202 protein-coding genes, 1 tRNA gene and 1 riboswitch (2 of these 204 cut by a window edge) are annotated in these 230,686 nt (G+C 50.1%); of the genes, 114 read left to right on the forward strand and 89 right to left on the reverse strand.

Features of this window, described 5'->3' with window-relative positions; translation table 11 throughout:
- Both AC53GJ_RS08785 and AC53GJ_RS08790 read left to right on the forward strand, forming a co-directional pair.
- Positions 1-285, forward strand: the 3' portion of a protein-coding gene (locus tag AC53GJ_RS08785) for an MlaA family lipoprotein (protein ID WP_496732301.1). The gene continues 465 nt to the left of window position 1, outside the view; the window shows 285 of its 750 coding nt (coding positions 466-750); its start codon lies off the left edge, out of view; it ends in the stop codon at positions 283-285.
- Positions 286-529: 244 nt separating this feature from the next.
- Positions 530-2,044: a peptide MFS transporter gene (locus tag AC53GJ_RS08790; protein WP_496732302.1), complete on the forward strand. Its 1,515-nt coding sequence runs from the start codon at positions 530-532 to the stop codon at positions 2,042-2,044.
- Positions 2,045-2,167: 123 nt separating this feature from the next.
- Here the strand turns inward: AC53GJ_RS08790 and AC53GJ_RS08795 are convergent, their stop codons facing one another.
- From AC53GJ_RS08795 to tsaA, 4 genes are all read right to left on the reverse strand, one after another.
- Entirely contained in the window at positions 2,168-2,485 is a 318-nt protein-coding gene (locus tag AC53GJ_RS08795) for a DUF6170 family protein (RefSeq protein ID WP_496732303.1), read from the reverse strand.
- 104 nt (positions 2,486-2,589) lie between these two features.
- A complete protein-coding gene (locus tag AC53GJ_RS08800) occupies positions 2,590-4,314 on the reverse strand; it encodes a proline--tRNA ligase (RefSeq protein WP_496732304.1) in 1,725 nt (574 codons plus the stop codon).
- A 49-nt stretch (positions 4,315-4,363) separates the two neighbouring features.
- Positions 4,364-5,485, reverse strand: coding sequence for a Kelch repeat-containing protein (locus tag AC53GJ_RS08805; RefSeq protein WP_496732305.1), 1,122 nt, complete (start codon positions 5,483-5,485; stop codon positions 4,364-4,366).
- Positions 5,445-6,161 carry a tRNA (N6-threonylcarbamoyladenosine(37)-N6)-methyltransferase TrmO gene (gene tsaA / locus AC53GJ_RS08810; protein WP_496732306.1) on the reverse strand — a complete coding sequence of 239 codons (717 nt, stop codon included), beginning with the start codon at positions 6,159-6,161 and terminating at the stop codon, positions 5,445-5,447. The genes AC53GJ_RS08805 and tsaA overlap by 41 nt, the downstream gene beginning before the upstream one ends.
- A gap of 215 nt (positions 6,162-6,376) precedes the next feature.
- On the opposite strand from tsaA, the gene purU reads away from it, so the two are divergent.
- Positions 6,377-7,168 carry a formyltetrahydrofolate deformylase gene (gene purU / locus AC53GJ_RS08815; RefSeq protein ID WP_496732307.1) on the forward strand — a complete coding sequence of 264 codons (792 nt, stop codon included), beginning with the start codon at positions 6,377-6,379 and terminating at the stop codon, positions 7,166-7,168.
- Here purU and AC53GJ_RS08820 read toward each other — a convergent pair.
- The 6 genes from AC53GJ_RS08820 to AC53GJ_RS08845 form a co-directional block, all read right to left on the reverse strand.
- The gene (locus tag AC53GJ_RS08820) at positions 7,163-7,678 is read right to left on the reverse strand and encodes a papain-like cysteine protease family protein (RefSeq protein ID WP_496732308.1); all 516 of its coding nucleotides are present in this window, start codon (positions 7,676-7,678) and stop codon (positions 7,163-7,165) included. The genes purU and AC53GJ_RS08820 overlap by 6 nt on opposite strands.
- A complete protein-coding gene (locus AC53GJ_RS08825) occupies positions 7,633-9,891 on the reverse strand; it encodes a tetratricopeptide repeat protein (RefSeq protein ID WP_496732309.1) in 2,259 nt (752 codons plus the stop codon). Before AC53GJ_RS08825 ends, AC53GJ_RS08820 begins: the two co-directional genes overlap by 46 nt.
- Positions 9,872-10,696 carry a SagB family peptide dehydrogenase gene (locus tag AC53GJ_RS08830; RefSeq protein WP_496732310.1) on the reverse strand — a complete coding sequence of 275 codons (825 nt, stop codon included), beginning with the start codon at positions 10,694-10,696 and terminating at the stop codon, positions 9,872-9,874. Before AC53GJ_RS08830 ends, AC53GJ_RS08825 begins: the two co-directional genes overlap by 20 nt.
- Positions 10,697-10,716: 20 nt before the next feature.
- On the reverse strand, positions 10,717-12,048 hold the full coding sequence (locus AC53GJ_RS08835) for a YcaO-like family protein (RefSeq protein WP_496732311.1): 1,332 nt from the start codon (positions 12,046-12,048) through the stop codon (positions 10,717-10,719).
- Positions 12,038-13,138 (reverse strand): TOMM precursor leader peptide-binding protein, encoded by a 1,101-nt coding sequence (locus AC53GJ_RS08840; protein WP_496732312.1) that lies wholly within the window; start codon positions 13,136-13,138, stop codon positions 12,038-12,040. The genes AC53GJ_RS08835 and AC53GJ_RS08840 overlap by 11 nt, the downstream gene beginning before the upstream one ends.
- Positions 13,139-13,218: 80 nt before the next feature.
- Complete coding sequence (locus AC53GJ_RS08845) at positions 13,219-13,527, reverse strand: hypothetical protein (protein ID WP_496732313.1); 309 nt, start codon at positions 13,525-13,527, stop codon at positions 13,219-13,221.
- A 325-nt stretch (positions 13,528-13,852) separates the two neighbouring features.
- Between AC53GJ_RS08845 and AC53GJ_RS08850 the strand changes: the two genes are divergently transcribed.
- Positions 13,853-14,335, forward strand: a complete 483-nt coding sequence (locus AC53GJ_RS08850) for an acyl-CoA thioesterase (RefSeq protein WP_496732314.1) — start codon at positions 13,853-13,855, stop codon at positions 14,333-14,335.
- Positions 14,336-14,340: 5 nt separating this feature from the next.
- Positions 14,341-14,880: a hypothetical protein gene (locus AC53GJ_RS08855; RefSeq protein WP_496732315.1), complete on the forward strand. Its 540-nt coding sequence runs from the start codon at positions 14,341-14,343 to the stop codon at positions 14,878-14,880.
- Positions 14,881-14,890: 10 nt separating this feature from the next.
- On the opposite strand, the gene can is transcribed toward AC53GJ_RS08855, so the two are convergent.
- Positions 14,891-15,541: a carbonate dehydratase gene (gene can / locus AC53GJ_RS08860; protein WP_496732316.1), complete on the reverse strand. Its 651-nt coding sequence runs from the start codon at positions 15,539-15,541 to the stop codon at positions 14,891-14,893.
- A 178-nt stretch (positions 15,542-15,719) separates the two neighbouring features.
- On the opposite strand from can, the gene AC53GJ_RS08865 reads away from it, so the two are divergent.
- Positions 15,720-16,256: an H-NS family histone-like protein gene (locus tag AC53GJ_RS08865; protein WP_496732317.1), complete on the forward strand. Its 537-nt coding sequence runs from the start codon at positions 15,720-15,722 to the stop codon at positions 16,254-16,256.
- Positions 16,257-16,402: 146 nt separating this feature from the next.
- On the opposite strand, the gene AC53GJ_RS08870 is transcribed toward AC53GJ_RS08865, so the two are convergent.
- Entirely contained in the window at positions 16,403-17,146 is a 744-nt protein-coding gene (locus AC53GJ_RS08870; protein ID WP_496732318.1) for a YciK family oxidoreductase, read from the reverse strand.
- Between the two features lie 230 nt (positions 17,147-17,376).
- Between AC53GJ_RS08870 and AC53GJ_RS08875 the strand changes: the two genes are divergently transcribed.
- From AC53GJ_RS08875 to AC53GJ_RS08885, 3 genes are all read left to right on the forward strand, one after another.
- Entirely contained in the window at positions 17,377-19,845 is a 2,469-nt protein-coding gene (locus AC53GJ_RS08875; protein ID WP_496732319.1) for a VolA/Pla-1 family phospholipase, read from the forward strand.
- Positions 19,846-20,015: 170 nt separating this feature from the next.
- Positions 20,016-21,011, forward strand: coding sequence for a protease SohB (sohB, locus tag AC53GJ_RS08880; RefSeq protein ID WP_496732320.1), 996 nt, complete (start codon positions 20,016-20,018; stop codon positions 21,009-21,011).
- 1 nt (position 21,012) lies between these two features.
- Positions 21,013-21,651 carry a class I SAM-dependent methyltransferase gene (locus tag AC53GJ_RS08885; RefSeq protein ID WP_496732321.1) on the forward strand — a complete coding sequence of 213 codons (639 nt, stop codon included), beginning with the start codon at positions 21,013-21,015 and terminating at the stop codon, positions 21,649-21,651.
- 89 nt (positions 21,652-21,740) lie between these two features.
- Here the strand turns inward: AC53GJ_RS08885 and AC53GJ_RS08890 are convergent, their stop codons facing one another.
- Positions 21,741-23,051: a dicarboxylate/amino acid:cation symporter gene (locus AC53GJ_RS08890; protein WP_496732322.1), complete on the reverse strand. Its 1,311-nt coding sequence runs from the start codon at positions 23,049-23,051 to the stop codon at positions 21,741-21,743.
- Positions 23,052-23,218: 167 nt separating this feature from the next.
- Between AC53GJ_RS08890 and AC53GJ_RS08895 the strand changes: the two genes are divergently transcribed.
- On the forward strand, positions 23,219-26,467 hold the full coding sequence (locus AC53GJ_RS08895) for an Ig-like domain-containing protein (RefSeq protein ID WP_496732323.1): 3,249 nt from the start codon (positions 23,219-23,221) through the stop codon (positions 26,465-26,467).
- A gap of 73 nt (positions 26,468-26,540) precedes the next feature.
- On the opposite strand, the gene astB is transcribed toward AC53GJ_RS08895, so the two are convergent.
- The gene (gene astB, locus AC53GJ_RS08900; RefSeq protein ID WP_496732324.1) at positions 26,541-27,884 is read right to left on the reverse strand and encodes an N-succinylarginine dihydrolase; all 1,344 of its coding nucleotides are present in this window, start codon (positions 27,882-27,884) and stop codon (positions 26,541-26,543) included.
- A gap of 224 nt (positions 27,885-28,108) precedes the next feature.
- On the opposite strand from astB, the gene topA reads away from it, so the two are divergent.
- Complete coding sequence (gene topA, locus AC53GJ_RS08905) at positions 28,109-30,703, forward strand: type I DNA topoisomerase (RefSeq protein WP_496732325.1); 2,595 nt, start codon at positions 28,109-28,111, stop codon at positions 30,701-30,703.
- A gap of 180 nt (positions 30,704-30,883) precedes the next feature.
- Here topA and AC53GJ_RS08910 read toward each other — a convergent pair whose 3' ends face one another.
- Together AC53GJ_RS08910 and AC53GJ_RS08915 are read right to left on the reverse strand one after the other, a co-directional pair.
- Positions 30,884-31,636 (reverse strand): hypothetical protein, encoded by a 753-nt coding sequence (locus AC53GJ_RS08910; protein ID WP_496732326.1) that lies wholly within the window; start codon positions 31,634-31,636, stop codon positions 30,884-30,886.
- A 100-nt stretch (positions 31,637-31,736) separates the two neighbouring features.
- Entirely contained in the window at positions 31,737-32,423 is a 687-nt protein-coding gene (locus AC53GJ_RS08915) for a sensor histidine kinase (protein ID WP_496732327.1), read from the reverse strand.
- A gap of 248 nt (positions 32,424-32,671) precedes the next feature.
- Here AC53GJ_RS08915 and cysB point away from each other — a divergent pair, with 248 nt between their 5' ends.
- Both cysB and AC53GJ_RS08925 read left to right on the forward strand, forming a co-directional pair.
- Positions 32,672-33,649 (forward strand): HTH-type transcriptional regulator CysB, encoded by a 978-nt coding sequence (gene cysB / locus AC53GJ_RS08920; RefSeq protein WP_496732328.1) that lies wholly within the window; start codon positions 32,672-32,674, stop codon positions 33,647-33,649.
- A gap of 248 nt (positions 33,650-33,897) precedes the next feature.
- Entirely contained in the window at positions 33,898-34,779 is an 882-nt protein-coding gene (locus tag AC53GJ_RS08925) for a LysR substrate-binding domain-containing protein (protein ID WP_496732329.1), read from the forward strand.
- A 17-nt stretch (positions 34,780-34,796) separates the two neighbouring features.
- Here AC53GJ_RS08925 and queC read toward each other — a convergent pair whose 3' ends face one another.
- Positions 34,797-35,453 carry a 7-cyano-7-deazaguanine synthase QueC gene (gene queC, locus AC53GJ_RS08930; protein WP_496732330.1) on the reverse strand — a complete coding sequence of 219 codons (657 nt, stop codon included), beginning with the start codon at positions 35,451-35,453 and terminating at the stop codon, positions 34,797-34,799.
- Positions 35,454-35,539: 86 nt separating this feature from the next.
- On the opposite strand from queC, the gene queE reads away from it, so the two are divergent.
- Positions 35,540-36,205, forward strand: a complete 666-nt coding sequence (queE, locus tag AC53GJ_RS08935; RefSeq protein WP_496732331.1) for a 7-carboxy-7-deazaguanine synthase QueE — start codon at positions 35,540-35,542, stop codon at positions 36,203-36,205.
- Here the strand turns inward: queE and AC53GJ_RS08940 are convergent.
- From AC53GJ_RS08940 to AC53GJ_RS08975, 8 genes are all read right to left on the reverse strand, one after another.
- Positions 36,198-36,785 carry an LON peptidase substrate-binding domain-containing protein gene (locus AC53GJ_RS08940; protein WP_496732332.1) on the reverse strand — a complete coding sequence of 196 codons (588 nt, stop codon included), beginning with the start codon at positions 36,783-36,785 and terminating at the stop codon, positions 36,198-36,200. The genes queE and AC53GJ_RS08940 overlap by 8 nt on opposite strands.
- Before the next feature lie 62 nt (positions 36,786-36,847).
- Entirely contained in the window at positions 36,848-37,279 is a 432-nt protein-coding gene (locus AC53GJ_RS08945; RefSeq protein ID WP_496732333.1) for a DUF2069 domain-containing protein, read from the reverse strand.
- A gap of 2 nt (positions 37,280-37,281) precedes the next feature.
- Complete coding sequence (wrbA, locus tag AC53GJ_RS08950; protein ID WP_496732334.1) at positions 37,282-37,854, reverse strand: NAD(P)H:quinone oxidoreductase; 573 nt, start codon at positions 37,852-37,854, stop codon at positions 37,282-37,284.
- The gene (arsC, locus tag AC53GJ_RS08955; RefSeq protein WP_496732335.1) at positions 37,854-38,198 is read right to left on the reverse strand and encodes an arsenate reductase (glutaredoxin); all 345 of its coding nucleotides are present in this window, start codon (positions 38,196-38,198) and stop codon (positions 37,854-37,856) included. Before arsC ends, wrbA begins: the two co-directional genes overlap by 1 nt.
- A 10-nt stretch (positions 38,199-38,208) precedes the next feature.
- Entirely contained in the window at positions 38,209-39,645 is a 1,437-nt protein-coding gene (bepA, locus tag AC53GJ_RS08960) for a beta-barrel assembly-enhancing protease (protein WP_496732336.1), read from the reverse strand.
- The gene (locus AC53GJ_RS08965; protein ID WP_496732337.1) at positions 39,646-40,314 is read right to left on the reverse strand and encodes a hypothetical protein; all 669 of its coding nucleotides are present in this window, start codon (positions 40,312-40,314) and stop codon (positions 39,646-39,648) included. It abuts the gene before it with no gap.
- A 133-nt stretch (positions 40,315-40,447) separates the two neighbouring features.
- On the reverse strand, positions 40,448-42,517 hold the full coding sequence (locus AC53GJ_RS08970; protein ID WP_496732338.1) for a TonB-dependent receptor family protein: 2,070 nt from the start codon (positions 42,515-42,517) through the stop codon (positions 40,448-40,450).
- Between the two features lies 1 nt (position 42,518).
- Positions 42,519-43,655 carry a PQQ-dependent sugar dehydrogenase gene (locus AC53GJ_RS08975; RefSeq protein ID WP_496732339.1) on the reverse strand — a complete coding sequence of 379 codons (1,137 nt, stop codon included), beginning with the start codon at positions 43,653-43,655 and terminating at the stop codon, positions 42,519-42,521.
- A gap of 156 nt (positions 43,656-43,811) precedes the next feature.
- On the opposite strand from AC53GJ_RS08975, the gene AC53GJ_RS08980 reads away from it, so the two are divergent.
- Positions 43,812-44,033, forward strand: coding sequence for a hypothetical protein (locus AC53GJ_RS08980; RefSeq protein ID WP_496732340.1), 222 nt, complete (start codon positions 43,812-43,814; stop codon positions 44,031-44,033).
- 10 nt (positions 44,034-44,043) lie between these two features.
- On the opposite strand, the gene bcp is transcribed toward AC53GJ_RS08980, so the two are convergent.
- Both bcp and AC53GJ_RS08990 read right to left on the reverse strand, forming a co-directional pair.
- A complete protein-coding gene (gene bcp / locus AC53GJ_RS08985) occupies positions 44,044-44,505 on the reverse strand; it encodes a thioredoxin-dependent thiol peroxidase (protein WP_496732341.1) in 462 nt (153 codons plus the stop codon).
- A 144-nt stretch (positions 44,506-44,649) separates the two neighbouring features.
- Positions 44,650-45,171 carry a glycine cleavage system transcriptional repressor gene (locus AC53GJ_RS08990; protein ID WP_496732342.1) on the reverse strand — a complete coding sequence of 174 codons (522 nt, stop codon included), beginning with the start codon at positions 45,169-45,171 and terminating at the stop codon, positions 44,650-44,652.
- A gap of 141 nt (positions 45,172-45,312) precedes the next feature.
- Between AC53GJ_RS08990 and dapA the strand changes: the two genes are divergently transcribed.
- The 8 genes from dapA (at position 45,313) to ihfA (ending at position 53,936) form a co-directional block, all read left to right on the forward strand.
- Positions 45,313-46,194 carry a 4-hydroxy-tetrahydrodipicolinate synthase gene (gene dapA, locus AC53GJ_RS08995; protein WP_496732343.1) on the forward strand — a complete coding sequence of 294 codons (882 nt, stop codon included), beginning with the start codon at positions 45,313-45,315 and terminating at the stop codon, positions 46,192-46,194.
- Between the two features lie 10 nt (positions 46,195-46,204).
- Entirely contained in the window at positions 46,205-47,266 is a 1,062-nt protein-coding gene (bamC, locus tag AC53GJ_RS09000) for an NlpB/DapX family lipoprotein (RefSeq protein ID WP_496732344.1), read from the forward strand.
- 179 nt (positions 47,267-47,445) lie between these two features.
- Positions 47,446-48,081, forward strand: a complete 636-nt coding sequence (locus tag AC53GJ_RS09005; protein ID WP_496732345.1) for a YchE family NAAT transporter — start codon at positions 47,446-47,448, stop codon at positions 48,079-48,081.
- Between the two features lie 12 nt (positions 48,082-48,093).
- Positions 48,094-49,338 (forward strand): DUF8605 domain-containing protein, encoded by a 1,245-nt coding sequence (locus tag AC53GJ_RS09010; RefSeq protein ID WP_496732346.1) that lies wholly within the window; start codon positions 48,094-48,096, stop codon positions 49,336-49,338.
- Complete coding sequence (hda, locus tag AC53GJ_RS09015) at positions 49,338-50,045, forward strand: DnaA inactivator Hda (RefSeq protein WP_496732347.1); 708 nt, start codon at positions 49,338-49,340, stop codon at positions 50,043-50,045. The genes AC53GJ_RS09010 and hda overlap by 1 nt, the downstream gene beginning before the upstream one ends.
- A 208-nt stretch (positions 50,046-50,253) precedes the next feature.
- A complete protein-coding gene (gene pheS, locus AC53GJ_RS09020; RefSeq protein WP_496732348.1) occupies positions 50,254-51,234 on the forward strand; it encodes a phenylalanine--tRNA ligase subunit alpha in 981 nt (326 codons plus the stop codon).
- Positions 51,235-51,249: 15 nt separating this feature from the next.
- Positions 51,250-53,637 carry a phenylalanine--tRNA ligase subunit beta gene (gene pheT / locus AC53GJ_RS09025; RefSeq protein ID WP_496732349.1) on the forward strand — a complete coding sequence of 796 codons (2,388 nt, stop codon included), beginning with the start codon at positions 51,250-51,252 and terminating at the stop codon, positions 53,635-53,637.
- Positions 53,638-53,639: 2 nt separating this feature from the next.
- Positions 53,640-53,936: an integration host factor subunit alpha gene (gene ihfA, locus AC53GJ_RS09030; RefSeq protein WP_068063602.1), complete on the forward strand. Its 297-nt coding sequence runs from the start codon at positions 53,640-53,642 to the stop codon at positions 53,934-53,936.
- A 165-nt stretch (positions 53,937-54,101) separates the two neighbouring features.
- Here ihfA and AC53GJ_RS09035 read toward each other — a convergent pair whose 3' ends face one another.
- Entirely contained in the window at positions 54,102-54,782 is a 681-nt protein-coding gene (locus AC53GJ_RS09035; RefSeq protein ID WP_496732350.1) for a response regulator transcription factor, read from the reverse strand.
- Positions 54,783-55,292: 510 nt separating this feature from the next.
- Between AC53GJ_RS09035 and AC53GJ_RS09040 the strand changes: the two genes are divergently transcribed.
- Genes AC53GJ_RS09040 through AC53GJ_RS09050 form a run of 3 tightly spaced genes read left to right on the forward strand, consistent with a single transcriptional unit; the run spans position 55,293 to position 60,401 of the window.
- Complete coding sequence (locus AC53GJ_RS09040) at positions 55,293-55,937, forward strand: TetR/AcrR family transcriptional regulator (RefSeq protein WP_496732351.1); 645 nt, start codon at positions 55,293-55,295, stop codon at positions 55,935-55,937.
- Entirely contained in the window at positions 55,912-57,270 is a 1,359-nt protein-coding gene (locus AC53GJ_RS09045) for an efflux RND transporter periplasmic adaptor subunit (RefSeq protein WP_496732352.1), read from the forward strand. Before AC53GJ_RS09040 ends, AC53GJ_RS09045 begins: the two co-directional genes overlap by 26 nt.
- A complete protein-coding gene (locus AC53GJ_RS09050; protein ID WP_496732353.1) occupies positions 57,270-60,401 on the forward strand; it encodes an efflux RND transporter permease subunit in 3,132 nt (1,043 codons plus the stop codon). Before AC53GJ_RS09045 ends, AC53GJ_RS09050 begins: the two co-directional genes overlap by 1 nt.
- Before the next feature lie 59 nt (positions 60,402-60,460).
- On the opposite strand, the gene AC53GJ_RS09055 is transcribed toward AC53GJ_RS09050, so the two are convergent.
- The 3 genes from AC53GJ_RS09055 to AC53GJ_RS09065 are packed head-to-tail and all read right to left on the reverse strand — an operon-like array spanning position 60,461 to position 62,626.
- Positions 60,461-61,690, reverse strand: a complete 1,230-nt coding sequence (locus AC53GJ_RS09055; RefSeq protein WP_496732354.1) for an NAD(P)/FAD-dependent oxidoreductase — start codon at positions 61,688-61,690, stop codon at positions 60,461-60,463.
- Positions 61,691-61,703: 13 nt separating this feature from the next.
- Positions 61,704-62,024 carry a 2Fe-2S iron-sulfur cluster-binding protein gene (locus AC53GJ_RS09060; protein ID WP_496732355.1) on the reverse strand — a complete coding sequence of 107 codons (321 nt, stop codon included), beginning with the start codon at positions 62,022-62,024 and terminating at the stop codon, positions 61,704-61,706.
- A gap of 11 nt (positions 62,025-62,035) precedes the next feature.
- Positions 62,036-62,626: a carboxymuconolactone decarboxylase family protein gene (locus AC53GJ_RS09065; RefSeq protein WP_496732356.1), complete on the reverse strand. Its 591-nt coding sequence runs from the start codon at positions 62,624-62,626 to the stop codon at positions 62,036-62,038.
- Positions 62,627-62,882: 256 nt separating this feature from the next.
- Here AC53GJ_RS09065 and AC53GJ_RS09070 point away from each other — a divergent pair, with 256 nt between their 5' ends.
- From AC53GJ_RS09070 to AC53GJ_RS09135, 14 genes are all read left to right on the forward strand, one after another.
- The gene (locus tag AC53GJ_RS09070; protein ID WP_496732357.1) at positions 62,883-63,959 is read left to right on the forward strand and encodes an alpha/beta fold hydrolase; all 1,077 of its coding nucleotides are present in this window, start codon (positions 62,883-62,885) and stop codon (positions 63,957-63,959) included.
- A complete protein-coding gene (locus AC53GJ_RS09075; RefSeq protein WP_496732358.1) occupies positions 63,956-65,209 on the forward strand; it encodes an NAD(P)/FAD-dependent oxidoreductase in 1,254 nt (417 codons plus the stop codon). Before AC53GJ_RS09070 ends, AC53GJ_RS09075 begins: the two co-directional genes overlap by 4 nt.
- Positions 65,210-65,270: 61 nt before the next feature.
- A complete protein-coding gene (locus AC53GJ_RS09080; RefSeq protein ID WP_496732359.1) occupies positions 65,271-66,410 on the forward strand; it encodes an acyl-CoA dehydrogenase family protein in 1,140 nt (379 codons plus the stop codon).
- Positions 66,407-67,915 (forward strand): amino acid adenylation domain-containing protein, encoded by a 1,509-nt coding sequence (locus tag AC53GJ_RS09085; protein WP_496732360.1) that lies wholly within the window; start codon positions 66,407-66,409, stop codon positions 67,913-67,915. Before AC53GJ_RS09080 ends, AC53GJ_RS09085 begins: the two co-directional genes overlap by 4 nt.
- Positions 67,916-67,969: 54 nt before the next feature.
- On the forward strand, positions 67,970-69,538 hold the full coding sequence (locus AC53GJ_RS09090; protein WP_496732361.1) for a flavin-containing monooxygenase: 1,569 nt from the start codon (positions 67,970-67,972) through the stop codon (positions 69,536-69,538).
- 379 nt (positions 69,539-69,917) lie between these two features.
- Positions 69,918-70,520, forward strand: a complete 603-nt coding sequence (locus AC53GJ_RS09095; RefSeq protein WP_496732362.1) for a chorismate--pyruvate lyase family protein — start codon at positions 69,918-69,920, stop codon at positions 70,518-70,520.
- A 2-nt stretch (positions 70,521-70,522) separates the two neighbouring features.
- Positions 70,523-71,992 (forward strand): cytochrome P450, encoded by a 1,470-nt coding sequence (locus AC53GJ_RS09100; RefSeq protein ID WP_496732363.1) that lies wholly within the window; start codon positions 70,523-70,525, stop codon positions 71,990-71,992.
- Positions 71,993-72,153: 161 nt separating this feature from the next.
- Positions 72,154-73,095 (forward strand): YbgA family protein, encoded by a 942-nt coding sequence (locus AC53GJ_RS09105; protein WP_496732364.1) that lies wholly within the window; start codon positions 72,154-72,156, stop codon positions 73,093-73,095.
- The gene (gene phrB / locus AC53GJ_RS09110; RefSeq protein WP_496732365.1) at positions 73,092-74,558 is read left to right on the forward strand and encodes a deoxyribodipyrimidine photo-lyase; all 1,467 of its coding nucleotides are present in this window, start codon (positions 73,092-73,094) and stop codon (positions 74,556-74,558) included. The genes AC53GJ_RS09105 and phrB overlap by 4 nt, the downstream gene beginning before the upstream one ends.
- The gene (locus tag AC53GJ_RS09115) at positions 74,545-75,039 is read left to right on the forward strand and encodes a nuclear transport factor 2 family protein (protein WP_496732366.1); all 495 of its coding nucleotides are present in this window, start codon (positions 74,545-74,547) and stop codon (positions 75,037-75,039) included. The genes phrB and AC53GJ_RS09115 overlap by 14 nt, the downstream gene beginning before the upstream one ends.
- 9 nt (positions 75,040-75,048) lie before the next feature.
- Positions 75,049-76,302 (forward strand): NAD(P)/FAD-dependent oxidoreductase, encoded by a 1,254-nt coding sequence (locus AC53GJ_RS09120; RefSeq protein ID WP_496732367.1) that lies wholly within the window; start codon positions 75,049-75,051, stop codon positions 76,300-76,302.
- Complete coding sequence (locus tag AC53GJ_RS09125) at positions 76,302-77,057, forward strand: DUF1365 domain-containing protein (RefSeq protein ID WP_496732368.1); 756 nt, start codon at positions 76,302-76,304, stop codon at positions 77,055-77,057. The genes AC53GJ_RS09120 and AC53GJ_RS09125 overlap by 1 nt, the downstream gene beginning before the upstream one ends.
- Entirely contained in the window at positions 77,054-78,298 is a 1,245-nt protein-coding gene (locus AC53GJ_RS09130; protein WP_496732369.1) for a class I SAM-dependent methyltransferase, read from the forward strand. Before AC53GJ_RS09125 ends, AC53GJ_RS09130 begins: the two co-directional genes overlap by 4 nt.
- Before the next feature lie 123 nt (positions 78,299-78,421).
- Entirely contained in the window at positions 78,422-80,884 is a 2,463-nt protein-coding gene (locus AC53GJ_RS09135; protein ID WP_496732370.1) for a bifunctional diguanylate cyclase/phosphodiesterase, read from the forward strand.
- A 115-nt stretch (positions 80,885-80,999) separates the two neighbouring features.
- Here the strand turns inward: AC53GJ_RS09135 and AC53GJ_RS09140 are convergent, their stop codons facing one another.
- From AC53GJ_RS09140 to AC53GJ_RS09150, 3 genes are all read right to left on the reverse strand, one after another.
- A complete protein-coding gene (locus AC53GJ_RS09140; protein ID WP_496732371.1) occupies positions 81,000-81,824 on the reverse strand; it encodes a CvfB family protein in 825 nt (274 codons plus the stop codon).
- Between the two features lie 2 nt (positions 81,825-81,826).
- On the reverse strand, positions 81,827-82,393 hold the full coding sequence (locus AC53GJ_RS09145; protein ID WP_496732372.1) for a YaeQ family protein: 567 nt from the start codon (positions 82,391-82,393) through the stop codon (positions 81,827-81,829).
- Between the two features lie 125 nt (positions 82,394-82,518).
- Entirely contained in the window at positions 82,519-82,737 is a 219-nt protein-coding gene (locus AC53GJ_RS09150; protein ID WP_496732373.1) for a DUF2061 domain-containing protein, read from the reverse strand.
- Between the two features lie 222 nt (positions 82,738-82,959).
- Here AC53GJ_RS09150 and AC53GJ_RS09155 point away from each other — a divergent pair, with 222 nt between their 5' ends.
- Entirely contained in the window at positions 82,960-83,259 is a 300-nt protein-coding gene (locus AC53GJ_RS09155; protein WP_496732374.1) for a hypothetical protein, read from the forward strand.
- Between the two features lie 154 nt (positions 83,260-83,413).
- Here AC53GJ_RS09155 and AC53GJ_RS09160 read toward each other — a convergent pair whose 3' ends face one another.
- A complete protein-coding gene (locus AC53GJ_RS09160; RefSeq protein ID WP_496732375.1) occupies positions 83,414-84,949 on the reverse strand; it encodes a DUF3413 domain-containing protein in 1,536 nt (511 codons plus the stop codon).
- A 6-nt stretch (positions 84,950-84,955) separates the two neighbouring features.
- The gene (locus AC53GJ_RS09165) at positions 84,956-85,180 is read right to left on the reverse strand and encodes a YejL family protein (RefSeq protein ID WP_496732376.1); all 225 of its coding nucleotides are present in this window, start codon (positions 85,178-85,180) and stop codon (positions 84,956-84,958) included.
- A 70-nt stretch (positions 85,181-85,250) separates the two neighbouring features.
- Here AC53GJ_RS09165 and yejK point away from each other — a divergent pair, with 70 nt between their 5' ends.
- Positions 85,251-86,288, forward strand: coding sequence for a nucleoid-associated protein YejK (gene yejK / locus AC53GJ_RS09170; protein WP_496732377.1), 1,038 nt, complete (start codon positions 85,251-85,253; stop codon positions 86,286-86,288).
- A gap of 31 nt (positions 86,289-86,319) precedes the next feature.
- On the opposite strand, the gene AC53GJ_RS09175 is transcribed toward yejK, so the two are convergent.
- From AC53GJ_RS09175 to AC53GJ_RS09195, 5 genes are read right to left on the reverse strand one after another with little or no spacing between them, the layout of a single operon-like run.
- Positions 86,320-86,595: a DUF2897 family protein gene (locus tag AC53GJ_RS09175; RefSeq protein WP_496732378.1), complete on the reverse strand. Its 276-nt coding sequence runs from the start codon at positions 86,593-86,595 to the stop codon at positions 86,320-86,322.
- The gene (locus AC53GJ_RS09180; protein WP_496732379.1) at positions 86,595-87,269 is read right to left on the reverse strand and encodes a M15 family metallopeptidase; all 675 of its coding nucleotides are present in this window, start codon (positions 87,267-87,269) and stop codon (positions 86,595-86,597) included. Before AC53GJ_RS09180 ends, AC53GJ_RS09175 begins: the two co-directional genes overlap by 1 nt.
- On the reverse strand, positions 87,269-88,414 hold the full coding sequence (gene dapE, locus AC53GJ_RS09185) for a succinyl-diaminopimelate desuccinylase (protein WP_496732380.1): 1,146 nt from the start codon (positions 88,412-88,414) through the stop codon (positions 87,269-87,271). The genes AC53GJ_RS09180 and dapE overlap by 1 nt, the downstream gene beginning before the upstream one ends.
- Positions 88,414-88,767, reverse strand: coding sequence for an ArsC family reductase (locus AC53GJ_RS09190; RefSeq protein WP_496732381.1), 354 nt, complete (start codon positions 88,765-88,767; stop codon positions 88,414-88,416). Before AC53GJ_RS09190 ends, dapE begins: the two co-directional genes overlap by 1 nt.
- A 25-nt stretch (positions 88,768-88,792) precedes the next feature.
- Positions 88,793-89,311, reverse strand: a complete 519-nt coding sequence (locus AC53GJ_RS09195; protein ID WP_496732382.1) for a PTS glucose transporter subunit IIA — start codon at positions 89,309-89,311, stop codon at positions 88,793-88,795.
- 613 nt (positions 89,312-89,924) lie between these two features.
- Between AC53GJ_RS09195 and yfbV the strand changes: the two genes are divergently transcribed.
- Entirely contained in the window at positions 89,925-90,371 is a 447-nt protein-coding gene (gene yfbV / locus AC53GJ_RS09200; RefSeq protein WP_496732383.1) for a terminus macrodomain insulation protein YfbV, read from the forward strand.
- 77 nt (positions 90,372-90,448) lie between these two features.
- Here yfbV and xthA read toward each other — a convergent pair whose 3' ends face one another.
- Entirely contained in the window at positions 90,449-91,258 is an 810-nt protein-coding gene (gene xthA, locus AC53GJ_RS09205) for an exodeoxyribonuclease III (protein ID WP_496732384.1), read from the reverse strand.
- A gap of 141 nt (positions 91,259-91,399) precedes the next feature.
- Between xthA and AC53GJ_RS09210 the strand changes: the two genes are divergently transcribed.
- Both AC53GJ_RS09210 and deoC read left to right on the forward strand, forming a co-directional pair.
- Positions 91,400-92,131 carry a M48 family metallopeptidase gene (locus tag AC53GJ_RS09210; RefSeq protein ID WP_496732385.1) on the forward strand — a complete coding sequence of 244 codons (732 nt, stop codon included), beginning with the start codon at positions 91,400-91,402 and terminating at the stop codon, positions 92,129-92,131.
- A 150-nt stretch (positions 92,132-92,281) separates the two neighbouring features.
- The gene (gene deoC / locus AC53GJ_RS09215) at positions 92,282-93,025 is read left to right on the forward strand and encodes a deoxyribose-phosphate aldolase (protein ID WP_496732386.1); all 744 of its coding nucleotides are present in this window, start codon (positions 92,282-92,284) and stop codon (positions 93,023-93,025) included.
- A 31-nt stretch (positions 93,026-93,056) separates the two neighbouring features.
- On the opposite strand, the gene AC53GJ_RS09220 is transcribed toward deoC, so the two are convergent.
- Together AC53GJ_RS09220 and AC53GJ_RS09225 are read right to left on the reverse strand one after the other, a co-directional pair.
- A complete protein-coding gene (locus AC53GJ_RS09220; RefSeq protein ID WP_496732387.1) occupies positions 93,057-94,694 on the reverse strand; it encodes a response regulator in 1,638 nt (545 codons plus the stop codon).
- Between the two features lie 227 nt (positions 94,695-94,921).
- Positions 94,922-95,006: transfer RNA gene (locus AC53GJ_RS09225), tRNA-Tyr, on the reverse strand.
- Positions 95,007-95,112: 106 nt separating this feature from the next.
- Between AC53GJ_RS09225 and AC53GJ_RS09230 the strand changes: the two genes are divergently transcribed.
- Positions 95,113-95,583 (forward strand): VC2046/SO_2500 family protein, encoded by a 471-nt coding sequence (locus AC53GJ_RS09230; RefSeq protein ID WP_496732388.1) that lies wholly within the window; start codon positions 95,113-95,115, stop codon positions 95,581-95,583.
- 90 nt (positions 95,584-95,673) lie between these two features.
- Here the strand turns inward: AC53GJ_RS09230 and AC53GJ_RS09235 are convergent, their stop codons facing one another.
- Both AC53GJ_RS09235 and AC53GJ_RS09240 read right to left on the reverse strand, forming a co-directional pair.
- Positions 95,674-96,237, reverse strand: a complete 564-nt coding sequence (locus AC53GJ_RS09235; RefSeq protein ID WP_496732389.1) for a YchJ family protein — start codon at positions 96,235-96,237, stop codon at positions 95,674-95,676.
- A 457-nt stretch (positions 96,238-96,694) separates the two neighbouring features.
- The gene (locus AC53GJ_RS09240) at positions 96,695-97,150 is read right to left on the reverse strand and encodes a hypothetical protein (RefSeq protein ID WP_496732390.1); all 456 of its coding nucleotides are present in this window, start codon (positions 97,148-97,150) and stop codon (positions 96,695-96,697) included.
- A gap of 100 nt (positions 97,151-97,250) precedes the next feature.
- Between AC53GJ_RS09240 and AC53GJ_RS09245 the strand changes: the two genes are divergently transcribed.
- The 7 genes from AC53GJ_RS09245 (at position 97,251) to recD (ending at position 111,180) form a co-directional block, all read left to right on the forward strand.
- Entirely contained in the window at positions 97,251-98,078 is an 828-nt protein-coding gene (locus AC53GJ_RS09245) for a DUF3581 family protein (protein ID WP_496732391.1), read from the forward strand.
- A 165-nt stretch (positions 98,079-98,243) separates the two neighbouring features.
- Entirely contained in the window at positions 98,244-98,543 is a 300-nt protein-coding gene (locus AC53GJ_RS09250; RefSeq protein WP_496732392.1) for a YciI family protein, read from the forward strand.
- A 9-nt stretch (positions 98,544-98,552) separates the two neighbouring features.
- Positions 98,553-99,584, forward strand: a complete 1,032-nt coding sequence (galE, locus tag AC53GJ_RS09255) for a UDP-glucose 4-epimerase GalE (RefSeq protein WP_496732393.1) — start codon at positions 98,553-98,555, stop codon at positions 99,582-99,584.
- A 3-nt stretch (positions 99,585-99,587) separates the two neighbouring features.
- A complete protein-coding gene (locus AC53GJ_RS09260) occupies positions 99,588-101,534 on the forward strand; it encodes a diguanylate cyclase (protein WP_496732394.1) in 1,947 nt (648 codons plus the stop codon).
- A 129-nt stretch (positions 101,535-101,663) separates the two neighbouring features.
- On the forward strand, positions 101,664-105,194 hold the full coding sequence (gene recC, locus AC53GJ_RS09265; RefSeq protein WP_496732395.1) for an exodeoxyribonuclease V subunit gamma: 3,531 nt from the start codon (positions 101,664-101,666) through the stop codon (positions 105,192-105,194).
- Entirely contained in the window at positions 105,194-109,078 is a 3,885-nt protein-coding gene (gene recB, locus AC53GJ_RS09270; RefSeq protein ID WP_496732396.1) for an exodeoxyribonuclease V subunit beta, read from the forward strand. Before recC ends, recB begins: the two co-directional genes overlap by 1 nt.
- A complete protein-coding gene (gene recD / locus AC53GJ_RS09275; protein WP_496732397.1) occupies positions 109,075-111,180 on the forward strand; it encodes an exodeoxyribonuclease V subunit alpha in 2,106 nt (701 codons plus the stop codon). Before recB ends, recD begins: the two co-directional genes overlap by 4 nt.
- A gap of 8 nt (positions 111,181-111,188) precedes the next feature.
- Here the strand turns inward: recD and AC53GJ_RS09280 are convergent, their stop codons facing one another.
- On the reverse strand, positions 111,189-112,094 hold the full coding sequence (locus AC53GJ_RS09280; protein ID WP_496732398.1) for a LysR substrate-binding domain-containing protein: 906 nt from the start codon (positions 112,092-112,094) through the stop codon (positions 111,189-111,191).
- 130 nt (positions 112,095-112,224) lie between these two features.
- On the opposite strand from AC53GJ_RS09280, the gene AC53GJ_RS09285 reads away from it, so the two are divergent.
- The 4 genes from AC53GJ_RS09285 to AC53GJ_RS09300 all read left to right on the forward strand — a co-directional run bounded on the left by AC53GJ_RS09285 (position 112,225) and on the right by AC53GJ_RS09300 (position 117,045).
- Positions 112,225-113,454, forward strand: coding sequence for a M24 family metallopeptidase (locus tag AC53GJ_RS09285; RefSeq protein WP_496732399.1), 1,230 nt, complete (start codon positions 112,225-112,227; stop codon positions 113,452-113,454).
- Positions 113,455-113,683: 229 nt separating this feature from the next.
- Positions 113,684-114,928, forward strand: a complete 1,245-nt coding sequence (locus tag AC53GJ_RS09290; RefSeq protein WP_496732400.1) for an alpha-xenorhabdolysin family binary toxin subunit A — start codon at positions 113,684-113,686, stop codon at positions 114,926-114,928.
- 90 nt (positions 114,929-115,018) lie between these two features.
- The gene (locus tag AC53GJ_RS09295) at positions 115,019-116,068 is read left to right on the forward strand and encodes an alpha-xenorhabdolysin family binary toxin subunit B (RefSeq protein ID WP_496732401.1); all 1,050 of its coding nucleotides are present in this window, start codon (positions 115,019-115,021) and stop codon (positions 116,066-116,068) included.
- Between the two features lie 149 nt (positions 116,069-116,217).
- The gene (locus tag AC53GJ_RS09300; RefSeq protein ID WP_496732402.1) at positions 116,218-117,045 is read left to right on the forward strand and encodes an undecaprenyl-diphosphate phosphatase; all 828 of its coding nucleotides are present in this window, start codon (positions 116,218-116,220) and stop codon (positions 117,043-117,045) included.
- An 87-nt stretch (positions 117,046-117,132) separates the two neighbouring features.
- On the opposite strand, the gene AC53GJ_RS09305 is transcribed toward AC53GJ_RS09300, so the two are convergent.
- Genes AC53GJ_RS09305 through wecA form a run of 4 tightly spaced genes read right to left on the reverse strand, consistent with a single transcriptional unit; the run spans position 117,133 to position 121,733 of the window.
- The gene (locus AC53GJ_RS09305) at positions 117,133-118,299 is read right to left on the reverse strand and encodes a polysaccharide pyruvyl transferase family protein (protein WP_496732403.1); all 1,167 of its coding nucleotides are present in this window, start codon (positions 118,297-118,299) and stop codon (positions 117,133-117,135) included.
- Positions 118,292-119,347 carry a nitroreductase family protein gene (locus AC53GJ_RS09310; protein WP_496732404.1) on the reverse strand — a complete coding sequence of 352 codons (1,056 nt, stop codon included), beginning with the start codon at positions 119,345-119,347 and terminating at the stop codon, positions 118,292-118,294. The genes AC53GJ_RS09305 and AC53GJ_RS09310 overlap by 8 nt, the downstream gene beginning before the upstream one ends.
- A 3-nt stretch (positions 119,348-119,350) precedes the next feature.
- A complete protein-coding gene (locus tag AC53GJ_RS09315) occupies positions 119,351-120,673 on the reverse strand; it encodes a flippase (protein WP_496732405.1) in 1,323 nt (440 codons plus the stop codon).
- Positions 120,654-121,733, reverse strand: coding sequence for a UDP-N-acetylglucosamine--undecaprenyl-phosphate N-acetylglucosaminephosphotransferase (gene wecA / locus AC53GJ_RS09320; protein ID WP_496732406.1), 1,080 nt, complete (start codon positions 121,731-121,733; stop codon positions 120,654-120,656). Before wecA ends, AC53GJ_RS09315 begins: the two co-directional genes overlap by 20 nt.
- Positions 121,734-122,033: 300 nt before the next feature.
- Between wecA and AC53GJ_RS09325 the strand changes: the two genes are divergently transcribed.
- From AC53GJ_RS09325 to AC53GJ_RS09350, 6 genes are all read left to right on the forward strand, one after another.
- A complete protein-coding gene (locus tag AC53GJ_RS09325; protein ID WP_496732407.1) occupies positions 122,034-123,071 on the forward strand; it encodes a glycosyltransferase family 4 protein in 1,038 nt (345 codons plus the stop codon).
- A 103-nt stretch (positions 123,072-123,174) separates the two neighbouring features.
- Positions 123,175-123,900 (forward strand): WecB/TagA/CpsF family glycosyltransferase, encoded by a 726-nt coding sequence (locus AC53GJ_RS09330; RefSeq protein ID WP_496732408.1) that lies wholly within the window; start codon positions 123,175-123,177, stop codon positions 123,898-123,900.
- A 106-nt stretch (positions 123,901-124,006) separates the two neighbouring features.
- Positions 124,007-124,903: a glycosyltransferase gene (locus tag AC53GJ_RS09335; protein ID WP_496732409.1), complete on the forward strand. Its 897-nt coding sequence runs from the start codon at positions 124,007-124,009 to the stop codon at positions 124,901-124,903.
- Positions 124,900-125,712 (forward strand): hypothetical protein, encoded by an 813-nt coding sequence (locus tag AC53GJ_RS09340; RefSeq protein ID WP_496732410.1) that lies wholly within the window; start codon positions 124,900-124,902, stop codon positions 125,710-125,712. Before AC53GJ_RS09335 ends, AC53GJ_RS09340 begins: the two co-directional genes overlap by 4 nt.
- Positions 125,631-126,983: a hypothetical protein gene (locus AC53GJ_RS09345; RefSeq protein ID WP_496732411.1), complete on the forward strand. Its 1,353-nt coding sequence runs from the start codon at positions 125,631-125,633 to the stop codon at positions 126,981-126,983. The genes AC53GJ_RS09340 and AC53GJ_RS09345 overlap by 82 nt, the downstream gene beginning before the upstream one ends.
- Positions 126,983-128,245 (forward strand): lipopolysaccharide biosynthesis protein, encoded by a 1,263-nt coding sequence (locus AC53GJ_RS09350; protein ID WP_496732412.1) that lies wholly within the window; start codon positions 126,983-126,985, stop codon positions 128,243-128,245. The genes AC53GJ_RS09345 and AC53GJ_RS09350 overlap by 1 nt, the downstream gene beginning before the upstream one ends.
- 84 nt (positions 128,246-128,329) lie before the next feature.
- Here the strand turns inward: AC53GJ_RS09350 and wecC are convergent, their stop codons facing one another.
- Positions 128,330-129,547 (reverse strand): UDP-N-acetyl-D-mannosamine dehydrogenase, encoded by a 1,218-nt coding sequence (wecC, locus tag AC53GJ_RS09355; protein ID WP_496732413.1) that lies wholly within the window; start codon positions 129,545-129,547, stop codon positions 128,330-128,332.
- Positions 129,548-129,731: 184 nt separating this feature from the next.
- Between wecC and AC53GJ_RS09360 the strand changes: the two genes are divergently transcribed.
- Positions 129,732-130,460, forward strand: coding sequence for a hypothetical protein (locus tag AC53GJ_RS09360; protein WP_496732414.1), 729 nt, complete (start codon positions 129,732-129,734; stop codon positions 130,458-130,460).
- An 87-nt stretch (positions 130,461-130,547) separates the two neighbouring features.
- Here AC53GJ_RS09360 and AC53GJ_RS09365 read toward each other — a convergent pair whose 3' ends face one another.
- From AC53GJ_RS09365 to AC53GJ_RS09395, 7 genes are all read right to left on the reverse strand, one after another.
- Entirely contained in the window at positions 130,548-132,482 is a 1,935-nt protein-coding gene (locus AC53GJ_RS09365; RefSeq protein ID WP_496732415.1) for an alpha/beta hydrolase family protein, read from the reverse strand.
- Positions 132,483-132,752: 270 nt separating this feature from the next.
- Complete coding sequence (locus AC53GJ_RS09370) at positions 132,753-133,796, reverse strand: Leu/Phe/Val dehydrogenase (RefSeq protein ID WP_496732416.1); 1,044 nt, start codon at positions 133,794-133,796, stop codon at positions 132,753-132,755.
- Between the two features lie 322 nt (positions 133,797-134,118).
- Positions 134,119-135,273 (reverse strand): ribosomal protein uL16 3-hydroxylase, encoded by a 1,155-nt coding sequence (locus AC53GJ_RS09375; protein WP_496732417.1) that lies wholly within the window; start codon positions 135,271-135,273, stop codon positions 134,119-134,121.
- Positions 135,274-135,351: 78 nt separating this feature from the next.
- Positions 135,352-136,722 (reverse strand): adenylosuccinate lyase, encoded by a 1,371-nt coding sequence (gene purB, locus AC53GJ_RS09380; RefSeq protein ID WP_496732418.1) that lies wholly within the window; start codon positions 136,720-136,722, stop codon positions 135,352-135,354.
- 8 nt (positions 136,723-136,730) lie between these two features.
- Entirely contained in the window at positions 136,731-137,363 is a 633-nt protein-coding gene (gene hflD, locus AC53GJ_RS09385; protein WP_496732419.1) for a high frequency lysogenization protein HflD, read from the reverse strand.
- 2 nt (positions 137,364-137,365) lie between these two features.
- Positions 137,366-138,466, reverse strand: coding sequence for a tRNA 2-thiouridine(34) synthase MnmA (gene mnmA, locus AC53GJ_RS09390; protein WP_496732420.1), 1,101 nt, complete (start codon positions 138,464-138,466; stop codon positions 137,366-137,368).
- A gap of 33 nt (positions 138,467-138,499) precedes the next feature.
- A complete protein-coding gene (locus AC53GJ_RS09395; RefSeq protein WP_496732421.1) occupies positions 138,500-138,985 on the reverse strand; it encodes an NUDIX domain-containing protein in 486 nt (161 codons plus the stop codon).
- Between the two features lie 413 nt (positions 138,986-139,398).
- Between AC53GJ_RS09395 and AC53GJ_RS09400 the strand changes: the two genes are divergently transcribed.
- A complete protein-coding gene (locus tag AC53GJ_RS09400; protein WP_496732422.1) occupies positions 139,399-141,627 on the forward strand; it encodes an NADP-dependent isocitrate dehydrogenase in 2,229 nt (742 codons plus the stop codon).
- A gap of 479 nt (positions 141,628-142,106) precedes the next feature.
- On the opposite strand, the gene cspD is transcribed toward AC53GJ_RS09400, so the two are convergent.
- Entirely contained in the window at positions 142,107-142,328 is a 222-nt protein-coding gene (gene cspD, locus AC53GJ_RS09405; protein ID WP_496732423.1) for a cold shock domain-containing protein CspD, read from the reverse strand.
- Between the two features lie 193 nt (positions 142,329-142,521).
- Here cspD and clpS point away from each other — a divergent pair, with 193 nt between their 5' ends.
- The gene (clpS, locus tag AC53GJ_RS09410; RefSeq protein WP_496732424.1) at positions 142,522-142,842 is read left to right on the forward strand and encodes an ATP-dependent Clp protease adapter ClpS; all 321 of its coding nucleotides are present in this window, start codon (positions 142,522-142,524) and stop codon (positions 142,840-142,842) included.
- A gap of 43 nt (positions 142,843-142,885) precedes the next feature.
- Positions 142,886-145,144 carry an ATP-dependent Clp protease ATP-binding subunit ClpA gene (gene clpA / locus AC53GJ_RS09415; RefSeq protein ID WP_496732425.1) on the forward strand — a complete coding sequence of 753 codons (2,259 nt, stop codon included), beginning with the start codon at positions 142,886-142,888 and terminating at the stop codon, positions 145,142-145,144.
- 209 nt (positions 145,145-145,353) lie between these two features.
- Here clpA and infA read toward each other — a convergent pair whose 3' ends face one another.
- From infA to trxB, 4 genes are all read right to left on the reverse strand, one after another.
- Complete coding sequence (gene infA, locus AC53GJ_RS09420; RefSeq protein WP_377246786.1) at positions 145,354-145,572, reverse strand: translation initiation factor IF-1; 219 nt, start codon at positions 145,570-145,572, stop codon at positions 145,354-145,356.
- 96 nt (positions 145,573-145,668) lie between these two features.
- Positions 145,669-146,376 carry an arginyl-tRNA--protein arginylyl transferase gene (locus AC53GJ_RS09425; RefSeq protein WP_496732426.1) on the reverse strand — a complete coding sequence of 236 codons (708 nt, stop codon included), beginning with the start codon at positions 146,374-146,376 and terminating at the stop codon, positions 145,669-145,671.
- Entirely contained in the window at positions 146,373-147,086 is a 714-nt protein-coding gene (aat, locus tag AC53GJ_RS09430; RefSeq protein WP_496732427.1) for a leucyl/phenylalanyl-tRNA--protein transferase, read from the reverse strand. Before aat ends, AC53GJ_RS09425 begins: the two co-directional genes overlap by 4 nt.
- An 11-nt stretch (positions 147,087-147,097) precedes the next feature.
- On the reverse strand, positions 147,098-148,054 hold the full coding sequence (gene trxB / locus AC53GJ_RS09435; RefSeq protein WP_496732428.1) for a thioredoxin-disulfide reductase: 957 nt from the start codon (positions 148,052-148,054) through the stop codon (positions 147,098-147,100).
- 303 nt (positions 148,055-148,357) lie between these two features.
- Here trxB and AC53GJ_RS09440 point away from each other — a divergent pair, with 303 nt between their 5' ends.
- Positions 148,358-151,636 carry a two-component regulator propeller domain-containing protein gene (locus tag AC53GJ_RS09440; protein ID WP_496732429.1) on the forward strand — a complete coding sequence of 1,093 codons (3,279 nt, stop codon included), beginning with the start codon at positions 148,358-148,360 and terminating at the stop codon, positions 151,634-151,636.
- 51 nt (positions 151,637-151,687) lie between these two features.
- Here the strand turns inward: AC53GJ_RS09440 and trhA are convergent, their stop codons facing one another.
- Positions 151,688-152,344, reverse strand: coding sequence for a PAQR family membrane homeostasis protein TrhA (gene trhA / locus AC53GJ_RS09445; RefSeq protein ID WP_496732430.1), 657 nt, complete (start codon positions 152,342-152,344; stop codon positions 151,688-151,690).
- Positions 152,345-152,474: 130 nt separating this feature from the next.
- Here trhA and AC53GJ_RS09450 point away from each other — a divergent pair, with 130 nt between their 5' ends.
- Entirely contained in the window at positions 152,475-153,752 is a 1,278-nt protein-coding gene (locus AC53GJ_RS09450; protein WP_496732431.1) for a glycosyltransferase, read from the forward strand.
- Positions 153,745-154,515 carry a Nif3-like dinuclear metal center hexameric protein gene (locus AC53GJ_RS09455; protein WP_496732432.1) on the forward strand — a complete coding sequence of 257 codons (771 nt, stop codon included), beginning with the start codon at positions 153,745-153,747 and terminating at the stop codon, positions 154,513-154,515. The genes AC53GJ_RS09450 and AC53GJ_RS09455 overlap by 8 nt, the downstream gene beginning before the upstream one ends.
- Position 154,516: 1 nt before the next feature.
- Here the strand turns inward: AC53GJ_RS09455 and AC53GJ_RS09460 are convergent, their stop codons facing one another.
- Positions 154,517-155,326, reverse strand: coding sequence for an ElyC/SanA/YdcF family protein (locus AC53GJ_RS09460; protein WP_496732433.1), 810 nt, complete (start codon positions 155,324-155,326; stop codon positions 154,517-154,519).
- Positions 155,327-155,393: 67 nt separating this feature from the next.
- Here AC53GJ_RS09460 and AC53GJ_RS09465 point away from each other — a divergent pair, with 67 nt between their 5' ends.
- Positions 155,394-156,188, forward strand: coding sequence for a methyltransferase (locus AC53GJ_RS09465; protein WP_496732434.1), 795 nt, complete (start codon positions 155,394-155,396; stop codon positions 156,186-156,188).
- Between the two features lie 43 nt (positions 156,189-156,231).
- On the opposite strand, the gene tamB is transcribed toward AC53GJ_RS09465, so the two are convergent.
- The 5 genes from tamB to AC53GJ_RS09490 form a co-directional block, all read right to left on the reverse strand.
- A complete protein-coding gene (tamB, locus tag AC53GJ_RS09470) occupies positions 156,232-160,074 on the reverse strand; it encodes an autotransporter assembly complex protein TamB (RefSeq protein WP_496732435.1) in 3,843 nt (1,280 codons plus the stop codon).
- On the reverse strand, positions 160,071-161,816 hold the full coding sequence (gene tamA / locus AC53GJ_RS09475) for an autotransporter assembly complex protein TamA (RefSeq protein ID WP_496732436.1): 1,746 nt from the start codon (positions 161,814-161,816) through the stop codon (positions 160,071-160,073). The genes tamB and tamA overlap by 4 nt, the downstream gene beginning before the upstream one ends.
- A 181-nt stretch (positions 161,817-161,997) precedes the next feature.
- On the reverse strand, positions 161,998-164,877 hold the full coding sequence (locus AC53GJ_RS09480; protein WP_496732437.1) for an Mks condensin complex protein MksF: 2,880 nt from the start codon (positions 164,875-164,877) through the stop codon (positions 161,998-162,000).
- Positions 164,870-165,439: a condensin complex protein MksE gene (locus AC53GJ_RS09485; protein ID WP_496732438.1), complete on the reverse strand. Its 570-nt coding sequence runs from the start codon at positions 165,437-165,439 to the stop codon at positions 164,870-164,872. The genes AC53GJ_RS09480 and AC53GJ_RS09485 overlap by 8 nt, the downstream gene beginning before the upstream one ends.
- 3 nt (positions 165,440-165,442) lie before the next feature.
- Positions 165,443-166,687: an MksB family condensin complex protein gene (locus AC53GJ_RS09490; RefSeq protein WP_496732439.1), complete on the reverse strand. Its 1,245-nt coding sequence runs from the start codon at positions 166,685-166,687 to the stop codon at positions 165,443-165,445.
- A 139-nt stretch (positions 166,688-166,826) separates the two neighbouring features.
- On the opposite strand from AC53GJ_RS09490, the gene nhaD reads away from it, so the two are divergent.
- The gene (gene nhaD / locus AC53GJ_RS09495) at positions 166,827-168,074 is read left to right on the forward strand and encodes a sodium:proton antiporter NhaD (RefSeq protein WP_496732440.1); all 1,248 of its coding nucleotides are present in this window, start codon (positions 166,827-166,829) and stop codon (positions 168,072-168,074) included.
- A gap of 147 nt (positions 168,075-168,221) precedes the next feature.
- Positions 168,222-168,393, forward strand: a riboswitch (Lysine riboswitch).
- 109 nt (positions 168,394-168,502) lie between these two features.
- Positions 168,503-169,897 carry a lysine-sensitive aspartokinase 3 gene (gene lysC, locus AC53GJ_RS09500; RefSeq protein WP_496732441.1) on the forward strand — a complete coding sequence of 465 codons (1,395 nt, stop codon included), beginning with the start codon at positions 168,503-168,505 and terminating at the stop codon, positions 169,895-169,897.
- Positions 169,898-169,954: 57 nt separating this feature from the next.
- On the opposite strand, the gene AC53GJ_RS09505 is transcribed toward lysC, so the two are convergent.
- From AC53GJ_RS09505 to AC53GJ_RS09540, 8 genes are all read right to left on the reverse strand, one after another.
- Positions 169,955-170,797, reverse strand: a complete 843-nt coding sequence (locus AC53GJ_RS09505) for an HDOD domain-containing protein (protein WP_496732442.1) — start codon at positions 170,795-170,797, stop codon at positions 169,955-169,957.
- Positions 170,798-170,994: 197 nt separating this feature from the next.
- Positions 170,995-171,501: a DUF3087 family protein gene (locus AC53GJ_RS09510; RefSeq protein ID WP_496732443.1), complete on the reverse strand. Its 507-nt coding sequence runs from the start codon at positions 171,499-171,501 to the stop codon at positions 170,995-170,997.
- Between the two features lie 60 nt (positions 171,502-171,561).
- Positions 171,562-172,200 carry a glutathione S-transferase family protein gene (locus tag AC53GJ_RS09515; protein WP_496732444.1) on the reverse strand — a complete coding sequence of 213 codons (639 nt, stop codon included), beginning with the start codon at positions 172,198-172,200 and terminating at the stop codon, positions 171,562-171,564.
- Positions 172,201-172,340: 140 nt separating this feature from the next.
- Positions 172,341-174,137, reverse strand: coding sequence for a DNA repair helicase RadD (radD, locus tag AC53GJ_RS09520; RefSeq protein ID WP_496732445.1), 1,797 nt, complete (start codon positions 174,135-174,137; stop codon positions 172,341-172,343).
- A gap of 6 nt (positions 174,138-174,143) precedes the next feature.
- The gene (locus AC53GJ_RS09525; protein WP_496732446.1) at positions 174,144-174,392 is read right to left on the reverse strand and encodes a DUF3862 domain-containing protein; all 249 of its coding nucleotides are present in this window, start codon (positions 174,390-174,392) and stop codon (positions 174,144-174,146) included.
- Between the two features lie 50 nt (positions 174,393-174,442).
- A complete protein-coding gene (locus AC53GJ_RS09530; protein WP_496732447.1) occupies positions 174,443-175,645 on the reverse strand; it encodes a CsiV family protein in 1,203 nt (400 codons plus the stop codon).
- 24 nt (positions 175,646-175,669) lie between these two features.
- Positions 175,670-179,143 (reverse strand): transcription-repair coupling factor, encoded by a 3,474-nt coding sequence (gene mfd / locus AC53GJ_RS09535; RefSeq protein WP_496732448.1) that lies wholly within the window; start codon positions 179,141-179,143, stop codon positions 175,670-175,672.
- Positions 179,144-179,218: 75 nt separating this feature from the next.
- A complete protein-coding gene (locus tag AC53GJ_RS09540; protein WP_496732449.1) occupies positions 179,219-179,821 on the reverse strand; it encodes a PilZ domain-containing protein in 603 nt (200 codons plus the stop codon).
- 92 nt (positions 179,822-179,913) lie between these two features.
- Between AC53GJ_RS09540 and AC53GJ_RS09545 the strand changes: the two genes are divergently transcribed.
- Genes AC53GJ_RS09545 through AC53GJ_RS09555 form a run of 3 tightly spaced genes read left to right on the forward strand, consistent with a single transcriptional unit; the run spans position 179,914 to position 183,032 of the window.
- On the forward strand, positions 179,914-181,122 hold the full coding sequence (locus AC53GJ_RS09545) for a lipoprotein-releasing ABC transporter permease subunit (RefSeq protein WP_496732450.1): 1,209 nt from the start codon (positions 179,914-179,916) through the stop codon (positions 181,120-181,122).
- Entirely contained in the window at positions 181,115-181,801 is a 687-nt protein-coding gene (lolD, locus tag AC53GJ_RS09550) for a lipoprotein-releasing ABC transporter ATP-binding protein LolD (protein ID WP_496732451.1), read from the forward strand. The genes AC53GJ_RS09545 and lolD overlap by 8 nt, the downstream gene beginning before the upstream one ends.
- On the forward strand, positions 181,794-183,032 hold the full coding sequence (locus tag AC53GJ_RS09555; protein ID WP_496732452.1) for a lipoprotein-releasing ABC transporter permease subunit: 1,239 nt from the start codon (positions 181,794-181,796) through the stop codon (positions 183,030-183,032). Before lolD ends, AC53GJ_RS09555 begins: the two co-directional genes overlap by 8 nt.
- Here the strand turns inward: AC53GJ_RS09555 and AC53GJ_RS09560 are convergent.
- Positions 183,023-183,547, reverse strand: coding sequence for a DUF2062 domain-containing protein (locus AC53GJ_RS09560; RefSeq protein ID WP_496732453.1), 525 nt, complete (start codon positions 183,545-183,547; stop codon positions 183,023-183,025). The two genes, AC53GJ_RS09555 and AC53GJ_RS09560, sit on opposite strands and share 10 nt — an antisense overlap.
- 33 nt (positions 183,548-183,580) lie before the next feature.
- The gene (locus tag AC53GJ_RS09565; RefSeq protein WP_496732454.1) at positions 183,581-184,111 is read right to left on the reverse strand and encodes a DUF2062 domain-containing protein; all 531 of its coding nucleotides are present in this window, start codon (positions 184,109-184,111) and stop codon (positions 183,581-183,583) included.
- 25 nt (positions 184,112-184,136) lie between these two features.
- Between AC53GJ_RS09565 and AC53GJ_RS09570 the strand changes: the two genes are divergently transcribed.
- Genes AC53GJ_RS09570 through tcdA form a run of 7 tightly spaced genes read left to right on the forward strand, consistent with a single transcriptional unit; the run spans position 184,137 to position 191,785 of the window.
- The gene (locus tag AC53GJ_RS09570; protein ID WP_496732455.1) at positions 184,137-186,476 is read left to right on the forward strand and encodes a DNA internalization-related competence protein ComEC/Rec2; all 2,340 of its coding nucleotides are present in this window, start codon (positions 184,137-184,139) and stop codon (positions 186,474-186,476) included.
- A gap of 33 nt (positions 186,477-186,509) precedes the next feature.
- Positions 186,510-188,258: a lipid A export permease/ATP-binding protein MsbA gene (msbA, locus tag AC53GJ_RS09575; RefSeq protein ID WP_496732456.1), complete on the forward strand. Its 1,749-nt coding sequence runs from the start codon at positions 186,510-186,512 to the stop codon at positions 188,256-188,258.
- Entirely contained in the window at positions 188,255-189,235 is a 981-nt protein-coding gene (lpxK, locus tag AC53GJ_RS09580) for a tetraacyldisaccharide 4'-kinase (RefSeq protein ID WP_496732457.1), read from the forward strand. The genes msbA and lpxK overlap by 4 nt, the downstream gene beginning before the upstream one ends.
- A complete protein-coding gene (locus AC53GJ_RS09585) occupies positions 189,225-189,422 on the forward strand; it encodes a Trm112 family protein (RefSeq protein ID WP_496732458.1) in 198 nt (65 codons plus the stop codon). Before lpxK ends, AC53GJ_RS09585 begins: the two co-directional genes overlap by 11 nt.
- Positions 189,410-190,171, forward strand: a complete 762-nt coding sequence (gene kdsB / locus AC53GJ_RS09590; RefSeq protein WP_496732459.1) for a 3-deoxy-manno-octulosonate cytidylyltransferase — start codon at positions 189,410-189,412, stop codon at positions 190,169-190,171. Before AC53GJ_RS09585 ends, kdsB begins: the two co-directional genes overlap by 13 nt.
- A complete protein-coding gene (locus AC53GJ_RS09595) occupies positions 190,168-190,890 on the forward strand; it encodes a pseudouridine synthase (protein ID WP_496732460.1) in 723 nt (240 codons plus the stop codon). The genes kdsB and AC53GJ_RS09595 overlap by 4 nt, the downstream gene beginning before the upstream one ends.
- 58 nt (positions 190,891-190,948) lie before the next feature.
- Entirely contained in the window at positions 190,949-191,785 is an 837-nt protein-coding gene (tcdA, locus tag AC53GJ_RS09600; protein ID WP_496732461.1) for a tRNA cyclic N6-threonylcarbamoyladenosine(37) synthase TcdA, read from the forward strand.
- A gap of 14 nt (positions 191,786-191,799) precedes the next feature.
- Here the strand turns inward: tcdA and AC53GJ_RS09605 are convergent, their stop codons facing one another.
- The 3 genes from AC53GJ_RS09605 to AC53GJ_RS09615 all read right to left on the reverse strand — a co-directional run bounded on the left by AC53GJ_RS09605 (position 191,800) and on the right by AC53GJ_RS09615 (position 194,908).
- Positions 191,800-192,264, reverse strand: a complete 465-nt coding sequence (locus AC53GJ_RS09605; RefSeq protein WP_496732462.1) for a SufE family protein — start codon at positions 192,262-192,264, stop codon at positions 191,800-191,802.
- 13 nt (positions 192,265-192,277) lie between these two features.
- On the reverse strand, positions 192,278-193,489 hold the full coding sequence (locus tag AC53GJ_RS09610) for an aminotransferase class V-fold PLP-dependent enzyme (protein WP_496732463.1): 1,212 nt from the start codon (positions 193,487-193,489) through the stop codon (positions 192,278-192,280).
- A 132-nt stretch (positions 193,490-193,621) separates the two neighbouring features.
- Positions 193,622-194,908 carry a citrate synthase gene (locus AC53GJ_RS09615; protein WP_496732464.1) on the reverse strand — a complete coding sequence of 429 codons (1,287 nt, stop codon included), beginning with the start codon at positions 194,906-194,908 and terminating at the stop codon, positions 193,622-193,624.
- A 370-nt stretch (positions 194,909-195,278) separates the two neighbouring features.
- Between AC53GJ_RS09615 and sdhC the strand changes: the two genes are divergently transcribed.
- The 10 genes from sdhC to AC53GJ_RS09665 all read left to right on the forward strand — a co-directional run bounded on the left by sdhC (position 195,279) and on the right by AC53GJ_RS09665 (position 206,993).
- Positions 195,279-195,656, forward strand: coding sequence for a succinate dehydrogenase, cytochrome b556 subunit (gene sdhC / locus AC53GJ_RS09620; protein ID WP_496732465.1), 378 nt, complete (start codon positions 195,279-195,281; stop codon positions 195,654-195,656).
- Positions 195,647-195,994: a succinate dehydrogenase, hydrophobic membrane anchor protein gene (gene sdhD, locus AC53GJ_RS09625; protein ID WP_496732466.1), complete on the forward strand. Its 348-nt coding sequence runs from the start codon at positions 195,647-195,649 to the stop codon at positions 195,992-195,994. The genes sdhC and sdhD overlap by 10 nt, the downstream gene beginning before the upstream one ends.
- A complete protein-coding gene (gene sdhA, locus AC53GJ_RS09630; protein WP_496732467.1) occupies positions 195,995-197,767 on the forward strand; it encodes a succinate dehydrogenase flavoprotein subunit in 1,773 nt (590 codons plus the stop codon).
- Between the two features lie 12 nt (positions 197,768-197,779).
- The gene (locus AC53GJ_RS09635; protein ID WP_496732468.1) at positions 197,780-198,499 is read left to right on the forward strand and encodes a succinate dehydrogenase iron-sulfur subunit; all 720 of its coding nucleotides are present in this window, start codon (positions 197,780-197,782) and stop codon (positions 198,497-198,499) included.
- A gap of 147 nt (positions 198,500-198,646) precedes the next feature.
- The gene (locus tag AC53GJ_RS09640; protein ID WP_496732469.1) at positions 198,647-201,457 is read left to right on the forward strand and encodes a 2-oxoglutarate dehydrogenase E1 component; all 2,811 of its coding nucleotides are present in this window, start codon (positions 198,647-198,649) and stop codon (positions 201,455-201,457) included.
- A 153-nt stretch (positions 201,458-201,610) separates the two neighbouring features.
- Entirely contained in the window at positions 201,611-202,798 is a 1,188-nt protein-coding gene (gene odhB / locus AC53GJ_RS09645; protein WP_496732470.1) for a 2-oxoglutarate dehydrogenase complex dihydrolipoyllysine-residue succinyltransferase, read from the forward strand.
- 130 nt (positions 202,799-202,928) lie between these two features.
- A complete protein-coding gene (gene sucC / locus AC53GJ_RS09650; RefSeq protein ID WP_496732471.1) occupies positions 202,929-204,095 on the forward strand; it encodes an ADP-forming succinate--CoA ligase subunit beta in 1,167 nt (388 codons plus the stop codon).
- Positions 204,095-204,967, forward strand: a complete 873-nt coding sequence (sucD, locus tag AC53GJ_RS09655) for a succinate--CoA ligase subunit alpha (RefSeq protein ID WP_496732472.1) — start codon at positions 204,095-204,097, stop codon at positions 204,965-204,967. The genes sucC and sucD overlap by 1 nt, the downstream gene beginning before the upstream one ends.
- 620 nt (positions 204,968-205,587) lie before the next feature.
- Positions 205,588-206,226, forward strand: a complete 639-nt coding sequence (locus AC53GJ_RS09660; RefSeq protein ID WP_496732473.1) for a hypothetical protein — start codon at positions 205,588-205,590, stop codon at positions 206,224-206,226.
- A complete protein-coding gene (locus AC53GJ_RS09665; RefSeq protein WP_496732474.1) occupies positions 206,223-206,993 on the forward strand; it encodes a DUF3307 domain-containing protein in 771 nt (256 codons plus the stop codon). Before AC53GJ_RS09660 ends, AC53GJ_RS09665 begins: the two co-directional genes overlap by 4 nt.
- Positions 206,994-207,065: 72 nt before the next feature.
- Here the strand turns inward: AC53GJ_RS09665 and AC53GJ_RS09670 are convergent, their stop codons facing one another.
- On the reverse strand, positions 207,066-208,247 hold the full coding sequence (locus AC53GJ_RS09670) for an MFS transporter (protein WP_496732475.1): 1,182 nt from the start codon (positions 208,245-208,247) through the stop codon (positions 207,066-207,068).
- Positions 208,248-208,346: 99 nt separating this feature from the next.
- On the opposite strand from AC53GJ_RS09670, the gene AC53GJ_RS09675 reads away from it, so the two are divergent.
- The 17 genes from AC53GJ_RS09675 to AC53GJ_RS09755 all read left to right on the forward strand — a co-directional run bounded on the left by AC53GJ_RS09675 (position 208,347) and on the right by AC53GJ_RS09755 (position 223,429).
- Positions 208,347-209,246 (forward strand): LysR family transcriptional regulator, encoded by a 900-nt coding sequence (locus AC53GJ_RS09675; RefSeq protein ID WP_496732476.1) that lies wholly within the window; start codon positions 208,347-208,349, stop codon positions 209,244-209,246.
- Positions 209,247-209,366: 120 nt separating this feature from the next.
- Positions 209,367-210,137: a thermostable hemolysin gene (locus tag AC53GJ_RS09680; RefSeq protein WP_496732477.1), complete on the forward strand. Its 771-nt coding sequence runs from the start codon at positions 209,367-209,369 to the stop codon at positions 210,135-210,137.
- Positions 210,130-211,704: an AMP-binding protein gene (locus AC53GJ_RS09685; protein ID WP_496732478.1), complete on the forward strand. Its 1,575-nt coding sequence runs from the start codon at positions 210,130-210,132 to the stop codon at positions 211,702-211,704. The genes AC53GJ_RS09680 and AC53GJ_RS09685 overlap by 8 nt, the downstream gene beginning before the upstream one ends.
- Before the next feature lies 1 nt (position 211,705).
- Positions 211,706-212,488, forward strand: a complete 783-nt coding sequence (locus AC53GJ_RS09690; protein WP_496732479.1) for an iron-containing redox enzyme family protein — start codon at positions 211,706-211,708, stop codon at positions 212,486-212,488.
- Entirely contained in the window at positions 212,485-213,282 is a 798-nt protein-coding gene (locus AC53GJ_RS09695; protein ID WP_496732480.1) for an SDR family oxidoreductase, read from the forward strand. Before AC53GJ_RS09690 ends, AC53GJ_RS09695 begins: the two co-directional genes overlap by 4 nt.
- Before the next feature lie 73 nt (positions 213,283-213,355).
- On the forward strand, positions 213,356-214,039 hold the full coding sequence (locus AC53GJ_RS09700; protein ID WP_496732481.1) for a tetratricopeptide repeat protein: 684 nt from the start codon (positions 213,356-213,358) through the stop codon (positions 214,037-214,039).
- Between the two features lie 62 nt (positions 214,040-214,101).
- Positions 214,102-214,761, forward strand: a complete 660-nt coding sequence (locus AC53GJ_RS09705; RefSeq protein ID WP_496732482.1) for a response regulator — start codon at positions 214,102-214,104, stop codon at positions 214,759-214,761.
- Entirely contained in the window at positions 214,758-216,167 is a 1,410-nt protein-coding gene (locus AC53GJ_RS09710) for an ATP-binding protein (protein WP_496732483.1), read from the forward strand. Before AC53GJ_RS09705 ends, AC53GJ_RS09710 begins: the two co-directional genes overlap by 4 nt.
- A gap of 13 nt (positions 216,168-216,180) precedes the next feature.
- Entirely contained in the window at positions 216,181-216,570 is a 390-nt protein-coding gene (locus AC53GJ_RS09715) for a cupredoxin domain-containing protein (RefSeq protein ID WP_496732484.1), read from the forward strand.
- Positions 216,560-217,294: a hypothetical protein gene (locus tag AC53GJ_RS09720; RefSeq protein ID WP_496732485.1), complete on the forward strand. Its 735-nt coding sequence runs from the start codon at positions 216,560-216,562 to the stop codon at positions 217,292-217,294. The genes AC53GJ_RS09715 and AC53GJ_RS09720 overlap by 11 nt, the downstream gene beginning before the upstream one ends.
- Complete coding sequence (locus AC53GJ_RS09725; protein WP_496732486.1) at positions 217,294-218,007, forward strand: hypothetical protein; 714 nt, start codon at positions 217,294-217,296, stop codon at positions 218,005-218,007. The genes AC53GJ_RS09720 and AC53GJ_RS09725 overlap by 1 nt, the downstream gene beginning before the upstream one ends.
- 163 nt (positions 218,008-218,170) lie before the next feature.
- Positions 218,171-219,751, forward strand: coding sequence for a S10 family peptidase (locus AC53GJ_RS09730; protein WP_496732487.1), 1,581 nt, complete (start codon positions 218,171-218,173; stop codon positions 219,749-219,751).
- Positions 219,752-219,958: 207 nt separating this feature from the next.
- Positions 219,959-221,620, forward strand: coding sequence for a glutamine--tRNA ligase (glnS, locus tag AC53GJ_RS09735; RefSeq protein WP_496732488.1), 1,662 nt, complete (start codon positions 219,959-219,961; stop codon positions 221,618-221,620).
- 286 nt (positions 221,621-221,906) lie between these two features.
- Positions 221,907-222,698, forward strand: a complete 792-nt coding sequence (locus AC53GJ_RS09740; RefSeq protein ID WP_496732489.1) for a substrate-binding periplasmic protein — start codon at positions 221,907-221,909, stop codon at positions 222,696-222,698.
- Between the two features lie 122 nt (positions 222,699-222,820).
- Positions 222,821-222,964, forward strand: a complete 144-nt coding sequence (locus AC53GJ_RS09745) for a hypothetical protein (protein WP_496732490.1) — start codon at positions 222,821-222,823, stop codon at positions 222,962-222,964.
- A 78-nt stretch (positions 222,965-223,042) separates the two neighbouring features.
- On the forward strand, positions 223,043-223,219 hold the full coding sequence (locus AC53GJ_RS09750; protein ID WP_496732491.1) for a hypothetical protein: 177 nt from the start codon (positions 223,043-223,045) through the stop codon (positions 223,217-223,219).
- Positions 223,220-223,249: 30 nt separating this feature from the next.
- On the forward strand, positions 223,250-223,429 hold the full coding sequence (locus AC53GJ_RS09755) for a hypothetical protein (protein ID WP_496732492.1): 180 nt from the start codon (positions 223,250-223,252) through the stop codon (positions 223,427-223,429).
- A 48-nt stretch (positions 223,430-223,477) separates the two neighbouring features.
- On the opposite strand, the gene AC53GJ_RS09760 is transcribed toward AC53GJ_RS09755, so the two are convergent.
- The 3 genes from AC53GJ_RS09760 to AC53GJ_RS09770 are packed head-to-tail and all read right to left on the reverse strand — an operon-like array spanning position 223,478 to position 227,362.
- Positions 223,478-223,999, reverse strand: coding sequence for a YfiR family protein (locus AC53GJ_RS09760; protein WP_496732493.1), 522 nt, complete (start codon positions 223,997-223,999; stop codon positions 223,478-223,480).
- The gene (locus AC53GJ_RS09765) at positions 223,996-226,050 is read right to left on the reverse strand and encodes a TonB-dependent receptor plug domain-containing protein (protein ID WP_496732494.1); all 2,055 of its coding nucleotides are present in this window, start codon (positions 226,048-226,050) and stop codon (positions 223,996-223,998) included. The genes AC53GJ_RS09760 and AC53GJ_RS09765 overlap by 4 nt, the downstream gene beginning before the upstream one ends.
- Positions 226,037-227,362, reverse strand: a complete 1,326-nt coding sequence (locus tag AC53GJ_RS09770; RefSeq protein WP_496732495.1) for a diguanylate cyclase domain-containing protein — start codon at positions 227,360-227,362, stop codon at positions 226,037-226,039. The genes AC53GJ_RS09765 and AC53GJ_RS09770 overlap by 14 nt, the downstream gene beginning before the upstream one ends.
- Positions 227,363-227,478: 116 nt before the next feature.
- On the opposite strand from AC53GJ_RS09770, the gene AC53GJ_RS09775 reads away from it, so the two are divergent.
- From AC53GJ_RS09775 to efp, 4 genes are read left to right on the forward strand one after another with little or no spacing between them, the layout of a single operon-like run.
- Positions 227,479-228,051 carry a hypothetical protein gene (locus AC53GJ_RS09775; RefSeq protein ID WP_496732496.1) on the forward strand — a complete coding sequence of 191 codons (573 nt, stop codon included), beginning with the start codon at positions 227,479-227,481 and terminating at the stop codon, positions 228,049-228,051.
- Positions 228,048-228,416: a hypothetical protein gene (locus tag AC53GJ_RS09780; protein ID WP_496732497.1), complete on the forward strand. Its 369-nt coding sequence runs from the start codon at positions 228,048-228,050 to the stop codon at positions 228,414-228,416. Before AC53GJ_RS09775 ends, AC53GJ_RS09780 begins: the two co-directional genes overlap by 4 nt.
- A gap of 43 nt (positions 228,417-228,459) precedes the next feature.
- Entirely contained in the window at positions 228,460-229,632 is a 1,173-nt protein-coding gene (earP, locus tag AC53GJ_RS09785) for an elongation factor P maturation arginine rhamnosyltransferase EarP (protein WP_496732498.1), read from the forward strand.
- Positions 229,633-229,650: 18 nt separating this feature from the next.
- A complete protein-coding gene (gene efp, locus AC53GJ_RS09790) occupies positions 229,651-230,211 on the forward strand; it encodes an elongation factor P (protein WP_496732499.1) in 561 nt (186 codons plus the stop codon).
- Between the two features lie 131 nt (positions 230,212-230,342).
- On the opposite strand, the gene AC53GJ_RS09795 is transcribed toward efp, so the two are convergent.
- Positions 230,343-230,686, reverse strand: partial view of an exonuclease domain-containing protein gene (locus AC53GJ_RS09795; protein WP_496732500.1) — the 3' portion only. The gene runs 325 nt beyond the window's last position; only the last 344 of its 669 coding nucleotides appear in the window; its start codon lies off the right edge, out of view; it ends in the stop codon at positions 230,343-230,345.

Below are 230,686 nucleotides of genomic sequence, written 5' to 3' on the forward strand. Positions count from 1 at the left end.
GCCCGTGGTCCTGCCACTATCCGTAATCTGACCGGCGATCTGGTGGATAATTTGTATTTCCCCATGTCGGTACTGAATACACCCCAAACCATCGGCAAGTTTGTGATTGGTGCCTTGTCAGGTCGCGAACAACTGATGGCGCAGGAAAAACTGCTGAATGACTCGCTGGATCCTTATGCCTTTGTCAAAGATGCCTATTTTCAGCGGCAAGAGTATCAGTTGTATGATGGCAATCCACCAGAGCAGTCGGTGGATGAAGCGGCATTGGAAGAATTCCTCGAGTGATCCGATCTGTGCTGAATTAGCCAGTTTTCGGCGGATTTACACCCAAACAGGGGCAGTCTACATGGCTGCCCCTTTTCATTTTCTGGTGGTTACGGTATAAACATCGGGCTATTTTCAACCCTCCGGGGTCTGACGACCCTGACCATAATTATTAGAAACAGGAAATCACCATGATCCATTGTAATGACAGTGCTGCTGCGCTGCAGACCGGCTTGTGCCTGGCTGTGGTACCGGAGGTGCGCCGATGAGTGTAAGTCAAACTTCGACCCCGGTTGCCATGGCTGAATTTGGTACTTTGTGGGGCCATCCGAAGCCATTGTGGATGTTATTTATGGCTGAGTTTTGGGAGCGTTTTGCCTTTTACGGCATTCGCTGGGCCCTGACTCTGTATATAGTTTCACAATTCTATGAAGGTAATGCTTCTGGTGAAGCTGCTGCCAGTCGCTATTACGGCGCTTACCTGGCGCTAGTGTATGCCACTGCTATTTTCGGTGGTTATGTCGCCGACAGGATCATCGGATATCAGCGCTCGATCCTGCTGGGGGCTGTGGTGATGTCGATTGGTCTTTTCATGATCATGGTGCCAAGTCTGGATGTATTTTTACTCGGTCTGGCGGTGATTGTGGTTGGTAATGGTCTGTTTAAGCCGAATATTTCATCCTTGGTCGGCCAGCTCTATGCCAAAGATGACAACCGTCGTGACCGCGGTTTTACCATTTTTTATATGGGTATCAATTTAGGCGGTATGTTATCCCCGCTGATCACCGGCTGGTTAGCCAGTGAAATTTTTGGTACGCCGCAACATCAGAATTATAAAGCGGTGTTTGGCGCTGCTGGTGTTGGCATGTTACTCAGTACCATTTGGTTTTATTTAGGTCGGGCCCAGCTGAAAAACATTGGCGTGATCCCCGCAGATAAGCCAGCTGGTAAAATGCTGGCCTATGTGATCGCAGGGGTGGTGGTTGCGGTGCCTGTGGTGTATTTCCTGATGGCAGGCATGGGGGCGCAGACGCTGGCCTGGGTGTTAGGGGTGCTCTTTATCATTGTGGCGCTGATGCTGGTGGTCGAAGGTAAAAAAACCGGTACTGTGCAATTGCATCAGGTCTATGCGCTGTTATTGCTGTTTGGTTTTAATGTCACCTTCTGGATGTTCTTTGAACAAGCCGGTAGTTCTTTTAACTTCCTGGCGCAAAATTTAGTCAATCGCGATATCTTCAGTGACGGCAGTTTCATTTTCCCGACCGGCTGGTTCCAATCTGTCAATTCGATGGCGATTATTATCTTCGCGCCGGTGATCAGCTTTATCTGGTATCTGACCAGCAAACGTAATCTGGAACCGACCATCCCGTTTAAATTTGGTTTAGGTTTGCTGGGGAATGCGCTTGGCTTCCTGGTGCTGATGTATGCACTGACCCAACTGGTGGATGGCAATGGTTTGATCCCACTGTGGCCGCTGGTGGCTTGTTATATGTTGCAATCCATTGGTGAGTTATGTTTATCGCCAATTGGCTTGTCGATGGTCACTAAACTGGCTCCCGTGCGTTGTGTGGGTCTGGCGATGGGGGCCTGGTTCCTGTCGATTGCCACCGGCAATAATTTATCCGGTTTATTGGCCGGTGAAATTTCCGGTGAAACCGGTATGACCATTGATTCGGCACTGGCGGGCTTTAGCTTCAGTTTTTATCTGCTGCTTGGTGCCGGTCTGTTACTGCTGGTGATTTCGCCGTTGATCAATAAACTGATGCACGGCGTCAAATAATCAGAGGCAAGGCCAGTAGATGGCCTAGGAAGACAAACGGGCAATCCAGTGGATTGCCCTTTTTGTTAACACTATTGCCAGCGATGAGATGCTGCCAGGATAAACCGCTGCTGCTGAACCAGATTAATCCTGCGCTTCAGTTGATTTACTCAGTTGGCTTCGTGCTTGAGGCAATAGGGGTTCAACCAGCGCAAAGGTCAGTGGCCTGCTCAGCAGTGGATACACTACAATCAGCAACACTGTCCAGAGTGCAGCTTCTACAATAGAGGCCGAGCGGGCAATGGCCATAAAAGGCGGGATCAGAATGGCAAGTTTCAGCAGGTTCAGCAGTAACTTTTTCGGCACTGGCAATAGATCGCTGGCGCGACGGATCACGGCCATCCGCTCACGGAAATTTAAGCCCTGCAATTGCGGCAAGGACTGACTGTTCCAATATAACATTTGAAGACTCACGGTTATGCAGTTGGACTGGATACGCAGTCAAGCCAAAGCCCGATCTCAGTGGTCAGCGCTAAACTGTCACTGAGCGGGCTTGACTGGACAACTTATTGCAAGCGCTGTTGCAACTCAGCCAGCACGGCATCAAGATCCAGCATGGCTTTGTCGCCAGTACGGCGGTTTTTGTATTCGACTTTACGCTCGTCCAGGTTGCGCTCACCAATGATAATATGGTGCGGCACGCCGACTAATTCCATATCGGCAAACATCACGCCTGGTCGCTCTTTGCGATCATCAAACAGCACTTCAATACCGGCAGCAGTCAGTTGGCGGTACAGCTGCTCAGCCGCTTCCTGAATACGGACAGATTTGTGCATATTCATCGGTACAATAGCCACCTGGAATGGTGCGATAGCATCCGGCCAGCGAATGCCGTACTGATCATGGTTTTGTTCAATAGCGGCTGCCACAATGCGGGATACGCCAACACCATAACAGCCCATGGTCATGATCTGGTGTTTGCCTTCTTCGTTCAGCACCCCTGCTTTCATCGCGGCGGCGTATTTGTCACCTAACTGGAAAATATGGCCAACCTCGATACCACGTTTAATCACCAGTTGACCCTGGCCACAAGGGCTGGCATCACCTTCAACCACATTGCGTAAATCAGCTGTTTGGTAGTTGTTGATATCACGCTCAAAGTTGACGCCGGTCAGATGGAAGCCGTCTTTATTAGCTCCGGTGACAAAATCAGCCAGCACAGCGGCTGCATGATCCACCAGCACTGGAATGCTCAGGCCAACCGGGCCGACTGAACCGGCGTTGGCACCAGTGGCAGCTAAAATTTCTGCCTCAGAGGCGAAGGTCAAAGGCGAAGCGACTAATGGGTGTTTATCGGCTTTAATTTCATTGAGTTCATGATCACCACGCAGCACCAGCGCAATCAGTCCTTGTGGTGCTTTGTCATCGGCTTTACGGGCATGCACCAACAAGGTTTTAGCAATCCGCTCGGCAGACACTGCCAGTTGCGCTGCAACTTCAGCAATAGTTTTGGCGGCAGGGGTCGCCACTTCAGTCAGGGCTGTAGTGGCAGCCGGCCGTGCTGTCGTTGGTGGCAGCGCCTCAGCTTTTTCAATATTGGCGGCGTAATCACTGGCATCAGAAAACACAATAGCATCTTCACCAGAGGCGGCCAGTACATGGAATTCGTGTGACACGGCGCCGCCAATAGCACCGGTATCCGCCAGCACAGGACGGAAATTTAAGCCAAGCCGGGTAAAGATGTTGCAATAAGCCTGATACATCGCCTGATAAGTCTGCTCCAGACTTTCCTGACTTAAATGGAAGGAATATGCGTCTTTCATCAGGAATTCGCGGGCCCGCATCACGCCAAAACGTGGCCTGCGCTCATCACGGAATTTGGTCTGGATCTGATACAGATTGATTGGCAGTTGTTTGTAGCTGCTGATTTCTTTGCGGACTAAATCGGTGATTACTTCTTCATGGGTCGGGCCTAACACGAAGTCACGCTGATGGCGGTCTTTAAAGCGCAGTAATTCTGCGTCCATTTGCTCCCAGCGACCAGACTCCTGCCATAATTCAGCCGGTTGCACCATCGGCATTAACACTTCCAGCGCGCCGGCTTTATTCATTTCATCACGCACTATGGCTTCGACTTTACGCAGCACACGCAGGCCTGTCGGTAACCAGGTGTACATGCCTGACGCTTCACGGCGGATCATACCGGCGCGTAACATCAACTGATGACTGATAATCTCGGCATCGGCCGGGGTTTCTTTTAAGGTAGAGACTAAATATTGACTGGTGCGCATATGCTATCCACTATTTTATTGTGCCTTTTGCCTTATTCTAACAAGGCCTTTACTCGGGCAGAAGTTTAATCTGATGTTTAATCAGGGCTGAGCTGACATTGTTGCTGCCATCTATGCCACCGACGCTGAAAATTTCGCCATTGATACTGACTAAAGAGCGCAGATCAGTCACGGCCACACTGCTGCTGGCTTTTAACCAGCGTTGTTGTTGCATGGCATAAAGATAGAGCTGGTCACTGGCTTTGCCATTGAACGCTGTCGTTAAGGTCGCTGAGTTGACCGTTGGGCTGGCGCTTTGTGCACTGCCGCCGACAAAAGCAATCATTTTTTCGCCATCAACAGTCACAGCGATGGCCGCTTGCCGATAGCGGGCCGGTCCGCCGTGATGAGGGATTTTTTGCCAGCGAATGATGTTGGCTTGTTTACTGTCAATATCACCAAGGTAACAGGCGGCCGTCGTACTGAGCTGGCCTGTTGCTTGTTGCTGATAATCCTGACTGATGCCATCACAGACCAGCATCTGATGGCCGACAATAGCGCCAGCATGACCGGCTACCGCAGCACCAGGATAGGGCGTGGCCTGTGACCATTTCTGACTGAAGTTATCAAATAACTGCACCAGATTGATATGACCATATTGCTGCCGACCGCTCAGCAGATAGATATAGCGTTCCTGATAGGACAGCGCCAGACTGTCGGCTACGGCCACCGGCATGTCCGGTAATTTGGTATAAGTTTGGGTCAGTGGGCTAAAACGATAACTGTCCGTCAGGATCTTATCACTGCCATCGGCGGTTTTGTCGGCGCCAGCGAAGATAAACAAATGATTACTCATGGCTACGCCGCTGGCGGCCAGCCGGCCAGACTGACGGGCCTGATTTGGCAGCGCAGGCACAGCTTGCCAGATGGGGCTGCCTTCGCTCAGTTGCCAGACTTTATTGTGGTCGCCACCCGTCTGATCCGACTGGCCGGCAAAACTGGCCAGAACCCATTTGCCACGGACTGTACTTTGTAGCACCAGTTGATTACTGACCGCTTCTGGCAAGGCAGGCAGGGTGATGGCTGCTGACGCCGTTGAGGTTTGCAGCAAACCCAGTAGCGCCGCACTACAGAGCACAAGATGCGCTGAGTCAGTCCTCAGTCGGCGGTTGCCGGCGAATTTCTGTAACATGATTGTGTTCTCCGTCTACTGTCCATTTGATATTCAGGTCGTACAAGGTCATGCCATAACTTTGTACTTCGTCCCGCTGCTTTTTATAGGATGGTCTTGGATCTTGTTTTAATACTTTTTCAATGAAAATCTGTAAATCTGGGATTTTGCTGTGCTGACAAAAAGTCTGCGCCTGTGCACTCAGACTGACGGTCATCATGGTTTCAGGGGAGGCATCGGCAAAACCACCGGCAGCTTGCGGTAACGCATCGGAATAGGGCAAATAGGGCTTGATATCCAATACCGGGGTGCCGTCCAGCAGATCAAGTCCGGATAATAACAGTACCAGCTGTTCTCCCCGCCGTTGCACACCTTCCAGTTTTACCACAGATAAGCCAACAGGGTTGGGTCTGAATGTGGCTCTGGTGGCAAATACCCCTTTTTTCTGATTGCCGCCGAGTCTGGGTGGCCGTACTAATGGCGACCAGCCCTTATCTGCCGTCTGGTGAAATACAAAGACCAGCCACAAATGGCTGAAACTTTCGATACCACGCACTATGGCATCATCGGCGTAGGGCGGTTGCAACACTAGCTGGCCCCGTGCTTCCGGAATTAAACCCGGCTGACGCGGAATGGCAAATTTTTGTTTGTACGGTGATTCGATAAATCCAACCGCATTGAAGGTAAATGGTTGCATAAAAACTCGAACATGGCAGGTCAAGCCGCCGTTAGCAGATGACCGCATTATGGCGCTCGGATGACAAAACAACAAGCTTGTGATCTTTCTGGTTATTTTCTTGCCTTCAGCCTTGCAGCCGTCTAGAGTGGATTTTTTAACTAGCAAACTCGTTGAGTGTTGTTCTGATGATGATGGAAAAAGTTTTATTAATTGAATGCCCGGATTCAAAAGGGTTGATCGCACACATTACCAATATTTGTTACAAGCATCAGCTCAATATTGTGCGCAATACCGAATATGTTGACCCGCAAACCGGCCAGTTTTATATGCGGACTCAACTGGAAGGTCTGTTTAATGAAGAAACCCTGTTATTGGATTTAGACCGTGCTTTACCAACTGGCAGTCAGCGCCAATTAGTGGACAGTCGCCGTCGGAAAAAAATAGTCATTATGGTGACCAAAGAAGCCCATTGTCTGGGTGATATTTTGATGAAAGTGTACGATGGTTCTTTAGCACTGGAGATCCAGGCGGTCATTGGCAATCATCCGGATCTGGGCTCGCTGGCCGCTAAGTTTGATATCCCGTTTCATTGTATCAGCCACGAAGGTTTGAACAGGGCCGCGCATGAGCAATTACTGGCGGCGCAAATAGCCTGGTATCAACCGGATTATCTGGTGCTGGCTAAATTTATGCGGGTGCTGACCCGTGATTTTGTCCGGCTTTATCCACAACGTATTATTAATATTCATCATAGCTTTTTGCCGGCTTTTATTGGCGCAAATCCTTACCATCAGGCCTTTTTACGCGGAGTTAAAATCATTGGCGCTACCGCACATTTTGTCACCGACGATTTGGATGAAGGCCCAATCATCAAGCAGATGGTGACCAATGTTGATCACAATTACAGTGCGCAGGATATGGTGAAGGCCGGGCGAGATGTTGAAAAAAATGTCCTTAGTAAAGCATTGCAACTGATCCTGGAGGACCGGGTTTTTGTGCATGGCAATAAAACAGTGATTCTATAACTGTGCCAGATCTGCCAAATGGCCGCTAAATACATAACTGTGGCTCCAGCTGTAATATTGCCGGTACTGTTGCTGTAACTGCTGGTAAGGGATACATTGTTCGCCATATTGCGGATCGGCAAGCCACAGCCGGTCATCTTGCTCAATACCGTAAATCACCACCAAATGCCAGCCGATAAAATACCGCATAGCGGCCAGCAGTGGATGACCAGCTGCCAGTTCTGCTCTAAGCCTGGGCAGTGGCAGCACGCCGCTCTGTTCCTGATAGCTCAGTTGCATCCGAGCCAGAGCCTGTAATGGCGGACAGACCTGATCACAGTTTGGCCCCAAGACCTGACGGGCAAACTCCTGCTGGGAGGGCACAGGGCAGCGTTGATAATACCGCCCCAGTGATACTGCCACCGCAGCCCAGCACTGTAAATGACCCTGTTGTGGTTCCAGTTGAAACGGCAGTAACAGCGCCATCAGTGCACCTGGATCAGTCGTTGCTGTGACAACTGGTACAGCCATGGCAATACCTGGGCTGGGGTCTGTTGCAACCACTGGCCAAGCTCGGTCACAGCACAAGGCTGTTGCACGCGCAGCAAGAGCTGTTGTTGGGCGGCATTGAGCGATAAGGCGGGTCGATATCTTTTATAGACCACTTGCCAGCCCTGGTTGCTGTGACTGACATAGCTGATGGCGGTGCTGGGCTGCACTTTAAAACTGCTGAGCAGTGTGATCAGCGCTGGCGCTGCGATGTCCAGCGGTGCGCTATGTGCTGTTTCTGCGAGTGGGACTGCAAATGCCTGACCGGCAAATTGCAGGCTCGGCACTTGCCATTGCAGACAGGACCACAGTGTTTCTCTGGCGGTAACCGGGAGTTCGTGACCACATTGTGGATCGGTCAGAATGCTGCGGGCAGTGGTCAGCTCCAACTCAGGTAATAATTGTTGCAATAATCCCAGTGTCCATTGATTTAAGCTGCGATAGGCTGGCCCATCAACCGGGAAATGCGCCTGATACTGCAGGCTCAGCAGCAGACTAAAACCCGGAATGCCAATACATTGCTGGGCCTGACCCGGCTGGCTGATACGGGCAAAAGGCAGCGGTTGTGGGTAACTGGACACGACAATTCCCAGTTGCTTTGTACACTGTTGTGCACTGGCGAGCAGACTGGCGGAGATTTGCTCAGGACAAGCTTGCCGGTTGGACAGCGGTTGGCCGAGTACAGCTTGGGCGACTCTGGGAGCCAAAGCTTCTGGCAGTGGATTGGATAACCAGTGTATTGCCGTCCGTAACCAATAATAGAGCGCCTGTTGCGGTTGTTGTTGCAGCATTTTCAGCTGGGCCAGGCACAGATTCATATACAATAAATCACTTTCATTGCGTAACTGGCCATTCACTGCAAAACCAAGACGGTAATAATGTTCGGCCTGGGCATAATCCTGCAATTTTTTATAGATTCTGGCCTGATTCAGACAATTGATATAACACAAATGCCAATCTGGTTCTGGCAAGCGCTGTAATTGTTGCTCTATGGTTTTTTCCAGCGCCAGCGCTGCGTCAACATCACCAAGCCGGAGTTGATTCAAGGCGGAGATATTCTGCAGATACAGATATAAGCGGGCCTGGCGCACGGGATCAAGCAATTGCCTGGCGCGGGCAAAATATTGTTCAGCACTGTGGGCTTGCCCCGTCATGACCAGACCCCAGGCTTTGTTCTGATAGAGGGCTGCCTGCACCTCGTCGGGCAAACTGGCGTCTGGCAATATGCCAGTGGCTGCTCTGGGGAAATCCAGCAAGGCAATGGCGATTTTTTGTTTTTGCACTTCTAATAGGGCTTGTTGCTGCAATGGCAGGCTTTCGGCGTCAATCTGATCCAAAATAGTATAGGCCAGTTGATAACCCCCTTCGGCAAAACGCTGATCGGCCTGTTGTTGCAAAAACTGACAGTCTTGAGGTTGTTGGCGTAAAGCAAAACTCACTTGCAAATGATCCGGCAATTTAATCGCTGGTGTCGCTGCAGGGTGCAGGGGCCGTAACAGCGGCGACAGTAACAACTGACCGCCCGCCAGCTCCAGGACCTCAGTATTCTGATGCAGCTCAGCGTCCAGCCAGTCGGGATGTAGTAAGCCCGGCACTGCACTGACCAGTGCGCTGGTCGGTGGTAATGCGGGGGGCGTGGCAGACTGAGGCTGCAACTGACAGTGAAAACCTGCTAGCAGCGGCAACTCTGCACCTGGCCTTAGCCACAATGCCAACTGCAACCGATACTGTTGGCAGGCACTGGCGACGATACGAAGTAATTGCAGATCCTCGCTATTCCAGTGCTGACCGGCGAAAGGTGCGATGACCCCAAGCAAAAACCGGCTTTGTTGTAACATGGCCGCCACTAACTGTCGGGCAAACTGACAGGCGGCGATAAAGTTCTGATCACCTTCACTTTCATGATCAATCAGTTGACCCACTGTGTCGGCATAGTGTTGCTGATCATGCGGGCGATAAAGTTCGGGTTGTAATTGCGGTGGCGGTGGCAACCCCAGTTGCGATCCCCATTGCCTGGCTAAGTCATGACCGCGCCAGCCGCCGAGGCTCAGATCGGCCAGTACCGTTTCTTTCGATGCATCCTGCCAGCCGATGTCAGCCTGTAAACTGGCAAAACTGTGACAATACCAGCACTGCAACAGCACAGGAACCGTGTGCCGGGTGATGGTCGGCAGCTCAAGTGGGGTCGCTGTCATGCTGTCCTCCGGCGCAGATCCCATTGATATATAAAATGGCATGGTGCAGGCCATCTAACTCTAGTAAGGCATCAATCTTGCGATCGTAAAAACCACCGATGTTGATCACTCCAAGATCCAGCGCGGTTGCTGCCAGGTTAATGTTTTGTGCCACATGCCCGGCTTCCAGCAGGCAAAAGCGATACCCCTTATTCCGATACTTAAATACAGAACGCTGAAACATGGCGGTAATAAAGATTACCACTGACAATTGCTCCGCTAACTGGCTCTGAAACTCGACCAGCGCAGCCGCCAGTTCATGCTGAAACAGGCCGGGTTTGATAAAGTGCACTGCGTTCAGTGCCGGAGAATAATGATAAATGCCAGCTTCCAGTCCTTCGATCCGGCCCGGATGATAAAAATACAGCTCAAGCGGATATAAGGCACCGCCAGAGGGGACGGTACGAAATGGGCGGTGAATGTATGCATTGTCACTGTTATCGCGGGTCTGACCATAGGCTAAAAACAACAGAGTACGCAGTTGTGCCAGTGTGATGCGAGTAGGCTCTACTGTGGCTGGGGTCCGTCTGGCCTGGACTATGTCGGCAAATTGATGCCGGCTTTGCAGTAAAGTGTCTGGCAGCGCAATCGGCTGAAAATGATGATAGGGTAAGCTGGTATACAGATTATCCATCTGTTCAACCACTTGCTGGTTGGTCAGCGCCAGATCATAGCGACCGGTTTTGGAGCTTTCATGAAATTGTTCCCATGCCATTTCGGCGGAATCGGTATTGAGTTCAGTTTTTTTCCATAAATGAGGCTGCATTATTACTTTCCTTCGTTCAGTCAGGGGAATGGATGCGGAAACGGATAATCGGCTGTTGTCGCAGACAGGCCGGAAAAACCGAGTAATTGCGGGATTTGCCATAAGCGGGTGCCACCCAGAGGTCTATGGTGATAGCCCATAAATAATGGATGGTAGCCCGGGATCAAGGCCCGTAGTACCCACATTCCTAACTCTCGGACATCGGCTGTGGTGATGTCCGTCACCAGCGCCTGATAGCCGGTCTGGTGTAAACGCTGCACTAAGTTTTGCAGACTGTGGCTCGGGGTCAGGCCGCTGAAATCTGGCATCTGCTGAAAATCGCGCCATTGTTCAGACGCATATAAAAAAGCGGCGTCAGCACTGTGGGCTGGGTCAACCCAGTAATTAACATGATCAACCTGACCAATAATATTGTCATATTCCGGATCAGGGACCAGTCTGGGGACTTCACCTTTAATCTGAAAGGCGTACCGCTCAGTATGGGCCAGTTCTTCCAGTGCTTTACGGATGGCTTCTTCGGCGCTGAGCGCCACTGACGCGGCGACGACCAAAGGCACATAACCTGTCTGGTGCCGTGCCACAGCCAGCACGGCCGGAATTTGGCTTTCGTTGCTGATGTCCATCAGATGGATCTGGTACCCGACTGCGGTGAAACGACGGATTAGATCCTTGTTTTGCGCCGAAAGATTATCCTGTCGCAGCCGCACCCGGCTTAAGCGGGCCTGCCAGCTGATCATAAAACAATCACGCTCTATTACTTCGCATAAAGCGCCGATCGCCGCTTCTTCGAAGCTGCAATGGCAGGACAGACCTGTCGAAATGGGCTGGCAGATAGGCGTTTCATCACCTTCCTGATAAAAAAAGTAAGGTACATACACCATAGCTGCCGGCACATGAATTTGCTGCTGGCTCTGCAGATCTAGTGCTGGTACCCAACGCACCGGCGAAGAGGGCAAAAATGGGTCGAACATAAAATCCGGATAACTGTACTGACTGCTGGAATAGAGCGCGAAGCGGGCCGGATGGACACAGTGAAAAGGAGCCTGATCGTAACTGGTCAAAGGGAATTGCTGTTTGTCATAAATCGCTGCACAGTAACGCTCTATTGCTTCACCGATAGTTTTGGCAAGGGCCATCTCCCGGCTGATGGCCGCGCCGCCGCCGACGGCAAAATTACGATATTCGCCAAAGGCTTCGGTATTGGCTGCGGTACAGTTATAACGAAAAAAACGTGGTGAGTCGGTTTCAGCCGGATGTTCGCTGACCTGACCTATGATGCCGGTCCTGCTGTCAAAAATATAGGGAAGCGCATCAGCCAGTCGTGATAATGGGCTTTGTAACTCAATTTTCATAATCACCTACCGTTTGTCTGATTTCCTGCCAGGCGGCATCTGAGGTCAGTTGTTTGTAGATGTTGACCAGCGGATTATCCTGCAACCCGCTGCAGATAGGGCAACGCGGTGCTTTTAATATTTTACGTCTGATCATGCTACCAGCCAGCAGATCGATTTCGCACAGGGAACCGACTTCCCACTGAATATTGCTGGAAAACTTCACCAGATCAAAAGCCGCGACCGCAGCCAGTGTCTGCAGCATTGACTGGTGGTAAGCCACCACCTGCTGCCCGGAAAACGCATATTGCTCGGTGATCCGGCGTTCGGCAAAACCTGGGCTGTGGGAGTTTTGCCGTGATTTCAGGCAAGCCAGGCAAGCACTTTCATGTGGGACCACTAAGGGGCCAGCATAACCCACCATGTTTTGCAGGATCGCCGGATAAAACGGCAATTGCTGGCGCACGGCATATTCATTCCAGCGTTCCAGCAGAAAAAAACTACCGAATTCGGAAGCCGCCACCACAAAACGATGCCCGTTGCTGTCACTGCTGAATAACTGGCTTTCACTGATGATATGGTCAGCTTGTTGTTGCCAGAATGGATCCGTCAGTTGATGCTGCTGATCAAATAATTCGATATTGCGCAACATGGGATCATCCACGATCAAATAATGCTGCAACCCCTCCCGCAGCATCGCCTGCAATAATAATCCTGTCAGTTTGTTAATGCCGATCAGCAGCCAACTGCCTTGATTCAGTGCCGCAGCTATCTGTTGCTGGTGGCGGTTAAAATGCCAGTAAAAGATCTGTTGCGGACTTTCGCTCTGATGGGGCTGGTGCGGCACTGTGGCTTCGGCCAGGGGAACGACAAAGCGTTTTTTTTGCAGATGCAGCAGTAATTCTTCAATGAGTGGCCGCACCGGGGCTGCAAATAAACTAAGTAACTCATTCACAGTACTGGGTTTGCGCAGTAAAGCCTGCTGCAAAACCCGGATAATCACTAAGGCGTTTTGATCCGGGATTAAAATTTGTTCCAGACCCCGTTTTAGGATCACTGCGCCTTCTTGCTCTATAACCTGCACCGGCAGCATGATTAGTTGGTCGTTCATCAATGTTCGTCCTTGCCATGGTTGTCAGGAAAACTGCGGCAGCGCTGTCAAAACAGAGGACGGCACTGCAGCAGCAAGTATCAGGCAGCGCGCACTACGGCAACCGCAGTACAGCAACAGGCAGGGGTACAGGTGCAACAGCAGGAAGCGCCCACCACCGGACTGTTCGCAGAACCATACAACGAGTGTTTGCTAAACGCTTCTTCAATTGAGTTCAAATCGCGAACACTGAGCTTTTCGGTACGACTGGTGTGATTGCGCCAGGCCAGCGCGTATAAATCGCCTTCAAGCAGTTGGCGGGCATTCTCTGTCAAGATCGATACATCGTTACCTTCGAGCAAGGCAGTGATCGGATTGTGAAAATCGGGATGATTGGCAATAGAATCCATAATGCAGTTCTCCGTAGTCAGGATGTTTATAGGTTTATCTGGAACAACATGAGCACTGCATCACCTGAGAACATCAGTTCAGATCGATGCAATGAAAGACTTGGGTCTCCTTGACCCGCAAAAATCTTAGTGTAGTTTTTGCGGAAACAGCAAATTGGCAGAAAAATTTTGCGGACATCGATCAGTCGGCACTATGCTTAACACGCTGCGCTAACCAGCCCCCATGGTTGGTGTCAGCAAGGCAGCAGCAACCTGATGCTGTAGAAGATCACCGAGATCCGCAGTTCTGACTCAGGCTGCACTGCGGCTGACTATGGGATGCAATATGACACAACGTTCGGTAGAGTTCAGATTTCTGGCAGAACCCACCCATGTCAATTTTGGTGGAAAAGTCCATGGTGGCATGGTGATGAAGTGGATTGACCAGGCGGCTTATGCCTGTGCTGCCCGCTGGAGCGGCTTGTATTGTGTTACTGTGTCGGTGGGAACCATTCGGTTTCGCCGGCCCATTCTGGTCGGTCATCTGGTTGAGTTGGAAGCCAGGGTGGTGCACACCGGTCACTCGTCAATGCATATTTTTATTCAGGTTCGCTCCGGGGATACCCAATCGGCACAGTTGGCTGAAACCAATCACTGTATTATTACTTTTGTTGCCCTTGACGCAAAGGGGCAGACTGCCGCTGTACCGACCTGGCAGGCTGTGACGGCAGAAGATCAATTTCTGGAGCAGTATGCCATCGAAATGAAACAGTTTTCGCAAAAGGTTGAACAACAAATGCTGGATTTTTATCAGCAACAGCCGGAGTAAGCACTATGAGACAAATCAAATATCTGTTGGTATTCTGGCTGGGGTTGAGTTGCCACTGGCAAGTCGCGGCCACAGAAAAATTGCCGTTGGCTGAAGAATTGCGTTGGGCTGAACCCTTTCTGAATATTGTCTGGCGTGGTGTTCTGGCCGAACAGTCAGGTAGACAAATGCTTGATCATTCTTTATGGCAACGCGCTTTAAATGGCCAGGCGATTAAAGTGATTCATTCGGTCAATGATGGCGAATATGGCGGCGAATCTATTATTTTTTGGGACAAAGCCAAACAAAGTCTGGCTTATTATTATTTCACCACGGCTGGTTTTTATACCCACGGCACCATGCAATACAATAGCAGCAATGGTCAATTAACTGCCGAAGAACACGTCGAAAATAACGCCAATGGTATTACCAAAGTCCGCTCTGTCAGTGTGCTGAAGGCTGGTGAGTTACACACCAGCGCCGAATATCTGCAACGAGGCAGTTGGGTGGCCGGGCATAGTGCCCGTTATTTTCCAAGCAAAGAGGGTCAGGTCAAGTTCCGATAAGCTGCAACAGTTACTGGTTGTTCTCTTCAGTCAAATCAAGCGCATAGATATTGTCGATGGTGGCTGCGCTGGAATGGCTGACCCTTAAATCTTTCACCCGGCCATTGCGTAAGCTGTAGACCCAGCCATGCACCGTCAGTGGCTGACCTCGATCCCAGGCTTCCTGCACAAAACTGGTATGGCAAACATTTCTGACTTGCTCAATCACGTTTAATTCACAGACGCGATTCAGCCGATCCGATTCTTCGGCAATAGACTCAATTTCATCCCGATGCATGGCATAGACGTCTTTAATGTTACGCAACCAGTTATCAACAAAACCAACTTTTTGCTTGGTCATCGCTGCATTAATACCACCACAGCCATAATGGCCGCAGACAATGATATGTTTGATTTTCAATACATCAATGGCATATTGCAGCACCGAAAGGCAGTTAATATCGGAATGTAGCACCAGGTTGGCGACATTACGATGGACAAATAATTCGCCTGGCAGTAAGCCGACAATATCATTGGCTGGAACCCTGCTATCGGAACAGCCGATCCATAAATACTCCGGAGCTTGCTGCTCGGACAACTTTTTAAAGAAGCCTGGCGCTTCCAATTCGATCCGATCGGCCCAATTTTTATTATTTTCAAACAAGTGTTTAAGAGAACGCATCACAACCCCCGGCATTAATCTGCCGTTAAGATACCCTATAAATGGCAATAACTCAGCACCGACCAGCTAAAAGCCGACAGATTTGTACAATAATTGAATATCACAAAATGGGTTTCATTATGATTGTTTTACCGTTATCATATTCATATCTTATGTAAAATATAAAAAGGGGCAATCAATGTCGGTGTTACTTGATAAACGTGAATTAAAAAAAGCGGCAAAAGAATTAACTGTCACCAAATTACATGAAGTAATCGAAGTATTAAATTCAGTTCTGGATGAACGGGCGAAAGAGTCGGAAGTATTAGATAAAGTTCGTGAATATGCTAAATCTCAGGGTTTTACCTTAGAACAATTAGGCTATAAACTGAATGCTGATGGGGTGGCAGTTGCTGTTGTTGAAGATGACGTGGTTATGACCGAAGGCAAACGTCCGGTCAAACCAAAGTTCAAAACAATTAACAAAGAAAGCCAATTCTTTTATGTAGAAAATGGTGAATTACAGCTGTTAAAAACCCATACCATGAAAAAAGGTTTGCAAGAGCGCGGTATTGACGTAGTGCCATTCTCAACAGTTGAAAAGAAATATATTAAACAAGTTGATGAGCTGTTAGCAGACGCTGCCGCTCAAGCACTGGCAAATTTCAATTCAAAAGTTGAAGTCTGGAATGACTGGGCACAACTGAATAACGAAGAAATTCTGGAAAAGCGCTAATCTTGTGCTGAACCCAACTCTGCTGGGTTCAGCGACTTGATACAGATAAAAAAAGCCTGCATAGCAGGCTTTTTTATCTGGTGGATACCTAGTCAAGCGGATGTGCTACGCCAGGCTGGCAGCGCTTATCTTGCCAAACAACGGTGTTATTTTGGCTGTGCATCCAGCGACTGGCCATTCACGCCAATACTGTCATCTGCCATCAGATATAAATAAAGTGGCATGATTTGTTCTGGCGTTGCCAGCGTCAGTTGATTTTCACCAGGATAAGCGGCATTACGCATTTTGGTGCGGGTGGCTCCCGGATTAATGCAATTGGTCCGGATCGTGCTGGCTTCATACTCATCGGCGATGGTTTGCATCAAACCTTCAGTGGCGAATTTTGACACCGCATAACCGCCCCAAAACGCGCGTGATTTGCGGCCGACCCCTGAGCTAGTGAAAATAACGGAGGCATGGGGGGCTTTTGCTAACACCGGCATCAGCGCTTGTGTCATCAACATCGCCGAGGTCAGATTGACCTGAAGGATTTTTTGCCAGGTGTCGAGATCAAGATGTTCAAACGGGCTTAACACACCCAATACGCCAGCATTGTGTAATAAACCATCTAACTGACCAAATTCTGCTTTAATGGTTTGCGCCATGTCCTGATAATGTTTTTTACTGGCGCCATTTAAATCGAGCGGCACAATGGCTGGTTCAGGCCAGCCTTTGTTGACGATTTCATCATAAACAGCTTCCAGTTTGGCGGTGGTTTTGCCTAATAAAATAACGGTGGCGCCATGTTCGGCATAAGTCATGGCCGCAACTCGGCCAATACCATCGCCTGCACCGGTTACTAGAATGGTTTTTTTGGCGAGAACCTGTGTCTCTGGCTGGAAATTTTTCATCTGATTCAACCTCTGTCCTGCAGAAAAACCGGCGCAGCATAACCGCTCTGTCTGGCATTTGCACCTTTCTTCACAGATATTTAGTTTAGAACTAGCGAATTTTTTCTGGTTAGGTTAAGTTTAACAGGTCGTAGCTCTTACCAGCTTCCAGGCATAGAATTCAAAAACTTGAGCTTAAAGAAAGCTTTAGCACACTATAATAAAAGTTGAAGACAGGGGAGATAGCATCAATGAATAAGTTATTACTGAGTCTGGCAGTGGCCAGCGCCTTGGGTTTGACCGGTTGTGGCGGCGAATCCTTACAAGAAATTAAAGACCAGCAGGTTGCCGATGATAAAGTACTGGTGCCGTTAAGCCGGGTGGTGTTTGACCCAAGCAACAGTAAGTTGTCGGTACCAAATGATTTATTATTTCAGGGCACCTCGGATGGGACTTTGGAGATGCCTGGCGAGAAATTGTCGCCAGTCAACTACGCCGATCCGCAAACTGCTTTAGGTGCGCTTGATGGCTGGTCAACGCAAAACCCATTCAGTATTGAATTAAGCCTGGCCGGTGGCGTGAGTCTGGATGCTGCTACAGTGGCGTCGGCGGAGTCCGTCAAAGTTTATGAAATGCTGATGGGGGATCCGAGCTCATCAGACGCAACCTGTAAAGCTGTGCCCAGAGGTGCGGCTTGTAAAGTTGTGGCGACCCTGGCTTTTGGTAAAGATTATGTCGCCAGAGCAAATGGCAATAACATTGCCATTATCCCACTGAAACCATTGAAACAAGCGACCACCTACCTGGTCGCATTGACCACTTCATTGAAAGACAGTGAAGGTCGTGCTGTGGCAGCGTCGCCGACTTATGAGTTAGTGAAGCAAGATTTAGCGACTTTACCGCTAGGTTCTGAAGCACAACGTAGTTTGCAGGGCGTGATCAATAGTTTTGAGGCCGCAGTAGCTACTCAGTCGGTAGCCAAAGCCGATATTATTTACACCGCAGCTATTACCACGCAATCCACCAGTCCGGCACTGGCCATTGCCAAACAATTGTTAGTGGCTGAACTGGCGACTAAAGGGCCAGCGGTTATTCCGCAAATCAGTGTCAACAATTTAGGTATCACCGCAGCGGATGCATTATTTGCCGGTGTGACTATCGAGCAAACCGATCCGCGTTTTGCCTTTAAAATGGCTCGGTTGTACAGCGGAAAGGTGACTCTGCCGTATTACCTGGGCGTGTCTGACAAAGACAAACCGGCCGCTGCCTTGTCGACCCGCTGGCAGGCTTCTTGTGACAGTGGCGCCATGACGGCTGCCCTGACACCGGCTCAAATCACTGGGCTGGAAGCCAAACAGACGCCTGAACTGGCGGCCAGTGATGCCAAGTGTAAGGCATTAAGCAGTGGCAGACTGCGCGATTTTGGTTTGGATAAAAACCGTCACCTGACCAAATTTAACAGTATTCCAAAAGCCAATGCGTTACAAAGTCTGGATGTGCAAATCACAGTGCCTGATGCCACCTTACTCAAAGCCGTCTTTAACATTGATAAACCTGCTAAAGGCTGGCCTGTGGTGATGTTGCAACACGGCATCAGCTCTTGTAAAGAGAATATGCTGGCACTGACCGGCGCTTTGTCGGCTGCTGGTTTTGCCACTGTCGCTATTGATCACCCGCTGCATGGTAGCCGTGGTTTTGATACCAATGGAGACGGCGATAAAAAAGATGCCACCGATCTGAACGCTTCAGGTGCAGCTTGTGGCTATCCGGCTGGTAATCCAATCACTTATATGAATTTAAGTGATTTGCTGGTCACCCGTGATAACCTGCGGCAGAGTATCGCCGATATGCTGGGTCTGCGGCTGGCACTGAACAATGTGGCTGAGGCTGGTCTGATTGATGGTTCTGACGTGCAGTTTGTCGGTCACTCTTTGGGTGCTATTACCGGCACCAGCATGGTGGCCTTAGCAAATAGTACTTTAGGCTCACCAGTGGCGGATAGCTTATTTGCCATTAAATCGGCCGGACTCGCAATGCCAGGTGGTGCTATTGCCAACTTCCTGCTGGAGTCGACTGCATTTGGTAACACCATTAAATCCAGTATCATGTTGGGTTCAACAGCGTTAGCGCCAGGCTTTAAAGCCTTTGTCGATCTGCAAGGCGGCTGTGCCAGTGTGACAACTGCTGCACAATTGCCACTTTGTGCTGCGCAATATGTGCAAGCTTATCTGAAGGATCTGACGGACCGCAGCCAGACGGCGACACTGGCGACTATTAACGCCACGCTGACGCAGTTTGCTTTCGCCGCTCAGACCGTGATTGATGCTGGCGATCCAAATAACTATGCCGCCACAGCTGTTGCCAATAAAACGCCGTTGTTTGTGATTGAAGTGGCAGGCGGTCCTAACTATGTGTCTGATCATGTGATCCCGAACAAAGTGGCGACTATGCCATTGGCCGGTACTTCACCACTGGCCGCATTGCTGGCTGCCAAACAAACAGAAGCAACCGCTGGCTTAAAAGCTGTTGAGGGTGCTTTGATCAGCCGTTTTGTTGAAGGTGAACATAGCACTATTCTGAGCTCTTCATCAGGCACGAATCCACCACAAGCTGCAGCAACGAAAGCCAATGCTGAAATGCAAAAGCAGGTTGCTTCTTTTGTTAAAAGTGCCGGTAAAGCGGTATTGGTGACTGACGCGACTGTACTGAAAACCAATTAAGTCATTCACGTTTATTGGATCCCCAAAGCCCGGTTCGCCGGGCTTTTTTCTATACGATTCTTGCTCAATCAGCATCATGTTCGCTCCATCGCACGCAAGTTGGCAGGCGCGCATCAGTAGTAATATTTGGCGCTGCTGGTACAATATTTTGTCGCAACAAATAACAAGGAATGACAGTGGATTTTTTACTCGATTACGCAATGTTTTTATTAAAAGCTATTACTGTGGTACTGGCCGTTGGCGCTGTGGTGCTGATGGTTGTGGTGGCTGCCGTCAAACCTAAAGCAAAAAAAGGTGAACTGGTGTTTGATGATTTATCTGCCGAGCACCAGGACTTGGTCAGCAGCCTGAAACAAAGCATGTTGGATAAAAAAGCCTTTAAGCAGTGGCAAAAATCGCAAAAAGACCAGCCTGAACACCCACATAAGCTGTTTGTGCTGGACTTTCATGGCAGCATGGACGCCCATGAAGTGGAAGCCTTGCGGGAAGAGATCACAGCGGTGCTGGCAGTGGCCACGCCAGAGGATGAAGTGTTGATCCGACTGGAAAGTGGTGGTGGGGTGGTGCATGGTTATGGTCTGGCAGCTTCACAGCTTGATCGCTTAGCACAACAAAAAATTCCACTGACAGTGGCAGTAGATAAAGTCGCTGCCAGTGGTGGCTATATGATGGCCTGTATCGCACAGAAAATCATTGCCGCGCCTTTTGCGATTGTCGGCTCCATCGGGGTGGTAGCGCAAGTGCCTAATTTTCATCAATTATTGAAGAAAAATCACATTGAAGTCGAACAATTCACCGCTGGTGAGTTTAAACGGACTGTGACTTTATTTGCTGAAAATACCGATAAAGGTCGGAAAAAATTTCAGCATGAGCTGGAAGAAACCCATTTGTTGTTTAAAGAGTTTGTGCAAAAACATCGCCCAGTGCTGGATATCGATGCCGTGGCCACCGGTGAACATTGGTTTGGTTATCAGGCGCAGCAAAAAGCTTTGGTTGACGAGCTGCTGACCAGTGATGACTATCTGTTACAGCAGATGGCCAGCCGGCAGGTGTTTTTGGTGAAGTATCAGCTGAAAAAAGGCCTGGCTGAAAAAGTTGGTTTGTCGGCAGCCAGTGTGTTGACACAGTTATGGCAGCAGGCGAACCGCCTGGTGATCTGGCGCTGATATGGATGCGGCTTTTTGGCATCACTGCTGGCAGCAAAATTTATTAGGCTTCCAACTGGCTGATGCCCATCCCTTATTGCGTGCCCAATTAGCGCTATTTCCGGTGCAAGCGGCAGTGTTTGTGCCTTTGTGCGGTAAAAGTCCTGATCTACATGCTTTGGCTGGTCGTGGTCCCGTGGTCGGTGCTGAGTTGTCTGACATCGCCTGCCGTGATTTCTTTACAGAAGCCGGTTTAGCGGCCAATACCACCGAATTCGCTCAGCATCAGTTATGGCAAAGTGACCAGTATAGCTTGTGGCAAGGTGATTTTTTTCAGTTGCCCGCTGCAGTGCTGATGGATTGCCAGTGGATTTATGATAGAGCGGCCTTGATTGCATTACCACCACTGATGCGGCGGCAATATGCCGACACTTTACGTCGATTGTTGCCGTCTGCTGCTATGTTGCTGATTAGCCTTGAATATCCGGCGGCAGAAAAAAAAGGCCCGCCTTTTGCGGTCACTGAGCAGGAAATCCGGTCTTTGTTTCAGGGGGCTAGCATCAGTTTACATGGCATCCGCAATTTGACCGGGCAGGGTTTTGCCCGCAGAACTTTTGCGACCACTGTGCTGGTGGAAAAAAGTTATTGGATCCGCTGGTAGCTAATCAGTGAAAACTGCAAAGACAGTGGAGGAGTGAGTGGATAGGTCAGTCTAATTACTCAGACTGACCTATCAGGTAAAGACTTTAGTTAACTAATATCTTTACCGGCGTTTTTATCGTTATAAACAGTTTCATCCAGGCATTTTTCACTTTTACCCACCAGGCAGGACACCATCGCATCGCCTGTCACATTGACGGCGGTGCGGGTCATATCCAATAAACGATCAACACCGATGATCAACGCGATACCTTCCACTGGCAGGCCTACTTGCTGTAACACCATCGCCAACATCACCAAGCCAACACCAGGAACCCCTGCAGTACCGATAGAGGCCAGCGTCGCAGTCAGGATCACCAGCAGGAAATCACTGGTGGTTAAGTCGATATTATACACCTGGGCAATAAAAACAGTCGCCACACCTTGCATAATAGCGGTACCGTCCATGTTGATGGTGGCGCCAAGCGGAATGGTAAAAGAGGCAACTTTATTATCCACGCCCAGTTTACGGGTGGTAGTGGTCATATTGCTGGCGATGGTCGCGTTGCTACTGGACGTACTGAAGGCAAACAATGCTGTTTCTTTCATTTTGATAAAGAAAATCACCGGATTTAGTCGGCCAATCACCGCTAAAATAAGGCCGTAGCTCACGAAACCATGCAGTAGCAGCACAAACAACACCACCAGGAAGTATTTACCGAGGTTTTCCATGTCAGCCAGCTCGAGGGAGGTAAAGAGCTTCGCCATCAGGAAAAATACTCCGTATGGCGATAAGTGCATCACCAGATTAACCAGTTGCATGACGACCACATTGACATCTTCAAACCACTGTCTGATCCGTTCACCCGCATCGCCGCTCTGACCGATGGCCATACCGAAGATCACTGCAAACACAATAATCTGTAGCATTTCCCCTTTTGCCATGGCATCGACAGGGTTGCTTGGGAACATATTAATAAAGACCTGAGCAACAGATGGAATTTCACTAACCTGATAATTTTCTGCCAGTTGCATATTAACGCCAACGCCTGGTGCGATCAGCAAAGCAAACACAATTGCCAGTGCAATAGCCAGCGCCGTGGTTGCGATGTAAAGCAACATTGATCTGGAACCGATCCGGCCGAGGCTACTGAGGTCTTTAAGCGAGCTGGTGCCACAGACAAGAGACACTAACACGAGCGGGACCACAAGCATTTTTAAGCTGGCAACAAAAATCTGACCACCAACATGGAAGATACCATCGACAAAAAATGCTTTTAAACCAATAGAGAAGCCTGCAATTTCCAGCGTTTTTTCGGCTTCACCACCGAGCAACCATTTGAAGATGGCGCCGACAATGATGCCAAGCAACATAGCGATTAGAATTCGAGCTGTGAGATTTGATTTTATGTTTGTAGTCATCAGGGTACTTGGGTTATAACATTGAAAATTGTATGCAAGACTACCAGTTTCTGAATAAAAAGAAAAATTTACGTCTGAACAGGCTAATTTAGTTCAAGGTCATGCTTGGTGAGAGCTGTGTCTCAGTTGTAGCAATATCAAACAAATCATCAGCTAGGGAGAGTTACATGGGCAATATCCGGCAACTTATGGTTGCGTTTTTGCTAAGTCTGGTCGCAGCTTGTGGTGGCGGTGGCACAATAGGGAACAATGGTAGCCCCACGACACCAACCAACACTATCGAGTTGGCGCTGAAAAACAGCGCAGGCGCTGCGACATCCCAGGTTAGTCGCAGCTCTCCAGTCACCATTATTGCAACTGTCAAAAGCAATGGCTCGAGAGTCCCAGGCAAACTGGTCAGTTTTAGTCTGAATGATACTGCCTTGGCATCTTTTAATAATGGCGCGGGTACGGCACAAACGGATGCACAGGGCAACGCTCAGATTGGCTTACTGGTCGGCGGTAAATCCGGTGCCGGCATCATTACGGCGACTTTACCTACCGGTGAAAAACAAGAGATTACTTTTGATTCGGCGGGCGATAGTGTGGTTGCTGACGTGGTGACCGTGACCTTGACGCTGGAAAAAAATGCGACAGCACCCGACTTTGTGCTCAGCTATAGCCAGCCGCTGACTTTAGTTGCCAGCCTGACGTCGTCCACAGGTGTATCGCAAGCGGGTAAAATCATTAGTTTCACGCTGAGTAATCCGGCGCTGGCCAAATTTGGTAACGATACGGCGACAGCACTGACGGATGCGGCCGGTAAAGCCAGCATCAGTTTGACGGTTGGGACTGTGAAAGGTGATGGTCTGGTCAGTGCGGCGCTTGCCAGTGGTGAAAGTGCCAGCCTCGCTTTCTCTGCCGCCGGTGACTTGCCCAATGGTGATTATCGGCTTAGTAGTAAATTATTGAATGCCGCAGGCAATGCAGCCATTAGTTTAAGCAAAAATACACCGCTGACCTTAGTGGCGACACTGGTACCGTTAAAACAGGGCGGATCTGCCGTCAATCAACTGGTGACCTTTAGTATCTCCAACCCAAATCTGGCGGCTTTTGCCGACAATCAGCTGACTGCTCTGACCGATAAAGATGGTGTGGCTTCAGTACAATTGTTGGTAGGGGCAGTGAAGGGCAGCGGTACTGTGACGGTGATTGGTCCTGGCAATGTACGGAGCGACCTGAATTTCAGTGCCGCTGGCGATAGTCAGGTGACCGATGAAATTACTATTAGCTTGCAAACCCGCAATAAAGATGGTGCCAGCAGCCAATTATCACGCGATTTACCCTTAACGGTTGAAGCCACGGTAATTTCAAAACTGAATGGGCCATTGCCGGGACAGCTGGTGAATTTCACCTTAAATGATGCTGCGCTGGCGGTGTTTGGCAATGCGGCCGGGACTGCCGAGACGAATGTCACTGGCGTTGCCACGATCCAGCTTAAAGCAGGTGCAAAAAGTGGCGCCGGTGCTTTGACTGCTACTTTGGCTGGTCAGCCAGCGGTCAGCAGCAGCAAAACTTTTGTTTCAGCCGGTGATGGCGGTGTCATCGATACTACGCCGGTGGGTGATATTCAGTTATATGCTGACAAACTGGAGTTGGGCTCGGGTAAAACCGACCGGATTGAATTGTCTGCTTTGGTCCGCGATAAAAATAATATTTTGATGAAAGATGTCAAAGTGAAATTCTCGGTGGATAACCAGGGCAGTTTAAGGGTTGAATCGGATCAAACCGGGACTGATGGCGTTGCCAAAGCTTATTTATCCAGCAGCAACGATTTTAGTTTACGTGATTTGTTGGTGACAGTTCGCGCCGGCAATGAAGATAAATCGGCGCAACTGAGTATTAAAGTAGTTGGCACCAGCATTGAAGGCATAGTGCCAGCGGCCGTGGTGCTTAATGCAAACGCCGAACTTATTTTTACCCTGACCGATGCCGATGGCAAAGGCATTGCAGGGGTGCCACTGACGTTAACTTCAAGTCTTGGTAATCAGTTTAGCAATAGTTCGCCAGTGACTGATGTCACCTCAGGCGCCGTGAAAGTGAATTATCAGGCCAGTAACAGTGCTGTAGCTGGCGATGTGATTCAGGTCAGTGCGCTCGGGGTCAGTAAATCATTTCAGGTCAGTATCAGCCCGGATGTGTTTAATTTCACCAATGCATCGCCAGTGGCACTGGAAATTCCGCTGAATACACCTCAGCAATTATCGGTGTTATGGCAAACCGCCGGCAACCCGGTCAATGCCGGTGCAGTGCAATTTGCCAGTAGCCGCGGCGCGGTGGCGGCGACAATTCCGGATCTTGCGGCCAATAATTCAGTGGCCAATACCCAAACTGCAGTGGATGGCCAAGCGTCAGTGTACTTACAGGCGCAGTATGCCGGTCTGGCGACGGTGAAAGCGGTGGCGAATGCGATTAGCGCCCAGCGCTTGGTTGAATTTGTGGCGACCACACCAAGTGTCAGTAAAGGCATTGAAGTACAGGCATTGCCAGCGCAAATCAGCGCTGGCGAAAAATCGACAATCCAGGCGGTACTGCGGGATGCGTTGAATAACCCGATAAAAAATAAAACTGTGGTGTTTAGCCTGGTCAATGGTACTGGGGGTTCCTTGTCGCCGGTGACAGCTATTACCAATTCGCAAGGGGTAGCCAGTACCACCTTTACGGCGGATGTGGTGACGCCAGGCTCAGGTACCCCGGCCACACCTACCGGTATTGAAGTCAAAGCGGCACTGGTGACGGATGAAACCATTCAGGGTCGTGGCACAGTCGCGGTTGGTCGTAGAACCTTGTTTTTCCGCTTTGGTACTGGCAATGAAATTGAAAAACGTGAACAAACGATTTATGCCCAGCAATTTGCCATTATTGTTACTGATTCATCCGGTAATCCAGTGCCCAATCAGGCACTCAACGTGGGTGTATTCCCAATCCGGTATTCAAAAGGGCGCTGGTTCCCATTCCCAAGAGTGGGGACCTTTAAATATTGGGATCCGGTTCGCTCGACAGATGCAGATCCACTATGCCGCTCCGAGGATTTAAACCGCAATGGTATCCTTGACAGTGGCGAAGACTTAAATGGGGATGGTGTGCTCACGCCAGGTAATATTGCCACTGTCCAGCAGACTGTGACGGCCAATAATGAAGGTATTGCTTATTTTAATCTGATTTATCCGCGTGAATATGGTGCTTGGGTTGATGTAGATATCACAGTGACGGGTCAAGCGTCCGGTACAGAAAACAGCAGCAGTAGGTCTTTTACTTTAGGTGTTGCCATTGAAGATAGAAATAAAGAAGATACGCCGCCATTAGGCAACCCTTATGGGGTGGGGGCACCCTCTGATGCGAATGGCTTTACTGCAGCAGGCTTTTGTACGATTTAATGGTTAAGTTTGTGCTTTGCCGCAACGACTCAAGGATGCGAGTGCATCCATGAGTCGTTGGCTGATGGTTTATTTAATCCCGCTGAAATTGATAAACCGAGCCTAAGCCCAGAATTTTCGTCAGTTCATCCAACGCAGCACGGCTTTCCAGCAGCAGTTGCGGGTCCGCTAAATCCTGCTCAGCCAGCTCGTCGCGATAATGCTGGTCAACCCACTGATTTAACCGGTTAAATAAGCTATCTGTTAACAACACCTGCGGATTGACCGCTTGCCGTTCTTGCTCAGACATCGCCACCCTTAACCGCAGACAGGCCGGACCGCCACCATTTTGCATACTCTGTTTGACATCGTAATAATGCACCTGCCGGATCGGCGTGCCACGGCCGGTCAGCTCCGCCAGATAGGCGCTGACCTGTGGGTGATCCCGGCATTCGGTCGGCGCAATAATGGCCATCTCGCCGCTGGGTAAAGTAATGACCTGAGTGTTAAATAAGTAGGTTTGGATTGCTTGTTGCACTGTCACTTCAGTATCTAACACTTCAATCAGATGTAATGGCGCTTCATCCCCAAATTTGCTTTGTAATTCAGCAAGTTTGGCTTTGCTATCCAAGAAGGCCTGTTGATGGTAAAACAGCACATTCTGGTTGCCCACTGCAATCACATCATTGTGAAACACCCCTTGATCAATCACGGCTGGATTCTGCTGCAGATACATCACTTTATCGTCAGACAAACCATGTAATCTGGCGATGGCCTGACAAGCTTCCAGGCTTTGCCGGGCCGGGAACTTTTGTGGTGCCGGCTGACTTTGATCAAAAGCATAACGGCCAAACACAAAGACCTCGACGCCTGGCTTGCCATAATCAGTGCAAAGCCGGGTGTGATTGGCGGCGCCTTCATCACCAAAGTGATCGTTATCTGGCAGATGTGGATGATGGGCAAAATAACGATCATCACTGAACATCGCCTGTAAAATCCGCCCTGTCGTGATTGGCTCAAGAGAACGGTGGAATTTATTGGTCAGATTGGCCGGGGTAAAATGAATTTTACCATCAACCGTATCGCGGCTGGGTGAAATCGTCGCGGCATTGGCGGTCCACATGCTGGAAGCCGAACAAACCGCTCTCAGCACTGCAGGTGCCTGTGTTGCGGCTTGCTGAATGACGTTAGCATCACTGCCAGTAAAACCCAGTCGGCGTAGCGTATAAACATCTGGTCTTTCCTGCGGCGCCAGTACCCCTTGCACCATGCCAAGATCCGCCAGTGCTTTCATTTTGCGCAAGCCCTGTAATGCAGCTTGTTTTGGGTGAGAATTATTCTTGGCATTGTTGAGTGACGCCACATTGCCGACAGATAAACCGGCATAGTTATGCGTTGGCCCAACCAGACCATCAAAGTTTGCTTCAAAATACTTCATTTTTGCTTTATTCCTTCAGTTTGGAAGGTGGCTCTATTGCTTTTATTATTGCGGCCGTTGTGGGTTTGCTTCATTTTTTCGCTGATTTAATCAGCAGAAAACCCCGAAAAACGGGGCTTATCGAATAATAATGAGTTTATTCACTTGTCACAACTTCAGTTTGCGGATATACGTTAAAAAGACATGTAGAATAGCCACATCAGTTTAGGGATCTCGGAACCACGATGGCAAAATCATTGGTAATAGTCGAATCGCCGGCAAAAGCTAAAACCATTAATAAGTACTTAGGTAATGATTTTATTGTAAAAAGTAGCGTAGGTCACATCCGTGATTTGCCAACCAGCAGCAACAAAGACAAAGAAAAAAAGTCAGCTGTGAAGCTGGAAAAAGCAGAAAAAGAGTATCTGGCGCTGGTCGACCGGATGGGGATAGATCCAGCCAATGGTTGGAAAGCCCGTTATGAAATTCTGCCTGGAAAAGAAAAAGTTGTTAAAGAACTCAAGGCTTTAGCAGAAAAAGCTGACACTGTTTATCTGGCAACAGACTTAGACCGCGAAGGGGAGGCGATTGCCTGGCACCTGCAGCAAATTATTGGCGGTGAAGAGCAAAAATTTAAGCGGGTGGTGTTTAACGAAATCACTAAAAACGCCATCAAAAATGCTTTTGTTGAACCTGGTCAGGTCAATGTCGACCGGGTGAATGCCCAACAAGCCCGTCGTTTTCTTGACCGGGTGGTTGGTTTTATGGTGTCGCCTTTGTTATGGAAGAAAGTGGCGCGTGGTTTGTCGGCCGGTCGGGTACAGTCCGTTGCGGTGCGCTTGGTGGTGGAGCGGGAACGGGAAATTAAAGCTTTTGTGCCGGAAGAGTACTGGACTGTCGATGCGCAAACGCTGGCAGCTGGGGTGGCATTAAAACTGGAAGTGGCGCGTGCTCAAGGCAAAGCCTTCCGTCCAGTGAATGAGGCTCAGACGATGGCTGCCGTTGCCGTGTTGCAACAAGCCGCTTATGCCGTCACTGAACGGGAAGATAAACCGTCCAGCAGCAAGCCGCAGGCGCCTTTTATTACGTCGACATTGCAACAAGCGGCCAGCACCCGCTTGGGTTATGGCGTGAAAAAAACCATGATGCTGGCGCAACGTTTATACGAAGCAGGCTACATCACCTACATGCGTACCGATTCGACCAATTTGTCAGTAGATGCTGTCACTGCAGTGCGGGAATTTATTAGCAATCAGTTTGGTGCCAACTATTTACCTGAACAACCGCTGAGCTATGGCAGTAAAGCCAATGCTCAGGAAGCGCATGAAGCTATCCGACCTTCAGATGTACATATCCAGGCCAGTATGCTTGGCGATATGGAAGCGGATGCGAAAAAGCTGTATGAGTTGATCTGGCGGCAGTTTGTCGCTTGTCAAATGCCGAATGCTTTGTACGATGTCACAAATATTACCGTGATGGCAGGGGATTTTGAACTCCGTGCCAAAGGCCGGGTGTTGCGTTTTGATGGCTGGACCCGGGTGCAACCGGCGCAAAAACGCAAAGACGAAGAAGAAAAAGAGCTGCCGGATCTTAAAGTTGGCGACAAGCTGACGTTAGAGCAATTATTACCGGCACAGCATTTTACTAAACCAGCGGCCCGTTACAGTGAAGCCAGCCTGGTGAAAGAGCTGGAAAAACGTGGTATTGGCCGTCCTTCGACTTATGCTGCCATCATTTCAACTATCCAGGAACGTGGTTATGTGAAAGTTGAAAATAAACGCTTTTATGCCGAGAAAATGGGCGAAATAGTGACAGATCGGTTGGTGGAAAATTTCAGCGATCTGATGAACTACGATTTTACCGCTAATATGGAACTGAAGCTGGATGATATCGCGCATGGCGAATTGTCCTGGCGTCAGGTGCTGGATCAGTTTTATGGCGATTTTTCCAATAAACTGAAAATTGCCGAAGCGGATGTCGAACAGGGTGGTATGCGGACCAATCAATTTGTGTTGACCGATATTGCTTGTCCAACCTGCGGTCGTGCTATGGGGATCCGAACTGCCAGTACCGGCGTGTTCCTTGGCTGTTCTGGCTATAACCTGCCGCCAAAAGAACGTTGTACCACCACCCTGAATTTAACACCTGGTGATGAAGCCGTGCTGATCGCCGATGATGATGATGAGCTGGAAACTGAAGTGCTGCGGCATAAAAAGCGCTGCACCAAATGTGGCACTGCGATGGACTCATACCTGCTGGACGAACAGCGCAAGCTGTATGTCTGTGGTAACAATCCGCAATGTGACGGTTATCAGGTGGAAAGCGGTGCTTTTAAAATCAAGGGTTATGACGGTCCGCTGATTGAATGCGAAAAATGCGGTTCAGACATGCAGCTCAAATCCGGCCGTTTTGGCAAGTATTTTGGTTGTACCAACAGCGATTGTAAAAATACCCGTAAATTGTTACGTAGCGGCGAAGCAGCACCACCAAAAGAAGATCCGGTGCATTTACCTGAACTGCCATGTGAAAAATCAGAAGCCTATTTTGTGTTACGGGATGGCGCAGCTGGTTTATTTCTGGCGGCCAATACCTTCCCGCGCTCCCGTGAAACCCGGGCACCCTTGGTGGCTGAGTTGCAACGGTTTAAAGAGCGGTTAGTGCCAAAATTTCTCTATCTGACTGCTGCACCAGCGACAGATCCGGACGGTCATCCGACGGTGGTGCGCTGGAGTCGAAAAACCAAGCAACAGTATGTGATGTCGGAAAAAGACGGCAAAGCAACCGGTTGGTCACTTTGGTTTAAAGACGGCAAGTGGCAGGAAAGTAAAGCTGAGGCTTAAGTTTCAGTGCGCTTTTGATAAAAAAACCGGCAAATTTGCCGGTTTTTTTAACTGCGTCTGACCAAGTCTGTTGCGGTTTACGGTTTTCTGCTGTTTAGTCCTTCCCATTCACCGCAGCTTTTGCAAAGTAGATGGCATTTCAGCAGCAGTTCGCACTAGTGCGAGCAGGCCATGCTAGCCTTACCATTTACGTTTTGGCGCGAACAATACATCCAAATCGTTGTTTTCGGCTTCGGCTTTTTTCTGCCGGTCACGCAGGTTACCTTCTTTCAGTTCATCGGCAATTTCAGCCAGGATTGAGTTGACCTCATTGCGTTTGGCTGTGACATATTCATCGACATGACTGGAATTGGATAAAGTGATCAGCGCTTTTTCAAAACATTGCCGCGCCGAACCCAGCATATGATTGGATTTTGCCTGATTGCCGCGTTTAATCTGACTTTCGACGTTAATTCGCAGTTGCAGGCTCTCTAGTCGGCGATCTTCCTGTACCACCTGTTGGGTATCAATATTGCCACGGGCGTGCTCTGCGCGCAGGATGGTCCGCAGCTTTTTGATCCCCTGGATCATGCTGATAATTTGTTTATCGTTATCTGGCAAGCTGATATTGTCAGGCATCGCAACATTTGCAGCTGTGCTATCTGATAACCGTTTTTCGGTCTCTGCTAAACGGCTTTTTAAATCACGGGAGCCGGGTTCCAGTTCGACCATAGCTTTGAGGGTATAAGCGATGCGTTTAAGTAACATCTGACTGATCCCTGGGGTAATAGGCACATTGGCAGCATTTAACAGAATTTCTTCTGTATCTTCCAGCATAGTACGCAACTTAGAGAACTCGGCCCGCTTTAACGAGGCTAGTCGTTCCTTATGTTGTTGTACGGCGTTCGAAATGACAGCAAAAACTACTAATGCTATCACCAGAACAATGATCATGGTCAAAACCATCTGAACCTCTGATTTGGTTTACCGCTGCATCTTAAACAGAAAACAGTAAAAATACCAATGTTCTGCTTTTGCTCAGCGGGTGAAAACTTTAAGGCAGATATAATCTGAATACACCTCCGCCAAAACGCCCACCATTATTTAATTCAATCCGGCCGGTTTTGCCCTGATTCTGGTGTGCTTTGGCAATAAGTTGTGCAAAAAACAGGCCTAAACCTGTGCGGCCTGCTGTTAAGTTAAGCTGATTCATCGTCGCGTCGCTGTTTTCCAGCATATAATCCGGAAATCCATCACCGTCATCATGCAGTTCCAGACACAGCTGTTGCTCAATAATACTGGCTTTGAGCAGCAATTTGCCGGCACTGTAGCGCAAAGCATTGACAAACATATCGTTGAGTAAGTTACTGACTAAGTCGTTGTCAAAAAACCAGCTTAATTGCGGTTCAGACTCCACAGTGACCTGGATTTGTTTTTGCTGGCTGTACATTTCATTTTTAATCAGCACTTCTTCCAGCAAATCTTCGACAAAATATTCGTCCAGATGGAGCGGTAACTGATCGCGTTCAATCCGGTATAACGATAATAACTGCATCAAATTGGTGTTAAGCCTGGATGCTTCATAGTGGATACGAGCCAGCTCCTGACTGGCATTGCCTGACAGAGGGGCCAAATCCTGTTGTAATAAATCCATGGACTGGATCAGCATGCACAAGGAGTTTTTCATATCATGTACGGCAGAGGCCAGTACGGTTGCAAAATCTATTTCTGGATGTTCCACGATGCTCTGATTTCCTATATAACTGTTTCTTAGGATAATTCAAAAAGTACTATTGATTCAGTTTATTTTTAGCTACTATTGGTTATACCAAATGCCAAATAATCAGTTGGCTGGAATAAAAAAGTATCTCTCTGCTGCCGATCATCCATGTTAGGGCCAGAACCGGCAGGATGTTTCGTCTTGCTAGCTGGCACGGCAGTTAGCTTGATCACGGTTATAATCATATGCCATTAACGGAAGCCTGACACATGAAATTACAACAGTTACGTTATATTGTCGAAGTGTTAAATCACAATCTTAACGTATCCGCTACTGCGGAAAGCTTGTATACCTCTCAGCCGGGTATCAGTAAACAAGTGCGGATGCTGGAGGATGAGTTAGGCATTCAGGTGTTTGGCCGCAGTGGCAAACATTTGACGCATGTGACGCCGGCAGGGCGGGATGTGATTGAAATTGCCCAACAGATACTGGCCAAAGTGGAAAGCATCAAAGCGGTGGCCAAAGAGCATACGCTACCGGATCAAGGCAAGCTGAATATCGCGACCACTCATACCCAGGCCCGGTATGCATTACCTGGGGTGATTGGCGGTTTTATGAAAAAATTCCCTAAGGTGTCTTTGCATATGCACCAAGGTACGCCGCAGCAAATTTCTGAAGCTGCCTCGCGTGGCGATGCCGATTTTGCCATTGCCACTGAAGCCATGCATTTGTTCAGTGATTTGGTGATGTTGCCTTGTTATCACTGGAACCGGAGCGTGATTGTCCGCCATGATCACCCACTGGCTAAACTGAACCATAAAATTGAAATTGCCGACGTGGCTGAACATCCGATAGTGACTTATGTGTTTGGTTTTACTGGTCGCTCAGAGTTGGATCGGGCCTTTGGTGAAAAAGGCATGGAACCGAAAATCGTCTTTACTGCCACCGACGCCGATGTGATTAAAACCTATGTCCGGCTTGGTTTGGGGGTCGGGGTGATTGCGTCGATGGCGATGGACAAAGAACTGGATAAGGATTTAGTGTCCATTGATGCCAGCCATCTGTTTGCGGCTTCAACCACTAAGATTGGCTTTCGCAAAGGCTCGTTCCTTCGAACGTACATGTATGATTTTATTGAGCGTTTCGCGCCGCACCTGACCAAAGATGTGGTGGAAAAAGCTAATTTACTGCGCAACCAGGAAGAAATCGACCGGATGTTTGCCAAATTTGATTTGCCGGTACGTTAAGCCGGTTGGTCAGACCGGGCCGGGCCGCGCTAGGCCGCGATGTGCGATGCGTAACAGCGTAGCTGCGAGCATGACTTTGCCGCTTTGGTCAATGGCTTGGCGTTGGTAATTGGCCTTGCCAGCAAAGCGAGCCTGAGTAAATCAATTTTGCAGTAATAGACGTCTGGATGTTGATATGTCCGCTATTGGGCGTTAAGCTATGTTTCTAACTTTGAAATATATCTTCAGCTTAGTGAGCAAAATCTACCATGATCGATTTAAAACTGCTGCGCACTTTGCAGGCGTTGCAACAAACCGGTTCTTTGCAAGCGGCGGCCACTCGGTTATTTCTGACTCAATCGGCGTTATCACATCAGTTAAAAGATGCGGAAGGTCAGCTTGACTGCAGTTTGTTTATCCGCAAGACCCAGCCAGTCCAGTTCAGTAGTCAGGGCAAACTGTTGTTACAACTGGCAGAGCAGGTGTTGCCTTTGGTCGATGCCACGGCATTGCAGTTAAAAACGGGTCAGATACCGGCAGCAACCCTGCGGCTGACTGTAGAGTGTCATGCCTGTTTTCATTGGCTGCTACCGGCAGTGAAAGCGTTTCGCGCGCAGTGGCCTGCTGTCACGCTCAGTTTGGATACTGACATTGAACATCATGCCGTGGAAGCGTTATTAAGGGATGAGTTAGATTTGGTGCTGACCACAGATGTACGACAGGAGCAGCAAGTGAGTTTCCAACCGCTGTTTAGTCTGGAACTGAAAGCTTATCTTTACCCTGAGCATCCGCTGGCACAAAAGGCAGTGATTTTGCCGCAAGACATGGCAGAGTGTGATTTATTAAGTTATCCGATCCCGCTGGAACGGCAGGATTTATTCCGGTTTTTTCTGAAGAAGAATCAGTTTAACGGTCGTCAGCGCCAAGTGGGGCAGGCGAGTCAGATTTTACAGTTAGTGGCGGCAGGCGAAGGGATTGCGGTACTGCCCAGTTGGTTAGCAGAGCCCTTTGTCAGTCAGGGTCTGATTGTGACCAAATCTTTAGGTGAAACCGGTTTGCATCGTCAGATGTATCTGGCCAGCCGGCGTGATGATCAACAGGCTGCCAGTCAGGCTTTGTACCAGTTATTGCGTCAGCATGCGCCGGTTTAACCGGCGCCGAGAATAACTTATTCGTATGGTAGCGGATCTGTGGTCTGATTCAGGCTAAAAGCTTCCAGCCGCTCCTGACAGGAACCACATTTGCCACAGGCTTTTTCCCGGCCGTTGTAGCAGGTCCAGGTTTTGCTGTAATCCAACCCCATCGCCAGACCGTCTTTGAGGATATCTATTTTGGTCTGTTGCAGATAAGGACTGACAATAGCGACAGGTTCATAGTTGGCGATCTGGCAAACGTCATGCATTTTTTGTACAAACTCAGGCCGGCAGTCCGGATAAATAAAATGATCGCCGGAGTGGGCACCATAATAAACCGCCTGCGCATCCAGTGACACAGCATAACCCACGGCCAGACTGAGCAAAATCATATTGCGATTCGGCACTATGGTGGATTTCATATTATCAGCGGCGTAATGGCCTTCCGGCACCTCGATATCCGAGGTCAGAGAAGAACCGCCAATCAGCTGGTTAATTGCTGAAATGTCAACAATTTTATGGTGGATGCCCAGTTCCTGACAGACGCTTTGGGCGCAAATCAGCTCTTTGACATGGCGCTGGCCATAGTTAAATGACAGGGCATAAACTTCGTGTCCGGCCCGGATAGCACTATGCAATACAGTGAAGGAGTCCATACCACCTGAATAAATAACAACAACTTTTTGCGGCATGCTGTGCGCTCCCGTTATAATGCTCCACATTGAAGGGCGCGCATTGTACTGCAATTTCGCCCGTAGCTAAAGGAAATCGACTCAGCGTGTATAAAGTTAACGAAATATTTGAAACTATTCAGGGGGAAGGTAACTATACCGGCACCCCGGCAATTTTCCTGCGTTTGCAAGGCTGTCCGGTCGGTTGTTCCTGGTGTGATACTAAGCATACCTGGGAAATTCCGGCTGATTTGCAGATCCCGCTTGGCGATACCACCCGCAAAAGAACCGATTCCGAGCACTGGGCTGTCACCAATGCGGCTGAAATACTGGCGCTGTTTGCCGAGCGAGGCTATCGAGCCCGCCATGTGGTGATTACCGGCGGCGAGCCTTGTATGTATGATTTAAACCCGCTGTGTGAATTATTACATCAGCAAGGGTTTAGTACGCAGATTGAAACTTCAGGCACTTTTGAAATTAAGGCTCCCGACAACACCTGGGTGACGGTGTCACCCAAAGTTAATATGCGTGGTGGTTATTCAGTGCTTCACAGTTGCCTACAGCGTGCCGATGAAATTAAACACCCGGTGGCGATGGAAAAACATGTCGAAGAACTGAAAGAATTATTGGCCGGCATCAATTTGCAGGGCAAATACATCTATTTGCAGCCCATCAGCCAAAAAGCCAAAGCCACCAAGCTTGCGATTGAAGCTTGTATGGCCAATAACTGGCGGCTGAGTGTGCAGGTGCATAAATACCTGGGCATCAATTAACCTGGCTTTGCTGCAGCCAGTGACTCAGGGCTTCCAGGGTCGGGCTGGCATCTGCGGCGGCCATCAACTGGTACTTCAGCGGCGGTTGCATGCTAAGGATTTCAATCCAGCGTTGTGCCAGCCAGCAGCTGTTGTGCCAGTCCGGCTCTGGATACAAGGCCGCCAGTTGTGGATTTTGTGTAAAGACTTGCTGTAATTCTGCCTGTAAAATCTGATGCTGAGGTTGCAAAGACTCTGCCGGCCAGTCCGGCAGTGTTTGCACCATCGCGACATGTAAACCATCTTCTTCCTGCCAGCGCCGCACTATCTGTACCCGTTGCAAGCCTGTAATGGTAATACCAAGCAGACCATCGTCTAACTGACTGAAGTCTGTCACAGCAACGGCAGTGGCATGGGCAAAGATCCGATCCGGATGTTCACTGGCAACATAGGGGTTTAACAAGGCGCTGGCAAAGGGCCGTTTGCCAGCGCAGGCTTCTTTCACCAGGCGCTGGTAGCGGGGTTCAAAAATCCTTAATTGCATCTGACCTTGCGGCAATACAATTTGACTTAACGGGAATAAAGCAAGTTCGCGCAACATAACATCTCAACAGCGACTGGATGAGCATATTTACGCGATAACTCTGGCTTTGGATCTGCCGTTTATGCTTGTCGGATTGGATCATCTTTTAATTTCGGGATCTTTAAACCCAGTTCCTGGCCGCGATATTTGGCGTAATAAGTACAACCGATAAACATCAGGCAACTGGCCAGCAGTTCAGTGATGGCCAGCAGCAGCGTCAGGCCGGAGCTGACCCATAAATGGGTTAAGCTGTGAACAAAATAAATCATCACAATAAAGTTGGCCCAAGCGAAGGTATAGGCCTTGCCACGTAAAATACCCAGCAGTGGGAACCACAAGGGTGACCACAACAATGCCAACAGCACCCACTGACTACCCAGTTTCGGCGGATCAAGCCATAACACTGCCAGTGGAATTTGCAAAAATAACCAGATAAAACCGCTCTGGCCCAAACGTAACAACAGCCGCGTTCTGGCGGCCAGTGGAATTTCAGCGTGGATAAAAAAACTCATTTCTATGCGGTAGCCTGTGTTAATTGACGGGCGAAAGTGGCTAAACGTTTGCCAAAAGCAATGGCGATCCTTTGTTCATCAGCACTAAGCTGAGTATCTGCCGCCGGACCTGTGACATGACTGGCGCCATAAGGGGTGCCGCCTGTTTGCGTCTGATGCAGCGCCGGTTGATCATAAGGAACACCTAATAATACCATGCCATGATGCAGCAGCGGTAACATCAGTCCAAGCAGAGTGGCTTCATTGCCACCGTGCATCGACGAGGATGAAGTAAAGACGCCGGCCGGTTTATCAATCAGACTGCCTTTTAGCCACAAAGGGGTGGTGCTGTCCCAAAACGCTTTCATTTCGGCCGACATCAGGCCAAATCGCACCGGACTGCCCACCGCCAGCGCATCGGCTGCGGCTAATTCGGCCAAACTCACTGTTGGATGACGATCATCATCACCGTTGCCAGCCACAGTTCTGAGCATGACTTCAGCGCCACAACTTTGCACGCCAATAGCGATTTTTTCCGCCAGCGCCCGCACTGAACCATGGCGCGAGTGATACAGCACTAACACAGTGGCCGCCATCAGAATAATTCCTGCACCCGGCTGGCCGGACGGGCAATCACGGCTTTGTCACCGAGCACGACGACAGGTCTTTCCATCAGTTTTGGATATTGCAGCATCGCATGCAGGTAAACATCATCAGAGAGTCCAGTTTGATCTAAACCAAGCTGTTGATATTCATCTTCTTTGGAGCGCATCAACTGTTGTGGTGTTAACGCCAGTTTTTGCAATAACTGGCGTAACGCACCTTCATCCAATGGCTCATTCAGATAATTAATCACCTGAAAAGGTCGCCCCAGTTGTTCCAGTAATGCCAGCACTTCACGGCTTTTTGAACAGCGGTTGTTATGGTAAATAGTTAGCATCTGGGCTCCGTTAATTCAATTTTTTCAAGCGGTTGTATTCAGTTTGCAACTGCTTTTTCTTCGCTTCTAACCGGCGGTTTTCTAGTTTATCGTTATTATCCAGCTGATTCAGCGCCATGTTCAGATCTTCAATCGCCTTATCGTAATTGGCCAGTTGATAATACAAATCTGCTCTGGCCTCATAAAATCTGGCCATATCATTCAGGCCCTTGTAAGCCTGAGTCAGCATTTCGTATGCCAGAAAGTTATCATTCTGGTAATACAATAAACTTTTCAGTAAATGCAGTGCCAGGCGGTAAGATTTTGCTTCCATCGCGGCATTGGCATAATTGAGCGTGATCACCTGATTATTCGGCCGCAACAAATATTGTTGTTCCAGCATTTCCAGCGCCTTGTTACTGCGGTTGGTGGCCAGATACAGATCTGTCATTGCATCGACATAAAACAGGTTATTGTCATCCTCGGCGCGCAATTTTTGCAGAATTTGCTCAGCCTGGGCATATTCTTTGCTGTCGTATAACGCCAGCGCCAGCCCATATTGATTGGCTTTGGTATTACCGCCCGGGGTGGCCAGTTTTTTCTGAAAATGACTCAGCGCTCCCTTGGTGTCGAGTTGATAACGCGCCCAAATCCGTGCTTTTACCAGCAAAAAATCAGCCCCGTCCGGCACAAATTTTTGGGTAAACTGTTGCGCCCGGACACGTGAGTCACTGATCCTGGCCCCAGAAAGCGGGTGGGTATATAAAAATGCCAGTTGGGTATTACTAAAACGGGTTTTTTCACTGAGTTTGTGGAAAAACTCCGGCATGGCATAAGGATCAAAACCAGCAGTGGCTAATAACTGGATGCCAATCCGGTCTGCTTCCTGTTCGTTACTGCGGGTGAAGTTAATGGCAGATTGCTGCGCCACGCCCTGGGAGGCCATGACCCCAGCCATACCTGCTTCCGGATTGACCGTGGCCAAAATAAGCGAGCCTAATAATGTCGCCATACTCAGTGGCGCATTTTGTGATCTGGCTTCGACCGAGCGAGCGATATGACGCTGCGTCACGTGCACAATTTCGTGTGACATCACGGAGGCAAATTCACTTTCTGAATCCGCGACGGCCAGCGTGCCTGTATTAGATACTATATGGCCACCCAGTGAAGCAAAAGCATTGATATCTCTATCCTGCACCCAATAAAAATTAAACGGGAAACGGACTCCTTCGGCTTTGGCGACCAGGCGCTGGCCTAAGTTATTCAGATATTCATCCAACAATGGATCATTGACCATCGGCAAGCTGGCTCTGGTCTGACGCATCATCACATCGCCAATGATTTTTTCTTTTTCCGGCGTCAGAGTCGAAAAAGCATTACCTCCTAAATCCGGTAACTGACTTGAAGCCATTCCAGGGGCCTGCCAGAACAACCCCAAACTAAGCGAACATACCACCAATAACTTCATTTATCTCTTCTGCTCTGCTAAACCGGCTTTAAGTGCCGATAACTGTAATTCGTCTGCATCCGCCCGTCCCAGCAATCGTTCTTGCTGGTCAAAAAACGCCCGGATTGACACACCATCAACTTTGGTGATTTGGACATGTTGTTGCAAAAATGCAATCACATCATTCACGGCTTTATGCGCATGTAAAATCAGGGCGAAATCAGCATCATCACCGTGCTCAAAATAGAAGCTGATAAATTTATGCAACTGATTCACCCGCAGGATCATCCGCATATTCAACGGATCCCAAAGTTGAAATTCCATCAACCTGTTGCCTTTGACATACTGATCAATTTCAGAGTCTTTGGCATAGGGAACGGCGTGAAGTTCAAAGCCACGGTCAGTAAATACCTGATAAAGTGCCAACCGAGGTTTATTTTCACAATGGATGGCGTTGCTGTTGTCGAGATAGCCACCCAATATGGCTAAATTCCAGTTTCTTTTATCGATAATCCTTTTGATGGCATTATCAAAGCCGTGGGTCAATACACCTTCTGATTCCCCAAGCGATTGCGCCACCATATGGTAAAACGGTGGTAACTCACCCCAGTTCAGTTGTTTTTTATAGCGGTTGATATCTTTAAGTGTCGGATTTTCTGGCAGTTTAATGCGATTACCTGAGTGGTTCATGACGCTGCTACCTTAAGCTATACGGAAGTACTGTAACTTTGCCGATTATAACCAATAGTGGACTGACTGCACTAAGTGGACAGCACAAAAGCGGGCAAAATAACTATTCCGCACCGACTGGATGCGTCAGAGGTTACTCTACCAGCCATTGCCAATGCAAACCAGCCTGCAGTTGTCTGGGTAAGCCTGGTTCAAAACTCCGGCCATTGGCCTGATTCACCACCACAGCGCCAACATATTGTCGATTGGTCAGGTTATCGGCAGCTAACCAAAACTGCCAGCGCCACTGCTGTTGCTGCCATTGCCAGCGGCTGCTGAGATTGAGCAAGGTACTGCCTGGGGCACTGTGCCGGTTTTGGTCATCGGTAAATACCTTACTGCGATAATTCACTGTGCTGCTGAGTTGCCAGTGTGCAGTGCCAAAAGGCTGATATTGCCATTGCCAGCTTGCCTGGCGGGCCGCCACGCCGGGCAAACGGCTATTGAGGTTGTCAGCATTGAGGTTTGTGACAAAACGTGCTTGTAACCAGCTGATACTGAATTGTTGTTGCCAGTAAGCTGAGGGTTGATACTGCCAGGACAATTCACTGCCATAACGGCGGGTGGCGGCGGCATTGCGGTAAGTCGTCCTGCCGCCACTGGCTTGATCAACCACCAACTCATCTTCGCTATCGGCATAAAACAGATCCAGTGCCAGCATGCCGTGCTCGGTTTGCCATTTAACGCCAGTGTCAGTCAGCCGGTTAATCGCGGGTTTGAGCGCCAGATTAAGCCCGGCGCCCTGGCGTTGATAGGCCATTTCGGTCAGGGTCGGGCTTTCAAAACCACGGCCAAGGCTGATATAAACACTGACTGCTGTGCCGAACGGATACTGCCAGCCCAGGCTGTAGCTCGGCTGCTGGAGTTGTTTCTCCCCACTGTCATCGGGATTCTGCGGGTTGATCAGATAATCGCGGACCTGAAAATCCAGCCGACTCCATTTCCAGCCGGCATTGAATTCTCCCCAATCAGCGGTCTGATAACGACTGCGCACGCCTGCTTCCTGACTACTGACCTGGCCCGTTTCATCCCGACGTAAATCACCGGCTATACCTTGTTGGTTGACATAACCGCGGCGTAAATCCCGTTGTTGATCAAGCTGTGCAAAAAATTGCCAGTGCCAGCGATCCAACTGCCACTGACGTTGTCCTTTGCTGCCGCGGTAATAACGGGTTAGCGCGACCACACCACCGGCCGACGTCGGGGCATCACCGGCAAAAGCAAGATATTGTTCAATATCGCGCTGACCTTGCCACAGCGACCATTGCCATTGCCGGGAATCGGGCAGTAGTTGCACACTATATTGGCGCTGAGCGCTGCTTTTGCGGCTGTTAAAATTGCGGGCTGCGGCATTGGTTTGTTGCGGGTTTTGTTGCCACTCTGCGGCAGTCAGCGCCAGCGGGTCCTGCAATAATGGATCATCACTCCAGTCAAAGCGCAGTTTAACCTGGACATCGGGCGCAAAGGTGGGGGCGAATTCGGAGCGCCAGTTGGCCTGGCGTTTCTGTGCTTCATTGTGCGGGCGAAATCCCTGATAACGGGTTTGACTCCAGCTCAACTGCTGTTGTTCCAGATTGATGACGAGGAGTTGTTGCGATAAATCCGCCGCACTACTGTGCTGTAACTGCAAACCAGGGGTCGGCAGCGGCGCGCTTTGCAGTGCCAGCACGCCACCGGCAGCATTGCCATATAATGCAGCGGCGGAGCCACGTAACACTTCCGCACTTTGCAGCTGTGCCAGCAGCATACTGCCGGGCTGGCTTTGGCCATCAGGCGTTGACCAGGGAATATCATCCAGCAGCACTTCGATGCCGCGTACGCCAAAGCTACTGCGGCTACCAAAACCGCGGATACTAAAGCGACTGTCTTGCGCTAAGTTGGCGCGCTGATCGGCCTGCAAACCCGGCATGCCCTGTAATAAGGCCGCTAAATCGCTGGCACTTTCAGGCTGGCGGAACTGCCTGCGCTCCACCGCTGCGGCGCTGCTAAGCCAACTGCGCTGTTGTTGCTGTGCTGTCACCACCAGTCGTTCCAGTTCTGCGGTGGTGGCAGCGCCAGCGGTGCCTACCGGCAATATGACCAGCAGCAGCCAGCGCGAGATATTGGTTTGTTTCTGCCGGCTCGACAGCCGTAACCGCAGTTGCCTACCCAATAATAACTGCATGTTACGGCAACGGGGTTAATTTCAGGATGGCGCCATTGTCTTCATCCGTCAGCAAATAAACACTGCCATCCGGTGCTGTTTTCACATCCCGGACCCGGCTGCCAATCCGGATCCGTTCTTCATGTTTCACTTTATCTGCACTGATTTCTAACCGGACTAACTGACCAAATTTCAACGAGCCAACCAGCAGGTTATGTTGCCATTTGCTAAAGGCCTGGCCCTGATAAAAACTCATGCCACTCGGTGCAATCGATGGCACCCAATAATGCAGTGGTTGTTCCAGACCGGCGGCGGCAGTTTTACCAATCACGCCGCCGCCATATTCTTCACCGTAGGTGATCAGAGGCCAACCGTAATTTTTGCCAGCAGCTGTGATATTAATTTCGTCACCGCCCTGCGGACCATGTTCATGCGTCCAGAGCCGGCCTTGTGGGTCCAGCGCGGCGCCCTGAATATTACGATGACCATAAGACCAAATTTCGGCTTTGGCGGTTTTATCGCCAGTAAATGGATTCCCGGCTGCGGCTTGGCCTTGTACGTCAATTTTGACGACTTTACCGATATGGCTGTTTAGCGGTTGTACTGCTTGCCGTTGACTGCCACGGTCACCTAAAGTAACAAACAGCTGGCCATCCGGCTGCTGCACCAGTCGGCCACCAAAATGGTACTTACTGTCAACTTTGGGTTGCTGGCTGAAAATGACTTTGACCGCTGTTAATCCAGCGGCGGTCAGTTTGGCACTGGCCACTGCAGTACTGTTACTGCCATCAGCACCCGGCTCTGAATAACTGAAATATAATTGCTGATTACTGGCAAAGTTGTTATCCAGCAGTACGTCCAGTAATCCACCCTGACCACCGACCGCAATTTTCGGCAGTCCCGCCAGCGGGGCACTTAACTGACCTTGTTGCACCAGCCGCATTTGTCCGCTGCGCTCTGTCACTAATAAGCGGCCGTCCGGCAAAAATGCCAGTCCCCATGGGTGGGATAAACCCGAGGCGACCGTTTCTATTTTCAACTGATATTGTTCAGTCGGCAGAAAAGAAGGTTCAACTGCCATGGCGGTTGATACGCCCAGTGACAACAGCGTGACTGGCAGGGCAGCAGGGAATGCATTTTTCAGTCTGGTTAACAACATGGTCTGGCTCCGGTACTTAACATCAGCGTTGGATGATTCAGTTCAGTGATGGCAACACCCATTGGTGGTGACTGCTTTTAAAAGCCCGATTGAACTGCGCAATGATACCCTCAGCAGTGATCAGGGCATTGGGACTCAGTGTTTGGTGCGTGTTTGATGTCGCAGCACAAATGCCAAGCACGAATCACGATCGACGGTGCGGCGACGGTAAAAGGATTTAGCCGCCTTGTCAACGCGGATACGATTGCTGACAAATCCGCTCAGCCAGAAACAATCACCTATCCTGTAACGGCTTTTATCGGTTTGGCGAGAGCATGCGACTGCATCAGACTCTTTGCTGCAACACCACAGCGCAAGCTCCGCCAGCAGACGAAATAGAGTGAATGAACTAGTTATTTTTCAGGTAGTTCAATACAACTTCATGGTGATCTTTGGTTTTGAAGTCATCAAAAATGTGCGCAATGTTGCCCTGTTCATCCACTAAAAATGAGGTTCTGACGACCCCCATATTTTCACGGCCCATGAATTTTTTTAATTGCCACACCCCATAAGCTTCACATACCGCATGGTCTTGATCAGCAAGCAGGGTGAAGTTGAGTTGTTGTTTCGAAGTGAAATTCGCCAGCATCTTGGGTGTGTCCGGGCTGATCCCCAGCACAACCACGTTGAGCGCCGCCAGTTCAGCGTTCACGTCACGCAGGCCGCAAGCCTGCACAGTGCAGCCAGGGGTTGATGCCTTGGGGTAAAAGTACACCAACACTTTTTTCCCCTGTAAAGATGACAGTGTGACAGATTCATCATGTTGGTTTTGCAGACTAAAGTCCGGGGCTTTCTGGCCAATATTGATCATCGGGTTTTCCTTTCAATCGATAAAATGTGCTTAGGTTAGTTTAACGGCAAGTATACGGCAGGAGCCAGCTTCGGGTTTTTCCAATGCGCGAAAATATTGAACAATGCACTGATAATTTACTGTTGCTGACTTGAGATCAGGTCGTCAGGACTGAATGTCAAAACTACCGGTTAATCCCATTCTTTCTAGTTGCTGCTGCAACAGCTGCCGGATGCTGCTGGCTTCCACGCCCGCGGGTAACTGTACTGTCATCACTGTTTTAGTGTGGGCAATCCCTTGTAGCTGCAAAGTTTCAGAACGCAGCGCGCCAATATAGACCTGCTGATCGGCCAGCAAACTGGAGATAGTGCCTAAGGTGCCAACTTTATCAGGGCCGGTATAAGACAGCACATAAGGTGCCGATAATGGCGGCGGTTGATGCGCTGAAGTGCGTTTGGTCATCGTCAGCAGATCAAGATTAAAGCCTGAACTTGGTAATAAATATTCAATCTTACTGATAGCTGCGGCGTCGCCGGCCAATAACATAATAAAAGTGAATTCATTGCCAAAGATGGCCATCCGGCTGTCGACAATATTACAGTTGCAGTCACTGACCAGTCGTGCCAGCTGACTGACAATGCCGGTGCGGTCAGTACCAATTGCGGTAACTACCAGTTGTTGAGCCATGATTACAAGCAACCTCAAACCGAAAAAGGGGAGCCGAGTTTAGCATAGTTCGTTGAAAATTCATTAGTCTGCACAGTGTTGCTTGTGTTTGTCAGGCCGCGTCATTACCATAGGCAGCCTGAAATTTGAGGAGCAGTAGTTATGTTCAGAGGAAGTTATGTCGCCCTTATCACGCCAATGACCGAGCAGGGTCAGGTGGATTATGTCAGCCTGCAGCAGATGGTGCAGTATCAACTGGATAACGGCACTGATGGTCTGATCATTATGGGTACTACCGGTGAAGCCGCCACTATCCCGTTTGCCGAGCAGTTAGAAGTGTTGCGTGCGGTGATTACCCAAGTGGCCGGCCGTTGTCAGGTGCTGGCTGGAAATGGCTCAAACTCGACCGCTGAAGCGGTAGAAAAAACCATCCAGCTCAACGCGCTGGCGATTGATGGTTACCTGACCGTGACTCCTTACTACAATAAACCGACTCAACAGGGCATGCTGGCGCATTTTCAGGCGGTGGCTGCCGCGACTGACAAGCCGGTGTTACTGTACAACGTGCCAGGCCGGACCGGAGTTGATTTACAACCGGCAACTGTGGCAACTTTGTCCAAGGTGGCTAATATCGTCGGTATTAAAGAAGCAACAGGTTCACTGGAGCGTCTGGCCCAATTACAGGCGCTATGCCCGGCTGATTTTGACTTACTCAGCGGTGATGATGCCAGTGCGATGAATTTTATTTTGCAAGGCGGCCATGGTGTGATTTCGGTCACCACCAACGTGGCACCGCTGGCAATGAGTCAGATGATTCAGGCTGCCCGCGCTGGCGATGCAACTGCTGCGCAAGCGACGGATGCCAGCTTACAAGCGCTGCACCGTGATTTATTTATTGAAAGTAATCCAATACCAACCAAGTGGGCTCTGCGCCGGATGGGGCTGATTGCCTCGGATATGGCAAGATTACCCTTGACCCGGCTGGAACCAATTCACGCTGCTGCAATCGAACAAGCGTTGCAACAAGCTAACATTCATTTTTAGGAGTTTTTAGGTGCATTATTGGATTTCTGGAACCGTTATTGCCTCTGTGCTGTTATCAGGCTGTTCTTCCTGGTCCTCTGCAGACCCCAGCGTTAGTGCTGACATAAAACCGATCAAACCTTTGGTGGTGCCTGCTGGGTTAAAAGCGCCAAAAACACCGGCGCAATTTGATGTCCCGCCTAAAGTCGCCGCAGGTGTCCGTGGTGAAGAGGTCGAATTAAAAGCGCCGATGCAGGTGCTGGCGGTATCGACCAATGCCATGGTGGAAGAAGACGAAAAAGAAGTTCGGGTATTTTTTGAACGCAATGAATATACCGGTGAACTTTTGCCTTTTTTACAGCAGCAAATGCAGGATTTTGTGCAAAAAGCCAATATTGAAGCCGCAAAATCTGCTGACATGAGCTGGCAAACCGGCTGGGTCAGCGAGTACCGTGAAACCGGTTGGTGGTTGTGGAAAGGCGAAGAACTGTCACAACAAAGCCGCTTTAACATTCAATTGCAGCCTAAGACCCATGGCCGGACTGTCGGGGTCCAAGTGAGCTTGCTTGAACATAAATATGCTGATTCAGACAAGCCGATTTCGCCAATTGCCAAACGTCGGGAAGAAGTGCATTTTTTAAACCGGATAGTTGACCATGTGGCAACTGTTGAACTGGCGTTGATCCGTGAAGCCAAAGCCAAGCTGCCTGATGTGTTACTGACGCGGGCAGTCAATGACAAAAATGAAGCTGTGTTGCTGACCACCCAAAGTATTGATGTGGCCTGGAACCAGTTAGAATTAATTTTTGAAAAGTTATCGCTGGAAGTGACCGACTTAAACCGGACTGATTATATTTTCTACCTGAACTTTAAAAAACCGGAAGCGGGTTTCTGGGGCTCCATTTGGGGTGGCGATGAACAACCGGTGTTGCCGTTAGCTGAAGGGGATTACCAATTGCTGCTGAACAAATCAGATAAAGGCACCATCTTAAAATGGCGTGATAAAGACGGCGCTGCGTTAGACCAGGCGACTGTGGATGCGATTTATGACGTATTGGTGACGACCATCCGCAATGAAAAAATCGAGTTATAAGCCACATTTTTTATTTTAAAACTGCAGGCGCCCCGCAATAGGGCGCCTTGTTTTTTTCGGGCTAAGCGAACCGGCCGCCGGCCATCCTCAAATAAAAAACCAGCGCCAAACGGATTGAACTTTACCCCGTCTTGTCAGTACACTGCAGCTTGAGCATAACAATAATAAAAGGGCCTATCGTGCTGGAAGTTCATGATTATCTGAAAATTTTTATCGGTATTTTGGCGATTTTGAATCCACTGGGTGCGCTGCCGATGTATTTGTCGCTGACGCAGCATCACAGTGAACAGGACAAAAAAGCGGTGGCGCTGACGGCCGCCAAAGGCGCCACCATCATTTTGTTGATCACGCTATTTTTTGGCGAGTTTATTTTAGGCTTTTTCGGTATTTCAGTGAATTCGTTCCGGGTTGGTGGCGGTATTTTGATCCTGCTGATGGCGATTTCGATGCTGCATGCCCAGACCAGCGGCGCCAAAAATACCGAAGCTGAACGCCTGGAGGCCGCAAAAAGGGAATCCATTGCGATAGTGCCGCTGGCGATGCCGATGCTGGCAGGGCCAGGTGCCATCAGTTCGATTATTTTATATGCCGACAGAGCTGATGGGTGGCAACATTATCTGATTGTTTCGGCAGAAATTATCCTGGTCGGCATAATTCTGGCCATTCTTATGCGGTTATCAGGTAAAATAGCCGGTAAACTTGGTCAGACCGGTATGAACATCATCACCCGGGTGATGGGGCTTATTCTGGCCGCTATTTCGATTGAATTTATTAGTCTGGGATTAAAGGGGTTATTCCCGATCCTGGCTCGTTAAGGACGCTTATCCATGTGCAGCATCTTTGCCTTGAAAATGTTCCGCCACTTGCTGGCTGGCAGTCTGATCTGTCTGGCGGCAGTGACCTTGCCAGCGCAGTTACAGGCAGCCGAACTGACCGATTTGTTCCAGGCACAGGTCGATGCCGGACAAAGTCAGGCGCAATGGCAGCAGGCTGCAATGGCGGCGGTGTTGGTGAAACTAACCGGCAGCGAACAAATCCTGAGTCAGCCAGCCATCGCAACTGAACTGAAAAACAGTGCCAACTATATCCGGCAGTTTCAGCAGGTACAGCAACTTGGCAAGCAACTGATGCAGGTGCAGTTAGACCAACAAAAAATAACCAGCTTGCTGCAACAACAACACATTGCGATCTGGGGCAGTCGCAGGCCAGATCTATTGCTATGGCTGACGGAAAAGTCGCTGGATCAGCCTAAATTTGTGCTGGAAGCTGAGCATCCGTTGCGGCAGGCGCTGGCGGCCCAGGCCAAGCAACGTGGGTTAAGTTTTATCTATCCGATGTTTGATGTTGACGATTTGGCGCTGGTGAGCGCAGTGCAACTTTGGGCCGGTGATTGGTCTGGTCTGACAGTGGCTGCCACGCGCTATCAGCCGGACCAAGTGCTGAACCTGCTGGTGGAGTCCGTGGTCGATGCCAATGGTCAGGCTGGCTTGCGACTCATCCGCCAACAAATGGTGGACGGTACCTTAGTGCAGCAAGAATACAATGGTGCGGATTGGAATAGCCTGGGGCAACAGCTGACTCAGGCGCTAGCCGCAGAGCTGGCAGCACAATATGCGGTCAAAGTAGTGTCGGCAGGTGCCGGTGCTGGCAATCAATTACAGTTGACCATCGAAGGCATCAGTAGTCTCTCTGATCTGGTAGCGCTACAAAAATTGTTCAGCTCTATGCTCGCCGTGCGTCAGTTTAGCGTGGTGGAGTATCAGGCACCTAAGGCAGTGCTCAAACTGGAATTGGCGGCGACTGTGGCAGATTTTTACCGGGCATTGGCGCTGGAAAGCCGGTTAAAACCGCTGCCAACAGCCACGTCTGACATGATGGTACAACCGGCTGACAGCTCAGCTGCTATGTCTGCTGCCGAGCCAGATACAGATCTGACTGCTGCTGAGCAAGCGATGGCCGCCGCACTTGGGGTTGAATCGGCGCCAGCGCAGCAGCCTGTAACGGCGACTGCAGTGCCGGATGCTGCTGCCGTACCGGTTGAAGCCAGCCATTATCAGTTTATTCGCCGCTGATGCAGCCGACACAATTTACTCTGGCCGTGACGCTGCCAGATGATGAAACCCTGCACAGTTTCTACGGCGCAGACAGCAGTCCTGCCGTGCAATTTATTTTGCAATACCTGCAGCCAGGACAGGCGCAACTGCCGCTTTATCTGTTTGGTGCCAGTGGCAGCGGCAAATCACACTTGCTGTATGCTGCCTGTGTGCAGGCGCAGGAACTGGGATTGACCAGTCAATTGCTGGTGCTGGACGATTTTCGCCAGTACAGTCCACGGTTATTTGATGGTCTGGAACAACTTGATTTAGTTTGTCTGGACAATATTCAGGCCATTGCGGGTGACAGCCATTGGCAGGTGGCGTTGTTTGACCTGTATAACCGCATGGTCGAGCAGGGCAAAAAACTGATCATCGTGGCGGACGAAGCGCCGACTCAGCTGGGTATCTCATTGCCGGATCTGGTGTCACGGTTGCAGGCTTGCACCAGTTTTCAGCTCAGATTGCTCAGTGATGATGATAAACAGAAATTGCTGCAGCAAAAGGCCCGGCTGCGTGGCATTGAACTGCCGGATGAAGTGGCCAGATTTCTGTTTAATCGTCAGCAACGCGATCTGCGGGCTTTGGTCGATATCCTGGATAAACTGGATAAAGCCTCGATGGTGCATCAACGTAAACTGACCATTCCTTTTGTCAAAGACGTGCTGGCGGAAGGTGCGGACTGAACGACCAACCATGGCGCTGGCGGGGTGGGGGCAGTTTCGCGACGTATTTTCGCCAGCCAATGGCCGACTGCACCAAGCTTGTCAAATCTTGTGCTATTTCACACTTACCTTGAAAAAACCTGAGCAGAAACAGCAATTATTGCTCGATTCTGGTGTATTATTGCCGGTTTAATCAAGTCACCATAATCAGGCTGGTCTGAGGATAACGATGAACCTAACTGCCATACTCGAAAACGCCTTAGCTGCCGTTGCTGCAGCTGCCGATGTCCAAGCACTGGAAGATGTGCGGGTGGAATACTTCGGTAAAAAGGGCAGTATTACTGAATTACTGAAATCGCTCGGCGCGATGGATGCTGAAACCCGCAAAGTTGCAGGTCAGCAAATCAATGATGTGAAACAACAAGTCCAAGATGCGCTCAACGCCCGCCGCGATGCCATGCAACAAGTGGTATTACTGCAAAAACTGGCATCAGAGCAGATTGATATTTCGCTGCCGGGCCGTACCCTGGAAGCCGGTGGTTTACACCCGGTCACCCGCACTATCCGTCGCATCGAAAGCTTTTTTGGTGAACTTGGTTTTGAAGTCAAACAAGGCCCGGAAATCGAAGATGATTTCCATAACTTTGATGCGCTGAACATTCCTGAGCATCATCCGGCGCGGGCTGATCACGATACCTTCTATTTTAATCCGAAGCTGATGCTCAGGACCCAAACCTCTGGCGTGCAGATCCGGACCATGGAAACTGAACAACCGCCACTGCGGATTATTTCACCGGGTCGCGTTTATCGTAACGACTACGATCAAACCCATACCCCGATGTTTCACCAGGTTGAAGGCCTGATGGTGGATAAAAATGTCAGTTTTACTGAATTAAAAGGCATTTTGCACGACTTCCTGAACAATTATTTTGAAGAAGATCTGCAAATCCGCTTTCGGCCGTCATTTTTCCCATTTACTGAACCTTCGGCTGAAGTAGATGTAATGGGCAAAAACGGCAAATGGCTGGAAGTGTTAGGCTGCGGTATGGTGCACCCAAATGTGTTGCGCTCGGTCGGTATTGACCCGGAAGTCTATAGCGGTTTTGCCTTTGGCATGGGCGTTGAACGTCTGACCATGCTGCGCTACGGCGTGACAGATTTACGATCATTTTTCGAGAACGACCTGCGTTTCTTGAAGCAATTTAAATAAGCGGGGAGTTTAGTGATGAAATTCAGCGAATCCTGGTTACGGGAGTGGGTCAACCCACAATTATCAAGCAATGAGCTGGCCGAGCAGATTTCGATGGCTGGCCTGGAAGTCGATGGTATTGATGCCATCGCCGGTGAATTCAGTGGTGTGGTTGTCGGTCATGTGGTCGAATGCGGCCGTCACCCGGAAGCCGATAAATTGCAGGTCACCAAAGTGGATATCGGCAGTGGTGAGCTGCTGGATATCGTCTGTGGTGCTGCCAACTGCCGGCAAGGTTTAAAAGTGATGGTCGCCACTGTCGGTGCCGTGCTACCTGGCGACTTTAAAATCAAAGCTGCTAAATTACGTGGCCAGCCATCTAATGGCATGTTGTGCTCCTTGTCTGAACTTGGCATGGCCGATAGTTCTGAAGGTATCCTGGAACTGCCAGCCGATGCGCCTATTGGTCAGGATATTCGGCAGTATCTGCAACTGGATGATAAAACCATTGAAGTGGATTTAACGCCAAATCGCGCCGACTGTCTGGGTCTGCTCGGTCTGGCGCGTGAAGTCGGCGTGTTGAACAAGTTGGATGTCAAGGTGCCTGCGATTGCCCAAGTGCCAGCGAGCATTGAGGCCTCACTGCCAATCCGGCTGGAAGCGCCAGCAGCTTGTCCACGTTATTTAGGCCGAGTGATTAAAAACATCAATACTGCGGCAGTGACGCCACTGTGGATGGTGGAAAAATTGCGTCGCAGTGGCATTCGTTCTATTGATGCGGTTGTTGATGTCACCAACTTCGTGTTGCTGGAGCTGGGTCATCCGATGCATGCCTTTGATTTAGCAAAAATTGAAGGTGGCATTGTGGTACGTCATGCCAAAGCAATGGAAAAACTGGTGCTGCTGGATGAGTCTGAAGTGACTTTGCAGAGCAATACCTTAGTGATTGCTGATGAGCAAAAAGCGCTGGCGATGGCGGGTGTGTTTGGTGGCTTGCACAGTGGTGTTACCCCTACCACGACTGATATTTTCCTGGAAAGTGCCTTTTTCTCGAAAGTTGAGATGGCGGGTATAGCACGCCAGTATGGTCTGCATACCGATGCCTCACATCGGTACGAGCGGGGTGTTGACCCAGAGTTACAGCATAAAGCAATGGCCCGTGCCACCCAGTTATTACTGGAGATTGTTGGCGGCGAAGCTGGCCCGGTGGTGGAAGCCAAATCCGAAGCGCATTTACCTGTGCCTGCCCAAATCAGTTTAAGCCGCAGCAAGCTGGACCGTATTCTGGGCATTTCCATCGAAACTGCCACAGTGACCGAGATTTTTCAGCGGCTGGGTTTTGCGGTCGAAGCAAACGCGGACCACTGGCAAGTCAAAGTGCCAACCTATCGGTTTGATATCAGCATCGCTGAAGATTTGATTGAAGAAGTGGCGCGGGTGTATGGCTATAACAACATTCCGAACGTGGCACCTGTTGCCAGCTTGAAAATGCGTCAGCACAGTGAAGCGGCGATTTCGGTCCATACCCTGCGTGATGTGATGGTTGGTCGTGGTTATCAGGAAGCGATCACCTATAGCTTTGTTGATCCAAAAGTGCAGCAAGTGCTGTTCCCGCAGACCGAAGCGCTGGTATTACCAAACCCAATCTCGGCTGATATGTCGGCGATGCGGCTGAATCTGTGGCCAGGTTTGTTACAGGCCGTGCAGTACAATCAAAACCGGCAACAAAATCGCATCCGTTTATTTGAATCAGGCCTGAAATTTATTCCGGATGCCAGTGCAGAAGGCGGTGTGCGTCAGGTGGCTGTTTTTGGTGGTGTCATTATTGGCAGTCTGGCCAATGAGCACTGGACCATCAGCGAGCGCAATGTTGATTTTTATGATGCCAAAGGTGATGTCGAAGCTTTATTGGCGGTGACTTCGGCGCCAGCTGAATTCAGTTTCAATAAAGCCGAACACCCAGCGCTGCATCCAGGCCAGACAGCGGCTATCAGTCGCAATGGTCAGCAAGTTGGTTTTATCGGTGCTTTACATCCGGAAGCAGAACGCAAACTGGGTATAAAAGGCAAAGCTTATTTATTTGAAATTGAATTAGCCGCTTTTGGGGAAAAACACCTTGTTTTAGCTCAGGAAGTGTCAAAATATCCAGCAAATCGTCGCGATTTGGCAATTGTTGTGAAATCTGATGTGCGTTTTTCAGATATCCTTGCTACTATTAGAAAAGTTGGCGGAAATCAACTAGTTGACCTAAAGTTGTTTGACGTGTACACGGGACAGGGCGTTGCGGACGGTATGAAGTCGCTGGCAATCGCACTGACCCTGCAGGACAAGGCGCGGACACTGGAAGATAAAGACATCCAACAGGTTGTTGCTTCAGTGGTTCAGGCGCTTGGTGATGAGTTCAACGCAACGTTGAGGGATTGAGAATGGCGCTTACCAAAGCCGATTTAGCAGAACGTTTATTTACCAAATTTGGCATCAGCAAACGCGATGCCAAAATGATTGTTGAAGCTTTTTTTGAAGAGATCCGAGTGGCTTTGGAAGCTGGCGACCAGGTGAAACTTTCTGGTTTTGGTAATTTTGACCTGAGAGTCAAAAATCAGCGTCCAGGCCGCAATCCAAAAACGGGTGAAGATATCCCAATCTCTGCCCGCTGTGTGGTGACTTTCCGTCCTGGCCAGAAGCTAAAAAGCCGGGTCGAAGTTGGCACTGCAAAAAAATAACTGTTCTGTAGTGCCATGATGGTACAGCAGAAAAAGCCAGTCCTTGTGTGACTGGCTTTTTTTATCAATCACTGTTCTTAGCATACCATTGCAGTGAAACGGCTAGCTGTAGCCTGTCAGCCCCAGTTGCACTGACTTTTGTTGTCGCACTATGACTGCCATTATTTAGCGGAATGCAGAGTGTGACAGTGTAATTGCCATGGCGGCAAAACGGTTCGGTGCATTCAGTTTCTCCAGAATATTTGCCACATGATTTTTCACGGTATAGGTACTGATCCCCAGGATCATACCAATTTCACTGTTGGTTTTACCTGAGTGGATCCAATCCAGTACTTCACGCTCGCGCACTGTCAGGATCTGTAATGTGTCGACAGTGCTGTGAGCTGGACGTTTTTTGCTGATCAAGGCTAAATTAGCCTGGTGCAAATAGGGCAGGATCAGCTGGATCAGGTATGATGCTGGTGCACATTTATTTGATCTTTTGTTATTAAACGCGACCAGTGAAAAATAACGGCTCTCTCTGTTATCCAGATCATAGAGCACCAGATCAGCGAGTGAATTTCTGGATTTGCACAAGGCTTTTAATAAAGGCAGATTGTTGAATTTTTCTCTGGCACCCACTTCCAGTAAAGCTCGGCTAAATTCGCTGGGAAAACCAATACTTAATTCAGATTGGATGCTGAATTGCTGTTTATCTACCAATAACAGTAATAGCCCGTCTGATTCGGCAAAGGCCAGCACTTCCTGCAGTAGCTGGCAATCCAGTAATCTGGTGTGGGTGGCACTTTTCAACCGTTCCACTGCGGTCAGAACTAAAGATAATTCTTTGGTGCATCCTGAAAACACTTGTATCTCCTCCAAGCCTGATCGTCTACATTAATCCTTAATCTCCCACTACGGAGAAGACAACAGAATTAGATATTTATCCTTTTAATTTATTTAATCGTTCGATTAAATAAATTAAAAGCTAACAAAGTAACAGGACAGTGACTACCTTTTTATGATGATAAAAAACAGATATAAATAGGATGAAATTAAGATAAACAAGTAAATTCATAAATTTGCTCTGGTTTCTTATCAGCAGAACCGCAACACTACAGTCAGGATGTTAACTTTAAAGACGAAAATCAGTGGCGGCAAAGAACAGTGCAATGCTGGAGAATGGTGGAAAAAGCCATTGACAGTTTTTGTTTTTTCCAATTTAATTAATTGACTGATTAACTAAATTGGCAATTGAACAGGCGGGGAAAACCAAGCTGCCTGTGCCACAGCTTTGTCTAGCTGTCCGCTGTTACTCAACTGAGTCATCAAATCTCAGCAGTTTGGCAGTAAGAGGAGTTCGCCCGAGTGGAAACCATGATGAAACAGCGCGGGCGTCCGGCAGATCCGGACAAACAAGCAATTCAGAAGACCAGGTTAATAAAAGCAGCACAACAGTTATTGGATGAGAATGCCTACAGCCAGATTGCGATCCGCGATATTGGTGCTTTGTCGAATATTAATCCGGCGATGATTAAATATTACTTTGGCAATAAAGAAGGTTTGTTTATTGCGTTGCTGAACCAGATTGCTGACGAGCACTTTCTGATGTTTGAGCAATTGCGGACTGAACCCCGACCGGTGTTGAAGTTTATTGAAGCATTCGGCGCTTTACTGCAAACCCGACCAGGCTTTGTCCATTTGCTCAGTCAGGAAGTGCTCGCAAAAACGACGCCGCTGGCAGAGGCTTTTCTGGCAGCTTTTCCGGCCAGAGTATCAAAATTTTTACCCAGACTGATTATGCAGGAAACAGGCATTGTCGATCTGCATCGCGCCAGGCTGGCAGCGTTTCATCTGGTGACCAGTCTGGTGTCACCTTTTGTGTTTCGGGCTGTCCGACAACATGGTTGGCAATTGGCAGATGATGAGCTGTTTGGTCAGCAGTGGACTAGGGACCTGTACCATCATTTTTTAAATGGATTTAAGGAGTCTGATCTTGATGCACTGGAACTTCCAGGCTAAGAAAAACTTTCCGCTGGTATTATTGTCAGGGGTCTTTTGCGCACTTTGCCTGATATTGTCGCAGCCGGGTATCTCGCACCAGGATTTGCGTCAGCAAGCCAGCCCGGCCAGTTATATCGAACTAAACAGCCAGCAAATCCGACCATTGCTCAGTGGTTTTGGTCAGGCTAGCCCCGAAAAGTTACTAAATAGCCTGGCTGAAGTGAGTGGAAAAGTGGTGTTTCGGCATCCGCGACTAAAAAAAGGCGAGCTATTAAATGCGGGCACTGTGCTGCTGCAGATTGATGATGCCGAGTATCAACTGCGGCTCGCTAAAGCGCAGTCTGCATTGATTACGGCAGAAGTCGAGCTTGCTGCGCATGACACCGAAATAAACAATCATCAGTTGGATGTCGCATTAAGTCAGCATCAATTAGCGATTGCGCAAGCTGAGCAAGCCCGACTGGCAGCCTTACGCAAACAACAGAATCTGTCTGCTTCAGCATTGGCACAAGCGCAGCAAGTTGTGCTGATCCAGCAGCAGGAATTACAGCGACTGACTAACCGGCAAAGCTTATTTCCGCTGCAGCGCAAAGCACTGCTGGCAAGGCAGCATCAGGCGAAAACTGATGTACAAAAGGCTGAACTTGATTTAGCCAGGACAGTGGTCAGATTACCTTTCAGTGGCCGTATTGCCCAGGTCGCGGTCGAAAAAGAGCAGTGGGTGACACCGGGCATGGCATTATTCAGTGTTGCCGGCATTGAACAAGTGCTGATTAATGCGCAGTTTGATTACCGTCAGTTCCAGCAGTTTGTTGGCCTGTTTACTGATAATCCTGATTTTGCTCAGTTGTCAGAGCAAGGATTAGAAGCTTATTTTGCCCGTCAGGGCGTCAGCGCCAGAGTCACCCTGCTGGGGGATGACAGCGCAGTCTGGGAAGCCAGTATAGTCCGGATCCAGGATGAACTGGATCCACGCAGTCAGACGGTCGGGGTGGTGGCCAGTATTTCTAACAGTTATCAGACTATGCAGCGCGGTAAAAAACCGCCCCTACTTACCGGAATGAAAGTACAGCTTGATTTGTTGGGTAAAGCCGGTTCTTTTGTTGCAATACCACGACACTTGCTGATCAATCAACAGATCCTGTTGGCTGACGAAACTGACCAGATCCAGCCGTATCCATTAGGATCACTGTTGTTGCAACAGCAACTGGCCCTTAGTACCGATCTATCGCTGGCAGGTCGAAAAATGCTGACCACAGTACAACAGCCGGCATTGCCGGGCCAACCACTAGAGTTAACTCCGGATCAGACCACCGCTGCACAGTTACGGCACTGGATTGGAGCCTACTGATGATCAGGTACTTTATCAGCCATCCAACGGCAGCCAATTTATTGATGCTGTTATTACTGGTGCTTGGGCTGGTCAGTTTGCCTCGCATCAATCGGGAAACGCTGCCACAGATCCAGAGCTATCAGTTGGATATCCGGGTGCCGTATCCGGGGGCAACCCCAGAAAATATTCTGCAAAAAGTCTGTCTCAGTCTAGAGAATGCGCTGGATGGCATCAGCTTTTTGCAAGAACAACAATGTATGGCGCGACAAAATCTGGCCGTGATGACGGTGAAAATGAGCGAATCTGGTGACTTTTCACGTTTTACCACAGATGTAAAAAATGCGCTGGATAGTATTGATGATTTACCCCCTGAAGCCGAACAGTGGACGATAACTGAGCGTGGCCGGACCCAGGAGGTGGTCTCTGTGGCCGTCGCGGCCGAACTGGATCGGGTTGCACTCAAAGCGTTAGCGCAGCGGGTAAAAGCCGAATTGCTCCGCCATCAGGACATTTCGCTGGTAGATATCAAAGATTTTTCAGCGCATCAGTTACAGATCCGTCCCACTCAGCAGACCATGCGGCAATATGACTTAAGTCTACCGGCGTTAGCGCAGCAACTACGCCAGCAAAATATTGAATTGCCGCTTGGGGTGATTCAGACACCGCTGAGCGATACTCAAATTCGGCTCACTGACGAACAACGCGATGTCCAGGGACTGGGTCGACTGCGGATCCTCAGCGGTAGTGCCGGTAATGAGCTGCAACTGGCGCAGCTAGCCCAAATCCAGGATGGGTTTGAGCGCGATGACGCACTTATTTTTTATCAGGGCAAAGCGGCCGCTGTGCTGGTGATCCGCAAAAATACCGAGCAGGATAGTCTGAAAGTCCTTGCTGCGACTGAACAGGTACTGGCGTTGTTGCGGCAAAGCTTACCGCACGGCATCACGCTTTCGATAACCAATAATAATACTTCAATAGTGCAGGACAGGATCCAGTTACTGTTAACCAATGCCTGGCAGGGACTGTTTCTGGTGTTTCTGGTGGTGTGGTTATTCTTTTCATTGCGGTATACCTTTTGGGTAGTGATGGGATTACCCGTCGCCTTTGCCGCCAGTTTTTTCCTGATGCTGCAATTTGGCATTACGATTAATATGCTGTCGATGGTGGCACTGCTGCTGGCGCTGGGTATTCTGATGGATGATGCGATTGTCATCGCCGAATCCATTGGTCAGCAGCTCAGTCGTGGCCTGCCATTACAAAGTGCTGTCCTGCATGGAACGCTGGTGGTATTACCCGGCATCCTGTCTTCTTGCCTGACCACACTCTGTGTTTTTGTCGGACTGATTTTTATTGAAGGTGACCTTGGTCAGGTGCTGAAGGTCATCCCAATGGTGTTAATTCCGCTGCTGCTGGTCTCCTTGCTGGAAGCTTTGCTGATTATGCCGAGGCATTTGCATGACTCCTTGTCCGCACCAAAGCGGCCTGTCAATGCCACTGTTGATTGGTTGAGATCCAGTTTTGAACAGCAGTTTGCCAGGTGGAATGACCGTGTTTATCATCTGAACATCCAACTGATCCAGTATCGGTATTTACTGGCTGGTGCAGTCGTTGCTTTGTTTGTGCTCTCTGTCAGTCTGCTTGCCTCTGGCCGGCTCAAGTTTACTGCTTTTCCTGATATTGATGGCGATGTCGTTCAGGCCCGATTATTGTTGCCTGGCGGGACGCCGTTACAGACCACCCAGGCGCTGATGCAACAAGTGCAGCAAGCTTTAATGTCCACCAGTGAACAGCTTAGTCAGTCAGAAAGCCAGCCATTAGTGCAAGCAGTGACCTTGGTGTTTGGTGAAAATCCTGATGTAGAAGATCAGGGCAGCAATCTGGCTTATTTGTCGGTAGATTTACTCAGTGCCGAGCAGCGCCATACCCAATTGCAGCAGTTTATTCAGCACTGGCAGGCGGCAGTTGGCACTTTGCCCAATGCCACGCTGAATTTTACCGAGCCCAGACTCGGACCGCAGGGCCGGGCTATTGATGTGCGCTTTACCGGGCCGGATCTCGCGCAATTGCAACTGGCGGCGCAAGAGTTCAGTCGCTGGCTGGCAGGCTATTCAGGGGTATTGAATATTCATCAGACACTCAGGCCCGGTAAACCGGAATTTACCCTGCAGCTGAAAAGTGGTGCTTTGTCACTTGGCATTGATGCAGGCATGATTGCCAACCAACTGCGAGCAGCATTTCAGGGATATAAAGTGGCAGATATTTATGCCGGTCGCGAAGCTTATGAAATAGTGGTGAAGCTGGCTGGGCAGAGTATGGATGATTTTGCTGATTTTGAGCAGTTTCCGATTATTCACCCGCTGACTAAACAGACAATCCCGTTATCTGCTCTGGTCGACGTCCGCCAGACCCGCGGATTTGCTGTGTTGCACCGCTTTAATCAACAGCCCAGCGTGTCGGTGTATGCCGATGTGAACGCTGGTATCACCACTGCCAAAACCGTGTTAACAGCGATTGAGGGCAGTTGGTTGTCAAAGTTTAACCAGCAATTCCCCACGGTCAGTTATCAGATTGAAGGGGAAGTGAAAAATGCCGCGATCACGCAGGCGTCGATCCGGCGGGCATTTTTGGCCGGACTGGCGGCAATTTTTTTGTTATTGGCACTACAATTTCGCAGCTATGTCGAGCCGCTGATTGTGATTGTGGCTATCCCATTTGCCCTGATTGGCGTGGTGTTCGGGCATGTGCTGATGGGGATCCATTTCTCAATGCCATCGCTGATGGGCTTCGTGTCGCTGGCGGGGATTGTGGTGAATAACTCGATTTTACTGGTACAGTTTGTCAAAACCAGTGTCAGTCAGGGCATGCCGGTGCCGGAAGCTGCCGCCAAAGCAAGCCATGACAGATTCAGGGCCATTGTCATGACGTCAGTCACCACGATCGCCGGGATGACACCACTGTTGTTTGAAAGTAGTGTGCAAGCGCAAATTCTGATCCCACTGGCCACCAGCGTGGTGTTTGGTTTGCTGGCGTCGACTTTATTGGTGCTGTTATTACTGCCTTGCCTTTACACCATTCTGGCTGATTTTCAACTCACCGCAGTGCTCCCCTCTGAGACCACAGAGCATGGCCTGGAGCAGCGGGCAGTTTAACAAATGCACAACACCACAGCGCCGCGAACTGTAGCTGTGGTGTGACAGAACTGAAAAGCTCAGGCTGGCTGCGATGGCTGACACCAGTGGCGTAAATCCTGCTGGTGGTCACTGAGGATATGGGCAGGGATCTGCTGGCCTGCACTAATGATACGTTTTGCCAGCATAAAATCTTTGGCGGCGTTAATACAATCAGCCGCTAGGATGCGGCCATCAGCCAGGTACCAGACCGAAAAACTTTGATCCGGCTGATGTTCCCGTACAATCACCTGCTGATAACCCTGATTCAGACCTGCAATCTGAATTTTGCTGTCGTATTGATCAGACCAGAACCAGGGCAGTGCCGCCGGAGCGACCGGCAGGCCACACAAAGCTGTCGCAGCAGCTTTAGCCTGTTCATTTGCATTTGCCACGGCTTCAATCCGGCAATTGCTGCCGCTGAACGATTCCAGTTGCCGGGTACAATCACCTGCCGCATAAATATCCACATCTGAAGTCTGGCCGCAGTGGTTTACCACAATACCATCAGCCACAGTCAAGCCTGCTTGTTCAGCCAGTCGGGTTTGCGCTGTTGTACCAATACCGGCAATTACCAGATCAACCGGATAATGCCGGCCATCTGCAGTCGTAATGCCGTTGACTCTGTCAGTACCCGTCAGAGCGCTGATCTGCTGTCCGGTATGGATAGTCACACCATGTTGTTGATGTAGTTTCAGGTAATATGCCGATACCTGCGGCGAGGTCACCCGAGATAATAAGCGATTTTCCCGTTCAAATACGCTGATCTGAAAACCCATAGTTCGCAGTGCAGCAGCCAGTTCCATGCCAACATAACCACCGCCAATCAAACCAATCTGGCGGCAACCGCTCAGTTGCTGCTGTAACTGCCGGGTGTCTGCCAGTGTTTTCAGATAACAAACCCCGGCCAGCTCAGCGCCAGGAATTTGTAGACGCCGCACCGTACTGCCAGTACAAAGTAACAGCTTGTCATAACTGAGGACTGTGCCACAGTCCAGGAACACTTGCCGCTGCTGGCGGTCAAGCCGCAGCACCTGACAGTGCAGCCGCAGATCGATTGAATCCTGCTGATAACTGGTCACTGGCCGGATCAACAACTGAGACTCAGTTTGCTGACCCAGCAAAAACGCTTTGGACAGTGGCGGTCGGTGATAGGGCAACTCTGGTTCAGCGCCGATTAAGATGATTTCACCGCGCCAGCCTTGCTGACGCAGGCTAAATGCGGCCTGGGCGCCAGCATGGCCGCCACCGATAATAATACATCTTTGCATCAGTTAACCTTCTTTAATATTGGGATTCCGGTAAGTGAACCGTTAAGCCATGGTGTTGTTCCTGAACGATCACCTGACAACTGAGCCGGCTGAATGGTTTTGGCGCGACAACCAGCTCCAGCAACTGGCTTTCGTTGTTGCCAGGAACCGCCACTTTGTCCATCCAGTGTTGATCCAGATAACAATGACAGGTGGCGCAACTGCCAGAGCCACCACATTCAGCTTCAATACCGGCCACTCTGTGACTGACGGCTGCTTGCATTAACGAGGCACCGATCGGCACCTCTACCTGATGCGACTGTCCGTTGGCCTGAATAAAAGTGATTGTCGGCATCTGCGCTCTCCTTAGCCTGAAAACTTACTGAGTTGCTGAATTTCTGCCAGCAATGCAGCCGGTTCTGCTTCCAGTTCGCTGTCCATCGCGGTATTCCAGCGATTGAGAAAACCACAAATCGCGATCACTGCCGCGATTTCGACGACTGCCTGTTCGGAATAAAACTGCCCCAGTTCCTGATAATGTGCCGCTTTCAGGTGAGCTGGTGAGGTGCTGCAGGCAAAAGCAAAACGTAATGCGGCGCGCTCTTGATCGCTGTAATAGCTGCTGGTTTCAAATTCAAAAGCAGCCAGGATTTTATTGCGATTGACCTGCAACCGACTGGCAATATGTGAAAAATGTCCCTGGCAATAGTGACAGCCAGCGGCGTTACTGCTGATGGTGGCAATAGCCCACTTTAGTTCAACGCCAATATGATGAAACTGGCTGAGGCATTTAAACAAACCGCCAAAAGCTTGTGCCAGCGCCGGATTTTTCGCCATCGTCATGATGCCGTTCGGAATAAATCCCAGATTATTTTCGATCGACAGAAAAACCGCCTCCAATTCTGGTACATCCTCACGCTGGACCGGCCGGACCAGATGGTTCATTACAGTGTGCATTGTTCAGTTCCTTAGGCTGTGTAAACGCGACTCTAAACTAGGCGTCTAGCTGCCGGTTGCCCATAGTCCAGTGTAGTCATTCAACTAGTCCGGTTGGACCATGCCCGCCGTGGCAAATTTTTCTTATCTTGGAGCAGGCAGTCCGAAGGCCGTTACCAACATTCATGGTGGTGAGTTTTTCGGAGAAAAAACGTGCCAGGTCATTGCAGCCTGAGCAATGTCTACCATGCACTGACTTCTGAATAGGGAAACCGGGATGATTGAACAATTAATTGATTTTGTGAATAAGGATCTATTGGAAGGCGCAGCGCCAGATCTGGATCAACATACACCGTTGCTGGAGTTAGGGATCCTGAATTCATTATCGATGGTGCGTTTGCTGGCCTATATTGACCAGCAATTTGGGGTGAAAATCCCCGAGTATGGCATCACGCCGGTACATTTTGAAAATCTGCGCACCCTGACTGAGTTCATCCAGACGCAGAGTGTGACTCCGGAGTTACTGGCACAACCGCAGGTTTCTGAGCTGGATCGGCTGGTCCGATTACAGCAGAGCTATGGCATTGAAAGTCAGTTGGTACCGGCCGGCAGTGGCTTTGCGCAACATGTGCTCAGGGTCAAAGGTGAAGGCCCGTTATGGATTTTGTTGCCAGCACTGGGCAACCCGTCTACGGCCTGGTCGTCGTTACTGCGTTCAGTACAGGGGCGTCATAATGCCGTCGCACTGGATTTAGCCGGTTTTGGCCTCAGTCAGTGTGAAAAAGCCGCGCCGACTTTTGTCGATCATGTCGAATACACCCTGCAATATCTGGCCACGTTGCATGAACAGGAATGGGTGCTGGTCGCCAATTCTGCCGGTACCATGATTGCGGCAGAAATTGCCCGCCGTTATCCGGAACGGGTGAAAGCGCTGATTTGTACCGGCTTTGGTCTGATTCAGGATGTTGACAGCTGGTGGCGTGATTTACAACAAATGGCACAAAATCCGGAACAATTTCTGGCAGCCGCCTATTACCATCCGCCGAAGATGACTGCGGCGCTGAAAAACTTGCTGGACGATGTATTGTCTCGACCGGCCTATCATCAGTTTTTAGATCAGCAAGCGCGCAGTTCAATTAGCAAAACCTTTGATGGTATTAAAGTGCCAACCCTGTTTATTGCCGGTAACCATGATCAGATCATTCCGCCAGAATGGAGTGAGCAGGCTGCCGCTCTGTTACCTCATGCTCAGGTCACCCGACTGTCCCGTTGTGGTCACTTTTCCGCGTCGGAACGTCCGGAGGAATTTTTGTGGGTGATTGAAGACTTCTTAACACAGGTGGCAACAGCATGAATACAGCAGCAAGTTATGATGTGGTGATCATTGGCAGTGGTCCGGCCGGCACTTTATGTGGCATCGAGTGCCGAAAAAAAGGTTTGTCCGTGTTATGTATTGAAAAAGAGCAATTTCCTCGTTTTCACATCGGTGAATCTCTGACTGGGAATGCGGGCCAGATTATCAGGGATCTGGGTCTGGCGGATGCGATGGACGCGGCTGGCTTTCCGGCCAAGCCTGGGGTGAATGTGATTGGCTCGTTATCACGGAATGAATTTTTCATTCCTATTTTGGCTCCAACCTGGCAAGTCCGCCGCAGTGATTTTGACCAGTTGCTGAAAAATAAAGCCATCGAACATGGCGTGCACTATCAAACGGGTCTGGTCAAAGATGTGATCCAGCAGCAGGGCAAAGTGCTGGGTGCAGTGTATAAAGTTGGCGATACCGAGTTTCAGGTCTATTCCAAAGTACTGGTTGATGCCAGTGGTCAGCAGACTTTTTTGTCACGCAAAGGTATTGCCGGCAAGCGCGAAATTGAGTTTTTTTCCCAGCAAATAGCCTCATTTGCCCATTTTGAAGGGGCAGAACGTGATTTGCCACCGTTTTCAACCAATACCACAATTTTGTATTCCAAGCAGTATCACTGGTCGTGGATCATTCCTATTTCACCGACAGTCGACAGTCTGGGCATTGTGATCCCGAAAGAACTGTATTACCAGGAGTGTAACAATCCTGAAGATGCAATGGCCTGGGGGATGGAGCATATCAGTCCGGAACTGAAACGGCGTTTTAGCCATGCGACCAGGCTGAGCAAGCCGGAGTCGATGGCAGATTTTTCTTACCGTATCGAACCTTTCGTCGGTGACGGCTGGCTTTGTATCGGCGATGCACATCGTTTTCTGGACCCGATTTTTTCTTACGGGGTGTCTTTTGCGCTCAAAGAAGGCATTCATGCCGCAGCAGCGATTGGGCAAGCTATTAGTACTGGTCAGTGGAAAAGTCCGTTTTATGCGTTTCGCGACTGGAGCAATGGCGGGCAACAAATTGCTGCCGATCTGATCCGTTATTTCTGGATCTACCCAATTTTCTTCGGTTATCAGATGCAGAACCCGGATTTGCGTGATGAAGTGATCCGCTTGCTCGGTGGTTGTTGTTTCGATTGTAAAGACTGGAAAGCGCCGATGATTTTCCGCAAAGCCATTGAAGAATATGACCGTAAGCAACTGGCCGCCAAACAGACGGTGTACCAGCCGGCAATGGCGGTGTAATCAGAGGGTCGCCAGCGGCTGCTGTCAGCTGGCTCACTTAACTGCAAAAGAGGGAGGAACCATGGATTTTCAATGGAGTGACGCGCAGCAGGAATTATTTGCACACGCGCTGAGCTTTGCCGGCAGTTTGTCGGCCGCGCCGCAGGATACCGCTGAGTTTCCGCGGCAAGCCTGGCAGGCCCTGGGTGAGTTCGGTTTATTTGGTTTACCCATCGACGGCCGTTATGCCGCCAAAGGGTCAGGCTTTGACATTCTGACAACAGTACGGGTACTCGAAGCTTTTGGTCAGGGTTATGCTGACACTGGTCTGCTGTTTGCCGGGGCCGCTCATACCTTCGCCTGTTGTATGCCTCTTTATCTGCATGGCAGTGAAAAGTTAAAGCAGCAGTTATTGCCGCAACTGGCCAGTGGTGAATGGATTGCAGCCAATGCCATGTCCGAAGCCGAAGCTGGCTCTGATATTTCCAAGCTTGCGACCACTGCGGTGCGGGATGGCGACTATTACGTTGTCAACGGCATTAAGTCTTATGTCACCAACGGCAGTGTGGCCGATTATTTTTTGGTGTATGCCACCACCAATAAAGCTTTTGGCTATTTAGGTCAGACCGCTTTGCTGGTACCCGCCAATTCGCCGGGGATCCAGGTTGGTCTGCCATATCAGAAATTGGGGTTACATTCAGCGCCACTCAATCAGGTGTATTTCGATGATGTGCGGGTGCATCGTGATTTCCTGCTTGGCGAGGAAGGGCAGGGAGCACGGATTTTTGCCGGTTCAATGGATTGGGAGCGTTGTTGTTTATTTGCTCTGTTTGTCGGCGTGATGCAACGGGATCTGGAGCAATGTATCCAGTACGCCAATTTACGTCAGCAAGGGGGGAAAACTATCGGCAAGTTTCAGGCGGTGTCACACCGGATCGCTGATATGGAGGTGCGACTGCAAAGTGCCAGATTGTTGTTGTATTTTGCCGCCTGGCAAAAATCGCAACAAGTCGATAATACCAAAGCGGTGGCGTCAAGCAAGCTGGCGATCAGCGAAGCTTTTGTCCAGTCGGGGCTGGATAAGATCCGTATTCATGGAGCCCTGGGCTATATGCAGGAAAGTCAGCTCGACCAGAGTCTGCGTGATGCTATGGGATCTGTTCTCTTCTCCGGTACTTCCGATATTCAACGGGAATTAATTTGCCACAGGTTGGGCTTATGATGACGCGGCTGGAACATATTTTTCTGCAGGGCTGTCAGTTGGCCGCGCCTGCCATGCTGGCAGTGACCGATGCCAGTGAAAGCTACACCTATGCTGAACTTACGGCCTGTCGTGCCAGGATTGCGCTGTTGTTGCAGGATCAAAAGCTGCAAAGCACAGACAGGATCGGTTTGTGGCTGGATAAGTCCTGTCGGGCGCTGGCTGCTATGCTGGCGGTATCGGCTGTCGGGGGTTGTTATGTCCCAATTGACCCGCTGAATCCGCCGGGCCGGGTCAGCAGTATTGTCAGCGATTGTCAAATGCGGCTGCTGATCACCACTGAAGCCCGTTATCGCCAGTGTCTGGCCAGCGGGCTGACTGGGCTGACTTATCTGTTACTTGACAGCCAGCCACAACAACAATACCCGGCTGATGTGCTGACCTGGCAGCAACTGGACAAATTCGATAGCAGTCGTTTTCAGCCGCCGTTAGCACAAGATGAGGACGCGCTGGCTTACATTCTCTATACCTCAGGCTCGACGGGTCTGCCCAAAGGGGTTTGTATCAGCCATCGCAATGCTTTAGCTTTTATTCTGTGGTCACAACAATGCTTGCAGCCGCAGATTTCTGATCGGTTTGCCAATCATGCGCCCTGGCATTTTGATTTATCTGTGCTGGATATTTATCTGTCACTTGTGACTGGCGCCAGTCTTTATCTGGTGCCGGAAATGGTCAGTTATCTGCCGGAACAACTGGCCGGTTTTATTGCCCGGCATCAGTTAACTATCTGGTATTCAGTCCCGACAGCTTTGGCGCTGATGGTGGACCAGGTGGCTGATTTCTCCAGTAAAGTGAGTAGCTTACGCCATATTATTTTTGCCGGTGAGCCTTTTGAGATGAAAGCGCTGAAGCGCTTGCGCGCGGCGTTACCGCAGGTGGCCTTGTACAACTTTTACGGACCGACTGAAACCAATGTCTGTATCGCATATCAGGTGCCGGCAGAAGTGCCGTCGCTGTTACCGGTCGGCCAGCCAGCCAGTGGTGCGGTTATCCGTATTCTGGCTGAGGATGGCACAGCGGTGCTCGCTGGCCAGCATGGTTTTATTACGGTCTGTGGCCCCAGTGTGTTCAGCCGGTATTGGGGCTGTGCCGTCCGCAGTGATGCCGATTACAACACCGGCGACATTGGATACCAGGATGCCAATGGCGACATTGTGTTCGTCGGTCGGCAGGATCATCAGGTCAAAGTGCGCGGCTACCGCGTGCATCTGGCAGAAGTTGAGCGGGTAATTTATTTGCACCCGGTCATACGGGAGTGTCTGGTGCTGCTGGGAGAGGATCAAAAACTTCATGCTTATGTGGCTACCGATGGCGAGGCTCCGACTTTACTGGCGCTGAAACTGCACTGTGCCCGCTGGTTGCCGAAATATATGTTGCCCGATCAGGTGCATATCGCTGCGGCATTGCCGCGCAATCGCAATGGCAAATTATCCCGTCAGGCTTTGCTGGATCAGCAGATGCTCTGACAGCCGTCACTTACATCAAGTCAGTGTCGGCTGCCGACGCTGCGAGGAGAGGATATGAATAAAAAAATTGTCGTCATTGGTGCCGGTTTATCCGGTATTGCGGCGGTCCGGCAACTGACCGCCGCAGGTCATCAGGTGTTGTGCCTGGAGAAAGCTGAAAATTTTGGCGGTGTCTTCGCCGATAAAAAAATTTACGAAGACTTGTACCTGACTATTTCTAACTATTTCATGGCTTATTCTGATTTTCTGCCGGAGCAACAAAAACTGAAATTCTGGTCGAAAAAAGAATACCTGCAATATCTTGGGGATTACATCCGGCATTTTAAGCTGGCAGCGCATATTCGTTATGGTCATGAAGTGTTGCAAGTGGAGCCTGTCAGTGGCGATTTACAGGCTCCTGAGCAGGGCTGGCGTATTCGTTATCGTGATTTAAGCGGTGAGCATGAAGAGCTGGCAGAGATGGTGGTCGTCTGTTCGGGTCATTTCCAGACGCCAAAATTGCCAGACATCGAAGGGCTGGCGCAGTTTACTGGTGAGGTGGTGCATTCCAATGACTATCGCGACAAAATGCAGTTTAAAGATAAAAAAGTGCTGTGTGTGGGTCTGGGCGAAAGTTCTGCCGACATTACATCAGAAATCTCCGAGGTGGCCAGTCAGTGTCTACTGTCGTTACGGCGTTATCCGGCGGTGGCACCACGTTATATGGCGTTTCAGGAAGATCCCTATTTCACCATTGACACTTCCTGGCTGACTTCGCGCATCGTCAATAAATTACCGCATCGTTATCACGGTGGAATTACCAAAGGCATTTTTAAAAAATACATCCAAAGCCGGAATGACCATTTGCGGATCCGGGGCGAATGGCTGAAAAAATCCGGCCCTTCCTACCATCAGGCGGTGACTAAAAATGAGCGCCTGTTTAAACCCATCGCCGAGGGCAAAGTACTGCCGAATATTGGTGGTATTGCCAGATTTGAGCAAGATGCAGTCCTGTTTCAGGATGGCAGCCGGCACCAGATTGATGCTGTGGTGTTTTGTACCGGTTATCAGCTGAAATTCCCGTTTCTGCAGTTACCAGTGCACAATATGCGTGATTTATATAAACAAATGTTCATCCCTGAAGTAGGTGCCAGTCTGGCTTTTGTTGGTTTTGTCCGGCCACAGCAAGGGGGCATCCCGGTGATTGCCGAAATGCAATGCCGTTATCTGGCAATGTTGGGCAGTGGCGCTGCCAGCTTACCTGCAGTGACAGCAATGCACGACATTATCAGACATGACACCAGACACTGGCAGACCGAATATAAGATCACGCCGCATGTGCCATCACTGGTCAATTATTGCCATTACATGGACTCCATAGCGCAATTGGTTGGCTGTATGCCAAAAATTCCTGGTCTGCTGCAGGACCCAATCTTAAGAGTCAAATTGCTGCATAACCCACAGTTTGCTGTGCAATATCGGCTGGATGGGCCAGAGAAAATGACGGAATCGGCTCGGCGTTTTTTACTGGGTTTCCCTAATATCAGTTCCTGGCCACGGATCCTGTATTTTGAATGTGCCTTGCTCGGACAAAAGCTGTTGTCCTGGTTGCGGTTGGATGGCCTGAGGCAACTGAGTAAGTAACCTGAACTCGGGTTAAGTAGTTTCGTTGCGATGGCAGGTGCTCTAGAGCACCGAACAGTTTAAAAAAGCGGTAGCAGCCGTGGGCAAAATAGGACTCAGACAAGGCAAATTTCTGAAGGTTTAGTGAACTAAACCGAAGGAATTTAACGCCGTATGAGGATATTTTGCCCCGGCCCTGCGGGAGCGCCGGAAAAACACGCATCCGGCGTTGGGCAAAGTGAGCAATAGAATGACTATTGCTCACTTTGCCCGCCTTGCCTGCGAGTTTTTCCGTCAGCTCTGCTGCTCGCTTTTTGAACTGATCGGTGCTCTAGTGATGCACTTGCTGTGGTGGCTGGTCAGGCGATTGACCAGCGGCATATGACCGATAAGGAACGTTATGATTATCCTGAATCAGCATAACCAGCAAAACTTGCGGCTTGGTCTGCAAAGTTCAGCCTGGACTGACCATCAGCTGACGCAGTTGCAGCGCATTATATTGGCCAATGATGGCACTGTCACCCAACTCATCGAGCAGTTGGTAGGCGAAAGCCTGCAAGTACACAAGCTGTTTGAAAGCGAGCCAGCACCTTGCCTGGAAGATAGCAGCAGCGAGCGCTGTCAGCGCCGGATTGTGACTCTGAATGGTGTCGACAGCGGGATCCCGTATTTATATGCCGACTCGCTGGTGTTTCATGATCATTTGCAGGTTAATTTCTCTCGCGCTCTGCTGGACACCAGAATGCCAATCGGCCGTGCCTGGGAAAAATACCGGGTTGAGACCTATAAAACCATGGCCAGTTGGGGCTTTGAACCAGCGGATGCCCTGGCGCTGAAGTTCGGTATTTTACCGGCTGAACTGCTGTTATATCGCACTTATTTTGTTTATTCACAGGGTAAAAAAATCTTCCGGATCACGGAAAAATTTCCGATTGCCTGGTTTCGCAGTACGCAGCAATTGACCTCCAACACAGCAATCCCTTCACTATTAAGCGGAGTTTAACCATGATGAATTCAGCAACTGCTACTCTGAACCCGGCGGTAGTCCCAGCAAGCACACAAGCGCGACAGTTACCGCTACTGAGGCAACAATCCGCTGATGCGCATGCCTTTATGTGGGAAGATGATTTTCATCTGACCATCAGCCGGCTGGCAAAAAAATATGGCAATATTTATGCGGTTGAAACCAGCAAAGGGCCCTTAGTGGTGCTGACTGAGTACCATCTGATTAAAGAAGCGCTGGTGAATCAGAGCCATATTTTTAATATCAGGGCAGATTTCGATATTTTAAAAATTTCGCCACAAAAACACTTTCTGGAGCTGGAAGCCGGTCCGGCCTGGGCGTTGCACCGCAAAGTGTTTGCCGAAGCCATGAGGGATTACTTCAGTAGCCGTTGGCAGGAGGTGGAAGATTGGATGACCACGGAAATCAATGACATTGTCGCGGTGTGGCGTGCGCAGGGGGAAGTGGTGTTTGACCCAAACCGGGAAGTGTCAGTGAAGTTGGCCAGTTTTTTACATAAAGTGATGTTTGATGAGCGGTTTGGTCCGGATGAGAAACGATTCTTTGATGAAAAAAGTCTGAGTTGGTTGCCAAATGGTTTTATTAACAGCACCCGCTATGAGCTGCTAGATGCTGCTGAACAGGCTGATTATCAGGCCCGTTATGGTGAGGCGATTGAAAAGTTCAGTACCAATCTCAACGGCCTGGATGCCTATGTCAGTATGAATGTCGAGCGTCGCCAGGCCAGTTTTCAGCCTGGCCATTTCCGTGATTTAACTGACTATTTGCTGGCAGCGAACCAGCAAATTCCGGCACAGAGTAAAGCAGAAACCGGCATTGGTGATCGCGAAATACTGGTGGGCTCATTGACGCAGGTGGCTGGTGCAGGCGGTGGGGTTGGTGCTTTTGCCATGCGCTGGGCGCTGTTGTATCTGGCTGCCTATCCGCATTATCAGCAACTGGTGCAACAAGAACTGGATCGGGTGGTTGGTCGTGAGCAAATCCCACAGGCTCAGCATAAAGCCGATTTACCCTATACCCAGGCATTCCTGAGCGAAGTGTTACGGCATTGCTCAATTACCGCTATGCCTGCGGCCAATTATGCCGCCAGTGCCGATACTGAACTGGCCGGTTACAGCATTGCAAAAGGAACAGCTTTTGTCATGAGTAACTACAGTATGACCAGGGATCCGGCGTTATGGCTCGACCCTGAAGAGTTTAATCCGGCACGTTTTCTGGATGAAAATGGCGAATTAAGTAAAAAACAGCAGGGCAAAGCCTTTCCATTTGGTCTGGGTCAGCGTCGTTGTTTGGGTGAGAACTTTGGTAAATTTATTATTCATACCCTGTTCACCCAGTTAGTTCATCAATTTGAGTTCAGTCTGCCAACTGGCAGTACGACAGATCTGCGGGCGATTTCAGGTGTTTTTCTGGTCCCGGCCAGAGTGGAACTGATTGCAAAAGCCCGCTAAACAAGGTGCAAGCAGCCCGCATGTGGCGGGCTGTGTCTGATGAGGCCAGCCTGATGATGTTGTAACGAAGCAAGGGGCGAAAAAAATAACGACCTGGACTGATCCAGCTTCAGTGTGAGACTGTAAAGCATTGTATCCACGTCTGTGATCAACATTAAACTATGACGATTCAAATTGGTATCAGTGCCTGTGTGTTAGGCGAAAAAGTCCGTTATGACGGTGGTCATAAAAATTCGGTATTTTGTAGTGAAATGCTGGCGAAATTTGTCGAGTTTGTGCCGCTTTGCCCGGAACAGGCAATTGGGATGCCGGCGCCCCGTCCTGCCATCCGGCTACAACAAAATAGCGATGGTGAGATCCGGCTGGTCAACAGCAAGGATAATCGCATCGATTTTACCGAACAAATGCATCATTTTACCGCGCAGGTGTTACCGCAGTTACAACAGTTGTCGGGATATATTGTCTGTGCCAAATCGCCCAGTTGTGGCATGGAGCGGGTTCGGTTAACCGATCCGAATGGCGCTTTGCTTGGTAAACAAGGCATTGGCATCTTCACCCGGCAATTGATGCAGCATTATCCCTGGTTACCGGTGGAAGAAGATGGCCGTTTATTGGATCCGGCGCTGCGGGAAAATTTTATTACCCGGGTTTACACCCTGGCAGCCTGGCAGCAATTGCTGGCGGGCGGTTTTAGTATTGGTAAATTAGTGCAGTTCCACAGCCAGTATAAATTTTTAATTATGGCGCATCATCCGGTGGCCTATCGCAGTTTGGGGCGTCTGGTGGCGCAGGCTAAATTGTTTGCGCCGGCTGAGTTGGCACAGCGTTATCTGCTGGAATTGATGCAGGCATTACAGCAACAGGCCACGCGTAAACAACATGCCAATGTTTTGATGCATTTGCAGGGCTTTTTCAAAAAAATGTTGTCGGCCGCTGCTAAACAAGAACTATTGGAGCTCATCCATCAGTATCGGTTAGGGCATGCGCCGTTATTAGCGCCACTGACCTTATTAAAACATCATTTACGGACTTTTCCGCATCAATACCTGGCGGCACAACGCTATTTGCAGCCATTTCCGGCTGAACTTGGATTAAGAGCATGACCCAACTTTCAACTGCCCAGCGTGGTTTTGCGCTGGTTTGGCTGCGCAATGATTTGCGCTTGCATGATAATGCTGCCTTGTATCAGGCGCAGCAGACCGGCTTGCCGGTGCTGGTGTTATTTATCGCTACGCCTGACAGCTGGCAACAACATCAGATGGCAGCCATTAAACAAGATTTGATCAGGCGCCGGGTGCGGCAGTTAGCGCAGGAACTGGCCGAATTTGCCATTCCACTCTGGCAAGTTGAAGGCACTGATTATCGTGGTTGTGCTGCCATTGTCAGCACAGTGGCAGCGCTTGGCGCTCAATATCTGTTTGCCCAGCGTGAATACGAATTGCGAGAGCAGCGCCGCGATCAGCAGGTCGAGCAACAACTATCCCGCCATGCCGTTAGTTGTCATTGGCTGGATAGCCAATGTCGGTTCGCGCCAGGCACTGTGCTGAGTAAAACCGGCGATGTGTACAAAGTCTTTACCCCCTTTAAACGGACCTGGCTGGAGAAATTCCGTCAGTTTGGCGTGCAATGTTTTGCCAAACCGACAGCGCAGGCAGAACTCGTGTTGCCGATGCCTGCCACTCTGCTGCCGATGCAGGATGGCGATCAGTCATCCTTGGCTTATCCGGTGGCAGAGCAACAAGTTTTGCAACAGTTGCGCAGTTTTTGCCGGGAGCGGGTGCAGGATTACCACCAGGCACGTGATTTTCCGGCTAAGCCAGGTACCTCAGGTTTATCCGCTTATCTGGTGATTGGCGTCATCTCCGCCCAACAGGCCATCGCCAGGCTGCAACTGGAAGCCGGTGATAGTTTATGGCAGGACAAATCCGGCGCTGCGGTCTGGTTATCAGAGCTGATTTGGCGGGAGTTTTATAAACATATTCTGGTTGCTTACCCGGATTTGATTAAACATCAGCCGTTTCAGCAAGATACTGCCGCTATTGTCTGGGGCAATAATCCAACATGGTTTCAGGCCTGGTGCGATGGCAACACGGGTTATCCGATTGTTGATGCCGCGATGCGGCAGCTGAATCAAACCGGTTGGATGCACAACCGGCTGCGGATGATTGTGGCCAGTTTTCTGGTGAAAGATTTGCAAATTGATTGGCGCTGGGGTGAGGCTTATTTTATGTCAAAGCTGATTGATGGCGATTTTGCCGCCAACAATGGTGGCTGGCAGTGGGCAGCATCAACGGGGACAGACGCGGCGCCTTATTTCCGCATCTTTAATCCGGTAACACAAAGCGAAAGATTTGATCCAAATGGTGATTTTATCCGCTTGCTAGTGCCGGAGCTCTCTGGACTAAACAAAAAACAGATCCACTGGCCACACCCGTTGCCATTGTCGGTGCGTTATGCCAAGCCTGTGGTTGATCACGCCAAGGCAAGACTGCTGACGCTGGCGATGTTTAAAGCGGTGAAACAAGTTCAGCCAGACTCAGGGGATTTATTTGATGCTGCACCCTAATGAAGATGAGGTTCAGCCTCAACCCGCAACGCCGCCGGATGTCAGCCCTGCGCTGCAACGGCTGGAAAATTTTGTCAGTTTTTATAATAGCTTGTCGGCGCAGGATTTATCTGTGCTGGCGCAGCTGTATCATCCAGAGGTATGTTTTATTGATCCTGTGCATCAAATCAATGGCCTGGAAGCCCTGCAACAGTACTTTGCCCATGCTTATGCCAGACTGGAGAGTTGTACTTTTGTTGCCCATGCCATGGCCGGCCAGCAGTTGCAGGGTTTTGTCAGTTGGCAGATGCAATTTTCGCATCAAGCCATCGCTAGCGGCGCATTAATCAAAGTTGATGGCTGTACTGAATTACACTGGCATCAGGATGGACGTATTCTTTATCACCGGGATTATTATGATTTAACCCAAATGGTGTATCAGCATGTGCCGGTGGTGGCGTGGCTGACCGGTAAAATTAAACAAAAAATGGCGCAGGCTTAGGGGAATTTGATGCGGATTGCAGTAATTGGCGGCGGCATCGCCGGCATGATGAGTTGGTATTTATTACGTCAGCAACACCAGGTGGAATTATTTGAAGCCAATGATTATCTTGGCGGACACACTGCCACTGTGGATGTCAGTGTTGCGGGAAAAAATTATGCCATTGATACCGGGTTTATTGTGTTTAACAACTGGACTTACCCGTTATTTCACAAATTTCTCGCTGAGTTGAATGTGGCTTTTCAGCCAACTGAAATGAGCTTTTCGGTGAAAAAAACCAGTGCTGATCTGGAATACAATGGCAACACGCTGGCCACTTTGTTTGCGCAAAAACGTAATCTGCTGCGGCCATCTTTCTGGCGTATGCTGTTAGATATTGTCCGCTTTAATAAATTGGCCAAGCGTTTGCTGGCAGAGCAGCATGCAGATTTAGAACTGCGGATGGATGACTTTTTACAAAAACATGGTTTTGGCACCGAACTTCGTAACCATTATCTGTTACCTATGGGTGCTGCCATTTGGTCGGCTGGTTTGACCGACATGCCTGATTTTCCGTTGCGGTTCTTTTTGCAGTTTTTTAAAAATCACGGCTTATTGAATATCAGTGATAGGCCGCAGTGGGCGGTGATCAAAGGCGGCTCGCGCAGTTATGTCCAGGCCATGCTTGAGCGTTGTGGTGATGAGGGCATTCACCTCAATGCACCCATCAAGGCGGTGCGACGTGATGCCGATTATGTCGAGCTGGAATTGCCGGATGGTCGGCTGGAACGTTTCGACCAGGTGGTGTTTGCCTGCCATAGCGATCAGGCGCTGGCCATGTTAGCGGACGCTACTTTGGCAGAGCAGCAGGTGCTTGGTGGTATTGCCTATCAACTGAATGATGTGGTGCTCCATACCGATAGCCGTATTTTACCAAAACGAAAAGCCGCCTGGGCGTCGTGGAATTATCAACTGGGGGACAGCGCCAGCAGCAGAGCGACTTTGAGTTACAATATGAATATCTTACAGGGGCTGTCCTCTGAGCACACTTTTGTGGTCACGCTGAACGATACGGCAAACCTGGATCCGGCGTCTATCTTGCGCCAATTCCAGTATGCGCATCCGGTTTACAACCACTGTACCTTACAATCGCAGCAACGGCGTGCTGAGATTAATGGCCTCAATCGCAGCTTTTTTTGTGGTGCTTATTGGTATAACGGTTTCCATGAAGATGGCGTGCGCAGTGCGGTGGATGTGGCCCGCCAGCTTGGAGTGGATTTCTGATGCAACCAGGCCATGCCTGGTATCAGGGCGAAGTCGGGCATCAGCGCTATCTGCCAAAACGGCATGGTTTTGCTTATCCGGTCAGTTATCTCTGGCTGGATTTAGCCAGACTGGCTGAATTAGAGCAGTATGGTCCTTGGTTGAAGCAGGAAAAATTTGCCGCCTGGAGTTTTCGCCGCGCCGATTATCTGGCCGGCGCTGCTGATTTACGTCAGGCGGTGCTGGCCAAAGCGGCCAGTCTGGGGGCTGTGGCGTCGGCTGATTTACAATTGTTTATGCTGACGCCCTTGGCGAACTTTGGCGTGTTTTTTAGCCCGTTGACGTTATATTATGCCTTTGCGGCGGATGGGACGCCGTGCTGGCAGTTAGCGGAAGTCAGCAACACCCCCTGGAACGAGCGGCATTATTATCTGGTACCGTTGGCCGCCAGTGGTGATACAGAATTTATTCAGGCTAAAAATTTTCATGTGTCACCCTTTAACCCGCTGGATATGCATTATCAGTGGCAAATCAGTGCGCCTGCAGCTGACTTTAAGCTCAGCATCAGCAACTGGCGGCAGGGCGAAAAAGTATTCAGTGCCTGGTTTTCTTTGAATCGCCAGCCGCTGGATGCCCGCTCGCTGCAACAACAATTGATCCGGACGCCGTGGCAAAACGTACAAGTGGTCATTCGAATTTACTGGCATGCACTGAAGTTACTGCTCAAAGGGCTTCCGGTGTATGGCCACAAGCCGCCAAAGGACTCTGCTTTATGACATTATCACTCACCCAGCATTCAGTGTTGGCCAATCTTGGTTTATTGGATAAAACTTGTCGCAACCTGATGTTGCACTATTTAGCCAAGCTGACCGGTGGTAGCATTGAGCTGGTGGAAGATCACGACAAACAAATTTTAGGGGATAGTAAAGCAGATTTGCGCGTCACTTTGACGGTGGTTGATGCTGCTTTTTATCAAAAGCTGGTGCTCGGTGGTTCAGTGGGGGCAGGTGAGTCTTATATTGAAGGACACTGGCGCTGCGACAATTTGACCAAATTAGTGCAAATTTTTGCTCGTAATAACCAGTTGCTGGATGAACTGGAGTCTGGCTGGGCCAGACTGAGTAAACCGGCGCTGAAATTACTGAACTGGCGCAACCGTAATACCTTATCCGGTTCGAAGAAAAATATTTCAGCCCATTATGATTTGGGTAATAGCATGTATCAGCTATTTCTGGATCAAAGCATGATGTATTCCAGTGCCGTCTATCCGACGCAGGACAGTACGCTGGAACAAGCGCAGCAGCATAAACTAAAACTGATTTGTGACCGACTTCAGCTCAAACCGACCGATCATCTGCTGGAGATTGGCACGGGTTGGGGCAGTCTGGCCATTTTTGCCGCCCGTAACTATGGTTGTCAGGTCACCACCACCACCATTTCGCGCGAACAACATGACTATGCCTCCGAGCAGATCCGTGCGGCCGGTTTAACCGGGCAAATTAACTTGCTGTTTGAAGATTATCGTGAGCTGACCGGCTTGTATGACAAGCTGGTGTCGGTTGAGATGATTGAAGCTGTTGGTCATGAATATCTAGACAGTTATTTTGCCAAATGCTCTTCTTTGCTTAAAACCGATGGTTTGATGGTGTTGCAGGCCATTACTATTGCTGATCAACGTTATGAATTTTATCGTAAAGAAGTTGATTTTATTAAGAAATTTGTGTTTCCTGGTGGCTGTTTACCCTCGATGGTGAAAATGTCAACCGCGGTGGCGCAACACACGGACCTGGTGATCCGGCAAGTGCAGGATATTGGTCTGGATTATGCCCGCACCCTGGCAGACTGGTGTTCCAACTTTATGGCCGCGCGCGATGCTGTGCATCAACTGGGTTATGATGACCGTTTTGTCCGGTTATGGCATTTTTATCTGTGTTATTGCGAAGGTGGTTTTTTAGAACGAGCCACCAGCGCAGTGCATCTGGTATTGACCAAGCCGCTACATCGGCAGCCAGTGTAAGTTCAGCATTTGCGACAAATAACAGGTATTGGCTGGCAAACAGTACCTGTTTAAACAACAAATTTACCTCAATGCATAATTTGTGTTATACCATCTGACAAAAGAGACAAATCTAACAGTCAGATGAGCAATACAGCAGAACCAAATCCGAATCCTTCGGCTCAAGCCCAGTCCGCTGCATTCCAGCTATTGCAGCAACAACATCAGCAATTAACCAGCCAGCGGCTGGAATTACTGCAGCAAAATCTGCAACTGCAACAACAAATCTCAGTGCTGCATCTGATTAACAAACTGGCACTGCAACTGAACGAATTAACCGAGCCGCAGCAAATTTTTGCCTTTGTCGCCCATCAGGTGGCTGCGGGGTTAGGCTTTGAGGATTGTGCGATTTTTCTAGCCGATCTTCAGCAACAGACCTTAACCAGAGTTGCAGCTGTTGGCTCCCGGGATTTACCTGCCACTAAAGGCATCGCCAGCCTGCAATTTGGCCAGGGTATTGTGGGTCAGTGTGCGGCCAGCCGACAACCTGTGCTGGTGGCAGACACCCGGCAATCCCCGGATTATCTGCTGGATGTCAGTGAGCGGCTGTCGGAGCTGGCAGTCCCAGTGCTGGATCAGGGCGAATTATTGGCTGTCATCGACTGTGAACAGTGGGAAGCGCGCTTTTTTGACGACACCCATTTACAGATTTTGCAGCATGTTGCCAGCATCTTAAGCAGCAGACTGCGTAAACTCAGTGATTTGGCCCGGCTGGAGCAATCGGTGCAACAACTGGAATATGCTGAGCTGGTGCAAAAAGCTTTATATGATATCGCTTCACTGAGCTACGATGCGGACCAGCCACAGGCGTTTTATCAGCAGATCCATCAAAGTGTGAATTCACTGATTTATGCGCCGAATTTTTACATCGCCTTATTTGATCCGCAGCAGGAAGTACTGCAGTTTCCCTATTTTATTGACAATACCGAACACATTACGCCGGATACCATCTACCCGAAAGAGATTCTGTCACACAGTCTGACCGGTTACGTGTTCCGCAATGAACAACCCTTATTGGCAGATGCCGCGCGGTTAGCACAATTAACCGCTGATCAAACCGTGATCGCTTATGGCTCGGCGCCACAATGTTGGTTGGGCGTGCCATTTCGTTCCGGTGAACAGGTGCGTGGTGTGGTGGTGGTGCAAAGTTACGATCCTGGCATTGGTTATGCCCAAAAGGATTTAGAGTTGCTGACCTTTGTGTCACAGCATATTTCCAGCGCGTTAGAGCGGGCATTTGCTCAGCAACGGCTCATCCATCAGGCGCTGCATGATGCGCTGACCAATTTACCAAACCGGGTGTTGTTTTTAAATCGGGTGCAACATGCCTTTAAACGGCGGCAGCGCTTTCCAGATAAAGTGGTGGCGGTGATGTATCTGGATCTGGACCGTTTTAAAATGGTCAACGACACGCTGGGCCATCAGGTCGGCGATAAGTTTCTGGTGACTGTGTCACAACTGTTGAAGGGTTGTCTGCGTCAGGTTGATACGCTGGCGCGACTTGGCGGAGACGAGTTTGCCATTTTATTAGAAGATGCCCATAGCCTGAATGATGTGGTCGAAGTGGCGGAGCGTATAGGTAAAGCCTTAGAACAACCATTCCGGTTACAACAGCATCAGCTCAGTACGTCTGCCAGTATCGGTATTGCGCTGGCGGATGTGAACAGCAATTTTCATGATACCGATGAACTGATCCGCCGTGCAGATATTGCCATGTACCAGGCCAAACAAGATGGGCGGGGCATTTGGCGCAGCTTTTCCGAAGCCATGGATCTGGCAAGCACCCAACATTTTCAGCTGGAACAGGAATTAAAAACTGCTTTAGTGCAGCAACAGTTTATTCTTTATTTTCAACCAATTATCGATTTAGCCACTGAGAATACCCAAGGCTTTGAAGCACTGGTGCGCTGGCAACATCCGGAGCGTGGTTTGGTGGGGCCGCAGGAGTTTATCCCACAGGCGGAAGAGCTTGGCTTACATATTCAACTGGATGATTATGTCTCGCATCAGGCGATTGCGCAGCTGAGTTCGTGGCGGCATAGTTTTTCGCAACCCTTTTATATCAGTATTAATATTTCTGGCCGCAGCTTTTCTGATGCTGATTTTGCCAGCCGTTTACTGCAGCAATTAGCTGCTGCCCAGGTGCCTGCTGCTTATCTGGCGATTGAAATAACCGAAATGGCGCTGATTGATAATATCGCCCAGGCCCGGATCAGTATTAATTGTCTGCGGACTGCCGGCGTCAAAGTACTGCTGGATGATTTTGGCACCGGTTATTCCAGCTTAAGTTATCTGCATGAATTCAAGCTGGATGTACTGAAAATCGACCGTTCTTTTATCGCCGGTATCCGGCCAAGAATTCAGGAAAACCCGGTGGTAAATACCATTATTACCCTAGCAAAAACGCTGGGGCTGAAAGTGATTGCCGAAGGTATTGAAACCAGTCTGCAACGTAAGTTGTTGTCTGATTTAGGCTGTGATGCCGGGCAGGGCTACTGGTTCTCCCGGCCGGTCCCCGCTAAAGAGGCTGCGGTGTGGTTGAAATAAGCCAGCGATGTGACAGTTAGGATAAAAGGCGCTTGCTCCTGTTACGGCAGGGTCAAGCGCTCGCCCCCAAGCTAGGTTGCCCAAGTCGGGGCTACAGTGATAAATCTCGTCGTCGTTATTTCAACACAATCCGGTTGGGCTCAATATCAATTTTGCCGTCTTTGAGTAATCCGCCAATGGCTTGTTTAAACACTTTTTTGCTGATGCCAAAAGCGGCATAAATAGCTTCAGGTTCGCTTTTATCTGACAGCGGTAAACTACCTTGATTGCTTTGCAATTTTTGCAAAATTTGCTCGGCAACCGACAGGGTTTTCTGATAGCCGGGTTTTTCCAGCAACAAATCAATTTTGCCGTCGTCGCGGACTTTATTGATATAACCTTTGCAGTGATAACCGCGGCGCAGTGGTTTAAACACCTGATCTTTATACAACACACCCCAATGCTGGCCGTCGACCACCGCTTTGTAACCGAGTTCAGTCGGTTCTGCTACTATGATGGTCACTTCGTCACCGCGCTGATAAGACGGCGTGGTTTTGCCGATAAACTTATCCAGTTTACTGGAAGCAACAATCCGGTTACTGCGATCAACATAACAATACACCAGGTAACTGTAATCCTGCTGCATTGGCACATTTTGCTCAGAAAAAGGCACCAGCAGATCTTTTTTCAGACCCCAATTTAAAAAAGCACCGACTTTAGTGGTGGCAACCACTTTGAGTTGTGCCACCTGACCGACCATGACTAAAGGTTTTTCGGTCGTGGCGATCAGTTGATCTTCTGAATCAAGGTATAAAAATACCACCACATCATCGCCAATTTCGGCATCCTTCGGTACATAACGGCGCGGTAACAGAATATCGCCCCAACTGCGACCATCCAGGTAGACACCAAATTCGACTTTTTTCTTGATAGTGAGTGTATTAAGTTGGCCTAAATACATAATTACTCCAGATTAAACAGCAGCGGGCTGGCAGTTTTTAACAGCACAGGATTGATCACCACTGAACGTTCGTGATCAGCAAACCACAGTTGACCTTCCTGAATGGTACATTGTAGCTGCATGGTGCGCTGGCAGAGGCTGGTCAGCGCCTGCGATTCTTCTGCTTTGATGGCCACCACTGTCAGGTTATCCAGTTCTCTGGCAACTTTTTGCTGATTGAGCCACCATTTATCGACAATAGTACCACCATAAGCCAAGATCAGTCCCTGCCGGGCGCGATGACTGGCGCGGCGGATCAACTTGTCTTCAGGCAAACCCAATTCGACCCACAGCTCAATGTCGCCGGTTAAACTATGCAGCCACAGATCAGGTTCGCTATCTTCGGAAATGCCTTTGCCAAATTGCAGCCGTTCATCGGCGCATAAAGCAAAGGCCACCAACCGGAGCATCATCCTTTCCAGTGTTTCTGATGGATGTTGCGCCAGTGTCAGGTTGTGGGTCTGATAATAATGCCGCGTCATATCGGCAATCGCCAGTTCTGCTTTGTAAATGGTTGCTTTGAGCGCCATAACCGCTTTGTCCTGCCTGTGGCTTACTGCCAAAGAGATAAAAGGGCGCTAGTGTAAACCTTTTTACCCTGCAGTGATATTCAGCCTTGGCAAAATAGCGCTAAAATCGGCGGTGCCGGGCGACTTTAGCGCACCACAGCATGGATGGCGATCGGATCGATGTTGCCACTGCGTTGCTGTTGCAGTCGCTGCCAGATTTTTTCATGAAACACATAACCCACGGTATTAATGGCCGGTTCAATCACTGCCACCAGACCGCCGACCATCAGATCGCCGGTCAGCAGATAAGTGACACAAAAGGCAATGGAAAAATGCATCAGGGCAAAGCTGCTGGTTTTTAACATGGTCATTCTCCTGCGCTCTTTGCGCTGTCTTCGATGTAGTAAATAATATCGATTCGTATTTGCCTCCGCCAATGGATTAAATCGGCGGCTTTCATCGGAAAAATTGCTAACAACTGCTAGTCGCAGCTCAGCCGTGAAAAAAATGCCAGCAGAATGCGCCAGAGTAGGTTTTTTGCCGTATGTTTAACAAAATGTGCTGTATCAGCAGCTGGAGATAAGTTAATGAGTATGGATTGCCGGCAGTTTCTGGATGCCAAACAATATGAATTTTTATTAAATTGGTTTATGCGGCGGCAACAGGAAGTGGGGCTGGCTGCATTGAATGAACCTTTATCTTACGATGGCGACAGCCAGTATGATAGGCTCGCAGCACAGCTGATTGCACAGGCAGCTATCGCTTACCGGGAAAAATTTGCTGAAGCTGCGCCTGCTATTGTATTTACCAACTTATTTCATCTGGCTGAGCTGGAATTGCAGGGTAAAAGAAATCGGCTGCATAAAGCGCCTTCGCAATTGCAATAAGCCAGCATAAGCACATCCCATCTGGTTTACTAAGTAAATCAGATGGGATGTGGGTTGGACGCCAAGCGTTGGACGCCAAGCGTTGGACAGGTCCCAGCCTCACTGGGACAGTTCAACAGTTGTTTCCCGCCATAGCGCCATTCAGTGTGACTATTCAGTGGGGCACTGCGGTTTTGCTGGCAGGCAAACGTTTAAGGGCATCGGTCAGTAAAGGAATATCCAGTTTTTGTTCCAGTCTGACACCGGAACCGGCCGACCAGACACTATATTCACCGTCCTGATCGATAATTTGCATCTTGTCTTTGCGGAACATATACAGTTGATTCGCCACAATGTTCAACTTGGTCTGCTGACGTTTTTGCAGCAGATTATCGCCATGCCATGGCTGTTGATTACGGCAACCCAGGTGCGCCAGTAAGGTTGGCAACAAGTCCAGTTGTTGAGTGACTTCGTCGAGCTTGAGTCGCTGTAAAGCATCCCAGCGATACCAGACACTGATTTTGCCAAGGGCAAACTTACCGGGCGCAGCAGTGAGCGGCAGCAACAACTGGATACTGTCCGGTTGTGCCTGCGCGATACTGGCGACAGCGGTTTTGACATCATCCACCAGTACAAAGCTTATTTTGCTATTGCCAGGCTGACTGACCAAAGCTGTCAGTTCAGGGAAACGTTGCTGCCAGGCCGGGCTTGCCTGCAGGCTGAGAGCATCTGCCGGTAACTGCTGTAACCACTGTGGCCGCTGCGACTTGGGTTGTTCACTGCTAAAACGCGCGTACCAGAAATTTTGCCAGGCAGTTTGCGCATCGGCCGGAGCCATATGTTGGGGCAGGGACCGCAAGCCAAGCGTTTTTAATTCAGCCGCCGGTAAGGGTTGCTCAATCGGCAGCAACCAAATCTGCACAGGCACCTTGCTCAAGGCGGTCTCACATTGCAGTTGCACCTGTTCCGGATGTTCTGCCAGCGATAACCAGTTCGCACCACTGAGTTCAGTGCGCTCACCATTATCCATCAGGTTGTAACGCGTCAACATAGTCCGGGCCGTTGCCGGGTAAGTCAGAGGTAATACGTTGTCTTGACGGGTAATTTCATCAAGTTTGCGGGCATCACCCCAAATATGCAGCAAATGACTGAGCACAAAACACCCGAGTAACACGGTCAATGCTGGTTTACCAAGACCGGAGTAACTTAACCTGGCAATTTTTTTCCAGCAATAGTTACTGATGGTCAGTTGGATCACCAGCAGCAAGGCGGCCACTGTGGTGGTGATCAGAATAAAATTACGCAGATTGGTCACCACTTGCTGACGTAACAACTCAGTGGTTTGTTCATAAGAGGCACTACCAGCGTGATAACCCAGGCTATGATAGACATAAGCATCAAAAATCAGCGCGACCAGGCCGACGGTCGCGAGCACTGCGGCGATACCACGGACATGACGTTGGTAAGGGAAAATCAGACTGACTGGAAAAATGGTCAGAATAAAAAACAAAAAACACAAGAAGGCGGTATGACCCAGCCAGTTTAACAGCAGATACAGCCAGCCAATGGCACTATGGGGCAGTGGATCTGCCAGAAAATAGCTACCGGTGATCAGCAGGGCCAGCAGAATATTAAAAAAGGTGTACCAATGGCCCCAGCGGAGTAACCGGTCAATTTTATTGACAAGGGACAGGTTTTGCTCGAGCACCATGGCGGATCAACGTACCTTACTGTTCACAGCGTCCTGCAGGGCCTGGCTGAAGTGCCGGGCGACATCTTGCTGCTGCGCTGCAGGAACATTGGTTTTGATAATGTGGCTGATGGTATTGCCCAGACACATCAGGCTCAGTTCAGTGGTGGCCTGTTGCTGGCGTAAAGTTTCCAACAAAGTGTTCACGACAGTTTCGATTTGTTGGTTGGAATACTTGGATTGGATCGGCATGAATTACTCTGAAATTAGCTGAATGAAACAGGTAGAATACTAACAGAAATCCATTTAAACAGGAAAATTTATGTCTGTCGACGTGCATCTGCTGGCGATAAACTTTATCGAAGCCAATGAATCTGCTCAATTAACCGCCCATTTCCGGCAGGAACTGGTGCCTGTCAGTGCGCAGGTTGCCGAACTGATTGAACAATTACATCTGGCTTATAATGGCAAACCCGCCAAAGGTTATGCCGCATTCAGTGCCGCCAAATCGGCTGATGTTTGTCAGGCCATTGCCGACTGGCAAGCGCAGGAACGCAGTTTTGTCAGTCTGGCAGAACTGGCTACCGGGCAACTGGTGGTCGAACTGACCAAGCATCAGATCCCGGAAACCGGTTATTTTATGTTGTGTCATTACCGCTATCTGGCAAATGAATATTTGTTTATTGCGTTGCTGGGCAGCAAAGAGCATTTCTCCGTCACTGCTGATTTACAATTGGCCAGTGCTAAACATCTGGATATCGCCAGAATGCAACTGGCAGCCAGAATTGATCTGACCGAATATCAGATGGCCAGTGAGCAGGGCAAATATATCAGCTTCATTCGTGGCCGGGCTGGCCGCAAAGTGGCAGACTTTTTCCTTGATTTTCTTGGTTGTGAAGAAGGGGTCGACCCAAAACTCAGCAGCAAAGTGGTGTTGGCATCGGTCGAAGAATACCTGGCTGAAGGCGACTATGATGCAGCGGAAAAACATGATGTCCGTAAACAGGTCTATCAATACTGTGAAGAAAGGGCGAAACAAGGCCAGGATGTGCGGTTGACAGAACTCTCTGCCACTGTCGATAGTTCCGATGACCATGCTTTTGCCCGTTATTGTGCTGAACGCGAATTGCCGGTAGCAGAGCAATTTCCGGTCGATGTGAAAGAACTGAAAACACTGGTGAAGTTTGCCGGGGCCGGTGCCGGTTTAAGCCTGAGTTTTGAGCAGAAGCTATTAGGCGATCGTATTCAATATGATGCCGAGCGCGATGTGCTGGTCATTAAAGGCACGCCACCCAATTTACGCGATCAGTTGCAGAAATTTATCCGCGGTTATTCCAGTTTTGACCGCAAAGGTGACTAACTTGCCAGAACTGTCGCGCTGAGGGCGCAGTTTAAGGCTGCTGATCGCTTTGGTTGGCAGCCTGCTCAGAGGAGGGCTGCGCCGCTGGCTGGTCGCTCTGGTCCGGGCTGGCATTGCCGGACTGGGTTAGCACCGCCGCCGTAGTGACCGCTGCCTGAGATTGTGCTTGCTGTGGCGGGCTGTTATCGCTATTGCCTGATTGCGGCTTCTTTTTTGGCATCGGTTTACTGCCATGTTTTAATAAGGCCAGATTCGCCAGAATGAGCCCTACCACCAGTAATAACACCAGAATAAAATTAAGCGTCATCACGCCTCCTGACAAATAGTTCTGACAAAACGCTGAAAAATCTGTGCCAGATGCTGCAGAATTAACGGTTGTTCCGCCAGTTCAGCTGACAACACAGCCTCATGCAGCATGGCTAAGCTAAATTGTTGCTGATAAAGCGCCGCCAACGGCTGGTAACTTAAATGCCAGGGTTCGGCCGCCACCCCGCCAAGGTATTGCCGGTACGGCAGAAAAAAACCAAAGCTGGCAGCATGTTGCGCCAGCCATTGGCTTAAGCGGAAAAATGGCCCGCCCTGTTGATATTCAGCAGCTACCAGTTGCACCCGGTAGTCGGCATCGACGGCGGCGCTGTCGTATAAGTCCAGGTCCGTGCCCCAGTGATGACGACTGGCGCCTGGTAGCGCCGAATATAACAGCACAGCTTCCAGTTTGGCGAATCCTTGTAATGTGCTCAGATCCACCACTTGTTGTTGCGCATCGTAGACTGGTCTCAGGCCAGCTAGCTTGGCTTGCCAGATCGCGGCCTGACGGTCAAAGTTACGATAACCGGACACCAATTGTAGCTCCAGCCCATCCAGCCTGGCCGCTTGCTGCATCCTGCTAAAAGCAGCCGCCGTGCTGGTTTCTAATGGCACTGAACCGACGAGCTGCAAATCCGGTGCTTGCCGGCCGGTCAGCAACAGACTGAGCGACATCAGGTCAGCATCTGCTTGAGAATGGCTTCGTACATATCGGTCAGTAATTCCAGATCCTGCACCCGCACGCATTCGTTAATTTTATGAATAGTGCCGTTACATGGCCCCAGTTCCAGTACCTGAGCACCAGTCGGCGCGATAAAACGGCCATCGGAAGTGCCACCGGATGTTTCCAGTGCTGGTGTAAAGCCTTGCACCTGTTGCACTGCATGCACTGCCGCCGCCACCAGCGAACCTGAATCGGTCAGAAACGGCAGGCCATTGAGCACCCAATCGAGCTGATAGTCCAACTGATGAGCGTCTAGCAGAGCGAGCACCCGTTGTTGTAACTGCTGATGGGTCACTTCTGTGCTGTAACGGAAGTTAAAGGTCAGTGTCAGTTCGCCTGGCACCACATTCGTGGCGCCGGTGCCTGCCTGAATATTGGAAATCTGAAAACTGGTGGCAGGAAAAAACGCATTGCCCTGATCCCAGACTTCCTGGCTGAGCGCCACCAATGCTGGCGCTGCGCGGTGGATTGGATTCACCACCAGATGCGGGTAGGCCACGTGGCCTTGTACACCTTTGATGGTCAGATAACCGGTGAGCGAACCGCGGCGGCCATTTTTAATCACGTCTCCGACCTGATGGCTACTGGAAGGTTCACCAACCAGACACCAGCGGATTTTTTCTTGCCGCGCTTCCAGTACTTCAATCACTCTTTTGGTACCGTTGATAAAGGGACCTTCTTCATCGCTGGTAATTAAAAACGCAATGTCGCCACTGAGGGTCGGATGTGTCGCCAGAAAACGTTCAGTCGCCACGATCATCGCTGCCAGACTGCCTTTCATATCGGCAGTTCCACGGCCATACATCATGCCGTCAATAATCGTGGGTTCAAATGGCGGCGTCTGCCATTGTTCCAGCGGCCCGGTAGGCACCACATCGGTATGGCCGGCAAAACAGAACAGCGGTTTACCCTGACCACGGCGCGCCCAAAGATTGAGCGTATCTTCAAAAAACATCGATTCAATCACAAAGCCAAGCGCAGCCAGCCGATCGGCCATTAATTGCTGGCAGCCTTCATCCAGTGGGGTGACCGAAGGACGGGAAATCAGTTGCCGGGTCAGTTCGACCACCGGACTTTCATACACAGCTTGGTTCATCACAGACTCTGAATTAATCGTTGATATTGTGGCTGACTAAAGCCAAGGTGAAAAGTGCCGTTGATGTCCAGCAGCGGTCTTTTAATTAACGCCGGGTGCGTCAACATCAGTTGCAGTGCTTTGGGTGCGTCTACATCGGCTTTATCCTGCTCGCTTAAACCACGCCAGGTGGTGCCGCGACTGTTCAGCAGTGACTGCCAGCCCAATTGCTGCGCCGCTTCAGTTAACAAGGCAGCGGTCAAGCCATCCTGCCGGTAGTCATGAAATATAAAATCAATCTGCTGGTCGTGCAGAAAAGCGCGGGCTTTTTTGATGGTGTCACAATTTTTGATGCCGTACATCTTGATGGTCATAGCATGAGTCCGTCTTAATAACTGTTTATGCAACAGTTTTAACTTCGATGAAAAATAATGTATCAGTGCCGGCCTGATGATAAACCGGTCTGCTCCAGATCCGGCTGAATTTATCCTGTTGCGGGAGCGTAATCGTCAACAGCAGCGGTTTGCACCACTGCGTCATCAGGGCACAGTCGAAATTCAGCAATAACTGTCCAGCTTGCACCCGGCTCTGGGCCGGTACCTGCCAGTCAAATCCAATGCCGTGATGATCGGCACACTGCTTGGGGAATTGCATCAGCAGTTGCAAACCATTTTGATGTTGCAATGCTAATTGCTGACCACAGTGGTCCAGTTGTTGCCAGGTGCCATCAAAGGGCGCCAATAACTGATTACCCTGCAGTTGTAAACACAGGCCAGCCCCATAAAAACCGGCAGCAGCAGCCGACTGTGGACTTTGGCTTAACTGTTGCACTACACCACTGGCCGGACTACGGATACTCAGGCCTGGCAGATGGGGCAGCGCTGTGACCAGATGCAAATTGCCAAATGGGAGCTGCATGTCTTTTACTCATCAAACCATGGATGGCTAAATAGTACCGAATAATTCGCTCTGGGGTGTAGCAAATTTATCATCCAGCGTTTTTTTGCCAGTAGCAACGGCCGGTTTTGTTATCCTGCTCACCGATAAATGAATAATTCACAGGAAATACGAGGAAAAATCAATGTTTCAATGAAATTTCATATTAAAGCCGCTATTTATGGTTGTTATTTTTCATCTCAACCGCGGGATCACCGCATTTTTAACGGAAAAAGTTGTCCACAGATTCTGTGGGTAACTTTGTGTATTTCTCTGTTTATAATTTATAATGCATTGATTTAATTGCAAATTATTGGATGGCATATTTTTTGTTATATTTCACTCACGTGAAAATTAGTTTAAGAGCTGCGAAAACATAAAATATGATAAAATATTTACTCTGAAACCTTATTTTACTGGTCGGTTGCTGCTTTAAACTGCATTTTTCGTCATTAAAAATGTAACACTGCTGCAATTTTGAACCTGTGGCCCTGCTATCAATACCTGGCCGCAGGCAGATAAACTCAGCGAGCTTGCCTTGCTGTGCTGCGATCTATGCTAAGGTAAGATATCTCTGAGTTGTGGTGGAGGCATTATGCAGCAGAATCTGATGACGACCTTACAGGCGGGAGTGAGCTACAGCAAAGCTTGGCCACTGGTCAATGAATTAAACAGTATATTCCCGGAAAATCAGATCATCCGACTCACTCGTTTTGGTCAGCAGGTGTTGCCTGCGCTTAGTGTGTTGTCATTATTAGTACAATTGCACTGGCTCGGTCAGGATTATCTGGTTCAGGCGCTGGCATCGGCGTTATTTTTGCTGTTATTGCCATTGCAGGGCTGGTTTTGGCTGGGGCGGCGCGCGATGTCAGAATTACCGCCAGCGATGCTCAGTTGGTATCTTGAAATTGCCGACAAATTACGTAGCAGTGGTGTCAATGTCAGTAAGCCATCGGCCAAACCAAGTTATGCCGATTTGGCCAGCTTATTACAGCAGGCGGTGACCCAATTGGATAAAGCTTTTATCCGGCATTATTTGTAGTTAACCAGGGGGCGGGTTAGCTAGCCCTAACAACGGCCTGTTGCATTGTTAGGGCAGACTGGCAGCGATGGAAGCCGTTAAAGTTTAAAGCTTGACCAGACCGGAGCATGGTCAGAAGGGCGTTCCATGGCCCGTAGCTCATAGTCGACATCAGACTCGATGCAACAAGCTGCCAATGGCGCTGTGGCCATCACCACATCAATCCGCAGTCCTCTGTTATCATCAAAACCTTTCGAGCGATAATCAAACCAGCTATAACGTTCAGTCCGCTCTGGATGTAAGGCGCGGAAGGTGTCAATCAGTCCCCAGTCTTTCACTTGTTGCAGCATCTGCCGCTCTTCGGGCAGGAAGGAACATTTGCCATCTTTAAGCCAACGTTTACGGTTCGCTTCACCGATGCCGATGTCTGACTCTAACGGAGAAATATTAATATCACCGATCACTGCCAGTAATTCGTCTGGCTGATGGTTTTGTTGCAGATACGCCATTAAATCGGCATAAAATCGTTGTTTAGCGGGGAATTTTACTGGATGGTCGCGGCTTTCGCCTTGCGGGAAATAACCATTGAGTAGCGTAAAAACGCGGCCATCGGCTAAAGTCCAGCGGCCGATTAACATCCGGCGCTGTGCGTCTGGCTCATCACTGGGAAAGCCATATTGCATGGAGTCAGCGGGTGTTTTACTGAGGATAGCGACGCCGTAATGGCCTTTCTGACCAAAGTAGTACACCTGGTAACCTAGTTTTTGTACCTCTGCCAAAGGGAATTCGTCATCATGGACTTTAATTTCCTGCAGGCCGACAAAATCGGGCTGGTGTTGTTCAATTAAAGCGGCAAGCTGGTGTGGTCTTGCACGAAGACCATTGATATTAAATGAAATTATTTTCATGACTTAGGTTTAGCCTCAGTGCCAAAAACTGCATCATAGCATTAACTGCCATCGCTTGCGAAGCTGCCACTTGTGATAGACCAGGATCATCGTTATGCTGCGCCGCACCTGATTTGCTGATTAAATAGGGTCATCACCGCTTTGAACTATCTTTGCCCTCTGAGCCAGTTGCCCTATCAACTGAAACGTTCAGCCCGTCGTCGCAGCCTGGCTTTGCAGGTAAAGCAAGGTGAACTTTGGGTATTGGCGCCTGTGGGGTTACCGCAGTTGTCGATAGAACAATTTATCTGTGAAAAACAACATTGGGTGCGCCAGCATCTGGCGTTGAGTCAGCCCAAACCGGTGCCGCAGTATCTGGCCGAACGACGTTTGCCTTGGCTGGATACCCAGTTACAGTTGATCACTGTGCTGGACAGCCACAATGCGGTCAGTCTGCAAGGCCAGCAATTGTGGGTGCAGTTATCCCGCCGGGTCAAGCCAGATAACAGAGCCAATTGGCAGCAACAGCTGGTCGTGCAATGGTATCAGCAGCAGGCACAGCAGTGGTTTGCCAGTCGGGTTCTGTACTGGCAAACACAAATGCAACTACAGGCGACGAGCGTCAGGATAGGCGATTGGCAACGCAAGTGGGGCTTATGTACCTCCAAAGGCGAAGTGAGTTTTAACTGGCGTTTATTGCTGGCACCAGCCTGGGTGGCCGATTATGTGGTGGTGCATGAACTGGCGCATTTACGCTATCTGAATCATTCGGCCCAATTTTGGCAACTGGTGGCGCAGTTTTATCCGGATTATCCGCGGGTGAAACAGTGGTTACGTGCCCATCAGCATCAGTTGGTGTTGGTAACAGCGACAGAACAGGACCTTGCGCTGTGACGGCCGCGATCAGCGCATTTTTCATCGCAACTGCGCTGAAAACCTTTCTTTCGTTGCGGGATTTCTGCTTTAATCCGCCAACAAAAGAACAAGTTGGCCAGCCCAAGAGCCAAACTTGCCGTTCAACAGGCGTGATTAGGACCTTACCATATGACCAATCAACTGAAATTAAAGCAATTATTAAAATTGCTTGATTTAACCCGACTCAATGAAGCCGACGATGCCGCGGCCATGCAACTCTGGTTAAGCCAGCATGTCAGAGCCGATGCCATGCCGGCAGCTTTTTGTGTTTATCCGCAATTTTTAACCCAAACCAAAACAGCGCTGATACAGCAGCAAGTGGCAGTGCAGTTAGCGACAGTGGTGAACTTCCCAGCTGGCTTAGCGCCAGCAGATCAAGTGGTGGCAGAAATAGAACAAGCACTTGCCATGGGGGCGACCGAGATTGATTGTGTGCTGCCATATCGGGCTTTGCTGGCAGGTGATTGCGGTCAGGTGAAAAATTTCTTATATGATATCCGCCAGGCCAGTGGTCAGGCAGGTCTGAAAATTATCATCGAATCGGGTGAACTCAGTACCGCTCAGCAAATCATTAAAGCCACTGAACTGGTGATTGAAGGTGGCGCCGATTTTGTAAAATCATCCACAGGCAAGGTTCCGGTCGGTATTACCATGGAATCCGCGCGAATTATGCTGACAGTCATTGCCGCGGCAGGACGGCCTGTTGGTTTTAAAGCCTCTGGTGGTGTCCGCACCGTGGCGCAAGCGCTGGAACTTTGTGAGATGTATGAAAACATCACTGGCCGCCTGGCTCAGCCTGAGCTGGTTCGTATTGGTGCCAGTGCGCTGTATCAGGAATTGCTGACAGCTTTGGCGCTACCGGCACAAGCCTGATACTGTCGCAGCTAAGTAACCTGAACTCAGGTTAACTACTTTGTTTCAGCTCCAGGCGGATTTGCTGATATTGCTGCTGTAGCTCGGCGTATCTTTGCTGATGCTGCTGCGGCAAGATACTTGGCTCTATCGCTTTAAACAGTTGCCGACAACGTTGGTATAATAACAATGATTTATTTTTTTGTTGTGTGATAAGAACTTGCAGCAATGCCTGGATTAAGTTCAGGGTGGCGCCACTGTTCGAAGGAGCCAGTTGCATGGCTTGTTCGAAGACAATAATAGCTTCCTGATATTTGCCTTCCTGATACAGTTGAATGCCATCTTTATTCAGATCGGTCAGTTGGGCACTCAGTTGCTGATATTTATGTTGTTGTTGCTGTAACATCGGACTGAGTACCGGATCGGATTTTTCATGCTCCGGCAATTGTGCCAACAAGGTTTCAGCCTGTTCAAATTCCCCGATGCGAAATAACAGCATGATTAAATCGGCCAGTTCGGCATCTTCAGCACGAATGTCTTGTTGAAATGGGCTGAGCATTTTTTTGATTTGCTGATAGCGGCCATCCATCGCTTCAATTCTGGCCAGGCAGATTTGTTCAAAGCGGCTAAAATCCATTTCTTTGAGTAGCTGCTCATCCTTTTGATGCCGGTGTAAGGCCAGCATGGTTTCTTGCTGTAATCTGTTCCTTTTGCCAGGATCTTCCGTTTGTTCAATGGCATCGAGCAGCGTGCGGATATAATTGAGTAAATGCGTGACATCCTGCTGGTTGGTGCGGCGGGTCAGTTCAAAAATTTGTTTACTGGCCTGCACCATGTCGGCAATCCGACCGGCTTGTCTGGCAACATCCATCAACAGATATTGGCGTGGCAGATGAAAGGGGGCGATAGCCAGTGCTTGTTGCACGCTGGAAAAGGCTTCTTCTGTTTGTTGTTGCGCCAGTTGACATTGGCTCAGGATGTCATAAGCCTGGGCACAAAGCCGGTTGGTGTCTATCACTTCCTGGCAGAGCTGCTGACAAGAGGGATAGTTTTGTTGCAGTAAACGCAAGCGGGCAAATAACAACAACGCCCAACTGGGCCTGCGCTGTGCCAGACTGTTTGTTAACAATTGTTCTAGTGGTTCATCTTCACGCAGCAGCAGCCAGCGCTCAGCCAGTACCCGGCGGCAAAATTGCTCGTAACGACCTTGTTGACTGATATGTTGCTGGCAACTCTGGATGATCAACTGATTGTCCTGCAGATACAGCGCTTGGTAAAGTTCAGCCAGTTGCTGTTTTTTTTGTTGCAATTTCAATAAGCGATTTTTCAGCAGACTCTGCGAAAAAGGTTTGATCAGATAATCGTCGGGTTCCAGCTCAACAGCACTCATCACCATAGTGACGGTATTTTCGCCGGTGACAATAATAAATATACTGCTGGGTTTGAGGAGCTGCCGCTCCCGCAAGTCTTGCAACAATTGCCGGCCATTTTTGCCAGCGCCAAGATTGTAATCGACAAACAGCAAATCAAATTCTGTTTTATTACAACGGCTCATTGCCTGCTCGCCGCTGTTGGCAAACTGGACCTGCAACAGTCCAAGGCTGGTTAAGATACCTTTGAGCATCACTTGAAATGGGCGCTGGTCATCTACCACCAGCACAGTTAAATCTGCCACCAACAACGAACTCATGCAGCCAACCAGTTATCTGTGTGATGCACGAAGTGTGGAAAACAAATGGCATTAAAGCAAGTGACAACGCGGCTGGATTGCAGTGTTTGTAGCAAACTGTTTTAGATCAACAGGATGATATCGGCTGCTAAGGCCTTATATAGTCTACTGATGAGGTGGTACTGAAGTGAGTTGGTAATAAGGTATTTTATGGTAACTTGCAGCAAGGTCTAGTCTGCAGTAAAAGATGGTGGAGGGGGAAGGATTCGAACCTTCGAAGGCAGTGCCGGCAGATTTACAGTCTGATCCCTTTGGCCACTCGGGAACCCCTCCACGTGGCGGCCATACTACCAAAAAGTTTGCTGTTGTAAAGAAATAATCTTAAGAAAAGCAACTGACTGCCGATAAAGTCAGCATTCGTAGTGAAAATAAGCAAAAAATGTCGTTATTGATCAATGAATGGCAATTACAGGGGCAATTGAACCAGGCATTACAGCATCAGCACAGGGCTGACTTTGCACTCTGGCTGGCGATGTTATCGCCGGCTGCCGAGGAAATGGCCCCTTTTTATCCACCAGAAAGTCCAGCTGTACTGGCTGCAGCTGATTTATATCAGCAGTTGGCAGTGCCTAAAACCAGGGATTTTGCCATGCAAGTCGAAGATGTGGCAGTACTTGGCAGGCAGCAACAAGCTTTTGTCCAGTCTGGTCTGTCGCAGTGGCGGTTATTAAATTTGTTAGCACCGGCACCAACAGTGGTCAAACATGACGCCGGTAAATTATCGGCTGAAGTACTGGATAATCTGGGACCACACAGTTTACGGCGTCTGCAGGGGCGGCAGGTGGAGCCAAAAATAGCCGATGCCACCGGGCTTTATGAGGTGTTACAAGACATGCAGTTATCTGCTTAAGCGCAAATGTTGCCGGTCAGTTTAAATTCTGGCTGGCGCGCCAAAAGCAATCAGGTCTATTCAACAGCTGCAGCCTGTTCGGCATTAACTTCAGTGATGCTGACAAACTTTATATTTTTTACCACTGCCGCAAGGGCAGGCATCATTGCGGCTGATTTTCTGTGCTGGCTTTGGGCTCAGTCGGCCATCGAGATAAAACCAACGTTCAGTATCATAGACAAATCGCGACAACTCGGTCAGTTGTTGCAGTTTATCCTGCAGGATAAAACGGGCACTAAAATGAACTGTGGCAACTGCGGTGGTATCAAGCGGTAAATCCTGCACCAGCTCGGGCGGTATTACTGCGCCGCTAACCGGTTTTAGTTGCATCTGCTGCGATGCTGCATTGTGGAGCACTGTGATTGCACTGGCACTATGGACTTGCAAATCAAGAAAATACGCTGCTTGCGCAAAGTCGGTGATTTCAGCCGTGGCTGCAGCACTTCTTTGTGACACATGATAGGTTTGCGCTATATAACTGATTGCTTGGCTACAATAAGCACTAAACCTGCTGCGCATCAGTTGTTCCGGCGTGCTGGCGTGTTTCTTGCCCAGCAACAAAGGCTGACAACAACTGGTAAAATCCTGCGTAGAGCCACAATAACAAGTTGTCATAACAAATCCACTGTTTAAAAACAGCAATTTTAGCGGCACCGACGACAGAACCCAACAGATTTTGTGTGTTCATCCCTGTCCGTGGTTGCTGCTGTTACGGGCCAACTTCATACGGCAGCTGTTATTCGGCCTCTCACCAGCTTTAAAATTTAAATCACATTGCATCTCATGCCATGATGTTAATGGCATTGCATGCACTTGCATTGGCTTCGCCACAGGATGCATTACCTGCGCAATAGTGCCTGCAGGTGCGACTAAAGCATGTTGACCATCATCCTCAGTGCACCGCAGCAGACAAAAGCGCCGTTTGAGCCTTTGCAGCGACGTGCAAATGCGAGCGACGGAACAGGACCTATCAGCCAGGTGACTGAACGCAGTCATGGATCGCAGTCACTCAAGGTCATGATTGCGCGCAACAACCCGAACAATGTGCAAACCAGCCTGGAAATGCTCAGGATTAATGGGTCGTCACAGCAACTGGGGTTGCCAGATTATATAAATCAGTGCCGTATTTAACGGACAGATAGTGATAATCCGCTAACTGTGGATCGTCGGCCGGTAAGAAACTTAATACTGCACTACAGGTTGAACAGGTCAGCGCATCGCGCATCAGATTGTCAAAGTGACCGATTTGTTTGTGTTGGATCAACAAAATTCGCTGGCAGCCGATCCCCAGTTGCGCCAGGATGCTCTTTGTCAGCACCGTCGGTGGTGCTATGACTAATAACCAGCCGCTGGTTGACATCTGCTCATCCTGCCAGCGGGTAATTTGTGTACAAATCGCTGCCAGTTGTTGTTGCTGCTGCAATCGCCAAGGCTGAGGCAGCCGGTGCTCTGAAGCAATGGCTGTGCGGTTAACCGCATGCAAGTCAGTTACTGAAAGCTGAGATACAACCGAAGAAGGAATCAACATAACATGCTCCATACAGTGAGACTGTTTATTTATACAGTGTATGCTTATACAGTATTCATGTTTCGTTCAAAAAGCAAGCGCTAACTGTGGAAATATACAGTTGTTTTGTCTGGGCGTGCTGTTATGCTGCTACATCAGATCAACAGCGACTGGTAAAACCATTGGCTTACCGGTGCTGATGTACACTTTGGCGATCAAGTTGACGATGAGAGTATTTATGTTGTTACAGAATTACGTCCAGCAACAGGCGGACCAATTTTGGTTCAGCCGCCAGCAGGCCAGTCAGTTTGCCAAAGTCGTGGCAACTGATTTTAATCCAATTCACGATGAAGACAGTAAAAGGTTTTGTGTGCCCGGCGACTTGTTGTTTGCTTATTTGCTACACAAAAATGGTTTATCCAAGCAACTGAATATTACTTTTAACGGCATGGTTGGCGCCGATGTACCGCTACACTGTATCGCAGAGGGTGCGGTGGTTCAGATCCTGGACCAACAGCATAAAAGTTACCTGACGCTGACCCAAAGTGGTGAAGTGATGCAAAATTGTCAGTTTATTGAGGCATTGATCCAGGATTATGTCCGTTTTTCCGGCCAGAATTTCCCACATATTCTACAGCCGCTGATGGAACAACATCAGGTGATGATCCATCCGCAGCGGCCTTTGGTGATTTATCAGAGTATGGCGTTGCAATTTTTCCGTTTTACCGATTGTTGTCCGTCGTTACAGCTGACGGCGTCCAGCCTGCAGGTGGATGGGAAACGTGGCAATGTGGTGCTGGAGTTTGCGTTGAAAGTTGGGGAAGAGGTAATAGGTACCGGCGAAAAACGCATGATCCTGAGCAGTCTGGTCCCTTACGATGCCGGGCAGATGCAAGCTTTAGTCGACTCCTATAACCAGCGCAAAGCGACCTTAGGCGCCGCTGCCTAAACTGTTGATGGCTGCGTCAGTTGCCGTTCAGGCCTGACACAGCCTTTTGCCAGCCTGCCGTCTCTTTGTCATGATCATGCGGTTGTTTGCCTGCTAAGCTGATGTCCTGGTTGGAAAATAACAACACTATCTGGTATCTTCGCCCAAAGCCTGAAGGAAGTTCTTATGTATTATATGATTTACTCAGAAGACGTTGCTGACAGTCTGGCGCAACGCAAATTAACCCGGCCAGCGCACCTGGCAAGATTACAACTGTTAGCGGCAGAACATCGGTTATTGCTCGCCGGACCATTGCCAGCTATTGACGCGGAAGATCCAGCCGAAGCTGGTTTTACCGGTTCCCTGGTGGTGGCTGAATTTGCCTCACTGACAGACGCAGAGCTTTGGGCCGCGGCAGATCCTTACCTGGCTGCCGGTGTCTACGCCCGCAGTACCGTCAAGCCGTTTCGTAAAGTGTTGCCTTAAGGGATCTCCATGTCAAAAATTTTATTAACCGGTGGTGCCGGTTATATCGCCAGCCATACCGCGATTTGTCTGCTGGAAGCCGGTTTTGAAGTGTTGGCGCTGGATAACTTCTGCAATTCCCAGGCGGAATCCGTGCGGCGGGTGGAACAAATCAGCGGCAAACCACTGCCATTGATTCAAGGGGATATCCGCGATGCCGCCTTGTTAAGGCAGATATTTAGTCAATATGACATTAGTGCCGTGGTGCATTTTGCCGGCTTAAAAGCGGTTGGAGAGTCCACTGCGCAACCGCTGCGTTATTACGACAACAATGTCGCCGGTACTGTGAATTTATGCCAGGTGATGGCTGAATTTGGTGTGAAACAACTGGTATTCAGTTCTTCAGCCACTGTTTACGGCGATGCCAGACAAATGCCGATCCGTGAAGATGCGCCACGCTCAGCCACCAATCCCTATGGTCAGAGTAAACTGATGCTGGAGTATATTCTGGCTGATTTACAGGCTGCTGATCCGAGCTGGCGTATTGCGATATTGCGTTATTTTAATCCGGTCGGGGCGCACGAAAGTGGCCTGATTGGGGAAGACCCAAATGGTCCGCCAAATAACCTGATGCCGTTTATTACCCAGGTCGCAGTCGGCAAAAGGGCGCAGTTGTCGGTATTTGGTGACGATTATCCGACTGCGGATGGCACTGGTGTGCGCGATTATATCCACGTGATGGACTTAGCGGATGGTCATGTTAAAGCCTTGCAATATTTGCAGCAGCAGCCAACATTAGTGACCGTCAATCTGGGCACCGGCCAAGGCTACAGCGTCTTGCAAATGGTGCAAGCCTTCCGCGAAATCAATCAGGTGGCCGTGCCTTATCAAATCGTGGCGCGTCGCCCCGGCGACATTGCCGAATGTTATGCCGATCCGGCCAAAGCCAAAGCCTTACTTGGCTGGCAAGCCAGTCGGACCCTGGCCGATATGGTGCAGGACGCCTGGCGCTGGCAACAGCAAAATCCGGATGGTTATCCAGCGGCAACCCAGGAGGTCTGATTGTTGCTGACTAAGTCTGCCAGCCAACATGTTTGCAGCAGTGCCAATCATTGTGGTTGGTGGGCAAGGTTATGCCCTGTGTTTCGTCGGGTGACCGCCTGCTGTTTGTTGCTTGGAAGCCCACTGTTGCAGGCGGCGGATGCGGAACGTTTTGACGCCTTAATCCGGCAACTTGATCATGGCGAGCTGGTCTTTATCGATCGCGCTGCAGTGGAACAGTTTGCCCAGCAGTTACAAAGTTATTTACCGCCCGGCGATGCGCTACGCCAACTCAGGCTGCAGCGCGAATTATGCAGTAGCAATTATCCGGATGATCCCAAGGCCGGCATCCGATTCGCCAATCAGTTTATTCGTCAGCCGGAACTGCAACAACAACCCCTGACGCTGAGTCACTTTTATTTATGCCGTGCCGGTCATTATGGCAATAGTAATCAACTGGCAGAGCAGGAAGCTGATTTAACGCAGGCGGTTGAACTGGCCAAACGCAGTGAAGATAAACTCACCCTGGCGATCGCTTTATCGGCCAGGGCTGATATGCATTCTTTTCGCGGCCAGTATGCCGATTCGCTGGTAGCGCTGTTTGAAGCCCATCAGTTATACAAATCGCTGTCGCACCGTTATGGCATTGGCTATACAGTGCAAAATATCGGCACCTCTTTTCGTCGGATGGGTGAATACGACAAAGCCATTGAATATCTTGAACTGAGTGAAAATGAGTTCACAGCGCCGGGTGACAGTTATCGGCTGGCTTTTTTACTGCAGCAAAAAGCTTTTGTTTACGGTGAACAGGGCAAAACGGTGGATGCCAAGCAATTGCTGGAGCGGGTACGAAAATTGTACCAACAGATTGGTGAACCGGCATTTGTCACTGCCATTGATATTGATTTGATTTGGGTGGCCAATCTGGAACAACGGTATAGTCAGAGTGTGGAACTGGCGGCGCAGATCCTGCCGCAACTGGCGCAATTGGCGCAAAAACCCGGCGGTGCCCAAGTCGTTAATCAGGGGTTGTTTTATTTGTATTATGCCGAAGCTTTATCAGCCACCGGCCAGACGGCCGCGGCGCAGCAACGGTTTTTGCAAGCTGAGGCCGAGTTATTAGCACTGAACAGCCCGCGTTATTTATTGTGGTTACAACGAACCTGGTCAGTGGCATTGGCGCGCGCAGGCGATTATGCCCAAGCTTACCAGCGACTGGCGGCGGCCAATAAATTGCAGGAACAGTTAAATAATCAGGCCAAACAACAGCGTGAATCTTTGCTCAGATATCAGTTTGATACTGCCTTACAAGCCGAAAAAAATCAGCAGTTGACGCTGGAAAATAAATTATCAATGCAACAGGTCCAGACGCTGGAGTCAGCCCAGCGCTGGCAATATATCGCCATTGGGTTGTTTATTCTGCTTGCGCTGATTGCCTTGTTGTATGCGATTTCACAAATCCAGCGCAACCGGCAGTTGCACCGGCTGGCGATGACAGATGAACTGACGCAGGTGGCAAACCGGCGCAGTGTTTTGTGGTTTGCTGAACAAGTGCGTCAGCGCAGTGAGCTGTCATTGGAACCTTGGTGTCTGGTGCTGATTGATATCGACTTTTTTAAACAATGTAATGACAATTATGGCCATGATGCCGGTGATCAGGTGCTGCAACAAACCGCGCAGGCGATGAAACGTTTAGCGCGCGGTACTGATCGGCTGGGGCGGACCGGCGGCGAAGAGTTTTTATTAGTGCTGCCACAAACCAGGCTGGAAGCAGCCATTGAGATTGCCGAGCGCTTAAGAGCCGTGGTCGCCGCGTTGCATTTTAGTGCCTATCCGGGGATCCGGATCAGTGTTAGCCTGGGTGTCACCCAAGCCGGACGGCAGGAAGATGTGCGCGAAGTGATGAGTCGGGCTGACCATGCGCTATATCAGGCCAAAGCAGCAGGTCGTAATCAGGTGGCTAGTGCCTGATAACAGTGCCTGAAACAGTGCCTGAAACAGTGCCTGACTGGTATCAGCGCTTGACATCGGCACCTGACATGACAAGCCGCATCAGATGGCAACAGGCCCGTTGGCTGGCCAAATTCAAGGAATCATCTTGTGTTTATATCCTCTGCTGAGCCATTAGTGCCTGGCTTTTTAGTAGTGCATGCCAATTTACCGGAACAATTACGCGCTTTAGTGGTGCAATGGACCAAAGCCTATCCACTGGCAGTATTGGAAAGCGAAACTGTGCTGGTGCAAAGTAACGGTATTGCGCAATGGCTGAAACTGGCGTTAGCGGCAGATCCGGATCCGGCTGATGTCACTTTGGGCGGTGCCGGTATTGCCTGTGGCTTAAGTTTACAGATGCCGGGCCGGTTTATCTGGCAGTTATACCGGCTGTTGCTGCCGGCGCAGGCGATTCCGGAACAGTCTGGTTTTGACAAATCGCAGTTGCGCTGGCGCTTATTCAGGTTATTACCGCAACTGGCGCTGCAGGATGAATTTGCTGTGATTGCCAGTTATCTGCAAGGCGATACGAGTCAGGGCAAATTACAACAACTGGCGTTTAAGCTGGCCGATTTGTTTGACCAGTACCAGGTCTACCGGGCGGACTGGTTGCATGCCTGGGGTCAGGGCAAGGATGTGTTGCTACAGCCGCAAGGTCAAAGTACTGCCTTACCAGCAGAGCAGTTATGGCAACCAGCCTTATGGCGTGCCATTCTGGCGGATGTCCCGGCCATTGAGCGGCAGTTTAGTCGCGCCAATTTACATCAGAGTTTTCTCAAAGCAGCTGCTGGTTTTAGTCTGCAGCAAAGGCCGGCGGGCTTACCACGCCGGGTCATCGTATTTGGTGTGTCCAGCTTGCCACAACAAGTGTTGGAAGCGCTGGCGGCCATTGCCCCATATACTCAGGTGCTACTGGCGGTGCACAACCCTTGTCAGCATTACTGGGCCGATATTATTGCGGATAAAGAGTTATTTAAAGCGCAGCAACAGCGCCAGCTACGCAAACAAAGTATGCCGGCTGAACTGAGCGCCGAACAGTTACCCAATCATGCCCAGCCCTTATTGGCCGCCTGGGGTAAACAAGGCCGCGATTACATTCGTCTGCTTGATGAGTTTGACCAGACCCGGCAGCATCTGGCGTTGTTTGCCGGCGAGCGGATTGATTTGTTTTCCGAGTTAACACCGACGCATCTGCTGGCACAATTGCAGGCTGATATTTTACAGTTGCGGCCCGTGCAGGAAAGTGCCGCGCTTTGGCCGGAACTGACGACAACGAGCGCTGCCAGCCTGTGTTTTGCCACCGCACATAGTGCCATGCGGGAAATTGAAATTCTGCATGATGATTTACTGGCCCAGTTTGCTGCCGATGCCGCCTTAACTCCGGCCGATATCATGGTGATGGTGCCGGATATTCAGCATTATGCTGCCGCTATCAGTGCCGTGTTTGGCCGGATCAGCAAAGACGATCCGCGTTATATTCCATTTACCATTGCTGACCAGTCGGCCTTGCAGCAAGAGCCATTGCTGCAAGCCTTACAATTGCTGCTGAGTTTGCGCCAGCAGCGGTTTAGTGTCAGTACTGTGCTGGACTTACTGCAACTGCCGGCTTTGCAACAACGTTTTGCCTTGCAGCCGGCTGATATTCTGTTGCTCAAACTCTGGATTGAAAAGGCGCAGATCCGCTGGGGACTGGATGCAACACAGCGACAAAGTCTCGGTTTACCTGCCGACTTTCATGACAACAGCTGGCTCCATGGCTTGCAACGGATGTTGTTAGGTTATGCCATGGGGGCCACGGATCACAGCTGGCAGGGGATTGCCCCTTGTGCAGAAGTGGCTGGTTTATCGGCTGCGCTGGCCGGTCAACTGGCGCTGTTGCTGGACACATTGACTCACTATTGGCAGCAAAGCGCTGAACGCCGCACGCCTGCTGCCTGGCAGCAGTGGTTACAACAATTACTGGCTGATTTTTTTCTGCCGCAAAGCCAGCAGGAGCAAAGTTTGCTCGGCCAGTTGCAACAGGCACTGGCTGACTGGTTGTTGCAGTGTCAGCACGCCGGACTGGATACCGAGCTGGAGCTGGCGGTGGTGGCTGACGGCTGGTTAGAACCTTTTGCCGGCCAGGGGCTGACACAAAGATTTTTAGCCGGCGCCGTCAACTTTGCCACCCTGATGCCGATGCGAGCCATTCCTTTTGCCCAAATTCATCTGCTGGGAATGAATGATGGCGATTTTCCGCGCCAGATGGCCAGACTGGATTTTGATTTGATGCAGCAGCAATACCGGCCCGGTGATCGTTCCAGACGGGATGATGACAGGTATCTGTTTCTGGAAGCTTTGTTATCAGCCAGGCAGCGGCTTCGGATCAGCTGGCTTGGTCACAGTGTGCATGATAACAGTGAACGTGCGCCATCGGTGTTGGTGGGGCAACTGCGCGATCATCTGGCGGCAGTGTGGCGATTGAGGGTAGCGGGTACCAGCGGTGACGACCAGTTGTTGCAAGGGGAGGCGCTGTTAGCGGCGCTGACTGTGCATCATCCGCTGCAACCTTTTAGCCGGCGTTATCTGCAAGGCGATAGTAAATATCAGAGTTATCAGCATGAATGGCGTGCTTTATACACAGCTGCAGCAAGCGCCAGTGCCGAGGGCGCGGCACCGGCTTTAGCCTTACCCGAACAATTACCGGTTTGGGATTTGGAACGACTGGCACAATGGCTGAAAGATCCGGTCCGGTTCTTTTTCCGCCAGCGGTTAAAAGTGGATCTGGATATCAGCAGCATAGAGCAACAGCAGACCGAAAGTTTTGCCCTGGACGGTTTGGCCCGATGGCAACTGCAGCAACGGTTGCAGCAAAAATTGCAGGCAGCGCTGCAGCGGCAGCAAGATTGGCAACAAAGCCTGCAGCAGGAGTTGCAGCAAATTCAGGCCGAAGGCTTATTACCTGTGGCTGCAGCGGGCCAGTTACTGCAGCAACAACTCGAGCAATTATTTAGCCCGCAAGCGCAGCAGTTCGCTCGCTGGGTAGCCGCAGCGCCACCTATGCTGGCAGAGCCAATTTGGTGCCAGTTCAGCAGTGACGGCCAGCAGCTTGCCGACTGGCTGAAACAAGTGCGACGCCAGGCCGATGGCTCTTTGCTGAGCCTGCAATGGCTGGTCGGTGCTTTGTATAAAGATAAACAGTTGGACTGGCGCTTGTTATTCAAACCCTGGCTGACGCAGTTACTGGCCAGCGCCTGTGGCCATCAGTTGCACCTGCATCTGCTGGCGGTGGATACCAGTGTGCAGTTACCTCCGATGAGCCAGGCCCAGGCCACAGCGCAATTACAGCAGCTCAGCTATTGGCTGACCCAGAGTTTATGCCAGCCTGTGCCGTTGGAACAAGGCTGCGCTTTGTTGCTGTTACAGGCAGAGCTGCCGCTCGGTCAGCAGCCCGATGACCAACTGTGGTCCCAACTGCAGAAACGTTATCATGGCGATAGTTTTGTGCCAGGTGTGCTCAGTCGCAACCGTTATCTGGCGCGTGCTTATGCCGATCTCAATGCGCTGTGGCAACAAGGAGAATTACATCAGGTGGCCACAGGCTTTTATCAGGGACTACGAGATTATCTCAGGCAAGCCGGTATTGAGGAGCGCTTATAATGGCTGTGTTGTTGCAACCCGCCTTGTCAGAAACGAATGCCAGCCAGGGTTTAACCGCAGTGGCGCTGGATTTACTCAATTTGCCGCTGACCGGTAGTGCTTTAATTGAAGCAAGCGCTGGTACCGGTAAAACTTATACCATTGCCGCCTTATATCTGCGGGCAGTGCTTGGCCATGGCGGCCAGCCAGCGCTGTTACCGCCGCAGTTGCTGGTGGTGACTTTTACTGAGGCCGCAACCGGTGAGCTGACTGAACGGATCCGGCAGCGGCTCACCACGGCAGCTCGTTATTTTCGCGACCAGAACCAGCCGGCCGATCCGGTGTTGCAACAGCTAGCCGCCAGTTACCCGCTGCAGCAGTGGCCCTGGTGCGCACAGCAACTGGAACTGGCCGCGCAATGGATGGACGAAGCGGCGATTTCGACCATTCATGGCTGGTGTAACCGGATGCTGGCCGAGCATGCCTTTGACAGTGGCAGCCGCTTTGAAGATGAGCTGAGTACCGATCAAAGCGCGTTAATGCAGGAAGTGACTGAAGATTACTGGCGCAGCTTTGTTTATGCGCTGGATACCAAGGCATTGTTGCGGTGGCAGCGTAGTTTCCGTCATCCGGCGCAATTACAAGCAGATCTGCGCGGTATTTGGCGCGAACAGCCGCAATTGGTGACAGAGTCGCCTGCGGCGCTGATCGCTGACGAGTTGCAGCAGCGCAGTACCGAGCTGGCAAGATTAAAAGCCCCCTGGCTACAGTGGGTGGCAGAGCTCAGACCCTTATTTGAAGAAGCCCGGCAGCAGAAAAGACTCAATGGCACTAAGTTAAGAGCGGATTATCTGGACAAATGGTTGACCGCTATTGCCGCCTGGGCCAGCGATCCATTGCAGGATAGCCTGAATATTGGTGCTGGCAGTAGTCGATTAACGCCGGAGGGGATCGCCGATGCTTGCAAAGGGGAGCCATTACAGCATCCGGCTTTTGCGGCGATGGCGGCTCTGAACCCGGCCCTTGCGCAGTTGCCCGATTGCACCCAGGCACTGCGACAGCATGCCTTAGGCTGGTGTCAGCAAAGGTTTGCCGATAGTCAGCGCCAACTGGGGTGCTTCGGCTTTGATGATATGCTCGACCGGCTGCAGCAGGCCTTGTTGTCCGAACGGGGGGCGAGCCTGGCCGCCCGGATCCGGCAACAATTTCCCCTGGCGCTGATTGATGAGTTCCAGGATACCGATCCGGTGCAATATGGCATTTTCCGGCAGATTTATCAGCTGGCAGACAATCGCAGTGATTGTGGCCTGTTGCTGATCGGCGATCCGAAACAAGCGATTTACGCCTTTCGTGGCGCCGACATTTACACTTATTTGCAGGCAAAACTGGCCACTGCGCCACGGCATTATTCACTGGATACTAATTTCCGCTCCAGTCAGGCGATGGTTGATACCGTGAATTTGTTGTTTTTACAGGCTGAACAGCGCAGCACTGGCCAGGGCGCCTTTTTATTTCGCCAACAGCAAAACCTGGTGGCTTTTGAAGCGGTCAAGGCCAAAGGCCGGCCTGAACAGTTACAACGGGCGGGCCAGGCTATGCCAGCGCTGGAGCTGATTTTGCTCGACGAAAGCGCCAAACCACTGAGTAAAGCCAGTTATTTTTCACAAATGGCGCAGCACTGTGCCGGGCATATCGCGTTGTTGTTGCAGGAGGGCACAGCCGGAACGACCGGCTTTGCCAGGCCGGATGGGCAATTCCAGCCGTTGCAGCCGCAGGATATCGCCGTGCTGGTGAATAATCAGCAGGAAGCCGGTCAGATCCGCCGTGCGCTGCAGCAAGTGGGGGTGCGGTCGGTCTATTTATCGGATCGTGGTTCTGTGTTTGAGACTGCCATTGCCGCCGATCTGCTGTTGTGGCTGGAAGCCTGCGCGGATCCGCAGCATGAGCTGAAGGTACGTTCAGCGCTGGCCTGTCAAAGCGTCGGCTGGGATTATCTACAGTTGGCCAGACTGCAACAGGATGAATGGTTTTTTGAATTCTGGCTGACTGAATTTGATGGTTTCAGCCGGTTATGGCAACAGCACGGCGTGCTGCCGCTGGTGCGGCAATTGTTGCTCAGCTTTGGCCTGGTGCAACGTTTTGCCAGCTTACCGGATGGCGAACGTCAACTGACGGATCTATTGCATTTAGCGGAGTTATTACAACAAGTCAGCCGCACTCTGGAAGGTGAGCAGGCGTTATTGCGTTATTTTAAAGAACATCTGGCTGGCGCCCAGCAGCTCGATGCTGAGATGCTGAAATTACGGCTGGAAAGTGACGAAGCCCTGGTCAGGGTCGTGACCATTCATAAATCAAAAGGGCTGGAATATCCGCTGGTATTTTTGCCGTTTATTGCCGCCGCCAAACCCTTAGATCCAGCCGTGTTACCTTATCGCTACCATGACGATGCTCAGCAATTACAGTTGTGTTATCAGATGGATGAACAGCTTTTTGCCAAAGCGGAGTCCGAGCGGCTCGGTGAGGATTTACGGAAATTGTATGTCGCACTGACCCGTTCCAGACATTATTGTTATCTCGGACTGGCAGCGCTCAAAGACGCATCGGCGATCAGTTATTTGCTGACAGAGCAGGGGCAGTTGTTGCCGGGCGAGCTGGCGCGGCAATTAAATACCTTACAGCACCCGGCGTTACAGCTCACAACCTGGCAGGCCCTGCCTGCCGGGCAGCAACAGGCTGAGCAAGTCAGCCAGTTGCCGCCGGTGGGCGATTATCTGCGGATGCCAAAACGTCAGCGTTATCGTTGGTGGGCGGCGAGTTACAGCGCTTTGGCGGAAGGGGCTGGTCAGACGCCGCAGTTGTCCGTCGGTATCGGTTTGGCCACGCTGGATGAGCGCAGCACCACACTGGATAACGATAGTAAAGATGCTGAGTTGTATCAGGAGCTGCAGCAGGAACAAAAAACGCAGCTGTTGCTGCCCGACACCGCGCCACAGCCGGCGCAAGCCATCAGTCAACTGTTTTTGCGCGGCGCCGCTGCCGGTACTTTATTACATGATTGTCTGCAATGGGCCGCCGAGCAGGGCTTTGCTGCCGTGCTGGCGCAACCTGAACCGCTGCGGGATTATCTGATCAGTCAATGTCAACAATTACGCTGGCTGTGGCCGGTCAGCACGGCTGCCGGCGCGCAGTGGCAACGCCGGTTGCTGCAAGGCGATGTTGAGCTGGATCAGCTGTTTGCCAGTGCCGAAGTGGCAGTAGAACCGCTCTGGCGCTGGCTGCTGGCTTTGTTAACCGTGCGCTGGCCAGCACCTGGTACAGCGACCGCCGTTGGTGAGACCGTTGGTAAGACCGTTGGTAAGACTTTAGCCTTGGCAGATTTAACCGATTATCGGGCAGAACTGGAGTTCTGGTTTGCCGCTCATTCCGTCGCAACAGCAGAGCTGGATCAGTTATTACAGCAATGGTTGTGGCCACAACAAGCCAGGCCTGCACTACAGCCACGGCTGGTGCATGGCATGTTAAAAGGCTTTATTGACTTAACCTTTTTCGCCAATGGCCAGTATCATGTGGCTGATTATAAAAGTAATTATTTGGAAGATGCCGCTTACACTGAAACTGAGCTGATGAACATCATGCTGGCTAAACGCTATGATTTACAGGCCGCGCTCTATGCGCTGGCGTTACACCGGCTGCTACAAAGTCGTTTGCCCGGCTATAGGCCGGAACAACATTTGGGGCAGGCTTGTTATTGGTTTGTCCGCGGCGCCCGCACTGAGGTGGCCACTGTGCCAACTTTTGAATTACAAGGCATGTTACTGATCAATATTCCGCTGCCGCTGGTACTGGCGCTGGATGCGATGTTTCGCGCTGGCAGCACGGCGCCAGCGCACGGGGGCGCAGTATGAATAAGGTAATGAAGGGCGGATGGTCAGAAGCCAGCACCTGGCTGATACAAGCACAGCGCTGGCAGCAATTAGGGATCCTGCGGCCACTGGATCTGGCTTTGGTGAAGATGCTGGCGCAGCAAGCGGACAGTGAAGCCGGCAGTAAAGCTGGATTAGCGCCACAGGAGATGCAGGACGTTTTGCTATGGCTGGCGCTGGCCAGTAGTCAGCTCGCCCAAGGACACTTGTGTCTGGACGTGGCGCAGGCTTTGCAGCAGCCTGAATTGATGCTGGCCAGCAGCCTGCGCTTTGGTCGTCCGTTGCAGGAGTTGCAACAATTTGTCCAGTCGCAATCATTAGCGGTCCTGCAACTTCAGCTAGCAAAGGCCAGCCTCTGGGTTGGCCAACCCATTGCAGTGCCAATGCCGGCTGGCAATGACAATCACAATGATACTGCCGCGCAGCTCAGTCCTTTTATCTGGCAACACAACAGATTATATCTGTATCGTTACTGGCAGTATGAGCAGCAGATCAGCCAGTTTATTCGTCACAGCAGTGCGAGGACCGCGCAACTGCGGCAGCAACTTTGTGCCAGGCAAGTGCGGCAGTTATTAACGCCGTTATTTCCAACAGCAGCCACAGTCCCGGCCGCAACGGACTGGCAACAGCTGGCTTGTGCCATGGCAGTCAGCAGCAGTATGGCGGTGATCACCGGTGGGCCTGGCACCGGCAAAACCACCACAGTGGTCAAATTGTTGTTATTACTGCAGCAGTTGGCGGTGAGTCAAGGCCGGGCTTTGACAATAGCGCTGGCGGCCCCGACCGGTAAAGCGGCAGCACGGTTAAGTTTAGCAATCAGTCAGGCGTTAGACCGGCTATTGCCTGGCTTGCCGGATGGTGCAGCGTTAGCGGCGCAGATCCCGGCTAAGGCCCAGACGTTACACCGCTTGCTCGGCAGCGGACCTGATCAGGCCAGCTTTCGTTTTCATGCCGATGAACCCCTGCCATTGGATGTATTGGTGGTCGATGAAGCCTCAATGGTGGATGTGGCGTTATTTGCTGCCATGCTGGCCGCGTTACCGGCCAGTGCCCGGCTGATTTTACTGGGTGACAAAGATCAATTGGCGTCGGTGGAAGCCGGTGCTGTCATGGCCGAGTTGTGCCGGGATGCGCAAGTGGGTGGTTATAGTCAGGCCACCGCGGATTGGCTGCAGCAACTGACAGGTCAGCAACTGGCGGCGGATTATTGCACTCAGACGCCAGCCATCCTGGAGCAACAGCTGGTGATGCTGCGGACCAGTCATCGATTTGCCGCTGACAGTGGCATCGGCCAGTTGGCACTGGCGGTCAATCAAGGCGAGGCGCAGCAGGTACTGACGATTTTACGGCAACCGCCAGCGGATATCCGCTTACTGACACTGAGTCCGGACAGTGCCGAATTCGCCTTTTTTCTGCTGCATGGCACTGTTGCTGCGCCCTTGCAGCAAGGTTTTGCCGCCTACTTACAGCAGGTGCAGCTTGCCCCCGGTGAAACCGCCAGTCCGGAACAACTGGAGCAGTGGGCGTTGTTGGTATTACAGCTATTTAGTCAGTTCCAACTGCTGTGCGCCGTGCGGCAGGGCAAATATGGCGTCGAACAACTGAATCAGCGGGTGGCCGCCGTGCTGGCGCGCCAGCAGTTGATCCCGCGCACCGAAGGCTGGTATCCGGGACGGCCGGTGATGGTGGTGCAGAATGATTACGGCACTGGCCTGATGAATGGTGATGTGGGCATCTGTTTGCCGCGCTATGAACGCGTTGACGGTCAGTGGCAACACCGGCTGCGGGTGGTCTTTCCGGCCGCCGAAGCGGGTCAGCCGGTGCGCTGGATTTTACCCAGCCGCTTGCCACAGGTTGAGACTGTGTATGCGATGACGGTGCATAAATCCCAGGGCTCGGAGTTTCAGCATGCAGTATTGGTGCTGCCCGAGCAGGGCAGTGCATTGCTGACCCGTGAGCTGGTGTATACCGGCATCACCAGAGCGGCCCGGCAATTTAGCTTGCTCTGTGCCGATCCACAGGTGCTGAGTCAGGCGGTGCGACAAAAAACCGAACGCAGCGGTGGTTTGCGGTTACAGCTGTAAGGCTGCGACTAAGTTGTCGGCAGATCCGGTAATAATGAGGCTGCAGCTTGTTGTAGCAGCCACTGTTTAAACAACTGGATTTGCTGACGGGCCAGACTGTCTGGGCGGTAATGCAACTGATACTGGCCCCAGGGCAGCAAATAACGCCATTGCGTCAGCGCCACCAACTGGCCTTGCCGGACGGCATCACCGGCAATAAAACTGTTACTCAGCGCCAGCCCCCGGCCACTGCTGACGGCTTTGGTGGCGAGCAGTGCCAGGCTGACCTGGTACATCTCTAACGCGGCGGGTTCCCGCAGCTGCAACTGCTGGCGCCAAAGCTGCCAGTCTTCGCCTTGCTCCGAACTATACAAGGCACAGTCCAGTAGTGCTTCAGGTTTGTTGGCAGGCAATTGCTGAAATTGAGCCGGCGCACAGACCGGAAACCACCATTCAGTGCGCAACCGTTCGGCGACAAAACCGGCTGGCGCTGGCCAGGTGCCGATAATCACATCGGCCTGCTCAGGTTGCAGACTGTCGGCGCCGGACTCCATATGCAGCAAGGTCGCTATCTCTGGATGAGCCTGCTGAAACAATGGCAGCCTGGGTGCCAGCCATTCCACCGCAATCGAGGTTTGCGCCACGATGCGCAGTGGCGTGGTTTTACTTTGCCGCAGGTGCTGACTAACTGAATGCAGGCGGAAAAAACAATCCCCCAGCACTGAATACAAAGTGGCACCGGCTTCGGTCAGTTGTAAGGGTTTGCTTTGTCGTAACAACAAAGTCCGGCCCAGCGCCGTTTCCAGACTTTTAATCTGATGGCTGATGGCACTTTGGCTGACACATAGTTCGCTCGCAGCTTTACTGAAACTGCGCAGTCGGGCCGTAGCTTCAAAAGCCTGCATCGCCTTGAGTGGGGGTAAAGCTTGACTCATCAACGAGATCCAGCAAAAGTCTTTAGCATTAATTTAATTCATCTTAGGCTGAAATCATATCATTTTAATTCATAGCAAAAAACGCAGATACTCAAGCAAAGTCCAGCATGATCAATGTCAACAGGAGCTTATGATGACAATAGGGGTAGGTGGAAAAACAGCAGTGGCAGCCTTGGCCACTTTAACAGATATGACCGGCGGTACAGCGCCGATTGGACTTACGGAATATCAGCAGCGGATTGAGCGCGCTGTGCAATTGATGCGACAGCATGGACTGGCGGCCGTCTACCTGAATGCTGGCACCAATTTGCATTATTTTACCGGCACTGTCTGGTATGCCAGCGAACGGCTGGTTGGCGCCTTGTTACTGGCCAGTGGTGAGCTGCATTACCTAGCGCCGGTGTTTGAACTTGGCACCCTGGCTCAGTACTGGCAAGTACCGGGTCAGGTGCATGGCTGGCAGGAAGATGAAAGCCCCTATGCACTGTTGGTGCAAGTGCTGAGGCAACAGGGCATTGCGGCAACGGCGTCAGTGGGGCTGGATGAAAGCAGTGCATTTTTCATCACCGATGGGTTGCGCCAGGTGGCACCTGCACAACAGTTTTGCAGCGCTAAAGTGGTGACCGCTGGTTGTCGCCAGCAAAAATCTGCCGCTGAACTGGCGTTGATGCAAAGAGCGATGCAGATGACGCTGGCCGTGCATCAGGCCACCGCCAGTATGTTATACGCCGGTATCAGTAGCACCGAAGTAGAAGCTTTTATTGACCAGGCGCATCGCAAGGTGGGTGCCAGCGGCAGCTATTTTGTCATTGTGCTATTCGGTGCGGCCACCCAGTATCCGCACGGCGTGAAGCAACCGCAGCTGTTACAACCAGGGGATACGGTGCTGATTGATACCGGCTGCAAGCTGCATCATTATATTTCTGACATTACGAGAACTTATGTGTTTGGTGAGCCTAATTCGCGCCAGCGCGCCATTTGGCAACTGGAAAAACAAGCGCAAGCAGCGGCTTTTGCGGCCGCACAGCCCGGGGTTGCTTGTGGTGCAGTTGACGCTGCCGCCCGTGCTGTGTTGGCCAGCGGTGGTTTAAGTGCGGATTATGAGTTGCCAGGGCTGCCACATCGGACTGGCCATGGCATTGGGCTGGATATTCATGAATGGCCTTATCTGGTGCGCGGCAATGCACAGCCATTGCTACCAGGCATGTGTTTTAGCAATGAGCCGATGATTTGTCTGCCGGGGGAATTTGGCGTGCGGTTGGAGGACCATTTTTATCTGACCGAGACTGGCCCGCGTTGGTTTACCGAACCGGCTCACAGTATTGATGATCCTTTTGGGCTTGGCCAGGCTGCGGGCTGACACTGTCCCTGCTCACTCTTGTTGACACTCTGACTGCAGCCTGATCTATCTGATTGATCAGTCTGCAGATCAGCTTTTTATCAGAATTCTGCTCTGAATTTATCATCTGACCTTTGTGGTATATCGGTACAAAGCTGATTAGCATAACTGTCTGTTTTTTACAGACAGAGTGCTGGCAATGATCAGCATCCGTATTGAACTGGATTGATAAATGATAAAGGAGAGATCTATGTTAACAGCTTCATTACAAGCCTCAGCCCGATCCGCCACTGCAGCCGACGGTGAGATTGCACAAACCACAGTGCCGGCAGTCACGCTGGCCATTCTGACAGGAAAGCAGGAAGGGGTGGCGAGGGCAGCGGGTATTTTCACTAAGAATGACTTAATTAACATTAAGTTATATGTCAAAAAAGGATTGTCACTACCCACATCGCAACTGGATGTTGAATCTTATATTGGTTATCGTGATTCTGGTATTACCGGTTTACAGCCTGTTGATATTAAAGACTTATTCAATCAGATCCATAACCACAGTTTTGGCTGGGATGCCATTGAACAGCGTTCTTTACGCCAGAGCACCGATTTGTCGATTGCAGCGGACCGTATCGTTTCGACCGGCGACAGTATTATTGCTGCTATTGAACAAATGCCGTTGTTGGTGCGGGTGAAAACAAAGCTGAGCGAGCTAAGTGAAAGTCAGCTGCGGGATATTCGTTATGAAAACGATGACCATGAAATCGCCACTGAACTTGGCAAAATTCTCAGCAGTATGAAGCTGGATATCCTGGATCAAAAAGCCAAAACGGCAGAAGTCAAAGTGCTGGTGTCGGATTTTCGTATTCAGATTGCGGGAGGTACTTTACAAAATGGCAGCACAGTCAGTGGGTTAGAGCCGCAAGTCAGACATAAATATGACCTGATGGTGAAAAACAATCTGGCGACCATCATTCAGCAGTTGGAAGATGACATCAAAGAAAAAAACAGCCGCATTGAGCAGTTAAAAGCGGATTATGACAAATACGTTGGGCTGGCCTTTACCGGCGCCGCAGGCGGTATTATTGGCCTGGCGATCACGGGCGGTATTTTTGGTGATAAAGCCGAGAAGGCTCGCAAAGAAAAAAATCAGCTCATTGATGAAGTCAGAGTGTTACAGGATCGGGTCAGCGGTAAAAAAGCTTTGCAAAAAGCCATTGAAAACCTGAAAGCCGATTTCAGTGATATTGGTACCCGGATGGTCGATGCGGAAATGGCACTGAATAATCTGGAGTTTATGTGGAGTACCATGCTCAGTCAGATTGAATCCTCCGCCCAGCAATTTGGCAAAATTAACGATGCCGCCAGTTTACTCAGCTTTGTGGTGGATTTTAAAACCGTGATTAACCCATGGCGTCCGGTGCGTGATTTGTCGACCGATTTAGTGCAAACCTTTAACGAAGGCCTGGCCGAATACAAAAAATTGTATCAGAGCAACTAAACAATCCAGCGACCGGATCGCAGCAGTGCTGTTAGCAGCAAGGCAGATCAGGACTTTTATGTGCATTTATCATCAGGGCAGGAGCTTAAGATGGCCGACATCAGTCAATTCCCAAATCATGAACAACATTTTTTACCGATCAACACGTTACTGTTTAGTCAGGCAGTGAAAGATATTGCTCGTCAGATGTTTTTTAACAGCAGCCGTTACCAGATCCTGCAGGACAAAGCCAAAATGGTCAATTTGTCTGCCACTGAACTGGACAGCCTGTTTCGCAGCGCTTTGCCTGAGTTACAGGTGCAATTAGCGAATCTGAATTTGTCCGGTTACACCCAGCCTATCGCAGAAATTAACCAGGCGCTGGCTGCTGGCGGGCTAGATGCAGATACCCAGCAACAACTGCAGGCCGAGCAACAACGATTATTGCTGTCGATGCAGCAATCTTTGCGCGCTGCTGAGAAAACCTTAGCAAACTTTGTCACGACTGCTGATCGCCGGATCCAGGACCTGCATGACGTGGTGATCTTGCAGCGCACTGAAGGCCCGCTGGCAGATGAGCAACAGCATTTGCAACAGCTGCAGCAGCAGTTGCAAACCAAACAGGCTTTATTAAAGGAGATCAGCAGTAATCGCAGCAAACTGATTGCCTGTCAGGATTTGCTGCGGCAAAAAAATATCGTGGATACCTTTAAGGACTATCTGCCGGATCCTTCCGATTTAAAAAGCCTGGATTTAGCCGCGCCTGAATTGGAATTGATTAAGCAGTCGCTGGCATTGGTGCAAAAAATGTTAGGCCAATTGTCGGCAGGGGTGAAATACGTCCAACTGGCCGAAGCCCGTAAAACACTGGACCAGCAGTATGACCAGGTCAACCACAGTATTAATGAGCTGACCACTGAGCTGGCGGCCAGTGCGCAGGTGCTGGCCGATTTAAATGCGGTGGTCAAAGTGGATCAGGCCCGTCAGCAACTGGCAGCCCAGGCCAGTTTATTCAGCCAAAGTTGTCACTATATGCTGGACCAGTTGCATGCCGCCTTGCAGCCATCGCAACCCAGCGTTGGGTTAAATCTGCTGATCCAGCAATTCAGTGATTACCTGCAACAAACCAGCGACAGCTTCCGGCGTAATATCTTAAGCTAAGCCACGCGTTGCTGCATTCAAACAGCCAGCCAGTCTGGCTGTTTCTTTATCCGATGCTGCTGATTTGGCCCTGGCACCGACATTTCACTTGCCATCAGGGCAAAAGCCTTGATAATAACGGGCTTGTTGTTATTGCAGATGGAGTGAACATGGATTGGTGGTTATTAATACAGGCGTTTATCCTGGGGATTGTCGAAGGTTTAACCGAATTTTTACCTGTATCCAGCACCGGGCACTTAATAGTGGCGGCGGATTTAATTGGTTTTCAAAATGATGGTCGGGTATTTGAAATTGCCATTCAATTTGGCGCCATTTTAGCCATCGTATTCGAATACCGGCAACGTTTTGTCAGCGTCACCTGCGGCATGTTCAGCGACAGCAAAGCGCAGAAGTTTATCCTGAATTTATTCGTCGCCTTTTTACCGGCGGCCGTGATCGGCTTGTTATTTATCAGTTTGATCAAACAATATCTGTTTAATCCGATCACAGTGGCGGTGATGTTGATCCTCGGTGGCCTGGTGATCCTGTGGGCTGAACGCCGGCAGCATCAGACCCGGGTGCTGGATGTCGATGATATCAGCGTGCTGGATGCATTTAAAATTGGTTGTGCTCAGGTGGTGTCGATGATCCCGGGCACATCCCGTTCTGGCGCCACTATTATCGGTGGTTTATTTATTGGCCTGGATCGCAAAGTCGCTGCTGAGTTTTCATTTTTCCTCGCCGTACCCACCATGTTTGCCGCTACATTTTATGACTTGTTTAAGCACCGTGATCTGCTGGAAGTGGCGGATCTGCCGATGTTTGCGGTCGGTTTTATCACCGCTTTTGTCGCCGCGTTATTAGCGGTGCGTACCTTAGTTAAATTTGTCGGCAATCATAGCTACGAGATTTTTGCCTGGTACCGCATTGCCTTTGGTGGTTTTATTCTGCTGAGCTGGCAAGCTGGCTGGATTGACTGGGCGACTGCGGCTTTCTAAATCAAGCCGTGACAGAGAGTGATCATAAAAAAGCCCGGTCTCAGCAGCCGGGCTTTTTTACACTGCGTTACTGCGCTTAGCTGCGTGTTATTTCAGCTCCGCCCATAACCGTTGCCACATCAGTTGGTTTTTGGCTTTGAGCCTGGCAGCATTGTCAGCCAGGATCGGTTGGATCTGGGCTTTATTCGCCTGCAGTTCACTGATTTTTTGCGTCAAGGTCAGTGCGGACAATTGTTCGATACAATAATCTGCCATGCCAAAGTCGGTCATCATGGCATGGTATTTATGACTCCAACTGGTGGCAATACAAGGCACGCCTTGACTGAGCGCATTGATAGCGCCATGAAAACGCGAGCTGATGGCAAGTTCGGCCTGACCAATAAAAGCTTTCACCGCCAGCGGATCTTCGATGGTGATGATCTGACAAGGCGCCAGCAAAGCGATTTCTTTACACAGCAAATCATCTTCTTTGCCTTCATGATTGACCAGCACCACTTGCAGACCGAGTTCAGTCAACTGATTGGCGGCGGCCGCAAAAGCTTCGACATAACGGGTGCGCTCAGCTTCCGCATTGGCATGGTTAAATTTGGAAATCACTTTGTTATTGGGAATAAGCGCTGCAAAAGGCCCATCCAGCAGCGGTAAGGCCGCGCTGCTTTGTCCGGTTAAACCGACGGTAAAATCCGGTGTCAGTACTACAGAGTCAGGCAACACCTCAATACAGGATTTAACATGCTCCAGTGACACCGGATCGCGCACAAACACCAGCCTGGCGTGCTGAATAATATCGCGCATCGCCGCTTTACTTTCCGTCGATTTAAACGGGCCAAAGGCTTGTGGCATAAAGATAAAAGGTTTGCCGGCCTCGCCAAAGCGTTTCACTTCACGGGCGGTGTTTTGCAAAAACTGCAATGGCCACTGATCACCATAAGCAAAACCAGAGGCTTCTAAAATCACATCGACATCACGCTCAGTCACAATGCCGTAGCGCTTGAAGGTATTGCGGATAGCCGTCGGTAATTTGCCAAACCATGGCGTTAAATCAATAGCTTTACGCCGGAACGACAGCTTCTGCCAGGCGCCGAGCCGAGCCCGCTCCGGATACGGCAAATTAGGTCCTGGTGACAAGACCAGTTCAAAAGGTTTGCCCAGTTGCTGCAACCCCTGCAGACAACCTAATAACATCAGGTAAGCGCCTTTATTGCGAAATTGTACGCCCTTGATTTCCACTTTTAAGCTTGTTACTTCAGACATAACTCAATAATCCTGCTGGGGTCTTTTTCTCGGAATGTGGGATCAGCGCATCCGGATCAGGATATCCGACAGCGATCAGCATCACCACGCGTTCATAAGGCTGCAATTTCAGCAATTTAGCGATTTTAATTTCATAGTTTTCAATATCCGGCCAGTTAATGGAACAAGAAGCCAGCCCCATGGTTTCCAGCGCCAGCATCAGCTGCATATTGGCCAGACTGGCATCAATGTAAATCACATGGCGATCACGTTCAAAGGGGTAGGCGCTTAAATCGCCGACCACCGCCAATACACAAGGCAAGCCATTGGCGTAACCGGCGGTGCCCATCGGTAAATTGGCCAGTTTGTTCAGTACCGGTTGCTCAGTGGCGGCAATGTAGCGAAAGGGCTGACGATTACAGGCACTTGGCGCCTGGGCTGCCGCGCTGACTGCTTGTTCTAAAACTGTTTTTGGCACCGGGGTCGGTAAAAAGGTCCGCACTGAGCAACGTTGCTGGCATAACAGTAAAAATTCAGCATAACTGATGTGCGCCCTGGGTCTGCTCTGATAGGGGGCTGGCGCAGCCTGACGACTGGTGCCACAGTGGAGGCCGGCTTGATGAAGGTGTGGCTTAATTTGCGCGCTGAGTTGCTGATAAAACCCGGGCTGACTGGCGGTGGCTGGCCATTGCGTGACCTGAAAATAACTTTCCAGCACATCATGGGCGTATTTCAGCAACACGGTATCAAGCGCTGGATCTTTGAGCATATTGCCAAGTGCCGTCAGGGTCTCGTCAATATAATCGGTGGCAAACAAGGCTTTTCTGGGCACCATACTCAAGCCTTTTTCCAGCCGGTGAATATTACGCCGGATAATCACAGTGGCGATGCTGCTGCTTTCTTCATGCAAAAAATAATGTTGACGACCGGCCGCGGTGGCGTGCATTTCGCGGCGAAAATGCGGATTAAAAAAAGCGTAATAAACACCGGCAAATTTGCGGTTGCGCGCAGCCCAAGGTAATAACAAACGGTCAAGGCGGGCATAAATGGCGTGGATCAGTTTTTTCATCAGTTATCGATGCTCCGTGGGTGCAGGCTTGTCAACAGGCGCAGCTTTGACTTGCAGCAACTGCCAGAAATGTTGTCGGGTGCTTTTGGCAAAAAAGATAAAGAAAAACGAGGCGTAAGCATAAGAAATCAGCGTGGCCCAGGCTGCGCCTTCAATACCGTATATCGGGATCAGCCACAGATTGAGCAGTACATTCAGTAAGGCGCCAACACCATGACTGAGTAAACTGAGTGGTTCATTGCTGGTGATAATCAAATGCTGGCTAATCAAAGCCCGGACAAAAATAAAACAACCGGCCCAGACATGAATTTGCAATACCGGGCTGGCGCTGACAAAAGCTTCACCATAAGCCAGTAACATCAGCCAGTGCGCGCTTAACGTCATGAAGACGGCAATCACCACCGCCATCGCCAGGAAACGTATGCTGTGTTTGCGTAACAGCCACAAATAGTGCGGCCAGCTGTGCTGAAAAGCTTTCAGTAAGTCCGGATAATAGCGGGCGGCGAGGGTAGTTGGGATCACGTACCAGAGCTCAGATAACCTAGCGACAGCGGTATATTGACCGGTCGCAGCGATGCCAATCATCTGTTCTATCATGATGGTATCAATTTTCAGATAAATCACCGACACCACCGCCGATAACCACAACCAGCTCGACCTTTGCAGCAGACTTTTACAAGCCGCCCAATTGAGGTAACGCCATTGCAAACCAGGTTCGGTAGGGGCGTAACGACGGAACCAATAATATTGCATCAGACCGGTCAGCATAAACTCAATACCGACCACTAATAACAGCAGATCGATACCAGCACCGTACCACAACGCGATAATTCTGGCGCTGAGGGTCAAGACTGAAATAGCGACTTTACACAACGCCACGGCCCGAAAATGGCCACGATAGTTCTGATCATATTCACACAGCATCATGGCGCTGAAGGCTTGCAGCAAAAAGAGCGCGCAGATTTCAACCGGGCCGGCCTGAAAATAATGTGGATAAAACAGGGCAAAACCGGTAATCATCAACAAGCCGGCCCCAGCCCCGGCAAAGAGTCTGAGCCAAATGGCGGTTTGTAAAATAGTGCGGGCCGCTTGCGCGTCGGTTTGACTGCTGGCCATTTTCTGCACCAGATTATTCAGTCCCATACTGGATAAGGGCGCTAAAAACGCCGCCCACACCATCACGACTCCATAGGTACCCAGCGCTTCCGGCCCCAGCATTCTGGCGACCATAAAGGTAATGATGGCCCCAGCGCCAAGCCGGAAAAACCGCTCCATTAACATAATAATGGCGCGGGCTTGCAGCAATTTATGGATTGTTTTTAGCACGTTGCTTCGCTTTCTGCCGTTTGATAAACCGGGTGATACGCCAGATATACTGTAAAGACAGTGAATAAAGACTGAACACCAGCAAAAATAACATCAGCATCACCAGATCCGGCACCATCAGGTATTCACCGACAATGCCAATAGTGGCCAGCATACAGGCCAGACTGGTGATCACCACCAGTGCCTGTCGGGACGTCAAACCCAACCGCAAAAAGATATGGTGCAAATGCTCGCGGTCAGCCATAAAAGGTGACTGACCTTTGCGGATGCGACGGATCATAATTGCCACCATATCCATCAGCGGCACTGCGATGATCCAAAGTGCGGTGACAGGGCGGAAACTGGCGCTGTCACTTTGGCTGCCAATCATCAGCAACCAAATCACCGATAAGCCAATCAGCATACTGCCGGCATCACCCATAAAAATTTTGCCTTTGCCTTTGCCAATCAGATCAAGGTTAAACAGCAAGTAGGGGATCAGCGCAAATACCAGCACCATCGGTAGCACGGCATGCTCTAACTGACCACCAATCCCCATCATCAGAGTGAGTGAGACAAAACTCACGCCGCTGAGCATGCCGGCCAGACCATCAATGCCATCAATCATGTTAAAGGCATTAATTGCCGCGATGACAGCAATCAAGGTGATTGGGATGCCGATATAGCCGAGTGAAATATTACCAAAGCCAAATAAGTTTCCTAAATCAGACAGATATAAGCCTAAGCCATAAATCATCACGGCGCCGATTAGCAGCTGTGCCACTAAACGCAGTTTGACACTTAAATCGAGGAAATCATCAAAGACGCCAAGCAACACGATAGTGCCGCCACAGAGCAGATAGTACCAGTGGCTGTCTTGTGGCAAGCCAAAAATGGCCAGCGTCAGACCCACACCGCTGAAAATGGAAATCCCACCAATCAGCGGCACTGCGCCCACATGTTGTTTACGGCCATGCGGTTTATCCACCAGACCTATTTTATTGGCCACTGGGATCAAGATAAAAATCGCCAGCAGAGTTAACACAAAAGTAATGGAAAACAACACGAGGTGTTCGCGCATAAAAGATCCGCAGCAAGAATAGAGTTATTGTTATCAAACAATTGCGATTATAGGTGAAGTTATTGTCAGTTACTATGACCGCTTGCACAAAGCTGAAACTGTTGTGCGTTAGTGCAGTTTTTTTAGCCATTTCTTTGCTGTCAGGCCAGCCATAACCTGAGGAAGCAGCATTTTGGCTGCCAAGTTGATGTTTTTGTGCATACGGAGCGCTTTTTCTGTCCGCTATGGTTGTTGCCGCCCTGTCTTCCAAAGTATGATCAGGCAGTTATCTTCTAAATCTGTTGTCGCTGAGGCCTTGTGGTGAACAAAAAGTTATTGATTCTGACCAATATGGGGCCAAAAGCTTCGGCACCTTTTCAAGGTCAGTTTGTCCGGAACCAGGTGGATGCCTTGGCGGCACTTGAGCCTGATTACTTTTACATGCGCTGGCATAATGACACGACCTTAAACCGGTTGCTGAAATATCCGGTGTTGTGGCTGCAGTTTGTCTGGCAGTGGATTTTTTGCACTAAGACCCTGGATATTCTGCATGTACATTATTTTTATCCCACCATTTGGCTGGCACTGACCTATCGCTGGTTGCGTAATCCCAAAGTCAAAATAGTGGTGACCTGTCATGGCAGTGATATCTACTTATATAAACCTGAGTCTGTGCTGTATAAATTCGCTGCAGGCCTTGTTGATCACTTCATTTTTACCAGTGCAGCCTTGCAACAAAAGTTTTTCCGCCAGGACATCAGCGCTGAAGTGTTACCGGCTGGCATCCATCCAACTTTTGCCAGTAGCAGATATCTGACGCGGGATGACAAAACCCTGGACCTGCTGTTTGTTGGTACACTGGATTTTAACAAAGGGCTGGACCGGCTGCTGGCCATACTACCGCAGTTGCCGCAGTTACAAATTGCCGTGGTGGGGGCTGGGCCCTATCGTCGTCAAATAGAACAAGCTGCTTTGCAATATCCGAATTTACAGCTGTTGAGCCCACAAACGCCGGAGCAATTAAAAAGCCAGTTTGAACGCAGCAAATGTTTTATCAGTTTGTCCCGCAATGAATCTTTTGGGCTGGTGATGACAGAAGCAATGGCCTGTTATACACCGGTGATCGCCACTGAAACTGATGGTGCCAAAGCACAAATCCGACATGGTCAAAATGGTTATTGTCTGGTGCAGCAACAGGAAGATTTGTTATTGTCACAACTGGTCGGATCAATTCAGCAATTATTAAGTTTACCGGCGGCAGAGTATCAACAATTACAGCAGCAGGCTTTTGCTGATGCACAACCTTATCTGGTTAAGCATGTCGCCAAGCGGCTAGGCGAGCTGTATCAGCAACTGTAATGAACCTGGATTCGGGTTCATGAGTGCCGAGATCAGGTTAATTAATATGAAAATGCAGCCTTGTGCTAGCATAGAGTGATTCAATAGTAAGTGGATGGATTTTATGTCGTTTCAGCCTGAAGTGGTTGCAGTGGGTGGTATTGGTGTGATGGCATTTGCCAGCATGCAGCAATTGGTTGATTACATTATTCATGATGATGGCTCGGTCTTTGCTGGCTCCGCGGTTGCTATTAATCCGGAAAAAGTGATGAAAGCACAGCAGGATCCTGCGATCAGGCAGATGCTGAATCAGGCAGAACTGCGTTATGCTGACGGCATGGGCGTGGTCAAAGTAATGCGGAAAAAATTAGGCCGTCAGGTGCAACGGGTACCTGGTTGCGAAACCTGGGAGGCATTGATGCACAAAGCTGCCGCCAAACAGGTGCCGGTGTTTTTGATTGGTGCTAAAGCTGACGTGTTACAGCAAACCCGTGATAAATTAGTCGCGCTTGGCGTGCCTGTGGTTGGCGCCGTTGATGGCTACTTTAAAGATCGAGCCGCACTGATTGAACAAATTGCTGCCAGTAAAGCCAAAGTGGTGACTGTGGCCATGGGTTCACCGCGGCAGGAACAGTTTATTCAACTAGCCAAACAACGCTGCCCTGATTGTTATTTCATGGGCGTTGGTGGTACCTATGATGTCTTTACCGGTAACGTCAAACGGGCACCCGCACTGTGGTGCAAATTGAATCTGGAATGGGCATACCGGCTGGTTGATCAACCGTCCCGGATCAAACGGCAATGGAGCCTGGTGGAGTATCTGTGGTTGTATTTACGCGGTAAGCTGTAACCACAGAACCAAGGAACAGACAACAGCCGCACAGGCGTTGTTGTGATGATAATCATGATGATCAGCAGGTCAACTGCTGGCAACACATCGACAAGCAGGAACCGCTGTGGCTGAATTTCCCCTGATTAGCGTTTATATGCCGACTTTTAACCGGAGCCAGATGGTGCAGCGCGCCATCGCTTCTGTGCTGGCACAGGATTATCCCAATGTTGAGCTGTTAATTGTCGACGATTGTTCGACCGATGATACCTGGCAAGTGCTGCAACAACTGTATGGCGATCATCCGCAAATTCGCTTATTCCGGCAGGAAAAAGGTCAGGGGGCTTGCGCCGCGCGTAACCTGGCGATTAAAGCGGCTGCCGGTGAATTTGTCACCGGGCTGGATGATGATGATGAATTCTTGCCAAACCGGCTGTCGTCTCTGATGGCCAGTTATGATGATCAGTACTCTTGTGTCTGCAGTAGTTATTTTTGGGATTACGGTTCTATCCGCAAACAATTATATCCTGAAGGCAAAGTTGTCAGATTACCGGAAGTGCTGGATGTGCATTGTTTATCCAATCAGGCGCTGGTGCGAAAAACCAGAATGCTGGCTCAGGGTGGGTTTGACGAACAGCTGGCCGCCTTTCAGGACTATGATATGTGGTTACGGATGGTGGCCGCTTATGGCCCGGCACTGCGGTTAGCTGAGGCGACCTATGTGGTGCATGTTGGTCATGAGTTGGGACGCATCACCACATCGCCAAAGCGGTTAAATGCTCAGGCCCAGTTTGTCGAAAAACATCGTCATTTGATGAATGAGCGAAACCTACATAATCAGGCCTTTTATCGCCGCACTATGCAACAGTTACCGATGTCACTGGCTGAACTGCTTTCTGCCTGTCGTTATGGTTTGGTTGAAAGCAAAGTGCGTTATTACTTTAAACACAAAGTGTTGTGGCTGATTAAGTTACGCAAAGAATTTCTGGCGAAGGGAATAAAAGGCTTGTTTGGTGGCAAATGAACAGATCTGAAGTATGGGGCCTGGAGCAGGATCTGCTGGCTCAGTTATTTAACCGACTACAACGTTTTGCATTGTGGATCCTGGCTTGTGCGGCGGCAGCCGCCATTGCCACCCTGTTGTATCAGCAGTACAAGCCGCAATATGCGGTGACAAAGGCCAGCTATACCCTGGCGGATGTCCGGGTGAAAGCATTAGCGGCTGTTTATGACAAATTACCTGCGGACACGGCTTTAATGCTCGGCGCGCTGGAAATTGATGAGCTGGCCCGTTTTACCACCCTGCTGGAACATCCGGCAGTGTGGCAGACCACTTTTTCGCAACCGGCACTTTGCCAGACCGACGCCAGCCTGTGCGCGGCCGGAGATGCGGCGCTGGCTCGTCAGTTGCAACGTCAGTTCAAACCGTTATTCCAGTTTGAACACAAAAGACGTGGCAATTTACTGACGCTGCAGTGGCGCACTGAGCAGGCTGCGCAAGGCCCGTTATTACTTGATGCCTTATTGTCTGCTGCTGGTGAGCACTACCGGCAGCAGATGATCAACCAGCTTAAGATGCAAAGCCAGGACTTACAAGCCGCATTGCCCCTGACTGCGACTGTTGGCGAGCGCTCTGAGCTGAGCTCCCGCCTTGACAAAGTTCAGGCTGAACTGCATTTATGGCAAGCCAGTCCGGCCCGGGTATTGCAGCCAGTGCTGGAAGTGAATACCAAAGCAGCCAAAGGGGGCAGTTGGTTACTACCTGTAGTGGCCGCGCTGTTGGCTGCCTTGCTGGCATTATTGGTTTTGTTGTTTTTGCCACGCCGATGCTGACTGCCCAAAGGCCGCCGTTGGCCAGGTTAGATCTGTTGATTATTCTGCTGGCAAAATGGTATTTGCTGGCAGACGCTGGCAATGGCGTGCTGTTAGCCTGGCTGGGGTTGTCGGTACCATTATCAGCACTGTATAAATCGGTGTTATTACTGCTGATTGGGGCAGCCTTATGCCGGCAGGCGATCAGCAAGGTCGGATTGCTGTTGTTGTGCAGTCTGCTGTTATTAGCCGGTCCTTTTTATAGTTTGTTACTACATGGCCATCTGGCTGGCTTTAGCTATGATGTGGGCATGGTGCTTAAATTAGTGTCGCCTCTGTTAGCGGCGTTGTATTTTTTCCAATTGGCAAAGCGCCAGCCCGAAGTGGCAACACAAGCCTTACGGCAAATTTTCCTCACCAGTTTTGCCATTTTGTTGCTGAATATTGCGCTTGGCCGGTTGGGTTTTGGTTTTAGTGCTTATCTGCCGAATGACTATTTGCCCGATTTAAACTTAGGGACTAAAGGTTATTTTAAAGCCACCAACGAATTGTCGGCGTTATTGCTGGTGCTGAGCGGCTTTTTGCTGGCTTATTACTGGCCACGGCAAAAGTGGTTTTTTGCTGCTATTGCCGGTTTGTCGCTGTTTGCTGCCAGTTCGATGTTAACCAAAACCGGGCTGGTCGGTGTCTTGCTGCTGATCATCGGCATTCCGCTATTACAAAGCCGCCGTTACTGGCAGCCTTACCAACGTGTGGTGCTGGCGGTAATGCTGGCTGGATGTCTGCTGTGTGGCTTGTTGCTCTGGCAACTGCCATTGGTGCTGAGTACGCTTGGGGTTGGCGCTAAACTGCAACTGACTTATCAGCAACAGGGCTTGTTGGGTGTATTGTTATCTTCACGTGATGTCTTTGCGCTGGATAATTGGCAATTGGCGCAGCAGTATTTTGCCGACTGGCACCGGCTGGCCGGGATCGGGGTGGCCGGGCTTGGTCTTTATACCAGCAAACCGCTGGCCGAAATTGATCCCTTTGATTTGCTGCTGTGGTTTGGCGCTGCCGGTATTGGTTATTTTGTGCTGTGGTTTGGCCTGGTGATCAGGCAAAGTCTGGCGGGTTATTTGTTGCAACCAACCTCAGTCGCTGCCGGTATTTTACTGGTGAATTTATTAATGTTGCTGGTCGCGAGCCTGGCTGGCCATACCATGACGTCCGGCATGTTATGGATCCCCTGGGGGATGTTAAACGGCGCGGTCTGGCTCTATAGCATGCCTGCGGCGCAGGGGGACAGCTGATGTTTCGCACCGACTTTGCCCGGAAAATGATGAGTAACAGTGTGGCGCAGGGCTTAAATTTTGGCTCCCGCTGGTTATTGAATCTGGCGCTGGCCCGCCATTTACTGGAAACTGAGTTTGGTTTGTTCAGTTTTGTTTATATGCTGGCGAATTTGTTTTTCCCCACCCTGGCGTATGGCGTGAACTTTTATCTGATCCATCAGAGTGCCAGTCAACGCCATATTGGTGCTTTATTAAGTAGCCTCAGTATCAGTCTGTTGTTGTTTGTGTTGCTAAGTTTGGCATTTGCCGGCTATTGCCTGTATGCCGAAGCCGCGTTGGATTATCAGCTGTACTTACTGAGTCTGGCAATTGGCTTGGTGTGGGCATTTAATCAAGCTGTGTTCAGCTATCTCAAAGGTGCCCAGCAGTTTGCGATTGAAGTCAAAAGTCAGTTGCTTGGCGGCTTGTTTATGTTAGTGCTGGTGGCGGTGGTCTGGTTTGAATATCTGGACGATACTGCCACAGTGCTGGCCTGGATTTTGTTGGTCAGTTTACCACCACTGTTGGTCGGCATCCGGCATTTATGGCCGGAATTGCAGCAGATCCGGCGTGATGGTTTCCGGATGCGGCTGTTATGGTCACAATTGTGGCAGCCAGCCATCTGGCGTGAAAGATTCAGTTATGCCTGGCATGATGTTTTTGCGATTTATCTGACCAATATCCCCTTTATCTTTCTGGCCTTATTCAGCACCCTAACGGCGCTGGGGCAATTTCGTAAAGCCTTTATCCTGTTTATGCCGGTGACATTATTACCTGTGGTGTTTTCGCAGGTACTGCTGGCGAAATTGAGTCATAAGCCGTTGTTGCAGGACAAAGTCATGTTATTCCGCCGTAGCTTGCTGTTGACCTTGCCATTACTGTCGGCTCCTTACCTGGTGCTCTTGTTGTTGTATCCCTGGTTATATCCCTGGTTATTGAATGAACGACTGACGGCAGAATCTGATGTGGTCACTATGCTGGTGGTGATCACTTTATGGCTGACTTTAGTGAAAACCTATTTTGAGGTTTGGATCACAGCGGTCGGTCGAAGTCACTGGCGCGCGGTGAATGTGACTGCAGTGGCTTTATTAAGCTCGGCAACTTATTTATGGTGCCATGATGAGCTGGATCCGATCCTGGCAGCCTGGATTTTTATGGGCTCCAATCTGACCGCTGTATTGGCTTTGCAGGCGTTGTGTTGGCGCTCTTACCGGTTAGAGCAAATAAAACAGCAGCAATAAAGCGAGGGATGAGGGGGCGGTATTCGCCCCCGGCAGGTTCCTGCAACAGGTTCCTGGTACAGGCTCCCTGGACAGGTCGCTGGATTATTCGCCGACGACGTTTATCACAGTTTTACCGCTGAAATCACAATCGACGAATGCTTTGTGTTTCACTAAAATCACAATAATATCTGCCGCCATGCCTTGTTGCAGTGACACCAGTTCGGCATTGCTGTGTAACTTCGAGGTCGTTTGAATATTAGGTTCAACGGCCAGGACTTTGCCCTGATAGCTGGCTGCTAAGTCATTGACGATATGTAACGCTGGGCTTTCGCGTAAGTCGTCGATATCCGGCTTAAAGGCCAAGCCAAAACAGGCGACTGAAGGTTTATTCAGGCTGTGATTGGCTATAGTGGCTAACACTTTTTCCAGCACCCATTTCGGTTTATAGTCATTCACTTCACGGGCGGTCCGGATCATTCTGGCTTGTTCAGGGGCTGAATGGACGATAAACCATGGATCCACCGCGATACAATGACCACCCACACCAGCACCTGGTGTCAGAATATTGACCCGCGGGTGGCGGTTGGCCATCCGGATCAGTTCCCAGACATTGATGTTCAGCTTATCGCAAATCAGTGATAGTTCATTGGCAAAAGCGATATTACAATCACGGAAGGCATTTTCAGTCAGCTTGGACATTTCAGCCGTGCGCGCATCCGTCACCAGCAATTCACCAGCCACAAAAGTTTGATATAAAGTTTTGGCTTTGGCTGAACAAGCCGCAGTCAGACCACCGATGATGCGATCATTCGAAATCAGTTCATGTACCACTTTGCCAGGTAATACGCGCTCAGGGCAATAGGCGACATGCAAATCCGGGCTGTTGGAATCGGTTGGCAGGGTTAAATCAGGACGAACTTCTTTAATCCAACCACAGATTTTTTCCGTGGTGCCAACAGGGCTGGTCGATTCCAGGATCACCAGATTACCAGGTTGCAATACAGGCGCAATGGCCTTGACTGCAGCTTCTACATAAGACAGATCAGGCGACAGGTCGTCAAAAAATGGTGTCGGCACCGCGATCATAAAGGCATCGGCCGCAGCAGGTTTGGTCTGAGCAGATAAATAACCGCCGGTGACAGCAGCATGCACCAGGAGGTCTAACTCAGGCTCAACGATATGAATTTTGCCTTGATTGATAGTGTCAACCGCATGTTGGTTGACATCCACTCCAATCACTCTTAACTTGCGGGACGCCAGCATTGCTGCTGTTGGTAAACCAATATAACCTAAGCCGATCACAGATACTGTTTGCAACATAGCCTCACTCCAATTGCTTGCTATTTTTGCCGCTGATATTAACACAGCAAGCCGTAGAAGCATTGGCTGCCGGGCAAAAAATCTGTCTGAAACGGCAGCCTTAGCTTTTTCCTGCCATCGAACTGGCAGAGCCCACGGCAAACTGTCATCATAAGCGCGGATAAACCCAGTCGTTGGAGTCGGCGTGAAAGATTTTATTGAACCTTTTTTGTACCCGCATAACCTGTTTTTATGGGGCTTACTGCTGGCAGCGCTACGCTACCGTAGGACAGGCTTGTGGTTATTATTGTTGTGGTTTTATGCTTTTGGTAATGGTTATCTGGCCAATCAGGTCAGACATTGGTATTACCAAACGGTCAGCAGTACCGAAGTGCCGGCAGATTATCGTGGCGATTTTGTGGTGTTGGGTTGTGGTGGTACGGCAACGACCTTACCTGATTGCGCCAGAAGCAGGTTAGACCAGGTTGCAGCTGTGCTGTCAGGTCCGCAGGCGGCTGCGACTGTGCATATGACCACTTTGTATTGTCAGCCTTATCTGGATTATCTGCGGGCAAAAGTCGCGGTGGATGTGAAGCTGAACTGTTTTCATGGCGGCGATACGACCTACCATGAGTTTTATTCATTAAATCAGCGCCTTGATAAGACTAAACCGCTAGTTTTTATCAGCAGCGATTATCATGCTTATCGCATTAAAAAGTTGGCAGCGCAGTATAAGTTTGCCGCCACTGTTGTTGCAGCTCCCAGTTCAACTTTCCGCCAGGTCAATTGTGGTCTGGGTTGTTTTATGACGGTGAATTTATCGAATTATGATCTATTCGCCAAATTAACGGCTGAGATGTCGAGTTATTTTGTTTATTGGCTGAGCAAGGACTGGCTTAGTTGGGAGTCTGTTCCGCCTGTTTCCGCAGCGTGACTGGCAGGCTGATTTGCTTTTATGATGGCGTGAGCAAAGCAGCAGTTGGTCACAGAAAACCCGCTGCTGCTTGTCATGGATGGACTGTTACAGCGCTAAATGTTTTTTCAGGAATGTTTCCATCGCCGCAAAGGCTTCAACCCGTTCCTGTTCGGTATCGAAGTAATGAGTGCCATCGGGCTGTTCCAGGTAGGTGACATCCCGGCCGGCTTTTTTCAGAGCATCATAAAGTGCAACGGATTGTTTGTAAGACACTTGCGTATCTTTGATACCATGAATAAGTAACATCGGTTTGTTGATTTTATTGACATGATGAATCGCAGACACTGCATCTAATGCCTGCGGGTTACCTTGGTAGTCGCCGATGGTGGTTTTTTGTAAAGCACGCATTGTTTCATTGTAGGCGCCATCAAGCTTGAGCATGGCTGTTAAATCAGAGATGCCTGAGATAGAAACAAAACATTGAAATTGCGCGCTATCACGGAAACTGGCAACCATCGCACTGTAACCACCATAACTGGCACCGACCATACAACTGCGTTTAGTATCGACTTTGGTATTTCCATCAATGGCAGCAAGGGCATCCATCAGATCATCCTGCATTTTTTTGCCCCATTGCTGATAACCAGCCATTTCAAACTGATTCCCATAACCTGCAGAACCCCGGTAGTTCACCTGAAGCACGGCATAACCCATGGCGGTAAAAAATTGCACAAAGGGGTCAAATGTTTTACTGTCCCTGGCAATAGGGCCGCCATGTGGAAACAGGATCACCGGCGCGGCTTTCTCTGAGGCGAGAGGAAGTGTCAGGTAACCATGAATTTTCAAACCGTCGCGGCTGGTAAACTCAATATTTTGCACTGCAGGCAGCTCTTTTTGTTCAAGATGCGGATATTGACTGAACCAAATGGCGGCTTTTTTCGTGTTAAAGTCCAGAGTTAAATAACGGCCTGGCTGGTTATCTTTGACACTATAAATCACAACTCGCTGACCATCGTCACTATAGCTGGTGATATATGAATGCCGGTCTGGCAGTAATGCTTTGATTTGGGCATTATAGGTTTGTTGTTTTTGGTCGATAAAAATCTGTTCCGGAAAGTCTTTGGTAAAGCTATATCCAATCATTTTGCCGGCTTTGTGATAGGTGTGTTCAATATCGTGCCCTTCGACCTGATAGATGGGGGCACTGATGGCACCAGTGGTCAGGTCAAAATTTGCCAGATAGTTGAAATCGCTTTGGTGATCGGTATTAATCAGTACTGATTTACCGTCCTGTGATAATTCCAGCGGGGTAAAATCCATATCCCCGGTTAAGTCGATGGTTTTTAGTTTCGTCCATGGCTGGTCTGATGATTTTTTCAGCTCAATGCTCAACATGTGTTTGTCGACGACAGTGGAAAAAACAATATTGCCTTGCCGGTCCGATACAAAGCCTGCTCTGTTCCCGGCAGCACTTTCAATTTTAGTGAACTTGTTGGTGTTAATATTTACTTTGTAAACAGCATAACCATTGTCCCTTTCATCATAACCACGCAGCAGGACATGCTCATCATCCTCGGCAAGGTCGTTTAATAAAGTCATGCTTTGATATTTTAGCGTAGTGTTATCACTGCCTCTTTTTATGTTGGCTTGATTTCTGATTTCTAACAGTTTACTGCCATCCAGATCCACTGCATACATACTGTGGACACGGAACACCTGTCCGGCTAAATATTCCGGGCGGCTTGCTCTAATCAGCAATCTTTTATTACTGACCCAATCCACAGATTCGATCCGATCTGAACTGGATTTTAAACTGACCAGAGGCGTGGTGTCATGTTGACCAAACATGGTCGTCATCACCACCTGCTTGCCACTGATATTAAAGATACCCGCCATGGTCTGGCCATCTGGTGAAATGGAAACATCTTTAACTAAGGGCATTTTACCAAAACTTTCTGCTAACTCACTGGCAGTGGCAACTGACAAGGCGAACTGACACAGTAATACACTGAGAATGCCAGATTTAATGGATTTTTTCATTGCTGTTCATTTGTTGTTGGTTTGTTGGACTGTTAAATTAACAAAAAAAAATTAAAAGTAAAATTAATTCATTGCAATAGAATAAATAATTAGTGATGGTCAAGAAATGCAACAATAGTTGGCCGCAGCATCGTGATGGCGAAGCCGGTTATTTCACGTGGAGGTCTGAGTCGGAGCCCTGTTTCATTGAACAATAATCAGGGGAAATCACCCGTCCCATGTCTATCGGGACGGGTTTATCTGTCTAGCTAAAGTAACAGTGTCCGGCGGTTATTTTTTACCGCGGGCAATAATTTCCTGCGCCATCACATCAGCAATCAGGTTGGTTGGCTGTTGCTGTGCATCAGCACGGCTGAAAATATCCAGCAAGGTATTATAAATGTTACGGACCATCGCCGTCGATTCTGCTTCATTATAGCCTTGCGGCCGTAATTCCAGTGAAACATTGATGATGCCACCAGCGTTAATGACATAGTCTGGCGCGTATAAAATACCGGCCTGGCGTAATACTTCACCGTGGCGGGTTTCTTTTAACTGGTTATTGGCACAACCGGCAATAATCTTACAGTTAAATTGGGCAATGGTTTGATCGTTAATAGTGGCACCTAAGGCACAAGGTGCGTAGATATCACAGTGTTGGCTATAAATCTCGTCCAGACCTACCGCAGTAGCATCAAATTGCGCGACAGCACGACTGACGGCGTCCTGATTGATATCCGTTACAATCAGGCGGGCACCTTCTTTGTGCAGGTATTCACACAGATAAAAACCAACGCTGCCGAGGCCCTGCACGGCCACAGTCAGACCTTCCAGCGAATCAGAGCCGAATTTATGTTTGGCAGCCGCTTTTAAACCAAGGTAGGTGCCAAGGGCGGTAAATGGTGCCGGATTGCCACTTTTGCCATCCAGACCGGCAACATAAGGCGTTTCCTGTCCGACGATAGAAATGTCGTTGGTCGTGATGTTAACATCTTCTGCACTGATATAACGACCACTGAGAGAATGCACGTACTGACCAAATTTACGGAATAAAGCTTCCGACTTGATGGTTTTGGCATTGCCAATGATGACGGCTTTACCACCACCCAAGGGTAAACCAGCCATGGCATTTTTGTAGGTCATGCCGCGGGATAACCTTAATACATCCACCAGTGCATCTTCGTCCGCCACATAATCCCACAGCCGGCAACCGCCTACGGCCGGGCCTAAACGGGTATTGTGGATGGCAATGATGGCTTTGAGGCCAGTTTCCTGGTCGCTGCAAAAAACAACTTGTTCGTGGTTATCAAATTCTGGGTGGTTAAATACTGCCACTTGAGATTCTCCGTTAAGATCAGTGCGCTGCTATGGGTAATGCAGCAACAAATAACGACCTGCTGTGGGGGTAGGGTACAGCCTGGTCTGTGCTCCGGTTTTCGCGGCGGAATGTATCACTTCGGCTGCATTTTCGCCATGCTCTGGCAAAAATAATCCGTGGTCAGTCCAGTGGATTGTCGACAATCGCTGGCAACAGCAAGAGGAGAAAGCTGAAATTAAAAGGCCTTAGTCCGATTGAGTATCGGAATCAGGCCTTAGCAGCCGCTCAGAAATGAGTCCAACTTTTTGAGGTCACTTCAGGTTAACCTGCAGATCTTGGTTATTCGATAAAATACCAATACCCTAAATTGACCAGCATGGTGATCAACTGCAATTTAGCGGGGTCGGCAGCAAAGCCGGCACAAGCTTCTGCATCTAACTGAATTTGCTCACAAAGCTGTTTGACGGTTGCCATCTCAGCAGCAGGCACTGTCATGGTATGACCATTAATAAACAGTAAAATGTCCTGCTCAGGCGCAGCTTGAATGTAACAACATCTTAAGCCACCTAGCCGCGCCAGTACTGAGCCTTCGGTCAGATATTCAGCGATTTCGTCCTGATGATAATGCGGATCAGGCTCGGTCGCGTCCAGCTCATGTTTGGCGTGGGTGATATAACTGCCAAAATATCTTGCCAGTAACGCCGGATCCTGCACCAGACCCAACAATAATTGCTGCACCTTGGTTAAATCCGCCTGACTAATTTCCCCCACGGCGTGGCTGACCTCACGCTCTGGATCGCTAAAACGCTGGCCCTGGATGTCATTTTCAATCAGGTGATCTGCCAGACCTGTTAATAAATCCTTTTGTGCCGGTGCTCTGAAGCCCATGGAATAACTCAGGCTGGCGTCGACAGAAATACCATCATGCGGACATCCTGGCGGAATATATAAAATATCACCAGGTTCAGTGATCACATCGATACAGTGTTGAAACGGGCTGATTTGCAACAGGCGTGGATGTGGGCAGTGTGGCACCAGACTGTCATCTGGCATGCCAACACGCCAGTGTCTTTTTCCCATCCCCTGAATAATAAACACATCGTATTGATCCAGATGCGGACCTACGCCGCCGCCCGGCGTGGAGAAACTAATCATCAGATCGTCAATCCGCCAGTTGGGGATAAAACGAAAGGGTTCAATCAGTTGCGCCGACTCCGGGTGCCAGTGATCAACCGCCTGTACCAGTAAAGTCCAATCCTGCTCACCAAAAGCGCTGAAATCTTCAAACGGACCGGTTTCCAATTGCCACTGTCCGGCAGTTTGACTGACAATCCTGGATTCGATTTCTTCTTCTGCGGCCAAACCAGCCAACTCATCCGGGCTTATCGGATCGATAAAATTGGCAAAACCGCCTTTAATCAGCACAGGTTTTTTTTGCCAGTAGTGTGCCAAAAACTGGGCAGGGGTTAATTCATTCAGCGTCAGTTGATACATGATTTGTGTCCGGCAATAACAATGCAGAGGGAAAATGGCTGCTATGTGAAGTTACAGCAGCCATGGATTAGCAACAGCTTAGTTCAGGCTGTCGACCAGTGCGATGGCTGCACCGATGTAATTGTCAGGCGTGAACTGCTTCATCTGGGCTTTGGCAGCAGCAGGTAGGTCCAGATTATCAATAAACTGATGCAAATCCGCTGGGGTAATGCGCTTACCACGGGTTAACTCTTTCAGTTTTTCGTAAGGTTTTTCCACGCCATAACGACGCATCACGGTTTGGACCGGCTCAGCCAGCAGCTCCCAGTTTTGATCCAATTCCTGCAGCAGGTTAGCTTCGCTGACTTCCAGTTTGCTGATGCCTTTGAGCGTGGCGTGATAAGCAATCAGGGTGTAACCGAAACCGATGCCGAGGTTTCGCAGCACGGTTGAATCGGTTAAATCGCGCTGCCAGCGGGAAATTGGCAGTTTGCTGGCCAGATGCTGGAAAATCGCATTGGCCAGCCCCAAATTGCCTTCTGAGTTCTCAAAGTCAATTGGATTGACTTTATGCGGCATGGTGGAAGAGCCAATTTCGCCGGCAATGGTTTTTTGCTTAAAGTGACCCAGTGCAATATAACCCCAGACATCGCGATCAAAATCAATCAGGATGGTATTAAAACGCGCCACGGCATCAAACAGCTCGGCAATATAATCATGCGGCTCGATTTGGGTGGTGAATGGGTTCCAGGTCAAACCAAGGCTGCTGACAAACTGCTCAGAAATTTGGTGCCAGTTTAAATCCGGGTAGGCAGATAAATGCGCATTGTAGTTGCCCACTGCGCCGTTGAATTTGCCCAGCATCTGCACGGCGGCTATTTGCTCGCGTTGACGTTGTAACCGGACATAAACGTTGGCCATTTCTTTGCCAAGCGTGGTTGGCGAGGCGGGTTGGCCATGGGTGCGTGCCATCATCGGGATCGTTTTGTAGCGCACCGCTAACTCTTTTAACGCGGCGAGTAACTGATCACAGAGCGGTAATAACACCTCATCACGGGCTGTTTTAAGCATAAGGCCATGCGATAAGTTATTGATATCTTCTGAGGTACAGGCAAAGTGGATAAACTCGCTGACAGCGGCCAGTTCGGCAGAAGCTGCTACTTTTTCTTTTAACAGATACTCAACTGCTTTGACGTCATGGTTGGTGGTGCGTTCGATTTCTTTGACGCGCTCTGCATCGGCCAGACTGAAATTGTCGACAATTGCATCCAGTAAAGCATTGGCTTCTGCACTGAAAGCGGGCACTTCGCCGATGCCGGCAATAGTTGCCATCTGCTGCAACCAGCGCACTTCGACCGTTACGCGATATTTAATCAGGCCAAACTCACTGAAAATATCTCTCAGTTCAACAGTGCGGCTGCCGTAACGGCCATCCACCGGGGAAATGGCTGTTAATGCGTTCAGTTCCATGGAAACTCCTATGCTTGAGCTAATTGTTGTAAAACAGATTTGGTTTCCTGCAGCAAAGTTTTGCGCTGGAAAATAAAATGGTATTTGCGGCCACCGGCCTGGCGCCACAACACCGCAGCACGGATGGCGGCCAGCAATAAAGCGCGGATTTTATGTTGCACCAGCTGTTGTTTCAGTTGCGCCGGGACACCGGCAATCTGAATACGCTGACCCAGCGGGCTGATTTGTTCTACATAAATGTCAGCCATACTGGCCAGCACGGTTTCATCCAGCAACTGGAAATGCATCAGTTGTTGCTGTAACCGTTCAATTCGCTTGCCGACAGCCTGTAAATGACTGCCGCTTTTCGCCAACCGTCGTTCCAGGGTCAACACGGCCATCACGTAACGCGTCAGCTCCAAATCTTTTTTCGGCTGATCAGACAACTGCGCTAATAAAATGTGATAGCCGGTTGCGACCTGTTGCAACGCAGAGCCATAAATTTCCACCGGCTCTGCGGCATCCTGCACCACAATACTTTGCAGGCAACAGCGGAGCTCTTGCTGATCAAGTTCATCGCCGCGGGCAATTTGTTGTACCAGCCGGACTGCCTGACAAAGTGCTGCCAGCGCTAGTGTTTGGGTCGTATAGGAAAATTGCATAGTTATAACACCGCCTGATCAATAATACCGCCACCCAGACAGACTTCATTCAGATAAAATACCGCCGACTGACCAGGCGTCACCGCTTTTTGCGGTTGATCAAACATCACCAGTACAGTGCCATCGGCTTTGGGCACTAAAGTACAGGCAATGTCTTGCTGACGGTAGCGGGTTTTCACGGTACAACGCAGTTCTGATGCCGGACCTTTGCGATCAACCCAATGCAGTTGCTCGGCCACCAGACCTCGGGCAAACAGGCTTGGATGATCCTGACCCTGGGCGACAATCAAGTGATTATTGGTTAAATCTTTTGCCACCACATACCATGGATCTTCAGCACCATCGCGCAAACCGCCAATGCCAAGACCTTTACGCTGGCCTAGGGTGTGGTACATTAAACCTTCATGTCGGCCAATAGTCACCCCCTCCACGGTTACAATATCACCAGGCTGCGCCGGCAAATATTTCTGCAGGAAATCTTTAAATTTGCGCTCACCGATAAAACAGATACCGGTACTGTCTTTTTTATTAAAAGTCACCAGGCCTTGTGCTTCAGCAATAGCGCGCACCGCTGGCTTTTCCAGATGGCCCACCGGGAATAAGGTTTGCGCCACATGCTCGCTGCCGATGGTATAGAGGAAATAACTTTGATCTTTGTTGTTATCCAAACCCCGGATCAGTTGCCATTGGCCATCAACTTCACGACGCTGCACATAATGCCCGGTCGCAATGTAATCCGCGCCTAGCGCTTCGGCGGCAAACTCGAGAAAGGCTTTGAATTTAATCTCTTTATTGCACATGATGTCAGGGTTTGGCGTACGGCCGGCTTTGTACTCTGCCAAGAAATATTCAAACACGTTATCCCAGTACTCAGCAGCAAAATTTACCTTGTGCAGTTTAATGCCGAGTTTGTCGCAGACCAGTTGGGCATCTTTTAAATCTTCAGCGGCAGCGCAGTATTCATCATTGTCATCTTCTTCCCAGTTTTTCATAAACAGGCCTTCAACCTGATAGCCCTGCTGAAGTAATAAATAAGCTGACACCGACGAATCAACGCCGCCTGACATTCCTACAATGACTTTTTTACTGCTGTGATCTGACATTCTGAACGCTTCATGGCTAAAAATAGGCGCGGATTATAGCACTTTTTTAGCGTCAGACACAGAGTCGACCGGGCTTTTAATCAGTTGCAAATCCAGTCGCACGCCTTGCATGAAAATGGCGATCGCGTCCGTGACCAACTGGCTGCGCACCGGCAACCTATGGCAACTGAGTTCCTGTGCCGATAACCAATGCAGTGCCAGAATGTCCGGATCCTGCGGCCAGTGGGGCTGGGGCAGCTTGGTTAGCTGGTAACAAAAGTTAATTCTGGTGTAACGGTGGCCATTGGTGGCTGTTAATTGGGAAATACCCAGCCAGCTGTCAGGTTCGAGTGCCAGGCCGGTTTCTTCCCACAATTCACGCCGGACAGCACCCAGCAAATCTTCATTGGCTTCAACATGGCCGGCCGGCTGGTTTAACACCCGACGGCCACTGGTTTTGTCAATTTCTTCAACCAGCAAAAATTTGTCGCCGGCACAGACCACGGCGGCAACGGTCAGATGTAAAAAACTTCGATCCATGGTGTTCTCTGCTGTTGATGTTAAAAGCAAGCATATCGGTTCCGCAGGCAAATGCCCGGCAGCGGGCATGCGCGGCAGTTTTGGCACTATATCGACATTTAATGGCCAACCCTATCTTTTTTGGTGGAATTATTCCGACTTTTTGTAAGTGGTCGGGCCACGAAAGGTTTTGCTGCAGCAGCGAAGTCTGTACTATGTGCGGGCAGATGAATTCATCGGCAGTTCCAGATCTGAAATCAGCGTTGCAACAGGTTGAAATGGCCAGATCTTTAGATGCAAACCGCTACTTTCGCTGGAACTAAGCTGATAAACTTATTCAAGTTCCCAGCTGTGTTGGCGCAGCCTGTGTTACGTCATTCTGTGACACCCGCCTGAGCCGATGCAGTTTCCTTGTTGCAGATCCAGGACATTACATGACCACTGAAACTTCAAAAATCATTTATACCCAAACCGATGAAGCGCCAGCCTTAGCCACTTATTCGCTGTTGCCGATCGTTCAGACCTTCGCTAAAGCTGCCGGTGTGGTAGTTGAAACCCGCGATATTTCTTTATCTGGTCGTATTATCGCTGCTTTCCCTGATTTCCTGACCGCACCACAGCAACAGTCTGATGCGCTGGCCGAATTAGGCCAACTGGCGACTCAGCCAGATGCCAACATTATCAAGTTGCCAAATATCAGTGCCTCAGTACCGCAATTAAAAGCGGCCATCAAAGAATTACAAGCCAAAGGTTATGCGCTGCCGGATTACCCGGAAGAGGCTACCTCGGCGCAAGAAAAAGATGTCAAAGCACGTTATGACAAAATTAAAGGCAGTGCTGTTAACCCGGTATTACGTGAAGGCAACTCAGATCGCCGTGCGCCATTATCAGTGAAGCAATATGCCCGCAAGAACCCACATTCAATGGGTGCTTGGTCTGCTCACTCTAAATCTCATGTTGCGCATATGAGCGCAGGTGATTTTTATGGCAGTGAACAATCGGTGACAGTGCCGGCAGCAACAGCGGTACGGATTGAATTAAAAACAGCCGACGGCGCAGTGCAGGTATTAAAAGAGAAAACCAGTCTCAGTGCCTTAGAAGTGATTGATGCGTCAGTATTAAGTGTTGCTGCACTGCGTGACTTCCTGGCGGCAGAAATTCGCAGCGCCAAGGCGCAAGATGTGCTGTTTTCTGTGCACTTAAAAGCAACCATGATGAAAGTATCGGACCCGGTTATTTTTGGTCATGTTGTGACAGTGTTTTTCGCTGAAGTGTTCGAAAAACATGCCGCTGTGCTGAAAGATTTAGGTGTTGATGTCAACAACGGTTTTGGTGATTTACTGGCAAAAATCCAGCAGTTACCGCCAGCACAACGCGAAGAGATTGCAGCCGATATCGCGGCAGTGTATGCAGCGCAACCGGCGTTGGCGATGGTTAACTCAGACAAAGGTATTACCAACCTGCATGTGCCAAGCGATGTCATCATCGATGCCTCAATGCCGGCGGCGATCCGGACTTCGGGCCAGATGTGGGGACCGGACGGCAAGTTAAAAGATACCAAGTTTGTGATCCCGGATCGCTGTTACGCTGGTGTCTATCAGCAAACCATCGCATTTTGTAAAGAGCATGGTGCTTTTGACCCGCGCACCATGGGCTCAGTGCCGAATGTCGGTCTGATGGCACAAAAAGCGGAAGAATATGGTTCGCACGACAAAACTTTTGTGCTGCCAGCGGCTGGTACAGTTCAGGTTGTTGATGCTGAAGGTACAGTGCTGATGTCTCATCAGGTGGCCGCCGGTGATATCTGGCGGATGTGTCAGACCAAAGATGCACCAATCCAGGATTGGGTCAAACTGGCTGTCAGCCGGGCCCGTTTAAGCCATACACCGGCGATTTTCTGGTTAGATGCTGCCCGTGCCCATGATGCGCAGTTGATCAAAAAAGTGACCACTTATCTGGCGCAACATGACACCACCGGTCTGGATATTCAAATCATGACACCAGAGCAGGCAACACAAGTCAGCCTGGATCGAATCAGACAAGGTCTGGATACGATTTCTGTGACCGGTAACGTGTTACGCGATTATCTGACGGACTTATTCCCAATTCTGGAATTAGGCACCAGCGCCAAAATGTTGTCGATAGTCCCGCTGATGAATGGTGGAGGTTTATTCGAAACAGGTGCCGGTGGTTCAGCCCCAAAACATGTTGAACAATTTGTTGAAGAAAATCACTTACGTTGGGATTCATTAGGCGAATTCCTGGCGTTAGCGGCTTCGTTGGAGCATTTAAGTCAGGTTGCAGGCAATCAGGGGGCGCAAGTGCTGGCTGAAACCCTGGATCAAGCCACCGCATTGTTCCTCGATAACGATAAATCACCAACCCGTAAACTGGGTCAATTGGATAACCGTGGTAGCCATTTCTACCTGGCGCTGTACTGGGCGCAAGCGCTGGCAGCACAAACCAAAGATTTGGCTTTACAACAACGGTTTGCGCCATTGGCTGCCACTTTAGCAGCCAATGAAGCGACTATTGTGCATGAGCTGAATGCTATTCAGGGTAAAGCAGTGGATATTGGTGGTTATTATCGTCTGGATGATGCGTTAGCGACTGTCGCTATGCGCCCCAGCCAGACTTTTAACCAGGCACTGGCTGCCCTGTAATTGCAGACAGCACGAAGCTGATTGGTATTGACCTTAAAAAATCCGGCCTTGTGCCGGATTTTTTTATAAGTGCGCTTTCAAGTTAAGCACAGGAATGATGGCTTAGGCGCTGACTACTGGCACCTGAGCAGGTTCTGGGGTAAAAAGTGCAGCTTGTGGTTAAGCGATTTGTCCGTTTGGACTGAGGGCTGCATCCTTAGGTTTAGAGCGGATTTTTTGTTGCTGTGAGGGGTTCAGAGGGCTTGACGTCATAACGAACAACGGCAGAGTGACAGTATTTCGCTATCCGAAAGGACTGGGCCTGCAATCTATTGATTCTGACATTTGCCATTGAGTTGCAAATCTAGGTTTAATCTAGTTGCTAGTGGTTAATCATAGGATAATATTGAAAAGCCTCGTACATGAGCGGGTATCACAATAATCAATTAGTGTCAGGCAGACCCCCTGCATGGCTGCTGCCTGTCACCTGGCGCTGTTAATTACTCGGCTTTACCTTCTTCAGGTAAGGCGATATTGACAGCATGTAGGCCTTTGGGCCCTTCAGATAATTCAAAGGTCACATCCTGGCCGGCTTTCAGCGTGCGGTAGCCGTCCATGTTAATGGTTGAGTAATGGGCAAAAATGTCCTCGTCACGGCCATCTTCACGAATAAACCCAAATCCTTTGGCATTATTAAACCATTTCACTTTACCGGTAGCCATACTACATACTTCCTTCTCTTAGTTAGCTAATTTCTGTATTCTAAGCTGATAACAGCAGAGCTTCTTCAAGCCCCAACAGTTAATGTAGATAATTTGCACAACTAGTCAAGTTTTTTACTGAACTATTCGCAATTGAAAAGCACAGAATTAACCACCACATCCTTTGATGGATTAATCAGGCGTGACTATAGTTATGAGCAGCATCAGACAAACACAGGGAAATGACGAAGGTTTAGCCGAATTGACCCGGCAACGGGTAGAACCGCCGCCGATGTATAAAGTGATTCTGCATAATGATGACTATACGCCAATGGATTTTGTCATTGATGTGCTGACCCGGTTTTTTAACTTACAGTATGAAAAGGCCAGCGAAATTATGCTGAAAGTGCATTATGAAGGCAAAGCTGTCTGTGGCGTATTTACTGCGGAAATTGCCGAAACCAAAGTTCAGCAAGTCAGCAGTTATGCCAAAGAGCATGAACATCCGTTGTTATGCACCATGGAACGGGCTTAACAAAGGGTTTCAGTCAGTAACTCAGGTGGATTAGGAGTAGTGCATGTTAAATAAAGATCTTGAGTTGACGCTGAATCTGGCATTTCGCTTTGCCAGGGAACGCCGCCATGAATATATGACTGTGGAACATTTATTGCTGGCTCTGCTGGACAACCCGGCGGCAGGGGAAGCTCTGAAGTCATGTGGCGCCAATATTGACCGGTTACGTAATGAATTATCGACTTTTATTGACTCGACCACGCCGTTGATCCCTGATGGCGATTTAGAACGCGATACCCAGCCGACACTTGGCTTTCAACGCGTGTTACAGCGTGCGGTATTCCATGTGCAATCTTCTGGCAAAACCGAAGTCACGGGTGCCAATGTGCTGGTGGCTATTTTCAGTGAACAGGAATCTCAGGCGGTTTATTTACTGAAAAAAATTGATATCAGCCGGCTGGATATTGTGAATTATATTTCGCATGGCGTGATTAAAGCCGACAAAATGGATCCCAGTGATGACCAGCAAAGTGAAGAGAGCAATGATGGTACTGTTGAAGAGAACAAGTATCTGGAAAACTTCACGGCAAATTTAAATGTGCTGGCTAAAAATGGTCAGATTGACCCTCTGGTCGGGCGTGACACTGAATTGGAAAGAACCATTCAGGTGTTGTGTCGCCGCAAGAAAAATAACCCGTTGCTGGTAGGGGAAGCCGGTGTGGGCAAAACCGCCATTGCGGAAGGCTTGGCTTACCGCATTGTGCAGAATCAGGTGCCGGAAGTCATTGCCAATGCCACCATCTACTCATTAGATATGGGGGCGTTGCTGGCTGGGACTAAATATCGCGGTGACTTTGAAAAACGACTGAAATCGTTGTTAAAAGAAATTGAACGCGAAAAAGATGCGGTGCTGTTTATCGATGAAATTCATACTGTGATTGGGGCAGGGGCTGCTTCCGGTGGAGTGATGGATGCCTCGAACCTGATTAAACCATTATTGTCCAGTGGTCGCTTGCGTTGTATCGGTTCGACCACTTATCAGGAATTTAAAAGTATCTTTGAAAAAGACACTGCTTTGGTCCGTCGTTTTCAAAAAATTGATGTGGTGGAGCCGAGTGTGGATGACACCACGCAAATTCTGCAGGGTTTAAAAGAACGTTATGAAGCGCACCATGGTGTGCGCTATACCCAAAAAGCTTTAAGGGCTGCGGCGGAGTTATCTGCCAAGTATATCAATGAACGCCATCTGCCTGATAAAGCCATCGACGTGATTGACGAAGCCGGTGCCAGCCAGCGTTTGTTGCCGCTGTCAAAACGCAAAAAAGTGATTAACGTGCCAGAAATCGAACACGTTATTGCCAAAATGGCGCGGATCCCGGAGAAGTCAGTGTCGGCATCAGATAAAGATGTGCTGGCGAATTTGGACCGCAATCTGAAACTTGTGGTGTTTGGCCAGAATGAGCCGATTGAAGTACTGACTTCGGCGATCCGGTTATCCAGATCCGGGCTTGGCAACGAGGAAAAACCGATCGGCAATTTCTTGTTTGCCGGCCCAACTGGGGTCGGTAAAACTGAAGTGACCAAGCAACTGGCGAAAATTATGGGTGTCGAACTGCTCAGGTTCGATATGTCGGAATACATGGAACGCCATTCGATTAGCCGGTTAATTGGCGCACCACCGGGTTACGTTGGTTTTGATCAAGGTGGTTTGCTGACCGATGCGGTGTCTAAACATCCGTACTCAGTGGTGTTGTTAGATGAAATCGAGAAAGCGCACTCCGATATTTACAATATTTTGCTGCAAGTGATGGACCATGGCACTTTAACCGATAACAACGGTCGCAAAATCGATTTTCGCAATGTGGTGCTGGTGATGACCACCAATGCGGGTGTGCAGGAAACCGTCCGTAAAACCATTGGCTTTAAACAGCAAGACCACAGTTATGATGCCTTGGCTGAAATCAACCGCACCTTCAGCCCGGAGTTTCGTAACCGGTTGGATGGCATTATCTGGTTTAAGCATTTATCCAGAGACATTATTCTGCAAATTGTCGACAAGTTTGTCTGTGATTTACAGGTACAACTGGATAAAAAACAAGTGTCGCTTGAGCTCAGCACTGCCGCCCGTCATTGGCTGGCGGACAAAGGTTATGATCAGGCGATGGGGGCCAGGCCTATGACCCGAGTGATCCAGGAGCAACTGAAAAAACCGCTGGCGAATGAAATTTTGTTTGGCCGTTTAATCCACGGTGGTGATGTCAAAGTTGATTTAGACGGCGATGCCCTGAGTTTTGATTATCTGGACTCGGCAGTACCGGCTTAACTCAGCTGAGTTTCAGAGTTGCCACAATAGCGGACTGCCCCAGCGCTTGGCGTTGGGTCGAGTCCGTCCGACAGTGACCAAACTTGTTGCTTGTTAGCAAGATTGATAGCAAAACAAAAACCCGGCATGCCGGGTTTTTGTTTGAAGTCATTGCAACTGATTTGATTGCTGGTTACACCAGCCAGTGACTTCTGAGCGCTGAAATCAACTCAGCGTTGACGGAATACGATACGGCCTTTGGTCAGATCGTACGGCGTCAATTCAACTGTGACTTTATCGCCGGTCAGAATACGGATATAGTTTTTCCGCATTTTACCAGAAATGTGCGCGATAACGACGTGCCCATTTTCGAGTTCTACCCGGAACATTGTATTTGGCAAGGTTTCCAATATTGTGCCTTGCATTTCAATCACGTCTTCTTTCGCCATGCAGCGTACGAGCCCCTTCAGAAAAAAATTAAACCGGAAAAAAACTGCGCAGATTGTGCCGAAATCACGCGGATAAGTAAAGCAACTCAGGATGTTTTAATCAAAAGACTGCCATTTATGTCCAATCAATCGCTGTTGTGGACCGAAATCGGCTTTATAAGCCATTTTTTGACAGTCAGAAATATAAAATCCAAGATATAGTTGTTGGAGCTGTTGTTGTTTGGCTGCAGCCAACGCGGCCAGGATCGCGAGTCGACCAAGCGCCAATGAGGTATCGGTTTGATAAAAACTATAAACCGCAGACCAGGCGGTTGGTAAAGCATCCAGAATCAACACGCCAACCAAATCGTCAGCAATAAACTGCTCCAGTGTCAGGATAGGTAGCCAGTCGCATTGAAACATTGAGCTCAACTGCTCTGGTACTGGCGGAAACATCACCCCATCTTTGTGTTTACTGCTGATGTAATGCTGATACAAGGGGTAATATTGTTGCCAGTCTGGTTGCCAGTTCAGTCGATAGTGCCATTGCCGTTTGCTGGCCTTTTGCCACAGCCTGCGTTGCGAAGTGCTGGCAGTAAAGTGCTCGGGAGCAATCCGCACCGACTGACAAGCCTGACAACTGCTGCAATAAGGCCGGTAGAGCTGAGCTCCACTGCGACGAAAATTCATTTGTAACAGTTGCAAGTACAGATCTGGTTGTAACGGTTGATCCGGTAAGGTGAAAATCAGGCTTTCAAGTTGTTCGGGTAAATAGCTGCAGCTGTGCGCAGCAGTGATCCCCAGTTGTAGATCGTCCAGTTTCACAGGCTCAGCTCCAAAGTGCCTGGCCGCCAGTGTGAGGCCGGGCAGTCCTGCGCTTGTAAGCTGGTGAGCAGTTGCAGATAATCTGCTCTTTGCATTGGGCAGGCACCTTGCTGTAGTAAAAAAGGGTTTGGTAACTGACAATCAATCCAGCCTGCAGCATAACAAGACAAATGCTGTTGCAACATCACCAGCGCCAGTTTGGCGGTGTTTGGCCTGAGATTAAACATCGACTCACCACAAAACAAAGCACCGACTGTAATGCCATACAAACCGCCAACCAGTTGGGAGCCATGCCATACCTCGATACTGTGCGCTTGTCCGGCATGATGCAGTTGCAGATAAGCTTGTTTTATTGCCGGCACTATCCAGGTTGCAGGCTGATGCCTGCGCGGCGCGGCACAGTGTTTGATCACTTCGGCAAATGCTTGATTGCAGCTAAATGAAAATCGTTGCTGTTGCTGATATTTTCGCAATGACCGATTTAGCCTGAGCGCCCCCGGCGCAAATACGGCCCTGATGGCAGGAGACCACCATAGCATGGGATCTCCGGCACTGAACCAAGGAAAAATGCCTTGCCGATAAGCATGTTGCAGCCTGATCACCGACAGGTCACCACCGAGCGCCAACAATCCATCCGGGTTTGGCAGCGCTTCGCTGACTGGCGGAAACCAGCTGGGATCAGCCGTTAACTGTGGTAAATAAATAGTCATGCTTGACTGATTTATTTGTTCAGCGCATCCAGATACCGCTCAGCGTCCAGTGCGGCCATACAACCTGTGCCAGCGGAAGTGATTGCCTGACGGTAGATATGATCAGACACATCGCCAGCTGCAAACACACCGGCAATACTGGTCTGGGTGGCATTGCCATGTAAACCACTTTGCACTGTCAGATAGCCATTGTTCATTTCCAACTGGCCAGCAAAGATATCGGTATTTGGTTTATGACCGATGGCAATAAAGACACCTTGCAGAGCCAGCTCTTCGTCAGCCTGACCTTGGGTTGAAGATAACCGCACGCCAGTCACACCCATATTATCTCCCAGCACTTCTGCGAGTTCGCGATGGGTATGCAGCACTATATTACCGCTTGCAACTTTGGCATGTAACCGGTCAATCAGGATTTTCTCCGCTTTAAAACTGTCACGGCGGTGAATAAGATGAACTTCAGCCGCAATATTGGACAGGTACAATGCTTCCTCTACCGCAGTATTGCCACCACCGACCACAGCAACTTTTTGATTACGATAGAAAAAACCATCACAAGTTGCGCAAGCCGAGACGCCGCGGCCACTGAATGCCTGCTCGGAAGGTAATCCAAGGTACTTGGCGGAGGCACCAGTGGCAATGATCAGCGCGTCACAGGTATAAACGCCATTATCACCAGTCAGGGTAAAAGGTTTTTTCGTTAATTCTACCGTGTGAATATGGTCAAACACGATTTGGGTGTTAAAAGTTTCGGCGTGTTCGCGCATCCGCTCCATCAGCGCCGGACCGGTCAGACCGTGCGCGTCGCCCGGCCAGTTTTCAACTTCGGTGGTGGTGGTCAACTGACCGCCTTGTTGCATGCCGGTCAGTAACACTGGTTTTAAATTGGCGCGCGCCGCATAAACGGCTGCAGTATAGCCGGCTGGGCCTGAACCTAAAATCAATAAACGGCTATGTTGTGGATTTGACATAAAAACTCCGCTGTAAACAGCATTAATCAACGAATGAACTAAGTTGGGATGATTTTATGGCATTGCAATGCCAAGCGAAAGCAAGCAACTAAAATTAATTCAGCTGCGCTGTAAACTGCCCCTTGCTGTGCTAATGTGTTGGGAACTATGTAGTGTTACCTTATCTGGTAACTAAAGTCACGGCAGTAAAAACAGTGCTGCTGTTGCTGTGGTTGTCTGACAACGCTGACGGACAGGCGGAGGTTCATTCTGCAACAAAGCCCCAATCGATGGTATTTCCTGCTTTTTATTTGTTGGCTGAGCATGCTGTGCATCAGTCCTTTTGCTGTTGCGTATCACGAATTTAAACGGATTGGCGTCGATGATGGTTTGCCAAATGCCACTATTTACAGTGTGGCGCAGGATAAACAAGGGTATATCTGGCTGACCTCAACTAATTCTGGCTTGTTACGTTACGATGGTTACAGCTTTGCCGAATTTCCGGTGTTACAACCAGATGAGATCCGACATCAGGCCAGTTTAGATGTTGGTGTGCTGTTGATTGACCGGCAGGCGAATATCTGGGCTGGGACCTGGGGCTATGGTCTGAGTAGGATTGATGCACAAACCGGCAAGCTGAGTCGTTTTGTCAGTGATCACAAAACGGCTGACTCGTTGGCAGGGATGCAAATCCAGAGTTTATTACAAGACAGCTCCGGCCATATCTGGATCGGCACCACTGAAGGCTTGAACCGGTTGAGTCCGGATGGGCTGATGCAGCGGATTGGTGCGCCTGGCAGTGCGGTTGCGCTGCGGCATCAACGCATTTGGAGTCTGGCACAAACGGAAGATGGCAAAATTTGGATTGGGACGTCCGAAGGCTTACACTCCTGGCAGGAAGGTCAGGGGCTCTCGGCCGTGGTACTCCCTTTTCCGCAAAAAAACGCCGGTAGCCGCGATAATGAAATTCGGGCGCTGGCAACCGCTGGCCATACCTTATGGCTTGGCACCCGGCATGGCTTACTCAGTCTGGATAGCCGTCATGCAGAGCTGACGGCCATTCCTTTTTATGAAAATAAACCGACGCCTATTATTAACACTATGTTGGTCGATTCGGATGGCAAATTGTTGCTAGGCACCTACAACGGCCTGTTCCGGGTGGAACCAGAGGGGCGGATGTTCAGTCCATTCCGTTTTCAACATTCGTTATTACCTTCTGTGAATGTGCGCTCGTTATTTCTCGATAGAACTGGCGTGCTTTGGCTCGGATCGCGGGAAAGTGGTTTGTTTTATGCCCGGCATAAGAGGTCTGCATTCTCCAGCCTGGCCGCTTTGTTGCCTCAGGTTGAGGCCGAAAAGCTGAATTTTGCCGTTACCAACGTCCTGAGTCATCAGAATACATTGTGGCTTGGCAGCGCCGAGTATGTGTATCGGGTGGATTTGCGCCAGCCCAGACTGCAGCGTTATCTGACTGCCGGTCGGGTAAACGCCATTAGAGCGGCGGCGGATGGTCAGATTTATATTGCCACTGATGTTGGCCTATTTCGATATCTGCCAGACTCAGATCAGTTGGAGAAGGTATTAACACCTTTTCAGTTAGCCGGTATCAAAGATAGCAATATTCGTGATTTGGTGATTACCGACCAGGGGCAGTTTTGGTTTGGCTTATGGGGGGAAGGGGTGCTGTTTTGGGACCCGGCCACTGCGACAGTGAAAACCTATTTGCAGCAACTGCTGGCTCGTCATGTCGGTGATGCGGTGCAAGGCATGCTGGTAACGGCAGAAGACGTCTGGATTGGCACCCGCTATTCAGGTTTATTTCAGTTGAATAAACAAACCGAACTGCTCAGTGCAACTGCACAGCTACGACAAGCGGGTTTACAGCTGCCAAGTGCGGATGTGCAATGCGTCGAACAAGGCCCGCAACAACAATTGTTAATCTGTACCGCCAATGGTTTAGTGTTGTATGACCCAATCCGGCAGCAACAGCAGATTTTTGACCGTCAGCATGGCTTAACCGGTGATAATATTGTCGGTGCTTATACTGATCAGCAACAGAATATCTGGTTGTTATCAGCCAAGGGACTGACCCTCAAACCAGCCGCAGAACAAAGATTTATTAACTTCACTAAACTGGATGGGCTGGTCGCCACTGAATTGGTGTTTAAATCTATTTTTGATGATCAAAACGGTCAGATGTACGTCGGTACTATTAATGGACTGGCCATCGTCGAACCGGATTTTATCTGGGTCAATGACATCCCCCCCAAGGTTGCCGTGTCCAGTATTTTGATTAATAACCAGAATTTACCCATAGAACCACAACGTAGCCAATGGCCGCAGATCCAGTTGCAACCGACCGATAGCAGTATTGAGTTTGAATTCAGCAGCCTGGACTTTCATGATGTCAGTCGTAATCAATTCCGCTACCGGCTAAAAGGTTTTGAACAGGAGTGGTTACTGCAAACCAGTAAGCGCAGTGCCTATTATTCCAATTTACCGGCTGGCAATTATCAGTTCGAGCTGACGGGGTCTAATAATCATGGTTTATTCAGTGCTGAAATCACGACAGTCACGGTTGAAGTGTTACCGCCCTGGTGGCAAAAACGTTGGGTCCAAACGCTGGCGCTGTTATTGTTCCTTATTTTAATCCTTGCGATTCACCAGTATCGGCTTCGACATATTCGCCAGATCAATCGTTTATTGCAAAACTCTGTGCAGGAAAGAGCCAAAGCGCAGTTAATTCTGGAGACCAAAGTAGCTGAACGCACTAGTGCGCTGGAAGAAAGTTCGTTAACTTTGTCGCTGCGAACCAAACAATTGGAAAAAAGTCTGCAGGAAATTGCCAAAACCAACAAAGAATTAAAACGTTTGGACCGGCTCAAAGATGAATTTATTTCCACCGTTTCCCATGAACTGCGCACCCCACTGACCTCCATTCGTGGTGCAGTTGGTTTGGTGGCCCAGCGGGTGGTTGAACCTGGCAGCGATTCTTACCAGTTGTTACTGGAAACCGCGGTCAATAACTGTGAACGTTTATCGCATTTAATTAATGATTTATTGGATGTGCAAAAATTTGAAGCTGGTAAGTTTGTGCTGGAAAAACGCCGCGTCGAAGTGATAGAGCAAGTACGGTTATCGCTGGAAGCCATGCATACTTATGGTCATAAGTATCAGGTCAGTCTGCAGTTAACCGCGGATGCGGACAGGCCTTTATATGTGCAGGCTGATCCGTTACGGCTGCGTCAGGTGCTGGATAATTTGTTATCCAACGCTATTAAGTTTTCGCATCCGGCCGCGGTCGTCACTGTTCATGTCAGCAGGGTTGATCAGGATGTACGGGTGGAGGTACAGGACCAAGGCATCGGCATTCCCGAGCAGTTTCAGGGCCGTATTTTTGATAAGTTTAGTCAGGCAGACGCTTCAGACAGCAGAAATAAAGAAGGTTCAGGACTTGGCCTGACCATTTGCAAGAAAATTATCGAGAGTCATCAGGGCCGTATCGGTTTTCACAGTCAGGAACAGCTTGGCAGTACCTTTTGGTTTACTTTGCCAGCTATCGACACTGAGCCTGGTGTCACAACTCTGCAGGTGCAGGACTGAGTACAAGCAGCTTTGCAAGAGGCTGACTAAGCTGCCAGCCTCTTGTGCAGTCTAAGTGACACTCACCGGCAGCACATAATAATAAACCGAGATAAAATGGCAGCTACTGCCAGCCACGACCCATAAATGCCATATCACATGATGAAAACGCAGGCTATGCCACAAGTAAAAAATCACCCCCAGCGAATAACATAACCCCCCAGCCAGCAACCACCATAAACCGGCAGCAGGGACGGTCTGTAGCATCGGATTAATCGCCACCAAGGCCAGCCAGCCCATGACTAAATAAAGCACCAGACTTAATTTTTTGAATTTAAGATGGGCTAGAAACTCCAGCGCCAGCCCAAACAGCGCTACAGCCCAAATCACCAAAATCAGCCAAAATCCCCAGTTATCTCGCATGCTAATCAGGGTATAAGGGGTATAGCTGCCCGCGATCAGCAGGTAAATGGCGGCATGGTCCAGTTTGCGCCAGCGGGCTTTGCTGCGTTCACTGCGACTGCCATGGTACATACTTGAACACAAATATAATAAAAATAGGCTGCTGCCAAAAATGACACTGGACAGACTGGTTTGCCAGTCTGGTACTGACCAGGTTTTTGCCAGCATCAGCCAGGTCGCCAGCAGACTTAGCAGGGCGGCGGTGGCATGGGTGGCACAATGTAGTTTTTCTTCGATCGGCAGGTAATGGTCACGCTCAGCAGTCATAGCAGGTCCGGCAACAAAAAATTGGCTCTTATCTTACCACTAATAACATTTAATTCCGTCAGCCTGATGACAGTCTGTTGTCAAATAAGCACGGCAGAGTAGAATGCCGTTTTGATTGCCGGAGTTCAGAATGCCGTTATTGATAGTGCTGGGTTATGTCTGGCCGGAACCCAATTCTTCTGCGGCTGGCAGACGGATGCTAAGCCTGATCCAGTTATATCGTGACCAAGGCTGGCGTATTATTTTTGCCAGTCCGGCTGAGCGCGGGCCACACCGTTTTGATTTGGCTCACTGGCAGATTGAAGAAGTCGAAGTGACGATTAATGACAGCGCATTTGATCACTGGATTGGCCAATTGCAACCGGATGTGGTGTTATTTGACCGTTTTATGCTGGAAGAACAATTTGGCTGGCGGGTCGAAGCGGTTTGTCCGCATGCATTGCGTTTGCTCGACAGCGAAGATTTGCATTGTCTGCGTGCTGCCCGGCAACAGGCCTGGCAAGCAGGCAGGTCTTTGCAACTGACGGATTTACATTCCGAACTGGCACTACGTGAATTGGCGGCCATATTTCGTTGTGATTTGACTCTGACCATCTCAAGTTATGAGATGGAGTTGCTGCAACAACATTTTCAGGTTCCGGCAACTCAACTAGTCTATTGCCCATTTTTACTCGACGAACCTTTGCGTTGGCAGGCTGCTGCAGGCGTATTGGACTTTGCACAACGGCAGCATTTTATCAGTATTGGCAATTTCCGGCATGAACCCAACTGGCAAAGTGTGCTTTGGTTGAAACAACAGATTTGGCCGCTGATCCGCCAAGCATTACCACAGGCCCAACTGCATCTGTATGGTGCTTATCCGCCGCCCAAAGCCACCGCCTTGCATGCGCCCAAACAAGGTTTTCATATCAAGGGCTGGGCAACTGACGCCGCCGCCGTGTTGGCCGAAGCCCGGGTTTGTCTGGCACCATTACCCTTTGGTGCCGGGCTGAAAGGCAAATTTATTGATGCGATGCAAACCGGCACCCCAGCGGTGACCACGGCTATCGGGGCCGAAGGCATGACGCTGGATGGGCACTGGTGTGGTTTAGTGGCGGAAAGTTCGGCTGAGCTGGCCTCTGCTGCCGTACAGTTATATCAGGATGCAGTCTTATGGTCGCAAAAACAGCAACTGGGTTATCAGATCTTACAACACAAATTTGCCAAAGCCAGCTTGCAGCCCGCCATCTGGCAACAGCTGGAGCAGGTCAGAGCAGAGTTGCCAGCGCATCGGCAACGCCATTTTATCAGCGCCATGCTGCGGTTACATCAATTTCGCAGCACCAAATTTATGAGTCAGTGGATTGAAGTCAAACATCAACTGGCCACTTTAAAACAACAAATCGCAGAAGGACAGCCGGATGAATAGTATCACTCGACAGGCGCTTTGCCAGTTGCTGGACACTGAACTGGGCAGCAGCCGGATCAAGGATTATTGCCCGAATGGTTTGCAGGTCGAAGGTAAATCTTTGATCCATAAGGTCGTTACAGGTGTTACCGCCTCGCAAAAATTGCTTGATGCTGCCATTGCCGCTGCGGCTGACGCCGTGTTGGTGCATCATGGTTATTTCTGGAAAGGCGAAACTGAGGTGGTGACCGGCATGAAAAAACGCCGGCTGCAAACCTTGTTGCAGCATGATATCAATCTGCTGGCCTATCATTTGCCGTTGGATGTGCACCCGTTGCATGGCAACAATGCTAGATTAGGCGCTTTGTTAAAGCTCCAGCAGGTTCAGCCTGTTGCTGCTGTGGAGCCGTTGGGGGTGTTGATGCAGGGGCAATCCGAAACTGCCATCAGCCCAGCGGCATTTGCCGAATTGTTGCAAACCTTAACCGGCCGTACTGTGTTGCTGCATCAAAGTACACAAGCGCCGGCTTTGGTCAGACGCATTGCCTGGTGCAGTGGCGGCGGACAAGGCTACTTACCCCAGGCTGTGACGGCAGGGGCTGAATTATTTTTTAGTGGTGAAGTGTCAGAGCAGACCATTCACCAGGCCGATGAACTGGGGATCCATTTTATTGCCGCTGGCCACCACGCCACCGAGCGTTATGGCGTGCAGGCGCTTGGCCAGTGGTTAGCCAGCCAGACAGGTATTGAGGTTGAGTTTATCGATATTGATAATCCAGCCTGAATCAATCACTGACAGCTGCGGGCGGCCCATCTGTCTGAAGCTGCCATTGTTGCTGCAGCAACGCAACATATTCATACTGCAGATAATACAGCGCCTCTAACGCCATCAATGATGGCAGCCAGTCTTTGAGCTGATAAGGCGCTGGCTCGCGACTGGCGGTGCTGTGTTGGGTCGGTGCGGCATATAAATTGTCACCTTTGTGCCTACCATAATAAGCAAACCAGCGCATTGCCCGAGGTAAATGCATGGCGGAAGTGACCACGACGGCTTTATCCTGTCCAATAGCCTGCGTCAGCGCCTGTGCTTCTTGCCGAGTATTGCCTGGCGCCGGATGCAGCACTATTTGCCCAGCCGGCACGCCCATTGCTACCGCAAACTGGCGGGCGATTTCGCTGTGCTGTTGTTGCGTTGCCGCCAGATGGCCGCTAAAGTGCAGCTGCGCTGTTGGTTGCTGTCGCCAAAGCCTGATGCCTTCGCTGATGCGGGCCAGCGAGCAGGGCGCCAATTGGCTGGTCAGTGGCAACGCCGACTGATTGCTATGGCTACAGCCAAGCACCAGAATATGTTGGATCTTGTGTTGCAGTTGCGGTTGATTAAAGGCCGGATAGGATTGCTCCAGTGGCAACGCCAACTGGTCAATCAGCGGTTTACAACTGCTGGCGCTAAAGCAAAGCCAGAGTAAGAGTGACAGACGCGGCAGTTTTTGTTGCTGGCGATAACTGCGCCACAGTTGTAAAAAAACCAGCAGCCATAACAACACCAGGGGCGTGAGCAACTGCTTGAGGGAAAAATTGGCGACAAAGTCCAGCAAATCAATAGCTCCGAAGCGGTGATACAGCCAAAAGCCGCAGTAACCATGATAATGAAGTAACAAGATAATGAGCAAAACCAAATCAGACCGTAATTTTGACAGTATCGCGGCAAAATTTCAGCAGAATATTTATCAGACCAGCAAAGGCCGGCTACGTCAGTTGGTATTACAACGGGATTTAGCTGAACTTGCCTTGTTGGCGACACCAAGTCAAGTGCTGGATATTGGGGCCGGGCAGGGACAACTTTCGTTATGGCTTGCTGCGCAGGGCCATCAGGTGCATCTGACGGATGTGTCGGCCGAAATGCTGGCGATAGCGGCCCAAAGTGCTGCTGAGCAGGGCTTAACTGCGCAGGTCAGTTTTAGTCAGCAAGGTTTGCAACAGTTGGCTGCTGAGGCGGCGTTGCAACAACAATATCCGCTGGTGTTGTGTCACGCGGTGCTTGAGTGGTTGGCTGATCCAGAGCAAGCAATTGCGCAGTTGACCAGCCTGCTGGCGCCAGGTGGTATCTTGTCGTTGATGTTTTACAATGTCGATGCCAAACGATTATCGAATATTATTTATGGCAATTTTAATTATGTGTTACGGGATTTGAGCTACAAAAAGAAAGTCAGCTTAAGCCCGCAGCATCCGCTTAATCCCGTTCAGGTCAGTCACTGGTGTCAGCAACAAGGACTACTGCAACTGAGTAAAACTGGTGTGCGCTGTTTCCATGATTATTTACGCGACCGCAGTCAGCAACAGACGCAGTTCGAGTTACTGCTCGAGACCGAATTGCGTTATAACCGATTGGAGCCTTATGCTTCACTGGGTCGATATCAACATTTATTATTACAAAAACCAGCCGATCCATCGCTCTAGCGTCAAGTGGCGCGGTTTGCCACAACAAGCCGCGCCGTTGCTGTTAATCAAATTCAACTTTATACAGCACATCTACTGAACTGTTGAGCCCCCGCACTGCTTCCAGATAGAGTTTTCTCATCAGCCGATAACGCAAAGTGAATTCACCAAACTGGTCAAAAATGCCGACGCCGTATTTGACCTGTAACCGCGGCGACAGATAACCACTGACGGTGACCTTGGAATTATTACCACTGCCTGCGGTATCCAGACTGAGCTCGCGCAGGCCAAAAGCGTTGCCTATCTGACCTACCAGATTACCACTGGTGGCGATACCAAGCCCGATGAGGCCTGTGGTCATGGATTTATCACCACCGGAGCTGTTCATATCCCTGCCCAGTAACAGATAAGACAGGGCGTTGGCTTGTGGCTTGGACGGGGTGGAGAAGACTTCAACCACCGGATTGTCGACCAGACCATTGACTCTAAGACCGGCTATCACATCATCTTCGGTTTTTTCCGGATTGCGAATAGCTTCAATCGCCATCAAGGGTTGATCCACCGGGCCATTAAAACTGAGTTTACCTGTTCTGATCTGCAGATCCTGGCCATAAGCCCGGAAAGTCCCATTAATGAGATTGACCTGACCATGCACAGCTGGCAAGGCCCCTTGTTGGCGTAAACGCAACTGGCCCTGCAAGCGGGTATTTAAGCCAAAAGCAGCCAGCCTGACATCTTCACCTAATAACAACCGGACGTCAGTACTGAGTTGCCAGTGTTGTAACGGTGACGGATCATCCGACAACGAAGCCAGTACAATTTCATCATCAGACACCCGAATGGCATTTTCGGGCAAATCATTGACTTTAATTTTTCCCGCCGGCACTGTAACGCTACCGCTGAGATTGCCGCGCTCCGGACCTGCGCTAAATTGCAGATCAGGGCTGAAGGTAAGTTGGGTATCAGGTAAATTCAGCTGTAAATTATTGCCCTTGAGTTTTAATTCGGCAAACCAGTTTGCCATTACCAGCCAGTTGGCCTGACCTGTTAAGGCCAGCGGTCCCTGCGGTGTTTGCCAGTGACCCGCCAGTGTGGCCTGATAACCATTGAGCAGTAATTCCAGTTTCGATTCCAGCAGTTCAACCGGCGCCTGTTTACCGCTCAGAGTGAGGCGTTCCAGCGCAAAACGGCCGTACAAAGCCGGATTGGATAAGCGGCCTTTGGCCTGAATATCGGCAGCAATCAGGCCATCAAACTGGGTATATTCATTGAGCAAGGGTTTGAGGAAAGCCAAATCAAATTGCTGCAACTGCACACTGGCATCAAGCATTTTGTCGCTGTGCTGCAGATCGGTCAGTTGCAACTTGACCGTGGCCGAACTGTCAGTGGCCAGCTGTACTGTGAGCTGACTGCTCAGTGCTTTTTCATCCAGCGTCAGTTGCAGCTTGAGTTGTTGCCAGGGGATTTCCAGCAGACTATAACTCTGCACTCTGAGCACGCCTTGCCCACCGCTGAGGTTCAGCTTGGCAGTGGGAGCCTTTCCTGCCTGCCAGCGCAGTAACATATCGCCCTGGATCTGACCGGCCAGACTTTGTTCGGCTGGCAGTAATGCATCCAGTGCTTTGAGTTCAAACTGGTTCAGTTGCAGCGCTAACTGACCTTGCTGCGCCGACAGTCCAGTCACTGCATCCAGACAAATTTCTGCCGCCAAATCGCGCCAGCAGGAGGATGTCAGATCCAGGGTCGCTTTGGCAGTGGACCAGCGGCTGGTCAGAGGTTGCTGCAAACTCCAATCCCCGAGGTCAGATTTTAGCCTGACTTCTTGCCAGGTCGCTTGCCATTGTTGCTGTTGCCAGCGGCCTTCGGTCGCAATCACGGCCTGTAACTGATGGCTTTCCAGCAATAAATGACTTTGATGCGATTGCAGGGTACCAGCCAGTTGCCAGTCCAACTGTTGCAATTGCAAGCCGGGAGCCTGGCCTTTGCCTACCTGCAATGACAGCTGGCTCGGCAGTTGCCCCAGCGACTTTAACTGGCCTTGCAGACTAAAACTGTCCAGCAAATAATCATCCAGATAATTCAGCGCACTGCCTGTGATTGACAGTTGAATATCTGGCGTTGCCGCAGCCCCGGTCAGCACTATGCTGCCATGGATCTGACCTTCGGATTGTGGCAGCGATTGCGACAGATCGGTCACTGTCAGTTGTAGTTTTGACTGCCATTGCTCAGCCAGCGAACCTGTCAGTTGCAACTGGTTTGGCCCATGCTGCAATGTCAGACCTGTGGTTTGTAATTGGTAATGTTGCTGTTGTTGTTGCAGTGCGAGTTGGCCCGTCAACTGCAGTGGTAAATCCCGCAGTGTGCCGTGCAGTTGCAGCAGTGGCAGATCCAGCCTGAGCTCGGGCTGTAAACTGGCGTTCAGTTCAAGTTTGCCACTGAGGCTGCCCGGATAATCGACCCAAAATAAGCCGGGTTGCAGCTGTTTCAGTTCGACTTTGCTGGCGAGTTGCGAAGTTGCATGTTGGTAACTGCCGCTGGCCCGAAGCTCACCACCCAGGGTTTGGATCAGCAGTTGCTGCACGTCCAGTTGTTGGCTGGCTTGTTGATAATTCAGGGCAAATTCCAGCTTGCTGTTGGGCAAATCAGGCAGTTGACTATTTAAACCTCCGCTGAGCTGCAGTTGGCTTAAATCGCCTGTGACTGTCAGCCGCACATTGCTGGCCTGATAGCGGGGTTGTTGCAATGGCCAAGACAATAAGTCGCTTTGCAGTTGGAGCGAAAGGGGGAGCTGAGCCCGGTTGAGGTTGATGGTGCCCGTTAAGCTGGCTTGTTGTTGCCCCGTCAGTGCCAGTTGCAAAACCAGCGCTGATAAAGGACCTTGCAGTTTCACCGCCAGCTGTTGTTGTGGCAGATAACCAGCTGCACTACCCTCAATGCTGGCTTGCAGACTTGCCTGCGCACCGAGAAACCCTTGTTGCGCTGTCGCGGCATCGGGCTGCAATTGCAGCTGTGCTTGTAACTGCAGTTCAGGCTGGCTCAGTTGCAGGTTGTCCAGCTGCAGTTGCCATAGCGTCGGACTCAGGCTGGCCGCCAGTTGCAATTGCTTCAGCTCAATGGCAGCTTGCCCAGGCAATTGCAGGCTGCTGCGACTCAGTTGTAAGGCAGATAATTTTAACCACAGCGGCAGTTGCAGCTTGGCCAGTTCGGGTAGCTGCAGTTGCTCGGTTGTAGCTTCAGTTTGTGCTGTGGCCGCCAGTTGCAGCTGTAGCTGATCAAAGCTGCTATCCCCAAGTTGCAGCAGATCAGCCCGCCAGTTGAGGCTGCTATTGCCTGTGGCCAGCACCAGTTGCAGTTGCGGCAACTGAACCTGGATGTTTTTTAACTGAATATCGTTAATTTGGATTGGCAAAGGGGCTTGCAGCAGTAAACCTGCTGTCTGTGCTGCTGGTTGTGGCGTCTCGACAATTGCCTTCTCCACCATTGCCTTGTCAACAACAGCAGTGGCAACTGCGGCAGATTGAGCAGCAGGACCGGGCTCGCCAGCTGTTGCCGCTTGGCCTTTGGTTGGCGGACTGGCGCTCAGTGGCTGTTGTTGTAGCTGCAGATCTTGCAGGTACAGATGACCTAAACAAAGCTCGCCGCGTTGCAGGCAGCGCCAGTCCAACTGACTGCTGAGACTGCCGGCTTTTAGCTCAATATCCGCCTGTTGATAGGACAGTTGCCGGATCTGAAAACCTTGCCATAAATTACCGTCAATGCTGCCAATCTGCAGGCCAGGCACCAAAGCTGGCGCCAACTGCTGAACCAATAACAACGATAGATTGGTGCCCAGCACCGCCAATGTAATCAGCAGCAATGCCAAGATACTGAATAATGGGGTTTTCAGCCGATACCAGATAAACTTCATAATTCAGGTCCCAGCGTAAAGTGAAGACGGAATTCGCGTTTGGGTTCACTATCCAGAGCCACCCCTAAGTCCAGCCGGACTGCCCCAATAGGCGAGGCCCAGCGCACACCGGCACCGACACTTTGTTTCCAGTCAGGCTTGTCATTCCAGGCACTGCCATAGTCGGTAAATAACGCCAGCCACCAGTCACCTTGCACTCGATATTGATATTCCAGGTTGAGGGTTGCCAGTCTGGTGCCGCCAATGAATTGCTGTTTATCATCGGTCGGTGCCACGTTGCGATAACGATAACCGCGTAAACTATTGTCGCCACCAGCAAAAAAACGTAAAGACGGCGGAATGTTCAGCACTTCTTCCTGCAATATAGTGCCGGCATCTAACCTCACTAACCAGCGCTGATCAACCGACCAACTGCCAATCCAGCCCGCCCGGCCACGCAGTCGGATAAAGTCGGTGTCAGAGCCCCAGCTCTGATCGGCCACTTCCATCGCCAGCAAATAATAATCGGCTTGCATCGGCATACTACCACCGCTGTCAGTGCCTTTGCTCAGGCTCAGACCCGGCAAAATCAGATTGGCCTGATCGTCCTGTTCCGCCTGAATAAAGTCTTCATATAACCAGCGAATAGAGGCGTTACGGGTCCAGCCATTGGCGAGCAGCCAGTTGCGCTCTGCCACCAGGTTGAGCTCTTTACTGCGGGTATTGGTGCTGTTCTCGTCCAGATTTTTAAAACCCAGCACAAACTGGTAATAGTCATGGCTGACATTGCGTAGCGGCATTTTATAGCGACTTTCAAAACTTTGTTCTGGACCAGACAAGGATAAATCGGTCAGCAGACTGTGGCCACGGTCATTGAGCCAGGGTTTTTCCCATTTAGTTTTCACTCTGGGGCCAATATCTGTGGCAAAACCGATACCGGTTTCCAGCACATTACGCACTGCTGGTGTCAGTTCAACGGTTAAATCCACCAGGCCGTCATGGCGATTTTCGACATCGGCATTCATATTGATACCAGCAAACCAACTGGTACTGGCCAGCGCCTGATTCAGCTCACCCAATAAGCGTGCTGAATAATGATCTTTACTGCGAAAGGTCAGTAAACTGCCAAGCCTTGCTTTGCGGATCTGCGAGCCGCTAAAATCAATCTTGCCAAAGCGGTATCTGACGCCGCTATTAAAATACAATTTCACAGTACCGCGTCGATCACCTGGCCGGACGTATAACTGGCTGCGTTCGAATTTGGCATCAAAAAAACCTTTGCGGTTGGCCAGGCTCAGCAATTCTTTTTTGAAGTTTTCATACTTGCCGTGATGCATCCGCTCGCCTTTTTTCGGCGCCGCGTTTTTCAGCAATTGTAAAAACTGGGTGTCATTGGCCGCTTCGCCAATCATACGTAAGTCGTTGGTCTGAATATAAACATATTTATTGGCGGTAATTTTGGCATGCAGGATATAGTCTTTGCCTTTGCGTTCATCAATGAAATCAACCACCACCTGATAATAACCAAGGCCGCGCAGTGCCTGTTTAATATCGCGACTGACACGGTTCTTAAAGCGGGCCGAATGATTAATTTCCGCCGGACTGATGTCCGCCAGATAAAGCTCAATGTTTTCTTTGCGCTCACCGGTGACACCGCTAAGCGTTATTCGATTGGCAGCTTTCAGCGCGCCACAATAGACGAAGCTTAGTAGCAACAGGCACAAGGTCAAAATACGGATAACAGCCACTCCCTGGAAAAGCACAATAACATCAGTGCCGCAAACAAGCTGACAGCACTTGCTGACTGAGTCAGAAGTATAGAGGCAAGCTGTTGTTTTTCAAAGCCGGCAAAGCTTAACAGTCGAAACTGAACGCAGACTGAGTCTGCGTCAGCCGACCACAAAACGACGCTGAACTGGCCGTTTTGTGGCTCATTTGTACTGATTACAAGTTTGTCGCCGGTAGCGTGGACTCGTTGTCCGTTGCCGCTGGGGTAGCCGTCAGGTCAGATACTGCTGCTTGTTGCAACAATTCATCCAACTGACTGATTTGCTCGCAGATAATCCAGTCTTTTTCATCAACCCAGTTTTGGGCGCCATTTTTAACGGTGCGGATTGGCACAATATAACGGCAACTGGTTTGTGGCTTAACTGAGGCAAAAATGGGTACAAAGCCAAAGTTCAGCGCGGTTTCAATCAGCGCCTGCTGGTTATGCGGATCGATATCGGCGGCTTCGTCAATATAAATCGGGATCCGGTATTTACCGCGCTCGCGCTCTGCCAGTAACTGGCGAATAAACAGCATGCCGCACAACAATTTAATGGTGATGCGGGTACCGTTCGAGCCAGCTGAATCGATTTTGTCGAAATATTCCACATCACCGGCGCGATTGACCACTTTAAAGCGGATATCAAATAAATCTGACAGTGTCAGACCGGCTTTATCGCTGGCGGCCTGGATCAGGTAATCTTTGGCGGCATTAATTTCACGTTCGTCCGTGGTGACACCAGGTGCCAGTAAATCCAGCGTATCGCCTTGCTGATAAGCATCGGACGTGGTCAGAATGGTATCAATATGGCCAACCAGCAATTTCCGGTCAACAATTTCAATTTTAAAATCCTGCAAGTTCGAGATCTGATGCCGCCAGATGCCGCGGTTAAAGCTATTCAGTTCACGGTGCAGGCGGTCTAAATCAGAACGTAATCCCTTCAGGGTGGACGCGACTTCCGTCAGCGCAACTCTGGCCCGGCGTTCAATGGCTTCGCGCTCTTTATCCAGATGATGGAACGCTTGGATCAGTTTTTGGTATTTAGCATCTTCATCAGTCTCGGCTTCAAATTTACTGATGCCGGCGTTAAAAATAAACAGATAGGTATTTTTAACGTTGATTTCCAGTAGTTTCAGTTCCTGACAATGCTTGTTGTAGGAGCGCAGCTCATCGGCCAGATTGTCATATTCCAGAACAATATCAATCGGGTAGGGCGTGACTTTGCCACTGTAAAAATCAAGCTGGAAGTCGATCCGCTCTTTTTTCTCGTGCTCAATCCGTTCCAGTTGTCGTTTCAGCTGATCTTGTTTGTTGGTGACCAGATTGCGCCGATCGGACAGACTGCTGGCACGTTGTTGTACTTGCGCCAGTTGTTCATGCAGAATTTCCTCTTCCCGTTCCAGCTCGTCGATCAATGCCTGCTGCGCATCGCGTAGTTCCAGCATTTGTTCGTAACGGCCAAAACGTTTTAAGTCTTCCTCCGCCTGCAGCATATCGCTGTATAAACGTTCTTTTTCGCGGGTTTTACCGGCTAAATCCTGCGCCACTTCTTCTTGCTGTTCCAGCGTTGCCAGTGTCAGTTGCAGTGCTTCAATTTGTTCTTTTAACTGAATTTTACCTTCAACACCTGTCATATCCGGTGCCGATAGATGGGCTAAATCAATCACAGCACCTTTGAGGTGGAGTTTACCCTGGCGGAAGCAATCCGCCAGTTGACTCAGTTGCTCAGCAAAAGCATCGTCGTCATTGATCTGCACATCACCACCACTGGCGGTGGATAACGACAACAGATCCGGGTTTAGCGCTTTGATCAGTTGCTGTACTTCCGGCAGCGATAAATCTTCTCTTAATCTGGAATACAAATTGTATTCGAGGTTTTTCAGCTGCAGTTTTAAGCTTTTCAGTTGCTTTTGCGCCTGTGCCTGCTGATGTGCCAGCGTCACCGGATTCAGGTTGGCGGCGCCTTGTAAGCTATGACTGAGTGATTCATAACTTTGACGGATATTGGCCAGATTAGACTGTAAGGTTGGTAAATTGGTCAGGCTAAAGCGTTGTGCCAGCGTATCAAATTCGCTGAACCATTGGCTGAGTTGTAATTTACGGCCGGACAACTCTTTGATTTGGCCAACATACAAACGTTGTTTTTCTTCCAGTTGGCTTTTTTCGTGCTGTAACGCCTCAAGATTACCGGCGAGTTCAGCCTGCTGATCATCGAGATAACTTTGAAATTCAACCAGCGCCAGATCCAGTTTTGGCGCATAAGCCGCCAACCGACCTTTGAGCACAGCGCGGTTATCAATCAGGTGTTCCAGCGCTTCGACCGCTTGTTGCTGACTTTCCAATGCTTTTAATTCACGCCGATCACGATTCACCTTTTCAAAAGCATTGTGCCAAACGGTATAAAAGTCGACTTTAGGGTCGCTTAAATGCCGGGCAAACACCGGCAATAACAGTCGTTTCACATCCTGGGCTGTCAGGCGGTGCAGGTTCAGAATGCGACGGAAAATGTCTTTATAAACAGGTGCATCACTGACGTTGGTCAGTGGGATCATGCGTAAATTAATTTTGCTGTCATAAGGTGTCGCGCCGCCGGTCAGCATGGCGTTTAGCTCGGAAGGCTTTAATTCCAGCGGCTCAAAACCAAGCTGACGCAGATGATGATCGAGTTTGTTGTATTTGATAATGCTGTTATTAAGCAAATAATGCGCTAAATCCAGTTTGCCGTTGTAGCAAAAATACTGGTAGTGATAACCAGCAATTTTACCCAGGCCAGCCACCCCAATCACGACTGGACCATTGGGCAGGTTGGCTTCCAGCAGAATATAACTTTGGTCAGTGCCAAAATAAAATTTGCGGGTTTCATCCAGATCATGGCCGTCCCATTCGGTCAGCCTTAAGTCGTTGATCAGCGGAAATTGCAAGGCATTAATCACCGAGCTTTTGCCGGTGTTGTTCGGGGCGCAAATAGAGGCAGAATGATCCAGTGGAATGACGCACTTGGCATAACCTGCGGTGTTTAATAAAGCGAGCTTGGTTAAGCCGTATAACTCAGACATCGGCTTGCTCCTGTGCTGTGGCAGAGTCGGTGGAAACATCGGTCAGTTGGTCAACCGCCATCAGGGCATCCAGATAACGGTAGATAGGTGCCAGTAACTTAAAGTGTTCACCCTGAGCCTTGGCAAAACCATAACGTAACATCCGGTTCATCACTTCGCGTTTTAAGTCGGTGGCGGAAAAAACTTCCAGTTGTTCAAATAAATGGTATTGCTGCTGCAGAATGCTGGCCAGAATTTCGTGGCTGATTTCGACGTCAAATAAGGCGCGTAATGGGTCCTGACCCTGATCAGCAAAATATTCCACCAGGGCATAAGTGGTCAGGGCAAATAACCTGGAGATTTTACCCATATTGACGGTGGCATCATCGACGTCAAAATGAAAATAACCACGGCTGTCGCGTTTGAGCTGATTGCCAAGCGCGCTGAACAGGGCACTGTAAGCGTTTTCGTTGAGATCCAGTTCCTGCCACAGTGCAAAGTCCTGCTCGCTGATATGATAACCAGTGCTGAGTTTTTTATGAATTTCAGCTAGTTGGGTTAATTGTTCCAATTCGATCTGCATGCATTAAGTTCCGGAAGTTGCAGTGGGGACAAAAGGGTGTAAGGTCAGCCGATAACCGTTGACGTCCAGTTGCTGGCGTTGTTCAAGATGCTGTAATTTGAGCGTGGGCGCCCGGCTAAGTTCCTGATAAATGAATAATAATTCATCAACGGGTAGCTGCGGATAACTGTTGGCCAGCCAGCGCGATAAATCGGTGTTGGCTTTTTGGCTGCGGGCTGATTTTAACACATCCTGCAGCTCTGGCACCCGAATGGCGGCATTATCACCCGGGTCAACCTGCTCAGGCATTTGATAAGCTTCATCCTGATAATCAACCAGTTCAGCCATATAGCTGGTGATTTGGTTGGCCGAGCCTAAGCTGAACTTCTGATGATCTGAACTGAATTTAGGGGCGAAAAGCTCCATGGTCGGCTCCAGGCCTTTTTTGCGCAAAAGCGCTAATAAAGCACTGGCATTGCGCGAAATCAGCGTGTTTTTGCGCAGCTCTTCTCGCAGCGGCATCAGCACATCGGTGCTGCGAATGAGAGACTCACGGCCAATTTGGTTCATATCGAGTAAGCGGGTACGCAGTTGCACCAGCGGTTCTTTTTCCGATTGCAAAAAGCCGGTTTGTTCAATCTGCAGGATCAGCTCGCTCAGCACCAGTTCAAGTGCCTGCATACTATGCTGAAACGGGCCATTGATATCAATCATTTGCAGTACAGGCTCGATGTACTCATCAAAAGCTTCCATTACGGCACTATATCTTTTGGCCAGGCTGAGTTTGGCTTCATCGGCTTTCGCCTGTTCGACCAGGTGCAGGATGGCACTTTCATTTTTACGAAAATGTTTCACTACTTCCCGCACCCGTTCATCCATCAGCCGGATAAAACGACGCATTTCGCTGACATCTTTGCTGTCAGCAGCCAGTTTCAGCTTTTGCCGCAGCCGGTCTAAATCTTCAATCCGGCTCTGAATATCACCAACAGTGCCCAATTGATGTTCCTGCGTGAGGAATTGAATAAACTCCAGCACCGCCCGGTTCAGTTCTAACTGACTGGATTTTGCCAATGGGATCAACACCTCATGTTGTAACAGGCGTTGAGCTTCCCGGAACACCTGCTCGCTGCTAAGCCCAGGATTGTTACGTTGCAACAGGGCTTGCACGTCCTGAAAACTGAAACTGCCGAGCTGACTGCGACCGACCAGCGTGCTTAGTACAGGCCAATGATCATCGAGGCATTTGATTATTTTTTTTGCTGATAGCATGAAATGGTAACTTTTTAGTAATATTTAGCTGATATAGACCAATGTATCACCAGTGGCGGGTAGTGCTGACAGTCTGACGGTGGTAGAATGCCGCCCCGCCAATATATCTCACTTCCACTCATATAAGCTGGTGAATTTTATGTTAAGTACGGTAATACTGGGCTTAGTGGCCCTTGCATTTGTGCTGATCGTTATAGAGGATATTATCCACGTAAACAAGGCAAAAACGACACTTTTTTTCGGTACTCTGTGCTGGATTTTAGCCTTTATCTTCCCAATGCACGGCGCTACAAGTGCCGAAGTCAGTGAACAACTTAACCATAACCTGCTAGAAATAGCCACTTTATGGCTATTTTTAATGTCGACTATGACTTTTGTTGCTTATCTCAACAGTAAAGGCTTTATTGCCCAGATGGTGCAACGGATGTTGCCGAATGAATTATCTGAGCGGCGGCTGATGTTTATCATTGCTGCATTTTCCTTTGTGTTTTCATCTTTTGCCGATAACGTCACCGCAACTCTGGTGTCCATTGCTGTCATTGCCAGCTTAAAGATGGATGTGAAAAAACGCATCAAATACGCAACGCTGATTATCTTTGCAGTCAATAGTGGCGGTGTTTCGCTGATCACGGGTGATGTGACGACCTTGATGTTCTTCTTGGCGGGTAAAGTCACTATTGCCAATTTATTGTTGTTGGTTATTCCTGCATTTTTCGCTGTTGCTGTGCTGGCCATTTTACTGTCTCGCGGCATGAATGACCGTATTAAAATTGAGAAATCGACCAAGCCAATTGAAAAAGCGGATGCCATTATTGCCGCTATTTTTGCTGCAACCATTGGTTCAACTTTATTATTCAATATTCTGTTCCAAATTCCACCAGTACTGACCTTCCTGTTTGGCTTGGGTATCATGTTCCTAAGCGCACAATATTTGCTGCGTAAAAAAGCAACCCAAAGTATTTTGAACTACGTCCGTGAAGTCGAGTTTGAAACACTGCTGTTCTTCTTGGGTGTGTTGTTGTTGGTCGGTATTTTAAAAGAGATCGGTTTCCTGAATAACTTCACTAACTTGTACATAGTGTTGCCACCACTTGAAGCAAACTACCTGATGGGATTGGCGTCGTCTTTAATTGACAACGTTCCATTAACAGCCGCGCTGTTAAAAGCTGATTTAGGTATGACTGCTGCGGAATGGTTATTGCTGACCTATGCGACAGGCGTTGGCGGCTCCATCCTGATCATTGGTTCTGCTGCGGGTATTATCGCGATGAGCAAAGTGAAAGAATTGACCTTTGGTAGCTATTTTAAAATGGCTGGTTACCTGCTGTTCTCATACAGCTTAGGTTATGCTGGTGTTTATTTTGTCGGACATACCGTCCTCGGTTAACGCTTGAGCATGACGATGAAGACGCGCCGCAAAGTTTGCGGCGTTTTTTTATACACAAAGATTCAATATATTGCTGCAACAGCCATCTAAAAGGCTGTTGCCTTTTGGAAAAAAGTCGCGTATCTTAGCCGCGTCAATCATATCTGATAGACCAGAAGAGGAGCGTTCACCAGGTAGTTCAGCACAGGTGGCTATACACCGTACACTGAATGAGGGGGATGAATGCCGAGAGCCTGACTGCATAGCACAGTCAGGTTCGGTCAAAAGGGCTGAATCCCTGCGACTGTCACCTGAAACCCGGTGGAGAGCTTCTGGCCTTTGTTCGTCTGCAAGTAGACAGCAACTGCGGAAGTTATTTCGCCTGCTGTATCTGATTGTTGCGCTGCAAAAGCCATGCTCTGCTTATGTTTTTTATAAGGAGAGAAACCTTGTCAAATCTCAGTTCAGTTTCCCAAAGCTCAATGGGCCAGTTATCTTCCATCTCATCTGCAGCCATGATAGTGGCTAAATTTGGTGGCACCAGTGTGGCTGATTTTGCCGCCATGTCGCGTTGTGCCGATATTGTCTTGGCCGATCCCAGCATCCGGCTGGTGGTCGTCAGTGCCAGTTCTGGCGTGACGAATTTACTGGTCGACATCACCCGTCAACAAGAACCGGCAGCGCGTTTACTTGCTTACGCCGGTGTTGAACGAATTACTTACGCGGTATTGCAGCAGTTGCAACAACAAGCGCTGGTTGGCGCTGCCATTGAACAACTGCTGTTGGAACTCAAAACCCTGGTCAATGCTGAGCGTAGTTACAGCGCGGCGGAAAAAGATTTACTGCAATCCTTTGGTGAAAGATTAAGCTCAGTGTTGTTTGCTCAGGTGCTGGCAGAGCGGGGGGCGGCAGTCAGTAGTTTTGATGTACGCCGGGTGATGCGCACTGACAGTCGATTTGGCAAAGGGGAGCCCAAAATTGGCGATATTGCAGCTTTGACTGCACAGTACCTGCTGCCACTGTTGCATCAGCAGTTGATTGTAACGCAAGGTTTTATTGGCGCAGATGCGCAGGGGCAAACCACCACGCTTGGCCGTGGCGGTTCCGATTACAGCGCGGCAATTTTAGGAGAAGCCATTGGCGCTCGTGTGGTGCAAATCTGGACCGATGTGGTCGGCATTTTTACCACAGATCCACGCTTGACGGATCAGGCGCGCTGTATCCCGGAAATCAGCTTTGATGAAGCGGCCGAGATGGCCACTTTTGGCGCTAAAGTGTTGCATCCGGCTACCTTGATCCCTGCCATGCGGCAGAACATCCCGGTGTTTGTTGGTTCCAGCCGCGAGCCTCATGCGGGGGGCACCTGGATTTCCAAGCATGTCGATACCAAGCCTTCTTATCGGGCTATTGCCTTGCGTAAAGCCCAGACCCTGATCACGGTCAAAAGTCCGGCCATGCTGCACGCTGCTGGTTTCCTGGCACGGGTGTTTGATATCCTGAGCCGGCATCAGATTTCGGTGGATCTGGTTACAACCTCAGAAATTAGTGTTGCTCTGACGCTGGATGACGCGCCGGGCAGTGCTTTTAGTCAGTCGATTGAACCTGCGCTGGCCGAGTTAACCGCATTTTCCGAAGTTACAGTGGAGCAGGATTTAAGTCTGATTGCAGTGATTGGCAATCATTTGCACAGTACCCGTGGCGTGACTGGATCATTATTTCAGGCATTGGAGAAAATTAATATGCGGCTGATTTGTCATGGTGCCAGCCGGCATAATTTATGTTTCCTGGTGCGGGATCAGGAAGCGGCGGTTGTAGTGAAAGAATTACATCAGGCGTTATTCTGAGTCTGGCACTGGCTGGCAGTAATGCAATGCTGCCAGCCAGCGTTTTAAGGATGCAAGTTAGACAAAAAGCTGTTTGATTTCATTAAATAAGGTTTTAAATTCCGCGGTTTGATAAAACTCAGTTGAACTGATTAAACCTGCCTCAATATAGGGTTGATATAAGCTGTTTTCGTCACCTTCTGCATTAAAATGACCGTGCTTGATGGCTGCGATCCGGATGAAATCCAGATAAGAAGGATGTTTTGGCTGATAAGTACTGGTATGCCATTGTTCTGCGACTTCAATCAACTCTTCATTAAATCCCCAGGACCGCAGGATAGTCCCGCCAATTTTGGATGACATTGACGCAATGGCTTGCTGTATAAAACCTTCTTCACCAAAAATATCATGATGTTTTTCGGCTTCAGTCAGGATAGGTAATGCGCCGATATTATGCACCAAACCTGCCAGTGTCAGTGTATCGAAATTCACTGCGGTATGTTTAAAATTGGCATTGTATTGTTGCATAGTGGTCAGAGCAAAAGCAGTGATTTCCAGTGTTTCAGACCAGACGTGAGCCATTTGCGCTTTGATAAAGGGCGTTTTAGAAACAAAGAGTTGTTCCATTGCCATCGCTGTCACGACGTTCTTAATATAACGTAAGCCAATCCGGGTGGTTGCCTGATGCATGGTGTTGACGTGCACACCACGGCCAACAAAGGCGCTATTGGCTATTTTCATGATGCGAGCCGATAAGGCCGGATCATGCGAGATCATTTCCGACATTTGATTGAGATTAACATTGGGATCATCGGCTAATTTTCTGATTTTTAATGCAATTTCCGGAAGGCTAGGTAACACCAGTGTATCGGTACGGATTTTTTCAATTAAGATTGTGAGTAAGGCATTTTGCGCAGTCATATTAGAACCCTGTAACAGCTTGTTGTCATTGTTGGTATTTAGCAACAATTTGAGTATTGTCCATTCTCTGAAACTTTCACAGCAGCAGCAGAAAATAAATAATGGCGAAACTTGCGCTGGAACACAACAGATGATTGTTCATTATTTAAATATATATCAATCAGTTAACTAACGGACCTGCAACAGGAAAATGCCGGTTAAAATTTATCCAGCAAAGCTCTGTGATAATCAGCGATTGTGACGGTGAAGCCCAGTTGCTGTATTTGCTGCTCAAGTTGCTGCAATTGAACTTCAAGTTCTTGTAAATTAAGTACATTATCATCAAGTAACCAGAGTTGGCGCGAGCCATGATAATTAAACAACATCACAATGATGGCATCCCGGTGATCAGCTTTAACTGCAGCCTGCAAGGCGCGCAGCCGGCGATTGATCTGGTTGAGTTCTTGTTTTAGCTGCCAGACATAAGCAATTTCATGGAACCAGGGACGGCGTTTCAACTGTTGTAAGGTTTTACCGACCAAAGCCGCGGCAATAGCAACGCCAAGCAGGTTCAACCAGAAATTTTCACCTGGCGCAGCACCAAACCAATGGATCAGCAAGGTTGATAAACCGACGCCCAAGCTGGCAAAAGCGATCACAGCTGCTGTAATGGTAATGTTTAAATGGCGGCGGTATCTGGTTTTATCTATTTCAATTAATTGCATTTTTCATCCATCATTTGCAAAAACGGCAGTATAGCAGTTCATTCTCAGTTGTAGGCAACTTCAACTGAGTTGCCATTCTGTCAGGCCTTCAGCCTGATTCAGTTGATGCCAGCTTGGGCGTTGCCTGCTGGCATCTGCCAGCCGTTTTAATGCCGGCCAGGCTAAAGCTGTGGTTGGCATATTGCGTGACCAGCGCATATACATGGTCAGTAACAAATCTGCGACGCTGAACTGTTCGCCGCAAAGCCAGGGGCCATGTTGCTGCAAATGCAGTGCAAGCTGCTGCCAGATAGCCGCAATCTTGTGCTCTAATTGTTGTTTCACTGCAGCTGGATACTGCTCAAAGCCTAAATCCGGCGGATAAAACCACAACCGGAATACCGGTGCTAATTGGTTGGTCAGAAAACACATCCATTGTAAAAAAACAGCCCGCTCCGGGCTTCCAGGCATTGGTGCCAATCCTGCCGATGGATGCTGCTCGGTCAGGTACAACAGCAGCGCCGCGGATTCAGTGCGATACGCAGTCCCATCAAACAGTACCGGCACCTGGCCGAGCGGATTTTTTTGCAAAAAATCAGCAGACTTTTGTGCCGAGCTGGAAAAATCGACCAACTGCAGGCTAAAAGGGACCTGCAGTTCAAGTAATAACCAGTGCACCACTAAACTGGCACTGCCGGGTGAATAATAAAGCTGATACATAGCGCAGATCCTTGCTAAAAAACTGTCTTATTTTTGAGCTATTTTAGGGAAATGTAAAGGCTGAAGTACCGGAACAGTCGGCTGATCGGAGCTGCTGGCTGCCCAAAAGCGGCCAAGCCGCCAGTTACGCTGTTAGCGTGCTATATTGCTGTGCTGCTTAGGGCTGGCGCCATGGTGACGCCAAACAATTTATCGCGGATGCGCCAGAATCTGCCATCTTTACGGGCTACTATCGCGGCAGGTGGCACCAGCCGGTGATTTTGTGCCAAAATAGCACGGACTGAACTGCTGTCAAAAGGGCGGTGCCGGTCCGGCAAGTGCGGCGGCAGAAATAACCGGGCAAAACGTTGTTTTTGCGCTTTGCTCTGCATCGGCCAAAATTCATGCAACTGCTGGCCATCCTCGCCCTGATAGCTGATTTTCAGCCGTGCCTGACCCTTAGTGTCAGTTTGCGCTTCCAGTGTCAGGCTGTGTGGATACAGGATCAAAGCGTCTTTTAACTTCATCGCATCCTGTAATTTTTTATCCGGATCGACCAGTACCGTCTGGCAAGCATGACAAAATTTGGCAGCAATATCATGCTCTTCGCCGCAATCCGGGCAGAACTTAGCGCGAAAACGATAACCACAGGCGACGATATTGGTTAAATCACGTCGGTCAAAGCCCTGACATTTGCGGCCATAATGCTCCAGCACCAGACCATTGACGTCGGTTTTGCCCCAGAAGGTATTGGCAAATTGGCAAAGCGGGCAGGGGATGGTCACCAATTCGCTGTCGGACGACGGTGGTGCAGAACCGACTTCCGGTGAATACAAGTCATACATGTTGCCGGCGTAATCCAGCACCAGGCAATCGGTTTTTCCTGGCGACAAGCGCAGACCCCTACCAACAATCTGCTGATATAAACTGACTGACTCAGTTGGGCGCAGGATAGCGATGAGATCGACATGAGGGGCATCAAAGCCGGTGGTAAGTACAGCCACATTGACCAGGTATTTTAATTGTTTGGCTTTAAACGCCTGGATCAGGTGCATGCGTTCTGAAGCTTTAGTTGACGCCAGGATCAAGGCCGCTTCCCCCGCTGGCAGATACTGTAGAATTTCGCGGGCATGGGCCGAAGTGGCGGCAAAAATCATCACACCTTGCCGGCTTTTGGCATAGTGTTGCACTTGAGCGATGATTTGCGGTGTGACTCTTTTCGCACTGTTAATCACTGCGGCCAGCTCCTCTTCGCGAAAATAACCGGCTGCAGTTGGTTTTAAGCCTGAAAAATCATAGCTAAGCAAAGGCGCATCCAATACCCGCGCCGGGGTCAGGTACTGCTGATCTAATAAATGCCGGATCGGCAGTTCGAAAATGCAGAAGCGGAAAAATCGCGGTTCCTCTGAACGCACCAAACCCCGGCTGTGATATTGGTAAATAAAGCCCTGACCCAGCCGGTAAGGGGTAGCCGTCAGGCCAAGAATTTTAATGCCGGGATTTTGCTGTTGCAGATGACGAATGACCTGGCGATAACTACTTTGCTCATCCTGCGCTGCTGTGTCAGACAAGCCAGCAGCAGATTGCTGGGGTACCCGATGACACTCATCGATCACCAATAAACTAAAGCTGGCGGCAAAAGCGCTAAGATTGCGCGCCACCGACTGGATCGAGGCAAAGACCACTTTATCGTCGCTTTCTTTGCGGCCAAGGCCCGCCGCATAAATGCCAGCAGTTAAACCATATTGCTGATATTTACTGTGATTTTGTTCCACCAATTCTTTCACATGGGCTAACACCAGCACCCGGCCTTTTGCCAGCCTGGCTAGCTCCGCAATCACCAGACTTTTGCCAGCTCCGGTCGGCAACACCACCACCGCAGGGTCGTGCTGGCGACGAAAATAATGCAATACGGCCTGGACAGTTTGTTGCTGATAATCACGAAGCTGATAACTCATCCGACGTTACTTTAAGCCTTTGTGGCTGAACATCACCGCTTTTTGCGCGATAAATGTTGCCTTGATCGACTGTGCATCGTCGCCCCAGATGCAATTGCGGGTGCCCAGTGTTTCTTCACATTGGGTCGGCGCGCCAATCACCTGGGTCACTTCGTCATACTCCATGCCTACTTTGAGCAACTGATAATTGTCCATCGATAATTTACTGCAGGCCGTCAGCAATAACAGCATAATCAACAGGGTTAATTTTTTCATCGTCCATCCTTATCCGGTTGCCGCCCATAAGCCGGGCGGCTTGAGCTTGATCAAGGCGTTACCGCAGCCGGTAACATGGGCGGAACAAAGCGACGGATTTGCAACACCAGCCCCAGGTAGGGGTGATCCAAATAATGGATCTCGCCCAATAACAGCCGGGTCTGATCCTGGCTATAAAAGGTCTGTAATTGTTGGCCATCGTTTGATAAGCGCCTTAAATTAAATTCAGCTTCGGCGAATAACATCCGATCGCTGTACACTTTGAGTAAACCATCTAATTGCCATACCGCAGCTGAACCGATAGCACTGGCTGGCAACGCCGGACTGGCTAAATCTGGTTTTCTGGCCTGTTGTAGCTGTTGCTCCAATTGCTGGATCTGCTGGTCCAGGGCTGAACCTGCATCTGTCGGTAATTGCAGGTTGAGCGGCCGGCCAGCATAGTCAAACTGTGCGGCAAAGTTGCGCCCGGCAAACCAGCGGCTGCTGCGACTTTTGGCCTTAGTCGTCAGCGTCTGCCGCCAAACCGTGTGCAATAACAACTGATGACCGGCACGATGTTTGAGCTGGTAGGCCAAATCTTTCAGTTGTAACGCAGTTTCAGCGGCCAGATAAGGGCCGGTTTGATGTTGTTCTTCACCTGGTGGGGTAATGGGTAGCTGTGAGGACGCTGCGGGTTGGGACTTATAGGCGACGCTCATCGTTAACTGCGGTTGCTGCCAGTTCGCAGATAACTGCTCATATTGGCAGAATACCGGCAACGTCGTCATCGTATAGGGGCTGTTTATATCACGCTGCAAAGCTGAACTGAATGAGGTTTGGAGCGGCAAGCGGGCAAAGGCCAGTTGTTCGGCATCATTCGGTAAGTTCGTCAGCGTCGGTAACAAAAAGCCGTCGCCAGTTGAATCCTCCATCCGAAGTTGCAGCCCTTGCCCCCATAACACAGTGTTATCCACTTCGCCCTGACAGGCTGGCAGCGCCAGCAGCAGTGGCGTCAGATCGGGTTGATAGTGACGGCTCAGTAGATCCAGCGCTGTTGCGGTATTGATCGGCCGTACTTTATCCGGAAACTGTTCCAGCAATCGCTGTTGGGGTTCGCGGCTAAAGGCCAATAATTCAATTTCGAACCAGGAACTTTCAACTTGGTTACTGGTTTGAGCCTGTGCCAATTGGCAGAAGCCAGCCAGCCACAAAGGGGCTAGCACAGCTTTAAATGGCCAAAGATGACGGCTTGCTGGCATGGCGGTGTTGTTCATTGGTCTATCCATTCAAATACGTGCTCAACTGTTGCGCTGGAAATCATCCAGCATGCTTTTCACCAGTGCCAGCCGGCTGGTGGTATCCGGGGTTTCAATACTGAACTTGAGTTTTTGTCCCCCTTCCAGTTTGTAGATGCGGGACTGGGTTTGGATCAACCGGATGATATAAGCCGGTTGCACTTTGGTGCGATCGGCAAATTCGACACTGCCACCTTTGCTGTGCACGTCCAGGCGTTTAATACCCAGCTGTTGCATCTGCTGCTTAAAGCTGGTTTGCACCAGCAGGTTTTTGGCGGCATCCGGTAACAAACCAAAACGGTCAATCAACTCAACCTGAATTTCATCCAGTTCAGCATGATCTTGACTACTGGCCAAGCGTTTGTAAAAGGATAACCGCAGACTGACATCCGGGATATAACTGTCCGGCAATAAAGCCGGGATTTTCAGGTCAAGCTCAGCTTGCTGGCCCAGCAAAGTATCTAAACTGGGTTCACGCCCCTCTTTTAACGCTTGGACTGCTTCTTCCAGCATTTCCATATAGAGGGTAAAGCCAATCGATTCAATCTGACCACTTTGATCATCTCCCAGCAATTCACCGGCGCCACGGATCTCCAAATCGTGACTGGCCAGGGCAAAACCGGCGCCCAAATCTTCCAGCGCTGAAATGGCTTCAAGTCGTTTTTGTGCGTCGGCGGTCAGCCGTTTTGGCGGAGGTGTTAACAAATAAGCATAAGCCTGGTGATGGGAACGACCGACCCGGCCCCGCAACTGATGCAACTGGGCCAGACCAAAATTATCGGCCCGGTTGATAATGATGGTGTTGGCAGTCGGTACATCAATACCGGTTTCAATGATAGTGGAGCATAGTAAGACATTAAAACGCTGATGATAAAAGTCAGCCATCACCCGTTCCAGCTCCCGCTCCGGCATCTGACCATGGGCGATAGCGATCATCGCTTCCGGCAACAGCTCAGCCAGATCACTGGCCGTTTTTTCGATACTGGCCACGTCGTTATGCAGAAAATAAACCTGGCCACCGCGCATGATTTCGCGCAGCACTGCTTCACGGATCAAGCCAGTTTCATATTCACGGACAAAGGTTTTGACCGCCAGTCGTTTTGCTGGCGGAGTGGCGATGATGGATAAATCCCGCATCCCGGACAACGACATATTTAAAGTGCGCGGGATTGGCGTTGCCGTCAGCGTTAAAATATCGATATTGGCACGCAGCGCTTTGATTTTTTCTTTTTGTCGTACACCAAATCTGTGTTCTTCATCGACAATCAGCAGTCCCAGTTCGCGGAATTTAATGTCATCCTGTAGCAGTTTATGCGTGCCAATCAGAATATCGACTTTGCCTGCTGCAACATCGGCCAAAATGGCTTTTTGTTCTTTGGCGCTGATAAAACGGGATAACACTTCCACCCGCACCGGCCAGTTGGCAAAACGGTCGCGGAAATTTTCAAAGTGTTGTTGTGCCAGCAAGGTGGTGGGGACCAGGATGGCAACCTGATGGCCATCGTCGACCGCGACAAAGGCGGCACGCATTGCCACTTCGGTTTTACCAAAACCCACATCGCCGCATACCAGTCGATCCATCGCTTGGGGGGTTTGCATATCTTTTAACACCGCGGCAATGGCATCCTGCTGATCAGCTGTTTCTTCAAACGGAAAACCATCAGAAAATTTCTGATAGTTCTCATCGCTGAGCCGAAAACCATAACCTGTTTGCGCAGCCCGCATCGCGTAGACATCCAGCAGTTCTGCTGCCACATCCCGCACTTTTTCTGCTGCTTTGCGGCGGGCTTTTTCCCACTGATCGTTACCCAGTTTGTGCAACGGTGCATGTTCGGCATCAGCGCCTGAATACCGGCTGAGTAAATGCAGTGAAGAGACCGGCACATACAATTTACTGCCGCCAGCATATTCAATAGTAACAAATTCTGCGCTGATGCCCGCAGCTTCCAGTACCTGCAGCCCCTGATAACGACCGATACCATGCTGCAAATGCACCACAGGCCCACCTGGATTCAGCTCGGCCAGATTGCGGATAATGGTATCGCTTGAAACCTGTTGGCTGTGTTTGCGGCGTCGGCGCTGACTGATTTTTTGGCCGAACAATTCGTTTTCACTGATGATTGCCAGATTATTGTCTGCGGTTAACCAAACGCCTTGTTCTAAGGCTCCAATGGCGATCGCGATATCATGGCTGCCGGTGACAAAATCCAGCCAGCCTTGGGCTGAGGGGAGGCGAATGCCAGCTTTTTGCACCAGTTGTAATAAACTTTCGCGCCGGCCTTCTGATTCGACCAGAAACAACACACGGCCATGCTGTTGTTTTTGCTGCAGAATAAAGCTGCTCAGCGCTTTTAGGGGTTCACTGTGCTGGTGATTGACGCTGAGGTCGGGCAATAACTGGCAAGCCAGATTACTGCTGCCAGCTTTTGGCGGCAGCTCGGCACGGGACAGTTTAATCCGCGGTCTTGGTTTTAGTTCGGCAAAAAGTTCCGCCACCGGAAAATACAACTGCGCTGGTTTTAAGATAGGGCGCAGTAAATCAATAGCTCTGTCCTGATAACGCCGTTCGACATCCTGCCAAAAACGCTGGGCGGCAGCTTCAATATCGCCCAGTTGCAGGATCACGGTTTGATGGCGGAAAAAACTCAGCAAAGAACAGGTTTGTTCGGCAAAGAGTGGCAAATAATATTCAATACCGGCGGGTAACATGCCCTGACTGACTTGTTGATACAGCGATTCTTTTTCATTGCGGGCCGGAAACAGTTCGCGGTAACGGCTGCGAAAACGTTCAATGGCGGCTTTATCCAGCGGAAATTCATGCGCAGGCAGCAATTCAACACTTTGCACCTGTGCCACTGTGCGCTGGTTGTCCGGATCAAAGGTGCGCAGGCCATCAATTTCGTCGTCAAAAAAATCAATGCGGTAAGGCAAATGGCTGCCCATCGGATACAAATCGAGCAAAGACCCCCGGACTGAGAATTCGCCATGTTCCATCACCTGATCAACAGCGCGATAGCCAACCTGGGTTAATTGCAAGCGTAAACTGGTTAAATCCAGCCGCTGACCTTTGGCCAGCATTAAACTTTGTTGTTGCAAATGGCTTGGATCACAAAGCCGCAGCATCAGAGTGCTGACCGGCACTATCACGATGCCCTGGCTCAACAATGGCAACTGGTACAGCGTTTTCAGCCGCTGCGAAATAATATCCTGATGCGGGGAAAAATGATCATAAGGCAATGTTTCCCAATCAGGGAAAGTATAAATCTGGCTGCTATCGCCAGTGAAAACACTTAGTTCTTGTTCCACCCGCAGCGCAGTTGGTGTATCCGCGACCACCAGCAAATATAAGCCTTGCTGCTGGCGCAATAACTCAGCCAGCGCCAAGGGGAGGGCCGCGCCCGGCAAATTGCCCCACTGCAACTGATCGGTCGCATTTTTTAACTGCGGCAACTGACAAATGCCGTTCGTGCTTTTCATAACAATCCTTCTGTAAATACCGACCCTGAGCTGTGGCTCAGACCTGCTACTGAGCTGCCTTTATCGCGGCAGGTATCAGGAGGTTCGACCTTCTTGCTGGCGTAACTGGGCTTTACGTTTTAATTGGCGTGACTGCTGGTGCAGACTGGCCCGTACTATCACTTCTCTGTCCTGTTCCCGAATGTGCACAAAGACAGTGCGGATCAGAAACTGGTCTTGCATGGTTTCACAAGCAATGACGGCGGCCAGTGCATAAACAGCACCTTCGCTTTGATCCAAAAACAATTTTACCTCAAGCAACATGCCAGGTTCCAGCGCGGTCTGGCTGAGATAATTTAACGCCGAGCCACCATAGCTCTGGGTCTGATAACGGTTGGCAACATCATCCTGTTGCAGCAGAATGTAGCGCATCATGGTATCAATCTTGCGCGCCTGTGCTTTTAAGTACAACGCCAGCTCTTCAGCCATCTCGCCAAGGCGGGCTAAAGGTTTGAGCATCGACCTGTCCAGTTGCGCCAGTTCACCCGCCATCAGAAAAGGTTCTGGGATCAGTTGTAAAAACGCCGCTTCATCCGGCATTGGTTCGCTGAAAGCTTTGATATTGACATGGGTCTGATGCTCAATAATGAAATAATCATCATATTGCTCACGCAGTAACTCAAGTTGGGTCTGATCCATGCTTAACCTCACAGGTGGCTTGTACATGCCACGGTTTATCTCTATGATCCCGCTACTTTATCATCAACATTCAATGAAGTCCTGAGAAAAGGATGCAGCTACCCATTCCGTTGTTTATTGGCTTACGTTATAGCCAGAGTCGTAAAGGCCATGCCTTTTTATCATTTATAACGTTATTTTCCGTCACTGGGATCTTTTTAGGCGTGATGGCGTTGACGCTTGTCAGTTCGGTGATGAACGGTTTTGAAGGTGAACTGAAAAAACGTATTCTGGGCGTGTTACCGCATTTGGTGGTCAGTGTCGCGCCAACAGCCGAAACTGCTGCCACTGATTGGCCAGCGCTATTGCAACAGCAAGATGCACGGGTGCAAAGTGTCAGTCCGTTTTTGCAGGCCGAAGCGTTGGTACAATCAGCCAAGCAGTTGACGGGCGTGCTGTTACAAGGCGTAGATGTCGCGCAGTTGCCGCCATTTTTACAGTCTTCTCTGCAATTGGGCGATTGGCAGCAGTTTGCCGGCAGTAAATATCAGGTCATGTTAGGTTCGGCGCTGGCTGACAAACTTCAGGTGCGACCTGGCGACTCCGTGCGGTTGTTACTGCCTTCAGGCGGCAGTTATACCCCAATAGGCTGGATGCCACGGCAGCGTTTATTTACCGTGGCCGGCATTTTCGAAAGTGGCTCCGAAGTGGACAAAGTCACGGCGCTGGTGTTATTGCCTGATCTGATCCGACTGGTGCCTGGTGCCCAGCCGCAGTGGCGGTTGAGTCTGACCGACCCCTTTCTTGCCTCTGCCGTTGAGCCTAAGATTGCCGCTGTGGCTGGCGTCACGAGCGTCGTAGATTGGCGGCAAAGTCATGGCCGGTTGTTTGCTGCTGTGGCGATGGAAAAAGCCATGATGTGGCTGATGCTGCTGCTGATTGTGGCAGTAGCTGCTTTTAATATTGTGTCGGCACTGGTGATGATGGTGACCGATAAGCAGCGTGAAGTGGCGATTTTAAAAACCCAGGGTATGACCAGTCAGCAACTATTTCTGGTGTTTGCCGTGCAGGGTATGAGTCATGGCGTGGTTGGCGCTCTGAGCGGTGCTGTCGCCGGAGTGCTGTTATGCTGGCAAATCAACCCGCTGCTGGCCTTATTAAAACTGCAAGTGGTGCCTGGTATGGCATTGCCAGTGCAGTTACAGCCGCTGCAAGTGTTGCTGATTGTGTTGGCGGCTTTATTATTAACAGCGCTGGCGGTGATCTATCCGGCCTGGCGCGCTGTCCAGATTGAACCTGCTGAGATTTTACGGGATGAGTAGTGTGATGTTGCGTTGTATTGATATTTGCAAAAGTTACCGTGATGGCAGCCATGTCACGCCTGTGCTGCATCAAATCCAGTTGCAGGTGCCCAGTCACCAGATGTTGGCGATTGTCGGCAGTTCAGGCTCTGGCAAAAGTACCTTGTTGCATATTCTTGGCACTCTGGACCAGCCGGATAGTGGTGAACTCTGGTTGGCCGGGCAAAATGTGGCGACTCTTTCTGCCAGGCAAAAAGCGGCGCTGCGCAACCAGCAGCTGGGGTTTATCTATCAGTTTCACCACTTGCTGATGGATTTTACCGCGCTGGAGAATGTTGCAATGCCGCTGTTGATCCGCGGTGAGCAAGACCAGCGCGCCAAACAAGCAGCCCGTGTTTTATTAGAGCGGGTTGGTCTTGGTCATCGGGTTGATCACAGACCGAGTGAACTGAGTGGTGGCGAGCGGCAGCGGGTGGCTATCGCCAGAGCCATGGTGGGCAAACCAGGTTTAGTGCTGGCGGATGAACCGACAGGCAATCTGGATCATCAAACCGCCGAAAGCATTTACCAGTTAATGCGTGAGTTAAATCAGGAACTTGGCACCAGTTTTATCGTGGTGACTCATGATCGGCAACTGGCGAAAAAATTAGACCGGCAGCTGTGGATGCAAGATGGCCGGTTAGGGGAGCTGCATGGCTAGTTTGTCCTGGCAATTGGCGGGGCGCTACCGGCATACCCGTAACAGTAGTGCTTTTATCCGTTTTATTTCCGCGTCTTCGACCTGGGGCATTGGCCTTGGTGTCGCTATCCTGATCCTGGCGCTGTCGGTAATGAATGGTTTTGAAGCGGCGCTGAAAAACAAGTTATTATCGGTGATCCCCCATGTTGAACTGCTGGCCTATGACAAGCCGATTGAGCATTGGCAAGCCAAATTACCGGCCATGCTGCGTCAACCCGGTGTGATTGCCGGCGCACCTTATATTCAATCGGATGCCATGCTCAGGGCCGGTAGTAAAGTAAAAGCAGCCGGTGTGCGTGGTATTGAACTGGCGTATGAAGAGCAGATCAGCCAGTTACAGCAGTTTGTCCGTGCGGGTCAGCTCAATAGCCTGAGCGGTAACCAAATTGTGCTGGGCCAGGGTATTGCTACTGAGCTGGGCGTGGCAGTCGGCGATCAGATACAACTGATGCTGCCGCAATTATCCAGCGATGGCAGCTTAGCCAAACAACAGAATGTGGCGGTCGAAGTGATTGCAGTCGTCGGCATCGGTGGACAGCTCGATTACCAGCAAGTCTGGGTTGATTTAACGGCACTGGGTCAATGGTTGCAACTACCCGCTGGCGCAGTTGAAGGGCTGGCCTTTAAAGTGAATGATATTTTTGCTGCTGCGGATATAGCGCGTGAGCTTGGCAATCAGTCGCAGGATTATGTCTATATGCTGGATTGGACCCGCACTCAAGGTCATTTATATCAGGACATTCAACTGGTGCGCAGCATTTTGTATCTGGTGCTGGCGCTGGTGATTATGGTGGCCTGTTTTAATATTGTCGCCACTTTGGTAATGGCGGTGCGGGAAAAAGAAAGTGATATCGCTATTTTGCTGACGATGGGGACGCCGCCGGCTGTGGTGGTACGGGCTTTTATGTGGCTTGGTTGGCTAAACGGTATCAAAGGCACTTTGTATGGTGCTGTGGCTGGTGTGCTGTTGGCCTGGCAAATTGAAGCTATATACCAGTTAGCGAGTCAGTTATTTGGCTGGCAGTTGCTGGATCCGACTATTTATTTTATTGATTATCTGCCATCCAGGATTGAATGGTCCGATGTGGGGCTGACCGTCGGCGTGGCTTTGGTGCTGAGTTTGTTCGCCACTTTTTATCCGGCGCAGCGGGCGGCCAAAGTACAACCCGCGATGGTATTAGGTCAGCGCTGATGGCGACGTTGTTGCCAGCGGCGGCGGCTACGCCAGCGCCAGACTTGTTCCAATAGTAAAGCGGCAATGGCGCCGCTTGCCAGACCTGCCAACACTGAGCCGGTAAATAACGGCAGCGCCAGACTACCAAGCTGACTGGCCAGTGCAGTGGCATTTTGCTCCAGCAGTTGACTGGCACTGAAACCGTTGCCATCCGTAGCTGTCACCACCAAACCCAACTGGTAATTGCCGTAAAAAATCAGCGGCAGCGTCAGCGGATTATTCAGCCAGACCAAAGCCACCGACAAAGGTAAATGACCGCGTAAACCGATGGCTAAGCCGGCAGCCAAGACCATCTGAAAGGGGATGGGGAGACAGGCACAAAACAGTCCCACGGCGACAGCCGAGCGGGCTGAACGACGATTCAGCCGCCAAAGTTGTGGATTTTGTAGTGCAGGGCCGAATTTTTGTAAACTTTTATGTGCGCGTAATTGATCGGCATCCGGCATCAGGCGCTGGTACCAGCGAGGGGACATTAGTGAAATTTTCCTTTGGCGAGCTGTTGTGGCTTAGCTATGTGGTTGTTGTTGTCGTTGTTGTAGGCGTTTTTTCCAGGCCCGGATCACTCCAAGTCGCCATAAACCATCAATAATGAACCAGGATGCTGCCGAGACAAAAGCTGCGAAAATCAGACTTCCGACCAGAAATGGTTTGCCAACTGTGTTGATGCTGGCCAGTAACCATTCAAAACTTGCATTAAATTCAACATCTTGCGCCGGATGACCTAACACAAATAAACCAATGTTGTAGCAGATATAAAAAATCGGTGCCATGGTAAAGGGATTGGTTACCCAACACAGTGCCACGGCAATAGGAATATTCACCCGAAATATAATGGCAAGCGCCGCTGCCAGCACGGTTTGACCCGGCATGGGCATCAGGGCTGCGAATAAACCGGCCGCGAAAGCACCGCGGGCCGAGCGCCGGTGTAAGTGCCATAAATTGCCATCATGTAACAATTTGCCAAAAATCTTCATCGATTGATGATTTCTGATCAATTCTGGATCTGGCAGGTATTTTTTTATAAAGTTCTTAGCCATTACAACTCATTTACCGAAATGCAACATGGAACGGTTTTGTTTTGGTGTACTCGTGGCCGGACTCGGCACTTTATGGTTACCCATGTTACCTGCCTCCTGCTGGCCACTGGTCTTGCTGGCCGGATCCATGCTGTTACTCAAACAACCACTGCTGGCCGGTGCCGCTTGCTTTTTGTCAAGCCTGACCCTGCAGTATCAGCAACAACTGGACCTGACTTCACAACTTCTGGCGCAGCATAGCACAGAATATGCCGGAACAGTGGTCAGTATTCCACGTCAGTATGACGCGGGCAGCAGGTTTATATTACAGCTCAGTGAAACTGTAAAGGGCAAACCACAACTAGCAGCCGGACGTTTGTTACAGATCAACTGGCCAGAGCCGCCGGTCATCGTCAAGCAGGGGCAGCGCTGGCAACTGCAGCTTAAATTAAAAGCCATCAGAGGTCTGGCCAACCCCGGCACTGGCCATCGCGAAGCGCAGGCATTGGTTGAAGGAATTCTGGCACAAGGGACAGTCCTCAGCAGAGCCACTGCATCGCCAGCGGCCGGATCAGCCAGCATGGGGTCTGAACGTCAAGCGCAAGCAACATACCTTGGTGGTACTGCCGATTGGCGGCAGCAAGTTTATGATCAACTCAGTCGCCAATTACAACACCTCGATTCAGGTCCGTTATTAATTGCGTTAACTGTCGGAGAGCGGCCTTTTACCGACAGCCTCTGGCAAGGGTTACAAGCGACGGGTCTGGGCCATTTAATCTCTATTTCAGGCATGCATATTGCGCTGTTATTTGGCTGGTTAATGTTGCTGGCGCCGTTATGGCAGCGGCTGCTCGCTAGAGCGAGGCTGGCCAAAATGCTGGCATTATTACTGGCGCTGACAGGTGCCTGGGCATACAGCCTGTTGTCTGGTTTTGCCATTCCCACCATCCGGGCTTTGCTGGCACTGGGGTTGGTGGTGCTGTTACAACTGGCTTTGCATAAAGCCAGTGGCCGGCAAGTTTGTTTAGTGCTGACTGCGCTGTTGTTGTTATGGCAGCCGTTGTGGTTATTAAGTTTGAGTTTCTGGTTAACGGTCTGCGCTGTGGCCTTGGTGTTCTATTTGCAATGGCGTTATCCAGTCGGGCAATGCTATCCGATCGGCAGCCGGCATTGGTGGCAGTCACAGTTGTGGCAGTTTCTGCGTTATCAATGGTTATTTTGTTTGTTGATGCTGCCGGTGGGATTGTTGTTTTTTCAGGGCATAGCGCCACTGGCACTGTTATCTAATCTGTTATTTGTGCCCTGGTGCAGTTTGCTGGCGATCCCGTTGTTATTGATGGTGTTTGTGCTGGCGCAACTGAGCCTGCAGCCGTTGGATTATTGCTGGCAGTTGCTGGATTGGTTGTTTTGGCCTCTGCACTGGTGGTTACAGCAAGCCGCGACAGAAGGTTGGTGGTGGTCGTTACCACAACAACAAAGTTGGCTGGCGCTGGCGGCATTAGCGGCGGGTTTTGGCTTGTTACTGCCCAACCGCCGGTTGGCGCTGTTGATTGCAGCCTGGTTGTTATTGCCGTTATGGCTGCAACAACTACAACCAGCGCCTGCCAAAATGCATGTCATCGATGTGGGGCAAGGGACAGCGGTGCTGTTGCAGCAGGGTAAGTATGGGCTGTTATATGATTTAGGGCCGCGTTATGGCAGTTTTAGTGTCACGCAAAGCCAGGTGCTGCCTTATTTACGTTATGCCGGTATCCGGCAACTGGATTATCTGATCTTAAGTCATGATGACAGTGATCATACTGGGGATCCGGCGCTGATTAAACACCATTATCCGGCCGCACAAGTGGTCAGTGATAGTCCGCGCTTTGCGCCTGAGTTAAACTGCCGGCAACTCCCCGCGCAGTGGCAATCGTTCCGGCTGCAACAATTATGGCCCCCTTTGGATGGACGGGTCCGCAGCAAAAACGATAACTCTTGTGTGCTGTTGCTGCGCCATGGCAATTTTTCAGTGTTACTCACCGGCGATGTTGGTGTTGACGTCGAGCAACAGCTGTTGCGACGCTATCCGGGCTTAACCGCTCAAGTACTCATGCTAGGTCATCATGGCAGTCAAAGTTCAACTGCACTGGCGTGGTTGCAACAGTTAAAACCGCAACTGGCGCTCAATAGCAGTGGTTTTGGCAACCCATATCGGCACCCGGCACTGGCCGTGACAGCTAAGCTGCAGTTGCTGCAAATCCCATTGCTTGATACCGCTCATCTCGGTGCCTTGCAATTGCAGTTTCAGCCGGATCAGTTGCAAATTGATAGTTTTCGCCTGCGCAGGCAGGTGAAATGGCTGGAAAATCTGCCAGCAGGTGCTGAAACAGCAGACACAACAAGGTAGAATAGCCGCGTCTTTCATTGTCAGGATGCTATTTTGTCAACACAACAGAGTTCAGCTTCTACTTTCCGTCGTCTGTTATCCTATTTAAAACCTTATCGTGCCGGCTTCGTCGTGGCCATTCTCGGCATGATTGGTTATGCCTCGGTGGATGTGTTTTTTCTGTCGCAATTTGATCAATTTATCGACCGTGGCATCACGGCGCGGGACACAGCTTATCTGGCGCTGGCACCCTTTGTGGTGATTTTATTGTTTGTGCTGCGCGGTCTGTTTAACTTTATCGCCAGCTATTGCCTGAATTGGTCCGGTACTCATATTGTCAAAGATTTACGGCAGCAACTCTTTAATCAGATGATGGCGCTGCCGGTCAGTTATCATGATAAACACTCCACAGGGGAACTGATTTCCCGCATTACTTATGATGCCGAACAAATTAAACAAGCTTCCAGCAAAGCTTTAGTGGTGCTGATCCATGAAGGTGCTTTTGTCATTGGGTTACTGGCATTGATGTTTTACAACAGCTGGCAGCTCTCGGCTATTTTTCTGCTGATCGCGCCTTTGATAGCCGTGATTGTGTCTTATGTGTCGAAACGCTTTCGCAAACTAAGTAACAGTATGCAAGGTGCCATGGGGACAGTCACTTCCAGTGCTGAGCAGATGTTAAACGGCCATAAAGTTATTTTAGCTTTTGGTGGTAAAACGCTGGAAGCTGAGCGTTTTGCCAAAGTGAACAATACCAATCGCCGGTTGGACGTTAAATTAGAGTCGACCCGGGCACTGAGTGTGTCGGTGATCCAGATCATCGCTTCTTTTGCGCTGGCTTTTGTCATTTATCTCGCTAGCTTTCCTGAGATGTTAGATTCGCTGACCCCGGGCAAGTTTACTGAAATTATCACTTCGATGATGTTATTGCTCAAACCTCTGAAGCAATTGACCACCGTCAACAGTGACTTTCAAAAAGGCATGGCTGCCGCTGCGACTGTGTTTACGGTGTTGGATGAAAAAACCGAACAGGACCATGGCAGTATCGAACTGACCCAAGTGCGGGGTGAGCTTGAAGTGCGTGGTCTGACTTTTGCCTATCCGGGGCATGCCAATACCGTACTGCATGATATCAATTTTAAAGTGACCGCTGGGCAAACAGTGGCGCTGGTCGGGCGTTCCGGCAGCGGTAAAACCACTATCTCCAGTTTATTGCCACGGTTTTATGAAGTTGAGCAAGGTGAAATTTTGCTGGATGGGCAGAATATTCAGCACTGTACGTTGGCGTCGTTACGCCGTCAGATTGCGGTGGTGTCACAGCATGTGGTGCTGTTTAACGATACCATCGCCAACAATATTGCTTATGGCTATCAAGGTGAACTCAGCCGCGAGCGACTGATCGAAGTGGCGGAAAAAGCCCATGTGATGGAATTTGCCGGCCAAATGCCGCAGGGGCTGGATACTGAGATTGGGGAAAATGGTGTCACCTTATCCGGTGGTCAGCGCCAGCGTATTGCGATAGCCCGGGCTTTATTAAGGCAATCGCCAATTTTGATCCTGGATGAAGCCACCTCGGCGCTGGATACGGAGTCCGAGCGGAAAATTCAGGGCGCGCTGGATGAACTGTTGAAAAACCGCACCAATCTGGTGATAGCCCACCGTTTATCCACCATTGAAAATGCCGATCTGATCCTGGTGATGGATCAGGGCCGCATTGTTGAGCAAGGCAATCATGCTTCCTTGCTGGCACAAGCTGGTTATTATGCCACCTTGTATAAAATGCAATTCGGAGAGCAAGTGTGACCGCGCTGGAACGCAGCTGGTATAGCCGCCTGGGCTGGAGTCTGTTGTTGTGGCCGCTCAGCCTGTTATTTGCTGTAGTCTCGATGCTGCGGCGTTGGTTGTTCCGTGCAGGCATCAACACCGTGCATCAATTGCCGGTGCCAGTGCTGGTGGTGGGCAATATCACAGTAGGGGGGACTGGTAAAACGCCGGTGACCTTGTGGCTGTGTGATTATTTGCGCCAGCAAGGATTCAGACCTGGCATTATCAGCCGCGGTTATGGCGTCAAGCTGACAGGACCACGGCTGGTATTGACCAGCGACAGCGCGGCTGTCGCGGGCGATGAACCGCTGTTATTGGCCCAGCGCAGTGGTTGTCCGGTGGTCATTTGTCCTGATCGGGTTGCAGCTGCGCGTTTTCTGCTGGCGCAGACTGATTGTAATATGATTATTTCGGACGATGGGTTGCAGCATTACGCCTTGGGCCGTGATCTGGAAATCATTTTAATCGATGGCAGCCGCGGTCTTGGCAATGGCTGTTTACTGCCGGCCGGACCGCTGCGGGAAGGGGCCTGGCGCTTGGCTGGTGCTGACCTGGTGCTGGTGAATAGTCAACCACATCCGTTAAGCCCGCACGTGTTTAGTCTGCAGGCTGCAACTGCCCAGAGTCTGCTTGAGCCGCATCAGCAATTAGCTCCGTCAGCAGCTGTGTCGCTGGTGACCGGGATCGGCAATCCGGCCCGTTTTATCAGCACAGCTGAGCAGCTTGGTTATCAGCTGAAACAACAACATTTGTTTGCCGATCATTATGCTTTTACGGCAGCAGATTTTTCGACTATTGAAACTCCAGTCCTGATGACCGAAAAAGACGCCGTGAAATGCCGGCCTTTTGCTCATCCGGACTGGTTTTATTTGCCGGTGCAGGCGGTGTTACCTGCAGCGGCAGTCAGCATTCTTGCTGCCAAACTCAATCTGATCCGGAGTCGTTATGGCCTTTAATATTGCTTTGCTAGACATTATCGCTTGTCCTTTGTGTAAAGGACGGCTGAAGCTGGATAAACAAAACCAGCAATTAATCTGTACTTTTGATCGGCTGGCGTATCCGATTAAACAAGATATTCCGGTACTGCTGAGCAACGAAAGCCGTGAACTGACGCCAGCTGAGGTTGAACCATGGCTTTCGTAGTGGTGATCCCGGCCCGTTTTGCCAGTTCCAGGCTACCAGGCAAACCGCTGGCTGATATCGCAGGCAAACCGATGATCCAGTGGGTGTGGCAACAAGCCATCCAAAGTGGCGCCAGTGCTGTAGTGATCGCAACTGATCATCCGGCAGTTGCCGAGGTCGCGACCCAGTTTGGTGCCAAGGTACTGATGACCAGTCCTTTGCATAATTCAGGTACTGAACGCTTGGCTGAAGTGGTGCAGATGCTTGGCTTAGCAGCGGATACAGTGGTGGTGAATGTGCAGGGGGATGAGCCTTTTATTCCGCCGGCCATTATCCGCCAGGTGGCTGACAATCTGGCGCAACAACAAAAAGCCCGGATGGCGACGCTGGCTGTCCCTTTGACTTCAGCTACAGATGTGCAAAATCCGAATGTGGTCAAAGTGGTGACGGATCAGGCGGGTTATGCGCTGTATTTTAGTCGCAGTGTGATCCCCTTTGACCGTGATCAGGCTTTTAGCGCCGAGCTGGCGCAAATTTATCGCCGTCATATCGGTATTTACGCTTATCGCGCTGGTTTTATTCTGGATTATATCCGCTGGCCAGTGTCGAAGCTGGAGCAAATTGAATGTCTGGAGCAACTGCGGGTGTTATGGCAGGGCGAGGCTATTCATGTCGCCGATGCCCGGCAAGTGCCGCCGGTCGGGGTGGATACGCCGGCAGATTTAGCCCATGCCAATCAGCATGCCGCCACCTTGTCGATCCCGTCATGACGGCTACCTTCACTTTATTCGCCGAAGAAGCCGATTTTGTGGTGCTGCATAAATCGGCTGGTGTTAGTTTTCATTCCGAAGACGGTGCCGGGTTGGTGGTCCAGGCCAGCGCAGCGCTTGGTTATCCGCTTTTTGCCGTGCACCGGCTGGATAAAGTGACTTCAGGCTTGATTTTATTGGCACGCAGCAGTCAGGCTGCCGCTGAGCTGAGTAAATTATTCAGCCAGCAGCAGATTGAAAAATATTATCTGGCGCTTAGCCTTGGTAAAGTCAGTAAAAAACAAGGTTGGGTCAAAGGCGATATGGTGCCAGCCAGGCGTGGCGCCTATAAATTACTGACCAGTCAGCAAAATCCGGCGGTGAGTTATTTTATTTCGCAAGGTTTTACCGCAGAAAGTGGCCTGCCTGAACGCTGCCGTTTGTATTTGATTAAACCTTTTAGCGGTAAAACCCATCAGATCCGGGTGGCGCTGAAATCAGTCTCAGCGCCAATTTTGGGCGATGAGTTGTATCAGGCCAGTGCGGCAGATCGGGTTTATTTACATGCTTACGCTTTGAGTTTCAGTTATTTAGGTAAACTTTACCTGTACCGGCAATTACCTGAGCAAGGTCAGTTTTATCTGTTACCGGCCGTACAGCAGCAACTGGCCGCTGATTGGGCTGCGCCCTGGCAATTAACCTGGCCGCAGTATCAAAGGCCACAGCCGTTGGCGGAATAACCCAAGCGCTGCTTCCTTCGTTTTATGTAATGCTGGCGAGGCCAGTCTGAGATTTGTGATGTCCGATTATCAATTAAGATTTGCCGGTATAGGCCGGTTATATGGCGTGGCGGCGCTAGAGGCGTTTCGCCAGGCCCATGTTTGTGTGGTGGGGATTGGCGGTGTTGGCAGTTGGGCGGCAGAAGCGCTGGCGCGCTCTGGCGTTGGTGAAATCACTCTGATCGATCTGGATGATATCTGTATTTCCAATACCAATCGTCAGCTGCATGCGCTGACTGAAACCATAGGTCAGGATAAAGTCGCGGTGATGGCGGCGCGGATTTTACAAATTAACCCAGCTTGTATCGTGCATCAGGTGACGGATTTTGTCGCGCCGGATAATTTATTTAGCTTAATGCGTGCCGAATTTAGCTATGTGATTGATGCCATTGATGCGATTAAAGCCAAAACTGCGCTGATCGCACATTGCAAACGCAATAAAATCCCGCTGGTGACTATTGGCGGCGCGGGTGGGCAGTGGGATCCGACCCAGATTAAATTGACTGATTTAGCTCAGACCATCAATGACCCTTTGCTGGCGAAAGTGCGGAATAATTTACGGCGCGACTACAATTACAGCCGCAACGTTAAGCGTCGTTTTGGCATTGATGCGGTCTATTCAACCGAACAACTGAGTTACCCCAAAGCTGATGGGGGTGTTTGTCTGGCCAAACCGGAAGTCACAGATCCGACCACTCCTGTGGCGACGAGGTTGGATTGTAGTGGTGGTTTTGGTGCTGTCACTGTGGTGACTGCCAGTTTTGCCTTTGTCGCAGTCTCTCGTGTGCTGCGCAAACTGGCGGATAAAGCTGTGGCGGCAGGTGAAAGTGTCACCTCAGCGAGCGCTGCTGGTTAAGCTTGGCACTGGGATCAAGCGCTGAGCGCAATCCCAGCCAGCTGGGCCACTTGTTGCAGCACCGCCATCAGGCCATTTTGCCGCGATGGGCTGAGATTTTGCTGTAAACCCGGAATGGTCAGCAACTGGCGCAGCTGCAGTGCTGACAATTCGCTGCTGGTTTTGCCATTGATCTGACACAGCAACAGAGTGACAGTGCCTTTAATCAACCTGGCCTCGCTGTCAAAAGCCCAATAATGCCGACCGCTATGCTTATCATACTGATGTAACAACCAGGCTTTGCTGTCACAACCGGCAATCAGGGCTTGTTCGGCCTGCTGCATCTGGCTAAAAGCGGGTAATTGGTTGCCAAGTTGCATTAAGAGACGGTAGCGGCTTTGCCAGTCAGTTGGTTGTAACAACAAGGGCAGCTGTTGCTGCTCGATCTGACTTAATGCGGCCGCAGTTTCAGAAAAAAAATCAGTCAGATCAGTGTGCATTCGAGCAACTCCATCATTTTAGCAAAGTGACGGCTTGGGCCACCGCCTGCAGCGTACGTTCTATTTCAGGCTGCTGATTATAAGCCGCAAGGGATAACCGCACAGCGCCACCGCGGCCGATAGCCTGAAACAATGGCATGGCACAGTGCGTGCCGGCTCGGGCCGCAATCTGTTGTTGATCCAGTAAGGCAGCGACATCGGATGGATGTTCACCCCTTACATTAAAAGCCACAATACCGGCGTTATTCTCCAGCTTTGACAGCAACTCAATGTGTGGCATTTGCGCCAGGCCGTGCCATAACTGCTGCAATAACTGCTGTTTATGCTGCTGCATGGCAGCCAGATCCCATTGTGTTAGCCAGCGCAGTGCGGCTGCCAGTCCAAGGGCGCCAGCAATATTGGGCGTACCGGCTTCCAACCGATAGGGCAGTTGATTGAGCTGAGTTTCAGCAAAACTGACATGCCGAATCATTTCGCCACCATAAAGCAGAGGTTTCAGTTGCTGTAACAGCTGCTGACGGCCATATAACACGCCAATACCGGTCGGGCCATAAATCTTATGGCCGGAGAACACATAAAAGTCACAATCTAACTGCTGTAAATCCGGTAACTGGTAAACAATACCCTGAGCGCCGTCAATCACTGTCAGTGCACCGGCCGCTTTCGCCAGCCTGATGAGTTCAGCCACTGGCTGAATATGACCCAGCACATTTGAGACCTGCGTCAGACTGACGACTTTGGGTTTGAGACTTAGCAAACGCACAAACTCGGCCAGATCTAAGCAATGATCGCTGCTCAGCGGCACCACATCAAGGATCACTCCATACTCTCTGGCATAAAATTGCCAGGGCACGATGTTGGCGTGATGTTCCAGCGTGGTTAATAACACCCGATCGCCAGGCTGTAATACAGTCCCTGTCAGGCCTGCTGCCAGTTGGTTCAACGCGGCAGTGGCACCTGCGCACCAGATAATTTCATTGCGGTTGGCAGCATTCAGTAATACTGCCAGTTCATCCCGCGCCTGTTCAAACAACACTGTAGCCTGTTGACTGAGCTGATGGGCACCGCGGTGCACATTTGCATTAAACTTTTGATAAAATTCAGTTTCTGTGCTGATCACTGCTGCAGGTTTATGCATAGTGGCAGCATTATCCAGATAGATCCAATCGGGCTGCTGCTGAAAAAAAGCAAATTCGGCGCGAAAAGCGCTGACATCAAAAGTCACGATAGGGCAGACTCAGTTAAAAAATGAAGTCGGCGATTTTGCCTTGTTTTAGCATTGATGTCTATGGCAGGAATAGCGGGCAAAAGGCGTGAAAAGACGGTGTCACCACAGGGGGGGACACCGTGGTATCTGTTAACGTTTGGTAATATCGATAAAATCTCGCGCGGTATAACCGGTATACAGCTGACGTGGACGGCCGATTTTATGGCCTTTATCGGATAACATTTCATCCCAATGAGAGATCCAGCCAACAGTGCGGCTCATGGCAAAAATGACCGTGAACATGCTGGTTGGAATACCAATGGCTTTAAGAATGATGCCTGAGTAGAAATCGACGTTCGGGTACAATTTCTTCTCAATGAAGTACGGGTCCGACAGCGCAATGCGCTCCAGCTCCATAGCAACATCTAACAGTGGATCCTGGATATTCAGCTCTTTCAGCACTTCGTGACAGGTATCCCGCATCACTTTGGCACGTGGGTCAAAGTTTTTATAGACGCGATGGCCAAAGCCCATCAGACGGAAAGAGTCGTTTTTATCTTTGGCACGGGCGACAAATTCCGGAATGCGATCAACAGAACCGATTTCCTGTAACATCACCAGACAAGCTTCGTTGGCACCGCCATGCGCCGGGCCCCACAAGGATGCGATACCCGCAGCAATACAGGCATAAGGGTTTGCGCCTGAAGAACCTGCTAAACGAACCGTTGAAGTGGAAGCATTTTGTTCATGATCAGCGTGCAGCATGAAAATGCGGTCCATCGCTTTGGCAACGATTGGGCTGACTTGATAATTTTCAGCTGGTACGGAGAACATCATATGCAGGAAATTTTCGGCATAGCTTAATTCATTACGCGGATACACAAATGGCTGACCAATAGTGTATTTGTAAGCCATGGCAGCAATAGTTGGCAGCTTGGCAATCAGTCGATGCGCCGAACGTTTACGCTGCTCTGGATCATTAACATTCAAATCTGAATGATAGAAAGATGACATGGCACCGACCACACCACACAGCATCGCCATTGGGTGGGCATCAACGCGGAAGCCCTGGAAGAAAGAGGCCAGTTTTTCATGCACCATGGTATGCCGGGTAATGACATGGGTGAAATTGTCATATTGGGCTTTTGTCGGCAATTCGCCTTCTAATAACAGGTAACAGGTTTCCAGGTAATCTGATTCAACGGCTAACTGTTCGATTGGGTAACCGCGGTGTAATAACACGCCGTTGTCGCCATCAATGTAAGTTATTTTTGATTCACAAGAGCCTGTCGACATAAAGCCCGGATCAAAGGTGAAGTAGCCATGTTGACCCAAGGCGCGTACATCGATGACGTCTGTGCCTGCCGTGCCCGAGTAAATTGGCAGTTCGATTGGCGCGAGACCATCGATATGCACGACAGCTTTTTTATCTGCCATTGGATTTCTCCTGTGTTGTTATTGGTTTAAACCGGTAGCAAGCTTTATTCTACCCGCAACTGGGACCTAAAAGTCAATTTTAATCCGAGATTGGATAATAAGTATTCGACTCTAGTCGTATTGCTGTCGTTAGTAAATCAGCTACTGTGTCATCTGCGGATTTTATCTAACAAAATTAAACATAAATTGTATTCCACAGTCGTGAAATATATACTGTCGCGGGTTCGAAATCAGTTCACTGACCGATAGATAAAAAATTGGGCTGAACCACTCCGCGCTGTAGCCTGTATATCCATTGGGTGTTGACTGTTCAGACAGCAACGTATAATGACAACAAAGCTCAGAATAGGGCGTCGATAGGCAAGAAACTGTGAAAAAGCAAAGACCTGTAAATCTTGATCTAACCACTATATCCATGCCGGTAACGGCAACTGCTTCTATCCTGCATCGCATCACCGGCGTGGCAATGTTTTTTGCGCTGATTTTCGTGATCTGGGCCTGGGCAGTATCCTTGTCTTCAGCCGAAGGTTTTGCCTTGGTGAAAGAAGTCATGACTTCTTTTGTCGCCAAGTTCATTGCCTGGGGTACCATCACAGTCCTGATTTATCACCTGGTTGGCGGTTTACGCCACCTAATAATGGATATGGGCCATTGGGAAGAATTAGAGTCAGGCAAACTGAGCGCTAAAGTTGCTTTAGCAATCTGGGTTGTGCTGGCCGTATTAGCTGGAGTCTGGTTATGGTTCTGAATCAAGCATCATTAAAGCGTGATGGCGTACAAGATTACGTTTCATTACGTGCCACAGCTGTCATTTTAACGCTGTACACTTTTTTTATTCTCGGGTATTTCCTGTGCACTCCGGAAATTACTTATGAAGGCTGGAAAGCCTTGTTCTCCAATATTCTGGTGAAAGCCTTCACCTTACTGGCACTGGTTTGTATCGCTGTCCACACCAAAATTGGTTTGTGGCAGGTACTGACTGACTATGTGAAGTCTGCTTCACTGCGTGCAGTACTGCAATTTGTGCTGTACACCATTGCCTTTGGTTATGTGGCTGTAGGCCTGTTTGTTCTGTGGGGTGCTTAATTGAATATTCCAGTTCGCGAATTTGATGCCGTGGTGATTGGCGCAGGTGGCGCAGGTATGCGTGCCGCTCTGCAAATCACTGAATCAGGGTTAACCTGTGCTTTATTATCGAAGGTGTTTCCAACCCGTTCACACACTGTGTCAGCACAGGGTGGTATTACGGTAGCATTGGGCAACTCGCACCCGGACAACTGGGAATGGCACATGTTTGATACCGTCAAAGGTTCTGATTATATCGGTGACCAGGACGCGATCGAATACATGTGTAAAACTGGCCCGGAAGCTATTACTGAGCTGGAAAACATGGGCTTACCTTTCTCTCGGTTTGAGAATGGTCGGGTTTACCAGCGTCCATTTGGTGGCCAGTCAAAAAATTTCGGTGGCGAACAAGCCGCTCGTACCGCAGCTGCAGCTGACCGAACTGGTCATGCTTTATTGCACTTGCTGTATCAGCAAAACGTCAAAAACAAAACGCAGGTGTTTTCTGAGTGGTATGCGCTTGATCTGGTGAAAAACCAGGATGGTGCCATCGTCGGTTGTACTGCGATCCAGATTGAAACGGGTGAAATCGTTTATTTTAAATCGCGTGCTGTGGTGTTAGCCACAGGTGGTGCTGGTCGTATTTTTGCTTCGACCACCAATGCTCACATCAATACTGGTGACGGTGTTGGTATGGCTCTGCGGGCCGGTATTCCGCTGCAGGATATGGAAATGTGGCAGTTCCACCCAACTGGCATCGCTGGTGCCGGTACGCTAGTGACTGAGGGTTGCCGTGGTGAGGGTGGTTACTTACTGAATAAAAATGGTGAGCGTTTCATGGAACGTTATGCGCCAAACGCCAAAGACCTGGCAGGTCGTGACGTGGTAGCCCGTTCTATGATGACGGAAATTCGCGAAGGCCGGGGTTGTGATGGTCCTTGGGGCCCGCATATCAAGCTGAAACTTGACCACTTAGGTGCTGAAGTTTTAGAAAGTCGTTTACCTGGTGTCTGCGAATTATCAAAAACTTTTGCCCATGTCGACCCAGTGAAAGAGCCAATTCCGGTAATCCCAACCTGTCACTATATGATGGGTGGTATTCCAACCAACGTCCATGGTCAGGTTATTCATCCAAAAGCGGATGGTTCTGAAGTTGTGGTGCCTGGTTTGTTTGCTTGCGGTGAAATTGCCTGTGTATCCGTGCATGGTGCTAACCGTTTAGGTGGTAACTCACTGTTAGACTTAGTGGTATTTGGCCGTGCTACCGGTTTACACCTAGGTGAAGCGCTGGCGGCGTCAAGCGAATACCGTCCGGCTTCGGATTCTGATCTGCAAGCCTCGCTGGCGCGCACGCAACGCTGGGAAGATACCAAACCAGGTCAGGGTGAAGATCCGGTACAAATCAAAAAAGACTTACAGCAATGTATGCAACTGAACTTCTCGGTTTTCCGTGAAGGTGCGGCCATGGCTGAAGGTTTAGAGCAATTAAAAGTGATCCGTGAACGCTTGAAGTTTGCCCGTCTGGACGATAAGAGCTCTGATTTTAATACCATGCGGATTGAATGTCTGGAATTGGACAACCTGATGGAAACAGCGTTTTCTACCGCCGTTGCCGCCAATTACAGAACTGAAAGCCGTGGTGCTCATGCCCGTTTTGACTTCCCGGAGCGGGATGATGAAAACTGGTTATGCCACAGTGTTTACACGCCGGATACTGAATCTATGTTCAAACGTAAAGTGAATATGGATCCAAAATTCCGCCCGGCTTTCCCGCCGAAAGCCCGTACTTATTAAGAGGGAAACGCGATGAAGAAGTTAGAATTCTCAATTTATCGTTACAACCCTGATGTCGACAATGCGCCACGGATGCAGGACTATGTGCTGGACAATCCGGAAGGTCGCGACATGATGGTGTTAGACGCACTGTTGAAATTAAAAGAGCAAGACCCAACCTTATCTTTCCGTCGCAGCTGCCGTGAAGGTGTCTGTGGGTCAGATGGTCTGAACATGAATGGTAAAAATGGTCTGGCTTGTATCACACCATTGTCTGCGCTTGGCAAAGGTAAAGGTGGCAAGCTGGTGATCCGTCCATTGCCAGGTCTGCCAGTCGTGCGTGACTTAGTTGTTGATATGTCTCAGTTTTACACTCAGTACGAGAAAGTAAAACCGTATTTAATCAATAACGATTTACCACCGGCAGGTGAATATCTGCAATCGCCGGAACAACGCGCTAAGTTAGATGGTCTGTACGAGTGCATTTTATGTGCTTGTTGCTCGACATCTTGCCCATCGTTCTGGTGGAACCCGGATAAATTTATCGGCCCGGCCGGTTTATTACATGCTTATCGTTTCCTGGCCGACAGCCGGGATACCGCCACTGAACAGCGGTTAAACGATTTGGATGATGCCTTCAGCGTTTTCCGCTGCCATGGTATTATGAACTGTGTCAATGTATGCCCGAAAGGGTTAAATCCGACCAAAGCTATTGGTCAGATTAAATCAATGTTATTAAACCGGGCGCTGTAAAGCGCCCCTTTCGTAATCATTGAAAGTTTTACCATAAGTTCAGCAGTCTGCGGGCTGCTGTTATTCAGGAAAAAATAGCCATAAAACCTGTTACATGGCTATTTTTTTGCTACTTTTTTCCAGGTGCTTCGAGATAAGGGAAAGTAAATGCACGAAGGTGTAATGAAGGCATGGTTAGAGTCTTCTCATCTTGGCGGTGGCAACATGGCCTATGTAGATGAACTCTATGAATCCTACTTAGCTGAACCTACCAGTGTCGGTGATGAGTGGCGGGAGTTTTTCGCCAAACTGCCAAAAATTGATGGTGTTGAATTAGAATCCCGTCATTCTGATATTCGTCAGCAGTTTGTGGAACTGGCTAAAAATAAACACCGTGAAGTGGTGGTTGCACCTGCTTCTGGTGGTGGTGATGGCCGTCAGGTCAAGGTTTTGCAACTCATCAATGCTTTCCGTTTTCGCGGGCATCAACATGCCAGCCTCGATCCGCTGGAATTATGGAAGCGGCCACGGGTTCGTGATCTGGAGCTGTCCTTCCACGACTTAACGTCAGCCGATTTTGACACCGAATTTAATGTAGGTTCTTTTGTTGCCGGCACTGAAACCATGAAGCTCGGTGAGCTGGTCAAGGCACTGGAAACAACCTATTGTGGTTCCATTGGTGCTGAGTATATGCACATCGTCTCCACCGACGAGAAACGTTGGATCCAACAGCGGTTAGAATCTGTTCGTTCTACCCCAAACTACAGCAAAGAAGAAAAAGCGAATATCTTAAAAGGCTTAGTCGCAGCTGATGGTCTGGAACGTTATTTATCCGCCAAATTCCCAGGCGCCAAACGTTTTGGTCTGGAAGGTGGTGATGCGATGGTACCTATGCTCAAAGCGATGATCCATCGCGCTGGTGAGCAAGGGGCGAAAGACTGTGTCATCGGTATGGCGCACCGCGGTCGTCTGAACACGCTGGTGAACGTGCTGGGTAAAAACCCAAGTAAATTATTTGATGAATTTGCCGGTAAATATGAAGTGGTTGGCGCCGGTGATGTGAAATATCACATGGGCTTCTCGTCAGACTTTGCCACTAAAGGTGGCGATGTCCACCTGGCGCTGGCTTTTAACCCGTCACACTTAGAAATCGTAAACCCTGTGGTGATGGGATCTGTCCGTGCCCGGTTAGACCGTCGTGGTTGTACCGATGGTTCACTGGCATTGCCAATTACCATTCACGGTGACTCTGCTTTTGCGGGTCAGGGTGTGGTGGCTGAAACCTTTAACATTTCGCAAACCCGAGCCTTTAAAGTTGGTGGTTCTATCCGGATCGTGATCAACAACCAGGTTGGTTTTACCACCTCCAATCCGGAAGATACCCGCTCGACCGAATACTGTACTGATATTGCCAAGATGGTGCAGGCACCAATTTTCCACGTCAATGGTGATGATCCGGAAGCTGTGGTCTTTGTTGCGCAGTTAGCCGTCGATTACCGCAATACCTTTAAACGGGATGTAGTGATTGATTTGGTTTGTTACCGTCGTAACGGTCACAACGAAGCGGATGAGCCGAATGCAACTCAGCCGCTGATGTACCAAAAAATTAAGAAACATCCGACGCCGCGTGAGCTGTATGCCGATAAATTGATTAAAGCTGGTCAGTTTAATGCGCAAGAAGTGCAGGCATTGGTTGATGGTTACCGTGATGCGCTGGACAAAGGCGATTGTGTAGTTGACGAGTGGAAACCGATGACGGAAGTCTCGGTTGACTGGACGCCGTTTTTACACAAAGAATGGACCACAGCTTACGATGCCAGTATGGCTGTTGCTGATTTAGTCAGTCTGGGTGAAAAAGCCATTCGGGTTCCTGCTGAACATACGCTGCAACGTCAGGTGGGTAAAGTGTATGAAGACCGTGCGCTGATGCTCAAAGGCGAGAAGAAAATCGATTGGGGTTTTGCTGAAATTTTAGCTTATGCCTCTATTGTTGAAGCGGGCAGCCGGATCCGCATTGTCGGTCAGGATTCAGGTCGCGGCACTTTCTTCCATCGTCACGCGGTACTGCACAATCAGAATGATGCTTCAACTTACACGCCGTTGGAACATATCAGTGCTGAGCAAGGCCCATTCGAGGTTTTCGACTCTGCTTTATCTGAAGAAGCAGTGCTGGCGTTTGAATATGGTTATGCCACTGCAGAACCTCGTGCTTTAGTGATTTGGGAAGGCCAGTTTGGTGACTTCGCCAACGGCGCCCAGGTGGTGATTGACCAGTTCCTGAGCTCTGGTGAACAAAAATGGGGCCGGCTCTGTGGTTTAACCCTGTTATTGCCACATGGTTATGAAGGCCAGGGCCCGGAGCACTCTTCAGCGCGGCTGGAGCGTTTCCTGCAATTATGTGCTGATCACAATATGCAAGTGGTAGTGCCTTCGACACCAGCGCAGGTTTATGCCATGATCCGTCGGCAGATGGTGCGTCCAATGCGCCGGCCGTTGATTGTGATGTCACCAAAATCGTTATTACGTCATCCATTGGCAACTTCCAGCCTGGAAGAAATCGCTGCTGGTCAGTTCCACAACGTGATTGGTGAAATTGACACCCAGGTGCCGGCTGAAGTAAAACGAGTGGTGTTCTGTAGCGGCAAGGTCTATTACGATTTGCTGGAAGAGCGCCGTAAACGCGGTCTGAGCAATATTGCCATTGTCCGGGTTGAACAGTTGTACCCGTTCCCGCAGGACGAGATGGCCGCAGTGTTGGCACAATATCAGCACGTGACTGATTTCGTCTGGTGTCAGGAAGAGCCGCAGAACCAGGGTGCCTGGTATTGCAGTCAGCATAATTTCTGGGCTGCGATTCCGCAGGGGGCCAGATTAACTTATGCTGGCCGTGATGCATCTTCATCACCGGCGGTCGGTTATCTGTCGGTGCATAATAAACAACAGCAAGCGCTGATTAACGCTGCTTTAACACTGGCGTAATCTGCAGCTGTGATGATGGGTGTTTTATCACAGTAACTGTTTGCTGCGGTCCAAGCCGCAGCCCATTTTCTGGTCAGTGTGGGTTTACTCACACTGGCTTTGGCTTTGTAAGATTGAACACAAACGCAGACCAATCTGTAATAAGGTGACAAAGTGGAAATTAAAGTCCCAGTACTACCCGAATCCGTTGCTGATGCAACAATCGCAACCTGGCATGTCAAAACAGGTGAAGCCGTCAGTCGTGACCAGGTACTGGTTGATATCGAGACTGATAAAGTGGTGTTAGAAGTTGTGGCGCAAGCTGATGGCGTGATGGGCGAAATCGTTCATGCTGAAGGTGCAACAGTACTGGCAGAGCAGGTGATTGGTCATCTGAATGCTGGTGCCGCGGCTCCTGCTGCTGCTCCAGCAGCAACAGCGCCAGCTGCCGTCGCTGCTGCTGATGCCGATGAAGTGCTGACGCCTTCAGTGCGTCGCTTAATCGCAGAAAAAGGTCTGGATGCTGCCAAAATCCAGGGTTCTGGCAAAAATGGCCGTGTGACCAAAGAAGATGTAGAAAAATTCCTGGCCGGTGCTCAGGCTGCACCTGCTGCCAAAGCAGCGCCGGCTGCAGTTGCTGCGCCAGTCGCTGTGGTTGGCGACCGTTCGCAGAAACGTGTGCCAATGACACGCCTGCGTAAAACTATCGCCAATCGTCTGCTGGAAGCGAAAAACTCCACTGCCATGCTGACCACTTTTAACGAAGTGAACATGAAGCCAATCATGGAACTGCGTAAGCAGTACCAGGACGTGTTTGAGAAGAAACACGGTATCCGTTTGGGCTTTATGTCGTTCTATGTCAAAGCTGTGACTGAAGCGCTGAAGCGCTACCCAGAAGTTAACGCAGCCATTGATGGTGATGATATCGTGTATCATAACTATTTCGACGTCAGCATTGCGGTATCGACACCTCGTGGTCTGGTGACACCAGTGCTGCGTGACTGCGATAAGATGAATCTGGCTGAAATCGAAAAAGCCATCAAAGAGTTAGCACTGAAAGGCCGTGACGGTAAATTATCAATGGATGATTTAACCGGCGGTAACTTCACTATCACCAACGGTGGTGTGTTTGGCTCTCTGATGTCAACGCCAATCATCAACCCACCACAATCCGCTATTCTGGGTATGCATAAAATCCAGGATCGCGTGATGGTGGTTGATGGCAAGATGGAAATCCTGCCAATGATGTACCTGGCGCTGTCGTACGATCACCGTATCATCGATGGTAAAGAGTCAGTTGGCTTCCTGGTGACAGTAAAAGAATTATTAGAAGATCCAACCCGTATTCTGTTGGATATCTAATATAAGCGAGCGGAAAGGCTGCATCATTGCAGCCTTTTAAATCATCTGGAGATAGCCGTAAGGCCATTCTTCAATGGGTCTGGCTGTGCCGAAAGGGCAGCTACAATCAAAAAGAAAACGGAAAGAAGCCATGAATTTGCACGAATATCAGGCAAAACAGCTTTTTCGCGAATACGGTTTACCTGTATCTGAAGGCTATGCGGAAGAAACTCCACAGGCAGCAGCAGAAGCAGCAGATCGTATTGGTGGAAACAAGTGGGTAGTCAAAGCTCAGGTTCACGCTGGTGGTCGCGGTAAAGCGGGCGGTGTGAAATTAGTTTCTTCTAAAGAAGAAATCCGTAACTTTGCCCAAAATTGGTTGGGTAAAAATCTGGTTACGTACCAAACTGACGAAAAAGGTCAGCCTGTCAGCAAAATCCTGGTAGAAACCTGTACAGATATCGAAAAAGAACTGTATCTGGGTGCCGTGGTCGATCGTTCAAGCCGTCGCATTATTTTCATGGCGTCGACTGAAGGTGGCGTCGACATTGAGAAAGTGGCTGAAGAAACCCCTGAAAAAATCATCAAGATGGCGATTGATCCACTGGTCGGTGCACAAGCATTCCAGGCGCGTGAAATTGCTTTCAAACTGGGTTTAAACGCGACGCAAATCAAACAGTTCACTAACATCTACTTAGGCCTCGCCAAGATGTTTGTTGACCTGGACATTGCCATGATCGAAGTCAACCCGCTGGTTATCACAACGCAAGGCAATCTGCACTGCTTAGATGCCAAACTGGTTGCTGATAGCAATGCGTTATACCGTCAGCCAAAACTGCGCGCTTTACATGACCCATCACAAGAAGACGAGCGTGAAGCCCGGGCTGCTCAGTGGGAACTGAACTATGTTGCTTTAGAAGGTAACATCGGTTGTATGGTGAACGGTGCCGGTTTAGCCATGGGCACCATGGACATCGTGAAATTAAGCGGTGGCCAACCAGCAAACTTCCTGGACGTTGGCGGCGGTGCGACTAAAGAGCGCGTCACTGAAGCATTCAAGATCATCCTGTCTGACTCTGCGGTAAAAGCAGTATTCGTTAACATTTTCGGTGGTATCGTGCGTTGCGATATGATCGCTGAAGGTATTATCGGTGCTGTGGAAGAAGTGGGTGTAAACGTGCCTGTCGTGGTGCGTTTAGAAGGTAACAACGCTGAATTAGGCGCACAGAAACTGCAAAGTTCTGGCCTGAACATCATTGCTGCTAACTCATTATCTGAAGCTGCAAAAGCTGTTGTGAAAGCCGCGGAGGGCAAATAATGTCTATTATCATCAACAAAGACACTAAGGTCATCTGTCAGGGTTTCACCGGTAGCCAGGGTACTTTCCACTCAACTCAGGCGCTGGAATACGGCACCAAAATGGTTGGTGGTGTCAGCCCGGGTAAAGGCGGTACTACGCATTTAGGTCTGCCAGTGTTTAACACTGTGAAAGAAGCTGTTGAAACTACAGGCGCGACTGCGACTGTGATTTATGTACCGGCTCCTTTCTGTAAAGATGCCATCATCGAAGCTGCTGACGCTGGCTTAGAGCTGATTGTTTGTATCACTGAAGGTATCCCAACGATCGATATGTTATTCGCCAAAGAATACGTTGATCGTAAAGGCGTACGGATGATTGGTCCAAACTGCCCTGGCGTGATCACGCCAGGTGAATGTAAAATTGGTATCATGCCAGGCCATATCCACAAGCCAGGTAAAGTCGGTATCGTATCACGTTCAGGTACACTGACGTATGAAGCTGTGAAACAAACCACAGACGAAGGTTTTGGTCAGTCTACTTGTGTTGGTATCGGTGGCGACCCAATCCCAGGTTCTAACTTCATCGACATCCTGAAATTATTCCAGGAAGATCCACAGACTGAAGCCATCATCATGATCGGTGAAATCGGTGGTACTGCTGAAGAAGAAGCTGCTGCTTATATCAAAGCTCACGTGACTAAACCTGTCGTGTCTTACATTGCCGGTGTGACTGCACCTGCTGGTAAGCGTATGGGCCACGCTGGCGCCATCATTTCTGGTGGTAAAGGTACTGCAGATGACAAATTCCGTGCTCTGGAAGATGCAGGCGTGAAAACTGTCCGCTCTCTGGCTGACATTGGTAAAGCGCTGCGTGAACTGACTGGCTGGTAACAGCGGCACTAGGTTCAACTTTGCAAAAACCCGGCTTTGATAGCCGGGTTTTTTTATGGGTGCGCCAGGCATGACGCGCTGCGCGTAAGCGCAAGCAGATTGATGAAGCGATGATCTGCACAGCGTTACTGTGCCAGCATTGCTGTCGGGAACCAGCATCGCGGGCATGAAACTGCCAGTGGCTTCTGAGCAGTCGGTGCCGCATGCGGCGCGCGTTGCGGGCTGTTGTTGCCACTGCCAGCAAAATGCTGCCGAAGCGCAGCTCTGAGGGGAAGGTTGTCTGGCCTCGCGTTGCTGTTTGTGACGCTTTGAGTTAGCTCAGGTTGTAACAAGGTGTATTGTTACCTTTAGTTGTAATATTGATTAATGTTACCTTATTTTGTAACAATACTAATTGTTACATCTAAAGGTAACATTGATTAGTGTTACTATCAGGTGTAACGTGGTGTTGCCCAAACTATTCGCTGAATGAACAAGGTCAGCGATAAAGCAACGGGAATGAACCCGGTTTTGCCGCCGAAACTGCCGCCGATTTTGCAACTGGCAGGGCGCGCTAGCCCACGGGCCTGAATCAAGGCAGAAAACTGGATATTGTACTAAACATCGAAGTGGAGCCTGACATGCAAACAACTTTTGCCGCTGTGTTAACGGGTGATATTGTGAAGTCCAGAGCTATTGCAGCAGAGGATTATGAGCAGTTGCTCTACACGCTGCAACGCACTCTGCAAATGCTGCTGGCAAAGGTAGATGGCAAATTTGATATCTATCGCGGTGATGCTTTTCAGGCGATCTTTGCCGATCCGGCTGCAGCTATTCAAGCAGCGTTGGTGCTCAGATTAGCCCTGAGAACGGCCAACCCGGCCTTTGATGCCAGGCAATGCGTTGGCATCGGCCGTATTGCTGTGTTGCGGACAGATGTCAGAAGTTCAATGGGGGAGGCTTTTGTGTTATCCGGCAGCGGGTTAGATAACATGAAAGGCACCTATCTGGCGGTACATAGTCATGATGCCGCTCAGCAAGAGCGACTGGAGCTAGTCACCCGACTGATGGACGCACATCTGAGCCATTTATCGCCGGCGCAATCTGAAGTATTACTGCATTATTTGTTGGCGGAAGATAAATCACATCAGGCGGTCGCACGAGCGGCTGGCAAAAATCGCAGTAATGTCACCAGATTGCTCAATGCCAGTCGATACCATCTGGTGGTGGAGTATTTAACCTATTGTCAGCGTTATGCCACTGAGGGACAAACCGCATGAATGAGCTGGTGTTGTTATTGTTGTTTGTCTTGGTCCATATTTGTGCTGATTTTTATCTGCAACCTGTGGCCTGGGTCGCTGATAAAAACAAACAACATTATAAATCTGTGCCATTGCTGCTGCATGCTGGTCTGCATGCGGTAGGGATTTTACTGGTGTGTAGCTGGTTTGCCGCGGTCTCTCTGCTGGCGGCGTTTGGCTATGCTTTGCTGGTGTTAAGCTCGCACTGGTTGATTGATGTCGTGAAATCTTATGTTGCCAGCAGCCTGACGGCCTTAGTGCTGGATCAACTGCTGCATTTAGCCGTACTTGGCGGGATTTGGCTCAGCATCTATGACTATTTTTCGATTCTGACACTGTCTGCATTGGTTCAGTTTATCAATGAGCCTGTGCTGATATTAAGCCTGGCTTATTTAATGGTACTCAAGCCAACCTCAGTGCTGGTGGCCATTTTTTTAAAACCCTGGACTGCCCATCTAAAGCCGGTGAAACCTGCCACAGCAACAGACTCATTACAATTTGCCGGTCAACAAATTGGTTATTTAGAACGGTTGTTGATCCTGACATTTATTTTATTAAATCAGTTTGCTGCGATTGGATTTTTAATTGCCGCCAAATCGGTGTTCAGGTTTGGTGAATTGCAACATGCCAGAGAAACCAAATTAACCGAATACGTGTTGCTGGGAACTTTGGCCAGCTTTGCCTGCACGCTGCTGATAGGTTTACTGGCAACAGCACTGCTCGGCAAGTTGCCGCTGGGTGCATAACAAACGGCAGCACAAGCTGCCGTTGTTGAGGATGACTGGCAATTGAGGTGAGCGCAAGGCGATAAATTGCTGTTAACGGACCTCTGCCGTGTCTGCGTCTGTTGTTTGCTGCACTCTGTTGCTTCTGAACCAAAACACCATCAGCAAGCCAAGGATGGCAGTGCCAGCACCAGCTAACGGCACATAACTTAAGCTTAAGCCACTGTCGATGATGGCGGCGCCTAACACGGCGCCAGCCGCGTTGCCCAGATTAAAAGCGCCGATATTCATGGCAGAGGCTAAATTTGGCGCAGCTTTCGCTTTTTGTACCACCAGAGCTTGCAGTGGTGGCACCAGGGCAAAGCTGGCAATACCCCAACATAAAATCAATGGCGCCACCAGCAGTTTAGACTGGGTACTGACGGCAAAAATGACTAATAATAACGCCACTGCAATTAAAGACACCTGTAAGGTTAAATCCAGTGAGCGATCGGCAAAACGGCCACCCAGATAGTTACCAATCGACAGCCCAACCCCATACAGCACCAGCATGCTGGTAATAAATAATGTCGAAGCCTGCGTTTCGTTCTGTAAAATAGGCACTATGTAAGTAAAGACGGTGAACATGGCACTGGAACTGACGACTGTCAGCAGCAGAGCAGCCAGCACAGGCCCTTGCAGCATGACCTTCAGTTCAGCTTTCACGTTGGCGTTTTGTTCGCTCACCAGCGGCGGCAGCGAGAAACGCAGTGCCAGCATGGTCAGCAAGCCGATGACTGCCATGGCAAAAAATGCCGGTCGCCAGCCGATCACTTCGCCCACATAAGCGGCCAGTGGCACGCCGCCAATAGTGGCAAGGGTCAGACCGGAAAACATCGCCGCGACCGCACCGGCGCGTTTGGCCGGCGGCACTACACTCATGGCGACAATAGCGCCGACACCAAAAAAGGCGCCATGATTGAGTGAGGTCACAATACGGCCGAATAACAGCATGTTATAACTATCGGCCAGCGCTGAGATCAGGTTACCCAGGGTAAAGATCCCCATCGACAACAGCAGGAGTTTGCGCCGCCCCATGTTAGCGAACAGCAGGGTCATCAAAGGCGCGCCCAACAGCACGCCAAAGGCATAAGCGCTAATCAGCATGCCAGCTGTCGGGATCGATACGGCTAAATCACTGGCAATCACCGTCAGCATGCCCATAGGTGCGAACTCGGTGACGCCGATGCCAAAAGCGCCAAGCGCCAGTGCCAGCAGCGGTATATTTATTCTCATAGAAAGGTCTCATTGATTTGTGATGGCGCAGAATATAGTCATTTCGCCAGCGGAGAAAAAGTCGGGTATAGTACATTCAGTTTTGCTTGGGAGTCACAAATGAGCGTTGGAAAGACGGACAAAACCGCTGAAATGGAAACTTTTTTAGCTGTCGCTTGCAGCGGTAGTCTCAGTGCTGCCGCTCGTCAGCTGGAACTGACCCCATCTGCGGTCAGCCGTATTATGACCAAACTGGAACAAAGGCTGGCGGTGCGGTTGCTGGTCCGCAGTACCCGTAGTTTACGTTTAACCAGTGAAGGCGAGACTTATGCGCTGGCGGCAAGGCGGATCTTAAAAGATGTCGCCGATACTGAAATTAGTATTGCCAGCCGGGGCAGGCCCAGTGGCACCGTCAAAATCAGTATCGCCAACGCCCATAGTCGATTGGTGATAGTGCCGTTACTGGCGGAATTTTTCCGCCGCTTCCCCCAAATCAATCTGGAAATGGATATATCGGACCAGCTCAGCGATGTGCTGGCAGGAGAAGTGGATGTGGCGATTAGGTTTGGTCAACTGCCAGACAGTGGTTTACATGCCCGCCGGTTAGGCGAAACTGGGCGGGTGGTGGTCGCATCTCCCAGTTATCTGGCGCGCAGCGGCGCGCCGCAAACGCCGGCTGAGCTGGCGCAGCATAATTGCCTGGATTTTAGCTTCCGGCGTTTAGAACCTGGCTGGCCCTTTCTGCTGGCCGATGGAGTACAAATGCTGGCGGTCGGCGGTAATGTGATTGCCAATAATGGCGATACACTGGTGGAATTGGCTTTACAGGGCATCGGTATTACCAGGGTGGGTTGTTTTCATGTGCAACATTTGCTGGCCAGTGGGCAGCTGGTGCCGTTGCTGGAGGATTATAACCCACAAGATCGGGAACAAATTCATGCGGTATTTATTGGGGGTGAGCATATGCCGGCCAGGGTACGGGTGTTGGTGGATTATCTGGTGGAGAACATGGCCGGGTAAGTACCGGTCAACACAGCCGCAGGATGACGGCGCGGCTAAATTTTTGCAGAATTAGTTTTTCTTAAGGTTACTTTAAGATCTCAGCGCCAGAATCATCATCAAGCTTCAAAGCAGGAGAAGATGATGGCGGCAGTATCAAGACAGACAGTCACACCAGCAACCAGCGCAGTACCGTCAGTTGCCATGGGGATCTCCTCATCGGCTCAGGCGCCGGTCAGTTTATTTGCGCAGCGCCAGCCACAACAAGATGCAGCGGTGCAATTATCCATTTTAAGCAGCGAAGATCCGCGCCGCAGCGGTGTGGAACAATTGATTGCTGCCGGTTTTGCCCAGGCGTATGGCGCACAGATCAAGCATTTTATGCCGGATTTATTGGCAGTGTCGGCGCGTGGAGAGTGGCAGGCTGCACTGGGTATTCGCGGTGGTCAAAACTCGGTGTTATTTGTCGAACAATATCTGGATGCCGATATTTGTACGGTCTTGGCGCAGGTTGGGCTGAATTGCCAGCGCAGTGACGTGGTGGAAATCGGTAACTTGTATGCCGCCAATCGTCAGTTTACCTTGTTGTTGTTTGTGGTGCTGGCATATGCCTTACATCAGTTGGGCTACCGGCAACTGGTGTGTTGTGCGACCACCCAGGTACAACAATTACTGAGCCGTCATGGGCTGGAATTAACTCAACTGGCGGCTGGAGATCCTGCCAGGCTCGGCGATGCAGCCGCCAGTTGGGGTAGCTATTATCAGACGCATCCACAAGTTTGCCGGCTGGATTTAGCCCAAGCGATGCAATTGATCGCCGCTGATGCCAGATTAGCAGCGTTACCGCATCAATATTGGCCAGCCCTGCATGCAACCGTCACTGCTTTAAGTCTGGAGGCGGCCCATGTCTGAAGCACACCCAGCTACATTGTTAGACCAATTGCCGCAAAGTGCCAGACTGACGGATGCCTGCAGTGGGCAAAGTATGGATCTGGTAAAAATCCGCCAGTTAGTGTCCGCCTGGCAACAACAGTTGGCCGCGCTCGGTAGTAAAAGAATTGTGTTATTAAGCCCGGGGAACCTGGAGTGGGCTTTGCTGGATTTGGCTTGTATTGACGCCGATCTGGTGCTGGTGCCGCTGCCGACTTTTATCAGTCAGGCACAATTTGACCATGTACTGGCGTTGTTGCAGCCGGATCTGATCATTGGCAGTAGCGAGTTCAATCCGACAGTAGGTAGTTCATTGCAGTTAACGGCTGGGCAGTTTCAGCCGGCCGGCCAATTCCGTCAATTCTGGCTCTATCAGTCTGTGGTCCGAAGCACTCAGGTGGTGCTGCCTGCGGGCTGTCAGAAAATCACCTTTACTTCCGGCTCCACCGGCACGCCCAAAGGTGTGTGTTTGTCTGCGGCCAGTCAATGGCAAGTCGCGCAAAGTCTGGTCGGGCGTATCGCCTTAGCACAACCGCGGCATTTAGCGGTGTTGCCGCTCAGTACCTTGCTGGAAAACATTGCCGGTATCTATGCGCCTTTGCTGGCGGGTGGTGAAGTTTTGTTGACCGACGAGGCCAACCGCGGTTTTGCTGGCAGTGCTCTGGCAGAACCGGCTCTGTTATTGCAGTTGATCAGTAGCACTAGGCCAGACAGCCTGATCCTGGTGCCGGAATTATTGCAACTGTTGGTGCTGGCCAGTCAGCGTGGTTGGCAAGCCCCTGATAGTTTGCGCTTTATTGCGGTGGGTGGTGCCAAAGTAGCGCCCGAGTTATTACACCAGGCTGCCGCAGTTGGTTTGCCGGTGTTTCAGGGTTATGGCCAGAGTGAATGTGGTTCAGTGGTGGCTTTATCGACTCAGCATGCCGCCAGTGCCGATACACTGGAAGCGCTGCAAAGCGTCGGGCAGCCGTTACCTCATCTGCAGGTCCGGATCACTGCAGGTGAATTATGGGTGAAAACACCGTTTCTGGGTTATCTCGGTGCGGCCGAACAAGCCAGTGCAGCGCCTGCTGATTGGGTCGCTACCGGCGACCTGGCTGAACTGGATGCCAAGGGTGAGTTACGGATTTTGGGCCGGAAGAAAAACCTGCTGATTTCCAGTTTTGGCCGCAACATTCATCCGGAATGGGTGGAAGCTGAGTTACTCAAAAATGCGTTATTACAACAAGCGGTGGTGTTTGGCGATGCTCAACCTTATTGCGTGGCATTGTTGTACTGTCAGGATCGCAACATCAGCGACCAACAGATTGAACAATGGGTCGCAGCCGTCAACCGCAGCTTGCCGGATTACGCCAGGTTGCAACAATTTCATCGGTTAACACAGCCACTGACCGCGGCCAATGGCTGTTTAACCACCAATCAAAGACCAAAACGCGATGTAATTGCCAACCAATATGCCGCTGAGCTTGCGGCTATGTATCCGGCAGTTGGGTCAACTCAGGGTTCCATCAGTGCCGTCGGGCACAGCCAGCAGTTTGCAGGAGTATAACATGACTTCATTATTCACCACTTCAACAGTGCCAGCGCATGACCACAATACCGGGACACCTGCGGTTGATTTTCATCAGCAACTGATTGCCGCCACTGTGCAAGAGCGTGATTATTTATTAGCTGCCCCTATTATTCACCGGTGTTTTCATGGCGACATCAGCATTGATGACTATGTAGCATTTTTGCAGCAGGCTTATCACCATGTTAAACACACAGTGCCGTTACTGATGTCGGTCGGCGCTTTATTACCGGAGTCAAAAGAATGGCTGCGCGAAGCGGTGGCGGAATATATTGAAGAGGAACTGGGGCATCAGGAATGGATCTTAAATGATATCGCCCGTTGTGGTTACAACAAACAACAGGCCCGTACCAGTCAGCCGGCGTTTGCCACCGAAATGATGGTGGCTTATGCCTATGATATGGTGCGCCGGATCAATCCGTTGGGCTTCTTTGGGATGGTGTTAGTGCTGGAAGGCACCTCTATTGCGCTGGCTGATTTGGCCGCCGGCACCATTGGCAATAAGCTGCAATTGCCAAAAAAAGCGTTTAGCTATTTATCCTCGCATGGCGCTTTAGATCAGGACCATATTAAATTTTTTCAGAGTCTGATGGCGCAAATCACCGATCCAGCCGAACAGCAACTGATTATCCATGCGGCAAAGCGGTTTTACCTTTTATACGGTGATATTTTCCGTAGTCTGGACGCCGCCCATGGCTTAAGCCGCTTGGCTGAGCCTGAGTTGCAGTCTGCTACTGAGCCAGTAACAGAGGAGGTCGAATGATGAACATCGCCGGAAAAACCTTGTTGTTAACCGGTGCCACTGGCGGTATTGGTCGGGCTATAGCGCATAGCCTGGCGGCGGCGGGCGCAACATTAATTCTGGTCGGCCGGGATATGGCCCAGCTGCAACGGTTACGGCAACAACTGACCGGCTCGCATTTGCTGTGTACTGCTGATTTAGCCAAACCGGAGGATTTACAGCGCTTGGTCGAATTTTGTCAGCAGTTGACGCCCGGGCAGGGGCCGCTGGATGGCGTGATCAACAATGCCGGTGTAAGTCAGTTTGCACTGACAGCACAGCAGGATTATCCGCATCAGATCGAGCTGAATCTGTTGGTACCTATGCAGTTATGTCAGATGCTACTGCCGCAACTGCAACAAAGACCTGAAGCTGTCATTGTCAATGTCGGTTCGGCGTTTGGCAGCATTGGCTACCCGGGGTTTAGCGGTTATTGCGCCAGTAAATTCGGCTTAAGGGGTTTTACCGAAGCGTTAAAACGAGAACTGGCTGCCAGTAAGGTTCGGGTGCTGTATTTTGCCCCCAGAGCCACGGATACCAGCATCAACAGTGCCGCAGTGGTCGAAATGAATCAACAGCTTGGTACTCGGATGGACAGTCCGGATTTTGTCGCTGCGCAGTTATTGGCACAGCTTAAAAGCAGCCAGAGCCGGCGTTTTCTCGGCTGGCCGGAGCAATTATTTGTCCGGCTCAATGCTTTGTTTCCGGCCATCGTCGACCAAGCATTGCGTGGCAAGCTGGCGATTATTACTAAATTTGCCAGTCAACAACCCTGAATGAATAAGCTAACCTCGGAAAATCCGGGTTGGCATCCTGACAAACAGCAGGCCAGGCCTGCTTCTGGAGAACATGATGAACTTAAGTAAAATCAAAGTGGTAACAGCCTTTAATCGGACTATGTTGGCAGCAATGTTGCTGAGTGCTGGCTGGTGCCAGGCGGTGTGGGCTGATGTGTTAACCGATATCGCGCCGTTGCAGCAACGCTGGGCTGAAATTAACTATCAGTTGGACGAAGATGCCCGTGAGCAGGCTTATAGCCAACTGCTGCAGCAAGCTGATACTGTGGTGGGGGCCAATCCAACAGCGGCTGAAGCTTATATTTGGCGCGGCATTATTCAGTCCAGCTATGCCGGTGCCAAAGGCGGTATTGGTGCCTTGTCGGTGGCTGAAGCGTCTAAAGCCGATTTGGAAAAAGCGTTAACACTGGATGCACAAGCCTTACAAGGCTCGGCTTATACCAGTCTTGGTGTGTTATATGCCAAAGTACCAGGCTGGCCTATCGGCTTTGGCAGCGATAAAAAAGCGGCTGAGCTATTGCAAAAAGCCCTGGAAATAAACCCTCAAGGCATTGATCCAAATTACTTTTATGCAGAATTTTTAGCAGGTAAACGCGACTATGCCGCAGCAATGCGCTATCTTGAACAGGCAACAAAAGCACCGGCGCGGCCAGGACGGGAAAGTGCCGATCAAGGCCGGCAGCAGGAAATAGCCAGCTTAATGGCCAAAGTCAGCAAAAAGCTGGCGAAAAAATAACAACACAGCAGCCAGCTCGCCAGACCGGTTGGCGAATGGGTGCTTGAACACATGGGCACAAAATGCGGATTTTATTGGTTGAAGATGATTTGGATTTAGCCAGGGGCTTGCAATTGGCTCTCAGTCAGCAAGGTTTTGCCGTGAACCAGGTTTCGCTTGGGCAGCAGGCGCTGGCATCCATTCGCAGTCAGGATTGTGATGCTGTGGTGTTGGATCTGGGGCTGCCTGATATGGATGGTCTGGAGGTGCTGAAAGTCACCCGGCAGAAGTTTCCGCAACTGCCGGTGCTGCTGTTAACCGCACGGGATGGGGTGGATGACAGGATCCGTGGTCTGGATCTGGGGGCAGATGATTATCTGGTGAAACCTTTTGCCTTGCCGGAATTGTTTGCGCGCTTGCGCGTGATTGAGCGGCGGCTTGGCACTGCCAGCTCACACTTGATTGTGATCCAAAACGTCACGCTCGACAGCAGCGCGCATCAGGTGTTGCTGGATGCCGAACCCTTAGCCTTAGCCAGACGTGAATATATGCTGCTCAAAGTGCTGATGGAATCAGCTGGCCGCATCAAAACCCGCGAACAAATTGAAGCCAGCCTGTATGCCTGGGGCGAAGAGGTTGCCAGTAATGCGCTCGAAGTGCATATCTCCAATTTACGCAAAAAGCTGCCAAAAGATTTTATTAAAACCGTACGTGGCGTCGGTTACAGTGTGAGTGCGCAATGACGTCGATTCGACGTTACCTGCTCACGTTATTGATCGCAGTGCTGACGCTGTGCAGTTTTCTGGCGGCGCTACAAAGTTATCGCCAGAGTGTCAGCCGTGCCGATCAGTTACTGGATGCCGATTTGACCGTATTGGCGGCCAGTCTGATGTTGCCTTATCAGCAGTGGTCTCAGTCCTTGCGCGCCACTGACCTGCAGTTACCAGTGTTGCCGGATCTGCCGGCGAACGATGTGGCCAAAGTTCCGGCAGCGCTGAATGTCTCGCAACATGCGGTCCAAATCTGGCAGGGCCAGCAACTGGTTTTTCGTTCCGCCAATGCACCGGCCAGCCGGATTAGCGCGCCTGAGGGCTTTAGTGAACAAAACTTTTCCGGTCAGCGCTGGCGGACCTATCGCCAGCCAGAGACCGCCGGCATCCAAATTGTGGTGGCTCAACCGCTGCAACAACGGCAACAACTGACCGACGAAGTGGTGTTGGCATCAATTTATCCGGTGGTGCTGAGTTTGCCGCTGCAAGCGCTGTTTATCTGGCTGGTGGTCAGCAAAGGCTTGTCACCGCTACGCAGATTCGCCCAGCAATTGGCGTCAAAAAAAGCCGATGATTTAACGCCGGTTAGCTTGCCGCAGGTACCGGCAGAGCTGTCGCAAGTGTTGGCATCGACCAATCAATTGCTGGCGCGGTTAAATGATGCTTTTGTGCGGGAAAAACGTTTTGCCTCCGACGTGGCCCATGAGCTGCGTACGCCGCTCAGTGTACTGCAGGTCAATTTGCATAATGCCAGCCTGCAGTGGCAACAGGCCGGAGTGGCGGATCCCGCTGGAGTGATGCCCGCCTTACAGCAAGGGGTGGAGCGGATGAGCCAGTTGATTGAACAAATTATGTTGCTGAACCGGACCAATCCGGCCCATTTTCAGGCCAAGTTACAACAGCTGGATCTGACTGCTTTATGTCGTGAGGTGATTGCACAGCTGTATCCCAAAATTCAGCAGAAAGCGCAACAAATTGAATTGACCGGCGATGAGCAATGCTGGCTCAGAGCTGATGCATTTGCACTACGGGTGTTGCTGGTCAATCTGCTTGGCAATGCGATTAAATATACGCCAACTCAGGGGCAATTTATTTTAGACATCACCACGCTGCCAACCCTGGGCAGCAATGTAACTGCTCAGCTAGGACAGCAGGTGCAATTGGTGCTGGAAGATTCCGGCCCTGGTATCGCAGCTACTGAATATGAGCGGGTCTTTGATCGTTTTTACCGTATCGGTGGTGACCGGCATCAGTCCGGTGAACCTGGCAGTGGGTTGGGGCTGGCGATAGTGCGGGATATTGTGATCTTGCATCAGGGCAGTCTGCAATTGGCCAGATCGCGTTTTGCCAGTGGTTTAAAAGTGACGGTACAACTTTGATAGCAGGATCAGGATGGTGAAAGCAAAAGATAGAAGCAGATGGCCTGGCTGGTTTCTGGTGCTGTTGCTGGGATCCAGTGACAAGCTGGCTGCCGAGGTTCGGGTGCTGGAGTTGCAGATCAAAGATCACTTATTCAGTCCGGCGACGATATATCTGCCGGCCGGTGAAAAAATCAAATTGGTGATTTTCAACCAGGATGGCACACCGGAAGAATTTGAAAGCTTCAGCCTGAACCGGGAAAAAGTGATTTTGGGCCACAGCAAAGGTGTGGTCTTTGTGGGTCCACTAGAGCCTGGTGAGCATGCCTTTGTCGGTGAATATCATCCGGACAGTGCGCGTGGTCAGATTGTGGTAGTACCGTTAGCGCAATGGTTACAACTGGAGCAGACGGATGCTGATTAATACCGTCATCATGTTTTTGCGCGAGCTGTTGCCGGCGCTGTTGTTACTGAGCACTGTGCTGGTGTGGCAGCGTGCAAATTTACGGCCTCTGTTCGCGGCCTTAGTGCCATTGGCAGTGCTGGGACTGGTGTTACTCAGTGGACAATACGCTTGGTTATCCGGTGCCCTGGATGGGCTGGGGCTGGAGTTTTTTTATCTCTGTTGTTATGTGCTGTGTTTTGTCTTGTTGTTGGCTGCGGTGATTTGCCAACGCCAGCGGCAAGCCGCTGCCATGTTAAGCGGGGCTGCTGTCGCGGCTTTATTGTGGGTGAATGGCAGTAATCTGGTACTGTTTTTATTTGTGTATGAACGGCAATGGTTCCAGCAGCCGGGTTTGTGGCTTGGCGTGATTCTGGGGCTGGGGATTGGTTTGAGTGTGGCGGTGTTGTGGCATTATTTGCTCAGAGAGCTGACGCGCTGGCGTGGTGTGTTAACCCTGGTGCTGGCTTTACTGGCAACAAGGCAATTGACCATGGCAGCCGCCCTGGCGCTGCAGAGTGATTGGCTCCCGGCTGGCCCCGTGCTGTGGAACAGTCAGCAGTGGCTGTCAGAACAATCGGAATATGGCTATTTTTTTAATGCCTTGCTGGGGTATGAAGCGTCACCGGCCCTAGCGCAATGTGTGGCCTTTGGTCTGGGGTTGTTATTGATGATCTGGCAAGGCCGGCGTCTGGAGGTGCAATAATGCAAGATAAAATTCTGTTCTGCGGCTTGGTTATGCTAATGCTGGCTGGTACGTCAGCGCAGGCTGATGGCCGGGTTGTCGACAAAGTGTACCATCCTTACGTGCAGCCGCTGGAACGCGAATTTGAATACCGGTTTGTTTATCAGAAACAGGCTGAGCATCCGGATAATAATGCGATGGGGCAGAAGATTGGTTATGGCTTTTCTATTGCCGAGCGACTGGCACTTGAGACTTATCTGATTGCCGAGCGGGTGAGTCCGGAAGATTATAAGCTAACAGGCTTTGAGCTCGAGCTGCGCTGGATGTTGACAGAGCAGGGGGAATACAATGCCGACTGGGGTTTGTTATTTGAATTAGAACGACAAAATAATCAGGATAATTATGAATTTACCACTGGTTTACTGGTGGAAAAGGAGTTCGGACCCACCAGCCTGACCCTCAATGCGTTGGCCGTGTATGAATGGGGCCAGACGCTGGAGTCCGAGTTTGAAGCCGAATTCCGGCTGCAATATCGTTACCGCTGGTTACCGCAAGTGCAGCCTGCGGTCGAGTTTTATGCCGGCGAGAATTATAAAGGCGCCGGACCGACCCTGCTGGGCGTCCATAAATTCAGTGGACTGGAACAACTGAAATGGGAGTTTGGCGTGGTATTTGCGATTGATGATGCCACTGTCAATAATACCCTGCGTTTTGCTATTGAATATGAGTTTTAATCCTTGCCAAACCTGCTGCTGGCGATCTCGTTTGCCGGCGGCTGTGGTTCCCGCCATGACTCAATAATCCTGCTGCTGGTCTCAACTGTTTTGTCAGCAGGATTGAAGTTCTTTAGATTGCTAATACCCTCGATAATTCAGAATTTTGGAACCTAAGCCGGATATGACTATAACAACAGCTTTGCGAAGTGCCAACTGTGGGCTCTTTGCTAAATCCCTGCTTTGTGCCGCCTTTGTCGGCAGCTCCCTGTTCAGCGCAACCTTGCTTGGCGCTGCGCTGTTTAGCCCACAGCTGCAGGCGACGGAACGGCAAATTGAAGCCGATAACGCGGTGATCACTTTACATAAAACTACCGCCAATGGCGTGTCTTTTCCATACAGCGCCAGCACCGGCACCATGCCCGTGTGGGATAAAGAAGGCAAACCAGTAGCGGCGGTGTTTTATACCTATTACCAACGCACGGATATCAAAGACAAAAGCAAAAGACCGCTGTTGATTTCTTTTAATGGTGGCCCGGGTTCTGCTTCGGTCTGGATGCAAATTGCCTATACCGGGCCAAAAGCGCTGAATGTCGATAGCGAAGGGTACCCGTTACAGCCTTATGGCACCAAACAAAACCCGTTTTCAGTGCTGGATACGGCTGACATTGTGTTTGTCAATCCGGTCAATACCGCGTATTCGCGGGTGCTGCCGGATAAAGATGGCAAAATGATGAGCCAGGAAGCGCAGGCTAAGATGTTTTTTGGCGTCAATGAAGATGTCACTTATCTGGCAGAATGGATCAATACCTTTGTCAGCCGCAATGAACGCTGGCAGTCTCCAAAGTATCTGATAGGTGAAAGCTATGGTACGACACGGGTCTCAGGCCTGGCGCTGGCGCTGCAAAATGAGCAGTGGATGTACCTCAATGGCGTGGTGCTGGTGTCGCCGACAGATTTGGGGATTAAACGCGATGGTCCGGTCGATGCGGCCAACCGTTTGCCCTATTTTACCGCCACAGCCTGGTTTCACCGTAAGTTAGTGCCGGAATTACAACAACTGGATTTACTGCAGGCGCTGGATCAGGCCGAAGCTTTTGCGTTAAACCAGTATCTGCCTGCGTTGGCAAAAGGCGCGATGTTAACAGGCACTGAACGTCAGCAAATGGCGGCGCAAGTGGCCAAGTTTTCTGGTTTATCTGTCGCTGCGGTAGAGAGCCAGAATCTGGATATTCCGAATGACTTTTTCTGGAAAGAGTTGTTACGCGAGCGTGGACAAACCGTCGGGCGGCTGGATTCGCGTTACCTTGGCATCGACCGCAAAACAGCAGGCGATGGCCCGGATTATAATGCGGAACTTACCTCCTGGCTGCATTCTTTTACGCCAGCGATTAATCATTATCTGCGCACTGAGCTCAATTACAAAACCGACATCAAATACAACATGTTTGGTCCGGTGCATCCGTGGAATCGGGATGGGGATCAAACCGGTGAAAACCTGCGACAGGCAATGGCACAAAACCCCTATCTGCATGTGATGGTGCAATCGGGTTATTATGATGGTGCCACCAATTACTTTGATGCTAAATATAATTTATGGCAGTTAGATCCCAGCGGTAAAATGCAGGATCGGATGAGTTTTAAAGGTTACCGTAGTGGCCATATGATGTACCTGCGTTATGAAGATTTAAAACAATCAAACGAAGATTTGCGCCAGTTTATTCTGTCGACCTTGCCGAAGGCGGACCAGCCCGCGAAGTACTAACCTTCACAGCGCAACTGAGCTGCCACAGGCCGGTGGCGCTGTTTTCTATCGCGAGCTTGGCTGGCGCTGTGCCAGCCATTGCCTGCATCCGACTCAGCCAAAGGATGAAAGCCACACAGGGCACTGGTCAGCGCTGGTGTTGCTGTTATAATGCCGTTCATTGTTGTGACAATATGCGTATGTCTTCTTAGATAAGGATCTGATTTTATGGCGGATATCGAAACACGCCCAACCAATTTTATTCGGCAAATCATTGATGCCGACTTAGCTTCCGGTAAACACAGTGCAGTACAAACTCGTTTTCCACCTGAGCCAAATGGTTATCTGCACATTGGCCATGCCAAATCCATTTGTCTGAACTTTGGCATTGCCCAAGACTATCAAGGCCAATGTAATCTGCGGTTTGACGATACCAACCCGGAAAAAGAAAACATCGACTTTGTGAACTCCATCCAACAAGACGTCAACTGGCTGGGGTTCCAGTGGGATGGCGCCGTGCGTTATTCTTCTGATTATTTTGATGCGCTGTATGGTTATGCCGTTGAACTGATCAACAAAGGACTGGCTTACGTTTGTTTCCTCAATGCCGAAGAAATGCGCGAATACCGTGGCAATTTGACCCAGCCTGGCAAAGCCAGTCCATTTCGTGACACCAGCCCGGCCGAAAACCTGGCATTATTTGAAAAAATGCGTGCTGGTGGTTTTGCCGAAGGCGAGTGTTCATTACGCGCGAAAATTGATATGGCGTCGCCTTTTATCTGTATGCGCGATCCGGTGATTTACCGGGTGAAATTTGCCCATCACCACCAGACCGGTGATAAATGGTGCATCTATCCGATGTACGATTTTACCCATTGTATCTCTGATGCGCTCGAAGGCATTACCCATTCGCTTTGTACGCTGGAATTCCAGGATAACCGCCGGTTATATGACTGGATTTTAGATAACATCAGCATTGCCTGCCATCCACAGCAAATTGAGTTTTCCAGATTAAATCTGGAATATCAGGTGATGAGTAAGCGTAAGCTGCACACCCTGGTCGAAGGTGGCCATGTGTCAGGTTGGGATGATCCGCGGATGCCAACTATTGCCGGCTTACGCCGTCGTGGTTACACCCCGGCGTCTTTGCGTGAATTTGCCAAACGCATTGGCATCACCAAACAAGATAATATGATTGAAGCCAGTGCGCTGGATGCCTGTATCCGCGAAGATCTGGATGCGCATGCGCCACGTGCCATGGCGGTGATTGATCCGTTGAAAATTACCTTAAGCAACTATCCCGCCGGGCAGGTGGAATGGCTGGAAGTGCATAATCATCCGAAAGAAGAAAGTATGGGCAGTCGTCAGGTGCCTTTTGGTCAGGTGATTTATATCGACCGCGCTGATTTTCGCGAAGAAGCCAACAAAAAATATAAGCGCATGGTGACAGGTGGTGAAGTGCGGTTGCGTGGTGCTTATGTGGTGCGGGCAGATGAAGTGATCAAAGATGCCGACGGTAACATTATTGAGCTGATCTGTAGCTATGATCCGGCGACTTTAGGCGTCAATCCGGCCGATGGTCGTAAAGTGCGTGGTGTGATCCACTGGGTCGAAGCCAGCCAGGCCAAAGCGGCCGAATTCCGCGTCTATGACAAATTATTTACCGTGCCAAATCCGGCAGCGGAAGATGATTTTATCCAGGTGATCAACCCGCAATCTTTAACTGTCAAACATGGTTTTGTCGAACCGAGCTTAGCGCAAGCTAAAGCTGAACAAGCCTATCAGTTTGAACGCGAAGGTTATTATTGCGCCGACAACAAAGATTTCAGTGCGCAAAAGCTGGTGTTTAACCGCACTGTAGCACTGCGGGATACCTTTTTCGAAGATTAAGCCAGTGCTTTAACCGCAGAGGGTATTTTATCAGCCGGTCCTGCCACTGTTGTGGCAAGGCCGGCTTTTTTCTGCCTGCAGCACGGCTGCCGCGACTGGCAGTTGTCAGTATTTTCGGTAAGAAGGCCAGTAGAAAAGACAGAGTGATTGGTGCAGCCGGAGGGTTTTCGGCTACACTGGCGAACAGGGAATAACCAACAACACGTGGCTGGGGATGGCAGGGAGCAAGATATTAGCGTGGATATTGTGCTGTTGCAGTTTTGCACTGTGCGCAGCACCGAAGCTGGTGCATTATCCGGCGATTGCCAACTCACACGATGCCCGCTCTGAATATCCGATTGCGCTGCTGGGTTTAGCGCTGCATAAAGCCAGGGTCGAAGTCAGACTGGTGCCCTCAGCTGCACCCTTATCAAAAAGCCGGGCCCTACAATTGTTGAAAAAAGGCCAAGGTATCGATGTGGTCTGGACGATGACGACGCTGGAACGGGAAAAGGCATTTTTACCAGTTCGGATCCCGATTTATCGTGGCTTGGGCAGCTATCGGTTGTTATTGGTACGCGCTGATCGCCAACCCGAGATTTCCGCCCTGCAGAATATCAGTCAACTACGCCAACTGAAATATGCCCAGGTGCATGACTGGGTTGATACCCAAATCCTGCAAGACAGTAAATTTTCAGTGCTGGCGGTGTCACATTATGACAATTTATTTCAGATGTTATTAAAAGGCCGGGTGGATGCGATCCCCAGAAGTGTGCTGGAAATCGAAGCTGAAGCCGCCTACTGGCAGGCCCAAGGCTTGGTGATCGAACCAAATTGGCTGATCCATTATCCAAGTGCAGTGTATTTTTTTGTCGACCCACAACAGCCAGAGCTGGCTGCCAGCATCGAACGAGGCCTGCAATTGGCGTTAAAGGATGGTAGTTTCCAGCGTTTATTTGACAAGTTTTTTGCCCTGCATCTGGCGAAGATGCAGTTGCCAGAACGGCAGTTATTGACCTTACCAAACCGTTATTTACCACCACAGACACCCCTGCAGCAGGCAGAACTTTGGTATTCGTTGCGGGCGGTTCAACCCTGAGTTCAGTCGGTCGTCAGTCAGTGGCAGCACGCCACGCTTGTCACTTTACAGCAGCCACTCCCTGCGTTAGTTTGTGGTCGCAGTGGGACAAAGATTGCAGTCAGTGTGGACGGTTTTTTGCCGTGTTGTTTTCTGCCTTTTCCAGTTCAATTACCCCAGGTCCGAATAATCTGATGATGATGTCCTTCGGATTGAACTATGGCGTCAAGGCCAGCTTGCCGCATCTGGCGGGCATCTGTCTTGGTTTTCCTTTGATGGTGTTATGAATTGGCGTTGGTTTTGGCGTGGTATTCAGCGCTTTGCTCTGACTACACACGCTGATTAAACTCGTAGGGCTGCTGTATTTGTGCTGGCCGGCCTGGCGAATAGCCAGCAGCCCGGTCAGCACGCTGGACCGTCAGCACAAACCGCCGCTCAGCTTCTGGCAGGCGCTATTATTTCAGTGGATGGATGCCAAAGCCTGGGTCATGGCCACCGGTGCTGTGGCCGCTTTTACCAAAGTCGGTGGTGTACTGTGGTAGGAAGTCAGCCAAATCACACTGGCGTTTTTGTTGTTCAGTCTGCCTTGTGTTGGTTGCTGGCTGGTGTTCGGCGCCGGTTTACGCCGTGTTCTGACCAAAGCTATCTGGCAGTGCTTGTTTAATCTGCTGATGGCGTTGTTATTATTGTTGTCGATGTGGCCAGTGGTGCAGGAGCTGTGGCAGCAAGCGGTGTTGGAGCAGTGGCTGTGATGGTGTTTAACACATAGCGAAATGTGCTCAGTGTACAGTTCAAACTGCTCAGCGCACTTCCCGCGCCAGTTTTAATAATTGTGAACTAAGTTCAAGCCCGCGTTCACGGGCTGCAGTCTGATTAATCCGAAAGGTCATGCCATCAGGTTCACTGACCAGACTAATGGTGGCGACAGTGCGAAAGGCTTCGGCATTGTCCGCCACAATCAACATCGGCATGCTGGCAAGACCGCTGGCCCAGTGTTGCAGTTGCTGCCGATCGGACATCGTCATCACCAGCAGTTGGCACGGCTTGGCTTCGGCCGGACGTCGGATCAATGTTAATTTCACCGGTTCACCGGCTGGGCTGCGAACTTGTAAGGAATTGATTGCTTTAAACATGCTGTGATCCAGCGCCACACAATAATGAAAAACAGTTTGAGGTGGTGGTGGCCATTGCGTGAACTGGGCAAAGCGGGCAATAAACATCGCTTTGAGGTTGACTTCGGCATCTTCGCTGGCCAGGGCAACGGGGAGTAATCCATGGAGCCACAACCCGCCAGACAGTAACCAAAGCGCAACAGACTTCATGGTTCAAACCGCCATTGCAAGCTCAGCCGCAACGATCGGCCAAGTTGTCTGACCGGCGGCGCGTACACAGTCGGTTGATCATAATACTCAGTGCCCGTCAGATTATAAAACGCCAAGGCCAGCTCCGTTTGCACCGAACTCTGCCACAGCAGATGGCTATGCGCCAAGACATAACCCGGCAACACAAGTTCTGGCATCTGGCGGTGACTGATGGCCTGCAATTGCAAGGCAAACTGCAGTTTTGCGGTCAGGGGCTGGTTATATTGCAAATTAAACAAATGCGTTGGCGAATTTTCTGGCCGCTGAACTGCACTTGACTTGCTTTGTTGCCAGGACCAGTTGGCTTTTAGTTGCTGGCCCTGGTCAAACCTTTGTTCCACTGCCAGCTCAAGACCGCGACTGAGTATAGGCGCGCCATTGACAAAATAACCATTAGCAAATTCAACCTGAATAATATGCCGGATGTCTGAGCGAAATAACGTCATGCGGTAATTAAGCTGCGGTGTGACAAATTGCTCGTAACTCAGCTCAGTGGTGCGGATCTGCTCAGGTGTTGGGGTCGGTATCCCTTGTGGCGCATTGCTGCTAAATTCGTGCAGATTGGCGGCGCGAAAAGCACTGCCGTACATCAGTTTCAGGGTGCTATTGTCATTTTGTTGCCAGATCCAGCCAAGTCTGGGGTGCATTTCCTCGGCCGCAATCCTGGATTTATCATAACGTGCGCCGAGGATCAGGCTATGGGCCGCATTCAGTTGCCACAAATCCTGCAGATAAATACCTTTGCGCTCGTTGTTGCTATAAAACTGTTGTAGTGCAGTTTGCCCCAGCAGGCCATTTTCAATCCGTTGGCTACTGTCTTTTTGATATTCAATGCCGGACAGCAGCAAATGATTGTCGAAACTACGGTTGGCCAGACGCAGATCCAGATGCTGCCAATGCCCAACGATTTGTTGCTGTAATATGTCTGTGGTGTATTGTTCGGCGCGTAAGGTATAACTGCGTTGTAAGCCGATAAAAGGTTGCTTGGCGATATAATCATTGGCACTGCTGCTGAGCGTGGTTTGCAGCTCCCAATCGCTGGAAAATTCATGCTGGTAGCTGGCCCTTAGTAAATGATTATCCGACACCGCACTTTTCTGTGTTAACAGCAAATTTGTCAGTGAACCGAGCGGTTGCGGTGACTGACGTTGGCGTTGATGCAGTGCGCCTTGGAACTGCCAACCAGCAATTTTCAGTCCTGCCTGCAGCCGGTGATAATTTTCTTGCTCCAGATTTTGCAACTGACTGCGATATGGCAATAGTGCGTTGGCGATGGGGTAAGGCAGTGGTATATGCTGCCAGTCAGAAATACTGCCACTGAACCAGGCCTCCCAATCCGCATCAGCCCGATGTGCCCAGCTAAAACGGCCTTGTTGCTGCTGCTGGCTGCTCAGACTGACCAGAGCTGTGACGCCGCGTAGCCGGTCGGCACCTTTAGTGATGACGTTGACCACGCCAAAAAATGCATTATTGCCATACAGGGCTGAACCAGGTCCGGTGGCAAACTCAACCCGTTCAATCGACTCCACATCAATCAGTGCGTCGCTGCCAAGAAAACCGGCATCGCTGATATTTTCATTGGCGCGGATGCCATCAATTAAAAACAACAATCTGGAATTGTAATCCCCACTGCGGCCGAGGCCACGGATACCGATATAGCTGAAATAACCGTCATTAGTCAGATACAAACCCGGCATCGTCGCGAGAATATCGCCGAGACTCCGTAAACCATACAATTTAATGTCCTGGCTGCTGACGACATAAGTGGTGCTGGGTGATTGCGCTGCTGTCAACGCCACCCGGCTGGCGGTCGAGACTTCAACGTCGCGCGGAACCTTCGTCAGTCGGGTATTGAGCAAATCTTCCAGGCTGGGTTGCTGCGCTGCGGTTGGGGTTGAGCTGATGGTCAGCGGCCACAAGCAGAGCAGGGCAATGGCGTGCGGCCGCGCATTTTTTGCCTGCGATGTCAGTCGGGGGCTGAGGGGCGTCCACAAAAATTTAGCTATGTACATTGAACTGCACCTGCGGTTTTTCACTGAGACTGGCCGTGCGGTAGGTATTTTTGCCTGCTTTTTTGGCGGCGTACATAGCTTCGTCCGATTTTTGCAATAACTGCGCGGCGTCAGAAGCATCCAGGGGATAAAACGCGATGCCGACAGTCGCGCCGACCGGCATCAGTTGTTGTTGCACCAGCATTGGCTGTCGGACTGCTTTAATCAGTCGATCAGCCAGTTGTTCAGCCCCGGCGTGATCGGCAATGCCTGGCAATAACACGGCGAATTCATCGCCACCTAACCGGCATAATAAATCATTGTTTCTCAGCACCTGTTGCATCCGGTTGGCCACGATGCACAACACTTCGTCGCCATAGTCATGGCCCCAGCTATCATTGACGGTTTTGAAATTATCCAGGTCAATGAACATCAGCGCCAGTAATTGCTGTTTTTGCTGACTTTGTTGCAGTAAAATCGGTAATTCATTTTGGAAATACAGTCGGTTTGGTAATCCGGTCAAGCTGTCGTGATGCGCCAGTTGCTTCAGGGCAGCGCCGGTTTGTTGCTCGCGTTTCAGTTGCCTGGTGAGCTCGCCTTGCCAGATTTCGGTGCGTTTAAACAGCTCATTTAACCGCTCAGTTAACCGGCCGACTTCATCATGCTGATAAATGACACCGCGCTGGCTATAATCCTGATGTCTGGCCGCATAATCGGCCAGTTCTGACAGCTGCACTATCGGTGCAAGTACCCGTTGTTGCACCATTCTGAGACCACGGGCTGCCACCAGCAGTGTCAGCACTGTCATCAGTGCCAGTAAACCAATCAACCAGCCGACAGTGCGATTGATGCGGCCTAGGCTTTCCTGCACCCGCAGCAGCCCAACCTGTTCTTGCTGCAACATAATCGGTAGTTGCAATTGCAGATATTGCCAGTCAGTGTCACTGTATTCAGCATTCCCGGCGTCAGGCCACACATTAGGCTCTGTGCTGTCGGCTGGCCAGAGGGCAAAAGGTTGCTGCTGTAAATCAAGCAACACAACCTGACTGACTTCGGGGCGTCTGGCAAAAATAGCCAGTTCATGGGCGGCCGATTTTTTATCGCTAAATACCAGGCTGGAAGCAATGCTATTGGCCAATACCGCAGCACTGGCCAGGGCATTTTGCAATTGGTGTTGTCTGGCGCCATACCAAAGTGCCGTTGCCATCAGCAAAAAGGTCAGCAATAAACTGATGGCCAGCACCCGGATATTCAACCGGGTCAACCGGCTGACTAAAGAGTCTGGCAAGTCTGCAGGGGTATCGGGCCTGAAATCAGCTTTGGTCACTGCCATGCATTACCTTGTTCACAACGCCTGCGCCAACGCAGCAGCAGACTTAAACTTTTGCACTAATTGCGTTAGTATAGCCTGAATTTCTGGTCTGTTTTTAGCATGTATTGGAGCAACCGTTGTCTATCCTGGCGCAACAGTCGGAAAAACTCATGCTGGAACATCAGGCGGCGAAAGTGTTTATGCGCTTGTATGAACAGCACTTTCAGCAACCGATGCGGCATATCTGGCATAACCAGCCAGCCAAACCTGATGTGTCTTGCTATTTTGCCGGGCAAAGGCTGGATCTGGAAATCGCTCATCTGTACGGCAGTGAAGCCGAAGCTATGCATATTCTGGGGCGAACGCTGACGCCACAGACCCGGCTGGCGTTACAAGAGTTGCAAAAAGTACCGGTGCGGCAACGCTTATTCACCGCGCTTGAACGGCTGATCGCGCAAAAAGGGCAGAAAAAATATGACAGTCAGCGGGTGTGGCTGGTGATCCGCAATGCAAATCCGGCATGGCAATGTCAGGAGTTATCGGCAACGCAACTGAACTGGTCGTTACCGGCACAACCTCCGTTTGAACAAATCTGGCTGGTCAAAGATATGCAAGGTTTGCATGGCATAGCGCCATTATATCCGCTGACTTTGTGGCAACAGTTACAGCAGCAACTGAAGTTGCCGCCGACCGGCAGCGCGCAGCCTTGAACTGGTACCTAGATTATTTACAGCGGTTAAACGCGGTTGCCGACAGCCTTTGGTTGCGCCGTCTGTGCTGGCTCGGCTGCTGTCTGGCGCTGGGTTGCGGCTATTGGCTGTTGTGGCAGCAGGCCGCAGGTGTTCGGCTGGTGCCGGTGTTGTTGCTGCTGTGTTGGTGTTTGCTTGGTTTGTTTGTGACCTACAGCCTGCCACTGTGCCCGCCACAATTGCACGGCCGGCGCTGGTCAGATTGGTGCAGACTGCAATGGTATCGGCTGCGGCTGCATAGTCTGGCGTTATTGATTTTAGTGTTAGTGCTACTGTCCGGCCTAACCAGTTTGAAGATGATCAGTGTGTTATTGCGCCAGCCTTAACTGATGCCAATAACGACATTTGCCTAGCCTTTTGGAGTCTGTATTGAAAACAAGCCTGAACCGCTGCGATATTTTTTGCAGTGTGGTGGATAATTTTGGCGATATTGGTATTTGTTGGCGGCTGGCGCGGCAACTGGTGGCTGAACATCAGTTGCAACTGACCCTCTGGGTCGATGATCTGCTGAGTTTTCAACGGATTTGTCCGCAGGTGCAGCCACAACTTGCCCGCCAGGCCATTGCTGGGGTGGATGTCAGGCATTGGCAGCCCCAACTACCACAATTGAGCGTAGAAGAATTGCCGGATCTGCTGATTGAAGCACTGGCCTGCACTGTGCCGGTTGATTATTTACAGCTGTTGGCAGCAAACAGGCCAGACGCGGTTTGGTTGAATCTGGAATACCTGTCCGCTGAAAGCTGGATTGAAGGTTGTCATGGCTTAGCCTCACCGCAATCGCAGCTGTCTATTGCCAAGTATTTCTTTTTCCCTGGCTTTAATGCCAAAACCGGTGGCTTATTACGCGAGCAATCACTGGTCGCTGATCTGAGTCAATTTAGCGAGGACGCTTGCGCGCAACAGCTGTTCTGGCAACAACTCGGCATCGCAGATGCAATGAGTTTTAGCCGGAAAATTTCGCTGTTTTGTTATGAGCAACAAGCGATTGCACAATTTATTGCGCAACTGGCCGAAGCGCCTGCACCAAGTTTGTTATTAGTGCCGGAGGGGATGCTCGCGCAGCAGTTGCGGCAATTATACCCACAATTGCAGCAGCAATCTGTCTGGCAAACCGGACAGCTGCGGTTACATATTTTAGCTTTTATGCCACAACCGCAGTACGATTATTTACTGGCGGCCTGCGACATCAATTTTGTCCGTGGCGAAGATTCGATTATTCGGGCGCAGTGGGCCGGTAAACCCTTTATCTGGCAAATTTACCGTCAAGAGGAACAGGCACACCAAGTGAAGCTGAGCGCTTTTTTAGCGCAGTATTTGCAACAAGCTCCGACTGAGCTGGCCACTTTGTTACAACAGCTGCACCGGCACTGGGATTTGGAGTTGCCATTGCAGGATTTATGGTCACAATTGCTGCAAAATCAGCAAAAAATCGCCAGTTATAACCGGCAATGGCGGCAGTATTTAACTTCTCAGCAAGATCTTGCCAGCAACCTCGTGCGTTTTGCTGAAAATAAATTTATAATACCCCGCAATTTTTCCTAACAAGAAGATATTTCAATTATGATGAAGACTGCTCAAGAAGTACGTGCTGGCCAGGTTATCATGGTCAATGGCGAGCCAATGATTGTTCAGAAAGCTGAATTCAATAAATCTGGCCGTAACGCTGCTGTAGTAAAAATGAAATTAAAAGGTCTGTTGTCTGGTCAGGGTGCAGAAACTGTTTACCGTGCCGACGACAAATTTGAACAAGTGCTGCTGGATACCAAAGAAGTTACTTATTCATATTACGCCGATCCAATGTATGTATTCATGGATGCCGAGTACAACCAATACGAAATCGAAGCTGACAACATGACTGATGCACTGAAGTACTTAGTGCCTGATATGCAATGTTCAGTGGTATTCTACGGCGAGCGCGCTATCTCTGTTGACCTGCCAACCATCGTGGTGCGTGAAGTGGTTTACTCTGAACCAGCTGCCCGTGGTGATACCTCAGGTAAAGTGATGAAGCCAGCTAAACTGGATACCGGTTTTGAGCTGATGGTACCGGCTTTTGTTGAAATCGGTGACAAAATCGAAATCGACACCCGTACTGACGAATACCGTAGCCGCGCTAAATAATAGCGACCTGCGATGATTGACAATAAAACCAGCTGCGGCTGGTTTTATTGTTGTGATATGGCGGCAAAAATTTTTATCCAGACCAGCCAGCCCCGTTAGCTGTGTCAAAGCGCGCCCGGCCTTTTCGTGTTTTAGCCGCGTGATAATAAAAATACATCCTGCAATTGCAATTGTCCCTGGCGGTGTTGTTTCAACTGACAGAGGAATAACAAAGCACAACTGTAAGCATCTTCCAGTGCATGATGGGACTGGCTTTGTGGTAAATGATGCCGCGCCAGACAATTGGGCAGTCGCAGCGATTGCGGTTTCACTACTTTGCCCTGATTCAGCAGTCGTTGCCATTCGACTTGCATGGTATCAATAAATTTCAGTCGTGGCGCCCGGCCAAAACAGCGCTGACAAGCCACTTCCAAAAAGTTGCGTTCGATACTGGCATGATGCGCCACCAGAATATATCCGGCATATTGCGTCAGCA

The sequence above is a fragment of the Rheinheimera sp. B2H12 genome (genome assembly GCF_059620065.1).

Excerpts from the sequence above, each read along its gene's own strand:
- AC53GJ_RS09565 (WP_496732454.1), bottom strand. The coding sequence starts at position 184,111 with ATGGCTAAGAACTTTATAAAAAAATACCTGCCAGATCCAGAATTGATC.
- infA (WP_377246786.1), bottom strand. The coding sequence starts at position 145,572 with ATGGCGAAAGAAGACGTGATTGAAATGCAAGGCACAATATTGGAAACC.
- AC53GJ_RS09305 (WP_496732403.1), bottom strand. The coding sequence starts at position 118,299 with ATGTCTGAAGTAACAAGCTTAAAAGTGGAAATCAAGGGCGTACAATTT.
- AC53GJ_RS09195 (WP_496732382.1), bottom strand. The coding sequence starts at position 89,311 with ATGCAGCTCCCATTTGGCAATTTGCATCTGGTCACAGCGCTGCCCCAT.
- AC53GJ_RS09340 (WP_496732410.1), top strand. The coding sequence starts at position 124,900 with ATGAACAGATCTGAAGTATGGGGCCTGGAGCAGGATCTGCTGGCTCAG.
- AC53GJ_RS09770 (WP_496732495.1), bottom strand. The coding sequence starts at position 227,362 with ATGGCAGTGACCAAAGCTGATTTCAGGCCCGATACCCCTGCAGACTTG.
- clpS (WP_496732424.1), top strand. The coding sequence starts at position 142,522 with ATGAGCAGCATCAGACAAACACAGGGAAATGACGAAGGTTTAGCCGAA.
- yejK (WP_496732377.1), top strand. The coding sequence starts at position 85,251 with ATGTCTGTCGACGTGCATCTGCTGGCGATAAACTTTATCGAAGCCAAT.
- AC53GJ_RS09140 (WP_496732371.1), bottom strand. The coding sequence starts at position 81,824 with ATGTATTTAGGCCAACTTAATACACTCACTATCAAGAAAAAAGTCGAA.
- AC53GJ_RS08925 (WP_496732329.1), top strand. The coding sequence starts at position 33,898 with ATGATCGATTTAAAACTGCTGCGCACTTTGCAGGCGTTGCAACAAACC.
- AC53GJ_RS08875 (WP_496732319.1), top strand. The coding sequence starts at position 17,377 with ATGAATAAGTTATTACTGAGTCTGGCAGTGGCCAGCGCCTTGGGTTTG.
- bcp (WP_496732341.1), bottom strand. The coding sequence starts at position 44,505 with ATGATCAATATTGGCCAGAAAGCCCCGGACTTTAGTCTGCAAAACCAA.
- AC53GJ_RS09595 (WP_496732460.1), top strand. The coding sequence starts at position 190,168 with ATGACGGCTACCTTCACTTTATTCGCCGAAGAAGCCGATTTTGTGGTG.
- topA (WP_496732325.1), top strand. The coding sequence starts at position 28,109 with ATGGCAAAATCATTGGTAATAGTCGAATCGCCGGCAAAAGCTAAAACC.
- AC53GJ_RS08940 (WP_496732332.1), bottom strand. The coding sequence starts at position 36,785 with ATGTTGCGCGAACTTGCTTTATTCCCGTTAAGTCAAATTGTATTGCCG.
- pheS (WP_496732348.1), top strand. The coding sequence starts at position 50,254 with ATGAACCTAACTGCCATACTCGAAAACGCCTTAGCTGCCGTTGCTGCA.
- trhA (WP_496732430.1), bottom strand. The coding sequence starts at position 152,344 with ATGACTGCTGAGCGTGACCATTACCTGCCGATCGAAGAAAAACTACAT.
- glnS (WP_496732488.1), top strand. The coding sequence starts at position 219,959 with ATGGCGGATATCGAAACACGCCCAACCAATTTTATTCGGCAAATCATT.
- AC53GJ_RS08855 (WP_496732315.1), top strand. The coding sequence starts at position 14,341 with ATGAGACAAATCAAATATCTGTTGGTATTCTGGCTGGGGTTGAGTTGC.
- AC53GJ_RS09665 (WP_496732474.1), top strand. The coding sequence starts at position 206,223 with ATGAATGAGCTGGTGTTGTTATTGTTGTTTGTCTTGGTCCATATTTGT.
- AC53GJ_RS09350 (WP_496732412.1), top strand. The coding sequence starts at position 126,983 with ATGTTTCGCACCGACTTTGCCCGGAAAATGATGAGTAACAGTGTGGCG.
- ihfA (WP_068063602.1), top strand. The coding sequence starts at position 53,640 with ATGGCGCTTACCAAAGCCGATTTAGCAGAACGTTTATTTACCAAATTT.
- AC53GJ_RS09090 (WP_496732361.1), top strand. The coding sequence starts at position 67,970 with ATGAATAAAAAAATTGTCGTCATTGGTGCCGGTTTATCCGGTATTGCG.
- AC53GJ_RS09310 (WP_496732404.1), bottom strand. The coding sequence starts at position 119,347 with ATGAAAAAACTGATCCACGCCATTTATGCCCGCCTTGACCGTTTGTTA.
- AC53GJ_RS09635 (WP_496732468.1), top strand. The coding sequence starts at position 197,780 with ATGAAGAAGTTAGAATTCTCAATTTATCGTTACAACCCTGATGTCGAC.
- AC53GJ_RS09485 (WP_496732438.1), bottom strand. The coding sequence starts at position 165,439 with ATGCAGATCGAATTGGAACAATTAACCCAACTAGCTGAAATTCATAAA.
- wecC (WP_496732413.1), bottom strand. The coding sequence starts at position 129,547 with ATGTTGCAAACAGTATCTGTGATCGGCTTAGGTTATATTGGTTTACCA.
- AC53GJ_RS09605 (WP_496732462.1), bottom strand. The coding sequence starts at position 192,264 with ATGCACACTGATCTGACTGATTTTTTTTCTGAAACTGCGGCCGCATTA.
- AC53GJ_RS09690 (WP_496732479.1), top strand. The coding sequence starts at position 211,706 with ATGACTTCATTATTCACCACTTCAACAGTGCCAGCGCATGACCACAAT.
- aat (WP_496732427.1), bottom strand. The coding sequence starts at position 147,086 with ATGACTATTTATTTACCACAGTTAACGGCTGATCCCAGCTGGTTTCCG.
- AC53GJ_RS09640 (WP_496732469.1), top strand. The coding sequence starts at position 198,647 with ATGCACGAAGGTGTAATGAAGGCATGGTTAGAGTCTTCTCATCTTGGC.
- AC53GJ_RS08830 (WP_496732310.1), bottom strand. The coding sequence starts at position 10,696 with ATGCAGCCTCATTTATGGAAAAAAACTGAACTCAATACCGATTCCGCC.
- AC53GJ_RS09670 (WP_496732475.1), bottom strand. The coding sequence starts at position 208,247 with ATGAGAATAAATATACCGCTGCTGGCACTGGCGCTTGGCGCTTTTGGC.
- AC53GJ_RS09505 (WP_496732442.1), bottom strand. The coding sequence starts at position 170,797 with ATGACTGCGCAAAATGCCTTACTCACAATCTTAATTGAAAAAATCCGT.
- AC53GJ_RS09155 (WP_496732374.1), top strand. The coding sequence starts at position 82,960 with ATGAGTATGGATTGCCGGCAGTTTCTGGATGCCAAACAATATGAATTT.
- AC53GJ_RS09705 (WP_496732482.1), top strand. The coding sequence starts at position 214,102 with ATGCGGATTTTATTGGTTGAAGATGATTTGGATTTAGCCAGGGGCTTG.
- AC53GJ_RS08990 (WP_496732342.1), bottom strand. The coding sequence starts at position 45,171 with ATGGCTCAACAACTGGTAGTTACCGCAATTGGTACTGACCGCACCGGC.
- bepA (WP_496732336.1), bottom strand. The coding sequence starts at position 39,645 with ATGAAGTTATTGGTGGTATGTTCGCTTAGTTTGGGGTTGTTCTGGCAG.
- recB (WP_496732396.1), top strand. The coding sequence starts at position 105,194 with ATGGCTGTGTTGTTGCAACCCGCCTTGTCAGAAACGAATGCCAGCCAG.
- AC53GJ_RS09560 (WP_496732453.1), bottom strand. The coding sequence starts at position 183,547 with ATGTCCCCTCGCTGGTACCAGCGCCTGATGCCGGATGCCGATCAATTA.
- dapA (WP_496732343.1), top strand. The coding sequence starts at position 45,313 with ATGTTCAGAGGAAGTTATGTCGCCCTTATCACGCCAATGACCGAGCAG.
- purB (WP_496732418.1), bottom strand. The coding sequence starts at position 136,722 with ATGGAACTGAACGCATTAACAGCCATTTCCCCGGTGGATGGCCGTTAC.
- wrbA (WP_496732334.1), bottom strand. The coding sequence starts at position 37,854 with ATGGCGGCCACTGTGTTAGTGCTGTATCACTCGCGCCATGGTTCAGTG.
- AC53GJ_RS09300 (WP_496732402.1), top strand. The coding sequence starts at position 116,218 with ATGGATTGGTGGTTATTAATACAGGCGTTTATCCTGGGGATTGTCGAA.
- AC53GJ_RS08890 (WP_496732322.1), bottom strand. The coding sequence starts at position 23,051 with ATGACTACAAACATAAAATCAAATCTCACAGCTCGAATTCTAATCGCT.
- AC53GJ_RS09480 (WP_496732437.1), bottom strand. The coding sequence starts at position 164,877 with ATGTCTGAGTTATACGGCTTAACCAAGCTCGCTTTATTAAACACCGCA.
- hflD (WP_496732419.1), bottom strand. The coding sequence starts at position 137,363 with ATGCAATTTTCCTATACGACCCAAACACTAGCGCTGGCAGCACTTTGT.
- AC53GJ_RS09145 (WP_496732372.1), bottom strand. The coding sequence starts at position 82,393 with ATGGCGCTCAAAGCAACCATTTACAAAGCAGAACTGGCGATTGCCGAT.
- AC53GJ_RS09095 (WP_496732362.1), top strand. The coding sequence starts at position 69,918 with ATGATTATCCTGAATCAGCATAACCAGCAAAACTTGCGGCTTGGTCTG.
- AC53GJ_RS08885 (WP_496732321.1), top strand. The coding sequence starts at position 21,013 with ATGGATGCGGCTTTTTGGCATCACTGCTGGCAGCAAAATTTATTAGGC.
- AC53GJ_RS09085 (WP_496732360.1), top strand. The coding sequence starts at position 66,407 with ATGATGACGCGGCTGGAACATATTTTTCTGCAGGGCTGTCAGTTGGCC.
- AC53GJ_RS09490 (WP_496732439.1), bottom strand. The coding sequence starts at position 166,687 with ATGCTATCAGCAAAAAAAATAATCAAATGCCTCGATGATCATTGGCCT.
- AC53GJ_RS09450 (WP_496732431.1), top strand. The coding sequence starts at position 152,475 with ATGCCGTTATTGATAGTGCTGGGTTATGTCTGGCCGGAACCCAATTCT.
- lolD (WP_496732451.1), top strand. The coding sequence starts at position 181,115 with ATGAGTAGTGTGATGTTGCGTTGTATTGATATTTGCAAAAGTTACCGT.
- AC53GJ_RS09150 (WP_496732373.1), bottom strand. The coding sequence starts at position 82,737 with ATGTTAAAAACCAGCAGCTTTGCCCTGATGCATTTTTCCATTGCCTTT.
- AC53GJ_RS08820 (WP_496732308.1), bottom strand. The coding sequence starts at position 7,678 with ATGGCTGTACCAGTTGTCACAGCAACGACTGATCCAGGTGCACTGATG.
- tamB (WP_496732435.1), bottom strand. The coding sequence starts at position 160,074 with ATGAAGTTTATCTGGTATCGGCTGAAAACCCCATTATTCAGTATCTTG.
- AC53GJ_RS09765 (WP_496732494.1), bottom strand. The coding sequence starts at position 226,050 with ATGTACATAGCTAAATTTTTGTGGACGCCCCTCAGCCCCCGACTGACA.
- cspD (WP_496732423.1), bottom strand. The coding sequence starts at position 142,328 with ATGGCTACCGGTAAAGTGAAATGGTTTAATAATGCCAAAGGATTTGGG.
- AC53GJ_RS09695 (WP_496732480.1), top strand. The coding sequence starts at position 212,485 with ATGATGAACATCGCCGGAAAAACCTTGTTGTTAACCGGTGCCACTGGC.
- AC53GJ_RS09240 (WP_496732390.1), bottom strand. The coding sequence starts at position 97,150 with ATGTTGATTCCTTCTTCGGTTGTATCTCAGCTTTCAGTAACTGACTTG.
- AC53GJ_RS09280 (WP_496732398.1), bottom strand. The coding sequence starts at position 112,094 with ATGAGTCAAGCTTTACCCCCACTCAAGGCGATGCAGGCTTTTGAAGCT.
- AC53GJ_RS09530 (WP_496732447.1), bottom strand. The coding sequence starts at position 175,645 with ATGAACAACACCGCCATGCCAGCAAGCCGTCATCTTTGGCCATTTAAA.
- AC53GJ_RS08945 (WP_496732333.1), bottom strand. The coding sequence starts at position 37,279 with ATGAGTTTTTTTATCCACGCTGAAATTCCACTGGCCGCCAGAACGCGG.
- AC53GJ_RS09230 (WP_496732388.1), top strand. The coding sequence starts at position 95,113 with ATGTCGTTATTGATCAATGAATGGCAATTACAGGGGCAATTGAACCAG.
- AC53GJ_RS08850 (WP_496732314.1), top strand. The coding sequence starts at position 13,853 with ATGACACAACGTTCGGTAGAGTTCAGATTTCTGGCAGAACCCACCCAT.
- sohB (WP_496732320.1), top strand. The coding sequence starts at position 20,016 with ATGACAGTGGATTTTTTACTCGATTACGCAATGTTTTTATTAAAAGCT.
- AC53GJ_RS08835 (WP_496732311.1), bottom strand. The coding sequence starts at position 12,048 with ATGAAAATTGAGTTACAAAGCCCATTATCACGACTGGCTGATGCGCTT.
- astB (WP_496732324.1), bottom strand. The coding sequence starts at position 27,884 with ATGAAGTATTTTGAAGCAAACTTTGATGGTCTGGTTGGGCCAACGCAT.
- pheT (WP_496732349.1), top strand. The coding sequence starts at position 51,250 with ATGAAATTCAGCGAATCCTGGTTACGGGAGTGGGTCAACCCACAATTA.
- AC53GJ_RS09615 (WP_496732464.1), bottom strand. The coding sequence starts at position 194,908 with ATGGCAGATAAAAAAGCTGTCGTGCATATCGATGGTCTCGCGCCAATC.
- AC53GJ_RS09710 (WP_496732483.1), top strand. The coding sequence starts at position 214,758 with ATGACGTCGATTCGACGTTACCTGCTCACGTTATTGATCGCAGTGCTG.
- AC53GJ_RS09040 (WP_496732351.1), top strand. The coding sequence starts at position 55,293 with ATGATGAAACAGCGCGGGCGTCCGGCAGATCCGGACAAACAAGCAATT.
- yfbV (WP_496732383.1), top strand. The coding sequence starts at position 89,925 with ATGCAGCAGAATCTGATGACGACCTTACAGGCGGGAGTGAGCTACAGC.
- cysB (WP_496732328.1), top strand. The coding sequence starts at position 32,672 with ATGAAATTACAACAGTTACGTTATATTGTCGAAGTGTTAAATCACAAT.
- AC53GJ_RS09465 (WP_496732434.1), top strand. The coding sequence starts at position 155,394 with ATGAGCAAAACCAAATCAGACCGTAATTTTGACAGTATCGCGGCAAAA.
- tcdA (WP_496732461.1), top strand. The coding sequence starts at position 190,949 with ATGTCCGATTATCAATTAAGATTTGCCGGTATAGGCCGGTTATATGGC.
- AC53GJ_RS09135 (WP_496732370.1), top strand. The coding sequence starts at position 78,422 with ATGAGCAATACAGCAGAACCAAATCCGAATCCTTCGGCTCAAGCCCAG.
- radD (WP_496732445.1), bottom strand. The coding sequence starts at position 174,137 with ATGAGTTATCAGCTTCGTGATTATCAGCAACAAACTGTCCAGGCCGTA.
- sucD (WP_496732472.1), top strand. The coding sequence starts at position 204,095 with ATGTCTATTATCATCAACAAAGACACTAAGGTCATCTGTCAGGGTTTC.
- kdsB (WP_496732459.1), top strand. The coding sequence starts at position 189,410 with ATGGCTTTCGTAGTGGTGATCCCGGCCCGTTTTGCCAGTTCCAGGCTA.
- queC (WP_496732330.1), bottom strand. The coding sequence starts at position 35,453 with ATGCCGCAAAAAGTTGTTGTTATTTATTCAGGTGGTATGGACTCCTTC.
- AC53GJ_RS08845 (WP_496732313.1), bottom strand. The coding sequence starts at position 13,527 with ATGGATTCTATTGCCAATCATCCCGATTTTCACAATCCGATCACTGCC.
- AC53GJ_RS09375 (WP_496732417.1), bottom strand. The coding sequence starts at position 135,273 with ATGTATCAACTGACGCTGAATGAATTAACCCCTGCCCAGTTTTTGGCA.
- AC53GJ_RS09250 (WP_496732392.1), top strand. The coding sequence starts at position 98,244 with ATGTATTATATGATTTACTCAGAAGACGTTGCTGACAGTCTGGCGCAA.
- AC53GJ_RS09120 (WP_496732367.1), top strand. The coding sequence starts at position 75,049 with ATGCGGATTGCAGTAATTGGCGGCGGCATCGCCGGCATGATGAGTTGG.
- AC53GJ_RS09190 (WP_496732381.1), bottom strand. The coding sequence starts at position 88,767 with ATGACCATCAAGATGTACGGCATCAAAAATTGTGACACCATCAAAAAA.
- trxB (WP_496732428.1), bottom strand. The coding sequence starts at position 148,054 with ATGTCAAATCCACAACATAGCCGTTTATTGATTTTAGGTTCAGGCCCA.
- AC53GJ_RS08840 (WP_496732312.1), bottom strand. The coding sequence starts at position 13,138 with ATGAACGACCAACTAATCATGCTGCCGGTGCAGGTTATAGAGCAAGAA.
- AC53GJ_RS09440 (WP_496732429.1), top strand. The coding sequence starts at position 148,358 with ATGCTGTGCATCAGTCCTTTTGCTGTTGCGTATCACGAATTTAAACGG.
- AC53GJ_RS09730 (WP_496732487.1), top strand. The coding sequence starts at position 218,171 with ATGACTATAACAACAGCTTTGCGAAGTGCCAACTGTGGGCTCTTTGCT.
- AC53GJ_RS09660 (WP_496732473.1), top strand. The coding sequence starts at position 205,588 with ATGCAAACAACTTTTGCCGCTGTGTTAACGGGTGATATTGTGAAGTCC.
- hda (WP_496732347.1), top strand. The coding sequence starts at position 49,338 with ATGCAGCCGACACAATTTACTCTGGCCGTGACGCTGCCAGATGATGAA.
- AC53GJ_RS09555 (WP_496732452.1), top strand. The coding sequence starts at position 181,794 with ATGGCTAGTTTGTCCTGGCAATTGGCGGGGCGCTACCGGCATACCCGT.
- arsC (WP_496732335.1), bottom strand. The coding sequence starts at position 38,198 with ATGCTAACTATTTACCATAACAACCGCTGTTCAAAAAGCCGTGAAGTG.
- AC53GJ_RS08805 (WP_496732305.1), bottom strand. The coding sequence starts at position 5,485 with ATGTTACAGAAATTCGCCGGCAACCGCCGACTGAGGACTGACTCAGCG.
- AC53GJ_RS09720 (WP_496732485.1), top strand. The coding sequence starts at position 216,560 with ATGCTGATTAATACCGTCATCATGTTTTTGCGCGAGCTGTTGCCGGCG.
- AC53GJ_RS08790 (WP_496732302.1), top strand. The coding sequence starts at position 530 with ATGAGTGTAAGTCAAACTTCGACCCCGGTTGCCATGGCTGAATTTGGT.
- AC53GJ_RS08975 (WP_496732339.1), bottom strand. The coding sequence starts at position 43,655 with ATGTTGTTAACCAGACTGAAAAATGCATTCCCTGCTGCCCTGCCAGTC.
- AC53GJ_RS09125 (WP_496732368.1), top strand. The coding sequence starts at position 76,302 with ATGCAACCAGGCCATGCCTGGTATCAGGGCGAAGTCGGGCATCAGCGC.
- AC53GJ_RS09100 (WP_496732363.1), top strand. The coding sequence starts at position 70,523 with ATGATGAATTCAGCAACTGCTACTCTGAACCCGGCGGTAGTCCCAGCA.
- AC53GJ_RS09685 (WP_496732478.1), top strand. The coding sequence starts at position 210,130 with ATGTCTGAAGCACACCCAGCTACATTGTTAGACCAATTGCCGCAAAGT.
- AC53GJ_RS09680 (WP_496732477.1), top strand. The coding sequence starts at position 209,367 with ATGATGGCGGCAGTATCAAGACAGACAGTCACACCAGCAACCAGCGCA.
- AC53GJ_RS09070 (WP_496732357.1), top strand. The coding sequence starts at position 62,883 with ATGATTGAACAATTAATTGATTTTGTGAATAAGGATCTATTGGAAGGC.
- AC53GJ_RS09060 (WP_496732355.1), bottom strand. The coding sequence starts at position 62,024 with ATGCCGACAATCACTTTTATTCAGGCCAACGGACAGTCGCATCAGGTA.
- AC53GJ_RS09545 (WP_496732450.1), top strand. The coding sequence starts at position 179,914 with ATGCAGCTACCCATTCCGTTGTTTATTGGCTTACGTTATAGCCAGAGT.
- AC53GJ_RS08965 (WP_496732337.1), bottom strand. The coding sequence starts at position 40,314 with ATGAACCACTCAGGTAATCGCATTAAACTGCCAGAAAATCCGACACTT.
- mfd (WP_496732448.1), bottom strand. The coding sequence starts at position 179,143 with ATGAAAAGCACGAACGGCATTTGTCAGTTGCCGCAGTTAAAAAATGCG.
- AC53GJ_RS09295 (WP_496732401.1), top strand. The coding sequence starts at position 115,019 with ATGGCCGACATCAGTCAATTCCCAAATCATGAACAACATTTTTTACCG.
- AC53GJ_RS09570 (WP_496732455.1), top strand. The coding sequence starts at position 184,137 with ATGGAACGGTTTTGTTTTGGTGTACTCGTGGCCGGACTCGGCACTTTA.
- sucC (WP_496732471.1), top strand. The coding sequence starts at position 202,929 with ATGAATTTGCACGAATATCAGGCAAAACAGCTTTTTCGCGAATACGGT.
- AC53GJ_RS09055 (WP_496732354.1), bottom strand. The coding sequence starts at position 61,690 with ATGCAAAGATGTATTATTATCGGTGGCGGCCATGCTGGCGCCCAGGCC.
- AC53GJ_RS09080 (WP_496732359.1), top strand. The coding sequence starts at position 65,271 with ATGGATTTTCAATGGAGTGACGCGCAGCAGGAATTATTTGCACACGCG.
- wecA (WP_496732406.1), bottom strand. The coding sequence starts at position 121,733 with ATGCGCGAACACCTCGTGTTGTTTTCCATTACTTTTGTGTTAACTCTG.
- AC53GJ_RS08970 (WP_496732338.1), bottom strand. The coding sequence starts at position 42,517 with ATGCAGTTATTATTGGGTAGGCAACTGCGGTTACGGCTGTCGAGCCGG.
- AC53GJ_RS09525 (WP_496732446.1), bottom strand. The coding sequence starts at position 174,392 with ATGAAAAAATTAACCCTGTTGATTATGCTGTTATTGCTGACGGCCTGC.
- galE (WP_496732393.1), top strand. The coding sequence starts at position 98,553 with ATGTCAAAAATTTTATTAACCGGTGGTGCCGGTTATATCGCCAGCCAT.
- AC53GJ_RS09725 (WP_496732486.1), top strand. The coding sequence starts at position 217,294 with ATGCAAGATAAAATTCTGTTCTGCGGCTTGGTTATGCTAATGCTGGCT.
- AC53GJ_RS09515 (WP_496732444.1), bottom strand. The coding sequence starts at position 172,200 with ATGTATCAGCTTTATTATTCACCCGGCAGTGCCAGTTTAGTGGTGCAC.
- AC53GJ_RS09365 (WP_496732415.1), bottom strand. The coding sequence starts at position 132,482 with ATGAAAAAATCCATTAAATCTGGCATTCTCAGTGTATTACTGTGTCAG.
- AC53GJ_RS09115 (WP_496732366.1), top strand. The coding sequence starts at position 74,545 with ATGCTGCACCCTAATGAAGATGAGGTTCAGCCTCAACCCGCAACGCCG.
- AC53GJ_RS08800 (WP_496732304.1), bottom strand. The coding sequence starts at position 4,314 with ATGCGCACCAGTCAATATTTAGTCTCTACCTTAAAAGAAACCCCGGCC.
- AC53GJ_RS09760 (WP_496732493.1), bottom strand. The coding sequence starts at position 223,999 with ATGAAGTCTGTTGCGCTTTGGTTACTGTCTGGCGGGTTGTGGCTCCAT.
- AC53GJ_RS08980 (WP_496732340.1), top strand. The coding sequence starts at position 43,812 with ATGTCGCAGCACAAATGCCAAGCACGAATCACGATCGACGGTGCGGCG.
- AC53GJ_RS09700 (WP_496732481.1), top strand. The coding sequence starts at position 213,356 with ATGATGAACTTAAGTAAAATCAAAGTGGTAACAGCCTTTAATCGGACT.
- dapE (WP_496732380.1), bottom strand. The coding sequence starts at position 88,414 with ATGAACCAAGCTGTGTATGAAAGTCCGGTGGTCGAACTGACCCGGCAA.
- AC53GJ_RS09065 (WP_496732356.1), bottom strand. The coding sequence starts at position 62,626 with ATGCACACTGTAATGAACCATCTGGTCCGGCCGGTCCAGCGTGAGGAT.
- AC53GJ_RS09180 (WP_496732379.1), bottom strand. The coding sequence starts at position 87,269 with ATGTCGCTCAGTCTGTTGCTGACCGGCCGGCAAGCACCGGATTTGCAG.
- AC53GJ_RS09105 (WP_496732364.1), top strand. The coding sequence starts at position 72,154 with ATGACGATTCAAATTGGTATCAGTGCCTGTGTGTTAGGCGAAAAAGTC.
- AC53GJ_RS09010 (WP_496732346.1), top strand. The coding sequence starts at position 48,094 with ATGTGCAGCATCTTTGCCTTGAAAATGTTCCGCCACTTGCTGGCTGGC.
- efp (WP_496732499.1), top strand. The coding sequence starts at position 229,651 with ATGATGAAGACTGCTCAAGAAGTACGTGCTGGCCAGGTTATCATGGTC.
- mnmA (WP_496732420.1), bottom strand. The coding sequence starts at position 138,466 with ATGTCAGATCACAGCAGTAAAAAAGTCATTGTAGGAATGTCAGGCGGC.
- AC53GJ_RS08865 (WP_496732317.1), top strand. The coding sequence starts at position 15,720 with ATGTCGGTGTTACTTGATAAACGTGAATTAAAAAAAGCGGCAAAAGAA.
- AC53GJ_RS09130 (WP_496732369.1), top strand. The coding sequence starts at position 77,054 with ATGACATTATCACTCACCCAGCATTCAGTGTTGGCCAATCTTGGTTTA.
- xthA (WP_496732384.1), bottom strand. The coding sequence starts at position 91,258 with ATGAAAATAATTTCATTTAATATCAATGGTCTTCGTGCAAGACCACAC.
- AC53GJ_RS09075 (WP_496732358.1), top strand. The coding sequence starts at position 63,956 with ATGAATACAGCAGCAAGTTATGATGTGGTGATCATTGGCAGTGGTCCG.
- clpA (WP_496732425.1), top strand. The coding sequence starts at position 142,886 with ATGTTAAATAAAGATCTTGAGTTGACGCTGAATCTGGCATTTCGCTTT.
- AC53GJ_RS09050 (WP_496732353.1), top strand. The coding sequence starts at position 57,270 with ATGATCAGGTACTTTATCAGCCATCCAACGGCAGCCAATTTATTGATG.
- AC53GJ_RS08825 (WP_496732309.1), bottom strand. The coding sequence starts at position 9,891 with ATGACAGCGACCCCACTTGAGCTGCCGACCATCACCCGGCACACGGTT.
- AC53GJ_RS09285 (WP_496732399.1), top strand. The coding sequence starts at position 112,225 with ATGATGACAATAGGGGTAGGTGGAAAAACAGCAGTGGCAGCCTTGGCC.
- recD (WP_496732397.1), top strand. The coding sequence starts at position 109,075 with ATGAATAAGGTAATGAAGGGCGGATGGTCAGAAGCCAGCACCTGGCTG.
- AC53GJ_RS09165 (WP_496732376.1), bottom strand. The coding sequence starts at position 85,180 with ATGCCGATCCAATCCAAGTATTCCAACCAACAAATCGAAACTGTCGTG.
- AC53GJ_RS09400 (WP_496732422.1), top strand. The coding sequence starts at position 139,399 with ATGACCACTGAAACTTCAAAAATCATTTATACCCAAACCGATGAAGCG.
- AC53GJ_RS08910 (WP_496732326.1), bottom strand. The coding sequence starts at position 31,636 with ATGATCATTGTTCTGGTGATAGCATTAGTAGTTTTTGCTGTCATTTCG.
- AC53GJ_RS08795 (WP_496732303.1), bottom strand. The coding sequence starts at position 2,485 with ATGTTATATTGGAACAGTCAGTCCTTGCCGCAATTGCAGGGCTTAAAT.
- AC53GJ_RS09175 (WP_496732378.1), bottom strand. The coding sequence starts at position 86,595 with ATGACGCTTAATTTTATTCTGGTGTTATTACTGGTGGTAGGGCTCATT.
- nhaD (WP_496732440.1), top strand. The coding sequence starts at position 166,827 with ATGTTAAGTACGGTAATACTGGGCTTAGTGGCCCTTGCATTTGTGCTG.
- phrB (WP_496732365.1), top strand. The coding sequence starts at position 73,092 with ATGACCCAACTTTCAACTGCCCAGCGTGGTTTTGCGCTGGTTTGGCTG.
- AC53GJ_RS09220 (WP_496732387.1), bottom strand. The coding sequence starts at position 94,694 with ATGAGTTCGTTGTTGGTGGCAGATTTAACTGTGCTGGTGGTAGATGAC.
- AC53GJ_RS09290 (WP_496732400.1), top strand. The coding sequence starts at position 113,684 with ATGTTAACAGCTTCATTACAAGCCTCAGCCCGATCCGCCACTGCAGCC.
- AC53GJ_RS09675 (WP_496732476.1), top strand. The coding sequence starts at position 208,347 with ATGAGCGTTGGAAAGACGGACAAAACCGCTGAAATGGAAACTTTTTTA.
- can (WP_496732316.1), bottom strand. The coding sequence starts at position 15,541 with ATGCGTTCTCTTAAACACTTGTTTGAAAATAATAAAAATTGGGCCGAT.
- AC53GJ_RS09235 (WP_496732389.1), bottom strand. The coding sequence starts at position 96,237 with ATGACAACTTGTTATTGTGGCTCTACGCAGGATTTTACCAGTTGTTGT.
- AC53GJ_RS09715 (WP_496732484.1), top strand. The coding sequence starts at position 216,181 with ATGGTGAAAGCAAAAGATAGAAGCAGATGGCCTGGCTGGTTTCTGGTG.
- deoC (WP_496732386.1), top strand. The coding sequence starts at position 92,282 with ATGACCAATCAACTGAAATTAAAGCAATTATTAAAATTGCTTGATTTA.
- AC53GJ_RS09455 (WP_496732432.1), top strand. The coding sequence starts at position 153,745 with ATGAATAGTATCACTCGACAGGCGCTTTGCCAGTTGCTGGACACTGAA.
- AC53GJ_RS09330 (WP_496732408.1), top strand. The coding sequence starts at position 123,175 with ATGTCGTTTCAGCCTGAAGTGGTTGCAGTGGGTGGTATTGGTGTGATG.
- AC53GJ_RS08870 (WP_496732318.1), bottom strand. The coding sequence starts at position 17,146 with ATGAAAAATTTCCAGCCAGAGACACAGGTTCTCGCCAAAAAAACCATT.
- tsaA (WP_496732306.1), bottom strand. The coding sequence starts at position 6,161 with ATGCAACCATTTACCTTCAATGCGGTTGGATTTATCGAATCACCGTAC.
- AC53GJ_RS09395 (WP_496732421.1), bottom strand. The coding sequence starts at position 138,985 with ATGGATCGAAGTTTTTTACATCTGACCGTTGCCGCCGTGGTCTGTGCC.
- AC53GJ_RS09510 (WP_496732443.1), bottom strand. The coding sequence starts at position 171,501 with ATGCAATTAATTGAAATAGATAAAACCAGATACCGCCGCCATTTAAAC.
- sdhD (WP_496732466.1), top strand. The coding sequence starts at position 195,647 with ATGGTTCTGAATCAAGCATCATTAAAGCGTGATGGCGTACAAGATTAC.
- AC53GJ_RS08895 (WP_496732323.1), top strand. The coding sequence starts at position 23,219 with ATGGGCAATATCCGGCAACTTATGGTTGCGTTTTTGCTAAGTCTGGTC.
- AC53GJ_RS09540 (WP_496732449.1), bottom strand. The coding sequence starts at position 179,821 with ATGGATCAGACCCAACTTGAGTTACTGCGTGAGCAATATGATGATTAT.
- AC53GJ_RS09585 (WP_496732458.1), top strand. The coding sequence starts at position 189,225 with ATGGCCTTTAATATTGCTTTGCTAGACATTATCGCTTGTCCTTTGTGT.
- AC53GJ_RS09160 (WP_496732375.1), bottom strand. The coding sequence starts at position 84,949 with ATGGTGCTCGAGCAAAACCTGTCCCTTGTCAATAAAATTGACCGGTTA.